206 protein-coding genes, 1 tRNA gene and 4 pseudogenes (1 of these 211 cut by a window edge) are annotated in these 229,210 nt (G+C 63.6%); 93 read left to right on the top strand and 118 right to left on the bottom strand.

The genetic code is table 11. The features are described from left to right. The 10 genes and pseudogenes from ssuD to X739_RS161490 all read left to right on the top strand — a co-directional run. Nucleotides 1-140 carry the end of an FMNH2-dependent alkanesulfonate monooxygenase gene (ssuD, locus tag X739_RS161445; RefSeq protein ID WP_023792905.1) on the top strand. Its footprint begins 1,033 nt before the window's first position, so only the last 140 of its 1,173 coding nucleotides appear in the window; its start codon lies beyond the left edge, outside the window; its stop codon occupies nt 138-140. Then, nucleotides 137-1,594: an FAD/NAD(P)-binding protein gene (locus tag X739_RS161450; protein WP_023792901.1), complete on the top strand. Its 1,458-nt coding sequence runs from the start codon at nt 137-139 to the stop codon at nt 1,592-1,594. Before ssuD ends, X739_RS161450 begins: the two co-directional genes overlap by 4 nt. A gap of 162 nt (nt 1,595-1,756) precedes the next feature. Continuing rightward, nucleotides 1,757-2,833 (top strand): annotated as a pseudogene (sfnG, locus tag X739_RS161455) (dimethylsulfone monooxygenase SfnG); the annotation flags it as partial. Between the two features lie 225 nt (nt 2,834-3,058). Further along, entirely contained in the window at nt 3,059-4,003 is a 945-nt protein-coding gene (locus tag X739_RS161460) for an ABC transporter ATP-binding protein (protein ID WP_023781688.1), read from the top strand. Beyond that, nucleotides 4,000-4,899, top strand: a complete 900-nt coding sequence (locus tag X739_RS161465; RefSeq protein WP_031247951.1) for a branched-chain amino acid ABC transporter permease — start codon at nt 4,000-4,002, stop codon at nt 4,897-4,899. Before X739_RS161460 ends, X739_RS161465 begins: the two co-directional genes overlap by 4 nt. A gap of 3 nt (nt 4,900-4,902) precedes the next feature. Further along, entirely contained in the window at nt 4,903-5,943 is a 1,041-nt protein-coding gene (locus X739_RS161470; RefSeq protein ID WP_023772448.1) for a branched-chain amino acid ABC transporter permease, read from the top strand. 79 nt (nt 5,944-6,022) lie between these two features. Then, nucleotides 6,023-7,360: an ABC transporter substrate-binding protein gene (locus X739_RS161475; RefSeq protein ID WP_023772449.1), complete on the top strand. Its 1,338-nt coding sequence runs from the start codon at nt 6,023-6,025 to the stop codon at nt 7,358-7,360. 66 nt (nt 7,361-7,426) lie between these two features. Beyond that, nucleotides 7,427-8,218 (top strand): ABC transporter ATP-binding protein, encoded by a 792-nt coding sequence (locus X739_RS161480; protein WP_023772450.1) that lies wholly within the window; start codon nt 7,427-7,429, stop codon nt 8,216-8,218. A gap of 24 nt (nt 8,219-8,242) precedes the next feature. After that, a complete protein-coding gene (locus tag X739_RS161485; protein ID WP_023772451.1) occupies nt 8,243-9,490 on the top strand; it encodes an SfnB family sulfur acquisition oxidoreductase in 1,248 nt (415 codons plus the stop codon). 167 nt (nt 9,491-9,657) lie between these two features. Then, on the top strand, nt 9,658-10,143 hold the full coding sequence (locus tag X739_RS161490; RefSeq protein WP_023772452.1) for a hypothetical protein: 486 nt from the start codon (nt 9,658-9,660) through the stop codon (nt 10,141-10,143). An 80-nt stretch (nt 10,144-10,223) separates the two neighbouring features. Here the strand turns inward: X739_RS161490 and X739_RS161495 are convergent, their stop codons facing one another. Further along, the gene (locus X739_RS161495; RefSeq protein ID WP_023772453.1) at nt 10,224-10,883 is read right to left on the bottom strand and encodes a TetR/AcrR family transcriptional regulator; all 660 of its coding nucleotides are present in this window, start codon (nt 10,881-10,883) and stop codon (nt 10,224-10,226) included. 274 nt (nt 10,884-11,157) lie between these two features. Here X739_RS161495 and X739_RS161500 point away from each other — a divergent pair, with 274 nt between their 5' ends. Then, nucleotides 11,158-12,597 (top strand): aldehyde dehydrogenase family protein, encoded by a 1,440-nt coding sequence (locus X739_RS161500; protein ID WP_023792887.1) that lies wholly within the window; start codon nt 11,158-11,160, stop codon nt 12,595-12,597. 64 nt (nt 12,598-12,661) lie between these two features. After that, nucleotides 12,662-13,237: a DUF1349 domain-containing protein gene (locus X739_RS161505; RefSeq protein WP_023792883.1), complete on the top strand. Its 576-nt coding sequence runs from the start codon at nt 12,662-12,664 to the stop codon at nt 13,235-13,237. A gap of 151 nt (nt 13,238-13,388) precedes the next feature. Here the strand turns inward: X739_RS161505 and X739_RS0133750 are convergent, their stop codons facing one another. From X739_RS0133750 to X739_RS161525, 5 genes are all read right to left on the bottom strand, one after another. After that, complete coding sequence (locus tag X739_RS0133750) at nt 13,389-14,648, bottom strand: glycosyltransferase family 4 protein (RefSeq protein ID WP_245273779.1); 1,260 nt, start codon at nt 14,646-14,648, stop codon at nt 13,389-13,391. 208 nt (nt 14,649-14,856) lie between these two features. Continuing rightward, nucleotides 14,857-16,386, bottom strand: a complete 1,530-nt coding sequence (locus X739_RS161510) for a mercuric reductase (protein WP_023781682.1) — start codon at nt 16,384-16,386, stop codon at nt 14,857-14,859. Then, entirely contained in the window at nt 16,376-17,716 is a 1,341-nt protein-coding gene (locus X739_RS161515; protein WP_023781681.1) for a glucoamylase family protein, read from the bottom strand. The genes X739_RS161510 and X739_RS161515 overlap by 11 nt, the downstream gene beginning before the upstream one ends. Next, a complete protein-coding gene (locus X739_RS161520) occupies nt 17,709-18,221 on the bottom strand; it encodes a hypothetical protein (RefSeq protein ID WP_084056105.1) in 513 nt (170 codons plus the stop codon). The genes X739_RS161515 and X739_RS161520 overlap by 8 nt, the downstream gene beginning before the upstream one ends. Nucleotides 18,222-18,413: 192 nt before the next feature. Continuing rightward, entirely contained in the window at nt 18,414-19,166 is a 753-nt protein-coding gene (locus X739_RS161525) for an SDR family NAD(P)-dependent oxidoreductase (protein WP_023772459.1), read from the bottom strand. A gap of 457 nt (nt 19,167-19,623) precedes the next feature. On the opposite strand from X739_RS161525, the gene X739_RS161535 reads away from it, so the two are divergent. Beyond that, complete coding sequence (locus tag X739_RS161535; protein WP_023792867.1) at nt 19,624-20,922, top strand: O-antigen ligase; 1,299 nt, start codon at nt 19,624-19,626, stop codon at nt 20,920-20,922. Nucleotides 20,923-21,112: 190 nt separating this feature from the next. Here the strand turns inward: X739_RS161535 and X739_RS161540 are convergent, their stop codons facing one another. Together X739_RS161540 and X739_RS161545 are read right to left on the bottom strand one after the other, a co-directional pair. Further along, complete coding sequence (locus X739_RS161540; RefSeq protein WP_032922086.1) at nt 21,113-22,369, bottom strand: polysaccharide biosynthesis/export family protein; 1,257 nt, start codon at nt 22,367-22,369, stop codon at nt 21,113-21,115. A gap of 86 nt (nt 22,370-22,455) precedes the next feature. Beyond that, nucleotides 22,456-23,133, bottom strand: a complete 678-nt coding sequence (locus X739_RS161545; protein ID WP_015314232.1) for a sugar transferase — start codon at nt 23,131-23,133, stop codon at nt 22,456-22,458. Nucleotides 23,134-23,733: 600 nt separating this feature from the next. Here X739_RS161545 and X739_RS161550 point away from each other — a divergent pair. After that, a complete protein-coding gene (locus X739_RS161550; RefSeq protein WP_023772463.1) occupies nt 23,734-24,009 on the top strand; it encodes a hypothetical protein in 276 nt (91 codons plus the stop codon). A 22-nt stretch (nt 24,010-24,031) separates the two neighbouring features. On the opposite strand, the gene X739_RS161555 is transcribed toward X739_RS161550, so the two are convergent. The 6 genes from X739_RS161555 to X739_RS1000000167620 all read right to left on the bottom strand — a co-directional run bounded on the left by X739_RS161555 (nt 24,032) and on the right by X739_RS1000000167620 (nt 29,852). Then, nucleotides 24,032-25,876 (bottom strand): ABC transporter ATP-binding protein, encoded by a 1,845-nt coding sequence (locus X739_RS161555; RefSeq protein ID WP_023792862.1) that lies wholly within the window; start codon nt 25,874-25,876, stop codon nt 24,032-24,034. Continuing rightward, a complete protein-coding gene (locus X739_RS161560; RefSeq protein ID WP_023792858.1) occupies nt 25,869-26,846 on the bottom strand; it encodes an HPr kinase in 978 nt (325 codons plus the stop codon). Before X739_RS161560 ends, X739_RS161555 begins: the two co-directional genes overlap by 8 nt. Beyond that, complete coding sequence (locus X739_RS161565; protein ID WP_023792854.1) at nt 26,843-28,765, bottom strand: lasso peptide isopeptide bond-forming cyclase; 1,923 nt, start codon at nt 28,763-28,765, stop codon at nt 26,843-26,845. The genes X739_RS161560 and X739_RS161565 overlap by 4 nt, the downstream gene beginning before the upstream one ends. Then, nucleotides 28,762-29,154, bottom strand: a complete 393-nt coding sequence (locus X739_RS161570) for a lasso peptide biosynthesis B2 protein (RefSeq protein ID WP_245273778.1) — start codon at nt 29,152-29,154, stop codon at nt 28,762-28,764. Before X739_RS161570 ends, X739_RS161565 begins: the two co-directional genes overlap by 4 nt. Before the next feature lie 109 nt (nt 29,155-29,263). Further along, entirely contained in the window at nt 29,264-29,563 is a 300-nt protein-coding gene (locus X739_RS161575; RefSeq protein ID WP_015314226.1) for a PqqD family protein, read from the bottom strand. A 136-nt stretch (nt 29,564-29,699) separates the two neighbouring features. Next, a complete protein-coding gene (locus X739_RS1000000167620; RefSeq protein ID WP_015314225.1) occupies nt 29,700-29,852 on the bottom strand; it encodes a lasso peptide in 153 nt (50 codons plus the stop codon). Between the two features lie 507 nt (nt 29,853-30,359). On the opposite strand from X739_RS1000000167620, the gene X739_RS161580 reads away from it, so the two are divergent. From X739_RS161580 to X739_RS161605, 7 genes are all read left to right on the top strand, one after another. After that, entirely contained in the window at nt 30,360-31,490 is a 1,131-nt protein-coding gene (locus X739_RS161580; RefSeq protein ID WP_023772468.1) for a nucleotidyltransferase family protein, read from the top strand. 64 nt (nt 31,491-31,554) lie between these two features. Continuing rightward, entirely contained in the window at nt 31,555-32,577 is a 1,023-nt protein-coding gene (locus X739_RS161585; protein ID WP_023781676.1) for a glycosyltransferase family 2 protein, read from the top strand. Between the two features lie 277 nt (nt 32,578-32,854). After that, nucleotides 32,855-33,256, top strand: a complete 402-nt coding sequence (locus tag X739_RS161590) for a hypothetical protein (protein WP_023772470.1) — start codon at nt 32,855-32,857, stop codon at nt 33,254-33,256. 143 nt (nt 33,257-33,399) lie between these two features. Then, the gene (locus X739_RS161595) at nt 33,400-34,266 is read left to right on the top strand and encodes a family 16 glycosylhydrolase (RefSeq protein WP_023792846.1); all 867 of its coding nucleotides are present in this window, start codon (nt 33,400-33,402) and stop codon (nt 34,264-34,266) included. 50 nt (nt 34,267-34,316) lie between these two features. Further along, complete coding sequence (locus tag X739_RS161600; RefSeq protein ID WP_023772472.1) at nt 34,317-35,648, top strand: UDP-glucose/GDP-mannose dehydrogenase family protein; 1,332 nt, start codon at nt 34,317-34,319, stop codon at nt 35,646-35,648. A gap of 65 nt (nt 35,649-35,713) precedes the next feature. Next, nucleotides 35,714-36,013 (top strand): hypothetical protein, encoded by a 300-nt coding sequence (locus X739_RS1000000167045; protein WP_023772473.1) that lies wholly within the window; start codon nt 35,714-35,716, stop codon nt 36,011-36,013. A 67-nt stretch (nt 36,014-36,080) separates the two neighbouring features. Continuing rightward, on the top strand, nt 36,081-37,160 hold the full coding sequence (locus X739_RS161605) for a glycosyltransferase (protein WP_023772474.1): 1,080 nt from the start codon (nt 36,081-36,083) through the stop codon (nt 37,158-37,160). A 27-nt stretch (nt 37,161-37,187) separates the two neighbouring features. Here the strand turns inward: X739_RS161605 and X739_RS161610 are convergent, their stop codons facing one another. Continuing rightward, on the bottom strand, nt 37,188-38,210 hold the full coding sequence (locus tag X739_RS161610; RefSeq protein WP_023772475.1) for a phosphoribosyltransferase family protein: 1,023 nt from the start codon (nt 38,208-38,210) through the stop codon (nt 37,188-37,190). A 54-nt stretch (nt 38,211-38,264) separates the two neighbouring features. Next, nucleotides 38,265-39,761, bottom strand: coding sequence for a lipopolysaccharide biosynthesis protein (locus tag X739_RS161615; protein ID WP_023772476.1), 1,497 nt, complete (start codon nt 39,759-39,761; stop codon nt 38,265-38,267). Between the two features lie 184 nt (nt 39,762-39,945). Between X739_RS161615 and X739_RS161620 the strand changes: the two genes are divergently transcribed. From X739_RS161620 to X739_RS161645, 6 genes are all read left to right on the top strand, one after another. After that, nucleotides 39,946-41,118 (top strand): glycosyl transferase family 1, encoded by a 1,173-nt coding sequence (locus X739_RS161620; protein ID WP_023772477.1) that lies wholly within the window; start codon nt 39,946-39,948, stop codon nt 41,116-41,118. A gap of 15 nt (nt 41,119-41,133) precedes the next feature. Next, nucleotides 41,134-42,123, top strand: coding sequence for a glycosyltransferase family 2 protein (locus X739_RS161625; protein WP_023781671.1), 990 nt, complete (start codon nt 41,134-41,136; stop codon nt 42,121-42,123). Next, nucleotides 42,123-43,073 (top strand): glycosyltransferase family 2 protein, encoded by a 951-nt coding sequence (locus tag X739_RS161630; RefSeq protein WP_023792836.1) that lies wholly within the window; start codon nt 42,123-42,125, stop codon nt 43,071-43,073. Before X739_RS161625 ends, X739_RS161630 begins: the two co-directional genes overlap by 1 nt. Continuing rightward, nucleotides 43,063-44,031, top strand: coding sequence for a glycosyltransferase family 2 protein (locus X739_RS161635; RefSeq protein WP_023772480.1), 969 nt, complete (start codon nt 43,063-43,065; stop codon nt 44,029-44,031). Before X739_RS161630 ends, X739_RS161635 begins: the two co-directional genes overlap by 11 nt. A 74-nt stretch (nt 44,032-44,105) precedes the next feature. Then, nucleotides 44,106-45,002 carry a UTP--glucose-1-phosphate uridylyltransferase gene (locus X739_RS161640; RefSeq protein ID WP_023772481.1) on the top strand — a complete coding sequence of 299 codons (897 nt, stop codon included), beginning with the start codon at nt 44,106-44,108 and terminating at the stop codon, nt 45,000-45,002. A gap of 148 nt (nt 45,003-45,150) precedes the next feature. Further along, on the top strand, nt 45,151-47,535 hold the full coding sequence (locus X739_RS161645; protein ID WP_023781668.1) for a polysaccharide biosynthesis tyrosine autokinase: 2,385 nt from the start codon (nt 45,151-45,153) through the stop codon (nt 47,533-47,535). An 88-nt stretch (nt 47,536-47,623) separates the two neighbouring features. Here the strand turns inward: X739_RS161645 and X739_RS1000000170260 are convergent, their stop codons facing one another. Both X739_RS1000000170260 and X739_RS1000000170255 read right to left on the bottom strand, forming a co-directional pair. Further along, on the bottom strand, nt 47,624-47,863 hold the full coding sequence (locus X739_RS1000000170260) for a hypothetical protein (protein ID WP_023792830.1): 240 nt from the start codon (nt 47,861-47,863) through the stop codon (nt 47,624-47,626). A 123-nt stretch (nt 47,864-47,986) separates the two neighbouring features. Beyond that, nucleotides 47,987-48,325, bottom strand: a complete 339-nt coding sequence (locus tag X739_RS1000000170255) for a hypothetical protein (protein WP_023792821.1) — start codon at nt 48,323-48,325, stop codon at nt 47,987-47,989. A 27-nt stretch (nt 48,326-48,352) separates the two neighbouring features. Between X739_RS1000000170255 and X739_RS1000000170250 the strand changes: the two genes are divergently transcribed. After that, nucleotides 48,353-48,505: a hypothetical protein gene (locus tag X739_RS1000000170250; RefSeq protein WP_023792817.1), complete on the top strand. Its 153-nt coding sequence runs from the start codon at nt 48,353-48,355 to the stop codon at nt 48,503-48,505. Between the two features lie 368 nt (nt 48,506-48,873). On the opposite strand, the gene X739_RS161650 is transcribed toward X739_RS1000000170250, so the two are convergent. Then, nucleotides 48,874-50,853 carry a propionyl-CoA synthetase gene (locus tag X739_RS161650; protein ID WP_023792811.1) on the bottom strand — a complete coding sequence of 660 codons (1,980 nt, stop codon included), beginning with the start codon at nt 50,851-50,853 and terminating at the stop codon, nt 48,874-48,876. A gap of 663 nt (nt 50,854-51,516) precedes the next feature. Here X739_RS161650 and X739_RS161655 point away from each other — a divergent pair. Genes X739_RS161655 through X739_RS161665 form a run of 3 tightly spaced genes read left to right on the top strand, consistent with a single transcriptional unit; the run spans nt 51,517 to nt 53,239 of the window. Further along, on the top strand, nt 51,517-51,807 hold the full coding sequence (locus X739_RS161655) for a PqqD family protein (RefSeq protein WP_023772489.1): 291 nt from the start codon (nt 51,517-51,519) through the stop codon (nt 51,805-51,807). Nucleotides 51,808-51,818: 11 nt separating this feature from the next. After that, complete coding sequence (locus X739_RS161660; RefSeq protein ID WP_023772490.1) at nt 51,819-52,256, top strand: lasso peptide biosynthesis B2 protein; 438 nt, start codon at nt 51,819-51,821, stop codon at nt 52,254-52,256. Beyond that, complete coding sequence (locus X739_RS161665; protein WP_023792804.1) at nt 52,253-53,239, top strand: HPr kinase; 987 nt, start codon at nt 52,253-52,255, stop codon at nt 53,237-53,239. The genes X739_RS161660 and X739_RS161665 overlap by 4 nt, the downstream gene beginning before the upstream one ends. Before the next feature lie 9 nt (nt 53,240-53,248). Here X739_RS161665 and X739_RS161670 read toward each other — a convergent pair whose 3' ends face one another. The 15 genes from X739_RS161670 to X739_RS161740 form a co-directional block, all read right to left on the bottom strand. Further along, nucleotides 53,249-54,271 carry a nucleotidyltransferase family protein gene (locus tag X739_RS161670; protein WP_023792801.1) on the bottom strand — a complete coding sequence of 341 codons (1,023 nt, stop codon included), beginning with the start codon at nt 54,269-54,271 and terminating at the stop codon, nt 53,249-53,251. 70 nt (nt 54,272-54,341) lie between these two features. Then, nucleotides 54,342-55,328 (bottom strand): dihydroxyacetone kinase subunit DhaK, encoded by a 987-nt coding sequence (dhaK, locus tag X739_RS161675; RefSeq protein WP_023792797.1) that lies wholly within the window; start codon nt 55,326-55,328, stop codon nt 54,342-54,344. 40 nt (nt 55,329-55,368) lie between these two features. Further along, nucleotides 55,369-55,791 carry a hypothetical protein gene (locus tag X739_RS161680; protein WP_015314201.1) on the bottom strand — a complete coding sequence of 141 codons (423 nt, stop codon included), beginning with the start codon at nt 55,789-55,791 and terminating at the stop codon, nt 55,369-55,371. 11 nt (nt 55,792-55,802) lie between these two features. Continuing rightward, nucleotides 55,803-57,377 carry a phosphoenolpyruvate--protein phosphotransferase gene (ptsP, locus tag X739_RS161685; protein ID WP_031251936.1) on the bottom strand — a complete coding sequence of 525 codons (1,575 nt, stop codon included), beginning with the start codon at nt 57,375-57,377 and terminating at the stop codon, nt 55,803-55,805. Between the two features lie 41 nt (nt 57,378-57,418). Beyond that, nucleotides 57,419-57,721, bottom strand: coding sequence for an HPr family phosphocarrier protein (locus X739_RS161690; RefSeq protein WP_023772495.1), 303 nt, complete (start codon nt 57,719-57,721; stop codon nt 57,419-57,421). A gap of 21 nt (nt 57,722-57,742) precedes the next feature. Then, a complete protein-coding gene (gene dhaM / locus X739_RS161695) occupies nt 57,743-58,132 on the bottom strand; it encodes a dihydroxyacetone kinase phosphoryl donor subunit DhaM (protein WP_023772496.1) in 390 nt (129 codons plus the stop codon). Beyond that, nucleotides 58,129-58,731, bottom strand: coding sequence for a dihydroxyacetone kinase subunit DhaL (gene dhaL / locus X739_RS161700; RefSeq protein ID WP_023792788.1), 603 nt, complete (start codon nt 58,729-58,731; stop codon nt 58,129-58,131). Before dhaL ends, dhaM begins: the two co-directional genes overlap by 4 nt. A gap of 72 nt (nt 58,732-58,803) precedes the next feature. Further along, nucleotides 58,804-60,444, bottom strand: coding sequence for a dihydroxyacetone kinase subunit DhaK (locus X739_RS161705; protein WP_023772498.1), 1,641 nt, complete (start codon nt 60,442-60,444; stop codon nt 58,804-58,806). 68 nt (nt 60,445-60,512) lie between these two features. Continuing rightward, a complete protein-coding gene (locus X739_RS161710) occupies nt 60,513-61,526 on the bottom strand; it encodes an ABC transporter ATP-binding protein (RefSeq protein ID WP_023772499.1) in 1,014 nt (337 codons plus the stop codon). Further along, entirely contained in the window at nt 61,519-62,631 is a 1,113-nt protein-coding gene (locus tag X739_RS161715; protein WP_015314194.1) for an ABC transporter ATP-binding protein, read from the bottom strand. Before X739_RS161715 ends, X739_RS161710 begins: the two co-directional genes overlap by 8 nt. Nucleotides 62,632-62,634: 3 nt before the next feature. Further along, entirely contained in the window at nt 62,635-62,841 is a 207-nt protein-coding gene (locus X739_RS161720) for a hypothetical protein (protein ID WP_023772500.1), read from the bottom strand. Beyond that, nucleotides 62,838-63,782, bottom strand: coding sequence for a carbohydrate ABC transporter permease (locus X739_RS161725; RefSeq protein ID WP_023792781.1), 945 nt, complete (start codon nt 63,780-63,782; stop codon nt 62,838-62,840). The genes X739_RS161720 and X739_RS161725 overlap by 4 nt, the downstream gene beginning before the upstream one ends. Further along, the gene (locus X739_RS161730; protein WP_023772502.1) at nt 63,779-64,726 is read right to left on the bottom strand and encodes a sugar ABC transporter permease; all 948 of its coding nucleotides are present in this window, start codon (nt 64,724-64,726) and stop codon (nt 63,779-63,781) included. Before X739_RS161730 ends, X739_RS161725 begins: the two co-directional genes overlap by 4 nt. A gap of 123 nt (nt 64,727-64,849) precedes the next feature. Further along, nucleotides 64,850-66,181 carry an ABC transporter substrate-binding protein gene (locus X739_RS161735; RefSeq protein WP_023792777.1) on the bottom strand — a complete coding sequence of 444 codons (1,332 nt, stop codon included), beginning with the start codon at nt 66,179-66,181 and terminating at the stop codon, nt 64,850-64,852. A gap of 264 nt (nt 66,182-66,445) precedes the next feature. Then, nucleotides 66,446-67,135 (bottom strand): PIG-L deacetylase family protein, encoded by a 690-nt coding sequence (locus X739_RS161740; RefSeq protein ID WP_023792773.1) that lies wholly within the window; start codon nt 67,133-67,135, stop codon nt 66,446-66,448. A 26-nt stretch (nt 67,136-67,161) separates the two neighbouring features. Here X739_RS161740 and X739_RS161745 point away from each other — a divergent pair, with 26 nt between their 5' ends. The 5 genes from X739_RS161745 (at nt 67,162) to nhaA (ending at nt 74,040) form a co-directional block, all read left to right on the top strand. Beyond that, nucleotides 67,162-68,052, top strand: coding sequence for a DMT family transporter (locus tag X739_RS161745; protein ID WP_023772505.1), 891 nt, complete (start codon nt 67,162-67,164; stop codon nt 68,050-68,052). 58 nt (nt 68,053-68,110) lie between these two features. Beyond that, on the top strand, nt 68,111-70,573 hold the full coding sequence (gene hrpB, locus X739_RS161750) for an ATP-dependent helicase HrpB (protein WP_023792769.1): 2,463 nt from the start codon (nt 68,111-68,113) through the stop codon (nt 70,571-70,573). A gap of 26 nt (nt 70,574-70,599) precedes the next feature. Then, a complete protein-coding gene (locus X739_RS161755) occupies nt 70,600-71,931 on the top strand; it encodes an ActS/PrrB/RegB family redox-sensitive histidine kinase (protein WP_032922016.1) in 1,332 nt (443 codons plus the stop codon). A 64-nt stretch (nt 71,932-71,995) separates the two neighbouring features. Beyond that, entirely contained in the window at nt 71,996-72,559 is a 564-nt protein-coding gene (locus tag X739_RS161760) for an ActR/PrrA/RegA family redox response regulator transcription factor (RefSeq protein ID WP_015314185.1), read from the top strand. A 287-nt stretch (nt 72,560-72,846) separates the two neighbouring features. Then, entirely contained in the window at nt 72,847-74,040 is a 1,194-nt protein-coding gene (gene nhaA, locus X739_RS161765) for a Na+/H+ antiporter NhaA (RefSeq protein ID WP_023792764.1), read from the top strand. Between the two features lie 53 nt (nt 74,041-74,093). Here the strand turns inward: nhaA and X739_RS161770 are convergent, their stop codons facing one another. After that, complete coding sequence (locus tag X739_RS161770) at nt 74,094-74,594, bottom strand: MmcB family DNA repair protein (RefSeq protein ID WP_023781655.1); 501 nt, start codon at nt 74,592-74,594, stop codon at nt 74,094-74,096. Nucleotides 74,595-75,073: 479 nt separating this feature from the next. On the opposite strand from X739_RS161770, the gene X739_RS161775 reads away from it, so the two are divergent. After that, nucleotides 75,074-75,217 carry a hypothetical protein gene (locus X739_RS161775; protein ID WP_156939818.1) on the top strand — a complete coding sequence of 48 codons (144 nt, stop codon included), beginning with the start codon at nt 75,074-75,076 and terminating at the stop codon, nt 75,215-75,217. Nucleotides 75,218-75,299: 82 nt separating this feature from the next. Then, nucleotides 75,300-75,491, top strand: a complete 192-nt coding sequence (locus tag X739_RS161780; RefSeq protein WP_023792758.1) for a hypothetical protein — start codon at nt 75,300-75,302, stop codon at nt 75,489-75,491. Between the two features lie 291 nt (nt 75,492-75,782). Here the strand turns inward: X739_RS161780 and X739_RS161785 are convergent, their stop codons facing one another. After that, nucleotides 75,783-76,253 (bottom strand): nucleoside deaminase, encoded by a 471-nt coding sequence (locus tag X739_RS161785; protein ID WP_023792755.1) that lies wholly within the window; start codon nt 76,251-76,253, stop codon nt 75,783-75,785. A gap of 100 nt (nt 76,254-76,353) precedes the next feature. After that, nucleotides 76,354-76,833, bottom strand: coding sequence for a Cu(I)-responsive transcriptional regulator (gene cueR / locus X739_RS161790; RefSeq protein WP_023792751.1), 480 nt, complete (start codon nt 76,831-76,833; stop codon nt 76,354-76,356). Nucleotides 76,834-77,058: 225 nt separating this feature from the next. Between cueR and X739_RS161795 the strand changes: the two genes are divergently transcribed. Beyond that, nucleotides 77,059-77,676 carry a L,D-transpeptidase gene (locus X739_RS161795; RefSeq protein WP_023792748.1) on the top strand — a complete coding sequence of 206 codons (618 nt, stop codon included), beginning with the start codon at nt 77,059-77,061 and terminating at the stop codon, nt 77,674-77,676. 158 nt (nt 77,677-77,834) lie between these two features. Here X739_RS161795 and X739_RS161800 read toward each other — a convergent pair whose 3' ends face one another. The 6 genes from X739_RS161800 to X739_RS161825 all read right to left on the bottom strand — a co-directional run bounded on the left by X739_RS161800 (nt 77,835) and on the right by X739_RS161825 (nt 85,798). Then, entirely contained in the window at nt 77,835-78,404 is a 570-nt protein-coding gene (locus X739_RS161800; RefSeq protein WP_015314175.1) for a NifU family protein, read from the bottom strand. A gap of 210 nt (nt 78,405-78,614) precedes the next feature. Further along, nucleotides 78,615-79,106, bottom strand: a complete 492-nt coding sequence (locus tag X739_RS161805) for a universal stress protein (protein ID WP_010913128.1) — start codon at nt 79,104-79,106, stop codon at nt 78,615-78,617. 102 nt (nt 79,107-79,208) lie between these two features. Beyond that, on the bottom strand, nt 79,209-80,276 hold the full coding sequence (trpS, locus tag X739_RS161810) for a tryptophan--tRNA ligase (RefSeq protein ID WP_023792743.1): 1,068 nt from the start codon (nt 80,274-80,276) through the stop codon (nt 79,209-79,211). Between the two features lie 173 nt (nt 80,277-80,449). Then, nucleotides 80,450-82,057 carry a murein biosynthesis integral membrane protein MurJ gene (gene murJ / locus X739_RS161815; protein WP_023792740.1) on the bottom strand — a complete coding sequence of 536 codons (1,608 nt, stop codon included), beginning with the start codon at nt 82,055-82,057 and terminating at the stop codon, nt 80,450-80,452. Nucleotides 82,058-82,103: 46 nt separating this feature from the next. Next, nucleotides 82,104-84,905, bottom strand: coding sequence for a [protein-PII] uridylyltransferase (locus X739_RS161820; protein WP_023772518.1), 2,802 nt, complete (start codon nt 84,903-84,905; stop codon nt 82,104-82,106). An 89-nt stretch (nt 84,906-84,994) separates the two neighbouring features. Continuing rightward, complete coding sequence (locus X739_RS161825; protein WP_023772519.1) at nt 84,995-85,798, bottom strand: glycosyltransferase family 25 protein; 804 nt, start codon at nt 85,796-85,798, stop codon at nt 84,995-84,997. 237 nt (nt 85,799-86,035) lie between these two features. Here X739_RS161825 and X739_RS161830 point away from each other — a divergent pair, with 237 nt between their 5' ends. The 3 genes from X739_RS161830 to X739_RS161840 all read left to right on the top strand — a co-directional run bounded on the left by X739_RS161830 (nt 86,036) and on the right by X739_RS161840 (nt 89,932). Continuing rightward, complete coding sequence (locus tag X739_RS161830) at nt 86,036-88,552, top strand: heavy metal translocating P-type ATPase (protein WP_023772520.1); 2,517 nt, start codon at nt 86,036-86,038, stop codon at nt 88,550-88,552. A gap of 43 nt (nt 88,553-88,595) precedes the next feature. Then, nucleotides 88,596-88,988: a DUF305 domain-containing protein gene (locus X739_RS161835; RefSeq protein WP_023772521.1), complete on the top strand. Its 393-nt coding sequence runs from the start codon at nt 88,596-88,598 to the stop codon at nt 88,986-88,988. A 98-nt stretch (nt 88,989-89,086) separates the two neighbouring features. After that, the gene (locus tag X739_RS161840; protein ID WP_023772522.1) at nt 89,087-89,932 is read left to right on the top strand and encodes an aldo/keto reductase; all 846 of its coding nucleotides are present in this window, start codon (nt 89,087-89,089) and stop codon (nt 89,930-89,932) included. On the opposite strand, the gene mutS is transcribed toward X739_RS161840, so the two are convergent. Beyond that, on the bottom strand, nt 89,933-92,665 hold the full coding sequence (gene mutS / locus X739_RS161845; RefSeq protein ID WP_023772523.1) for a DNA mismatch repair protein MutS: 2,733 nt from the start codon (nt 92,663-92,665) through the stop codon (nt 89,933-89,935). Nucleotides 92,666-92,824: 159 nt separating this feature from the next. Between mutS and X739_RS161850 the strand changes: the two genes are divergently transcribed. Both X739_RS161850 and X739_RS161855 read left to right on the top strand, forming a co-directional pair. Continuing rightward, nucleotides 92,825-94,018: a glycosyltransferase gene (locus X739_RS161850; protein ID WP_023772524.1), complete on the top strand. Its 1,194-nt coding sequence runs from the start codon at nt 92,825-92,827 to the stop codon at nt 94,016-94,018. A gap of 132 nt (nt 94,019-94,150) precedes the next feature. Continuing rightward, nucleotides 94,151-96,430, top strand: a complete 2,280-nt coding sequence (locus X739_RS161855) for an NADP-dependent malic enzyme (protein ID WP_023792731.1) — start codon at nt 94,151-94,153, stop codon at nt 96,428-96,430. A gap of 25 nt (nt 96,431-96,455) precedes the next feature. Here X739_RS161855 and X739_RS161860 read toward each other — a convergent pair whose 3' ends face one another. Then, a complete protein-coding gene (locus X739_RS161860) occupies nt 96,456-97,364 on the bottom strand; it encodes a LysR substrate-binding domain-containing protein (protein WP_023781636.1) in 909 nt (302 codons plus the stop codon). A gap of 120 nt (nt 97,365-97,484) precedes the next feature. Here X739_RS161860 and X739_RS161865 point away from each other — a divergent pair, with 120 nt between their 5' ends. Together X739_RS161865 and speB are read left to right on the top strand one after the other, a co-directional pair. Further along, nucleotides 97,485-98,588 (top strand): polyamine ABC transporter substrate-binding protein, encoded by a 1,104-nt coding sequence (locus X739_RS161865; protein ID WP_023781635.1) that lies wholly within the window; start codon nt 97,485-97,487, stop codon nt 98,586-98,588. 44 nt (nt 98,589-98,632) lie between these two features. Next, nucleotides 98,633-99,592 (top strand): agmatinase, encoded by a 960-nt coding sequence (speB, locus tag X739_RS161870; protein WP_023792726.1) that lies wholly within the window; start codon nt 98,633-98,635, stop codon nt 99,590-99,592. A 13-nt stretch (nt 99,593-99,605) separates the two neighbouring features. On the opposite strand, the gene X739_RS161875 is transcribed toward speB, so the two are convergent. Then, nucleotides 99,606-100,334 carry an antitoxin Xre/MbcA/ParS toxin-binding domain-containing protein gene (locus X739_RS161875; RefSeq protein ID WP_023792721.1) on the bottom strand — a complete coding sequence of 243 codons (729 nt, stop codon included), beginning with the start codon at nt 100,332-100,334 and terminating at the stop codon, nt 99,606-99,608. Between the two features lie 266 nt (nt 100,335-100,600). Continuing rightward, nucleotides 100,601-101,593, bottom strand: a complete 993-nt coding sequence (locus X739_RS161880; protein WP_023792717.1) for an adenosine kinase — start codon at nt 101,591-101,593, stop codon at nt 100,601-100,603. A gap of 199 nt (nt 101,594-101,792) precedes the next feature. Between X739_RS161880 and X739_RS161885 the strand changes: the two genes are divergently transcribed. Both X739_RS161885 and X739_RS161890 read left to right on the top strand, forming a co-directional pair. Then, nucleotides 101,793-102,695 (top strand): EamA family transporter, encoded by a 903-nt coding sequence (locus tag X739_RS161885; RefSeq protein ID WP_023792714.1) that lies wholly within the window; start codon nt 101,793-101,795, stop codon nt 102,693-102,695. Between the two features lie 119 nt (nt 102,696-102,814). Further along, the gene (locus X739_RS161890) at nt 102,815-103,525 is read left to right on the top strand and encodes a sulfate transporter family protein (protein WP_023792710.1); all 711 of its coding nucleotides are present in this window, start codon (nt 102,815-102,817) and stop codon (nt 103,523-103,525) included. Nucleotides 103,526-103,531: 6 nt separating this feature from the next. Here the strand turns inward: X739_RS161890 and X739_RS161895 are convergent, their stop codons facing one another. From X739_RS161895 to X739_RS161915, 5 genes are all read right to left on the bottom strand, one after another. Beyond that, entirely contained in the window at nt 103,532-104,530 is a 999-nt protein-coding gene (locus X739_RS161895) for a proline racemase family protein (protein ID WP_023792706.1), read from the bottom strand. Between the two features lie 15 nt (nt 104,531-104,545). Beyond that, a complete protein-coding gene (locus tag X739_RS161900; protein WP_023792703.1) occupies nt 104,546-105,349 on the bottom strand; it encodes an oxaloacetate decarboxylase in 804 nt (267 codons plus the stop codon). A gap of 383 nt (nt 105,350-105,732) precedes the next feature. Beyond that, on the bottom strand, nt 105,733-106,404 hold the full coding sequence (locus X739_RS161905; RefSeq protein WP_031247965.1) for an HAD family phosphatase: 672 nt from the start codon (nt 106,402-106,404) through the stop codon (nt 105,733-105,735). A gap of 53 nt (nt 106,405-106,457) precedes the next feature. Next, the gene (dut, locus tag X739_RS161910) at nt 106,458-106,943 is read right to left on the bottom strand and encodes a dUTP diphosphatase (RefSeq protein WP_023772538.1); all 486 of its coding nucleotides are present in this window, start codon (nt 106,941-106,943) and stop codon (nt 106,458-106,460) included. 85 nt (nt 106,944-107,028) lie between these two features. Then, nucleotides 107,029-107,499, bottom strand: a complete 471-nt coding sequence (locus X739_RS161915) for an Lrp/AsnC family transcriptional regulator (RefSeq protein ID WP_023772539.1) — start codon at nt 107,497-107,499, stop codon at nt 107,029-107,031. 115 nt (nt 107,500-107,614) lie between these two features. Here X739_RS161915 and X739_RS161920 point away from each other — a divergent pair, with 115 nt between their 5' ends. The 4 genes and pseudogenes from X739_RS161920 (at nt 107,615) to X739_RS1000000170240 (ending at nt 110,229) form a co-directional block, all read left to right on the top strand. Beyond that, nucleotides 107,615-107,863, top strand: a complete 249-nt coding sequence (locus X739_RS161920; RefSeq protein ID WP_023772540.1) for a DUF6356 family protein — start codon at nt 107,615-107,617, stop codon at nt 107,861-107,863. 15 nt (nt 107,864-107,878) lie between these two features. Next, complete coding sequence (locus X739_RS161925) at nt 107,879-108,679, top strand: class II glutamine amidotransferase (protein ID WP_023792698.1); 801 nt, start codon at nt 107,879-107,881, stop codon at nt 108,677-108,679. A 176-nt stretch (nt 108,680-108,855) separates the two neighbouring features. Next, nucleotides 108,856-109,770 (top strand): annotated as a pseudogene (locus X739_RS1000000170245) (amidase); the annotation flags it as partial. 45 nt (nt 109,771-109,815) lie between these two features. Next, nucleotides 109,816-110,229, top strand: coding sequence for an amidase family protein (locus X739_RS1000000170240; protein ID WP_348625748.1), 414 nt, complete (start codon nt 109,816-109,818; stop codon nt 110,227-110,229). On the opposite strand, the gene X739_RS161930 is transcribed toward X739_RS1000000170240, so the two are convergent. Beyond that, the gene (locus X739_RS161930) at nt 110,223-111,293 is read right to left on the bottom strand and encodes an FAD-binding oxidoreductase (protein ID WP_023792695.1); all 1,071 of its coding nucleotides are present in this window, start codon (nt 111,291-111,293) and stop codon (nt 110,223-110,225) included. The two genes, X739_RS1000000170240 and X739_RS161930, sit on opposite strands and share 7 nt — an antisense overlap. 11 nt (nt 111,294-111,304) lie before the next feature. On the opposite strand from X739_RS161930, the gene X739_RS1000000171110 reads away from it, so the two are divergent. Together X739_RS1000000171110 and X739_RS161935 are read left to right on the top strand one after the other, a co-directional pair. Next, on the top strand, nt 111,305-111,583 hold the full coding sequence (locus X739_RS1000000171110; RefSeq protein WP_280800192.1) for a TetR family transcriptional regulator: 279 nt from the start codon (nt 111,305-111,307) through the stop codon (nt 111,581-111,583). A gap of 114 nt (nt 111,584-111,697) precedes the next feature. Then, nucleotides 111,698-113,290, top strand: a complete 1,593-nt coding sequence (locus X739_RS161935; RefSeq protein ID WP_023772545.1) for a peptide chain release factor 3 — start codon at nt 111,698-111,700, stop codon at nt 113,288-113,290. Between the two features lie 85 nt (nt 113,291-113,375). On the opposite strand, the gene X739_RS161940 is transcribed toward X739_RS161935, so the two are convergent. From X739_RS161940 to X739_RS161950, 3 genes are all read right to left on the bottom strand, one after another. Then, nucleotides 113,376-113,846 carry a VOC family protein gene (locus X739_RS161940; RefSeq protein WP_023772546.1) on the bottom strand — a complete coding sequence of 157 codons (471 nt, stop codon included), beginning with the start codon at nt 113,844-113,846 and terminating at the stop codon, nt 113,376-113,378. Between the two features lie 67 nt (nt 113,847-113,913). Then, the gene (locus tag X739_RS161945) at nt 113,914-114,441 is read right to left on the bottom strand and encodes an SRPBCC family protein (RefSeq protein ID WP_051410559.1); all 528 of its coding nucleotides are present in this window, start codon (nt 114,439-114,441) and stop codon (nt 113,914-113,916) included. 95 nt (nt 114,442-114,536) lie between these two features. Beyond that, on the bottom strand, nt 114,537-114,881 hold the full coding sequence (locus X739_RS161950) for a metalloregulator ArsR/SmtB family transcription factor (RefSeq protein ID WP_023772548.1): 345 nt from the start codon (nt 114,879-114,881) through the stop codon (nt 114,537-114,539). A gap of 183 nt (nt 114,882-115,064) precedes the next feature. Between X739_RS161950 and ilvD the strand changes: the two genes are divergently transcribed. Next, a complete protein-coding gene (gene ilvD / locus X739_RS161955; protein WP_023792685.1) occupies nt 115,065-116,909 on the top strand; it encodes a dihydroxy-acid dehydratase in 1,845 nt (614 codons plus the stop codon). Between the two features lie 56 nt (nt 116,910-116,965). On the opposite strand, the gene X739_RS161960 is transcribed toward ilvD, so the two are convergent. Beyond that, entirely contained in the window at nt 116,966-118,720 is a 1,755-nt protein-coding gene (locus tag X739_RS161960; RefSeq protein WP_023792681.1) for an ABC transporter ATP-binding protein, read from the bottom strand. Nucleotides 118,721-118,870: 150 nt separating this feature from the next. On the opposite strand from X739_RS161960, the gene X739_RS161965 reads away from it, so the two are divergent. Together X739_RS161965 and X739_RS161970 are read left to right on the top strand one after the other, a co-directional pair. After that, on the top strand, nt 118,871-120,151 hold the full coding sequence (locus X739_RS161965) for an amidohydrolase family protein (protein WP_023772551.1): 1,281 nt from the start codon (nt 118,871-118,873) through the stop codon (nt 120,149-120,151). A gap of 108 nt (nt 120,152-120,259) precedes the next feature. Further along, a complete protein-coding gene (locus tag X739_RS161970) occupies nt 120,260-121,183 on the top strand; it encodes a DMT family transporter (RefSeq protein WP_023772552.1) in 924 nt (307 codons plus the stop codon). A 17-nt stretch (nt 121,184-121,200) separates the two neighbouring features. On the opposite strand, the gene X739_RS161975 is transcribed toward X739_RS161970, so the two are convergent. After that, a complete protein-coding gene (locus tag X739_RS161975) occupies nt 121,201-122,103 on the bottom strand; it encodes a phosphotransferase family protein (protein WP_023792676.1) in 903 nt (300 codons plus the stop codon). Nucleotides 122,104-122,197: 94 nt separating this feature from the next. Here X739_RS161975 and X739_RS161980 point away from each other — a divergent pair, with 94 nt between their 5' ends. Beyond that, the gene (locus X739_RS161980; RefSeq protein ID WP_023772554.1) at nt 122,198-122,830 is read left to right on the top strand and encodes a class I SAM-dependent methyltransferase; all 633 of its coding nucleotides are present in this window, start codon (nt 122,198-122,200) and stop codon (nt 122,828-122,830) included. Here X739_RS161980 and X739_RS161985 read toward each other — a convergent pair. Then, nucleotides 122,827-125,280 (bottom strand): FAD-dependent oxidoreductase, encoded by a 2,454-nt coding sequence (locus tag X739_RS161985; protein WP_023772555.1) that lies wholly within the window; start codon nt 125,278-125,280, stop codon nt 122,827-122,829. The two genes, X739_RS161980 and X739_RS161985, sit on opposite strands and share 4 nt — an antisense overlap. Then, nucleotides 125,277-126,164, bottom strand: a complete 888-nt coding sequence (locus tag X739_RS161990; protein WP_023772556.1) for a phosphotransferase family protein — start codon at nt 126,162-126,164, stop codon at nt 125,277-125,279. Before X739_RS161990 ends, X739_RS161985 begins: the two co-directional genes overlap by 4 nt. Before the next feature lie 417 nt (nt 126,165-126,581). Between X739_RS161990 and X739_RS161995 the strand changes: the two genes are divergently transcribed. Continuing rightward, entirely contained in the window at nt 126,582-127,349 is a 768-nt protein-coding gene (locus X739_RS161995) for a DeoR/GlpR family DNA-binding transcription regulator (protein ID WP_023772557.1), read from the top strand. Here the strand turns inward: X739_RS161995 and X739_RS1000000170230 are convergent. The 3 genes from X739_RS1000000170230 to X739_RS162005 all read right to left on the bottom strand — a co-directional run bounded on the left by X739_RS1000000170230 (nt 127,346) and on the right by X739_RS162005 (nt 129,681). Further along, nucleotides 127,346-127,492: a hypothetical protein gene (locus X739_RS1000000170230; protein ID WP_023772558.1), complete on the bottom strand. Its 147-nt coding sequence runs from the start codon at nt 127,490-127,492 to the stop codon at nt 127,346-127,348. The two genes, X739_RS161995 and X739_RS1000000170230, sit on opposite strands and share 4 nt — an antisense overlap. A 148-nt stretch (nt 127,493-127,640) precedes the next feature. Next, on the bottom strand, nt 127,641-129,002 hold the full coding sequence (locus tag X739_RS162000) for a HAMP domain-containing sensor histidine kinase (RefSeq protein WP_023772559.1): 1,362 nt from the start codon (nt 129,000-129,002) through the stop codon (nt 127,641-127,643). A gap of 10 nt (nt 129,003-129,012) precedes the next feature. Beyond that, nucleotides 129,013-129,681 carry a response regulator transcription factor gene (locus X739_RS162005; RefSeq protein ID WP_023772560.1) on the bottom strand — a complete coding sequence of 223 codons (669 nt, stop codon included), beginning with the start codon at nt 129,679-129,681 and terminating at the stop codon, nt 129,013-129,015. Nucleotides 129,682-129,955: 274 nt separating this feature from the next. Here X739_RS162005 and X739_RS162010 point away from each other — a divergent pair, with 274 nt between their 5' ends. The 8 genes from X739_RS162010 (at nt 129,956) to X739_RS162045 (ending at nt 138,440) form a co-directional block, all read left to right on the top strand. Then, entirely contained in the window at nt 129,956-130,579 is a 624-nt protein-coding gene (locus tag X739_RS162010; RefSeq protein ID WP_245273777.1) for an rRNA adenine N-6-methyltransferase family protein, read from the top strand. Then, nucleotides 130,576-131,193: a DedA family protein gene (locus tag X739_RS162015; protein WP_023772562.1), complete on the top strand. Its 618-nt coding sequence runs from the start codon at nt 130,576-130,578 to the stop codon at nt 131,191-131,193. Before X739_RS162010 ends, X739_RS162015 begins: the two co-directional genes overlap by 4 nt. A 79-nt stretch (nt 131,194-131,272) precedes the next feature. After that, nucleotides 131,273-132,178: a LysR substrate-binding domain-containing protein gene (locus tag X739_RS162020; RefSeq protein ID WP_015314134.1), complete on the top strand. Its 906-nt coding sequence runs from the start codon at nt 131,273-131,275 to the stop codon at nt 132,176-132,178. 584 nt (nt 132,179-132,762) lie between these two features. Then, nucleotides 132,763-133,917: an ABC transporter substrate-binding protein gene (locus tag X739_RS162025; protein WP_023772564.1), complete on the top strand. Its 1,155-nt coding sequence runs from the start codon at nt 132,763-132,765 to the stop codon at nt 133,915-133,917. 189 nt (nt 133,918-134,106) lie between these two features. After that, nucleotides 134,107-135,105, top strand: a complete 999-nt coding sequence (locus tag X739_RS162030; protein ID WP_023772565.1) for an ABC transporter ATP-binding protein — start codon at nt 134,107-134,109, stop codon at nt 135,103-135,105. Between the two features lie 40 nt (nt 135,106-135,145). Beyond that, nucleotides 135,146-136,111, top strand: a complete 966-nt coding sequence (locus X739_RS162035) for an ABC transporter permease (RefSeq protein WP_023772566.1) — start codon at nt 135,146-135,148, stop codon at nt 136,109-136,111. Beyond that, nucleotides 136,101-136,916, top strand: coding sequence for an ABC transporter permease (locus X739_RS162040; protein WP_023792659.1), 816 nt, complete (start codon nt 136,101-136,103; stop codon nt 136,914-136,916). The genes X739_RS162035 and X739_RS162040 overlap by 11 nt, the downstream gene beginning before the upstream one ends. A gap of 96 nt (nt 136,917-137,012) precedes the next feature. Continuing rightward, on the top strand, nt 137,013-138,440 hold the full coding sequence (locus X739_RS162045) for a gamma-aminobutyraldehyde dehydrogenase (RefSeq protein ID WP_023792655.1): 1,428 nt from the start codon (nt 137,013-137,015) through the stop codon (nt 138,438-138,440). A gap of 180 nt (nt 138,441-138,620) precedes the next feature. Here the strand turns inward: X739_RS162045 and X739_RS162050 are convergent, their stop codons facing one another. The 10 genes from X739_RS162050 to X739_RS162095 all read right to left on the bottom strand — a co-directional run bounded on the left by X739_RS162050 (nt 138,621) and on the right by X739_RS162095 (nt 148,911). After that, on the bottom strand, nt 138,621-138,935 hold the full coding sequence (locus X739_RS162050) for a hypothetical protein (RefSeq protein WP_023772569.1): 315 nt from the start codon (nt 138,933-138,935) through the stop codon (nt 138,621-138,623). 153 nt (nt 138,936-139,088) lie between these two features. Beyond that, nucleotides 139,089-139,451, bottom strand: coding sequence for a nuclear transport factor 2 family protein (locus X739_RS162055; RefSeq protein WP_023783358.1), 363 nt, complete (start codon nt 139,449-139,451; stop codon nt 139,089-139,091). Nucleotides 139,452-139,535: 84 nt separating this feature from the next. Beyond that, a complete protein-coding gene (locus X739_RS162060; RefSeq protein ID WP_023772571.1) occupies nt 139,536-140,012 on the bottom strand; it encodes a carboxymuconolactone decarboxylase family protein in 477 nt (158 codons plus the stop codon). Between the two features lie 109 nt (nt 140,013-140,121). Beyond that, nucleotides 140,122-141,675, bottom strand: coding sequence for an alpha/beta fold hydrolase (locus tag X739_RS162065; protein WP_023772572.1), 1,554 nt, complete (start codon nt 141,673-141,675; stop codon nt 140,122-140,124). 112 nt (nt 141,676-141,787) lie between these two features. Next, a complete protein-coding gene (locus X739_RS162070) occupies nt 141,788-142,099 on the bottom strand; it encodes a formate dehydrogenase subunit delta (RefSeq protein WP_023772573.1) in 312 nt (103 codons plus the stop codon). Next, nucleotides 142,089-142,919, bottom strand: a complete 831-nt coding sequence (gene fdhD, locus X739_RS162075; RefSeq protein ID WP_023792647.1) for a formate dehydrogenase accessory sulfurtransferase FdhD — start codon at nt 142,917-142,919, stop codon at nt 142,089-142,091. Before fdhD ends, X739_RS162070 begins: the two co-directional genes overlap by 11 nt. A 2-nt stretch (nt 142,920-142,921) precedes the next feature. Continuing rightward, nucleotides 142,922-145,834 (bottom strand): formate dehydrogenase subunit alpha, encoded by a 2,913-nt coding sequence (fdhF, locus tag X739_RS162080; RefSeq protein WP_023792644.1) that lies wholly within the window; start codon nt 145,832-145,834, stop codon nt 142,922-142,924. Nucleotides 145,835-145,844: 10 nt separating this feature from the next. Further along, nucleotides 145,845-147,401: an NADH-quinone oxidoreductase subunit NuoF gene (locus X739_RS162085; RefSeq protein WP_023792640.1), complete on the bottom strand. Its 1,557-nt coding sequence runs from the start codon at nt 147,399-147,401 to the stop codon at nt 145,845-145,847. After that, a complete protein-coding gene (locus X739_RS162090) occupies nt 147,398-147,877 on the bottom strand; it encodes a formate dehydrogenase subunit gamma (RefSeq protein WP_023783362.1) in 480 nt (159 codons plus the stop codon). The genes X739_RS162085 and X739_RS162090 overlap by 4 nt, the downstream gene beginning before the upstream one ends. Before the next feature lie 134 nt (nt 147,878-148,011). Further along, nucleotides 148,012-148,911 (bottom strand): LysR family transcriptional regulator, encoded by a 900-nt coding sequence (locus X739_RS162095; RefSeq protein ID WP_015314117.1) that lies wholly within the window; start codon nt 148,909-148,911, stop codon nt 148,012-148,014. A gap of 166 nt (nt 148,912-149,077) precedes the next feature. Between X739_RS162095 and X739_RS162100 the strand changes: the two genes are divergently transcribed. Both X739_RS162100 and X739_RS162105 read left to right on the top strand, forming a co-directional pair. Beyond that, entirely contained in the window at nt 149,078-149,719 is a 642-nt protein-coding gene (locus X739_RS162100; RefSeq protein ID WP_023772578.1) for a DUF47 domain-containing protein, read from the top strand. Nucleotides 149,720-149,722: 3 nt separating this feature from the next. Continuing rightward, entirely contained in the window at nt 149,723-150,727 is a 1,005-nt protein-coding gene (locus X739_RS162105) for an inorganic phosphate transporter (RefSeq protein ID WP_023792634.1), read from the top strand. 39 nt (nt 150,728-150,766) lie between these two features. Here X739_RS162105 and X739_RS162110 read toward each other — a convergent pair whose 3' ends face one another. Further along, entirely contained in the window at nt 150,767-151,144 is a 378-nt protein-coding gene (locus X739_RS162110) for a VOC family protein (RefSeq protein WP_023792631.1), read from the bottom strand. Between the two features lie 181 nt (nt 151,145-151,325). Here X739_RS162110 and X739_RS162115 point away from each other — a divergent pair, with 181 nt between their 5' ends. Continuing rightward, nucleotides 151,326-152,504, top strand: a complete 1,179-nt coding sequence (locus X739_RS162115; protein WP_023772581.1) for an Mrp/NBP35 family ATP-binding protein — start codon at nt 151,326-151,328, stop codon at nt 152,502-152,504. A gap of 18 nt (nt 152,505-152,522) precedes the next feature. Here X739_RS162115 and X739_RS162120 read toward each other — a convergent pair whose 3' ends face one another. Further along, a complete protein-coding gene (locus X739_RS162120) occupies nt 152,523-152,972 on the bottom strand; it encodes a carbon monoxide dehydrogenase subunit G (protein WP_015314114.1) in 450 nt (149 codons plus the stop codon). 151 nt (nt 152,973-153,123) lie between these two features. On the opposite strand from X739_RS162120, the gene X739_RS162125 reads away from it, so the two are divergent. From X739_RS162125 to X739_RS162140, 4 genes are all read left to right on the top strand, one after another. After that, nucleotides 153,124-154,929: an IlvD/Edd family dehydratase gene (locus X739_RS162125; RefSeq protein ID WP_023792627.1), complete on the top strand. Its 1,806-nt coding sequence runs from the start codon at nt 153,124-153,126 to the stop codon at nt 154,927-154,929. Between the two features lie 228 nt (nt 154,930-155,157). Then, nucleotides 155,158-155,976 carry a sulfurtransferase/chromate resistance protein gene (locus tag X739_RS162130; protein ID WP_023792624.1) on the top strand — a complete coding sequence of 273 codons (819 nt, stop codon included), beginning with the start codon at nt 155,158-155,160 and terminating at the stop codon, nt 155,974-155,976. Beyond that, complete coding sequence (gene chrA, locus X739_RS162135; RefSeq protein WP_023792620.1) at nt 155,973-157,364, top strand: chromate efflux transporter; 1,392 nt, start codon at nt 155,973-155,975, stop codon at nt 157,362-157,364. The genes X739_RS162130 and chrA overlap by 4 nt, the downstream gene beginning before the upstream one ends. Before the next feature lie 129 nt (nt 157,365-157,493). Continuing rightward, on the top strand, nt 157,494-157,892 hold the full coding sequence (locus X739_RS162140) for a hypothetical protein (protein ID WP_023792616.1): 399 nt from the start codon (nt 157,494-157,496) through the stop codon (nt 157,890-157,892). A gap of 26 nt (nt 157,893-157,918) precedes the next feature. Here X739_RS162140 and X739_RS162145 read toward each other — a convergent pair whose 3' ends face one another. The 3 genes from X739_RS162145 to X739_RS162155 all read right to left on the bottom strand — a co-directional run bounded on the left by X739_RS162145 (nt 157,919) and on the right by X739_RS162155 (nt 162,470). Next, the gene (locus X739_RS162145) at nt 157,919-159,148 is read right to left on the bottom strand and encodes an aromatic ring-hydroxylating dioxygenase subunit alpha (RefSeq protein WP_023792612.1); all 1,230 of its coding nucleotides are present in this window, start codon (nt 159,146-159,148) and stop codon (nt 157,919-157,921) included. 59 nt (nt 159,149-159,207) lie between these two features. After that, entirely contained in the window at nt 159,208-160,791 is a 1,584-nt protein-coding gene (locus X739_RS162150) for a trimethylamine methyltransferase family protein (RefSeq protein WP_023792608.1), read from the bottom strand. Between the two features lie 185 nt (nt 160,792-160,976). Continuing rightward, nucleotides 160,977-162,470 (bottom strand): PLP-dependent aminotransferase family protein, encoded by a 1,494-nt coding sequence (locus tag X739_RS162155; RefSeq protein WP_015314107.1) that lies wholly within the window; start codon nt 162,468-162,470, stop codon nt 160,977-160,979. A 340-nt stretch (nt 162,471-162,810) separates the two neighbouring features. Here X739_RS162155 and pgi point away from each other — a divergent pair, with 340 nt between their 5' ends. Both pgi and X739_RS162165 read left to right on the top strand, forming a co-directional pair. Continuing rightward, the gene (gene pgi / locus X739_RS162160; RefSeq protein WP_023792605.1) at nt 162,811-164,454 is read left to right on the top strand and encodes a glucose-6-phosphate isomerase; all 1,644 of its coding nucleotides are present in this window, start codon (nt 162,811-162,813) and stop codon (nt 164,452-164,454) included. A gap of 5 nt (nt 164,455-164,459) precedes the next feature. Further along, on the top strand, nt 164,460-165,182 hold the full coding sequence (locus X739_RS162165) for an HAD family hydrolase (RefSeq protein ID WP_023772589.1): 723 nt from the start codon (nt 164,460-164,462) through the stop codon (nt 165,180-165,182). On the opposite strand, the gene X739_RS162170 is transcribed toward X739_RS162165, so the two are convergent. Further along, nucleotides 165,166-165,891, bottom strand: coding sequence for a 50S ribosomal protein L11 methyltransferase (locus X739_RS162170; protein WP_023783370.1), 726 nt, complete (start codon nt 165,889-165,891; stop codon nt 165,166-165,168). The genes X739_RS162165 and X739_RS162170 overlap by 17 nt on opposite strands. Continuing rightward, entirely contained in the window at nt 165,891-167,918 is a 2,028-nt protein-coding gene (locus X739_RS162175; protein ID WP_023792600.1) for a long-chain fatty acid--CoA ligase, read from the bottom strand. Before X739_RS162175 ends, X739_RS162170 begins: the two co-directional genes overlap by 1 nt. Nucleotides 167,919-168,384: 466 nt before the next feature. On the opposite strand from X739_RS162175, the pseudogene X739_RS0133725 reads away from it, so the two are divergent. From X739_RS0133725 to X739_RS162190, 5 genes and pseudogenes are all read left to right on the top strand, one after another. After that, nucleotides 168,385-169,914 (top strand): annotated as a pseudogene (locus X739_RS0133725) (ABC transporter substrate-binding protein); the annotation flags it as partial. Continuing rightward, entirely contained in the window at nt 169,894-170,955 is a 1,062-nt protein-coding gene (locus tag X739_RS1000000167590) for an ABC transporter permease subunit (RefSeq protein ID WP_348625747.1), read from the top strand. The pseudogene X739_RS0133725 and the gene X739_RS1000000167590, both read left to right, overlap by 21 nt. 70 nt (nt 170,956-171,025) lie before the next feature. Further along, the gene (locus tag X739_RS162180; protein ID WP_174361976.1) at nt 171,026-171,880 is read left to right on the top strand and encodes an ABC transporter permease subunit; all 855 of its coding nucleotides are present in this window, start codon (nt 171,026-171,028) and stop codon (nt 171,878-171,880) included. 2 nt (nt 171,881-171,882) lie between these two features. Next, a complete protein-coding gene (locus X739_RS162185) occupies nt 171,883-172,740 on the top strand; it encodes an ABC transporter ATP-binding protein (protein WP_023772595.1) in 858 nt (285 codons plus the stop codon). Further along, nucleotides 172,737-173,567 carry a dipeptide ABC transporter ATP-binding protein gene (locus X739_RS162190; RefSeq protein WP_023772596.1) on the top strand — a complete coding sequence of 277 codons (831 nt, stop codon included), beginning with the start codon at nt 172,737-172,739 and terminating at the stop codon, nt 173,565-173,567. The genes X739_RS162185 and X739_RS162190 overlap by 4 nt, the downstream gene beginning before the upstream one ends. A 286-nt stretch (nt 173,568-173,853) precedes the next feature. Here the strand turns inward: X739_RS162190 and X739_RS162195 are convergent, their stop codons facing one another. Both X739_RS162195 and X739_RS162200 read right to left on the bottom strand, forming a co-directional pair. Beyond that, nucleotides 173,854-174,159, bottom strand: coding sequence for a putative quinol monooxygenase (locus X739_RS162195; RefSeq protein ID WP_198019205.1), 306 nt, complete (start codon nt 174,157-174,159; stop codon nt 173,854-173,856). A gap of 67 nt (nt 174,160-174,226) precedes the next feature. Further along, nucleotides 174,227-175,240 (bottom strand): NADP-dependent oxidoreductase, encoded by a 1,014-nt coding sequence (locus X739_RS162200; RefSeq protein ID WP_023772598.1) that lies wholly within the window; start codon nt 175,238-175,240, stop codon nt 174,227-174,229. Nucleotides 175,241-175,330: 90 nt separating this feature from the next. Here X739_RS162200 and X739_RS162205 point away from each other — a divergent pair, with 90 nt between their 5' ends. Next, the gene (locus X739_RS162205) at nt 175,331-176,251 is read left to right on the top strand and encodes a LysR family transcriptional regulator (protein WP_023772599.1); all 921 of its coding nucleotides are present in this window, start codon (nt 175,331-175,333) and stop codon (nt 176,249-176,251) included. A 188-nt stretch (nt 176,252-176,439) separates the two neighbouring features. On the opposite strand, the gene X739_RS162210 is transcribed toward X739_RS162205, so the two are convergent. From X739_RS162210 to X739_RS162225, 4 genes are all read right to left on the bottom strand, one after another. Beyond that, the gene (locus tag X739_RS162210) at nt 176,440-177,720 is read right to left on the bottom strand and encodes a cysteine desulfurase-like protein (protein ID WP_023772600.1); all 1,281 of its coding nucleotides are present in this window, start codon (nt 177,718-177,720) and stop codon (nt 176,440-176,442) included. 52 nt (nt 177,721-177,772) lie between these two features. Then, nucleotides 177,773-178,447 (bottom strand): amino acid ABC transporter permease, encoded by a 675-nt coding sequence (locus X739_RS162215; protein WP_015314096.1) that lies wholly within the window; start codon nt 178,445-178,447, stop codon nt 177,773-177,775. Between the two features lie 163 nt (nt 178,448-178,610). Continuing rightward, nucleotides 178,611-179,408, bottom strand: coding sequence for an ABC transporter substrate-binding protein (locus tag X739_RS162220; protein WP_023772601.1), 798 nt, complete (start codon nt 179,406-179,408; stop codon nt 178,611-178,613). Between the two features lie 430 nt (nt 179,409-179,838). Continuing rightward, nucleotides 179,839-180,615, bottom strand: a complete 777-nt coding sequence (locus X739_RS162225) for an HpcH/HpaI aldolase/citrate lyase family protein (protein WP_023772603.1) — start codon at nt 180,613-180,615, stop codon at nt 179,839-179,841. 121 nt (nt 180,616-180,736) lie between these two features. On the opposite strand from X739_RS162225, the gene X739_RS162230 reads away from it, so the two are divergent. Next, nucleotides 180,737-181,828, top strand: coding sequence for an LLM class flavin-dependent oxidoreductase (locus X739_RS162230; protein ID WP_023772604.1), 1,092 nt, complete (start codon nt 180,737-180,739; stop codon nt 181,826-181,828). A gap of 23 nt (nt 181,829-181,851) precedes the next feature. Here the strand turns inward: X739_RS162230 and X739_RS162235 are convergent, their stop codons facing one another. From X739_RS162235 to X739_RS162290, 13 genes and pseudogenes are all read right to left on the bottom strand, one after another. Beyond that, nucleotides 181,852-182,247, bottom strand: coding sequence for a RidA family protein (locus X739_RS162235; protein WP_023772605.1), 396 nt, complete (start codon nt 182,245-182,247; stop codon nt 181,852-181,854). 75 nt (nt 182,248-182,322) lie between these two features. Beyond that, entirely contained in the window at nt 182,323-183,471 is a 1,149-nt protein-coding gene (locus X739_RS162240; protein ID WP_023792583.1) for an acyl-CoA dehydrogenase family protein, read from the bottom strand. Nucleotides 183,472-183,708: 237 nt separating this feature from the next. Next, the gene (locus X739_RS162245) at nt 183,709-184,521 is read right to left on the bottom strand and encodes an enoyl-CoA hydratase family protein (RefSeq protein ID WP_023783378.1); all 813 of its coding nucleotides are present in this window, start codon (nt 184,519-184,521) and stop codon (nt 183,709-183,711) included. Further along, nucleotides 184,518-184,988, bottom strand: a complete 471-nt coding sequence (locus X739_RS162250) for a MarR family transcriptional regulator (protein WP_023772608.1) — start codon at nt 184,986-184,988, stop codon at nt 184,518-184,520. The genes X739_RS162245 and X739_RS162250 overlap by 4 nt, the downstream gene beginning before the upstream one ends. Continuing rightward, on the bottom strand, nt 184,982-185,755 hold the full coding sequence (locus X739_RS162255; RefSeq protein ID WP_023772609.1) for an SDR family NAD(P)-dependent oxidoreductase: 774 nt from the start codon (nt 185,753-185,755) through the stop codon (nt 184,982-184,984). Before X739_RS162255 ends, X739_RS162250 begins: the two co-directional genes overlap by 7 nt. Continuing rightward, a complete protein-coding gene (locus X739_RS162260; protein ID WP_023792578.1) occupies nt 185,752-188,046 on the bottom strand; it encodes a bifunctional salicylyl-CoA 5-hydroxylase/oxidoreductase in 2,295 nt (764 codons plus the stop codon). The genes X739_RS162255 and X739_RS162260 overlap by 4 nt, the downstream gene beginning before the upstream one ends. 140 nt (nt 188,047-188,186) lie before the next feature. Beyond that, a pseudogene (locus X739_RS01000000165780) lies at nt 188,187-188,785 on the bottom strand (VOC family protein). Between the two features lie 78 nt (nt 188,786-188,863). Further along, on the bottom strand, nt 188,864-189,700 hold the full coding sequence (locus X739_RS162265; RefSeq protein WP_023772612.1) for an ATP-binding cassette domain-containing protein: 837 nt from the start codon (nt 189,698-189,700) through the stop codon (nt 188,864-188,866). Next, nucleotides 189,693-190,571, bottom strand: a complete 879-nt coding sequence (locus X739_RS162270) for an ABC transporter ATP-binding protein (RefSeq protein ID WP_023792575.1) — start codon at nt 190,569-190,571, stop codon at nt 189,693-189,695. Before X739_RS162270 ends, X739_RS162265 begins: the two co-directional genes overlap by 8 nt. Beyond that, nucleotides 190,568-191,416, bottom strand: coding sequence for an ABC transporter permease (locus X739_RS162275; RefSeq protein ID WP_023772614.1), 849 nt, complete (start codon nt 191,414-191,416; stop codon nt 190,568-190,570). The genes X739_RS162270 and X739_RS162275 overlap by 4 nt, the downstream gene beginning before the upstream one ends. Continuing rightward, nucleotides 191,409-192,416, bottom strand: a complete 1,008-nt coding sequence (locus X739_RS162280) for an ABC transporter permease (RefSeq protein WP_023772615.1) — start codon at nt 192,414-192,416, stop codon at nt 191,409-191,411. The genes X739_RS162275 and X739_RS162280 overlap by 8 nt, the downstream gene beginning before the upstream one ends. Before the next feature lie 87 nt (nt 192,417-192,503). Beyond that, complete coding sequence (locus X739_RS162285; protein ID WP_023792571.1) at nt 192,504-194,033, bottom strand: ABC transporter substrate-binding protein; 1,530 nt, start codon at nt 194,031-194,033, stop codon at nt 192,504-192,506. Between the two features lie 111 nt (nt 194,034-194,144). After that, the gene (locus tag X739_RS162290) at nt 194,145-195,719 is read right to left on the bottom strand and encodes an NAD(P)/FAD-dependent oxidoreductase (RefSeq protein ID WP_023792567.1); all 1,575 of its coding nucleotides are present in this window, start codon (nt 195,717-195,719) and stop codon (nt 194,145-194,147) included. A 118-nt stretch (nt 195,720-195,837) separates the two neighbouring features. Here X739_RS162290 and X739_RS162295 point away from each other — a divergent pair, with 118 nt between their 5' ends. The 5 genes from X739_RS162295 (at nt 195,838) to X739_RS162315 (ending at nt 202,603) form a co-directional block, all read left to right on the top strand. Then, nucleotides 195,838-196,629, top strand: a complete 792-nt coding sequence (locus X739_RS162295) for a cyclase family protein (protein ID WP_023772618.1) — start codon at nt 195,838-195,840, stop codon at nt 196,627-196,629. 152 nt (nt 196,630-196,781) lie between these two features. After that, nucleotides 196,782-198,353, top strand: a complete 1,572-nt coding sequence (locus tag X739_RS162300; RefSeq protein ID WP_023792562.1) for an NAD(P)/FAD-dependent oxidoreductase — start codon at nt 196,782-196,784, stop codon at nt 198,351-198,353. Further along, nucleotides 198,353-198,835: a MarR family transcriptional regulator gene (locus tag X739_RS162305; RefSeq protein ID WP_023792559.1), complete on the top strand. Its 483-nt coding sequence runs from the start codon at nt 198,353-198,355 to the stop codon at nt 198,833-198,835. Before X739_RS162300 ends, X739_RS162305 begins: the two co-directional genes overlap by 1 nt. Nucleotides 198,836-198,879: 44 nt before the next feature. Continuing rightward, the gene (locus X739_RS162310; protein WP_023792555.1) at nt 198,880-201,033 is read left to right on the top strand and encodes an indolepyruvate ferredoxin oxidoreductase subunit alpha; all 2,154 of its coding nucleotides are present in this window, start codon (nt 198,880-198,882) and stop codon (nt 201,031-201,033) included. Next, on the top strand, nt 201,026-202,603 hold the full coding sequence (locus tag X739_RS162315; protein WP_023792552.1) for an indolepyruvate oxidoreductase subunit beta family protein: 1,578 nt from the start codon (nt 201,026-201,028) through the stop codon (nt 202,601-202,603). The genes X739_RS162310 and X739_RS162315 overlap by 8 nt, the downstream gene beginning before the upstream one ends. A gap of 4 nt (nt 202,604-202,607) precedes the next feature. Here the strand turns inward: X739_RS162315 and X739_RS0133715 are convergent, their stop codons facing one another. Then, nucleotides 202,608-202,964, bottom strand: coding sequence for a hypothetical protein (locus X739_RS0133715; protein ID WP_245273775.1), 357 nt, complete (start codon nt 202,962-202,964; stop codon nt 202,608-202,610). Nucleotides 202,965-203,345: 381 nt separating this feature from the next. On the opposite strand from X739_RS0133715, the gene X739_RS162320 reads away from it, so the two are divergent. Beyond that, nucleotides 203,346-206,756 carry an acyl-[ACP]--phospholipid O-acyltransferase gene (locus X739_RS162320; RefSeq protein WP_023792545.1) on the top strand — a complete coding sequence of 1,137 codons (3,411 nt, stop codon included), beginning with the start codon at nt 203,346-203,348 and terminating at the stop codon, nt 206,754-206,756. A gap of 52 nt (nt 206,757-206,808) precedes the next feature. Here the strand turns inward: X739_RS162320 and X739_RS162325 are convergent, their stop codons facing one another. From X739_RS162325 to X739_RS162365, 9 genes are all read right to left on the bottom strand, one after another. Continuing rightward, entirely contained in the window at nt 206,809-208,047 is a 1,239-nt protein-coding gene (locus tag X739_RS162325; RefSeq protein ID WP_023792542.1) for a DUF1501 domain-containing protein, read from the bottom strand. Nucleotides 208,048-208,093: 46 nt separating this feature from the next. Beyond that, nucleotides 208,094-209,596: a DUF1800 family protein gene (locus tag X739_RS162330; RefSeq protein WP_023792538.1), complete on the bottom strand. Its 1,503-nt coding sequence runs from the start codon at nt 209,594-209,596 to the stop codon at nt 208,094-208,096. 118 nt (nt 209,597-209,714) lie between these two features. Then, nucleotides 209,715-209,996 carry a hypothetical protein gene (locus X739_RS162335; protein WP_023783394.1) on the bottom strand — a complete coding sequence of 94 codons (282 nt, stop codon included), beginning with the start codon at nt 209,994-209,996 and terminating at the stop codon, nt 209,715-209,717. 108 nt (nt 209,997-210,104) lie between these two features. Next, nucleotides 210,105-210,566, bottom strand: coding sequence for a periplasmic heavy metal sensor (locus X739_RS162340; protein ID WP_023783395.1), 462 nt, complete (start codon nt 210,564-210,566; stop codon nt 210,105-210,107). Then, entirely contained in the window at nt 210,563-211,015 is a 453-nt protein-coding gene (locus tag X739_RS162345) for a hypothetical protein (RefSeq protein WP_023792533.1), read from the bottom strand. Before X739_RS162345 ends, X739_RS162340 begins: the two co-directional genes overlap by 4 nt. A 110-nt stretch (nt 211,016-211,125) precedes the next feature. Beyond that, a complete protein-coding gene (locus tag X739_RS162350) occupies nt 211,126-211,668 on the bottom strand; it encodes an RNA polymerase sigma factor (protein WP_023792530.1) in 543 nt (180 codons plus the stop codon). A 45-nt stretch (nt 211,669-211,713) separates the two neighbouring features. Next, entirely contained in the window at nt 211,714-212,130 is a 417-nt protein-coding gene (locus tag X739_RS162355; protein ID WP_023792527.1) for an acid-shock protein, read from the bottom strand. Between the two features lie 235 nt (nt 212,131-212,365). After that, entirely contained in the window at nt 212,366-212,554 is a 189-nt protein-coding gene (locus X739_RS162360; RefSeq protein WP_023772633.1) for a DUF2158 domain-containing protein, read from the bottom strand. A 660-nt stretch (nt 212,555-213,214) separates the two neighbouring features. Continuing rightward, nucleotides 213,215-213,290 (bottom strand) — tRNA-Thr (locus X739_RS162365). A gap of 288 nt (nt 213,291-213,578) precedes the next feature. Here X739_RS162365 and X739_RS162370 point away from each other — a divergent pair. After that, nucleotides 213,579-214,727, top strand: a complete 1,149-nt coding sequence (locus tag X739_RS162370) for a hypothetical protein (protein ID WP_023772635.1) — start codon at nt 213,579-213,581, stop codon at nt 214,725-214,727. Nucleotides 214,728-214,781: 54 nt separating this feature from the next. Here the strand turns inward: X739_RS162370 and X739_RS162375 are convergent, their stop codons facing one another. Genes X739_RS162375 through X739_RS162385 form a run of 3 tightly spaced genes read right to left on the bottom strand, consistent with a single transcriptional unit; the run spans nt 214,782 to nt 218,261 of the window. Next, nucleotides 214,782-215,600, bottom strand: coding sequence for an isocitrate lyase/phosphoenolpyruvate mutase family protein (locus X739_RS162375; protein WP_023772636.1), 819 nt, complete (start codon nt 215,598-215,600; stop codon nt 214,782-214,784). A gap of 44 nt (nt 215,601-215,644) precedes the next feature. Beyond that, nucleotides 215,645-217,246, bottom strand: coding sequence for a cisplatin damage response ATP-dependent DNA ligase (locus X739_RS162380; protein WP_023783401.1), 1,602 nt, complete (start codon nt 217,244-217,246; stop codon nt 215,645-215,647). 4 nt (nt 217,247-217,250) lie between these two features. After that, nucleotides 217,251-218,261, bottom strand: a complete 1,011-nt coding sequence (locus X739_RS162385; RefSeq protein WP_023772638.1) for a ligase-associated DNA damage response exonuclease — start codon at nt 218,259-218,261, stop codon at nt 217,251-217,253. 150 nt (nt 218,262-218,411) lie between these two features. Between X739_RS162385 and X739_RS162390 the strand changes: the two genes are divergently transcribed. The 3 genes from X739_RS162390 (at nt 218,412) to X739_RS162400 (ending at nt 220,336) form a co-directional block, all read left to right on the top strand. After that, entirely contained in the window at nt 218,412-219,326 is a 915-nt protein-coding gene (locus X739_RS162390) for a class I SAM-dependent methyltransferase (protein WP_023772639.1), read from the top strand. A gap of 108 nt (nt 219,327-219,434) precedes the next feature. Further along, nucleotides 219,435-219,794 (top strand): hypothetical protein, encoded by a 360-nt coding sequence (locus tag X739_RS162395; RefSeq protein ID WP_023772640.1) that lies wholly within the window; start codon nt 219,435-219,437, stop codon nt 219,792-219,794. 14 nt (nt 219,795-219,808) lie between these two features. Continuing rightward, the gene (locus tag X739_RS162400; RefSeq protein ID WP_023792516.1) at nt 219,809-220,336 is read left to right on the top strand and encodes an ATPase AAA; all 528 of its coding nucleotides are present in this window, start codon (nt 219,809-219,811) and stop codon (nt 220,334-220,336) included. Between the two features lie 13 nt (nt 220,337-220,349). Here the strand turns inward: X739_RS162400 and X739_RS162405 are convergent, their stop codons facing one another. The 6 genes from X739_RS162405 to X739_RS162430 are packed head-to-tail and all read right to left on the bottom strand — an operon-like array spanning nt 220,350 to nt 228,965. Beyond that, entirely contained in the window at nt 220,350-221,291 is a 942-nt protein-coding gene (locus X739_RS162405) for a glyoxylate/hydroxypyruvate reductase A (protein WP_023772642.1), read from the bottom strand. A 30-nt stretch (nt 221,292-221,321) separates the two neighbouring features. Next, nucleotides 221,322-222,953 carry an ABC transporter ATP-binding protein gene (locus X739_RS162410; RefSeq protein WP_023772643.1) on the bottom strand — a complete coding sequence of 544 codons (1,632 nt, stop codon included), beginning with the start codon at nt 222,951-222,953 and terminating at the stop codon, nt 221,322-221,324. Further along, entirely contained in the window at nt 222,950-224,095 is a 1,146-nt protein-coding gene (locus X739_RS162415; protein ID WP_023772644.1) for an ABC transporter permease, read from the bottom strand. The genes X739_RS162410 and X739_RS162415 overlap by 4 nt, the downstream gene beginning before the upstream one ends. Continuing rightward, complete coding sequence (locus X739_RS162420; protein WP_015314055.1) at nt 224,095-225,189, bottom strand: microcin C ABC transporter permease YejB; 1,095 nt, start codon at nt 225,187-225,189, stop codon at nt 224,095-224,097. Before X739_RS162420 ends, X739_RS162415 begins: the two co-directional genes overlap by 1 nt. A gap of 30 nt (nt 225,190-225,219) precedes the next feature. Then, entirely contained in the window at nt 225,220-227,088 is a 1,869-nt protein-coding gene (locus tag X739_RS162425; RefSeq protein WP_023772645.1) for an extracellular solute-binding protein, read from the bottom strand. Further along, nucleotides 227,088-228,965 carry an extracellular solute-binding protein gene (locus X739_RS162430; RefSeq protein WP_023772646.1) on the bottom strand — a complete coding sequence of 626 codons (1,878 nt, stop codon included), beginning with the start codon at nt 228,963-228,965 and terminating at the stop codon, nt 227,088-227,090. The genes X739_RS162425 and X739_RS162430 overlap by 1 nt, the downstream gene beginning before the upstream one ends. Between the last annotated feature and the right edge of the window lie 245 nt (nt 228,966-229,210).

The following is a 229,210-nucleotide window of genomic DNA, read 5'->3' as shown; positions in this document are numbered from 1 at the left end:
ATCGCTTCGGCGAACTGGTGCTGCCGAAACTGCCGACCGATCATCCGGTCAAGTCGGTCGGGTCGTCGGTCAACACCGGGCCGTTCGGCGAGACCATTGCCGGTGACCATCGGCCGAAGTCGCTCGCCAGCGCCTCGTGAACGCGCTGGCTCCGGTCCGCCGATCACGCGTCGCCATAATCGGCGGTGGTTTTTCCGGCGCGGCGGTCGCTTGGCACCTTGCGCGGGCGCATGGGCCGGAGCGCCTGTCGATCTCGGTGATCGAACCGCGTTCCGCGCTCGGCGGCGGTCTTGCCTATTCCAGCGAAGAGCCGTCGCACCGCGTCAACGTCCCGGCCGTCCGGATGAGCATGGTTCCCGAAGACCAGCAGCATTTTGCGCGCTGGCTGGCCGGCAGTGGCGAAATCGAGCGGGACCCCGATGCGCTGTGGAAGAACGGCGACGTGTTTCCGCGCCGGCGCGTGTTCGGTCGCTATGTCGCCGAGCAGCTCGCACCTTGGCTCGGCTCGGGCGCTATCAGTCATGTCGAGGCTCAGGCCACGCGGGTAATTCGAGCCGACGGCGCGGGCTGGACGGTACAGACCTCCGCCGGACCTGTCGCGGCCGACATCGTCGTGCTCGCCGCGACTCATCCTCTGCCGGCCATCCCGGCAGCACTTGCCTTGTTGGCCGAAGCACCTGGCTTCATCGCCGATCCCTACGCGCCGTCGGCACTCGCCGGGATCGGGCCGGAGGCGTCGGTCCTGATCGTCGGCTCCGGACTGACCTCGGCCGACATGGTGGCCGAGCTTGACCGCCGGGGGCATCGCGGCCGCATCCTGGCGCTGTCGCGCCGCGGACTGCGTTCGCGCGGCCACCCGGATATCAGACATGAGCCCTTCGGCGACTTTGCGTCGGTGCCGGCCACATCCGCACTTGGCCTGCTGAAGAACATTCGCGCCACGCTGGCCGCGGCGCGAGCCGCCAACGTCAACTGGCAGTCGGTCTTCGACCAATTGCGCATGCAAGGGCCGGTGCTGTGGTCCGCCCTCGCTCCGCCAGAGCGGACAAGGCTGGTCCGCAAGCTGCGCGTGTTTTGGGACGTGCATCGCTTCAGGATCGCACCGCAGGTGGCTTCCGTGCTCGACCACCGCCAGACCGCCGGCACATTCGACACCATTGCCGCCCGGCTTGTCGCGTCGAACGACGAGGGCGACAGCCTCGCGGTCAGCTTTCAACGGCGCGGACAGACGCGCATCGAGACGGCAAGCTTCGATGCCGTCATCAACACGACAGGGCCGGCCCATGGGCAGGCGCTCCAGTTAAATCCGGCGCTGCGTTCCCTGACTGAGGCCAGTCTGATCAGGGCGGACGCATACGGGCTCGGCATCGAGACCAGCCTCGATAGCCGCGCCGTCGGTGGTGACGACAAGGCGGTTGCCGGGCTTTTCGTCGCCGGTCCGCTGGCGCGAGGCACCTTTGGCGAACTCATGGGCCTGCCGGAGGTTGCTCGCCACGCCCAAAGGGTCGCGGGCGAGATCGCGGGGCTGCTCGACACACTCTCTTCAGGTGGACCGGTTGGCCCCAACGTCGGGAGCGTTGCGGGCGCGGGCTGACAACCGCAAGCCGGCATGGCTGGCGCAAAATTGGTATTTCCGTCCCGCAAGAGCGCCAAAAAGGGAAAATCGTCCTTTGTATATAAATTCGATAAACATAATAAATTATGGGGACATCTGGCTGCGGCTGGACCGATCAATAGCCTGACTGGGAGACAATTCATGGCACACGCAGGAACCGACGCGGTCAAATTCGCCTACTGGGTGCCCAATGTTTCGGGCGGCCTGGTGATCTCCGACGTCGAGCAGCGCACCAGCCATTCAGCCGAGTACAACCGCAAGCTGGCACAGATCGCCGAAAAGGCCGGTTTCGACTACGCGCTGAGCCAGATCCGTTTCACCGCCGGCTACGGCGCTGACGAGCAGCATGAATCAGTGGCGTTCAGCCATGACCTGCTGGCCGCCACCACGACGCTGAAGGTGATCGCCGCGATCCTCCCGGGCCCTTGGAATCCCGCGCTGGCGGCTAAGCAGATTGCCACCATCAGTTATCTGACCAACGGACGTGTCGCCATCAATCTCGTCTCCGGCTGGTTCCGTGGAGAGTTCCACGCCATCGGTGAGCATTGGCTCGACCATGATGAGCGCTACCGTCGCTCCGAGGAATTCATCCGTGCGCTGCGCGGCATATGGACTGAAGACAGCTTCACCTTCCGAGGCGACTTCTACCGCTTCAACGAATACTCGCTGAAACCGAAGCCGCCGCGGCCGCTGCCCGAGATCTTCCAGGGCGGCTCGTCGCGCGCGGCACGCGACATGGCATCACGCGTCTCCGACTGGTATTTCACCAACGGCAACACGCCGGCCGAAATCGCCAAACAGGTCGATGATCTCAAGACCAAGGCAAAGGCCAGCAATCATTCCGTCAAGGTCGGCGTCAACGCCTTCGCCATTGTCCGCGAGACCGAGGACGAGGCCAAGGCGGTGCTTGCCGAGATCATCGCCAAGGCCAATCCGGAAGCGGTCAACGCCTTCGGGCACGAGGTCAAGAACGCCGGCAAGGCCTCGCCGGAAGGCGAGGGCAATTGGGCGAAGTCCTCCTTCGACGACCTCGTCCAGTACAATGACGGTTTTCGCTCCAACTTGATCGGCACGCCGAGACAGGTTGCCGAGCGCATCGTCGATTTGAAGCGCGCCGGCGCCGATCTCATCCTGCTCGGCTTCCTGCATTTCCAGGAAGAGGTCGAGTATTTCGGCAGGCATGTCATCCCGCTCGTTCGCCAGCTGGAGNCGGCTTCCTGCATTTCCAGGAAGAGGTCGAGTATTTCGGCAGGCATGTCATCCCGCTCGTTCGCCAGCTGGAGGATGCCGAGCAGGCGGCTTCGCTGGCGGCGGAATAGTCATCTCCCCAAGGCTGGCCGGGTAATCCGGCCAGCACCCGAATGAAAGTTTTCAAGCGCGCTCGATCTTTTCGGGCGGCATCGAGAATTCGTGCGCCTGCGGGCGAAATCGAGGACGACTGGAATGCCGTTGCCCAGCTATGCCTTAGGCGCGATGGAAGCCTCGGTTTATGCGCCGGAAGTTTTTGCGCGGGGCCTGCCTTCGGCGGAGCAGCCGTCCGAAGGCCGTACCGTGCCGGTAGCAGGCACCGCGGCTGCCACATCCCCGATGCTTTCACTCGAGGCCATCGGCCTGTCGTTCGGCGGTGTCGTCGCGCTGGCCGACATCGAGCTGTCTGTTCGATCAGGGGAAATCCGCGCCATCATCGGCCCGAACGGCGCCGGCAAGAGCTCGCTGATCAATGTCATCAGCGGTCTCTACCGGCCCGATCGCGGCCAGGTCCAACTCGCCGGAGTCGACTATGCGCAGGTGCCGACGCAGCGGCTGGCCCATCTCGGCGTCGCCCGGACCTTCCAGAACCTTGCTTTGTTCAAGGGACTGAGCGTCCTAGACAATGTCGCCTCCGGCCTTGCCTACAAGGTCCGTTCCAACTTCGCCGGCCAGGTGCTCGGCATCGGACGATCGCGCGGCGAGCGACGTGAGACACGCAGTCGCGCCGATCAGATCCTCGAATTTCTCGACCTCACCGCCGTGCGCGATCGTCTTGCCGGCACGCTTCCCTACGGGCTGCAGAAGCGGGTCGAACTCGCCCGGGCGCTGGTCGCGGAGCCGCGCCTGCTGCTGCTCGACGAACCGATGGCCGGCATGACATCAGGTGAGAAGAGCGAAATGGCTGCCTTCGTGCGCGCCGCGCGTGACCGCTTTGCCACCACGGTCGTCCTGATCGAACATGATGTCGGCGTCGTCATGGGCCTGTCCGACCGTATCGCCGTTCTCGATTATGGCCGCAAGATAGCCGACGGCACACCCGACGAGGTCCGCAACGACCTGCGCGTCATCGATGCCTATCTGGGCGTCGCCTCGGACGGTGAGGCCCTCTCTCGCAATGAAGGAAGGGCGGGCATATGATCGCCGATTTCGACTATCAGTTCTTCATCGAGGTGCTCGTCGGCGGGCTGCTTTCCGGCGTCATGTATTCGCTGGTCGCGATCGGCTTCGTGCTGATCTACAAGACTTCGGGCGTGCTCAACTTCGCCCAAGGCGCGATGCTGCTGTTCGCCGCCCTCACCTTCGTCAGCCTTGTTGAACGCGGTGTTCCGTTTGCACTGGCGTTGGTGGCAACGTTCGCCACCATGGTGGCGATCGGCATCGCCATCGAGCGCACGGTGCTGAGGCCGCTGACCAACAAGCCGCCGATCACCCTGTTCATGGCGACACTTGGCCTGTCCTACATCATCGAGGGCGCCGCCCAACTGATCTGGGGCACGCAGGTCCATGGCCTTGACCTCGGCATCGAGGATGTGCCGCTGGAAGTCGGCGGGGTGCTGATCAGCCAGTTCGATATCTTCGCGGCGGTGGTCGCGGCCGGCATGGTTCTCCTGCTGTCGCTATTCTTCCGCTACACCCGCATCGGCCTCGCCTTCCGCGCCGTCGCCGACGACCAGTTCGCCGCACTCGCGGTTGGCCTGCGTCTGCCGCTGATCTGGGCCATCGTTTGGGCGGCGGCCGGCTTGGTCGCGCTGGTCGCCGGGCTGCTCTGGGGCGCCCGCCTCGGGGTGCAGTTCTCGCTGTCGCTGGTGGTGCTCAAGGCGCTGCCGGTGCTGGTGCTTGGCGGCTTCGATTCCATTCTTGGCGCCATTGTCGGCGGGCTATTGATCGGCGCCAGCGAGAAGCTCGCCGAGGTCTTTATCGGCGACTATTTCGGCGGCGGCATCGAGAGCTGGTTCGCCTATGTCGTTGCGCTTGTCTTCCTCTTGATCCGTCCTTCCGGCCTGTTCGGCCAGAAGCTCGTCGAAAGGGTCTGAGCCATGGCCGCGACTACAAGCGACTTTCCCGCCGCTACGGTGCTGCCGAACTGGGCGGTGCCCGCACTCCTGCTCGCATTGGCCTATGGCGTCGTGCCGCTGATCGGCTCGAGCTACCTGTTCGAGGCCATCCTGCTGCCGTTCCTGGCGCTCAGCCTCGCCGGTGTCGGCCTCAATATCTTGACCGGCTACGCCGGCCAGGTTTCGCTGGGCAGCGCCGCTTTCATGGCGACAGGCGTCTTTGCCACCTACAATCTCAACCTGCGCGTCGAAGGCCTGCCACTGATCGGCAGCATTTTTCTCGCCGGCATCGTGGCCGCCGCGATCGGCATCGTCTTCGGCCTGCCGAGCCTGCGGCTGAAAGGTTTTTACCTCGCGGTTTCGACGCTTGCCGCGCAGTTCTTCGTGCAATGGGCGCTGACCAAGTTCAGCTGGTTTTCCAACAACTCTGCATCCGGCGTCATCGATGCGCCGAGGCTGTCGATTTCAGGCTTCACACTCGACGGCCCCGTCGGCCGTTACTTCTTTGCACTGACCATCGTCGTCGTCCTGACCTTCTTCGCCTATCGGCTGGTGTCGTCGCAGACCGGACGAAACTTCATCGCCATCCGCGACAACGAGACCGCCGCTCGCATCATCGGCATCCCGGTCTTGAAGACCAAGCTTCTGGCCTTTGCCGTCTCGTCCTTCGTCATCGGCGTCGCCGGTGTCATCTGGGCGTTCGCTTATCTCAGGACCGTAGAGCCGGATGGCTTCGATCTCGACCGCTCGTTCCAGATAATGTTCATCATCATCATCGGCGGCCTCGCATCGATCCGCGGCGCGTTCTTCGGCGCCGCCCTGATCGTGGTCTTTCCGCTCGCACTGTCGCGCCTCGGCGGCTTCCTGCTTGGCGATGTCTTCGACTCGGGCGTCCTCGACATGAGCCAGCGCGTCGTGCTCGGCGTCCTCATCATCCTGTTTCTGATCCTCGAACCCGACGGGCTGGTGGCCTTGTGGGACAGGATCCGAAGACGGCTTCTGTTCGCCTGGCAATCGACCTGAGCCCTCGCACTGCAAAATCCTATTCGAAGATGAACCAGAGGCCGGATCAAAGACGGCCGATACCGGGAGTACCCTAGCCATGACCTTCCTCAGCACCATCAAGGCGGCGGCATTGTCCGCGGCGATGATCGTGTCGGTGGCCTTGCCATCCGCTCATGCCGACGAGCAATATTTCCCGCTGCAGAGCTATCGCGTCGGACCCTACGCGGCCGGCGGCACCGGCTTCTTCGGCGGCTTCATCGACTATCTCAACCTCATCAACATCCGCGACGGCGGCGTCAACGGCGTCAAGCTGACCTGGGACGAGTGCGAGACCCAGTATGAGGTCGAGCGCGGCGTCGAATGCTACGAGCGGCAGAAGAGCCATGCGGGTGCCGCTGCCTGGAACCCGCTCTCGGTCGGCATCGCCTATGCGATGATCGACCGTATCACCGCCGACAAGGTGCCGCTGATCACGGTCAACCACGGCCGCACCGACTCCACCGACGGGCGCGTCTTCCCTTACGTCTTCCCGCTGCTGCTCAACCCCTACAGCGAGACGTCAGGCATCGTGAACTACATCGCCGCCAAGGAAGGCGGCATCGACAAGCTGAAGGGCAAGAAGATCGTCGTGCTCTATCACGGCTCGCCCTACGGCAAGGAGACCATCCCGATCTATGAATTGCTGGCGCAGAAATACGGCTTCACCGTGCAGCAGATCGAAGTGCCGCATCCCGGCAACGAGCAGCAGTCGCAATGGCTGACCATCCGCCGCGCCAAACCTGATTTCGTCGTCCTGCGCGGCTGGGGTGTGATGAACCCGGTGGCGCTCAAGACGGCGGTCAAGGTCGGCTACCCCGTCGACCACATCGTCGGCAATGTCTGGTCGAATTCGGAAGAGGACGTCATCCCCGCCGGCGATGCCGCCAAGGGTTACACCGCCATCACCACCCAGGCCTCGGGCAGCACCTATCCGGTGGTGCAGGAGATCGTGAAGACCGTCTACGGCGCCGGCAAGGGCAATCTCGAAGACAAGTCGCGCATCGGCTCGGTCTACCACAATCTCGGCATCGTCAACGGCATCCTGAATGTCGAGGCGATCCGCGTCGCGCAGGAGAAGTTCGGCCATCGCACGCTGACCGGCGACGAAGTCCGCTGGGGCTTCGAACACCTCAAGCTCGACCCGTCCAAGGTAGAAGCGCTCGGGGCCAAGGACCTGTTCCACTCGATCAATGTCAGCTGGGACAACCACGAGGGCGAGGGCTACGTGACCTTCCAGCAGTGGGACGGCAAGAAGTGGAACGTCGTTTCCGACTGGATCGCGCCGGATTGGGCGCTGCTGCGGCCGATCATCGAGAAGTCGGCCGAGGCCTATGCCGCCGAGAAGGGCATCAAGCTGCGCACGGCCGACGATGCCAACGCCGTGACCACCAACTGATTTCCGGGCGGGCGCCGTGGACACCGTCCTCGGCGCCCGGCGCATCCGCAAAGCACGGGAACAGCCATGCCGAACGACGACATCATCCTGGCCGTGGACGCGGTCCACGCCAGCTATATCAACGCCATCACGGCGCTGCATGGCGTCAGCTTCGAGATCAGGCGGGGCGGGATTCTGGCGCTGCTCGGTGCCAACGGCGCCGGCAAGACCACCACGTTGAAAGCCGTCTCCAATCTGCTGCCGGCAGAGCGCGGCCAGGTCAACGCCGGTTCCATCCGCTATGATGGCTCGGATGTCTCTCACCGCAAGCCGGGCGATCTCGTACGCGCCGGGCTGGTCCAGGTGCTGGAAGGCCGTCACTGTTTCAAGAGCCTCACAGTCGAGGAAAACCTGGTCGCCGGCGGCATCGGCCGCAGCGGCCGCCGCGCCGAGATCAACGCGGACCTCGAACGGGTTTATTCCTGTTTTCCGCGCCTCAGGGAAAAGCGTCGGACATTGTCCGGCCTCACCTCCGGTGGCGAGCAGCAGATGACTGCCATCGGCCGCGCGCTGATGTCGCGGCCGCGCCTCCTGGTTCTCGACGAGCCCTCGATGGGGCTTGCCCCGCTCATCGTGCAGGACATTTTTCAGACGCTGAAAAAACTCAACCGCGAGACCGGTCTGTCGATCCTGGTCGCCGAGCAGAACTCGGCGGTCGCGCTTCGCTATGCCGACCACGCCACTGTGCTCGAAAGCGGCGTCTCAGTCCTATCCGGCGCGGCCGCCGATCTTCGCCAGCGCGAGGATATCAGGGCGCTCTATCTCGGCCAGCAGCCGTCGCCCGCCGCCAAGCCATCCCGTCTCCACGCCGTTGCCTGAACCGAATTTTGAAGGAGCAATGAAATGACCGTCTCGACCGTCAAGACAGACCATGCTTCCGCCGCCGTACCGCCGGTCGCAAGGCCCTCGGCACCAGCACACATCATCAGGGACGATGCGGAGGCGATCGCCGTCGCCCATGCGCTCGCCGCCGAATTCATCAAGGACTCGTCCAGGCGCGACCGCGAGCGTATCTGGCCGGTTGCCGAGCTCGACGCCTTTTCCCAAAGCGGCCTGTGGTCGATCAATGTGCCGAAGGAATTCGGCGGGCCGGAACTGTCCTATGCGACGCTGGCCAAGGTGATCGAGATCATCTCGGCGGCCGATTCCTCAATCGGCCAAGTCGCGCAAAACCATCTCGGCGTCATCGCCGCCATTCGCACCGTGTCGGATGTGGAACAGCAGAAACTGCTGTTCACCGAGGCGCTGAAGGGCACCCGGTTCGGCAACGCCTTTTCCGAGTTCGGCTCCAAGCGCGCCGCCGATTTCGAAACCCGCTTCACCGATGCCGGCGACCATGTCGTCGTCAACGGCCGCAAATTCTATTCGTCCGGCGCGCTGCTTGCCCATCTGGTGCCGATCGTGGCGCTCGATGACGAAGGTCGCGCCTGGTATGCCATCGCCGACCGCGGCGCGCCCGGCCTGACCGTCATCGACGACTGGTCGAGCTTCGGCCAGCGCACGACGCTCTCCGGCACTGTCATCATAGACAACGTCAAGGTGCCGAAGACGTATCTGGTGCCGGGCTACAAGGGCTACGACAAGCCGACCGCCGACGGCGCCATCTTCCAGATCATCCAGGTGGCGGTGGACACGGGGATCGCCCAGGCGGCGATCGACGAGACGGTTCACTTTGTCAGGACCAGGAGTCGCGCCTGGATCGACAGCGGCTTCGACAATGCCTGGGATGATCCCTACACCATCCAGGCTATCGGCGACCTCACGCTGCGCCTGCACGCGGCGCAGGCGCTGCTCGAAAAGGCCGGTCATGCCATCGACAAGGCGGTGGCCGAGCCGACAGCCGAGACGGTCGCGCATGCCCAGATCGTCACCGCGGAAGCAAAAATTCTGTCGACCGAGATCGCCATCGCCGCAACGAACAAGCTGTTCGAACTGGCCGGCACGCGCTCGACGCTGGCCGAACACAATCTCGACCGCCATTGGCGCAACGCCCGCACGCACACGCTGCACGATCCGGTGCGCTGGAAATATTCGATCCTCGGCAAATATTTCCTCAACGGCGAAAATCCGCCGCTGCACGCCTGGAGCTGATCTGCCGGAGGCGGGCGGCGCGCGCTGCGGTCGACCTGGTCGTCGCCGAGTGGCTTTGCCCTGACGGTCATCCCCTTCGGGATGCCCGCGGCGGGTGACCGCTTACGCGCAATTTACGACCATCGGTTACACCGGTTCCTGTCTGATTCGCCCAGGACAGGAACACCATGAGCAAAGCCCTCACGACCTTCGCCCTCGTCGCCGTCTTGACCGCCTTGCTCATGGCGCTGAGCCTTGCGGTGGCCCGCCACGGCTATCCCTATGGCGTGATCGGCGTCAAGCGTCTCGACGGCATCGCCGACGCCGGAACGTTCATTCCGCTTGCCGCGGCCTTTTTCTTTAGCGCGCTGTTGATGATGATCCTGCCGATCCGCGCGGCCAGTATCGTCCTCCTCCATGCCGCCGATGCGATCTTCTGGACTGTCATCGTGCTGCTCGCCACCATCGTCGGCGGCCTGCTCGCCCGATGGGCCTTCGGTCAGGGCAGCGCCCTTCTGGCGCTGTTGAACTGGCGGTTCCTGTTTGCCGTGGCGGTCGTCGGTTGCCACTTCGTCATGAACGAGTTGCGCCGCAACGTGCTGCTGCGCAGCCTGTTCTTCGTGATCTTTGCCGCCGCCACGGTGGCCTGCCTGTTCTGGTCGTTTACGCTTTAGCCGGAACTTACCATCCTATCGCCGCCTGGTCTTCGTTCCATGGCGAAGCGCTATTGGGATCGCGAGTTCGGAGTCTTCGGCTACCGGCCGCCGGAGACCGCTTTCGCGACGTAGCGCGAAAAATCCTCGACATCCGCAGCCGAAGGCTCCTGGCCGGTGAAGCTGCGCAGATACGCGGCAACATGCGGCAGGCGGCTGCTCATCGGCTCGTTGAGTTCGAGCGAATAGTAGCCGATCTGCATGAAATAGAGCACGCGAGCGCGAACGAACGCGTCTTCCTCCTCATAGCCATGACGCAAGAACATGCCGCGGATGGCAGTGACGCGTTCTTCGTCGGCCTCGTCGAGCGCACGCCGGATGCTGGGGGAGCGGCGAGCCCATGCCCGGATGGCGAAATCCAGCCGGGGATCGAACAGCTTTTCGTCGACCCAGCATTCGAAAATGCTCATCACCCCGCGAATGACAGTCGCGGAAGGGCGTGCGGCACGCTCGACGATGAATCGGGTATTGGTCTGCCGCCAGTGGTCCAGCAATTGGTCGAGCAGATCCTGCCGGCTCTTGAAATACCAGTAGAAGCTCGAGCGCGAGACATCGAGTTGCTGGCCAAGCGTCAGCACACGGACGCGTTCGACACCGTCCGAGATCAGGGTTTCAAGCGCCAGCTTCAGCCAGTCTTCGCGAGTAGCCTTGATGTTGCCGGTGGCGGCGGCGCGCTGGATCGTCGTTTCGAGTGCTGCCATCTCGACGACGCATGACACGCCACACAAGGCAAATCAAGATTGTGGACATATCTGTACAGGGCCCTCCGGCCTTGACCCGGAGCGCTGCCCGCCCATGTTGGCCGGATTGCTTGGCGATGAGGCTCGGTCGCCGCTGCCCCGAAGGCATGAGCGCAGCCCGGGGATTTTTGTCGCGGTCTCCAGACACGTGCGCGCTTTCCCGCAAGGCAATTGTCTGGCAAATACCACTTCAGACAGATGCCGCCGCGCGGCCAACAGCCAGGAAGGCAAGGACATGACAGCGTTTCGAAAGAACCTCATCGATGGTGAATGGGTCGGCGATGCCGGCTCCCGCAACATCAACCCCTCGGATACCGGCGACGTCGTCGGCGAATATGCTTCGGCGGGGGTCGAACAGGCGGGCCAGGCGATAGCGGCCGCCCAGGCGGCGTTTCCAGCGTGGTCCCGTTCCGGTCCGCTGGCGCGCCATGCGGTGCTGAAAAAGGCGGCCGACGAGATCGTGGCGCGCAAGGACGAACTCGGCCGCAATTTGGCGCGTGAGGAAGGCAAGACGCTGGCCGAGGGCATTGGCGAGACCATCCGCGCCGCCCAGATATTCGATTTCTTTGCCGGCGAAACATTGCGCCTGTCGGGAGAGGTGGTGCCAAGCGTGCGGCCGGGCGTTGGCGTCGAGATCACGCGCGAAGCGGTCGGCGTGGTCGGCATCATCACACCGTGGAATTTCCCTATTGCCATTCCCGCCTGGAAGATCGCTCCGGCGCTGGCCCATGGCAACACCATCGTCTTCAAACCGGCCGAGCTCGTTCCCGAAAGCGCCTGGTCCATCGTCGACATCCTGCATCGCGCCGGCCTGCCCAAGGGCGTGCTCAACCTCGTCATGGGCAAGGGCTCGGTGGTCGGCCAGGCGATGCTCGACAGTCCCGACGTCAACGCCATCTCCTTCACCGGCTCGGTGGGAACCGGCAAGCGCGTCGCGGCGGCAAGCGTCGAGCACATGCGCAAGTTCCAGCTTGAAATGGGCGGCAAGAATCCGCTGGTCGTGCTCGACGATGCCGATCTCGCGGTCGCTGTCGATTGCGCGCTGAACGGCGCCTTCTTCTCGACCGGCCAGCGCTGCACGGCCTCGTCGCGTTTGATCGTCACCAAAGGCATCCACGACCGTTTCGTCGACGCGCTCAAGGAGCGCATGGATAAACTGGTGATCGGCGACGCGCTCGACGCGCGGACCCAGATCGGCCCGGTCGTCGACGCGACCCAGCTTAAGCAGGACGAAGACTATATCGCCATCGGCGTCCGCGAAGGCGCCACGCTCGCTTTCGGCGGCGAACGGCTCGACCGCAAGACGCCGGGCTTCTATCTCAAGCCGGCGCTGTTGACCGAGGCCACCAACGCCATGCGCAGTTCGCGCGAGGAGATTTTCGGCCCCGTCGCCAGCGTCATCCGGGTCCAGGATTATGACGAGGCGCTTGCCGTTGCCAACGACACTCCGTTCGGCCTGACCTCTGGCATTTGCACGTCGAGCCTCAAGCACGCCACGCATTTCAAGCGCAACTCCGAAGCCGGCATGGTGATGGTCAACCTGCCGACGGCGGGCGTCGATTTCCACGTTCCTTTCGGTGGTCGCAAGGGTTCGAGCTTCGGTCCGCGCGAACAGGGCCGCTATGCCATGGAGTTCTACACCACGGTAAAGACCGCCTATACGTTCGCGGGATGATCAGGCGCGCCGGCCGACCGCCGGCGGACCGTCACCTCCTCTGGAAACGGACCGGTGCAAAGGGATGACATTGCAGGACCTGACTTGGCTCAACCCGCCGCCGCACCATGCGATCGAAGGTGATGGCGTGCGCGTGCGCACCGGCAAGGAAACCGATTTCTGGCGTCAGACCTTCTATGGCTTCTGGCGCGACAACGGCCACTTCCTGTATCGGCGGGTCGAGGGCGATTTCACCGCCGAAGTGACCGTCAAGGGCGACTACGAGGTGCTTTACGACCAGGCCGGGCTGATGGTCCGACTGAGCGAAACGCACTGGATCAAGGCCGGCATCGAATACACCGATGGCCTTGCCTATTTCTCCGTCGTCGTCACCAACGACACCTCGGACTGGTCGCTGGTGGCCATTGCCGCCGGCCCTGACGGCGTCAGGATCCGCCTGACCCGCCACGGCGAGGCGGTCCGCGTCCAGTATCTCGACGCTTCCGACGGGCATTGGAAGCCGGTGCGGCTCGCCTATTTCCCGACCTCGAGGATGGTCGATGTCGGCGTGATGTGCTGTTCGCCGCAGCGTGAAGGTTTCGAAGTCACGTTCTCCGGATTTTCGGTCGGCCCGCCGATTGCGCGGGATCTGCACGACTGACCCTGGCAACCGGGCTCCGCGTGGCGTGTGCGAACGGACCGGTAGGACACCGCGACCCCAGTGCGCTCCAGGGCTCGGCATAGGCCTCGAAGCGTTCGGGACGTTGTCGGTCTTCCACGTCTGGTGCAGGATCCGCGGGACCATCGGCGGCTCATGGGGTGCTCGGAGATGGCTGGTCGTCATCGCCGTCACTCTCCAGGGCAAGCCCGATACGGATGGCATCGCGGATCGCTTGCGGGCCAAACCTTGCCCATACGGCCTGATGGGCGCGCACGCGCTGCCTTGCCCGGCGCCCGGCGTCGATTGAAAGTTGGACGGCCATGGCGGCCAGGCCTTCGTCGCTGGCCGACAGCAGCACCTCGTCGTTCGCGACCAGGCCCAGGCCCTCGGCCGCGAGCGGTGTCGCGATCACCGGCACCCCCCAGGCCATCGCCTCCAGGATCTTGATGCGCGTGCCCCCGCCCGCCCGGAGCGGGACGATGCTGAGATGCGCGCCGGACAGGAGCGGCGCCACGCTTTCGGGATCTTCGACGAGCTCGACATCGGGCAATCCGCCCAGGGCCAGCACGGGCGGTTCCGGGCCGCGTCCGGCCAGAACCAGCTTAGCGTCGGGCAAGGCCTGGCGGATGCGGGGCAATATTGTCCGGGCCAATCGCCCGGCGGCGTCGACATTCGGAGGATAGCCGAGATGACCTATGAAAAGGATCACCGGAAAGCCGCTGTCGGCCGACGGTTCCGCGGGCAGCATATCGGGAATCGCCTCGACGTTGGGAATTCCATTGGGAACGACATCGATGGGCATCGTGCGCCCGGCAACGCGCATCAGCTTCTCGCGGTCCTCGTTCGAGCAGACCCAGACCCTGTCGACAAGGGCGAGCGCCTTTCTTTCGAGATGCCTGATGCCAGGCCCCGATGCGGCCACGGAAAAGCGCGATGCGGTGGCTTCGGCGCGTTTCATCTGCGCGGACAGGTCGGACTCGACATTGTGCATATCGAGGATGAGCTGCTTTGCCAGCGAGCGCAAAGGCCGCAGCAGCTTGAACAGGCCGATGCTCTCGACCACGACGGTGTCCGGGCGGAACTCCAGGATCAGTGCTTCCAGCCGCGCCAGCGCCGCGCGCGAAATGCGATGCTCCTCCCTTAGGCGCCACCATCCGATGGAAGCCGTCCGGGGCTCTCCCTCGATCGACAGCGCCTCGGTGCGGATAAGCGGATCGGGCGCGGTCATGGCGATGGCCCTGGGCCGCACCGAGGCCAGGCAGACCGGTCCGAACGCGGCCGCCGCCACGGCATTGCGATAGTTGCGCAGATCCGCGCCGGAAGTCGGCGGAAACGCCGGCTCATGGCACACGATCAGCACGCGTCGCCGGCTGCCGTGCGCCGGCATGTCGACGTCGGGCCGCGCGCTCAAAGCGGACGCCCGACGCTTCGCGCCAGGAGTAGCGGCGCAAGCTCTTTCTCGGACGACATTAACGAGGCCTCCGCCACCTCAGAAATCAGCTTCGACTTGTTTAGCCGAACCGTGCCTTCGTCAAGCGCTGGATCATGGTCTGATGCCCGGCGCGCTTGCCTTGCGGATCGGCCGCAATGCGGGTCCGGCTGGGACCGAGCGCAAAGGCTTATCGCCTGGACCAGGCCAGCCAGCGGGCCGCCAGGCGCCTGCGCAATGAAGTGAACCGTGTCCGTCTGTAGGCGTCGCCCGCCATCTTGATGCCTTGCGCCTGTGTCGGGAATGGATGGATGACGTCGGCCAACGCATGCAATCCCATGCCCGACCGGATAGCGAGGGTCACTGCGTTGATCATCTCGCCGGCATGGCTGGCGACGACCGTCGCCCCCAGGATGCGGTCGGACCCCTCCCTGACATGGATCTTGACGAACCCTTCCTCCTCGCCGTCCATCACGGCGCGGGCGACATCGTGCATCAGGACCGTATAGGTCTTGACGGGAATGCCGTTGCGCCGCGCCTCCAGCGGATAGAGACCGACATGGGCGATCTCCGGATCGGTATAGGTGCACCAGGGGATAACCAGTTCGCTGAGCCTTTCGCGGCCGCGAAACAGGGCATTGCGCACGACGATGCGCGCTGCTGCCTCGGCGGTGTGGGTGAACTTGTATTCGAGGCAGACGTCGCCCGCCGCGTAGACATGTGGGTTGGTGGATCGCAGATAATCGTCGACCTTGATGCCGTTGACGTCATAGGCCACGCCGGCCTCATCGAGGCCCAGGCCATCGACGTTGGGTGAACGGCCGACGCCGGTGATGATCTCATCGACCGAAATCGTCGTCATGTCGCCATCCCGCATCAGGTCGGCGGCCTTCTTTCCGCCCTCCATCCGCACCGCCACCACTTCGGTGTTCAGCCGCACCTCGATCCCCTCGCGTGCCAGCGCATCCGAAAGGATCTGAGCGGCGTCGCGCTCCTCGCCGGGCAGGAACATCGGATCGCTCTGCGCCAGGATGACCTTGGCGCCGAGCAGGCAGAAGGCCTGCGCCATCTCGCAGCCGAGCGGCCCTCCGCCGATGACGAGGAGCCGCGGCGGGCATTGCGTAAGGTCGTACATGGTCTCGTTGTCGAGATAACCGGCCTCGGCAAGCCCTGGGATCGCGGGCCCGCTGGCATGCGCCCCCGTCGCGACCAATGCCTTCTTGAAATGCAGGGTCCTGTCCGCGACCACGACGGTGTCCGGTCCGCCGAAGCGCGCTTCGCCGAAATAGAGGTCGATGCCCTCGGCTGCGACGGAAACGGCCGAATTGGCACGGCTGATCCGCTGCCGTATCTGCCGCATCCGTGTCATCGCCCGTTGAAAGTCGACGCGAAGGTGGTCTGGCGGGTCGCCGCCAAAGCTCTCGGCATCGCGCATATCGGCATAGAGCCTGGCCGTGCGGATGATCGACTTCGACGGAATACCGCCGACATTGACGCAGGCACCACCGATCAGCCCGCGTTCGATCAGCGCGACCTTCGCGCCAAGGCTCGCGGCGTCACGCGCGGCGGTCAACCCGGCCGGCCCGGCGCCGATGACGACGAGATTGTAGAGGCCGTTCGGGGTCGGGTTCTTCCAGTGCGCGGGATGCGCGCCCCTGATCAGTTCGACGTCGTTGCTGTCGAGAGGGAAGACGGCGGTTCTCGTCGGTTCACGCGACATCGCGCCCTCCGGATACCGGCCGCGACAGCCATCCGCCGGTGAAACCCGCCTTGTCCAGGCCGCGACGGATATGGGGATTGGAACGCATCAACTCCCAGATCAGTCCGGAACGGTGGTTTTCGATCATCATCACCGCGATGCCCTGGTCAAGCCCGTAATGGCCTTCCGACACCCAGCCGGCGCGGCCGAATCTGCGCCGGTTGGCCAATGTCGGGTTGAAACCGCTCGGCAGCCGGAAATTGTCGAGTACCTCCGGATAACGATCGACGAGGTGACGCAGCGCCGCCAGGCAAATGTCCGGCGCAAAGGGCAACGACGCCGGATAGGACCATGGCGCGATTGTCCCGTCATCCGGTCCGAAAGGCGCGCCGCGCGCGGCATAGCCGGAAAACCTGTGGGTCCGCCGCTCCACGCTGGCGCGGAAGCCGCCCGGTCCGTCTCCGGCCGAAAGGCCCCACAAATTCTCGCCATAGCCGTCAAAGCCGTAAGGGTTGTGCCGGGCGTAGTCGCGGTGAAGGTATGTCGAGCGGCGGCTGTTTTCGAAATAGTCCGAATTCTTCTCCCGCATGAAAGCGTCGCGGATGCCGGAGAAATCGATCCAGGCATGCGAGAACTGGTGCATGAACAGCGGCCCGCCATAGAGCACGTCGTGGCCGTAGATGTTTTCCCATTGATAGGTCGCCGTCCAGGCCTCGTAGCTGTCGTCCGAGGTCGGGCGGTCCGGAGAGGCCATCGACAGCACATAGAGGATCGTCGCCTCGTTATAGCCTTCCCAGCCATAATGCAGAAAGCCGCTCCTCGGCTTCCAGCCCTGGCGGAGCGTCGGGCTGCTGCCTTGCGCCCATCGCCAGTCGACGCGCCTGTAAAGCGCCTCGGCCAGGTGGCGGATTTCGGCTTCGTCGTCGCTGTCGCCGGAAAAATACGCGCTCGCCACCAGCATGCCGGCGATCAGCAGGGCGGTATCCACCATCGACAGTTCGCAGCGCCAAACGCGCAAGCCGCTCCTCATGTCGAGAAAGTGGTAGTAAAAACCCTTGTGGCCGGTGACGTCGTGACCGCTGCCTTGCGTGCTGGTCTGGAAAAAGCGTAGCGCCGCAAGGGTCAGGCGGGCAGCCGCGTCGCGCGCTATCCAGCCACGTTCGACGCCGATCGGATAGCAGGACAGGGCGAACCCGACGACGGCGATGCTGCACGGCGAATTGGGCCGCGACGTGTCGGCGACCAGCCCGTTGTCGGGGTTCACGTTCTCCAGAAAATAGCCGAAGGCGGCGCGTTGACAGTGGTCCAGCAGTTCGTCATCGGCCAGCGCGGCGGGATCTGCTCTAAGCAAACGATAAAAACTCCTGCCTGATGGCGGCAACGCCCTGTGCCGGTACGGTGACATCGACCAGAAGGGCATGATCGCTGAAGGGGATCGCTTGCGCCTGTTCCGGCATCGCCGAGGCCGCATGCAAATGTTCTACCATTGCTCGGCTCAGGTAATCGGGACTTCCCATCTTCACCCATGGCGTCTTGGGGTTGGCATTTGCTGCATCGACGCATCGGATGGTTGCCATGTCGGGCCGCCGTGCATTCTCAAATTGAATCTGCACGGTCTCGTTCGCGATCGGATGCCGCGGCAAGGCGAAGTTGGAAATCGGCACGGTCAACGAATTTCCGTCGCGCACACACCAACTGTCGACGGTGGGGTGATTGCCTTGAGTCGACAGGATTTCGGTTCCAAGGCCATGCAGCATTTCGAAGGCACGGTAAGCCGGTCTGGCGACGCCGTGAAGGTTCATCAGGCCGAAACCACCATGAAAGGGCAGGGATGGAAAACAATTCTCGTCGAGAATACCCGAAAAGGCTCAGTAGCTGTAGCCCTGAACCAGCCCTCTCGCCTCCATTCCTCGCCCTGGACGCCGAGGTCGCGGCGAAAGGTCCCGCCCGTGGGACTGTCTGAAATGTTTGCCGTTTCTACACCTTCCATACCGACTAGACGCCGGCGATGGCATATTCGTTGCCTGCTCACGCGGATTTGTAGTGCATCAATAGGTGGCGCGGCCGCCCGAGACGTCGAACACGGCGGCCGTGGTGAACGAGCATTCCTCCGAGGCGATCCATGAGATCAGCGCCGCCACCTCCTCGACCTCGCCGAACCGCGCCATCGGTATCTTGGAGAGCATGAAATCGATGTGCTCCTGCTTCATCTGCTTGAAGATCGCGGTGCGCACGGCGGCCGGCGTCACGCAATTGACCGTCACCTTGGTCTTGGCGAGTTCCTTGCCGAGCGACTTGGTCAGGCCAATCACCGCCGCCTTCGAGGTGCTGTAGGCGGAAGCATTGGGATTGCCTTCCTTGCCGGCGATCGAGGCGATGTTGACGATGCGGCCATAGTTGCGCTCGAGCATGTGTGGCACCAGCGCCTTGTTGCAGTAGAAGACGCCGTTGATGTTGATGTCGATGACCCCACGCCAGTCCTCGACCGAATAGGACCAGGTGGTCATGTTGGGGCCGGTGATGGCCGCACTGGTGACCAGTATGTCGACCCCGCCGAAGGCTTCGATCGTCGATCGTGCGGCGACCTCCACACTTGCCGCATCCGCAACGTCCAACGTCACTCCACGCAGGCCGGGAACAATGGCTTTCGCCTGTTCGATCTGTGCGGGATCGCGATCCCAGACGCAGACGCGCCCGCCTTCGTCGACGATCCTCTGCGCGACCGCCAGGCCGATGCCCGAGGCGCCTCCGGTGATCACCGCCGACCGGCCGGCGAAGCGTCCCGCAAAGTTCATCGGCATGTCATTCCCCTGTCCATGTTGGCTGACCCGTGTGACGCCCCGCCCCAGGGAGTGTGAGGTTACCGCGGGCCGAGTTCAAGCCGGCATGCGGCCGGATCGTCTGGGCCAATCGGACGGATTATGGCGCGGCTCCTTCGAACTGGTCGCGCAGCTTTTCCACCATACCCACCATGGCGGGCCGATTTCGGCATACCCATGGACCAAGGAACATCAAGGGCAGCGACTCGTTCCCGATGGGCAGCCGGAGCGCGCGTCCGATTGGTCGGTTGCTGGCAAGCGGTCTCTCGGCGATCGCCGCGCTGTAAGACAAGGTGACCGGATTTGCCATTGAGCACGGGGTGCGATAGGTTATATTGCACTGCACAATGGAGACGCCGTTTCTTGTACGACCCTGTTTGCGGAAATGCCGGCTGGTTTGCGGCCTGCCGGTCCTGGGTCGTGTCGACGGGACCGTGAGATGAAAATTCCCAAATCCCTGCTCGTCGATCCCGAGAAGAATTCGGTCTATGGCAGCTTTGCCATTGCCGTTTCGATCTGGGCGTTCTCCTATTCCGTCATTTTCGGCCAGGTGCTGATCCTGGCCTATTATGCCGTCTGGCTTCCGCTCATTCTGGTCGACTACCAGCGTTTCCTGCGGCAACTGTCCAGCGCCTGGCTGCCGCTGCTCTTCGCGGCCTATATCGGCTTTTCCGTGTTCTGGTCGCAGGCGCCCGGCGTCACCGCCAGAACGGCGGTCCAGTACTTGTCCCATATCGCCTGCGCCTATGTCGCCGCACGCACCGTCAGCGTCCGCACCCTGACGATAGGCGCTCTGGTCGGCATATTCTTCGTCCTGCTCTATTCGCTGAAGGTCGGCGCCTATTCCGAGGATGTCCTCGACGGCACCTATAATTTCGTCGGCGCCTTCGCCTCCAAGAACCAGATCGGCTTCGTCGGCTCGCTCGGCATCTATTTCTCGGTCGTGTTCCTTGCTTTCCTTCGGCGTGGCCGGCTGAGTTTCATGCTGACCGTGCCGGTCGTGCTGTTGTCGGCCTATGTGCTGGTCGTCTCGCATTCCGCCACCTCGATGGCCTCGATACCGGCGGTTCTGGCGCTGGTGGCGCTTCTTGCGATGAGCAAGCTTTTGTCGCGACGCTACCGCCGGGTGATCTTCCTGGTCGGCGCCGGCATGATCGTCGTGGTAGCCATCGTCGCCCTCAATCTCGGGCTCATGGACTTCGTGCTTGGCATCTTCGGCAAGGATTCGACGCTCACCGGGCGGACTTATCTGTGGGAGCAGGGCTGGAACGCCGCGATGCGATCGCCGATCCTTGGCGTCGGCTATGCCGCCTATTGGGTGCAGGGCTTTGCCGAGGCGGAGCGGCTGTGGAACGAGTTCTACATCAGCACCCGCACCGGCTTCCATTTCCACAACACCTATGTCGAAGCCCTTGTCGAACTCGGCTTCACCGGGGCCGTGCTGATATCGCTGATCATGCTGCGCACGCTCTTCGGCCACATCGCGGCGGTGATCTTCAAGACATGGCAGGCCGAATCGGTGGTTCTCATCGGCGTGATGGTGCTGCTGCTCATCCGCTCCTTCGTCGAGGTCGAGATACTCAACCCCTACATCATGGGTTCATTCCTGATGTATTTCAGCTTCTTCAAGCTGGCGCGGTTGCCGGTCACCCGCACGCGATGGTCACCGGCTTTCGAGCCGGCGGATGCGAAGGCTGGACAGGCAGCTTGGCCTCACCGTCCCGCGGCAGCCGAGTAATGACGAGTGTCCGCTAAAGCCATCGCGGGAAAACGCGTAGCGGTTCCGTTCGGAATTGCGTCAACAGCCATTCTGGTTTTCCGGTGCTGAAGATCAATCAGCAAAAGCCTCCGCCAAGCAGGCTTGGCGGAGGCTCAAAGTTCTTGCGCTATGGATCGTACGCGGCGGGCCGCGCGACGGTTCCGCGTCTCTACTGGCTGGCCAGCGGCGCCAGCTTGATCTTGATCACATCGCCGGGCAGCACCGGTGTGTCTTCCTTGGCGGCGATCTCGGTGGTCTTGCCGTCGACATCGCGCACCAGCGAATAGAGCAAGGTAGGTTGCTGGTCGTTGGTGATGGCGGCCGTCGTCGCGGGATCCGTGGCCTGGGCTATCAGGCCTTTTTGCATATTCACCTTCAGCGCGGCCTCGTTCAGGTCGGCTTCGGTCTGCTGGCGATCGGCGGCGAGGGTCGAACTCAAGGTGTTCTGGGCGTCGATGGCGTCCTGCGTCGCCTTGCTGATCGCCTGCTTGGCGGTCAGGATGGCTGTCTCGTAGTCCAGGATCTTGCCCTGCAGGTCGGTGACGGACTGCTGCGAATCCAGAAGCCTCGCATTGGCCACCAGGCCCTTCTGGGCCAGCGGACCGATGCTGGCTAGCTGTTGCTGGGCCAGGTCGACCTGCTTCTGCTGGTTGACGATCTTCTTCTGCAGCGATTCGATTTCGGCCTGCAGCACACCCTTGAGATCATCGAGCGCCTCGAGCTTGAGCTTCAGCGCCTTCTGGTCGGCGGTAAGGATTGTCATCTCGTCGGCGACGATGGTCGGCAGCCGGGGATCGCCTTCGACCTCCTTGGGTGCCTCAAAACTCGTCTTGCCCGCCATGTCGGCGTCGATGCGGGCGCGCTTGACGATCAGCCGAACGCGCTGGTCGTCGGAGATATCGAAATTGCCCTTGGCGGTCACCAGGTCCTTGCCGAGCTGGGGACCGTAGTCGGCGTTGCGCCTGATGCCTCCGGCGACGCTGATCGCTTTCAGCACCGTAAGATCGGGCACAAAGGGAAATTGCCCGGGATTCTGCACCTCGCCCGAAATGTAGAAGGGGCGGAACTGCGCCATTTCGACCGAGGCTTCGGGCTTGTCCGATAAAGCGAGCTTGTGCTGCAGCGCCTCGCCGATCGCCGCGGCGACCTCCGCCGTGGTCTTGCCGGCCGCCGGCAACTCGCCGACGAAAGGCACCGACAGCGTGCCTGCCGGGCCGATCGTATATTGGCCATTGACCGACGACCAGTCGCGGAACGTGCTTTCGACGGTCTGCCATTCGGCGATGCGGATGGTGAGCTTGTCCTGGGAGCCCAGACGGTAATCGTCGGCGGCGGCCATCTGGGGAAAAGCGAACGACATCGCAAGGCAGGTCGCCACGAGTCGCGAGCGGCCGGAAAGCGGGCCGCTGCCAAAGGCTTCGAAAATGTCTATCTTCAACTGAGCGTTCCGATCCGTTTTAGCCCCCATCGCCCGATGAGCTTGCCGCCGGATGCCTTGATCCTGCCGGCCGATCAGTAAGAACCGCGCGACATCCAGACGGCCGGCACTGTTCTGATGATGATGCGAACGTCCTCGAACAGCGACCAGTTCTCGACATAGTGGCGGTCGAACGCGACGCGGCTGTCATAGGAAACGTCGTTGCGGCCGCTGACCTGCCACAGGCCGGTCAGCCCGGGCCGGGACTTCAGATAGTAGACAGCCGCGCTGCCATAGATTTCAAGTTCGTCCCGGACCACCGGGCGAGGCCCGACAAGGCTCATGTCGCCCTGGAGGATGTTGATGATCTGCGGCAATTCATCGAGGCTCAGCTTGCGCAGCACCGTTCCGACGCGGGTGACGCGTGGATCGTTCTTCAGCTTGCGGGTGGCTATCCATTCCGCATTGGCTTCTGGATTGGTCGCGAGATAGGCGGCCAGCACCTTGTCGCCGTCCGGAACCATGGTGCGGAACTTGAGGCAGGAGAAGAGCCGTCCGCCGCGCCCGATTCGGCGGTGACCGTAGAAAACCGATCCGCCATCGGAGAATTTGACGAGCAACGCTATCATGATGAACAGCGGGCTGAGCGCGATCAGTCCAGCCAGCGAACCGACGATGTCGAAACTCCGCTTGATGAGGCCGCCGATCGGCGGCGGAAAGTCGGTGTCGGCCTGCGAAAACCCCGCCGTGGCCGACTTGGCAATATCCCTCATACGGAAACTCCATGCGTTCAACGAATGGTTTACCGCACGATACCAAAAAAATGCTGCAGCGCAACACACAATTTCCCACGCCGCTGAAATAGTCGCGTCATGAATTGACCAAATAATAAGCTAGTCCTGCTCAAATTTCGGAATTTTTAGCACATTTGTGACAATAAATGGGCAAGCATAAAAAAATCCGGACGTTTTTGGGGCGATTTTTGGGCGGTGCGTTCCCACTGTCGGGATCCGGAGCATACGAGTCCTTAACGGCGACGCTATATTCTAGACTATTCACCTAAAATACCATCTAATATTACGGGTTGTACTCCAGATTTACAATGGCTGCAGGTTGAGTGAAATGCGGCCGGGTGCGTTGCAGCATGGCAGAGTCGAACGCGTAAGCTCAATCAAAAATATGTGCGGTTGCCCTTGCCGCCTTCTGCTCGCCTTAATAGAATTGCAAATTATACCTGTTACGGTGGCGACAGGTTGAAAGGCCGGAAGCAACCGGTCGAGAGCGGGTGGTTTAACAAGCCCGCATCACAAGGGACGGCGCTCGGGTGGGGCTATCGTTGGATATAACCCGAGCCGGTTTATGGGCTGTTGGGTATGTCGCTTCCAAAATTCATCGTTGGGATGCTGTTCGCGCTCGCGATCGTCGTCGCCTGGTCCTGGCTGGGTGGAGCTTCGCTTGGCACGACACTGCTGCGTGTCATCATCTGCGCGGTGGTCATCCAGACCGGTTATTTCGCGGTCGTCTATGCCATGATCGCCAGGAGCGCGCCAACGCCTGCCGACAGGCTGCGCGAAGCCGAGAGAAAACAGAACTCCACCGACGTGCCCGAGGGCGAGAAGCTGGGCAGCGTCCGGCGGGGGCTGCATTAGATCAACGGGGACATCATCGTCCTCAGGCCACATCGGCGGGTTCGGTTTCCGACTGTTCTCCCGATAGCATCCGGGACAACCGGCTCCCCGGCTTCGCCTTCAACCGCTGATATTGCCCGACCTCCACCACACGACCATCTTCCATCGCCACCACCCAGTCGGCGAAGGCGATCATCGACGGCCGGTGCGCGATGGTCAGGATCGTCATTGCGCCGCGCAGGCCGTCGATCGACCGGGCGATAAGCGACTGGTTCTGCCAGTCGAGCGCGCTTGTTGCCTCGTCCAGGATGAGCAGTGACGGCTTGCGCAGCAAAGCACGTGCCAGCGCGATGCGCTGGCGCTCGCCGCCCGAGAGGCGCACGCCGCGGTCGCCGACCACGGTATTCAGCCTCAGGTCCAGTCGGTCCACGAAATCGCCGGCGTGAGCGGCGCGCAGTGCCCTCCACAAGTCGTCCTCGCTGGCCTGGGGCGCGGCGAGGCGCAGGTTCGCCGCGATCGTGTCATGCAGCAGGAACACGTCCTGCGGCACATAGGCCACCTGATCGCGCCAGCGGCGGCGATTGCCCGCATCGATCTCGACGCCGTCGACGAGGATCTTGCCGGCGGTCGGCTCGAGCAGCCCGAGCAGCATGTCGGCGATCGTGCTCTTGCCTGACCCGGACGGGCCGATGAGCGCCGTGACCTTGCCGGCCGGAAGGCCGAAGGTGATGTCGCTCACCACTGCCTTGGCGGCGCCGTCGTCGTAGACGAAGGAGACGTCGCGAATGTTTAGCCCCGTATCGAGGGTCAGCTTGCGGGCATCCGTGGAGTCGACATGGCCAGGCTCCCGTTCGGCGTCGAAACGCGCCTGCAGGTTGCGCATTGCCGTATAGGCGGGCAGGTTGATCAGCACCTGCTGGGCCTGCGTCTGCATGTCCATGAACCGCGGCGCGATGCGCATGAAGACCAGGAGCAGCACGACGATCTCGGCCAGCGACAGGTGGAAGCGGACCAACGCCACATAGATGAAGACGCTCAAGCCCACGACGCTCGCCACCTGGAACACGGCGGTGCCGATCGAAGAGTTGCGGACATAGGCGATATTGTCGGCCTTCATCTTTTCGAGCGTGACCTGCAGCTGCGCGAAATAGCTGGCCTCGACATTCAGGCTCTTGGCCACCTTGATGCCACCCAGAAATTCCGAGACCGTGCGGTACTGGTCCTGGCGATTGGTCGTCAGGATCCGGCCGAAGGCGGTGGCTCGCGAGCGAAAGGGCTGCAGCGCTATGAACATCACGATGCCGATGACGACGGCAAACGCCGTCATGACCGGCGATATGAACATGGAAATCACCAGATAGCCCGCCAGCAGCACGGCGATCTGCACCAGCATTAGCAGGGCAAAAGCCGCCCCTTGGACGCGGTCTATGTCTCCGGTCAGGGCATGGTCGAGATCGGAGCCGCGCATGCGCGTGAACACGCCCCAGCGCGCCTTGCCGATGCTCTCGAACAGGTTCATGCGCAAGCGGTTGATGAAATCGAAGAGCAGCCTTGCCATGTACACCGACTTGAAGCGGTTGAAGGCTGCCTGCACGGCAACAAGCCCGACCAGCGCGCAAAGCACCGTGGTCAGCTGCAGCGTTCCGCCGGGCACCAGCCAGCGCAGGAAATCGATATTGGGCAGTCTTACCGCGAAATCCTGGTCGGCACGGCCGACCAGGTGCAGCAACGGCACCAGCAGCAGGATGGAAACGCCTTCCGTCAGGCTGCCTAGGATCAGGAACAGCAGCGCCGTCCAGGTTCGTCGTCCGCCGATCCGGGCAATGACGGCGCCGAATGCCGCGACATCGCGAAACAGCGACAGGCTGAAGACCGATGACCTAGGCATCTCCAGCCAATTCCTTTTCGATCAGCGCCACAGCCTCGCCGATCCTGTCGATGCCCGTCGGAACGTCCAGCCGGCACACGCCGACATGGTTAGCAATCGCTGAACAATGGCGAAGATGTATCGCCGCGAAATCGCCGGAGAGCGCCGCGCGGCCAAACCGCGTCACGTAGGAGAATTTGATGATGGCTGGCAAGGCGGCGATTTGAGGCAGGAGGGTGATCCCGGCCCTTTCGCGGCGCTCGAGGATGTAGATCCTGGCCGCCGGCACCCTGTTGCCGGAGAAGGCGCCGTGCAGGCGATGCTGCATCTTCTCGATCGCCGGATGCACTTGCGGTCGCACTTGCGCTTGCTCAAGCGAGATCGCCGCCGCGGCATCGGCGGCAAGCTTGATCTGCGGAAATCCCGGAACGATCATCGGTTCGTCCGGGTTGGTGAGATCGAGCGCCACGACGTCGTCGGTGAGCAGGTCGTGTCCGGCCCGGATCAGCGCGCTTGCCGTCGTCGATTTGCCGGCGCCCTTATCGCCCATGAAGATGGCGCCCCTGCCGGTCACCGCGATGGCGCTGGCATGCAACACCAGCAGGCCGCGCTGGTGCAGCAGCAGCGCCAGCACCGGCCCCAGCAACGGGAAGGCAAGCAAGCTGTCGCCGACGCCGGGCGCCGGCTGGACATCGATGCGGCGGGCGTCGCTGATCAGGAATGCGCCGACGGCCTCCCAGGCCAGATACTGCCGGCCAGGCTCGAAACGGAAGACGGTCGCTGCCTCCGCCGAAGGCTTGGGCATATCGATCGGGCCGATGACGATCTCGATGTCGGCCGTTGCCGGGTCGGCCGGCTCCAGTTCGGGCAGCGACACGTCGGACGCGATGAGCAGGCCGTAGGCCCGGTAGTAACTTCGTTCTCCCGCTGTCCTGTCGCGGCTGGGAAGACGGTCGAGATCGCCGGCGAACGGCTCATGGCGAGACATCATGCGGGGCTCCCGCCATGCTGGACCTGCCGCAGCCACAGCGACAGCGACGCCGAGCGCCAGACATACTGGACATCGAGCGGTGCCGCCTGGTCCGGCTGGCGCAGCAGCCGCGCATAGGCGGCGTTTACTTCCGGCAGGTTGACATAGGGTGCGATGCGGCCCGCATCGCCGACCAGCAACTGCTCCAGCAGGTCGCGATGGTTGCGCACCATGCCGTTGACCAGATTGGCGGTGAAATCGATCTTGTCGCGCCGCCACTGTACCGCCGCCGGCAGGATGCCCTCCATGGCCCGGCGCAGCACGTAGCGGCCAAACCCATGACGGAGCTTCTCCTCGCCCGGCAGCCCGAGGCAGAATTCCACCAGCGGCTTGTCCCAGAAGGGGTACCGCGGCTCGACGCCGAAATTGGCGGCGGCCTTGTCCAGAACCTCGAAAGAGTGCGGAACATAGCCGTTGGACAGGATCCAGCGATGGCTGAGCGCGTCGCTGGCTTGGACGCCAGGCGGCATGTAGCCAGCCCGATGGAACCGGTCGACGAGCTCGGTTCGCCTGGCAAGGTCCGGATTGATCAGGTCGCGCCAGCTGCGGCCACGCTGCGACCGGGCGGGCCTGCGCATTCTGTTCAGGGCTCGATTCCCCAGCTGTCTCAGCCTGGCGATGCGCCAGGCCGGCCCGTAGATGGTCAGGAACTGGAAATACAGGCCGAGCGTGCTGTCGCCATAGGTGTTGGAGGCACTGCGGACCTCGCGCCAAAGGTCCAGCCATCTGCCGCCATTGGCAAGCTCGTGCAGATGGCCATGTCCCTGTGAAACGACCTCGTCGCCGCCATGGCCGTCGAGGAGCACCTTGATGCCCTTGGCGCCGGCCGTCCGATAGATACCGCGGGTCAGCGTCAGGCCCGGCGCCAGGAACGTGCCTTCCTGTTCTTCCAGCACCCGTTCGAATTCTGCGAAGGGTGCATAATTGCCGACTGGGATGAACGTCGGATCGGCTTTCTGCTGATCGAGCACGGCATCGATGAACGGGCGCTCGTCCATCGATGAACCCTTTTCGAACACGAGTGAGAAGGTCGGTAGCCTCGGCTTGCGCTCGGCCGCATTTTGCAATCCCGCCACGCAGGTGATCGAGGATGAATCGAGGCCGCCGCTCAGCATCGCGCCGATCGACGGACTTCCTCGCATGCGGTTGCGGACCGATTGCGCGAACAGATGGGCGAATTCCTCCGCCGCATCAGGCCGCGGTGCGCGCTGGGTTGGTTCGATCTGCCAGTACCGGCGCAGCACCAGACGTTGCACGGTGACGGTGAGGCTGTGACGCGCCGGCAGGGCGAAGATGTCGCTGTAGGGCGTGGACTGTGGGTCATCAGGCAGCCCTGCCAGGAACCCCGAAATCCGGTGCTCGCTGAGGCGCGCGCCGACCCCGTCGAGGCCGAGCATTGGCCCGATCTCGGAGGCAAAGGCAAAGCGGCGTTCCGCTGCGTGGTAATAGAAAGGCTTGACCCCGAAATGGTCTCGCGCGCAAAACAAAAGCTGCCGCTCGGCATCCCAGATGGCAAAGGCGAAGTCGCCTTGCAGATGCACGGGGCACGTTTCACCCCAGCGCAGATAGGCCCGCATCAGCAACGCCGCATCGGCGACTGAGTTGTCCCTGATGCCGAGCCTTGCGAGCAGCTCGTCGCGGTTATCTAGCCGGCAATCGGCGGTGATGGCCAGCTTGCCGCCGGCCATGGTCAGCGGGCCGGGGCCGGCTTCGTCGGTGGTGTTGAGCCAGGCATGGCCAAGCGCGACGCCGCTGTCCTGCCACCACGACGTCCCGTCGGGACCACGATGGCGCATGCGCGCCAGCATCTGCTGGATGTCGCTCGCCGCTTCAGCCGGCGCGGGGCCTTGTCGAAGCAGGATTCCGGCTAGGCCGCTCATCGGCTGCCGTGGTCGACCAGGTGGGCGAAACCATCGACGGATCCGCCAAGCACGATGTGGTTATCGCTGACCAGCCAGGCATGGGCCTTCAATTGCTCGCCCGTGCCGCGCTCGATGCCGATGCGGATGTTCGACGCATTGCCTTGGCGCGCGAGCAGGTATTGGCCCGACAGCGCCTGGGTCAGGCATGTGGCGCCCGGAACGAACCGTGCGGCGGCAGCAACCCCCCAGGCGACAAGCCGCAACTCGCCCATGCTGGCACATTGGTGCGCGTTGAGCCGCGTCACCATCCCGCGGACGCGGTTGTAGGAGAACAATGTCAGCCCGAGCCGGACGGTCGTGACCACCAGCAGGCAGCGGCACAGGAAAAGCGCTTCCGAGCCGCTCAAGGACAAAATCCTGGCCACGCTGCGCCTGCCAGGCCGCTGCTTCATCGGCCGGGGATTTCTCTGCGTCACAGGTCTTTGCCGCGCAACCATGGCCTTCTGCGACACCTGCCTAGACGAGTGCCTCATGCTCAAGCCTCGCAAGCCCGTTTTCCGCCAGGCCTTTCAGCAATGCGTCGACGTCGGCCTTGCAGCGTTCGGCGTCGACATTGTAGCGAGCGAGGACGGCGCTGCGGATATCCGCGATCGGCTTGGGTTCCTGGATCAGTTCCCAGATGAAGGCGCCGACGCCGTTGAGGCTGTAATAGATATTGGACTTCAGGTTGAGAAGCGCGAGGCCATCGCCGAATTCGCAAGCAACGGCGTCCTTGGTGGCCTTTACGCAATCGTGCTCGGATGGGTTCCAGTTCATCCTAAAACCTCGTTTGCAACACACGGTCTACGCGTCATCAAGTTCAACGGAAAGTCGGGGATTTTTCATCCCCGGCTCCATTTCATTGTCTTCGATTCTTGAGGCCCAACGTCATTCCTCCAGAATCAGGCTAGTCTCAGGAGAACGTCAGGTCGCCGATCGGGGTGTGCGCGGGAAACGACGCGTCGATTGCCGTGCTGCCACCGCCGCCCTGGGTGATGGTTTCGATTGAACCATGTACTGTCAGGTTTGGCGTTTCGTACTCATGCTTTTCAACATTCTGTTCCATTTTTACTCTCCATAAGGACTGGAAACGGCCTGTCGATTGCCGTCAGCACTTTCATGCTGCACCGCAATAGCTGCACAGCAACATTTATGAGTCAAGCCTGATTTACCAGCCGTTAATCAATTATGGGTTGCGAACGTCACTCGGAGTGTAAGAAATCGACCTCTTTCGACATGGAGCCGGGTGCGAGTGATCCTCGTCATAAGGGATTCCATACCCCGTTGATTTTCCACAATTAAGAGGCAGCCAATGCTGGCCATTACCATTGGACAACGCTAAAAGATACGCAACTTTCAGCTGATCCCATCGATGGCCCGGCCGAAGCGCTACGCCAGGGTGGGAATTCGTCCACACATCTCATCACCTTCCGCGAAGCCGTCAAACGCCATGGTTGCAAAATCTCGCACTGCGAAAGGAAAGGCTTTACGGCGCCGCCGTTTTTGACGATGCTTTGCTTAGCAGCTGCAGCATACGCTTCGCGCAAACCGCTTTTTGGAGACTGTGCGCTCAATGGCCTTGCCGGAAAGCACCTATGAAAGACTGCGCGCCACCGACTGCGCCGACGAGATCGCTTATGTGCGGGCCTGCTTACGGTTATATTTCGCGGGGCCGGCGGCCTCGGCCGGTGAAACGTGGACGCCGGGCCTTTCCGACGCTGTCGTCACCGATATCGCCAGGTTGAACAAGGTCGGTACGTTCGTCCTGAAGGCGCTGTCGCGTACGCCGGCGCATGAGAGGCCGGCGGAACTGTTCCAGTGGCTCGAAACCTATCGCAGGAGGACGGTGTCGATGAACGCCGCCTGCCTCATGGATTCGATGGCCATTCACGAGGCGCTGCTCGACAGGCGGATTGATTTTGTCTTCCTGAAAGGGCCGTTCCAGCAGCATCTGCTTTATGACGATCATTTCATGAAACCCTCGGGCGATATCGACATTCTGGTTTCACCTGCCGGGTTCTTGAAGGCGCGCGAAGCGTTAGGCTCGATCGGCTACGAAGTATCGGGCAAGTCGCGTTCGGTCTGGTGGGTCCGCTTTCTCGGCGAACAGCACATGATCCGTGGCAAGGGGTCGAAATCATCCACTGTCGACCTTCATTACCGGCTTCAGCAGCCCGGCTCGCCCAGTCCGCGCGATGCCGACGGGTTCCTGCGGCGAAAACGGCTGGTCGAGATCACCGGCGCCGAAGTCCCGTTCACGTCGGCCGCCGACACGCTGATGCTGGCCTGCATCAGCGTCGCCAAGGCACTGTTCAACCGGGAGCCTTGCGCCGGCTACGTCTGCGACATCAGGGCCAGCGCCAGCCGTCTCGGCCACGCCGATCAGCAGCGTGTGCTCGATGCAGCGGTAAGCCAAGGGCTGGAGGACACGCTGCTGCTCGGCCTGCGCGCCGCCGATGTGCTGCTCGGCGGCACCGGCACGCTCCTGTCGGAGCGGGCCAAGCCGATCCTGTCGCGCATCGGCAACGAGGACCTGCTCAACATGGTCATCGCGCCATGGCTGTCGTCGCTGCGCTGGCCGCAGCGACGGACGGTGTTGTGGGAATTGTGCGGCCGGGCTCCGGTCCGTTACCTTTCCGAGGCCGGCTGGGCGGCGTCGGCGGACATCAGCCGCCGCATCTTCGAACGGCCGGCCGGCCCGTGATGGGGGTGGATATCGAACGCGTACAGGGCGAGGGCAGATCGGAACCTGTGCAAGAGGCAATTCCATGTCGATGACGAAATCCCAAATCTGCGTGATCATCGCGGCCAAAAACGCGGCGCGCACGATCGCCGTCGCCATCGCGTCCGCGTTGCGCGAACCGGAAGTTGGGGAGGTCGTCGTCGTCGACGATGGCTCCACCGACAATACGGCCGAGGTCGCGCGCTCCGCCGACGATGGCAGCGGCCGGCTTGCGGTGATGCGCCTGGACGTCAATCGCGGCCCTTCTTTTGCCCGCAATGCGGCGATCGCCGGTTCACGAGCCCCGTTCATCAGCATTCTGGACGCCGACGATTTCTTCCTCGAGGGCCGGTTTCGCAACCTGTTTGCCGGCGCCGATTGGGATTTCGCCGCCGACAACATCATGCTCATCAGGGATGACGCGGCTGGGGATGCAACCAAAATCGTCGCCCCGGATTTTGCCGCCGATCCGGAATTCCTCGATTTCGAAGGTTTCGTGGAAGGCAACATCTCCAGGCGCCGCGTCCAAAGAGGCGAACTCGGCTTCTTGAAGCCGGTGATCAGCCGTGCCTTTCTCGACCGCCACGGGTTGCGCTACGACGAGAGCCTGCGACTGGGCGAGGACTACGAGCTTTACGCGCGAGCGGTCGCCCACGGGGCACGGTTCAAGGTCATTCGTTCCTGCGGCTACGGCGCTATCGTGCGCGCCGATTCACTCAGCGGCCGCCACAAGACGCAGGACCTGAAGCGGCTGGCCGATGCCGATCTGGCGCTGCTGGCGATCGACAGCCTTCCGGAAGGATCCAAAGCAGTGCTGCGGCGGCACGAGCGGCACGTGCGCGACAAATACCGGCTGCGCAATTTCCTCGACGTGAAGGCCGAGCGGGGCCTGGCTTCGGCCGCTGCCTACGCCTTCGCAAGCCAATCCAACCTCGTCCCCATCGTCCAGGGCGTGGCGTCCGACAAGATCGAGGCGCTGTTTCGCAGTGTTGGCCTGGTCTCCAGGAACAAGCACGTGCCGCCGCTGCGTTTCCTGATGGCTGGAACCAGCACTGGCAAGGGACGGTAAGGCGCGATGTTACCTGCCGACCGCGAGCCCGCCACGCAACCATTTCGATTGGATTTATGAGTTTACGAATTGGGTGGTTGCCTCGCGGCTCTGAGGATGGCAGTCTATGTTGCGGTGCAACAAATTGACCGACCAGCCGAACTGGCGGACTGGTGCGAAGTCTCTCTTCGTCAGAGGAGTTGGGCGACGCGGTTTCGAGTTTTCAACCCCGGTTGCGGGGATCGGCCTGTGGCCTGAAAGGCGGCCAGGAAGCCGGCGATGACGGGAATTTAAGTTCATGGCCTCGATATTCGGCTTCAGATCAAGGGATCCGGCCCGCGACAGGCAGACCGACGTTGCGCGCCTGGACCGGCTGGCGAAGCTTTTCGAGCAGATCGCCGCGGAGATCGAGGCGGAGAAAACCGGCCTGGAGACCCGCTACCGCAAGGACGCCACCAACGCGGCCTTTCTTGTCGAAGCCATGGAAAACGGCTCCGCCTCCGACCGTCGCTCGTCCGAAGTCAGCGCGTTGACGCAGTCGATCCTGAACAGCGAGCGCCGCATCGCCGCACTGTCGCGCCAGGGCGGCAGGATGCGCGAGCTCCGTCATTCGCTGGGCGTGGTCTTCGACGAGAATACGACAACCGATCCGGCGGCGACGGTCGAACCGGCCAGGCAGGCGGGAGCCGGCCGAAATTGAAGGCGGCGGCGCGGGACCGTTACGGCGAAGGTGATGCGAGGCTGGAAGTCGGGAGGACAATTGAAAAGGTCAAGGTTGGCCCGTTTGGAAGCGGTTCGAACGTCGACTTTGGGTTGGGGACACAGCGCAAAGGTGAGTTAGTCATGAATTCGGATCCAAAGACCATGTCCACGACAGCAATCGATGCCCCTTCAGCCCTGCATTTCTGGCGGCGGTCTGGTCTGGCGGTCGCTTTGCTGCTGGTCGCTCTTGGCAGCCTGCCGGCAACCCCGTCTCATGCGCAGGATATCCAGTCCGCGCCCTCTTTCGTCGACGATTTCAAGAATTTCGACCGCGAGCGCTGGTACGTTTCAGACGGCTGGACGAACGGCAGCCATCAGAATTGCACCTGGTCGAAAGGCTTGGTCAAGCTTTCCGATGGCGTTCTTTCGCTCGGATTCGCGAAGCAGAAGACCAAGGATCGCGAGTTCGCCTGCGGCGAGATCCAGACCAAGCAGCGTTTCGGCTATGGTACCTATGAGGCGCGGATGAAGACCGACACCGGCCCCGGCCTCAACGCGGCTTTCTTCTCCTATATCGGCCCGTCCGACAAGCAGCCCTGGGACGAGATCGACTTCGAGATCCTGACCAAGGACACTTCCAAGGTGCAGGTCAACGCCTATATCGCCGGCAAGGGCAAGAACGAGAAGCTGGTCGACGTGCCTGGCGGCACCGACAGTGCCTTCAACGACTATGCCTTCGTCTGGGAGAAGGATAGCCTGCGCTGGTATCTCAACGGCCAGTTGGTTAACACCATCACCGATCCCGCGAAGTTGCCCAGCCATGCGCAGAAGATCTTCTTCAGCCTTTGGGGCAGCGACACCATGAAGGGCTGGATGGGAGCGTTCGCGGACCCGGGCCGCACGCTTTCGCTGCAGATCGAACGGGTCGCGTTCACCGCGCTGGGTCAGTCCTGCCAGTTTCCGGAATCGCTGGTGTGTAGTGTAAAAGCGCTGGGAAAGACGAATTGAACCGGCAGGGCCGAGAAGCGGTCCGCTGCCCTGGATGGGAATGAAACCGAATGAACTTGACGGTATTTGGAATTGGCTATGTCGGCTTGGTGCAGGCGGCGGTGCTTGCCGAGGTTGGCCACCAGGTTGTTTGCGTCGATATTGACGCGAACAAGGTGGAGCGGCTCAATCAGGGCCTCGTTCCGATCTTCGAGCCGGGTCTTGAAACGATCGTCAGGGAGAATCACGCCGCCGGCCGCATCAAGTTCACCACCGATGCGGCGGCCGCCGTCAGGCACGGCGAAATCCAGATGATCGCGGTCGGCACGCCGCCCGGCGAGGATGGTTCGGCCGACCTCAAATATGTGTTGGCGGTGGCCGAGACGATCGGCCGCGAGATGGATTCCACCAAGATCGTCGTCGGCAAGTCGACCGTGCCGGTCGGCACCTGCGAAAAGGTGAAGGCCAGGATCGCCGAGACGCTGAAGAAGCGGGGCCGCGAGGATCTGAGCTTCGACGTCGCCTCCAATCCCGAATTCCTCAAGGAAGGCTCCGCGGTCGCCGACTGCATGAAGCCCGACCGCATCATCGTCGGCACGTCGAGCGAAGAAACCGAGGCGGTGATGCGCGAACTCTACGCGCCCTTCAACCGCAACCACGAGAAGATGATCGTGATGGACGTGCGCAGCGCCGAATTCACGAAATACGCCGCCAATTGCATGCTGGCGACCAAGATCAGCTTCATGAACGAGATGGCCAATCTCGCCGAGCAGCTCGGCGCCGACATCGAGGAAGTGCGCCAGGGCATCGGCAGCGACCCGCGCATCGGCTATCACTTCATCTATCCGGGTCTCGGCTATGGCGGCTCGTGCTTTCCCAAGGACGTTCGCGCCCTGATCAAGACCGCCGAGGGCGTCAAGTACGACGCCAAGCTGCTGCGCGCCGTCGAGGAGCGCAACAATGACCAGAAATCCGTCCTGTTCGACAAGGTGCACCGCTATTTCAAAGGTAACCTCAAGGGCAAGACCTTCGCGCTATGGGGCCTGGCCTTCAAGCCCAACACCGACGACATGCGCGAGGCGCCCGCGCGCGTGCTGATGGAGGCGCTCTGGAACGCCGGCGCGGCCGTGCAGGCCTATGACCCCGAGGCCATGCAGGAATGCCAGGCCATCTACGGGCTGCGCGACGACCTGCTGTTGTGCGGCACCAAGGAGGCGGCCCTGCGCGGCGCCGATGCGCTGCTGATCGCCACCGAATGGAAGAGTTTTCGCGCACCGTCCTTCGATGCGCTGAAGGATGCCCTGGCCACTCCGGTCATCTTCGATGGCCGCAACCTTTACGATCCCAAGGTCGTGGCCCGCCACGGCATCGAATATCACTCGATCGGCAGAATGGCGGCATGAGATCGGACTCGGAGAGCCGAAAGCAGAATCGGGCCGACCGCCCGGCGTAGAAGGAATTGTAGCTGATGGTGCTGGACTTAAAGCCCGAGCAAGTCACCAAGGATCATTCCGATGTTGTCGCGATCGGTTCCGGCTTCGGTTCGGCTTTCGTCCTGCATGAGTTCGCCCGGCGGCGCAAGGCGCGCATCCTGGTCCTGGAATGGGGCCGCCACAACACGCATGAATGGCAGCTCGACCAGAACGTCAACACCGACATAGACGACGAGACGACCTCGCGCAGTTCGCCCAATGATCCCATCCGGTTCACCGGACGGCAGCCATGCACAAATCCGTTCGCGACGCTTGATCCGCCAAAGACTGCGTGAGGCGGCACTTGACGCTGCCGTTCATCGGCCATGGGCATTGAAACCCGATAGACGAGGAGCCAGGACCATGAAAGTTCTCTTTGCAGGCGGCAATGGCTACACACCGGAGTTCAGCGGCGGCGTGCAGTCGAGCACCCATCATCTGGCCGAGCAGTTGATCGAGCATGGGCATGAGGCCGCGGTGCTCGCCGCGCTGTTTGGCGATGGTGTCTTCGGCTTCAAGGCCCGTGCCAAGATGAAGCTTCTGCGTCAGCCGGCGGTCGTCGACAGTTTTCCCGGCTACCCGGTCATCCGGGCTTGGTTTCCCTGGGAGGCGGCGGCCTTCGCCGTCAACAGGGTCAAGCCGGATGTGGCGGTGGTCCAGTGTCACAAGTCGGTTCCACTCGGCAAGGCGTTGCAGGCCAAGGGCGTGCCGCTGGTCGTCTACCTCCGCAATGTCGAGTTTCGCGAGCTTGGAGGCGACCTGCGCGACTTGAGCTCGGCGCTCTACATCGCCAATTCCGAATTCACCGCGCGTACCTACGCCAGGGAGTTCGGTATCGAGGCGGCGGTGATCCCTCCGACCATCAATCCCACCCACTACAGCACGCCGACCTCAGGGCAGTTCGTCACCCTGATCAACCCGTATGAGGAAAAGGGCTTCGAGCTTGCGGTGAGGATCGCCGCCGCGTGCCCCGAAATCCCGTTCCTGTTCGTCGAAAGCTGGAAGCTGGCGGACGATCACCGGGCACGCATCGAGCAGACGATCAAGCCGCTCGGCAATGTCACGCTGGAGAACCGCACCAGTGACATGAAGACGGTCTATGGCCGCACCCGGATCCTGCTGGCGCCCAGCAAATGGGAAGAGGCCTGGGGGCGGGTTGCCTCGGAGGCCCATTGCAGCGGCATTCCGGTCGTCGGTTCGCGCCGCGGTGGCCTGCCGGAAGCGGTCGGCCCTGGCGGCACGGTGCTCGACTATGATGCCCCGCTTGCCGACTGGGTCGCGGCCGTCAGGCTCTTGTGGAACGACAACAAGGAATATGAGCGGGTCTCGACCCTCGCGCGTAGCTTCGCTGGCCGGCCGGAACTCGACCCCGACCGTCAGTTCGTCACCTTCTTCTCGATACTGGATAGGGCGGTGCGGCAGCGCGCACGCCAGGCCGCGTAGTCAAGCAGCGACCCGATCTGTTCTGCATCAGGCTGGGCGCTTGACCCTGTTCTTCAGGGTTTCATAGCCGCGTGCACCGAGCAGGGCGCGGGCAATCGTCTTGGCGGCGCTCTTGCGGCCCTCCTGCGAGTTGATCTGGCGCAGCCTCGCCGGCAGGTTTCGCGCGGCCTGCCCAAGTGCTGGCAGCGACAGCGCATCGGGAAAACTGACCATGTGCGTTTCGACGCACAGGACCGGTTTCCCCGACAGTTTGGCAATCCTCAGCGCCTGGGCATGTTCGCTTTCGATGAACAGGATGGCGTCGGATTTGCGATAGAAATCGGCCTTGAAACTGCCATGCGCGCCAAGCCGCTGGCGCTCCGCCTTGCTCGGCAGATCGAGCATGATCAGCTTGTCGTATTTGATCTCGTGCTTGGCGAGCCACGCCTCCGTCAACCCACGGTATTTTTCGAGCCGGCTGGTGACCAGCCAGCCGATCTTGCGGGTCACGGCATGAAGCGGCCGCGCCTCGCTGAGGAATTTTTCATAAGCCGGCCCGTCGTCGTTCTCGGCCTCGGTGGGGTCGAGACACAGCACCCCGTCTATGTCGACACAGCATTGCGCCAGGAATTTGTGATGCATGAAGTTCCACTGGAACATGCGCGGATGCGGCACTACCTCGAACACCAGATCGGTCTCCTGATGCTCCGGCTCCAGGCCGAAGACGGCGGCAAAGGTGTAGTCAGCCTCGATACCGGCGCCCTTGATGCGTGCACGGGCGTCGCGCATGGCATTGCCGCCGGCGATGCTGTCGTCGATCACCAGCACCTTGCGCATGTCCGAGACCTTCCGGTCCAGGGCCGCGCGGCGTTTGGTGATGCCTGACGTGTAGACCCTGCCTTCGAGGAAGGAGTCCAGGTCGGTCATCGGGATGTTCGCCGCAAGGCTGACCAGCGTTGCCGCCAGCACGCCGCTTCTGGGAACGCCGACCACCAGGTCGATGTCGCGTGGCAGCCGGTGAAGGTTGCTCACGATGGCGTCGTTCATGTCGGAGATCGATCGGTAGTGCATGGATCAGGCCTGATGCTTGGGTGGGATATGGAATAGACGACAAAGGCGCCGAAATTATTGCGCCTCGCGCGGCGTCGCCGCCGGCGCCCTTGCCGGCAGCATTTTCAAGGCGTCCCGCAAGGCTTCGCGGCCGGCGGCGAAGGTCAGCGCGACGACGATGGTGATCGCGTAGGCGAGGATGGCGCCGCTTGCCAGGGCGACGACATGCTGCTGCGGCAGCATCGGCTTGGCCAGCCAGACCGCCCCAAGCGCCAGATGCGCGCCTAGCACGAACGGCGTTGCCGTGCGCAGCACATGGCTGGCTTGCAGCGGTCCGCTCTTGCCGACATAGAGCCACAGGAAGGGCGTGCGCAGATACTCGCTGACCGCATAGGCGACCGCCACGCCGAGCGCGCCGTAGGGCAGGCCAAGCGCGAAGGCAAGCACCGAGGTCACCGCCGTGATGATGCCCCAGCGCATGAAGTCGCCGGAGCGGCCCTGGCTGACGAAAAGCCAACCAGCCGGATTGTTGAGCGGCTGCAGCAGGCCGGCAAAGCCGAGCGCCAGGAAGATCGAGGCGCTGGCGCGCCACTGCTCGCCGAGCACGAAGGGGATCAGCACATCCGACATCGCGGTGGCGAAAGCGACGCCGGGCAGCGCCACCAGAAGGATCAGCGGCATGACGCGCAAATAGGCGCTGCGATAGCGGTCCGGCTCGTCCTTCAGCCGCGACAGCGCCGGTACCATCACCTTCGACAGCGGGTTGGTGATCTGGCTGAGCGGGAACAGGAGCAGCTTGTAGGCGCGGTCGTAGAGCCCGAGCTGAGCCTCGCCCCAGTATTTGCCGATCAACACGTTGTCGAGATTGCGGGCGAAGAAATTGGCGAAATTGAAACCGGTGATCCCGGCACCGAAATTGATCAGCTCGCTGATCCCGGCGACCTTGCGCGGCATGCCTGGGCGCCAGCGCGAGCTGGCCCAGTAGCACAGCGTCGGCAGCACCGCGCCGGTCAGCGTGCCGGCAAACAGCGCCCAGTAGGAGCGGTCGATGAAAGTCCAGGCGATCGAGACGGCCAGCCCCGCGACGGCTCCGGCGACGTCGATGATCGCCAGGCGGCCGAACTGCATGCGACGCGTCAGCAGCGCCAGGTGCTGGGCGCCAAGGCCATAAGCCAGGATCTGCAATCCCAGTGCCGCCACCAGACCGGCGACGCGCGGCTCGCCATAGAAGGCGGCGACCAGGGGTGCCGCGCCCGCGAGCAGGCAGGCGAGGACCGCGCTGACGGCGACATTGATCCAGAAGAGGTAGTTCACCTCCTCATGCTGGATGCCCGATTTCTGGATGGTCGCCTGGGTCAGGCCGAAATCCTGGAACAGGGCGATGAAGGCGAGCACGGGCGCGCACATGGCCACGACGCCGAAATCCTGCGGCGACAGGAGTCGCGACAGCACGATGACGGAAATGATCTGCGTGGCGACCCGCACCGATTGCGCCATTGCGGTCACGACGGCACCGCGGCCGACCGATTTGCGCAGGGAGCCTTCCGGCGGATCGAATGGATTGGCTTCCAAATTCAGGATTCCTGATCTTCGCGTGGATTTCGGAGCCCGAAATTCACAACCGCCGCCGACCACAAACTACGGCAATAATTTTGCAGTGCAACAGAAAACGTGGAACGACGCGCCAAAAATGTTGCGATGCAGCAAGAGCTGTACTAGGCTTCCCCTGGGTGGGTCAAACAGCGGTCGAGTTTTCATGCTGCATGTCTTGTACCTGGTACATGATGTTTCCGACCCGGCGGTTCGCCGGCGTATCACGATGCTCAGGACAGGTGGCGCCCGGGTTACCCTGGCGGGCTTCCGCCGCGCCGCCGCCCCGATTGGGGATATCGAAGGTTTGCGGCCAATCGACCTTGGCGCGACGCGCGACGGGCGATTCGTCCAGCGCCTGGCGGCGGTGGCGAAAACAGCGGTCTCGATAGGTTCGAAGCTTAGGGACGTGCCGAAGCCCGACATCATCATCGCGCGTAATCTGGAAATGCTGGCGCTGGCCCGCCGCGCCCGGTCGGCTTTCGGCGCCGCTGTCCCGATCGTCTATGAATGTCTCGACATTCACCGCCTGGTGCTGCGCGACGATGTCCTGGGCAAGGCGCTGCGCGCCACCGAGCGTCATCTGGCGCGGGATGTGCGGCTGCTGGTGACCAGTTCCCCCGCGTTCATCGCCAATTATTTCAAGCCCTTCCGCCAGGTCGCGGCGCCGATGGAACTGGTTGAGAACAAATATTTCGAGGCGGCGGCGATTCTGCCCGCCGAGCGCGAGACGGTGGAAGGACCTCTCGCCCCGCCGTGGCGGATCGGCTGGTTCGGGGCGCTTCGGTGCCGCCGTTCGCTCGAACTGCTGGCCGGTTTCACGCGTCACATGGAAGGCCGGTTCGAAATCGTGTTGCGCGGCCGCCCGGCACTTTCCGAGTTCCCGGATTTTCATGCCTTCGTCGATGCCGAGCCTTACATGTCGTTTCGCGGGCCGTACCGCAACCCGGAGGACATGGCGGCGATCTATCACGACGTCCATTTCTCCTGGGCGATCGATTTCTTCGAGGAGGGACAGAACTCCGAATGGCTGCTGCCCAACCGCCTTTATGAAGGCTGCCGCTTCGGCGCGGTGCCGATCTCGATGGACAACACCGAGACCGGAAGGTTTCTGCGGCAGCGCGATATCGGCGTTTTGCTGCCGCAGGCCACGCCCGAGGCGCTCGCAACCGCGCTTGGCGGGATGGAAAAGCACCGCTTCGGCAGGCTGAAGGCGCGCGTGCTGGCCCACGATCCGAGGATGTGGAGCTACGATCGCAGCGACTGCGGCGCCCTGGTCGAAAAACTGCGCCGCCTGACCACCGTGCGCGAGCCGCTCGCGACCGAGGCCCTGGCATAGGATGGACATCGCCCGATGACGCAAGCGCTTGCCTCCACCCTGATCGTGATCCCGTGTCTCGATGAGGCGACTCACATCGGTGCGCTGCTCGACCAGCTTTGCCCGGCGGCGGAACGGCTTGACGCGCGGATCGTCGTTGCCGATGGCGGCAGCACCGACGGCACGCTGGCCATTGTCGGCGAGCGCCAGAGGAATGATCCTCGCATCATCCTGCTTCACAACGAAAAGCGCATCCAGAGCGCCGCGATCAACCTGGCGGTGGCCAAATTCGGCGAGGGTGCCCATTATCTGATCCGCATCGACGCGCATGGCGGCTATCCCGACGACTATTGCGACCGACTGGTCGAGGAGGCGTTGGCCACCGGCGCGGATTCGGTCGTGGTGTCGATGCTGACCAGCGGCAGCGGCACCGTGCAGAAGGCGGCGGCGGCGGCGCAGAACTCCAAGCTCGGCACCGGCGGCTCCAAGCATCGCCATATCTCGGCCGGGGAGTGGGTCGACCACGGACACCACGCGCTGATGCGGATATCTGCCTTCCAGGCCGTCGGCGGCTATGACGAGACGTTCAGTCACAATGAGGACGCGGAACTCGACTATCGGCTGAGGCAGGCAGGCTACAGGATCTGGATGAGCGGCAGGACGCAGATGGTCTATTATCCGCGGACCTCGCTGCGCGGCCTCTATGTCCAGTATCTCGGCTATGGCCGCGGCCGCGCCAAGAACGTGCTGAAACATCGTGTGATCCCGAAGGTTAGGCAGATTGTGCCGCTGGCGGTCTTCCCGGTGGTTCTGCTGGCGGCCTTCTCCTTCGTGCACTGGATCGCGGCGCTGCCGCTGATGCTGTGGGTGGCGGTTTGCCTGGGCTACGGCCTGGTGGCGGCCGTCAGCCAGCGCAATGCCGATATCGCGCTTGCCGGAGTCTCGGCGATGGTCATGCATTTCGGCTGGTCCGTGGGCTTCTGGCTGCAGCTTCTCGGCCTCGGCACGCGGCGGAGGGCGGCGTGATGGCGGTTGAGGTCAAGCATCGCAGCATCGACATCGGCGTGTGCACATTCCGGCGGCCGGAACTGGCCGACACGCTGCGCTCGCTCGCCGCCCTTGCCATGCCTGACGGCTTCGAGGTCGGCGTCATCGTCGCCGACAATGACGACACGCCGAGCGCCAAGGACCTGGTGACGGCGCTGTCGCAGGAATTGAAGTTGCCGATCCGCTACCGGCATTGCCCGGCTCGTAACATTTCGATCGCCCGCAACGCTTGTCTCGAGGCCAGCGAGGCCGATTTCCTTGCCTTCATCGACGACGATGAGACCGCCACCGCCCACTGGCTCGCCGAGCTGGTGGCAACGGCCGAAAAAAGCGGCGCCGCAGCGGTTCTCGGCCCGGTGCGCGCACTCTATCGTCCGGATGCGCCGGACTGGATGCGCCGCGGCGATTTCCATTCCACCTTGCCAGTCCACGTGCACGGCGAAATCCGCACCGGCTACACCTGCAACGTCCTGCTGCGCATGGGATCCGACAGCTTGCGCGGCCGCCGCTTCAGCCTGGCGCGCGGCCAGACCGGCGGCGAGGACACCGAGTTCTTCGACCAGATGCACAAGGCAGGCGGCCGAATCGCCTTTGCGCCGGAGGCATGGGTGGACGAGGCGGTGCCGAGGGCCAGGGCCGCATTCGATTGGCTCAGCCGCCGCCGCTTCCGGGTTGGCCAGACGCACGGCCATCTCCTGGCCCGCGGCGCCAGCGGCATCGCGCGAGCAAAGCAGGCCGGCCTTGCCGCGGCAAAGGCCGTTTTTTGCTTCGCCGCGGCAGTTCCGGTTGCAGCCAGTCCGGTACGCAGGAACCGCAGCGTCTTGCGCGGCATCATGCATGTCGGGGTTGTCAGCGGTCTTGTCGGCGTTCGCGAACTGCGCCTCTATGGCCAGCCTTCACCAGGGGAAGGAGGCAAGCGTGCAGCCTGACGTTTCGTCCGTGCCCGATGTGTCTTTTGTGATCGCCGCCTACAACGCCGAGGCAACCCTTGATAGGGCGGTCGCCAGCGCCATCGCCCAAAAGGGCGTCAGCCTCGAGATCATCGTCGTCGACGACAAGTCGCGTGACGCGACGCTCGATGTGGCGAGGGCCTATCCCGAGCATGTCGTGCGTGTCGTGGCGCTGGAAGAGAACAGGGGGCCCGGAGGGGCCAGGAATGCCGGGCTCGACGCCGCCCGCGGCAGGTGGATAGCGGTTCTCGATGCCGACGACGCCGTCTTTCCCGGACGTGTCGCCGCCATGATCGGCCGCGCCGAAAAGGCGGGCGCCGAGATCGCCGTCGACAATCTCCAGGTCGTCCGTGAGGACGGCGTGGTCGAGGACGCGATGTTCCCGCGCCGGTATCTGGAAGGCCTGCGCGAGATTTCGCTGGCCACCTACATCGCCGGCAACGTCGTCTTCGAATCGAAGTTCAATCTCGGCTATCTCAAGCCGATTTTCCTGCGCCGGTTCCTCGACGAAAACCGGCTCCGCTATGACGAGAAGCTGAGGATCGGCGAGGACTACATCCTGTTTGCCGAAGCCCTGGCCATGGGCGGAAGGTGCGTGGTGGAGCCCGATATCGGCTATGCCTATCATATCCGCGGCGGCTCCATCTCGCGTGTGCTCGAGCCTCATCACGTCGAAGCGATGCGCGTGGCGGATGCCAAATTCGCGCAAACCCACCGAATGGACGAAGCGGCCCAGGCCGCATTCGCCCGGCGCGGCCGCAGCCTGCGCAAGGCGGCGTCGTTCCTGGCGATGGTCCAGCACATCAAGGCGCGGTCCCCGCTCAAGGCGATCCGGACGGCGCTCAGCGACCCGGCGGCGGTCAGGCATATGGGCATGCCGATCGCCGTACGGTTGCGAAGAGTAGCGGCACAGTTTGCCGTGGGGGCGGGGAGGTGAAGATGCAGGCACATGGAGGGATTTTTCGTGGCCTGTGAATGGACTGTAGTCGATCTCCTCAGAAGGAATTTGCGATGAAGAAAATAAGGAAGGCCGTGATACCGGTGGCGGGGCTTGGAACACGGTTCCTGCCGGCGACCAAGTCGATGCCGAAGGAAATGCTTCCTGTCGTCGACAGGCCCGTCGTGCAATATGCGGTGGACGAGGCCTTCGAGGCCGGCATCGAGCACATCGTATTCGTAACCGGCCGCAACAAGGCGGTCATAGAAGACTATTTCGACCTGCATCCGGAATTGATCGGAACCCTGGAGCAAACTGGCAAGAAGACTCAGCTGGAGACGCTCGAAAGCATGCTGCCGGTGGCCGGCGCCACCTCCTTCATCCGCCAGCAGTCGCCGCAAGGTCTCGGCCATGCCGTCTGGTGCGCCCGCGAGGTCATCGGCAATGAGCCCTTTGCCCTGCTTTTGCCTGACATGGTCTCCTTCGGCGGGCGCGGATGCCTGGCCGAGATCACCGACCTCTATGCGCAGACCGGCGGCAATGTCATTGCCGTCGAGCGCTGCGATCCCACCGAGACCAACAAATATGGCATTGTCGGCCGTGGCGCCGACATTGGCGGCGGTTTCGAGGTGACGGCCATGGTCGAAAAGCCGGCGCCGGCCAACGCGCCGTCGAACTTCTACATCAACGGCCGTTATATCCTGCAGCCCGAGATCTTCCAGCTTCTGGGCAACCAGCAGCGCGGCGCCGGCAACGAGATCCAGCTGACTGACGCCATGGTTCGCCTGTCGCAGGAGCAGCCATTCTTTGCCCAGCCTTTCAAGGGGCGCATGTTCGACTGCGGTTCCAAGGAAGGGTTCATCCAGGCCAATATCGCCTTCGCGCTGGCGCGCGATGACATGAAGGGTCCGGTTTTCGAGATGCTCCGGGAGTTCGTCCGGACGCATGAACGCCAGGAAGAAGCCGCATAATGCCCATCTTTCGGGAGTATTGTCGGGTGGCTGACGGCGCAGGGGCCGGCCGGCTCCGCGCTGTCCGGCACCAAGCGTGTGTCGCGCCTGCCAATGCTCCCGATCTCTCCGGAGCCTGCGAGCGAGACAAGCCAGAATTGGACCGAAGATGAATTATGCCAATTTTCCTCTCGACAAGAGGATGCCATTGCCGAATTCGGACGCAGGAGACGGCGACGACTTCATCGATATCGAGCGGCTGCTTGGCATGGCCGCACGCCAGGCCAAGGTGGTTGGCGTGTGCGCCATCATCGGTCTTTTCCTGGGCATGCTCTATCTGCAGACCACGCCGCCAAAATTCGTGTCGGTCTCCAGCGTGCTGATCGATGAAGGTCTGAACAAGATCGTCGACGACATCTCGGCGGCATCGACGACCATGCAGACCGATTCCGCGATTCTAAGCCAGATCGAGATCCTGACCTCGACGCGGCTTGCCGCCGTGGTCGTCGACAAGCTCAAGCTCGACCAGAACGACACGTTCATGAACCCGCCCCAGTCGGCCCTTGCCCAGGGCGTCGGCTTTGTCCGCGGTCTAATCCAGTATGTTCGTCCGAGCAGCCCGGTCATGCCGGGTGTCGGCGACATCTCCAAGCTCGACCCCGCCGCGCGCGATGCGCTGATCGCCGGGTCGAGCCGCGACTACGCCATTCTCAAGCTGCAGAACGAGATCCGGGCGGATCGCGTCGGGCGAAGCTACGTTATCGCGCTTGGCTACCAGGCGACGGATCCGGCATTAGCGAAGGCCATCACCAAGGCCTATGCCGACGCTTATCTCGCCGACCAACTCGACGCCAGCTTCGACGCCACCGAGCGCGCGGCGGTCTGGCTGCAGGGCCGGTTGACGGAACTGCGCGAGAGCTCGCAGCAGGCATCGCTGGCGGTCGAGAAATTCAGGGCCGAACACGGCCTGTCCGCCAACAGCGACGGCCAGCTGATGAGCGACAAGCAGCTCGCCGACCTGAACGCCCAGCTCATCGTGGCGCAGGCCGACACCGCGCGTGCCAGCGCCCGTTACCAGCAATACAAGTCGATCGTCGACAGCGGCTCGGACAACGCTTTCAAGGATGCCGCCATATCCAGCGACCAGCCAAGCAGCTCGGTCATTGCGGCGCTCAAGACCCGCTATCTCACGGTCGCCAAACGGCAGCAGGATGTCGAGGCGAATTTCGGCCCGCAGCATCCGCAGGCGGTGGCGCTCGCCAAGGAGAAGGCCGACATCTCGACGCAGATCTTCGGCGAACTGAAGCAGCTCACCGAAAGCTACCGCAACGAGTATGAGGTGGCGTTGGCGCGCGAGACCGCGCTCAGGGCCAATGTCGCCGCCGCGCAGGGCAAGAGTTCGATCGACAACCAGTCGCAGGTTCAATTGCGTGATCTCGACCAGAAGGCGACGGCACTCTCCACGCTCTACCAGACGTTCCTCGGACGCTACGAGGAAGCCGCGCAGCAGCAATCCTTCCCGGTCGGCAAGATCCGTATCATCTCGGATGCGTCGACGCCGCTTGCCGCCTCGAGCCCGCGCACGGTCATTGTGCTCGGTCTTTCGCTGGTGCTCGGGGTTCTGATGGGCGCCGGCTTTGGCGGTCTCAACGAGTTCAACGAGCGGTTCTTCAGGACCGGCGAGGAGGTCCGCGACCGCGTCGGCCTCAAATTCCTGGGTTACCTGCCGACCATCGGCAGCAAACCGAGCAAGGAAGACAAGCCAGCCGAACCCGATCTCAAGGTCGCCAGATCGCCGGCCGCCATCGAAAGGCGCGCACGGATGCGGGTGAGCGTCGACGCTCCGGCATCGATGTTCTCCGAAACGCTGCGCAGCGCCAAGATCGCCTTCGATGTGGTGATGGAAGGGCAAGGCAGCCGCGTCATCGGCGTGATCTCGGTCCTGCCCGGCGAAGGCAAGTCGACGGTCGCGGCCAATCTCGCCGGGCTGCTCGCCGCCAATGGCTCCAGGACGTTGCTCATCGACGGTGATCTGCGCAATCCAGGCCTTAGCCGCAGCCTCGGCATGGAAGCCGAGCAAGGCTTGATGGAAGCGGTGGTGAGCGGCCAGACCTGGCAGTCCGTCGGCAAGATCGACAGGCAGACCAAGCTGGCGATCATTCCGGCTGTGCTGCGCGGGCATTTCTCGCACACCAGCGAGCTTCTCTCCTCGGCCGGTATGCGTCGTTTCATCGAAAACGCCAAGGAGACCTTCGAATACATCGTCGTCGATCTGCCGCCGCTTGGCCCGGTGGTCGACGCCAAGGCCTTCGCACCGCTGGTTGACGGCTTCGTGCTCGTCACCGAATGGGGCCGCACGCCGCGCGCCATGGTGCGCTCGATGTTGGAATCCGAGCCCTATGTCGCCAACAAGATCGTCGGCGCGGTGCTGAACAAGGTCGATCTGAAGAAGCTCGCCAAATACGGGTCGTTCGGCGCGTCGGAGAAATTCTTCGACAAGTACTCGAGCTATTATCTCGACAAGTCGGAAGTGCGTTCGAAGGCGACGGTCTGAGATAAGGCCGTTGCCCATCATGTCTTGGACCTGCGCAGCGCTTCTCATTCCGAAATAGCACAAAGTTTCGGCACCGTCCGGCCGCGGCTCATGCGGCCGGAGCGGCGCACAGCTCGCGGCTATGCCGCCTCAGCCGGTAACGTAAAAGCGTGTGGTCGAGCAGCAGCCGGATGCGCGGTTCGGCCTCGGTTGCCACCAGCCAGCTTGCCGCGATCATGGTCGCGCCGACCACTACCATCGACAGGAGATAGGGCAGCCCGGCGCGCACCATGGCGCCGAGCATTGCCGCGCCGATGACGTCGTGGATCAGATAGAGCGGATAGGTCATCAGGTCGATCCGGCGCCGGCGCTCCATCTGAGGTCGAGCGTGAGCGACCACGCCATCAGCGCGATGGCCGCGAGGAAGATCAGGATTGGCGGCGCGTACGGCATCACGGCTCCGACTTTGATGCTATGGACGTCGACGGAGCTGGCGATCTGCAGCACCCCGCCGAGGAACAGCAGGCAGCAGCCCCAGGTGAGACGCCGTCACCGCCTTGAACCGCATCAGCCAGATGAGCACGCCGACTGCGAAGAATGAGCCATGATGCACCAGCACGAGCTGCAGCCACCGCGTCTCGGCGAAGGCGGACCAGCCGAGCGGATAATAAAGGCACCAGAACAGCGTGCTGACCATGCCGATGACGATGGCAACCCTTTCCATCAGATGGAAACGGCCGAGCCGCAGCAGGATCCAGACGATGGCGTAGAAGGCGATTTCGATGCCGAGGGTCCAGTAGACGCTGTCCACCAGGGACCATAAGGCGCGAACAGGCCGGTGCGCACGAGTCGGATCACCGCATCGGTCGGCCAGCTCAAGCCGATCAGCAGCAACAGCGCCGCAGTGGTCGGGGCACAAATCCAGACCGCCGGCGCCAGTCTTTTGACCCTTGCCTCGAAGAACCGCGGCGGCGTCGAATTCTCGGGCTGAAGGCAATGACGAAACCGCTGATGACGAAGGAGATCTCGACGCCGATCCAGCCGGACCCGACCCAAGCGCCGATCCCGGGCTGCTCCGGAAGACCGCCGGTCGCTTGCGCCGAGATGCCGTCGGGATAGGCCCACACCCAGAAGCCGTTGTGATAGACCATGACCAGCACGGCGGCGAGAAACCGCGGGATGTCGATACCGCCAAAGTTTTTTGCTGAGCCATGCGATCCAATCGAATGGCCCCCCGCAGGATCTGCAAGGCGGAATGTTGCATTGCACAATCTACGATTGCGCCCTGCGGTCGTCACAAAGTTCGCCGCGTCGCAACATCGCGGAACGGTAGCTCCAGTCAGGTCCCGGCAGTGCTCCTTACACCCCGATTCCGCGCTCCGTCAGGGCAGCCGTGATCTCGTCGAGGATGGCGGGGTCGTCGATGGTTGCAGGCATCGTCCACGCTTCCTTGTCGGCGATCTTCTGCATGGTGCCGCGCAGGATCTTGCCCGAGCGCGTCTTGGGCAGGCGCTTGATCGTCACCACGGTCTTGAAGGCGGCGACCGGCCCGATGCGCTCGCGCACAAGCGCGACGACCTCCTTCTCGATGGCGCCGCCGTCGCGCGCGACACCGGCGTTCAGCACCACCAAGCCGAGCGGAATCTGGCCCTTCATCGCATCGGCGATGCCGACGACGGCGCATTCGGCGACATCGGGATGGGCGGCCAGCACCTCTTCCATGGCGCCCGTCGACAATCGGTGGCCGGCAACGTTGATGATATCGTCGGTACGGGCCATCACGTAGAGATAGCCGTCTTCGTCGATCATGCCGGCATCGGCCGTCTTGTAGAAGCCGGGGAACTCATCGAGATAGGCCTGGCGGAAGCGGGCATCGGCGTTCCACAGGGTCGGCAGGCAGCCCGCCGGCAGCGGCAGCTTGACCACGACATTGCCCAGCGCGCCGCGCGGCACCTCATGGCCGGCATCGTCGAGCACGCGAATGTCGTAACCGGGCATCGGTACCCCGGGCGAGCCGTACTTCACCGGCAACAGGCCGAGCCCGGCGGGGTTGATCGTCATCGGCGATCCGGTCTCGGTCNGGGAGCCGTATTTCACCGGCAGCAGGCCGAGGCCGGCGGGATTGATCGTCATCGGCGAGCCGGTCTCGGTTTGCCACCAATGATCGATCACCGGCACGTTCAGCTTCTGCTCCGCCCATTTGATGGTTTCGGGGTCGGCGCGTTCGCCGGCGAGGAACAGGGTACGGAACTTCGACAGATCGTATTTCGGCACGAACTCGCCCTTGGGATCCTGCCCCTTGATGGCGCGGAAGGCGGTCGGCGCGGTGAACAACGCGACCACGCCATGTTCCGCGATGACGCGCCAGTAGGTGCCGGCGTCGGGCGTACCGATCGGCTTGCCTTCGAACAGGATGCTGGTGCAGCCATGCAGCAGCGGGCCGTAGACGATATAGGAATGGCCGACCACCCAGCCGACATCGGATGCCGCCCAGAACACTTCCCCCGGCTTCACGCCGAACTCGTTTTCCATCGTCCATTTCAGCGCGACCATGTGGCCGCCATTGTCCCGCACGATGCCCTTGGGCTGGCCCGTCGTGCCTGACGTGTAGATGATGTAGAGTGGGTCGGTGGCCAGCACCGGCACGCAGTCGACATTGGCGCCGGCTGCCCGCTCACGAGCGACGGCGTCGGCATAGTCGATGTCGAAATGGTCCTTCAAATCGCAGCGCAACTGATCGCGCTGCAGGATCAGGCAGGCGTCCGGCTTGTGGCGGGACATCTCGATCGCCTTGTCGAGCAGCGGCTTGTAGGCGACGACCCGCCCCGGTTCCAGGCCGCAGGAGGCCGAGATGATCAGTTTCGGTTTTGCGTCGTCGATGCGGGTGGCAAGCTCATGCGAGGCAAAGCCGCCGAACACGACCGAATGCACCGCGCCGATGCGGGCGCAGGCGAGCATGGCGATGGCCGCCTCCGCCACCATCGGCATATAGATGATGACGCGGTCGCCCTTGCCGACGCCGCGGTTATTTAACACCGAGGTCAGCGCCACCACCTCGCGCTTCAGCTCGGCATAGGTGAACTTTTTCACCGTGCCGGTGATGGCGCTGTCGTATATCAGCGCGATCTGGTCGGCCCGCCCGCCGGCGACGTGCCGGTCCAGGGCGTTGTAGCAGGTGTTGCAGGCCGCGCCGGCGAACCAGCGGCCGTAGACGCCGGCGGTGGCATCGAACACCCTGTTCCAGGGCGAATACCAGTCGATGGCGCCGGCCGCGTCGGCCCAGAACCTTTCCGGGTCGCGTTTCCAGCCGTCATAGATCTCGTGATAGCGTGAAGCCATCCGTACCTCCCGGAAACCATTTGTCGTCTTTGCAAACAGCCTATGCTGTTTTTTCCGGCGCTGTCTTCCCTGATTTTCGTTTGAGCCGGTCTTCCTGATCGGGATGCTTGCTGTCAAAACGATCGAGCGGAGGATGTGAGCGCATGCGCCATTGATGGTCGATCGAGACCAGGCTCGAGGAACCGTCCGACCTCCTACAGCCTGTCGGATCCTGTGAGCACCGGCCGGCAAGCCGGCGGTGATCGTCGTGCAGGTGCAGCGCTACAGCTAGGATTTTTAAGGGTGCGATCGCCGCTTGATAGCGGTGACCGGACAACCCCGCTGAACACGTCGATTGCAGTCTAACAAGCCGGATTCGTTGGGCGAATGTCGACGGCGCTAGATCGGCAAGGCCACCAGCATGAGACCGACGCCGCCGAAGATCAAAATGGCTGTCGCCAGAGCTTTTCGATGACGTTCGAAAGTCGTCGGAGCCCGCTCCCAATTGTAACGCATACGCTATCTCCCCAAGACCCGGGGAGTTCTTACCTTACCCGAGGGAAGAAAAGCAACGGTCCTGCCCGTCAGCATGCCTGCCTACGAGCCATCCCGGCCGGCCAATAGACAGCGCCCCACCACCGCGCTATCTCATTTCCGGGTGTTGCATGGCTTTTGGGGTTCATTATGGAAATTGCCTCTGGAACGGTTCTTCGACTGGCGGACGATGCCTCGGTTCAGCATGTAGGCGACGGCGCGGTGGTGCTTTTGGCGCGTAGCGGCCAGCTCTATACCTGCAACGGCACGACAGAAGCCTTTCTCGACAAGGTGGATGGCGCGCGCAGCCTCGGCCAGATCGTCGGCCTGCTTTGCGAGGAGTTCGAAATCGACAAGGGCACGCTTGACGAGGACATGGCGGCGCTGGCCAGCGATCTGGTCTCGGAGGGCATTCTCGCTGCTCCAGGGCTTGATGGCTGAAGGCACCCATGATGGTGGACGGTCCTCTCCTGCGCGCCTTGTTCCGCTGCCATCTCTGGGCAAGCGCGCGGCTGATGCCAGTTCTCATTGCCAATCGCAGCTTCGAGAAGGTGCTGAAATGGGCGCCGCTCGTCTCGCCGGCGCCCTATCGCGGCCTGCCCGCCCACTACATTGTCGCCCGCGTCAACCGTGCCGTGCGTCATCCCTGGCTGATGCGCGACCGCAGATGCTTGCGGGAAGGCTTGCTCGGCCATCGCTTCCTGCGCCTTGCCGGTTTCGATCCGCAACTGCGTTTCGGCGTCGATCCGAAGTCGCTGCAAGCGTCGCGGCTGTCGGCGCATTGCTGGGTGTGCCTGGACGGCAAGCCGGTGGTCAGTGACAGCCTTCCCGGCATGGTCGAGATCTATCGTCACCCCGCCACCGCCGCCACGAAGGTGCGCTCCGCTTGACCAGACCTTCAGTATTCTATGACCTCAATGGCCAGATCTTCGGCATATCGGCCGAGCGCCCCGGGCTGTGGCAGGATTTCGACGGGATGCTCGGTATCTTGCGTGTCACAGGTCCCGTCGAGCCGGATTTTCGTCTCGACATCACAGAGGCGGACGTTCTGGACGAAGCGCCCAGCGGATCGCTCGTCTTCGAGGGCGACATACCGGAGGACGGCTACTGCCGGATGATCGCGGATGGCGGCACGGTCCATCTCGTCTTTCCCGAACGCCAGACCGTTGTCGTCAAGGACGAGGAGGGTTGGGCCGAACTCCGGGTTCGCCCTGGTGCGAAGGCCGCCTGGACGCCATCGATGCTGGTGTTGGACGCAGCACTCGACGCAGGCGGCCAGCATATGCTGCACACGGCCGGGCTGACGCTGCCGGGCCGCGACGCCGTCGTACTGGTCCATGCCCCGAGCGGTACCGGCAAGACCACCACATCGCTGGCCTTGGCAACGCAAGGATTCGGCCTGTGCTCCGACGACGCCATGATCCTGAGTCTCGCTTCCACCACGCCTGCCGCCTGGGGTTTGCCGCGCCATGTCAAGATCCATGAGAAGACCGCGCGGATGGTCCCGCTTGTGGCGCCATGCCTCGGTCCGTCATGGGACCGCAATGGCGAACAGGCTGTTTCGCTGGAAAAGCTGAGTGGGATCGTAAAAGTTGAAAGCCCGACCGCCCGTCCGGTCGCAGCACTCCTGCATCTTGCGCGATCCGCCGACGGAGAGACCAGGCTCGCGCCCATGGCCCGGACCGACGCGATGGTGGCGCTGGCGATGGACAATGTCCGCACCGGCGCGACTGGTCTGCTGCCGCTGCAGAAGCGCAGGTTGGCGGCGATCCGCGGACTGGTGTCGTCGGTGCCGACCTTCACCCTGGAAGTAGGCGCGCGTCCGGCCGACGCGGCGGCGCTGATAAGCGCTACGTTGACATCACGGGACTGACGGTTCCCCTCAAGCGGCGTATGGCCTGGCCTTGGCCAGCCGCTGGATCCAGCGAAAGGCATCGCGGCGCAGGCGCGAGCCGATCTTCTCCCGGGAATTGACCCTGAGCAACGTGTTGGTCGTGATCAGCTTCTTGGCCAGCCGGATCGACAGGTCGGGCTTGATTCGCCCGGCGAGTGCCAGCGCATGCGGTTCGTCGAACAGCTGTCCGGTCACGTTGAGCACAATCGCAAGTTCGAGTTCGATGCCGGTCATGCGCGCGGCGTCGAGCAGGCGGGCTTTTGACATCGGGGATTGCTGCGCCCTCACGCCCTGCAGCACGTCGACGCAAAGCTGCAGACGGTGGAATTTGTGGCCGCCGGCGGCATGCACGATGGCGATCGTCAAAAGGGCGGCCGGTGTATCCATGGCATCGCCATCTATGATGCCGAGCTCGCGAAAACCCAGCGACAGGCGTCGCCGCATGCCGGTGTCGTGCACAAGATCGCCATGCAACTCGACCAGCAGGCTGGAATTCTCCTTTTCCAGCCATTTGAATTCCTGCAACCGGTACGATTCGGCCTCGTTGCTGCCAAGCTCGAAGCCGCATGCCGCAATCACCCGGTTTGCCCGCGCGAGGTTGGCGGGCTCGACCAGGATGTCGATGTCGGTGAAAGGCCGGTCGGATACATTGCGGTAGAGTTTTCGCGCGAAGACCGGCCCCTTGACGATCCGCGCCGGAATGCCTTCCACCGCCATTCCCTTCATGATGCGGTCGCCATGGTACTGCAGCAGCATCGACTGGCCGGTGGCGATCGTCGCCGTCTGGCGCAGGTCGTCGAGTTTGTCCCGCAAACCAGTATCCGACGGCAGGTGCGCGTCGCCACGCTCCCCAAGCTTGCGCAGCATGATCGGCAGGACGCCGTGGAATTCGGCATTGTCGAGCAGGGCAGACAGGGCCTTCGCCGATAAATCGTCCCCGACCGCCGCAGCCTCCGGATCGGCGAAGCGCAGCAGCAGTTTTTCTTCAGCTGGAGTAAGAGACGGCAGCATCGATCCGGACAAATCCATCGTTATGTGGATTGTCCGGAATGGTCGCAGAAAAGCACGGCTGAAGCCAGCCTTACACGCCCCAGCGCAGCGCGGCGGTGTGGACAGGTGCGTCCCACCATTCCGTCAGTTCGTCGTCGAGCATGCTCAGCGTGATCGAGCAGCCGGCCATGTCGAGCGAGGTGACATAGGTGCCGACCAGCGACCGGGTAACCGTCACGCCATGTTGCTCGAAAACCCGGCGCGCGCTGTTGTACATCAGATAGAGCTCCATCAGCGGCGTGCCGCCGAAACCGTTGACGAACAGCAGCGCGGATCCTTTCGCCCTTTCGTCGAGATCGCCCAGGATCGCAGCGCAGATTTCTTCGACAATCGCGTCGGCGCTTTTCAGCCTGTCGCGCCGGCGGCCAGGCTCGCCATGGATGCCGACGCCGAATTCCATCTCGCCATCGCCGATGTCGAACGTCGGTTTGCCGGCAGCCGGCACGGTGCCGCTGGTCAACGCCACGCCCATCGAGCGGGTGGCGTCGTTGACGCGGTCGCCCAGCGCCTTCAACGCCGGCAACGCCATCCCGTGCTCGGCCGCGGCGCCGACGATCTTTTCCACCACCAGCGTGCCCGCCACGCCGCGCCGCCCGGTCGTGTAAGACGAATTCTCGACGGCGACGTCGTCATTGGTGACGACCTGCAGCACGCCGTCGGACATCTCCGCCGCCATCTCGAAGTTCATCACGTCGCCTTCGTAGTTCTTGACGATGAACAGGCAGCCGGCGCCGGTGTCGACGGCTTGCGCGGCCGCCAGCATCTGATCCGGTGTCGGCGAGGTGAACACCTGGCCGGGACAGGCGGCGTCCAGCATGCCATGGCCGACAAAGCCGCCATGCAGGGGCTCGTGGCCGGAGCCGCCGCCGGAGATCAGCGCCACCTTGCCCGGCTTGAGCATCTTGCGGCGGATGAATTTGTGCTCCTCGCCAAGCATCAGGATGTCGGCATGGGCGGCCGCGAAACCGTCGAGGCTCTCGGTCAGTACCATGTCCACCGAGTTCATGAATTTCTTCACGGCCGTCTCCTCCCGAAATAGCCTGGCATCAAGGGGTCGTTCAGCCGCTCTTGCCGGTGATGCTGGTGACCTTCTGGATGAATTCGTTGATCGCGCGGTCGAGCGCCGCATTCTGCTTGTCGTCGCCGAAATCCGGCACGATGAGCGAAACGTGCCTTGTCTTGCGCGCGCCCGCGGCGACCGAGATCTTCCCGGGATGTGCCTGGTGATAGGCGGCAAGAAACTGGTCCCGCTCGGCCTGGCTGAAATGGCAGACGGAAAAGATGGCCGGCAGATGTTTCGACGGAATGGGAATCGAATAGCTCGGGCTCGAAATCTGCGTGACGAAGCTGCGATGCTTGCCAAGCGCATCGGCGAGCCGCTGGCGCATGCCGGACGGCCGCTGGTCGATAACCTGCGACAGGATCGTCTTGTAGGCGCGGATCGCTTCTTCGGAACCGGGTTCGGGTTTGATGTCGGCCATGCCTGCCGTGCCTAGACCGGAACGTCGGCTATGGCCGCCTTGGCCATGGCGAGTTGCGCCGGCGCCACGGAAAGATCGCGCAGACCGGCTTCCAGCAGAGAGGGAATCGAAGCGGGGTCGCCGCCGGCATCGCCACACAGGCTGACGACGATCCCGGTCTCCCGTCCAAAGGCCGCGACCGAGGCGATCAGCCTCAACACCGCAGGATGGCGGACTGAATTCAGGTGTGCCACGGCGGCATTGTCGCGCGCGGCCGCCATCACATATTGCGTCAGATCGTTGGAACCGATCGACAGGAAGGCGACGCCGGTAAACGCCTCCGGCGCGATGGCCACCGAAGGCACTTCGACCATGATGCCGAGCGGCGGCATTTTTTGCGCGATGCCGCGCGCGGCAAGGGCCGTCCGCTCCTCGGCGAACAAGGCGGCGGCGCTCTCATACTCTGCGGATGTGGCGATCATCGGAAACATGATCTTGAGATTGCCGTGCGGCGCGGCGCGCAGCAATGCCCTGATTTGAATCCGGAATATGTCGGGCCTGGCCAGCGACAGCCTGATGCCGCGCAGGCCAAGGAATGGATTGCCTTCCTCGACGGTGAAGCCCGGCACCGGCTTGTCGCCGCCGGCGTCGACGGTACGGATCGTCACCGGTTTTTCGCCGGCCCATTCCAGCACCTTGCGATAGGCACGATACTGCGTCTCCTCATCCGGCAGCGTCTTGCCGAACAGGAATTCGGTGCGCATCAGGCCGACACCGTCGCAGGTCGCGATGTCGATGGTATCGACATCCCTAGGGTCGGCGATGTTGACCTGTACGCGGACCGCGGTGCCGGTTTTGGTCACGGCCGGCCGCGCCAGAAAAGTCCGTGCCTTACCCTGGCCGGCGATGAAGGAAGAGGACGACTGCCGGAACGAGCCGATCTCGGCCGGCGAGGGTGCCAGGACGATATTGCCGTGCTCCGCGTCGAGCAGTGCCATGTCGGTAACAGCGGTGAGCGGCTCGCGCAGGCCCACGACCATCGGCACGCCACGCGAGCGCGCCAGCATGGCGACATGGCTGGCGGTGCTGCCTGCCTTCAGGGCGATGCCGCCACCATGGCTCCAGTCGGTTTCGAGAAAGCGCGTCGGCGCGATGTCCTCGCCGTAGAGGATGGCGCCAGCCGGTGCCGTAATGCCACCGTCCTCGGTCAGGGCGCGCAGCACCTGGTCCCTGATGTCGCGCAGATCCGTGGCGCGGGCGCGGAAATAATCCTGGTCCGATGCCTCGTAGCCGGCGATCTCGGTATCGAGCGCCTGCCGCCAGGCCGCGTCGGCGGGTGTTCCGGAAGAGATCGATGCGAAGGCCGGCCCGCTCAGCGCGTCGTCTTCCAACATGGCGATGTGGAATTCGAGTATGCCGGCGGCGTCTTTCTCGGCGGTGCCGACCATGTCCACGAGCCGGTTCACCGCCTTGCCGATCGCGGCCTCCAGGGACGTCCTCTCCTCGACGGAGCTTGCCTTGCTAGCGTAAACGCGCGCGGGCCGGCCGAGGTCGAACAGAGGCCCCTCTGCATAGCCGGCCGAGGCAGGAACACCCTCAATGCGCATGGCACGCATTCCCAGCGGGTGAGCGCAGGCGCGGATCGGCCTCAAGCCGAGCGGACATGGCCGGCGTCCTCGTCGAAATTGCGCTGCACCAGTTCGACCAGCGCGCGGATAGCATCACCGGCACCATCGCCGTTGGCCCTGATGTGCAGCACCGTGCCCTTCGGAGCCTTGGCCGCCATCACCTTGACGATGCTTTTTGCATCGAACCATGGGCCGTTGGCGGCGAGTGCAATCTCCACCTCGGCGGCAAAGCTCTTGGCCAGCTTGGTGAACTTGACCGAAGGACGCGCATGCAGGCCCACATCGTGGGTGATCAGGACAGTCGCTTCGGCCATTGCGGACATGTGTTCAAAAATCCCGTTCGCTCATGACGGCGACAATTCGTGCGCCGTCGCGACCACTTCCCGGAGCGAGGCGCCACCGGATGCCTCGGTCGCCGCCATCACCGCGCCCTCGACGATCGGCGCGTTGCAGACGATGATTTTGTGCGCACGCGGCTCGCCGATCAATTCCACCGCCATTTCCGAATTGGTCTCGGCGCCGCCGAGATCGACAAGTACGGCGACGCCGGCGTCCGACCAGGCCTTGTCGATGGCGCCCATGATCGCCTCGACATTGGTGCCGAGCCCGCCATGGCCGTTTCCGCCGCACCACGCAAGCGGCACCTCGTCGCCGACCATTTGGCGTACCATGTCGGCCGTGCCCTGGGCGACCAGCGGCGAATGCGACACGATCACGATCCCGACATTGCTCATGCCTTGCCCCCGATGATTTGCGCCAGCGTGCGCACCAGCAGCGCGGTCGAGCGCGCGCCGGCATCCATATGGCCGATCGAGCGGTCTCCGAGGAACGAGGCGCGACCGCGCAGTGCCTTCATCGGCACCGTCGCCTCGGCCGCGGCGTCGGCGATATCGGCTATTTCAGCCGCCGTCCTTCCCCCGGCCAAGGCGTCATGCACCGGTCGCAGAACATCCAGCATGGTTTTTTGTCCTACCTGCGACTTGCCGCGCGCTGCCACCGCGTCGATCGCCTTGCCGAAGGCAGCCGTCAGATTGGCGCGGTCGGGTTCCACCGAAATCTCCTTGCCGAGCGCCATGAACAGCGTGCCGAAGAGCGGGCCGGAAGCGCCGCCCACCGTCATCACCAGCTTGGTGCCAATAGCCTTCAGGGCATCCGGCATTGGCTTCGCGGCGAACACATCGGCCTCGGCCCGTACGGCGTCGAAGCCGCGCTTCATGTTCAGCCCGTGGTCGCCGTCGCCGATCGCCTGGTCGAGCGCGGTCAATTCCTCGGCGTGCGCGGCAATCGCATCCGCGGCGGCCGTGATAAGCCTCGAAAGGTCCAGCGCCGTCATGTCGCCCGAATTCCCGGTTTGCACCTCGCCGGCAGTAGCGAAAGAACGGTCGTTCGACAACTGGTGCATGCGTCAGGCCGTGACAAGCAGTGTGGCGGCGGCCGCGAACACCTCTGCCACGGCATGAGCACCGGGATCGACCACGCCCTGCAATCCGGCACCGACATAGGCGGACCGCCCGGCTTTTGCCTTCTCCATGGCCGCGGTGGCCTCCGCACCGCGCCGGGCTGCTGCCGCCGCGTCGCCAAGGCCCTTGCCGTCGAGGGCCTTCAAGGCCGGCTCCAGCGCATCGATCATGGTGCGATCGCCGGGTTTGGCGCCACCGTAGAAGGTCAGGCGTTCAAGCCCGGCGAGCAGGGCCTTGGGCACACCGGCGCCACCGTCCAAGGCCCGCCCCGCCGCCGTGAAGAAGATCGACAGCAGCACCCCGCTGGAGCCGCCCATCGATGCGCTCAATATGTCGCCCACTGCACCTAAGGTCGCCGCGGGATCGGCAAGCGGCAGCGTGTCGAGCCGATCAAGAATGCTGCGTGCGCCGGTCGCCACGGTCGAGCCGGTGTCGCCGTCGCCCGCCTTGGCGTCCAGTCCGTTCAATGCCGCTTCGAGCGAAATCAGCTTCTCGCAGACCGTGACGATCAAGCGCTTGGTGCCGGCATCCTGGCTGGCCCTGTGTGAGCTTTGTCCGGCTGCCTTCGCCATGGGTACGACAGCGGGCGCGACGAGCGGCTTGGCCGGCATCCAGGCGGGCGGGCCGACCGGCGCTAGCAAGGCGGCCTCGCGTGCCGCATCGAGCCGGATCAGCGACAGCGAGAACCCGTTCATATTGAGTGCCGTCATCAACGATCCGGGACCGATGGTGAACTTCACTGTCTTTGCCAGCGGGGAGGCAAGCACCGCATTGGCAACCAGCGACATTTCGAGCGGCGGCACGGAGCCGAGATTGTTGATCAGCAAGGCATGGTCCGCTTTCGCGTCGAGCCGCCCCGCGAGGCGCTCCGCCATGACAGCCACCAACTTGTCGGCGCTCTGTACCGCGATGCGCTCGACGCCGGGCTCACCGTGGATGCCGAGGCCGAGCTCGCCATCGTCTTCGCCAAACCTGTCCTCGTGCGGCTGGCCGGGAATGGAGCAGGACGACAACGACATGCCGAGCGAGATGATATCCTTTGCCGCCGCGCGCGCGGCCGCCGCGACGGATACCAGGTCCTTTCCGGCTTCCGACAGGTGGCCTGATATCTTGTGCACGAATAATGTGCCGGCAACGCCGCGCGGCTGGGCGATGTCGGGCAGCGCGATGTCGTCGGCGACGATCACCATCTCGACGGCAAAACCTTCGGCGCGCGCCTTCTCGGCAGCGAGGCCGAAATTGAGCCGGTCTCCGGTGTAGTTCTTGACGATCAGCAGGCAACCGGCCGGTCCGGTGACCGCGCGAATGGCCGCCAGCACAGCTTTGACGCTGGGCGAGGCGAATATCTCGCCCGAAACCGCCGCCGTCAGCATGCCCATGCCGACGAAGCCGGCATGCGACGGCTCGTGCCCGGCGCCGCCGCCGGAGACGACGGCAACCTTGGACTTGTCCCAATCCGCGCGCAGCACGACCTTGATCTCGGGATACCCGTCGAGGCGCGCGAGGTCGCCTGAGCCAATGGTGCGCAACAGGCCGTCCAGGGCCTCGGTGACAATCGTTTCCCTGCGGTTGAAAAAGTGCTTCATCGAATTCGTCCCGTATTCGCAATCTTCAATCAGAAGCCGGCGTCCGCCTTGGCGGGCGCCGAAACCGGTCACATCAGTCGTTGTCCGTCGGCGCCGAAATAGAGCGGCGAGCGGTAGCGGATCACCACTTTGTCGCCTTGCGCCAGATCGGTGTCGGGATCGGTCAGGGTCACCAGCTTCTTCTGCCCCACCGTCACATGCAGATGGTTCTGGTCGCCGAGATGCTCGACCCAGTCGACGACGCCATCAGCATGGCCATTCACGGCCTTCTCGATCGCCAGGTGCTCGGTGCGCGCGCCAATCGTCCTGGTGCCGGCCGGCGCGCCGCCATCGGGAAGTAGCCCCGTCGGCAAAAGATTGATGGCCGGCTGGCCGAGCCGTGCTGCGACATGCAGATTTGCCGGTTCCGAATAAATGGTTCGTGGTGAACCGATCTGCACCAGCACGCCGTCGGCGAGGATGCCGATGCGATCGGCCATGGTCATCGCCTCGATCTGGTCGTGCGTGACGTAGAGCATGGTAGCACCGAGCTCGGACTGGATGCGCTTCAATTCGAGTCTGAGATCCGCGCGCAGCTTGGCGTCGAGCGACGACAGCGGCTCGTCCATCAGGTAGATGGAAGGCTTGCGCACCAGCGCGCGGCCGATGGCGACGCGCTGCATTTCGCCGCCCGACAATTTGGTCGAACGGTTGGCAAGCTTGTGATGGATTCGCACCATCTTCGCGACCTCCTCGACCCGGCGGCGGATTTGGTCTTCCGGTATTTTCCGCGCCGGCGAGCGCAGTGGGAAGGCGAGGTTGTCGAACACCGACAGATGCGGATAGAGCGAATATTGCTGGAAGACGAAGGCTGTGTCGCGTTCGGCCGGCGACAGGGTCGTGGCATTGTGGCCGCCGATCTCGATCGTGCCTGCATCCGGCCGTTCCAGCCCTGCAATCAGCCGCAGTGTGGTCGTCTTGCCGGCGCCGGTCGGCCCCAGCAGCACGACGAATTCGCCGTCCGATATATGCAGGTCGAGCCCACTGACGGCGACATGGTCGCCGAAGCTTTTGGTCACGCCTTTGATGTGCACGTCAGCCATGCTGCGCTCTCCCCTGAGAGGCGGTGTCGTGGATTGCCGTTCTCACCGCGCGCCCGGAGCCTTTTTCGAACAGCGACAGTCGCGCGCTGTTCAGTGTCAGGCCGACATGGTCGCCAGCATTGAGCCGGATTTCGGCCGGCACCCGCGCCTTGATGATGCCGTCCGCCGTTTCCACCGCGACGATCTGGGTGGTGCCGAGGTATTCGGTGCCGTAGATGGCGCCGCGCAGCTTGGATGCATCGTCGAAGCGGATGTGTTCGGGGCGAATGCCGAGCGCCATGTCGGCAGGTGCTACGTCCTCGCGCACCTCAGGCACCGCCACGGTCGCCCCTTGGACGACTACCTCCTTCGCACCTTTTGTAAGTCCACCGCCAAATTTCAAAAAATTCATCGGCGGGGAGCCGATGAAATCGGCCACGAACATGGTAGCGGGGCGGTCGTAGATCTCGCGCGGTGTGCCGAACTGCTCGATGACGCCGTGGTTCATGACGGCGATCTTGTCGGCCATCGACATCGCTTCCATCTGGTCATGTGTGACGTACACGGTCGTCGCGTGGATCCGATTGTGCAACTCGCGCAGTTCATGGACCATTAGGTCACGGAACTCGGTGTCGAGCGTTCCGAGCGGCTCGTCCATCAGAAAGCATTTCGGCCGCCGCACGATGGCGCGGCCAAGCGCGACGCGCTGGCGGTCGCCGCCGGCGAGACCGGATACGGATTTGTTGAGCAGATGGTCGATGCGCAGAAGCTTCGCCGTTTCCTCGACGCGGGTGCGGATCTCGGCCGAGGGCATGCCTTGCGCCAAAAGTGGGAAGCCGATGTTCTTGCGCACGTTCATATGCGGATAGAGCGCGAAGAGCTGGAAGACGAAGGCGATGTCGCGCTCGCGGGCCCTGAGCATGGTGACGTCGTCGCCGCCGAGCAGGATCTGGCCGCCGGTCGGCAGCTCAAGCCCGGCGATCATGCGCAAGGTGGTGGTCTTGCCGCAGCCCGACGGTCCGAGCATGACGAAGAACTCGCCATCCTCGACGACGAAGTTGGAGTCTTGCACGGCGACGAAATCGCCGAAGGCCTTTCTCAGATGTTGGACGCGAATTTCGGCCATGGATTATTCCGGAAACTTCGAGACGATGATGAACATCACCGTGCCGGCAAGCATGGTGATGAAGGAATAGGTATAGAGCGACAGCGCGAAAGGCTGGAACAGCATCAGGAAGCCGATGGCGATAAGCGCCGTGGCAATGTTTTCCATCAGCCCGCGTCTGGCCCAACGGGGCCAGCGCGATTTGCGTTTTGCGGATTGTGTCATGCTCATTTGCGCACCGCGCCGAAGGTGATGCCGCGCAGCAATTGCTTGCGGAGTAGGATGGTGAAGACCAGGATTGGAACCAGGAAGATCGTCGTGCCGGCCGCCACGGCCGGCCAGTCCTGGCCGCCTTCGCCTATGATGGTCGGAATGAAGGGCGGCGCGGTTTGCGCGGTGCCTGACGTCAGCAGCGCGGCGAAGGCGTATTCGTTCCAAGCGAAGATCAGGCAGAAGATCGCGGTNATGCCGGTGGTCGCCTGCGGCAGCACGGTGCGCCAGAAGGCCTGCAGCCGCGTGTAGCCGTCGATCATCGCCGCTTCCTCATATTCGCGCGGAATCTCGTCGATGAAGCCCTTGAGCAGCCACACCGCCAGCGACACGTTGACCGCCGTGTAGAGCAGGATCATGCCGAGCGCGGTGTCCGACAGGCCAAGCTCGCGGTACATCAGGTAGATGGGAATCGCGACAGCGATCGGCGGCATGAAGCGTGTCGATAGGATGAAGAACAGAAGGTCGTCGGCGAGCGGCACCTTGAAGCGCGAGAAGCCGTAGGCCGACAATGTCCCGAGGAACACGGCGCAGAAGGTCGAGCCGAAGGCGATGATCAGCGAATTGATGAAGCGCGGCAGGAAGTTGGATGGTCCGGCGATCACCATGTTGCGCTTGCGCACAGTCTCGTCGCAGAAGCCCGTCGCCGGTCCGAGCGAGTTGATATATTCAGGCGTCTGCCTGGTGCGCGTCGTGAACAGGTTGCAGTAGCCCTCGATGCTCGGCTGGAACACGATCTTGGGCGGATAGGCGATCGAATCCGGCGGCGTCTTGAAGCTGGTGGCGAAGATCCACAAGAGCGGCACGATCGAGATCAGCGCGTAGGCGATGATGATGGCGCCGGCGATGCGCTTCGAATTCGACGAGGGCGCGACGACCGAATGGGCTGTGGTCAGGCTCATCTCTGCTTCACCTTGTTGAGCGCCTTGACGTAGATGTTGGCGAGACCGAACACCGCGACGAACAGGATGATGGCGAAGGCAGAGGAATAGCCGGTGCGCCAGCTCTCGAAGGCCTGCCGTTTCAGCGTGATCGAGGCGACTTCGGTGGTCGAACCCGGCCCGCCGCCGGTGAGCAGGTTGACCATGTCGAACATCTTGAAGTTCTCGATGCCGCGAAACAGCACCGCCAGCATGATGAAGGGCAGCGCCATTGGCAGCGTGATCGACCAGAACTGCCGCCAGTTGGATGCGCGGTCGACCTCGGCCGCCTCATAAATATATTCGGGAATCGAGCGCAGGCCCGCGAGGCAGATCAGCATCACGTAGGGCGTCCACATCCAGGTATCGACGATGATGATCGACCACGGCGCCAGCGAGACGTTGGAAAGCATCTGGATGCTTGTCGGCGGAATGCCCGACACGAACGAGACGACATAGGAAAACAGGCCGATCTGCGGCTCGTAGAGGAAGCGCCAGAAATTGCCGACCACGGCCGGCGACAGCATCATCGGCACCAGGATCAGCGTCGTCCAGAAAGCGTGGCCGCGAAACTTGCGGTCGATCAGCCAGGCCAGCGTGAAGCCGATCAGCGTCTGCAAGAGGATGGTCCAGAACACGAAATGCGCTGTCGTCTGCATGGCGATCCAGATGTCCTGGTCGCCAAGGATGCGCTGGTAATTGGCGAAACCGAGGTTCTTCACCACCTCGTTCGGGCGGTTGGCGCGAAAATTGGTGAAAGACAGGTAGATCGCCCAGAACAGCGGGAAGATGTTGATGGCAAGCAGCAACAGGATCGTCGGCGAGATGAACAGCCAGGCGAGGCCCTTGTCGCTGATGCCCCGGACCTTGCGAGCCAGCGGTTCCGGGGTCGCCCGGGCAACGGTGTCCGCGGTCCGATTGAGCATGGTCAGTCCTGCTTCGGTCACTTCGTTCGTCTCTGTCATGGAATTTATCTGAACCGCGTCCCGTGCCAAGGGCGGCACGGGACGCGTGGTCATGGCTCGGGAGGAGCCTTGCGGTTGCCGCGGCTACATCTTGCCGTCGTCCTGGAAGACCTGCGTCCAGTCCTTGACCAGGCCGTCGAGAGCATCCTTGGCCGAACCCTGGCCGGCAACGACATAGTCATGGAAGCGCTTCTGCGAGGCTTGCAGCAGCGGCGCGTAGCTCGGCTCGGCCCAGAAGTCCTTCACGATCGCCATCGAGTCGAGGAAGGTCTGCGCATAAGGCTGGCTGGCCGGGAATTTCGGATCCTTCACCACCGCGTTAAGGCAGGAATAACCGCCGAGCGACCACCACTTGGCCTGCACGTCCTTGTTGGCGAACCACTTGATATATTTCAGCGCCGATTCCTGCTTGTCGGAATAGGAGACCACCGAAATACCCTGGCCGCCGAGCTGGGCGAACTGGGCGCCACCGGGACCCTTTGGATTGACGAAATAGCCGATCTTGTCGCCGCCGACATTCTCGTCCTTCTGCAGGCCCGGCCATGTGAAGGCGAAGTTCATGTGCATCGCCACCTGGCCGGATTTGAAGGCATCGACGCCTTCACCCATGTAGCTGTTCGAGGCGCCCGGAGGGGTGCAGCAATCGTAGAGCGCCTTGTAGAATTCCAGACCTTTGACCGCGTCTGGCGAATTGACGAAGCCTTCCATCTCGTACGGCTTCTTCGGGTTCTCGTACTGGAAGCCGTAGCTGTAGAGCACGTCCATGGCGCCCATGGTGATGCCTTCCGAGCCGCGCTCGGTGTAGATCGAGGTGCCATAGACCGTCTTGCCGTCGACCTGCCGCTTCTGGAAGAATTCGGCGATCTGCTTCAGCTGGTCGAAAGTGGCCGGCGGGCCGAGGTCCCAGCCATACTTCTCCTTGAATTCCTTCTGCAGTTCGGGCTTGGAGAACCAGTCCTTGCGGTAGGTCCAGCCGACGACGTCGCCCATGGCCGGCAGCGCCCAGTAGTTGGGCGTGTTCTTCGGCCATTCCGAATAGCCGACGACGGTCGCCGGCACGAAGTCGTCCATGCTGATCTTCTCCTTGTCGAAGAAGTCGTTCAGCTTGACGTAATGGCCATTCTCGGCGGCGCCGCCGATCCACTGGCTGTCGCCGATGATCAGGTCGCAGAGCTTGCCGTGCGAGTTCAATTCGTTGAGGAAACGGTCGGCATAGTTGGTCCACGGCACGAATTCGAATTTCATGCCGATGCCGGTTTCCTTGGTGAAGTCCTTGGACAGTTCAACCAGCGCGTTGGCTGGGTCCCAGGCGGCCCAGCACAGCGTCAGGTCTTCAGCGTGCGCGGCGTTCGAGACGGCTGTCGACGCAGCGATAGCCGAGGTCAGTCCCAACGCCAGTTTCAAGCTCGATTTCATGCCTTCCTCCCATTTGCGAAACACGTCCGGATGACGGTCTCAAGATCCCTCAACCTCTCTCCTCAGAGGCCCAAACATGGCGGCGTGGTCGCATCGCCAATGTTTAGTAATTTGTTTAGTGATGCAATTTTTACTAAACAAGGCAAGCGAATTCGTTGCTGCGCCGCAACATGCTGAAGCCGGTCTCTGAAAATGTTGGGAAAAGCGCCGGGCGTCAGGGGGACGAGCGCGGAATGGGATACATCTGGCCGATCGTCCGCGGGTTCAGTCGACCCGTTTGGTGCTCACCATCACCGTCCGGATCGGCGGCGCCGGCGGCAGCAGCGCGCGGACGTCGCCGAAGGGAAATGTCGGCTCGAACCGGAAAGCTTCGGCCAGCGAACCGTGCGCGCCGTTGCACTGGCCCGAGCGGAAAAGGTTCTGCGTCAGTGCAATCTCGACGAAGCGGTCCGGGTCCTGCGACTGGTGCATGCGGATCGCCTTGGCCTTGATGTCGGCATGGACGGAAATATCGACATAGTGCGTCGGCGAGAATCCGGTTCCGCCCATCGTGTCGGCATGCAGCACCGGAACTCCGAAGGAAGCAGCGATGCGCACGCCGTCCGACAGCGCGCGGTGGTCGGCGTGATAGTCATTGGGCCCGTGCGTGATCGCCAAGTCCGGCCCGATCTCGCTGATCAGCGTTTTCAGCGCATCGATCAGTGCGGCGTCGGCCACAAGCCCGCCATCGGGAAAGTCGAGGAAGCGGGGTGCCGCCCCGAGCAGCGCGGCCGCGGCCATTGCCTCTTCGCGCCGGACACGAGCCAGAACAGCGGGATCGCCCTTGCCGCCCCTGGTACCATCGGTGGCCACGGCAAAAGTGAGTTCCGCTCCTTGCGCGGCATAGGCGGCCATCGTACCGAACATGAAGATCTCGATGTCGTCTGGATGGGCACCGAGCGCCAGTATTTTCAACTCTCTCTCCCCGGAAATGAAAAAACGTGCCGAACGGAATCCTGCTCGCCCTGATCGCCTATGCAAGCTATTCGGGCAGCGATGCCGTTATCAAGAGCCTGGGCGGCCAATTCACGGTGTTCGAGATCGGCTTCTTCTCGACATTGTTTGCCGGCTGCTTCCTCTTTTTCAGCCGGCCGGCCAACGAGCGCTGGCGTGATTTCTGGCGCGCCAAACGTCCCTGGGCGGTGCAGGCGCGGGCCTGGGCCGGCATCGCGTCGGGCGTGCTCAGCGTCTATGCTTTCACCACCATTCCGCTGGCCGAGACCTATGCGCTCATCTTTCTGGCGCCGCTCTGCGTCACCATTCTGTCCACCGTGATCCTCAAGGAAAAGGTCGGGCCCTGGCGCTGGCTCGCGGTGGTCGCCGGCTTTGCCGGCGTCATGCTGGTTGTCAGGCCGGGCTTTCGCGAGTTGCACCTTGGTCACCTTGCCGCTTTCACTATCGCTTTTCTCGCCGCCACCAACGTCATCCTGATGCGGTCGCTGGCGCAGCAGGAAAAACGCACGACCATGCTCGGCGTGCTGATCGGCTATGGACTGCTGTTCAACGGCATCGGTGCCGCCGCGACCTCCTTCACCGTCCCCGATGGAAAACAGCTGGCATGGCTGGTGATGGCGGGCGCCTTCACCGCCTGTGGACAATTGCTGCAGTTGCTGGCCGCCAAATACGCTCCGGCCAACCGGATTGCGCCGACGCATTATTCGCAGATCGTCTGGGCGGTTATCCTCGGCGCGCTGTTCTTCCGGGAATATCCAGACTGGCTGTCGCTGGTCGGCCTCGCCGTCGTCGGCGGATCGGGCCTGCTGACCATGGTGCGCGAGGAGGTGCGGCTGGGCACGGTGCGCTGGAATCCGTTTTCCCGCGCACGGCTCTAAACGAGGCCCTGGTGCGATAAAGTTGCACGGCGCCCGCGACCGCTGATATGCGGGCGTAATGACGACCAAACCCTTGCCGGAACTTCCGGTGTCCGCCGTGCTGCCGGCGCTGAGCGAGGCGCTCGGCTCTGGCAACAGCGCCGTGCTGGTCGCGCCGCCCGGCGCTGGCAAGACCACGCTGGTGCCCTTGGCGCTGCTCGATGCGCCCTGGCTGGGCACGGGCAAGATCGTCTTGCTCGAACCGCGCCGGCTCGCCGCCCGCGCCGCCGCGCGCCGCATGGCCGAGTTGCTGGGGGAAGAGCCCGGCGCCACCATCGGCTACGCCATGCGCATGGAAAACCGCACTTCGGCGCGGACGAAAATCCTGGTCGTCACCGAGGGCGTGCTGGCGCGCATGATCCTCGACGACCCTGAACTGGCCGGCGTTTCGGCCGTCATTTTCGACGAATTCCACGAGCGCTCGCTCGACGGCGATTTCGGTCTCGCTCTCGCCCTCGATGTGCAAGGCGCGCTGCGGCCGGATCTGCGTCTGCTGGTGATGTCGGCAACGCTCGACGGCGCACGGGTCGCGAAACTCCTGTCGGGCGCGCCGGTGATCGAAAGCGAGGGCCGCGCTTTCCCCGTCGATGTCAGATACGACGAGCGGCCGGCCGGCACCCCGATCGAGGACGCCATCGCCAAGGCGATCCGCGCCGCCCTTGCCGAGGAGAGCGGCAGCGTGCTTGCTTTCCTGCCCGGCCAGCGCGAGATCGAGCGCACCGCCGAGCGGCTGGCCGGCAAGGTCGGCGCCGACACTGATATCGTGCCGCTCTATGGCCAGCTCGACGGCAAGGCGCAGGACGCGGCGATCAAGCCGGCGCCGCCAGGCCGCCGAAAGGTGGTGCTGGCGACCTCCATCGCCGAGACCTCCATAACCATCGACGGCGTGCGCGTCGTCATCGATTCCGGCCTGTCGCGGCTCCCGCGCTATGAGCCGGCCAGCGGACTGACCAGATTGGAAACCGTGCGCGTCAGCAAGGCCTCCGCCGACCAGCGCGCCGGCCGGGCCGGCCGCACGCAGGCCGGCGTCGCCATCCGGCTGTGGCGTGCCGAGCAGACGGCGGCACTTCCCGCCTTCACACCCCCGGAAATCCTCGAGGCGGACCTGTCGGGCCTGCTGCTCGACTGCGCCGCCTTCGGTGTCGCTGATCCAACCAGTCTTGCTTTCCTCGATCCGCCGCCGGCTCCCGCGCTGAATGAAGCAGGGTCGCTTTTGCGGGCCCTTGAGGCCATTGATGAAGCAGGGCGGTTGACGGACGCGGGCGCTTCGATGCGCAAGCTCGCTCTGCCGGTACGGCTGGCGCATATGGTCGCTGAGGCGGCCAGCAGCGGTCATGGTGGTGAGGCGGCCATGCTTGCCGTACTGCTGACCGAGCGCGGCCTTGGCGGTGACAGTGCCGACCTCGAACGGCGGCTGATGCGCTTTCGCGCGGAAAGATCGCCGCGTGCCACGTCGGCGCGCCAGCTTGCCGAGCGCCTGGCCAGGCAGGTAGGCGGTGCGAAGACCAGCGGAGCTGTTCCAGCCGGAACCCTGCTCATCCACGCCTGGCCGGACCGTGTCGCCAAGGCGCGCGGCGAGCGCGGCCGTTTCGTGCTGGCCAACGGTTCCGGCGCCATGCTCGACGCCGGCGACCCGCTGGCGGGCGAGCCGTTTCTGGTCGTCGCGGACCTGCAGGGCAAGGCGCAGAATTCTCGCATTACGGCGGCCGCGGCAAGCAGCGAGGAGGACATCCGGGCAGCACTTGGCGGCAGGATCGAAACCCGCCGGCAGACGAGTTTCGATCGCGACAGGCGCGCCGTGCGGGTGCGCGAAACCGTGCGCCTTGGCGCCATCACGCTAGCCGAACGCATGCTGCCGCCGCCGGCCGGCGCCGATGCCGACCGCGACATCATCGAGGCCTTGCGCGAGCATGGGCTTTCCCTTCTGACCTGGAGCAAGGAGGCGCGGATGCTGCGCCACCGGCTGTCCTGGCTGCACAAGGGCTTAGGCGCGCCCTGGCCCGACATGTCGGATGAAGCGCTCATCGCGCGCCTCGACGACTGGCTTCTGCCTTTTCTGTCCGGTGCGGCATCCCTGGCCGCCATTGAACCCGGAATTGTTCCGGCCGGGTTGGCGTCGCTCGTGCCGCATGACCTGCAACGCAAGATCGAAGCGCTGGCGCCGACTCATTTCGATGCCCCGTCGGGCAGCCATGTGCCGATCCGCTATGACGGCGAATGGCCGGTTCTGGCGGTGCGCGTGCAAGAATTGTTCGGCCTCGATAGTCATCCGTCGATCGCCAACGGCACCGTCCCCTTGACGCTTGAACTGTTGTCGCCGGCGCACCGGCCGATCCAGACGACGCGAGACCTGCCGGGCTTCTGGCGCGGCTCCTGGACCGATGTGCGCGCCGACATGCGCGGCCGCTATCCAAAGCATGTCTGGCCGGAAAACCCATTGCTCGCCGCCGCCACCGCCCGCGCCAAGCCGCGCGGGACCTAGCCTTTGCTGGTTGGCGGCTGTAATCCATGGCCATGATCAACATCCTGAACACGCCCGACTTCCAGCAAAGCCAGCGACTGCGCCTCAACACGCTGATCCGGCTGCGCTGGCTGGCCATTGTCGGCCAGAGCGTGACGGTGCTCGTCGTTGCCTACGGCCTGAAATTCCCGCTGCCGGTCAGTCTGTGTTTTGCCCTCATCGCCTGTTCGGCCTGGATGAACCTGTTTCTGGCCTTTCGCTTTCCGGCCGCGCACCGGCTCACCCCGTTCGCCGCCTTCGGCATCCTGATCTTCGACAGCCTTCAGCTTGCCGGCCTGCTCTACATGACCGGCGGCTTGACCAATCCGTTCTCGCTGCTGATGACCGTGCCCGTCGTCATTTCGGCGACGTCGCTGCCCCTTCGCCTCACCGCCATCCTCGGCGGGCTGGTGATGATCGCGGCGACCTTGCTGGTCTTTCGCCATCTGCCGCTGCCCTGGTACGAAGGCGCGCCCCTGGTGATGCCCTTCATCTATGTCGCCGGCATGTGGATGGCGGTGCTGTCCTCCATCGCCTTCACCGCCATGTACGCCTTCAGGGTGGCCGCCGAAGCCCGGCTATTGGCCAACGCGCTCGCCGCCACGGAACTGGTGCTGCAGCGCGAGCAGCACCTTTCCGCGCTCGACGGGCTGGCGGCGGCGGCGGCGCACGAACTCGGCACCCCGCTCGCCACCATCACGCTCGTCGCCAAGGAGATGGAAAAGGCGCTCGGCAGCGATCCGAAATACGGGGAAGACGTGAAGCTGCTGCGCTCTCAGAGCGAGCGCTGCCGTGAAATCCTCAAGCGCCTGACCAGCCTGTCGTCGGAGGGCGAGGCGCATCTATCCCGCCTGCCGCTGACCTCGCTGGTCGAGGAGGTGACCGCGCCACATCGCGACTTCGGCATCTCGATCAAGCTTCGCCCTGGCGAGCGAACCGGGCCGGAGCCGGTCGGGCGCCGCAATCCCGGCGTCATCTACGGCCTCGGCAATCTGGTCGAGAACGCCGTCGACTTCGCCCGCAAGAGCGTCACCGTGCGCTGGAGCTGGGACGAGGTGATGGTCTCCTTCTCGATCACCGATGACGGCCCGGGTTTCCCGCCCGAGATCATCGACCGTATTGGCGAACCCTACATGTCGACACGCCAGGGCACGGAAGCTGGAGGCGGCCTCGGGCTCGGCCTGTTCATCGCCAAGACATTGCTCGAACGTTCGGGCGCCACGCTCGACTTTCGCAATTCGAGCGGCCTCGGCGAAGGAGCCGTGGTGCGGATTTCGTGGCCGAGAAGCATCTTCCTGAACCCGGAATCGGCCCCAGCCACCATGTTTGACACTGCGTAAATTGGACAATGGCCCCGCAAAACTATATCTGCGTAAAAATAAGGCAGCAGGAATTTTCGAGACGATGACAGGCGATGAGAACAGTGGGCCTATGGTTGAAGGCGAGGACACCTCGCTTCTGATCGTCGATGACGACAAGCCGTTCCTGACCCGTCTGGCCCGTGCCATGGAAACCAGGGGTTTCGTGGTCGAGACGGCGGAGAGCGTCGAGGAGGCCGTGGGCAAGGCGCGCGCCAATCCGCCCGCCTATGCGGTGGTCGACATGCGGCTGGGCGACGGCAACGGCCTCGATGTCGTCGCCGCCATCCGCGAAAAGCGCGAGGACTCCCGCACCATCATCCTGACCGGTTACGGCAACATCGCCACCGCGGTGACCGCGGTGAAACTCGGCGCCGTCGACTATCTGTCGAAGCCCGCCGACGCCGACGATGTCTTTGCGGCACTGACACGCACCACCGGCGAGCGCGCCGCGCCCCCGGAAAACCCGATGTCGGCCGACCGCGTGCGCTGGGAGCACATCCAGCGTGTCTACGAAATGTGCGAGCGCAACGTTTCAGAGACCGCACGCCGGCTCAACATGCATCGCCGCACGCTGCAGCGGATCCTGGCCAAGCGCGCGCCGCGTTAGGATCACTGGGTAGGCAGAACGATTACCACTCGCCGATTTCGAATTCGCGGTGGAGGCCATCGATCGTCGAAGTCAGCGCCGCCCCTCATTGCCCTGCCGGGCATTTCTCCCCGTAAACGGGGCGAAAGCGGCTGGCCGCGACGTTGGCGATTGGCGAAACCGCTGATGCCAGCGTGCCTCGCCCCGTTTACGGGGAGAGGATGCCGGCAGGCAGGCGAGGGGGCAGCGCTAACGCCTATAAAAGGCTAATGCGGCAAAGTCGAAACTAGCTGCTTAATGGAGGCGACATGGAGGATTTGAAGCGACGCCCGGTTTCCGTCTTCCGCGAGTTCCTGGATAGCGAGGCGGCCGGCGGCATCATCCTGATGGTGGCCGCCGCCCTTGCCCTGATCGTCGCCAACTCGCCGCTCGCCGGGACCTACTTCTCGGTTCTCCACGCCTATCTCGGCCCGCTCAGCCTCTCGCACTGGGTCAATGACGGGCTGATGGCGGTGTTCTTCCTGCTCGTCGGGCTGGAGATCAAGCGCGAGATGCTGGACGGCCAGCTCTCGACCTGGCCACGCCGGGTGCTGCCCGGCATCGCGGCGGCCGGCGGCATGGTGGTGCCGGCGCTGGTCTATGTCGTCATCAACAGCAACAATTCGGCCGCACTGTCCGGCTGGGCGATCCCGACCGCCACCGACATCGCCTTCGCGCTCGGCGTTCTGTCGCTGCTCGGCAGCCGCGTGCCGGCCTCGTTGAAGGTCTTCCTGACCGCGCTCGCCATCATCGACGACCTGGGCGCCGTTATCATCATCGCCATATTCTACACCAGCGGCTTGTCGCTGGCCTATCTCGGCGCTGCCTTCGCCGTCATTGCCGTGCTCGTCCTGCTCAACCGTATGCGGGTGATGAGCCTTGTGCCCTATCTCGTGCTTGGCGCCATTCTGTGGGTGCTTGTGCTGAGGTCCGGCGTCCATGCCACGCTGGCCGGTGTGGCACTCGCGCTCACCATTCCGCTCGAACGTTCCGCCGGAACAGGCCAGGACCTCGACCATTCGCCGCTGCACCGGCTCGAGCACGGCCTGCACAAGCTGGTGGCGTTCGTCGTCATCCCCATCTTCGGCTTTGCCAATGCCGGCGTTTCGCTCACCGGCCTGAGTTTTAGCGCCCTGATCGAGCCGCTCACGCTGGGCGTAGCAGCCGGTCTCGTCGCCGGCAAGCTGGTCGGCGTCTTCGGTTCCTCCGCGCTCGCCATCCGCTTCGGCCTCGCCGACCTGCCGGCCCATGCCGGCTGGTCGCACATGATCGGCATTTCGCTCCTGTGCGGCATCGGCTTCACCATGAGCCTGTTCATCGGCCTGCTCGCCTTCGCCAACGACGTGGCGCTGCAGGACGCGGTGAAGGTCGGCATCCTCGCGGGTTCCTTCATCGCCGCGCTGCTTGGTGCCGCGGTGCTGCTGATGGCCCCGGCTGTGGGTGGCGAGGAAGAAGCGGAGTAGCCGTTCGGGGCTGGAGCATCTGACAGTTGCGGGCGTCAATTTCAGGGCCGCGATTACTCGCTCTCCCCCTCCAGCGCCGGCACCGCGACACCCGCCAGCTCAGCCGCCAGCAGCCGCGCCGCGCCGGCCCGCGCGATGCGCAGCATCAGCGCCTTCCGCGTCGCCGCCGCCATGCGGTGCTCGGGCGCATCGCGCAAAATCTCGGCGCCATAGCCGTCGGAGAGGATGAAGCCGCATTCTTCCGGGAAAATCTCCGGCGGCACGCCGGGATGTGTGGCGAAAAAAAAGCGGTCGGAATGCAGCCGGTAATCAGGCCATTTGCGATCGACCCGGAAATCCTCGATCGAGGATTTGATCTCGATGATCCAGATATCGCCCTGCCGCGTCAGCGCCACGAGATCGGCGCGCCGGCCGGTGGCCAGCGACAGCTCAGGCAGCACATGCGCGCCCATCTGCATCAGCAACCGCTGCACGCCCCGCCGCACCAGCATGGCGCGCTCGGACTGGCGACCGTCGATCAGAGGGTTCAGGAGAATCGGGGAGATGATTGGCATGGCAGGCACCATGCCAGACTTTGTTCACGGTTTGAACCGGTTTTTATGGGGCGATTATACGGTTGACCAAACCCAAAGTGAAATAGGGGAGACGGCACAAAAATAATTCTGCTAAGCTACGGAACCATTTTGGCGCATGGCAGTTCGGCAAGCCATGGATTGGAACACCGCATCCTCTATCATCCAGGTAAACCTTACTCAGGAGCAATCGCGAAAGCTCCTAGAGGAAGTCGCCAGCGTGATGTCCGAAAGCCGCCGGCTCATCGAGCGGTCCCGCCGTCCCCTAAGTCGGGCGGATTCGAAAGCGATCCTCGGCCCTTCACCCGGCCTGTCCCTTTCCGTTGAATGAACGGCATCTCCCGCGCGTTAACTGATTTTGCAATCTCTGCCTTGAAGCTCCGGTTTCAACCAGCATATTCCCCTATATGCCTGGCAGGGACATTTCCATCTTCGATCTTGATGCGCTTCGTGAGGCATTCATGAAGTCTGTCCGCGAAAACAACGTCTCGCCTGCCGAATGGGGCGAACATGCCCAATGGTTCATTCAGCAGCTGGCGGTCCACAAACTTTCGGAAGTGGCGGTTAGCCAGATCACCGGAGCGGCGGACGATAGCCAGCAATAAGCCCACAAATCGCACTTGATCTGACGACTTCGCTGGCCCTATAAAAATCGACGTTCCCCATTGCTTTCTAGGGAGGCATGCGATGGATAACGTGGTCCCGTTCCGCAATGTGCCGGCTTGTGTCGAAGTGGCGGAAGTCTCTGGCGAATGGCTCGTCCGCGTCACCGAAGGCGGCCAAGAACTTACCCGATCATTTGAACTGGAATCGTTCGCGCTGTCCTATGCGGAAGGCCAGCGGATACGCTTGGGGCTGGATAGGGTCGTGCTGCTCTAGGCTGAATTCAGTTTGGGAAGGGCCCCTAAATCGAGGGAGTTTGCCGGCTGACCGGGGCGGCTCGGCGGTTTGGGGGGACATAAATACGGGCAAAACCGCCGAGCCTGACTGGCGGCGGCAAATTTGGGGATTTGGGAGTTCGCCGTCAGCTTTGACCAGGGTATCGCAGGGTTGACGGGTTGGCGTCATTCGAACGAAGGGCGGCGTTCCGCTCAAGTCCATGTAGCAGTGCCCACATTGCGCCTATGTCCGGTCCGCTCTTTCTGACCTTTCGCGGGGCGTGGGGAACAACTACCGACGCCAGAAGCCACGGTGCACCGATACAAGTTCATCCTCGATTTCGGGGAAGGGGCCGTGGACCTCGATCTTCTTCTGTCCAGAGCCGAGCACAATTCGCGCGGACAGGCTCATCGTCGGATTTTCGGGATGGTCGCCGGTCAGCGCGAGAAGCTCGGTCTCCTCGAAGCCATAGACAAGCCGGCCGATATTGGCCCAGTAGAGCGTTCCGGTGCACATCGCGCAGGGCTCGCCGGTTGAGACCAGCGTGCATGCCCAGAGAAACTCCGGCGGATAGGCTGCCGCCGCGCGCCGCGCAAGCTCGGTCTCGGCATGATGCACGGTGTCGATGTTGCCTTGGCGCATGAGGATTGCGTCGTCGGGGCCGACCAGCACCGCGCCGAAGGGATGGTGGCCGTGCACGGCAGCCTCGCGAGCGACCGCATCGGCGGCGCGAAGGTGGGCGAGCATCTGGTCGCGGGTCATGCGCTCTCTCCGGCCATTGGGGTCACCGGCGCGGCCGGCGGTAGTGCTTTTACCTGCGTTTATATTGGGCGTGCAATACCACACGAACCAATGCTGGCCTTCACGAGCGCGTGGCAAGGCGGCTAACGCCGCCCAGGCCACTGTCTTCAACAGGCGGTCTATTGCTCCTGCGGTTGGGCTTCCCGCTGACGAACGCCGCCCCTGCCATGTCATCCAGAATCGGGCAGTCCGGCCGCTCGTCGCCGTGACAGGCATGGATCAGCTTCTGCAGCGTCGAGCGCATCGATTGCAGCTCGCGCACCTTCTCCTCGATGGCGGTGACATGGGCGGCGGCGATTGCGCGCACGTCGTGGCTGGCGCGTCCGCGGTCCTTGTAGAGCGCCATCAGCTGGCGACAATCGTCTATTGAAAAGCCGAGATTGCGCGCGCGGCGCAGGAAGGCCAGCCGGTGGATATCGTCGCCCGAATAATCGCGATAGCCATTGGCGGCGCGCGCGGGCGCGATCAGGCCGATCTCCTCATAGTAGCGGATGGTCTTGGCCGGCAGGCCTGAGCGGTGGGCGGCGTCGCCGACATTCATGGCGGGTCCTCGACTTTTCCAGGCCTGCAATTCAGGCCCATTGAATTTCCTTCACAATCCGGTGAAGTATGTTGCCGAAATGCCATAGTGGGACGCATACCAGCACGTAAGGTCCCGCATATAGGCATCGTGTGCTTGGCAAGCAAAGCAAATGCCAGCATGAATGATGGCGAGAAAGCGGCCGACTCGTGCCGCTCTAGTTTGGGCGGGGCACCGGATCACCACATGCGCATGAAGTCGCTTGCAATCATCGCCGCATTGGCGCTGTCCACTGCTATTGCCGGTTGCAGCACCATCGGCGGGCAGCTGTTCTCCAACGACTATGGCGCGGTGACCGATGCTGGTTACCAGCTGCCACGTATCCCCATCGAGAAGGTGCCCTCAAAGTACCATCGCCAGGAAGTGGATTACGACTCCAAGGAAAAGCCCGGCACCATCATCGTCGATACGCAGAACAAGTTCCTGTACTTCGTCGAGGGCGATGGCCGGGCAATCCGCTACGGTATCGGCGTCGGCCGCGAGGGCTTCGAATGGCACGGCACCGCCCATATTGCCATCAAGCGCGAATGGCCGACCTGGACGCCGCCTTCACAGATGATCAAGCGCCAGCCCGAACTCGCCAAGTTCGCCGGCGGCATGGATCCGGGCCTGAAGAACCCGCTCGGCGCGCGCGCCATGTACCTGTTCAACAAGGGCGGTGACATGGGCTACCGCCTGCACGGCAGCCCGGAATGGAACTCGATCGGCAAGGCCATGTCGTCGGGCTGCATCCGGCTGATGAACCAGGATGTCATCGACCTCTACAATCGCGCCGAGGTCGGCGCCAAGGTCATCGTTCTTTAGGCCATGATCGCGGAAAGCCTGTCCGCTTTTCCGGCATTCGTGGTTAAACTGCAAGTCGCCCTTCATACGCGGACCGTCTAGGCAACAACGGACGTCCCAAACAGAAAACCGGGCAATTCGGCCCGGTTTTTTGTTGTCTGTGAGTGGGAAATTGCGGTCTAAGAGACCTGCTCGACCTGCTGCACTTCCGGCACGAAATGGCGAAGCAGGTTCTGGATGCCGTGCTTCAGCGTCGCCGTCGACGACGGGCAACCGGCGCAGGCGCCTTTCATGTGCAGGAACACAGTGCCGTTCTCGAAGCCGCGGAAGGTGATGTCGCCGCCGTCCTGCGCCACCGCCGGGCGCACCCGCGTGTCGAGCAGCTCCTTGATGGTGATGACGAGTTCCTCGTCGGCCTTGTCGTAGAATTCGCCGGTCTGGCTGGTCTCGGCGGCGGGGCCGGCCTTGGCCATGACAGGCGCACCGGACATGAAATGCTCCATGATGGCACCGAGGATCGCCGGCTTCAGGTGCTGCCAGTCCGGGCCGTCCTTGGACACGGTGATGAAATCGTAGCCGAAGAACACGCCGGTGACGCCGGGGATTTCGAACAGCCGCCCAGCCAGCGGCGAGGCGATGGCCGCACTGTCGGCATCGCGGAAATCGGCGGTGCCTTCTAGGAGCACTTCCTTGCCGGGCAGGAATTTCAGCGTCGCCGGATTGGGCGTCGACTCTGTCTGGATGAACATGGCCGTCTCCATGCCCGTTTTTGGGCAACTAGTTTGGAATAGTTCTAAATAGGCTCTATCGGCTGGACATTCAAGCGAAACGCATCGCCGGGACGGCTGGCCGGCGGAATGTTTTTTCGAGCCTACCGCCGTCTTGAGATGTGTTGAGATTCAGGAAGCGCAGGTATAATGCATTTGCAGACCGGCCTCACCTGAATATATCAACATAGCTCAGGCGAGGCTGTCGATTTCCTCATCCGACAAATTCTGCGGCACCACGGTCACCGGGATCGGAAAGGCCGCGCCTTTGCCGGCCACGGCTCCGACCAGCGGTCCTGGACCTTCCTTGCCGGCGCCGGCCGCCAGCACGAGGATGGCGATGTCCTGGTCCTCCTCGATCAGCTTGTGGATCTCTTCAGTCGGCTTGCCCTCGCGCACCACCATCTCCGGTTCGATGCCGAGCTTCTGCCGCACCTTGTTGGCGTAGCCGTCCAGCGCCGCGCGCGCCGTGGCGTTCGCCTCTTCGCGCATGATCTTCTCGACCCCCAGCCAGTGCTGGAAATCGTCGGGTACGATGACATACAGCAGCACCAGCGTGCCGCTGGTGCTCTGCGCCCGTTTAGAGGCGTAGGCGACGGCGCGTTCGCATTCCGGCGTGTCGTCGATGATCGTCAGGAATTTCCTGCGATGACCGGCTTCGCGGCTGAGGCGTTTGGAGACCATGTCAATCTACTCGGTATCTTTCCGGCCGCAATTTGCCACCGCCGCTGACCGGCGGCAAGCCGCCGGCCTTGTGCCAGTGTTGTGCAGTGCACGGCGCCGCGATCAGCCTTGCAGCAGCCCGATAATGTCGCGCACCGTCTTCATCGTCGTTTCGGCGAGCACGCCGGCGCGTTCGCCGCCATCCCGCAGCACGGCGTCGACATAGGCGCGGTCGCCCTGGATGCGGCGCATCTCGGTGGCGATCGGCGCCAGCCTCTCCACCGCGAGGTCGGCCAGCGCCGGCTTGAATACAGAGAACTGCTGGCCGCCGAATTCCTTGAGCACATCGGCCTTCGACATCTCGGCGAGGCCAGCATAGATGCCGACCAGGTTCTCCGCCTCCGGCCGGCTTTCCAATCCGTCGACCTCGCTCGGCAAGGCCTCCGGGTCGGTCTTGGCCTTGCGGATCTTCTTCGAGATGGCGTCGGCATCGTCGGTCAGGTTGATGCGCGACAGGTCCGACGGGTCCGACTTCGACATCTTCTTGGAGCCGTCACGCAGCGACATGATGCGCGCTGCCGGCCCGCCGATGACCGGCTCGGTCAACGGGAAATAGCCGTTCACCGTCTCCTCGCCTATCCTCATCTCGACGCCGACGCCAAGACCGGCGATGCGGTCGGAAAAATCGTTGTTGAATTTTTGCGCGATGTCGCGTGTCAGTTCCAGGTGCTGCTTCTGGTCCTCGCCCACCGGCACATGGGTGGCGCGATAAAGCAGGATGTCGGCCGCCATCAGCGAAGGATAGGCAAGCAGGCCCAGCGAGGCGTTCTCGCGGTCCTTGCCGGCCTTGTCCTTGAACTGCGTCATCTTGTTCATCCAGCCGATGCGCGCCACGCAATTGAAGATCCAGGCGAGCTCTGCGTGCTGCATCACCCGCGACTGGTTGAAGACGATGTGCTTCTTCGGGTCGATGCCGGAGGCGAGGAACGCCGCGGTGATCGACCGCGTCTGGTCGGCAAGGTCGTGATGGACAAGCTGGGCGGTCAGCGAATGCAGGTCGACGACGCAATAGATGCAGTCGGACGTATCCTGCAGGGCGACAAATTTCTTGATGGCGCCGAGATAGTTGCCCAGATGCAGATTGCCGGTCGGCTGGACACCGGAGAAGACGAGTGGCTTGAAGGCGGACATGGTTTTCCTCATGGCTTGTGGAGGGCCGTATAAGCGTGATTCCGAAAAGTTGCGGACTTTTCGGAGCCAATCATGCGGCTGGAAACCGCGCGCGGCGACGTTCTTGCGACGGCGCGCTTATGGACGAGAGCGCGGATGGGATCAAGACCGGCCAGGCGGGATGGCCGGCCGATTTATTCGTCGAGTTCCGATTTTGCCACGGACGGGCCGGCTTCTGTTCCCCGGCGCCCCACATTGCGCCGGATCATCCCGAAATCGGCACCGCCGGTTGCGAAAGCGGTGACGAAATAGAGCAGCGCCCCTCCGGCCACCAGTGCCAGCACCGTCGTCGCCTTGACCACCAGCGGCGAGCCGGGCCCGATCCTTGTAGCCAACCAATGCTCGGCGAAATAGAGGGCGACACCCATGACCACCGCCGACAGCACCAGCCGCGGGATGCGCCTCAACAGCGGCACGTCGCGGCCCCAATGGCCGCGCCGGATCAGCACGGCAAGCAGCATCAGCGCGTTGACCCAGCCGGCGACGGCGGAGGCCACGGCGATGCCGGGTGCACCCATCCTCGGGAACAGCGTCAGCGCGGTAGCGACGTTCACCGCCACCGAGATTGCGGCGAAGATCATCGGCGTGCGCGTATCCTCGCGGGCGAAATAGCCTGGGGTGAAGGCCTTGATCAGCACGAAGGCCGGCAGGCCGAGACCGAAGATCGCCAGGATCGCCGCCACGACGGGCGTCGAATGGTTGGTGGCGAACGCGCCGCGCTCGTAGACCAGCCGCACGATCGGCTCCGCCATCACCCAAAGCGCCGCCGCCGCCGGCAAGGTCATGAACAGGGTGAATTCGACGGAGCGGTTCTGCAGATTGGCTGCCTCCATCAGATTGCCTGACTTCAGCGCCCGCGACAGTTCGGGCAACAACACGATCGCCACCGCGACACCGACGACACCGAGCGGCAATTGGTAGACGCGGTCGGCATAAGCCAGCGAGGACACGGCACTGTCCTGCGCCGAGGCGATGGCTGTTCCGATCAGCTGGTTGATCTGGGTGATGCCACCGGTGATCGCCGCCGGTAGCGCCAGGATCAGGAGCCGCTTCACGTTCGGCGTCATCTTCGGTCGGCGGAAGCCGATCGAGATGCCCGCATTGCGAACCGCCACCCAGACGATGGCGAGCTGCACGACGCCGGCCGCCAGCACGCCCCAGGAGAGGCCGAAGCCGACAGCGTGTGCATCCAGTCCGTGGTACCAGGCATAGCCAAGCACACTAATGAGGATGATGTTGAGGAAGGCCGGCGCGATTGCCGCGGCGAAATAGCGCCGCAAGGAGTTCAGCATGCCCGCCATCATGGCGGCGAGCGACATGCAGATCAGATAAGGGAACATGATCGTCGCAAGCGTGACGGTCGTCTCGAACTTGCCCGGTGTGTCGGCAAAGCCCGGCGCCACCAGGTAGCGCACGATCAGCGGCATCGCCAGTTCCATGGCGATGGTCAGCGCCAGGAGCGCGGTGAACAGCACCCCGAACACCTCTTCGGAAAAACGCTTGGCGCCATCGGTGCCGTGCGTCTCGATCTCCTTGGCGAACAGCGGCACGAAGGCGGCATTGAACGCGCCCTCGGCGAACAGCCGGCGAAACGTGTTGGGGAACTGGAAGGCGGCGTTGAAGGCGTCCGCGACCGGCCCGGTGCCGAGTGCGGCCGCCATCAGCATCTCGCGGCCGAAACCGAGCGCACGGCTCATCAGCGTGCCGGAAGCGACGGTAGCGAATTTCTTGACGAGACTCATGCGTTCGCAGACTGCCTGTGGGGTTGGAAGAAGGAGATGATGGCCGTCACTCGGCGGCTGCCTTGGCCTTGCCGCCGCGTTCGAGCGCTACACCTTCGAGCGTCGCTATCAGCCGGTTGCGGGTGGTGGCGATGCGGGCCGGGTTGTCGATCTTCTGGCCGGTGAGGTCGGTGACATAGAAGGTGTCGATGACCTTCTCGCCGAAGGTGGTGATATGCGCCGATGCGATGTCCAGCGACAGGTCGGACAGTGTTCCGGTGATTTCCGACAGCAGGCCGGGGCGGTCGAGCCCCTCGACCTCGATCACCGAAAACCGGTTCGACAATGCATTGCGGATTTCGGCGCGTGGCGGGATCTTGAAGACCTTGGATCCGCGCCTTGGCTTGGTGCGCTTCTCGATCATCTCCGGCAGCCAGCTCTTGCCCGACAGCACGTCCTCGATCAGCCGGCCGACGCGCTCGGCGCGCCGGCGTTCGTCCTCGTCGCGGTCGAATTCTCTCGAGATCAGGATCGTGTCCAGCGCGCGGCCGTCCGACGTGGTGAAGATCTGCGCGTCGACGATGTTGCCGCCGGCGCCGGCGCATGCCCCGGCGATGACCGAGAGAAGACGGGGATGGTCCTGCGCCAGCACGGTGATTTCGGTCACCGCCTCGAATTGGTGGGTCTTGACCATGGTGGCGAGCTTATTGCCCGCCGCGTCCGCCTCGCGGATGAATTCGGCGTGGCGAAGCTGGTCCGGCAGGTCCACGGTCAGGAGGTAGTTTTCATAATGCAGTCCGACATAGCGCTTGCGCGCCTTGTCGGGCCAGTCGGCGAGCGCCTCGGCCAGGCGTTCGCGCGCCGCCGCCGTGCGTTGGGCGCGCGAGACTTCCGAAAAGCCGCCGGTCAGCAGCAGTTCGGTCTCGTAGTAGAGCGTACGCAGCAACTGGCCCTTCCAGCCGTTCCACACGCCCGGTCCGACGCCCCTGATGTCGCAGACGGTGAGGACCAACAGCATCTTCAGCCGCTCGACCGATTGCACGATCGAGGCGAAGTCCTCGATCGTCTTGCGATCGTTGAGGTCGCGGGTCTGCGCCGTCATCGACATGACGAGGTGGTTCTCGACCAGCCAGGCGACGGTTTCCGTATCGGCCGGCGAAAGCCCCATATGCGGGCAGATCCGCCTTGCGATCCTGGCGCCGGCCTCGGAATGGTCCTCTGGTCTGCCCTTGGCGATGTCGTGCAGCAGTACGGCGACATAGAGCGCCTCGCGGCTTTTCTTCAGCCCCGGCATCAGCGCATGCGACAGCGGATGCACCTTCTCGCCGTCGCCGCGCTCGATCTCGGCCAGCACGCCGATGCAGCGGATCAGGTGCTCGTCGACCGTGTAGTGGTGGTACATCGAGAACTGCATCATGGCGACGATCTTGCCGAAATCCGGGATCAGCCGGCCCAGCAATCCCGCCTCGTTCATCCGCCGCAGGTTGAGCTCGGCGTTGCGGTCCGAGGTCAAAATGTCGAGGAACAGCCGGTTGGCTTCCTCGTCGCGCCTGAGCGATTTGTTGACCAGGCCGAGCGAACGGGTGAGCAGTTTCAGCGCATCGGGATGAAACTCCAGCCCGTGCTTGTCGGCAAACCAGAACAGCCTGAGAAGATTGACCGGGTCGCGCTCGAAGACGCCGTCGTCGGCGATGTTGATGCGATGGTTGTCGACGATGAAGTCCGACGTGCCGGCAAGCTTGCGCTTGCGGCGCTGGAAGGTGAGGAAGATGCGGTTGAAGCCGGGAACGTGCTTGGCCTGCTCCTCCTCCAGGGCGGCGCAGAAGATGCGGGTCAGGTCGCCGACGTCCTTGGCGACGAGGAAATAGTGCTTCATGAAGCGTTCGACCGCCGACAGGCCGGGGTGGGTCGTATAGCCGAGCCGTTCGGCGATCTCGCGCTGAATGTCGAAATGCAGCCGCTCCTCGGCCTTGCCTGTGAGGAAGTGCATGTGGCAGCGCACCGCCCACAGGAAATCCTCGGCCTTCTGGAACTCGCGGTACTCGGCTCCGGTGAAGACGCCTTTCTCGACCAGTTCCTCGCCGGTGCGCACGCGGTAGAAATATTTGCCGATCCAGAACAGCGTCTGAAGGTCGCGCAGGCCACCCTTGCCGTCCTTGACGTTGGGCTCGACCAGATAGCGGCTTTCACCGGCCTTGGCGTGGCGCTCGTCGCGTTCGGCGAGCTTGGCCTGTACATATTCCGGGCCGGTCGTGCGCACCACCTCATGGTCGAAGCGCAGCATCAACTCGTCATAGAGCTTGCGTTCGCCCCACAGAAAACGGGCTTCCAGGATCGAGGTGCGGATGGTGATGTCGGTGCGCGACAGCCTGAGGCACTCATCGATGTTGCGGGTGGCATGGCCGACCTTCAGCCCCATGTCCCACAGCATGTAGAGCATGTATTCAACCGTTTGTTCGCCCCACGGCGTCTGCTTGTAAGGCAGCAGGAACAGGAGGTCGATGTCGGATCCCGGCGCCAGCGTGCCGCGGCCATAACCGCCGACGGCAACGACCGCCATGCGTTCGGCGGAGGATCGGTTCTTCACCCGGTAGACATGGGTTGCGGCAAAATCGTAGAGCGAGCGGATCAGCTCGTCCATCAGGTGCGACAGCCGTTCGGCGCAGGCGTTGCCGCCACCATCTTGCCTCAGCATGGCTTCGGCTGTCTTGCGGCCCTCGGCGAGACGCCGCTTCAGAAGCTGAAGAACGGCCGTGCGGATGGCCTTGCTGGAACCGTCGCCGGCACTGGCCTCGGTTAGCGCGGTCATCTCGCGGCGCAAGGCTTCGCCGTCGATCAGTTCATCGAGCTTCAGGGAGATTTTCGCCATAGATACCGGTTGGCCTTGCCTTTTGGGCGGCGTCTATAGCGTGTTTTCGCGGCGCTGGGTATGGGCCTGCTGTCAATCCGGCAAACGCTCTAGTCGGTTGCCTCGACTGGAGCGAGCGGGACGACAATCTGCCGCCGTAGCCTGCAGAGATCGATCATCTGCCGCGCTGCCCGCCTGGCCTCCCTGCGAATACGCGCGAGAGCCGGTATCCCGTGTCCATTGGCGAGCCCGCTTGCGACCCACTCGGCCTCCCGACTCTGTTCGAGCAGGCTCGGCAACCTGTTGCGCACGAATTGGTCCTGCGCACAGAGCGCCGGAACAAGCTGGTAGATCGTCTTGCCGGTCGAGATCGCGAATGTGGGATCGAAGACGAGATTGTCCACCGCCACATTGACATCGGCGGTTGTCTCGAGAAGCGCGCGTGCCGTCTGCCGGGAGAGCAGGTAACCGCCCGTGCCTATGTGGTGCTTGCGGAGCCTGAACAGCGAAAACCCGCCGCCGACGGGCAACCTCTCCCGCTGGATCACGGTAGTGTGGAAGAATGTCTCGAGCTTGACGACATCGGCGTCGGCGGGGATCCAGTTCGTATCGGCAAGCAACGCACCGGCTTTCGCGGAAAACACCATGTCGTCCTCGAAGACGGCGCCGAAGGGCGAGTCGTCTTGCGCGATGATGGCCCAGCAGGCGCGATGGCTGTGCAAGCATGCGATCTCGCTGCCGGACAGACGTCGCACCGCATATCGTGCATGCTGGCGCTCCAGCGCGAGGTCTGGCCGGTCCCTTGCATCGATTGCGGCGACCCGCTCGAATCCGAGGCCGATGCGCGCAAACTCCGCCCTCATATGGGCAAGCCGGTCGGGAGACCGATCGAGGTTGATGACCAGACGCTTCATCTGTTGAACGAATCCAAGGCGGCACCAAGCTGCCAGAGCGCAACAATTTTAATGAGAAGAATTTTGACACGGCAATTCTAGCGAGCAACGTTTAGCATCGATAGCGCGTTTGTATAGGGAAATTCTTCCGATCCGACGACTCCCCAACTCCTGAATGTGAAAGGTCAAAACAGCCCTTGACCTTCCAGTTACTGGAAGCACTACCTCTGCTTCGAAGCATTGCATCGAGGCATCGAAATGACGCATTCAGATCACGATCATCACACGCATGGCGCCCATGGTGGCGGCTGCTGCGCGGCAAAGGGCACGGGCGGAGGCTCGGATGCGGTTCTGCGCGATCCGGTCTGCGGCATGGCGGTGGAGCCGGCCGCCGGCAAGCCGACATCCGAGCATGGCGGCCGCCTCTATCATTTCTGCAGCGAGCGCTGTCGTTCGAAGTTCAAGGCCGAGCCGGGAAGCCACCTGATCGCAGTCGACCCTGTCTGCGGCATGAGCGTCGACCGCGCCGACGCCAGGTATTTCGTCCGCCATGAAGGCCAGGGTTTCTATTTCTGTTCGGCCGGCTGCAAGGCGAAGTTCGAGGCGGCGCCTCAAACCTATCTCGGCGACGGGCCAGCGCCGGCGCCGATGCCCAAGGGCACGCAATACACTTGCCCCATGCATCCGCAGATCATCCGCGACAAGCCCGGCTCCTGCCCGATCTGCGGCATGGCGCTCGAGCCCATGGGCGTGCCGACGGGCGATGAAGGGCCAAATCCCGAACTGGTCGACTTCACCAGACGCCTCTGGGTGAGCGCGGTGCTGTCGGTCCCGCTGCTGATCGTCGCCATGGCGCCGATGATAGGCCTGTCGCTTGAGGGCCTGGTCGAGGATCGCGCGAAGGTCTGGATCGAACTGATCCTGGCGAGCCCCGTGGTGTTGTGGGCAGCCTTCCCGTTTTTCCATCGCGGCTGGGACTCGATCCTCAACCTCAGCCCCAACATGTGGACGCTGATTTCGCTGGGTGTCGGCGCCGCCTATCTCTACAGCGTCGTCGCCACGCTCTTCCCGGACATCTTTCCGCATCAGTTTCGCGGCCATGGCGGTGCGGTGCCTGTCTATTTCGAGGCGGCAGCCGTCATCGTGGCGCTGGTCTTCCTCGGCCAGGTGCTGGAACTGCGCGCCCGCGAAAAGACCGGATCGGCGATCCGCGCGTTGCTCGACCTCGCGCCGAAGACCGCCCGGCGGGTCGCCGAGGACGGCGCCGAGATCGATATAGCGCTGGACGAGGTCAAGAGCGGCGATCGCCTGCGCATCCGTCCCGGCGATGCCGTCCCGGTCGACGGCACGGTGCTCGAAGGCCGCTCCTCCATCGATGAATCGATGATTACGGGCGAACCCTTGCCGGTCGAGAAGGCCGAAGGCGACGCTTTGACCGGCGGCACGCTCAACAAGAATGGCTCGCTGATCATGCGCGCCGAACGGATCGGCGCCGAGACGACACTGTCGCGCATCGTCGAACTCGTCGCCAAGGCACAGCGCTCGCGCGCGCCGATCCAGGGCCTGGCCGACCGCGTTTCCTTCTACTTTGTCCCGACCGTCGTCCTGGTCGCGATCGCCGCATTCGTCGCCTGGGCGATCTTCGGCCCCGAGCCCAGCCTGATCTTCGCCATCGTCTCGGCGGTTTCGGTGCTGATCATCGCCTGTCCCTGTGCGCTGGGTCTCGCCACACCGATGTCCATCATGACCGCTACCGGGCGCGGCGCGCATGCGGGCGTGCTGATCAAGGAAGCCGCCGCGCTGGAGCGCTTCGCCTCCGTCGACACGCTGATCGTCGACAAGACCGGCACGCTGACCGAGGGCCGGCCGAAATTGACCGATGTCATGGCTGCCGGCGGCTTTTCCGAGGACGAATTGCTGAGATGCGCCGCGACCCTGGAAAAAGGGTCGGAGCATCCGCTGGCCGAGGCAATCGTCGAGGGAGCCGGCCAGCGCGGGGTGAAGATCGCAGAGGCCCGCAGCTTCGAGGCAGTTACCGGCAAGGGCGTTTCCGGCTCGGTGTCGGGCAAGAAGGTCGCGCTCGGCAATGCCGCGATGATGGCCGATCTCGCCGTCGACGTTTCCGGGGTCCTGGCCAGCGTGGAAGCCTTGCAGGGCGATGGCAAGACGGTGATGTTCGTCGCTGTCGACGGCAAGCTGGCCGGCATCGTCGCCGTCGCCGATCCGGTCAAGGCAACCACGGCCGAGGCGATCAAGGCGCTGCATGACAGCGGGCTGCGGATCATCATGGCGACCGGCGACAATGAGCGGACAGCTAGGGCGATCGCTGGACGGCTTGGCATAGACGAGGTCCGGGCAGGTCTGTTGCCCGAACAGAAGGCAGCGCTGGTCGAGGAGCTGCGCGGCAAGGGTGCCGGCGTCGCCATGGCCGGCGACGGCGTCAACGATGCGCCCGCGCTTGCCGCCGCCGATGTCGGCATCGCCATGGGAACGGGCGCCGATGTCGCGGTCGAAAGCGCCGGGATCACATTGGTCAAGGGCGACCTAAACGGCATCGTACGCGCCCGAACCCTGGCCCAGGCGACCATCGGTAACATCCGGCAGAACCTGTTCTTCGCCTTCCTCTACAATGTGCTTGGCGTGCCGGTCGCGGCCGGCGTGCTCTATCCGCTCACCGGCACGCTTCTGTCGCCGATGCTGGCGGCGGCGGCGATGAGCCTGTCCTCGGTCTCGGTGATCGCAAACGCATTGCGCCTGAGAACGTTGAAACTCTGAGATTAACCCCCAGATACGAAACCCAACCGACAGGAGACTATGAATGACCTTGGCTAAAAAACTTGTGCTGCTGCTGATGGCCGCTGGAATGCTGCTTGCCGTCTTCCTCGAAAGCGTGCCGGCGCAGAGCGAGGAGATGAAGCACGACATGGGTGCCATGGCCATGGGAGCGGAAAGCCCTTCCACGGCAGGCTACAAGGCGGCAATGGACAAGATGCATACCGACATGATGGCCTCCCAATATACCGGCAGCGCCGATGTCGATTTCGTCCGTGGCATGATCCCGCACCATCAGGGGGCGATCGACATGGCCAAGGTCGAGCTTGCCAATGGCAAGGATCCGGAAATCCGCAAACTCGCCGAAGGCGTCATCGCCGCGCAGGAAGCCGAAATCAAGCAGATGCAGGACTGGCTCGTCGCCCATCCGGTGAAGTAAGGCATCAAACAGCGGCGACAGGACAACCCGAGCTCCATCCTGGATTTCTCCGTTTGCTTGTGATGCCATGCGCCTCGATCGCTTACCCAGGAGTCCCCATGCCCACGACGACAAGAACCACCAAGCTGCCTTCGGGCGAAGCCGTCCAGGTGCTGGGACAGGGCACTTGGAAAATGGGTGAGGATGCCCGCCGTCGAGCCGGGGAGGTCAATGCCTTGAAGCTTGGGCTGGACCTCGGCATGACGCTGATCGACACCGCCGAAATGTATGCCAGCGGCGGCGCCGAGGAGGTGGTGGCCGAAGCCATTGCAGGCCGGCGCGAAGAACTCTTTCTCGTCTCCAAGGTGCTGCCGTCCAACGCCTCGCGAGCCGGCGTGCCGGCGGCTTGCGAGAAAAGCCTGAAGCGCTTGCGCACCGATCGCATCGATCTCTATCTCCTGCACTGGCCGGGCAGCGTGCCGTTGGCCGAGACGGTCGAGGCCTTCGAGGCGTTGAAGAAGGCCGGCAAGATCCGCCACTGGGGCGTCAGCAATTTCGACACCGACGAGATGGAGGAACTGACCGGGCTCGGCGCCGGCGGCAATGTCCAGACCAATCAGGTGCTTTACAATCTGTCGCGGCGCGGCCCCGAGTTCGATCTGGTACCCTGGAGCCGAGAGCGAGGTATCCCGTTGATGGCCTATTCGCCGGTGGAGCAGGGTGCCTTGGCGCGCAACAGCAGGCTTGACGCCATCGCCGCCCGCCACAATGCGACCTCTGCACAAATCGCCTTGGCCTGGCTGATGCATCAGGACGGCGTTATCGCCATTCCCAAGGCCAGCAGCCAGGAGCACGTCCGCCAGAACTTTGCCGCGCTGGACATCAAGCTTACGTCCGGTGACCTCGCCGATCTTGACCGTGCCTTCCCGCCGCCGACGGGAAAACGCGGGCTGGAGATGATCTGATTATTTCCCCGTCAGCCCCTTCAGCCGGTAAAGCGCCTCCAGCGCTTCCTTGGGGGTCATCTCGTCGGGATTGATGTCGCCGAGCGCGACGCCCAGCGCGTCGCTCTTCACCGGCTTTGGCGCTTCCCGTTTCATCGCCACCGAAAACAACGGTAGGTCATCGACCAGCCGGTTGGTCTTGCCGGAGACCTCGCCTTCCTCCAGCTGGTGCAGCACCGCCTTAGCGCGGTCGACCACCGCTTCCGGCAGGCCGGCGAGCCGCGCCACCTGGACGCCGTAGGAGCGGTCGGCGGCACCCTTGCCGACCTCGTGCAGGAAAACGACGTCGCCTTCCCACTCCTTGACCCGCATGGTGACATTGGAAAGCCGCGCCAGCTTTCCCGCGAGCGACGTCATTTCGTGGAAATGGGTGGCGAAGATCGCCCGGCAGCGGTTCTTCTCGTGCAGATACTCCACCGCCGCCCAGGCAATCGACAGCCCATCGAAGGTGGCGGTGCCGCGGCCGATCTCGTCGAGGATCACCAGCGCCCGTTCGCCGGCTTGGTTGAGGATCGCCGCCGTCTCCACCATCTCGACCATGAAGGTCGAGCGGCCGCGCGCCAGGTCGTCCGAGGCGCCGACACGTGAGAACAGCCGGTCGACGACGCCGATATGGGCAGACGCCGCAGGCACGAAGGAGCCGGTCTGAGCCAGGATGGCGATCAGCGCGTTCTGCCGCAGGAACGTCGACTTGCCACCCATGTTGGGACCGGTCAGCAGCCAGATCGCGCCGTTCTTGGCATTGCCCTCCGGCGAGAGGTCGCAATCATTGGCGACGAACGGGCCTTCGCCCGAACGGCGCAGCGCCTGTTCGACCACTGGATGCCGCCCGCCAGAAATCTCGAAGGCAAGGCTGGAATCCACCACCGGCCGGCACCAGGCCTCGCTTTCCGACAGAAGCGCAAGCGCCGCCGACACGTCGAGCACGGCAAGCGCGTCGGCGCCGGCGCGGATCGCCTCGGCCGCGCCGACCGCCTCCGCCGTCAGCGCATCGAAGGCGGCCAGTTCGAAGCTCAGTGCCCGGTCGGCGGCATTGGCGATCTTGGTCTCGAGTTCGGCGAGTTCGGTCGTGGTGAAACGCATGGCGTTGGCCATGGTCTGGCGGTGAATGAAGCGCGCCTTGGCGCCATCGCTGCCAGTCATGACGGCATGATGATTGGCCGTCACCTCGATATAGTAACCGAGCACATTGTTGTGCCGGATCTTCAGGGAGCGGATGCAGGTCTCCTCGATCAACGAGCGCTCTAGTCCGGCGATCACTTTTCGTGACTCGTCGCGCAACGCCCGCATCTCGTCGAGTTCCGGGTGATAGCCGCCGCGAACGAAGCCGCCGTCTCGTTTGAGCAGCGGCAGTTCCTCGCCGAGCGCCTGGGTGAGATGCTGGGCAAGCGCCTTGGGCAGCGCGTTAATCGCCGCCATTGCGCCGGCCAGTTCCCAAGGCAAGGCGGTCGCGGCAAAGGTTTCGGCGATGGCGCCTGCCGCCTCGAAGCCGGCGCGCAACGCGCCGAGATCGCGTGGCCCGCCCCGGTTGAGCGCCAGCCTGGACAAGGCGCGAGGCATGTCGGCGACGCTCTTCAGGCTCATCCGCACCGCCTGGCAAAGCCTGACCTCGGAGCGGAAGAACGAGACGGAGTCCAGTCGCGCGCCGATGGCCGCTGGGTCGGTCAGCGGCGCCATCAGCCGGTCGGCGAGCAACCGTGCGCCCCCACCGGTCACCGTGCGGTCGATCGCCTTGAACAACGAACCCTCGCGGCTGCCGGACAGCGTACGCAACAGTTCGAGATTACCGCGCGTCGCCGGATCGATGAACAGGGTCGAGCCCTGCTCCTCGCGCTCGGGCCTCGACAGCGGCGGCCGCTCGGCCTTTTGCGTCTTCTCGACATAGGCGATGGCGCCCGAGATGGCCGACAGTTCGGCGCGCGAAAACGTGCCGAAACTGTCCGGTGTCGCCACCTCGAAGAAACGCGCGATCCGTCCCGTGGCCGAGGCCGAATCGAACAGGCTCGGCGGCTGTGGGCTGGCGACACGGCCGAGCACGTCGAACACCGGCTTCAGGTCGGGATCATGAAACACCGGCTCGGCGACGATGAGCTCGCGCGGATCGACACGGAAGATGTCGGCCAGCAGCCGGTCGCCGGTGGTCTCGGCGACGCGGAAGGCACCGGTCGAGATGTCGATCCAGGCAATTGCAAAGCTGTGCTCGCTGCCGCCCTTCACCCGACCCAACGCCATCAGAAAACTCGATTCCGACGGCGCCAGCAATTTGTCCTCGGTGATGGTGCCCGGCGTCACCAGCCGCACCACGTCGCGGCGCACGACCGATTTGGAGCCGCGTTTCCTTGCCTCGGCCGGATCCTCGATCTGCTCGCAGACGGCAACGCGGAAGCCCTGGCCGATCAGCTTCTGCAAATAGTCGTCGGCCGCATGCACCGGCACGCCGCACATTGGAATGTCGTGGCCCTGATGCTTGCCGCGTTTGGTGAGCACGATGCCCAGCGCCCGGCTCGCCTTCTCGGCATCGTCGAAGAACAGCTCGTAGAAATCGCCCATGCGGTAGAACAGCAGCGAATCCGGGTTAGCCGCCTTGATCTCGATGAACTGCTCCATCATCGGCGTGACGGTGGCAACGCCGGGCTGCGGCGGCGTCATCGCCTCGGGGGCGGCGTCGGGCTCGTTCGGGCTGTGCATGTTCATGGCGCGGCACGCTAGCAGATGTGATGGCGGGGTTTAATGCCAGGCCATCGAAAAGCAGGGGAAGACCGCGAGCTGTCTCCCCGGAATGGCTATTCGGCTGCATTGCCCGACGCGGCGATCCCAAATATCTGTCGTCTTTGGGTATAAGGGCGGGGCTTCATGGACAAAGACGGGCACGAAACGTTCGAGGAGATGGTGGGACCGATCGACTCGCCATTCGAGCGCTTCTGGCTCAATGCTGCTCGCCAGGCCGGCCAAAGGGTAGGCAATCTGAAGCAGCTGGCGGCCAATAGGCTTCCTTTCATCCTTCCGACTACCGGCCCTTTCTCCGGTTTCGACGGAGGCATCCGGGTAGCTGTCCATGTCATCAGTCATGATCCGCTGATGATCTACACGCCGATCGGCGGCGAGCGCCCCCTCAACTCGGTCGTGGCAATCGGCCGTCGCCTGGCCTCGCGCCGCGCCGCCTTCCTGATGATGCCTAACTGGACACTCGAGCGGCCGCGTCTCATCCCAAAGCTCGGCAGGGACCTCGCCTGGCACCGCGAGCGGTTTCCAGCTCATGAGTTGATTTTTCTCTGCAACACCGAGGAAGAGCGCCGTCTGGTCACCGCTGTTGGAGGAACCGCGATCTTCTCCAACCACAATCTGATGATCAACGAGGACATCTTCCGACCCTTGCCGGATGTCCCCGTCGAGTTCGACGCGGTCTATAATGCTCGCATCTCGCACACCAAGCGCCACCACCTCGCCTTCGATATCGAAAGGCTGGCCCACATCACCTTTTCGATCGGCGAGTTGCCGCGGGCCGGCAACCGTGCCTTCATCCGCCGCTTGCAGGCGCAATCGCCGCTGCATCGCATCGCCAACCCGATCATCGATGGTCTGGCTGGCTTGCTGCCGCCGCAGGAGATCAACCGCATCTACAACCAGGCTTCGGTTGGCCTCTGTCTGTCGGCGGCGGAAGGAGCGATGCGCTCCAGCATGGAATATCTGATGGCGGGGTTGCCGGTGGTGAGCACGCCCAGTCTTGGCGGCCGGGACGTCTTTTTCGATCCGGACTATTGCATCATCGCCGAGCCCGATCCGGCGGCGATCCGGCGCGCGGTCGAGACGCTGCGCGATCGCGCCATTCCCCGCGAGGAGATTCGCAACCGCACGCTGGCCAAGGTGCGGGCTCAACGACAGGAACTCACAGTGTTCCTGTCGGAACTGTTGAAGAGGATGGGAAGCAGCCAGCCGCCGCTATCGCAATGGCCGTTTCCCGAAATTGGTCTCTTGCGGCGCTGGGCAACGGCCCGCCAGCATGCGCACGAAATCACGACATTTGGAACGGCGCGGAAAGGCTTCTGACCGGCCGTGTCCGCTTTGAAGCAGCCTTGCCCAGCTTCGTGGTTTACACGCGGGGGCCCGTGGTCTTAATTCGCAAGCACACAGGCACCCGTTTCAAGGAGGTGCTTCATCGGCGAGGAAATCAAAAGCATCATGGCCAGGAAAACCGAGAACAACGGTCCGTCCGTCAGCGCGCAGGAAGCGCTCGAATTCCACGCCATGGGCCGACCCGGCAAGCTGGAGATCGTCGCCACCAAACCGATGATGACGCAACGCGATCTCAGCCTCGCCTATTCGCCGGGCGTCGCCGTGCCGGTGCGAGCCATCGCCGAGGATCCATCCAAAGCCTTCGACTACACGACGCGCGGCAACATGGTCGCCGTCATCTCAAACGGCACCGCCATTCTTGGCCTCGGCAATCTCGGCGCGCTGGCCTCAAAGCCGGTGATGGAAGGCAAGGCGGTGCTGTTCAAGCGCTTCGCCGATGTCGATTCCATCGACCTCGAGGTCGACACCGAGGATGCCGACGAGTTCATCAACTGCGTGCGCTTCCTCGGTCCTTCCTTCGGCGGCATCAACCTGGAGGACATCAAGGCGCCGGAGTGCTTCATCATCGAGCAGCGCCTGCGCGAGCTGATGGACATTCCGGTCTTCCATGACGACCAGCACGGCACCGCCATCATCTCGGCCGCCGGCCTGATCAACGCGCTGGAGATTACCGGCCGCGACATGAAGACCACGAAGATGGTCTGCAATGGCGCGGGTGCCGCCGGCATCGCCTGTATCGAGTTGATGAAGGCGATGGGTTTTTCGCCCGAAAACATCATCTTGTGCGACACCAAGGGCGTGGTCTTCCAGGGCCGCACCGAAGGCATGAACCAGTGGAAGTCGGCGCATGCGGTCAAGACGGAGGCGCGTTCCCTGGCCGAAGCGCTCGACGGCGCCGACGTCTTCCTCGGCCTTTCCGCCAAGGGGGCACTGACCACCGCCATGGTGCAGTCGATGGCCAAGAACCCGATCATCTTCGCCATGGCCAATCCCGATCCCGAGATCACCCCGGAGGAAGTCGCCGAGATCCGCACCGACGCCATCATGGCCACCGGGCGGTCGGATTACGCCAATCAGGTCAACAACGTGCTCGGCTTTCCCTACATCTTTCGCGGCGCGCTGGATGTCAGGGCCACCACCATCAATGACGACATGAAGGTCGCCGCCGCCCGCGCGCTGGCAGAACTGGCGCGCCAGGACGTGCCCGACGATGTCGCCGCGGCCTATCAGGGCAATCGGCCGAAATTCGGCCCCAACTACATCATTCCGGTGCCGTTCGACCCGCGCCTGATCTCGGCCATTCCGATCGCCGTGGCCAAGGCGGCAATGGACTCGGGGGTCGCGCGCAAGCCGATCCTCGATCTCGACCGTTACGCGCAGGAGCTTTCCGCCCGCCGCGACCCGATCGCCTCGACCCTGCAGCGCATCTACGACCGCGTGCGCCGCCAGCCCAAGCGCATCGTCTTCGCCGAGGGCGAGGAGGAGCAGGTGATGCGCGCCGCTGTCTCCTACGTGAACCAGCGGCTCGGCACCGCCATCCTGCTCGGTCGCGACGACGTCATCAAGGAGAACGCCAGGCACGCCGGCATCGACCTGAACAAGCAAGGCATCGAGATCATCAATGCGCGCCTGTCGCGCCGCAATTCGATCTACACCGACTATCTCTACGAACGCATGCAGCGCAAAGGCTTCCTGTTCCGCGACTGCCAGCGGCTGATCAACAACGACCGCAACCATTTCGCCGCCTGCATGGTGGCGCTGGGCGACGCCGACGGCATCGTCACCGGCGTGACCCGCAACTATTCGACCGCGCTTGACGACATCAGGCGCGTCATCGACGCCAAGCCCGGCCACCGCGTCATCGGCGTCTCGATCGTGCTCGCGCGCGGCAAGACCGTGCTGGTCGCCGACACCGCGGTGCACGACATGCCCAACGCCGAGCAGATCGCCGACATCGCCGAGGAGGCGGCGGGCTTCGCTCGCCGCATGGGCTACGAGCCAAGGCTCGCGATGCTTGCTTATTCCACCTTCGGCCATCCACAGGGCGAACGTTCCGAGCGTGTCCAGGAAGCCGTGCGCATCCTCGACAAGCGGCGCGTCGACTTCGAATATGACGGCGAGATGGCCGCCGACGTCGCGCTCAACGCCCGCGCCATGGCGCAATACCCGTTCATAAGGCTGACCGGTCCGGCCAACGTCCTGATCATGCCGGCTTTCCACTCGGCCTCGATCTCGACCAAGATGCTGCAGGAACTCGGCGGCTCGACCGTCATCGGCCCGCTGCTGGTCGGTCTGAACAAGCCGGTGCAGATCGTGTCGCTGAATGCCAAGGACAGCGATATCGTGAACATGGCGGCGATCGCCGCCTATACGGCGGGGGCTTGAGGGGCTTTCCTTCGTGTTGGACGCCTCACGCCAGCCGCATCACCTGCTTGTGGCTGGCGATCTCAGATAGCAGCCAATCCCGAAACAGCCTGACGCTGATTGAATTGCGGTTGCCGGGCTTCTGCCGCAGGCAGTAGCTCTGTGGAATTGCGTGGCGGATCGTGAAGGGCGCGACCAGCTGGCCGCTGGCCAGCAGATCCTCGACCATGATGTTGTCGGCCAGCGCAACGCCGCCGCCATTGACGGCCTCACGGACGGCAAGCGCCGGGTCGTGGAAGATCGGGCCAGGTTTCGCGTCCAATCCGGCGAGCCCCTCCTTCTCGAACCACTCCTCCCACCACACCGTGGTGTTTTCATGCAGCAGCCGGCAGCTTGCGAGATCGGCGGGTTTTCGTGGTGCATTCTTTTTGTCGAGGAAAGCGGGCGAGCACACCGGAAAGATGACGAGCGAGACGAGCGGAAGGAGCGAGGGATCGCCGGTCTCAACGGTGAACAGCACCAGCAGATCGGCGCTCGGGTTGCCGCCCCGGTTCTCGTCGTCATGAATGGAGATATCGAGTTCGCAGTTGGGATGCCGGTCGCGGAAGCGTGGCAAGCGATCGGCGAGCCAGAGGTTCATGAAGGTGGCGTTGATCGACAACGAAGCGCGTCTGGCCTTGCGGCCTATTGCCTGTTCGCCGGTTTCCTCGGTCGCATTCTCGATTTCGCGGAAAGCCGCCGACAGCCGGCGGGCGTAGTGTGTCGCCTTCGGCGTCAGCGCCACTTGCCGGAAGCCGCGCTCGAACAGGTCGAGGCCCAGCGCCTGTTCCAGCAGCCGGATGTGGCGGCTTACCGCCGAAGGGGTGAGCCGGAGTTCGTCCGCCGCTTCCTTGAAGCTGCGCAGCCGTGCCGCCGCTTCGAAAGCCCTGATGGCATTCAGTGAGGGGAGCTTCATGGGGTGATGAGACAGCATCAGGTGAATTTTTGTCAACTGACTCGGGCCGAAAAGCCGTTTGTCTGAAAATGCCGCGTCCGTCAGTTTGTGGCCATAGCCCTTCTGCTGGAAAGCCGCCCCATGCGCAGTCTCGCCCTGCTTGCCGCTTCGATGCTTTGCCTCTCCGCGGCCTCGCTTTGCGGTGCAGCCGCGGCCGAGGACAAGATCGTCAACATCTTCTTCTGGTACGACTACGTGCCAGCCGACACGATCACGGAATTTGAAAAACAGACCGGTATCAAGGTGGTTTACGACACTTTCGATTCCGTCGACATGCTGACGACCAAGGCGCTGACCGGAGGCTCGGGCTACGACATCATCATGCCGGGCGCGGCGTTGGTCGGACAATATGCCGAGGCCGGCGCCATTCAGAAACTCGACAAGGCCAAAATCCCCAATGCCGGCGGCCTCAACCCTGACATCATGGCATTCCTCGCCAGGCAGGATCCAGGCAATGTCTACGCGCTCCCCTACGCCTATGGCACCACGGGCATCATGTATAACCCGGCCAAGGTCGCCGCGCGGATGAAGGACGCGCCGGTTGACAGCCTCGACATGATCTTCAAGCCGGAGATCGCGGCCAAATTCCAGGATTGCGGCATCGCCATGGTCGATTCGCCAGAAGGCGTGATGTCGGTGGCGCTCAACTATCTCGGCTTCGATCCGTTCTCCACCGACGAGGCCGAGCTGCGCAAAGCCGGCGCATTGCTGGCTGCCATCAAGCCTTACATCAGACATTTCAAATCCGGGTCGATCATGAGCGAACTGGCAGCGGGCGACCTCTGCCTGGCGCTCGGCTGGAGCGGCGACGCGATCGGCGCCAACGCCAAGGCGGCGGACTCCAAGAACGGCGTCGACGTGCGCTATTCCGTACCTAGGGAAGGTACGGAGATATTCTTCGACGTGATGACCGTGCCGGTCGATGCGCCGCATCCCGAAAATGCGCATGCCCTGATGAATTTCCTGATGGCACCGCAAGTCAGCGCCCGCTTCACCAACGCGACGCTCTACCCCAATGCCGTGCAGGCAGCGACGCCTTTGGTCGATGAAACCGTGCGCGACAACCCGAACATCTATTTCTCGAAAGACATGCTGAAGCGGCTGTTCGCTGCCCAGCCGCGCGACCCGAAATCGCTGCGTCTGGTCACCCGCCTCTGGACGAGCTTCGTCACCGGCACGAACTGAGCCGTATCTGTCACCCCTCATTCCCCAGAAATGGACCTCGGCAAATGTTGCAGCCCCTTCCTCGTGCCCGCGAAACCGACGATGCCGTCTTCGGCAAGCATATCCATGGCGGCTCGCACGAGCCGGTCTACAGCGGCGTGCTCTCCTTCATGCGACGCCGGCTGAGCCGCGATCTCGCCGGCGTCGACGTCGCCATCTGGGGAATTCCCTTTGATGCCGCCGTCTCCAACCGTCCGGGCGCCCGTTTCGGGCCGCAAGGCGTGCGGCGTGCTTCAGCCATCCTCGAGGGCGATCCGCAATATCCTTTCCAGACCGATCCGTTCGAAAGGCTGGCGGTCGTCGACTACGGCGATTGCGGGCTCGATTTCGGCAGGCATGACGACACGCCGCGGCAGATCGAGGCGCAAGCGAGCGAGGTCGTCGATGCCGGCGTGACGCTGCTTTCCATTGGCGGCGACCATTATGTGACATGGCCGCTGCTTCGGGCCCACGCGAAAAAATACGGCCCCATGGCGATGGTCCAGTTCGATGCCCATCAGGACACCTGGTACGACGAGGACAGGCGCATCGACCATGGCTCGTTTGTCGCAAGGGCCGTTCGCGAAGGCATCGTCAGGCCGGACCGGTCCATCCAGGTCGGCATCCGCACGCATGCTCCCGAAACCTGCGGTCTGGAGATCCTTTACGGTGAGGATGTCGCCGAGCTTGGTGTCATGGGTGTCGTGGAGCGCATCAAGGCCCGTGTTGGCGATGCCAGGACCTATCTGACCTTCGACATCGATTGCCTCGATCCGGCCTATGCTCCTGGCACGGGCACTCCGGTCGCGGGCGGCTTGTCCTCTCGCGAGGCGCTGATGATCCTGCGCCGGCTCGGTTCGCTCGACATTGTCGGCGCCGACGTTGTCGAGGTGGCGCCCGCCTATGACCACGCCGATATCACGTCGCTTGCCGGGGCGGCGGTGCTGCAGCACTATCTCGGCCTGCTCGCGGAACGAAAGGGCTGACACCGCGCCGACTTCACCCCGGTGCGAACGCCCGCGCCGCCTCCACGACTTCCTCCGCCTGGTCCTGCCGCATCAGGTCGATCGGAATGCGGCCGTCGAGCTGTGCCGCAGGGCGGGTCAGCCACAGCCATGCGAGTCTCGGATTGCCGATCAGCTCCAGCACGTCGCTTATGCCCGCGACCGGCCTACCATCGACGAACTGCGCCAGCGGGAAGACGTGCTTGCGGCCGCCCTTGCGCAGAGCGATGACGTCGCCGCGCCTCTGCCAGCGGTGCAAGGTGGAGCGGGCGATGCGCAGGTTCTCTTCCAGATAGGTCGAGCCGGCGACGCGGCCGGCCCAGTCCTCGATCAGCATCGATTCGAGGTCGTCGGAATGGGGAAGCGGGAGCGGGGTGTCGGCGCCGGCCAAAAGGGCCGAGGACAGGTTCTTCGCGCCAGCGGTGCCGGCTTCGCCGCGGCGCGCGGCTTCCGCCGCCAGCGCCCGCACGAATTTCTGGGCCAGACCCGGAAGGTCGGCATGGATGGCGTCGATGGCGCGCTGGTGCTTGGGCGACAGCAGGGTGACGGCGGACGCTATGCTGCCGGCGATCTTGCCGACCGAGACCATTGTGGGGCCGTTGATGGCTTCGTCATAGTGGGCAAGCGCACGCTCGACCTTTTCCGCTACCATGTCGGCGAAATCGTCTTGCGTGATGCCGGTCGTCTTGGTCTGAAATGTCGTCTTAATCTGAAATCTTGTCATGCATCTGTTTTCTGGGCCGCGCGCTCTCCTCCCTCGGCCGCGGCCGGTTGTTGAACGGTTACGGCGGAAAGTGGAAAGTGCGACGGCAACAGATGTAGCGACCCGACAGGTTGCTGTCCTGCATTGCTTCACACCCGATTAGCATGTCGAAATGTCAGTCACGGCACGCTCGCATTTCGTGTAGGAGCGGTATGTGACAACTGCGCGACGTTCGGAAGCGGTCTGCGCTTGCCTTACCCCACAAGGGGGCGAAGAGAAGGGCGTTGTTACAACAACCCCGCCCACTCGGCCTCTTTGCGCAGATTCTGCCGTGGCCTAGGGCCTATCTGTTGGATTACCAATCCGGCCGCCAGTGAGCCAAGATCGCCGCAGGTCTGGAGGTCGCGCCCCTGTGTGTAGCCATGCAGGAAGCCGGCGGCGTAGAGATCGCCGGCGCCCGTCGTGTCGACCAGTTCCTTGATGGCGGTCGCCTGGATGACCACTGTCTCGTCGCCACGCACGATAACCGAGCCCTTTTCGGAGCGGGTAACCGCCGCGATCCTGCAATCCTTGCGTATCTGCGCAAGCGCTTCCTCGAACGATGGCGTCTGGTAAAGCGACTTGATCTCGTGGCTGTTGGCAAAAACGATATCGACCGTGCCCGAACGCATCAGGTCGAGGAACTCGTCGCGGTAACGGTCGACGCAGAACGAATCCGACAAGGTCATCGATACTTCGCGACCGGCCGCGTGCGCCAGTTTCGCCGTCTGCCGGATGGCTTCCTTGGCGCGGGGCGGGTCCCACAGATAACCCTCGAAATAGGTCACCTTGGCGCCGGACGCCTTGTCGGCTTCGACATCTTCCGGCCCGAGTTCGACGCAGGCGCCGAGATAGGTGTTCATCGAGCGCTCGCCATCGGGGGTGACGAAGATCATCGAGCGCGCCGTCGGTGGCTCGCCCTGGAGCGGCCTGGTGTCGAAGGCGACACCCTGCGCGTGGATGTCGTGCGCGTAGATTTCGCCCAGCGCATCGTTGGAGACCTTGCCGAAGAAGGCGGCGCGTCCGCCGAAGGAGGCAACACCTGCCGCCGTGTTGCCGGCGCTGCCGCCGGAGGCCTCGATCGCCGGGCCCATGCGGCTGTAGAGCAATTCGGCGCGCTGCGTGTCGATGAGATTCATCGCACCCTTGATGATGCCGTTGGTCTCGAGGAATTCCTCCTCGCACTGGGCGATGATGTCGACAATCGCATTGCCGATGCAAAGCACGTCATAATCCGGCATCAATGTCTCCGCCAAAAACCCGGGCCGGCTTCTTGCCATGCCCGCGCGGGTCTACAGCATGATCCTGAAAACTGGCAACCGATTTTCTGTCCTTGCCGCACCAGCCAGGCGCTACGACAATTCGTCCGTGGCCGAAACATTTCGTCGCGATGTCGCCTACATCTGCGCCTGTTCGATCACGGTCCGAAGGCGCGAGCCCATGCCTGCCAAAAACGACACGACCACCGACTTGGCATTGCTTGGTGTGCTGGCGGTACTTTGGGGGGCCTCCTACACCTTCATCAAGATCGGCGTAGAGACCATCCCGCCCATCACCTTCATCGCGGCCCGCACCCTGATCGCCGGCGCCATCCTGTTCGCCATCATCCGCTGGCGCGGGCTTGCCATGCCGGGCGATGCGGCAAGCTGGCGCCGCTTCGCCTTCCAGGCCTGCCTCAACAGCGTCGTCCCGTTCACGCTGATCGCCGCGGCCGAGCGTTCGGTCGACGCCGGCCTTGCCACCATCCTCAATGCCACCTCGCCGATATTCACCTTCCTGCTGACGGCGCTCATCACCCGTCATGAGCCGGTGACCGCGCGCAAGCTGGTCGGCGTCGGCGCCGGGATCGCCGGCATCTGCCTCATCGTCGGCACGCAGGCCCTTGGCGGCATCGGCCACCAGCTCTGGGCACAGATCGCCATCGTCGCGGCAACCGTGTGCTATGCGGGTGCCGCCATCTTCGGCCGTGGTTTCAAGGGCCTCGATCCGATGCTTCCCGCCGCCGGTTCGATGCTGTGCGGCGCCGTCATGCTGGTACCGCTCAGCCTGGCGGTCGACCAGCCATGGACCCTGGCGCCTTCGGCGGCTTCCATCCTTGCCCTGCTCGGCCTGTCGGTGTTTTCGACGGCACTGGCTTTCGTCATCTATTTCCGTCTGATCCACACGCTGGGTTCGGTCGGCACCACGTCTCAGGCCTATCTGCGGGTGCCGATCGGCGTCGGCATCGGCGCCGTCTTCCTCGGTGAAAGCCTGGGCCCCGCGGCCTGGCTCGGCATGGGGTTTGTCGTTGCCGGCGTGGCGGCCATGACCATGCCGGTTCGCAAGCCGGCCTTAGCTGGATAGGCAGATCTGGGAGCAGACTAAAGGCAAGCAACCGCCCGCGCTTGTGCTCGGGGGCCGCACCGCCTATCTCGAAGGCGTCCTGCCTTGTGGATGTGTCCGCTGACCTGGGGTGAAGCACGGTGATTTTCGACGCTGCCCGCACCGCGGCCCTGGAACTGCTCTCGCCTCCGTTTCGCGCCGTGTTCATCAAGACGCTCGGGCTGACCCTGCTGGCGCTGGTCGCCCTGTGGTTCGGCCTGACCAGCCTGATTGAATGGCTGGCCCTGCCGTGGCTGCAGACGCTGTTGCCCGGCATGCCGTCCTGGGCCGGCTGGTTGGGCGGCATCGTCGCGGCCATCGCGCTGGCCTTCGGCATGGCGCTTCTGATCGCACCGGTCACGGCGGTGATCGCCGGCCTGTTCCTCGACAATGTCGCTGAAGTCGTCGAGCGCACCGATTATCCCGGTGACCCGGCCGGACGCGCCATGCCGGCACTGCGCTCGCTGGTGCTGGCGATAAAATTCTTCGGCGTCGTCATCCTGGGCAACGTAGTGGCGCTGCTGCTTCTGCTGGTGCCGGGCATCAACATCGCCGCCTTCTTCATCGTCAACGGCTATTTGCTCGGGCGCGAATTCTTCGAGTTCGCAGCCATGCGGTTTCGCGGGGAAGAAGAGGCCAGAGCCCTGCGCAGGCAGTATGCCGGTACGGTGTTTCTCTCCGGGCTCGTTGTCGCGGCCTTCCTCGCCGTGCCGCTGCTCAACCTGCTGACGCCGCTCTTCGCCGCCGCCATGATGGTGCACCTGCACAAGGCGATCTCGGCACGGGAAGTCGCACACGCCTCGCGGCGCTAAATCTCTTCAACGTAGTAGAAATCCGCGCCCCAACTCGTCGTCCGGTTCGACAATGAATTCGGCTCGTCCGGAATAATAAGCACGGCCGCAGACGCGGGCAACGACCGCTTCATGCGCGCCGGCTCGCGCTGTTCGCGCCACCTGCCCGGAAAAGCGCGAGCCGGCGATGCTCTCGAACGTTCGCGTCTGCCCGACGGCGATCTCGCCCTTGGCATGCATTGCCGCCAGCCGGGCGGTGACGCCGGAACCAGTTGGCGAGCGGTCGACCTCCGCCTCGGCGAAGACGCAGATATTCCTGGTGGCCTCTCCGGAAAAGGCGTCCTTTCCATCGGTCAGGATAGTGCCATAGAGGAAGGCGAGGTCATCATGATCAGGATGCGACAGCGGAAACTCGGCCTTCAGCAGGTTCGTCAGCGTGGTTGCCGCATCGACGAAATCGCGCACGCGGTCGGGGCCGAACTCCAAGCCGAATTGATGACAGTCGGCCAGCGCGTAAAAAGCCCCGCCATAGGCGATATCGAAACCGATCTTGCCATAACCAGACAGATCTATCTGTTGGTTGGCGGCAAATAGGAAGGCCGGCACGCTCTCGAACGACACCGCGCCGGCTTTGCCATCGCTGACCGCGACCGAGGCGACGACCAGGCCGCACGGCGCCTCGATGTTCACGGTGGTGAATGGCTCCTGCTTCGCCACCAGCCCTTCATCGACGGCGTAGCGGCCGAGGGCGACGATGGCGTGGCCGCACATGGTCGAATAGCCCTCATTGTGCATGAACAGCACCGCGAGGTCGGCGCCGGGCAAATCGGGCTCGACCAGCAAAGCGCCATACATGTCGTAGTGGCCGCGCGGCTCGAAGATCAGCAGCTTGCGCAAATGGTCGAGATGGTCCCGCACATAGACGCGCTTCTCAAGAATGGTGCCCTTGGGGATAGTGGGATAACCGCCCGTGACGATCCGTAGCGGCTCGCCACCCGTATGCATGTCGACAACAGTAAGGTTCATGCGGCCGAACCCATCCTAGCCCTGGGATTTGCCGAACAGCGCCTGCAGCTTGCCGAACGGCATGGCGGCGCGGGTGAAGCCGAACGTGCCGTCCTGCTGGATCTCGCGTGCTGCCGTCTCCAGCATGCCGTAGGCGAAATTGGTCAGCCATGGCCCAAGCGAAATCCGCCTGGCACCGGCCATGGCGAGGTCGGCGATGGTGAAGCCGGGCCTTGCCATGACATTGACCGGCTTGCCGACCGCCGAGCAAAGCGTCCGGACCATGTCGACGTCGCCGATACCAGGTGCATAGAGCACGTCGGCGCCGGCCTTTTCGAACGCCTGCAGCCGCTTGATCGTGTCGTCGAGATCGGACTTGCCCCAGAGGAAATTCTCGGCTCGCGCCGTGAAGACAAAGTCGCGCTTCAGCGCCCGCGCCGCCTCGACCGCTGCGGCGACGCGCTCGACCGCGTGCGAAAACTCGTAGATGGGCTTTTCAGAATCGCCGGTGTGGTCCTCGATCGAGCAGCCGGCAAGCCCGGCCGCCTCCGCCGCGAAAATGGTTTCGGCGGCCTGCTCGGCGCTGTCCCCCTTGCCTTTCTCGAGATCGGCCGAGACCGGCAGGTCGGTCGCGGCCGTCACCTCGCGGCAATGATGGATCATCTGGTCGAAGGTCACGGCCCCATCCGGCAGGCCGCGCGAAAAGGCAAAGCCGGCGCTGGTGGTGGCCAGTGCCTTGAAGCCGAAGGAGCCGAGCAGCTTCGTCGTGCCCGGATCCCAGGGATTGGGCATGACGAAGGTCGAGGCATGCAGGTCGCGAAAAATCTTGCCCTTGTCCATGAAGGCTCCCCCATAACGAATGTTGGGCGGATGCTACCGCGCTGTTTGCGGCCGGGCAAACGAATGCGGTTGGTTCAGAAGCGTTTCTCGTTCTCTGCTGCCAATTTCTCGAGAGCGTCGGAATCGGCGGCGTAGTGGGACGCCTTGGGGTCCCAGTGGTAGGTGACGGAGATGTCCCGTGAAGCAGCCTTGGGCGGCGCGTCATCACAGTTCTCGGTGTTCGGTACCGTGGCGTACCGTCACCTTGACGGCGCCATAGGGCTGGCCGTCGGTCAGCCCGGTTCTTGCCGCCGGTCTTGATGGCAAGCACCGCGGTGTTGGGCAGGCTGACCGCGTCGGGCGGCGATGTATCGGAGTCCGCGCCGGCCGTCCACTGCAGCGGATCAGTGGATCGGCACCAGCCCGGCGAGTTCGCGCATGTCGTCGAACAGAATGCCGCCGGCCTGGATCAAGCCATCGCGGTCGGAATAGGGGTCGCCATGATAGGAGAACACGCGCATGCCGGCGGCAATGCCGGCCTGCGTGCCGGCGACACTGTCCTCGATGACGATGCATTCGGCGGGCGCGAAGCCCATGGTTCTGGCCGCATGCAGGAACAGGTCGGGGAACGGCTTGCCGCGCGACACCATGGTGGCGCTGAACATGGCATGTTCGAACAGCGGCAACAGTCCGGTCTGGCCAAGCGTTATGTGCATCTTGGAGATCCTGGCCGAGGTGGCGACGCAATAAGCGATGCCGGCCGCGCGGAGCGCCTCGATGAACTCCCGGACATAAGGGATCGCCTCGACGCCATGAGCGAACAGATCCGGCAGGCCGGCATTCCAGCGCTCGACGAAATCGGCGCCGAGCCTGACGCTGGTCGTCTCTTCGATCTCCTTCTGCACCGAGACCATGCTGCGGCCGGAGAAGCTCTTGCGGCAATATTCGAACGTCGTTGGAAACCCGGCGTCGCTCAGCCATTCGGCCAGGCGCCGGTTGGCGAGGTTCTCGGTATCGACCAGGATCCCGTCGCAGTCGAAGATGACGAGCTTTGGCAGCGGCCGTGTTTCAGTCATGTTGGATCAGTCTACCCGGCAAACGGTTCACTGTGCTGAAACACAGCCACGCATCAGGCAGTGCCGGTCGATCCGAATCCGCCCGAGCCACGCGCCGTGCCGCCGGCCAGCGAACGCTCTTCAACCGCGACCTGCGTCACTGCGGCGAAAACGATCTGGGCAATGCGCATCCCGCGCGTCACCGCGAAATCCTCGTCGCCGAGATTGACCAGCAGCACCTTCACCTCGCCGCGATAATCGCTGTCGACCGTGCCTGGAGAATTGAGGACGGTAAGGCCGTGTTTGAAGGCAAGCCCCGAGCGGGGCCGCACCTGGCCCTCCATGCCTTCGGGAATTTCCAGGATCAGCCCGGTCGGCACCAAGGCGCGTTTGCCCGGCAGGATCAGAAGCGGCCGGTCTTCGGGCACCGCCGCGCGCAAATCCATGCCGGCGGCGCCGGCGCTTTCATAGTCGGGAAGCGGAAGTCCCTCGCCATGCGGCAACCTGACGAAGCCGACGGTGGGACCGATGACGGAAGGTGTTTGAAGGGCTGCGCGCATAAAATCGATCCTATCGGCGCGAATGCCGATTCGGTCAACTCGACCGCGGCGCTATCAACGGCTTTCTTTCAGGCATCACTGTGGCCTAGCGGAGTTCCATGGGAACCACCGTCGTCTCCTTGATCTCCTCCATGACGAAGGAGGCGGAGACATCGGATAAAGCCACCTTGGCGATGAGCCGCTGGTAGAGCCGGTCATAGGCTTTCACGTCGGCGACGCGGGCGCGCAGCACATAGTCGAGATCACCGGACATCCGGTAGACCCCGATGATCTCGGAAAGACCGGTCACCGCCGCCCGGAACTTCTGCAGCCAGTCGGGGTCGTGATTGGATGTGCGGATCAGGATGAACACCGAAAGGCCGAGTCCGAGCTTCTCCGCATCGACCAACGCCACGCGGCCGGTGATGACGCCATCTTCCTCCAGCCGCTTGACGCGACGCCAGCAGGCATTGCGCGACAAGGCGACCCGCTCCGACAGTTGGTCCACCGACAGCGTGCCGTCACGTTGCAATTCGGCGAGCAGTTTTCGATCAATTTCGTCGATGTCAAAACTCATATTGGGATATTTGTCCCATGGAATAGCACAATACAAGGATATTTTGGGACCAATGAACCGGTGAGGCGTGTCAGGATACTCACATCGAAGCGAAAAGCGCTGAAGGGGAACCAGCATGTCGGTCGCAAGGATTTTCACCTCTCATCCGGCCAAGGTGGGCGAAACCTATTTCAGCCATATGGCCTTCGCCGCCTGGTTCTCCTCGCGCCTGCTGATGGCGGCGGGAGCAGCATTTGTTCACGCTTTCTTGCCATTTCTGTTCGAGACTACCGCCAGCCGAATCATTCGCGAACTTTACGAGCGGACGCACAACAGAGGCACGCACGCGATCAACGAGCCCGCTGCTTTTCCGGATCGCGCTTAGAGGAAGACAGAAGCGATGTGCCGGTGGGCGGCCTATCTCGGTGAAGCGGTCTTTCTCGAAGACATCCTCACGGCGCCCTGTCACTCGCTGATAGCCCAGAGCCATTGCGCCCAGGAAGCGAAGTCGCCCACCAATGGCGACGGCTTCGGCCTTGCTTGGTATGGCGAGAGGCCTGAACCCGGTCTCTACCGCGATATCCTGCCGGCCTGGTCCGATCCCAATCTGAAAAGCCTGTGCCGGCAGATCAAGTCCAGCCTGTTCCTCGCCCATGTCAGGGCCTCGACCGGCAGTGCCACCAGCCGCATGAACTGCCATCCGTTCACCTCGGAACGCTGGTCGTTCATGCACAACGGCCAGATCGGCGGTTTCGAAAAAATCCGCCGCGCGCTGGAGAACTCGTTGTCCGACCCCGTTTTCGATCAGCGCGAAGGCACCACCGATTCCGAACTCTTTTTTCTGCTCATGATCGACGAGGGTCTTTCGTCCGACCCGCAAGGCGCCGTCTCACGCGCTACCAGCCGCGTGCTGGAAGTCTCGCGTCGTGCCGGTCTCGAGCCGGCGCTGAAGCTGACCGCTGCCTTCTCTGACGGACAGGCACTGTATGCGGTGCGCTACGCCACCGACGCCCAGGCTCCGACGCTTTACACGTCCATTTTCCGCAAAGGGGCCGGCCGCTGCATCGTCTCCGAACCCTTTGATCGCGAGGGCGGCGACTGGCAGGCGATCCCGCCGTCGAGCTTCGTCACCATGACCAGCGATGGCACGAGCATTCGCCCATTCGCGCCGACTGCGGCGAAACTGGCGCTGGTTGGATAACGCGTCACCTCCGCGCACCTGGAAAACGTCGCGTGGAGTGCCGGCCTGGATAGGACGCAGACTTCAGCGCAATTCCGATCAAGCATTGAGCGCGTGCGGATGCTCAACTCCACTTGAAGCCGCGCCGCGATCCGCCATCTTGATGAGGCAGGCGGCCAGCAAGCCGGAGCATCGCCATGGATCTCGTATTTCTCTCGGTTGCCGAACTCGCCACGGCCATTCGAAACCGCAAGATCTCCGCCGTCGAAGCGCTCGACGCCCATCTCGCGCAGCTTGATGCGCACAACGGAGCAATCAAAGCCGTCATCTCGCTCGACAGGAAAGGCGCGCGCGAACGCGCCAAAAAGGCCGATACAGCACTGGCGCATGGCGAACCACTTGGACCGTTGCATGGCGTTCCGTTCACATTGAAGGACATGCATGAGACATCTGGCATGAAAACCACGGTCGGCTTCCCACCCTTCGCCGATTATGTCGCGCGGCAGGACAGCCCGGTCGTCGCTAGGCTGAAAGCAGCCGGCGGCGTGCTGATGGCCAAGACCAATGTCGCCATGATGCTGTCCGACTGGCAGTCGAATAATCCGTTGTTCGGCCGCACCAGCAATCCCTGGAACCTTGAGCGCACGGCCGGTGGCTCCAGCGGCGGTGCGGCAGCGGCGGTCGTGGCTGGCATGACGCCGTTCGATGTCGGCACCGACATGCAGGATTCGATCCGCTTGCCAGCCGCCTTTTGCGGCATCTATGGGCTTAAGCCGACGGAACATCGTATCTCGCTGGCCGGCGCCTTCCCGGATCCGGGCGGCGCTGAGCGTAGCGTGTGACTGATGTCCTGTCTTGGGCCGCTGGCACGCAGCGTGGAGGATCTGGCCTTGATCTATCGGATCATCGCCGGACCGGACGGTCGCGACACCGATCTTGCGCCGGTGCCCGTCGAGGATATGGCTAAGGTCGACCTCAAGACGTTGCGTATCGCTTTTGCCCCCTCCTTTCCCGGTTTCCCGGTGGCCGGAGACATTGGTACCGCGGTCGAAAATCTCGCAAGGCGGCTGCAATCGGCAGGGGCGGCTGTCGAGGAGGCGAAACTCCCGGAACTCGATTTGCATGACGATCTCGCGCAAGGCGGCGGGCTGATCGGCATGATGATGGAGGCCGCGCAACCCGAACCGCCGGACGAGCCGACGCCGGTCTCGCGCTGGTTCGAGGCACTCGCCCGCCGCGACAGATCCATTCTCGCCTGGGACAATTTTTTCGACAGCTATGACGCACTGCTCTGCCCGGTCGCCATGACCACGGCCTTTCCACATTGCGAGCCGGGCACGCCGATCAAGGTTGACGGCCAGGAACAGAGCTACTGGATGCTGCCGGCCCATGGCGCAGTGTTCAATTACAGCGGCCACCCGGCACTTTCGATGCCCTGCGGGCAAGATAGTGACGGCTTGCCTATCGGCCTGCAATTGGTCGGCAAACGCTGGTCGGAGCCGCGGCTGCTCGGCATCGCCAGGGCGATGATGCCCTTGACCAGCGGCTTTAGACGTCCGCCCGGCTATTGAGCGAAGCGATCCAATCCATAGGGTGCCAGCAGCGTGTCGCGCTTGCCATCAAGAATTTCTCGCGTGGCGAACAGGCCGACGGCTGGCGCCAGCGTGATGCCGGAATGCATGACCGCGATATAGACACCCTCCTTGCCTTTGGCGCGACCGATGATCGGAAAGCCGTCGATCGGTGTCGGCCGGTAGCCAACGGTGTGGAAATCCAACTCCAGCCCGTCGCTGTCGCGCAGCATGGCTTTCATGGCCGCGAACAATTCACGCGCCGTGGCTTCGGCGTCCATGCCGGGATCGGCGCCGCCGAAATCCGAGCCGGCAATGATTCGACGCTCGGCGGTCTGACGCATGTGCAGGCGCTCGGCCAGCACCAGCCCGTTGAGCAGTTTCTTGTAAGGCCGCGAGTGAACGATCAATCCGGGCGGTGTCTCGATCGGCAGGTTGATGCCAGCGGTCGCGGCAATGTCTGGCGAACCCACGCCGGCCGCGATCACCACCTCGTCGGCGGCAAACAGTCCATGCGATGTGTCCACGCCGGTAGTCTTGCCGACGCTTTGGACAAGCGCCGTCACCGTGCTGAAGAGGATTCGCGCGCCGCGCCGTTCGGCATCGGCCAGCAGTGCCTTGGTGGCCGCGACAGGCTCGGCGACACCCTCTTCTGCGACATGCAGGGCGAAATCGGGAAGCTCGGTGAGATTGGGCTCGATGAGCGCCACCTCGCCGCGGTCGACGCGCTCGATGCCGTAGCCCCAGCCCGAATGCTCTTTCGCATAGATTTCCATATCGGCCGCAGAGAGATCCCAGCATAGGCCCCCGCACCAGGCGAGCGGTATGCTGGACAGGTCCCGCGCCAGCCGCGACCATTCCGCCATGGCGCGGGTACGAAGCCTGAAATACGGCTCCGGGTTGCCCCAGCTTGCGTTGATCCAGCCAAACGAGTTTGGGGTCGCCACGCCGCCGCGCTCGCTTTCGGCAATGACTGTCACCTGCGCGCCCGCAACGGTCAGATGCCAAGCGATGGAAGCGCCGATGATGCCGGCGCCGATGACGATCACTTGTTTCGCGGTCATGGTCGCTCCTTTTGCCTCGTGATCGGGGGACGGTTCATCCCAGTGCCATTCCGGCGGCCCGTTGCCAACATTGGCAGTGCAAAAAACTCCTTGATGCTGGTTTCCGGACCCTTTGGGACTCACGCTACGCTGCGGCCGGCGTGCGCGACATCGTTGCCGCCCGCGGATGCCCGGCCCGGCTCTTCACTAACCATTTTACCTCCAAGGAGGCGTTCGCCAGCGAGGAGGATCATGCCGACGGCAGCGCCATTGCCGATCGCTTCCGGGGGTCGTTCAGGCAGGCCGCTTGAACGAGCCGGCCTGAAACAAGCCCCGCAACCGGCGGCATTCACGCCGCCGGACCGGTCGACAGCCCGCCGCTGCGCTGCTAGAAGCCCGGCCTGTCACACGGAAATCCCAAGAGAATGCCCGAAACTATTCCAGAGGAAGTGGCGCGCCGCCGCACTTTCGCGATCATCGCCCACCCTGACGCCGGCAAGACGACGCTGACCGAAAAGCTGCTTTTGTTCGGCGGCGCCATCCAGCTTGCCGGCGAGGTGAAGGCCAAGAAGGACCGCATCCAGACACGGTCCGACTGGATGAAGATCGAGCGCGAGCGCGGCATTTCGGTCGTCACCTCGGTGATGACCTTCGAATATGAGGACAACGTCTTCAACCTGCTCGACACACCGGGCCACGAGGATTTCGCCGACGATACCTATCGCACGCTGTCGGCGGTCGACTCGGCGGTCATGGTCATCGACGCCGCCAAGGGCATCGAGCCGCGCACGCTGAAATTGTTCGAGGTCTGCCGGCTGCGCGACATCCCGATCATCACCTTCGTCAACAAGATGGACCGTGAAAGCCGCGATCCGTTCGAGATTTTGGACGAAATCGAGCAGAAGCTGGCGCTGGACACCGCGCCCATCACCTGGCCGATCGGCCGCGGCAAGACCTTCTCCGGTACCTATCACCTGGCGCTGAACGCCGTGCGCAAGGGCGACGACGAGAAGGAACGCACACCGGTCAACGGTCCCGATTCCAACCGCGTTGCCGGCCTGCTGCCGGAAAACGAGCGCGAGGCCTTCATCGAGGAACTCGAGCTCGCGCGAGAAGCCTGCCGTCCGCTCGACATCGACGCCTTTCGCGAGGGCCATTTGACGCCGGTCTATTTCGGCTCGGCGCTGCGCAATTATGGCGTGCGAGACTTGATCGAGGCGCTTGGCGCCTTTGGGCCGCCGCCGCGCGCGCAGGAGGCCGACACCCGGACTATCGAGGCGACCGAGGAGAAAATGACTTCCTTCGTCTTCAAGATCCAGGCCAACATGGATCCCAATCACCGCGACCGCATCGCCTTCGTGCGCGTCTGCTCGGGCAAGCTCGAGCGAGGCATGAAGGCCAAGCTGGTGCGCACCGGCAAGCCGATGTCACTCTCGGCCCCGCAATTCTTCTTCGCCCGCACCCGCGTCACCGCCGATGAGGCCTTTGCCGGCGATGTCGTCGGCATTCCTAACCACGGCACGCTGCGCATCGGCGACACATTGACCGAAGGCGAGGAAATCCTGTTCCGGGGCGTGCCGAATTTCGCCCCGGAAATCCTGCGTCGCGTCCGTCTCGGCGACGCGATGAAAGCAAAAAAACTCAAGGAAGCGCTGCACCAGATGGCCGAGGAAGGCGTCGTCCAGTTGTTTTCGCCCGAGGACGGCTCACCCGCCATCGTCGGTGTCGTCGGCGCCCTCCAACTCGATGTGCTGAAAGAGCGGCTGAACTTCGAATACACGCTGCCGGTCGAATTCGAGATGTCGCGCTTTTCGGTCTGCCGCTGGATATCGGCCGACGACAAGGCCGAGGTGCTTCGCTTCATCGAGGCGCATCGCGGCGACATAGCCCGCGACCTCGACAACGACCCGGTCTTCCTCGCCCAGCACGCCTTCTCGCTGAACTACGAAGCCGAACGCTGGAAGGCGATCCGCTTCGCCACGATCAAGGATTATCAGGTGCGCGATAAGGCGGCGTGAATCTAGTGAGTAGTTGCTAGTGAGTAGCACCGATGGGAGACAAGCCGAACCTACTCACTACTCACTACTCACTACTCACTTGTGATCACCCCTTGGCCGCCGCTTCGATCGCAGCGATATCGATCTTGCCCATCTGCATCATCGCCGACATCACCCGGCCGGCCTTGGCTCTGTCAGGGTCTTGAAGCAGTCGCGGCAACTGCTCCGGCACGACCTGCCAGGAGACGCCGAACTTGTCCTTCAGCCAGCTGCATCGGCCGGGCTCACCGCCGCCTTCGGTGAGTTTGTTCCAGAAATGGTCGACCTCGTCCTGCGTCTTGCAGTCGATCGAGAGCGACATGGCCTCGGTGAACTTGTATTGCGGGCCGCCATTGAGCGCCTGGAACTGCACGCCGTCGAGCTCGAACGATGCCACCAGCACCTTGCCCTCCGAAGCATGGCCCTGCGGCCAGCGCGTGACGCTTAGCACCTTCGAATTCTTGAAGATGGAGACGTAGTGGTTCATGGCCTCTTCGGCCTGGTCGTCGAACCACAGGAAGGTGGTGATCTTTTGCATTCTCATTCTCCTCATTTCTCTCTTGGGGTGAAGAAGGCCACCGGTGAAGAAGCCACGGTGAAGAAGGTCAGGCAGCGCCCTTGGCGGCTCCCTGCAACGAGACAAGATAGGCATCAAGCTGGGCATAGCTTTCGGCCATGCCGCGGGTCATGCCGGTGCCGAGTGCGCCATCGCGGGCCGCCTGCGACGCGTAGAGCACTGTCTGCCTCAGTAGCGTGGTTCCGTTTTGCTCCGTGAAAACAACCGTCCCGATCGTCTCGCCGCCGGTCCAGTCCTCGTCGAACAGTTCGGTGGCGACGAGCCGGCTCGGGCGCACGATCTCGCGGTAGGCGCCGCTCATGCCCATCGTGCGGCCGTCCCGATGCTGCCAGACATAGCGCGTCGCGCCGCCAACCCGGAGATCGATTTCGCAGACCGCGAGCCGCCAGCCGTCGGGGCCATGGAGCCAGCCCTTCAACAGGTCCGGTATGGTCCAGCAGTCGAACACCATCGGGCGGGGTGCGTCGAAGATCCGGGTGATCTGGATTTCCCGGTCGCTGGGCGTGGTCACGGTCAATTTTGCGACGGTCGAGCCGGGCAATGTTGTGGTGCTCATGATGGTACTCCGCTGTTTGTCCAAGGACGTTCGGCCAACTGGCGATCCGACATGGCTTTCGATTTTTTCTGCTGGGACGACACGCCGGACTTTGGCTATTGCTCCGCGTCGCTCGCCGCCTTCTTGGCCTGCATGGCACCCAGCAAGGCGTCGAGGCGCTGGAAATTGCCTTCCCAGATCTTGCGGTAGCGCTCCAGCCAGTCATTGGCCTCGGCGAGCGGTTTTGCTTCCAGCCGGCAAGGCCGGCGCTGCGCGTCTCTCCCGCGCGAGATCAACCCGGCGTTCTCCAGCACCTTGAGGTGTTTGGAAATCGACGGCTGGCTCATGGCGAAAGGCTCGGCCAACTCCATAACCGACGCCTCCCCTTCAATGAGCCGCGTAAGGATGGCACGCCGCGTCGGATCGGCAAGCGCGGCAAATGTGGCATCAAGGCGGTTCATACGATTTCCATAGCCATTTAGGTATATAGCCAACAAGCTATACAGCGAGGCGCGCAGGCCGTCAACCGCGCCGGCGGATTTCGTGGCGCATTGCAAAAATGTGGCCAGATCATACTTGTGCGTCTATAACGCCTGCGATCAAAACGCTCCCGTCGAGCGCAGCCAGCCAGCTAGGGAAAATTCATGCCCGCCTATCGCTCCCGCACCACCACCCATGGCCGCAACATGGCCGGCGCCCGCGGCCTGTGGCGCGCCACTGGCATGAAGGACAGCGATTTCGGCAAGCCGATCATCGCGGTGGTCAACTCCTTCACCCAGTTCGTGCCGGGCCATGTCCATCTGAAGGACCTTGGCCAGCTCGTCGCGCGCGAGATCGAGAAGGCCGGCGGTGTCGCCAAGGAATTCAACACCATCGCCGTCGATGACGGCATCGCCATGGGCCATGACGGCATGCTCTATTCGCTGCCGTCGCGCGAGCTGATCGCCGATTCCGTCGAATACATGGTCAATGCGCACTGTGCCGACGCCATGGTCTGCATCTCCAATTGCGACAAGATCACGCCCGGCATGCTGATGGCCTCATTGCGCCTCAATATCCCGACCGTCTTCGTCTCCGGCGGCCCGATGGAAGCCGGCAAGGTGGTGCTGGCCGGCAAGACGCAGGCGCTCGACCTCGTCGATGCCATGGTTGCGGCCGCCGACGACAAGATCTCCGACGAGGACGTCAAGGTCATCGAGCGCTCGGCCTGCCCGACCTGCGGTTCCTGTTCGGGCATGTTCACCGCCAATTCCATGAACTGCCTGACCGAGGCGCTGGGCCTGTCGCTGCCCGGCAACGGCTCGACGCTGGCCACGCATGCAGACCGCAAGCGCCTGTTCGTCGAGGCCGGCCATCTCATCGTCGATCTCGCCCAGCGCTACTACGAGCAGGATGACGAGAGTGCATTGCCGCGCAGCATTGCCTCCAAGGGCGCCTTCGAGAACGCCATGACGCTCGATATCGCCATGGGCGGCTCGACCAATACCGTGCTGCACATTCTGGCAGCCGCGCATGAGGGTGAGGTCGATTTCACCATGGAAGACATCGATCGGCTGTCGCGGCGGGTGCCGGTCCTGTGCAAGGTGGCGCCGGCCAAATCCGACGTGCACATGCAAGACGTCCATCGGGCCGGCGGCATCATGGCGATCCTTGGCCAGCTCGACAATGCCGGGTTGCTCAATCGCGACCTGCCTACCGTGCATACGGCGAGCCTCGGCGAAGCGCTCGACCATTGGGATATATCTCGCACCACCAGCCAGAATGTGCGCGACTTCTTTCTCGCCGCGCCCGGCGGCGTGCCGACGCAGGTCGCCTTCAGCCAGGACCGCCGCTGGGACGATCTCGATCTCGATCGTGAGAAGGGCGTTATTCGCTCAGCCGAGACGCCGTTCTCGAAAGACGGCGGGCTTGCCGTGCTGAAAGGCAATCTGGCGCTCGACGGCTGTATCGTGAAGACAGCCGGCGTCGACGAGTCGATCCTGAAATTCACCGGACCGGCTCGCGTCTTCGAAAGCCAGGACGCTTCGGTCAAGGCGATCCTTGCCAATGAGATCAAGGCTGGCGACGTCGTCGTCATCCGCTATGAGGGTCCGCGCGGCGGCCCCGGCATGCAGGAGATGCTCTATCCGACCAGTTATCTGAAGTCGAAAGGCCTGGGCAAGGCCTGCGCGCTGGTCACCGATGGGCGCTTCTCCGGCGGCACCTCGGGCCTCTCCATCGGCCATGCTTCGCCGGAAGCGGCGGAAGGCGGGCTGATCGGGCTGGTGCAGGAGGGCGATACGATCGAGATCGATATCCCGAACCGCACCATTCGCCTTGCCGTCGACGACGCGGAACTCGATGCGCGCCGGGCGGCGATGGAGGCCAAGGGCGCGGACGCCTGGAAGCCGCAGGAAAAGCGCAAGCGCAAGGTGACGACCGCGCTGCGCGCCTACGCCGCCTTCGCCACCAGCGCCGACAAGGGGGCAGTGAGGCACGTGCCGGAGTAAGGCCGAGGCAGCTCTTCCCGCCGGATCCCAAGCTGACAGACGGCTTTGCCGCGGCGTCACGGCATCAGCTGATATTCATACAGCTTCTGGTAAAGCCCGCCTTGCCTGAGCAGCATCTTGTGCGGCCCGCTTTCCACCACCTTGCCGGCTTCCAGCACCACGATCGTGTCGGCCTGGTGGACGGTCGAGAGGCGGTGCGCGATGACGATCGTGGTGCGCCCTTCGGTCAGCTGTTGCAGCGCGTCGCGGAACAGCGCTTCCGACTCGGCGTCGAGCGCACTGGTTGCCTCGTCCAGCAGCAGGATTTCGGCATTGCGCAGCATGGCGCGCGCGATCGAGATGCGCTGGCGTTGGCCGCCCGACAAGAGGCCGCCATTCTCACCGACATCCGTCTCGTAGCCATTCGCTTGCGCGACGATGAAGTCATGCGCGTTGGCGGCCCTGGCCGCGGCGATCACCTCGTCGTCGGTCGCGTCCTCGCGCCCAAGCCGGATGTTGTGCATGATCGTGCCGGCAAACAGGAACGTGTCCTGGCTGACATAGGCGATCTTTTCCCTGAGCGAGGCGAGCGTGGCATGGGAAATATCCTGGCCGTCAAGCAGCACCCTGCCGCTCTTCGGGTCGTACATGCGCATGATGAGGTTCAGGATCGTCGACTTGCCGCCGCCGGAGGGGCCGACCAGCGCCGTCATCTTGCCGGCCGCAAGGGTCAGGTCGAACCGGTCCAGCACTGGCGGGCCATTCTGGTAGGCGAAGCCGACGGCGTCGAACCGGATCTCGCCCGGGCCGGCCCGAAGCGGCTTTGCATCCGGCTTCTCGGCTAATGTCAGCGGCTGGTCGGCGAGTTCGAACATCATCCGCACGCCGACAATGCCGCTTTCCAGGGAGATGCGGACACGCGCGAGGCGCTTTGCCGGCTCATAGGCAAGCAGCAGCGCGGCGATGAAGGCCATGATGTTGCCGGGCATCTGGCCGCCCTGCAGGACCAGCAAGCCGCTGACCATGACGGCGCCGGCGATCGCCAGGCCGGCCAGCGTTTCCATGACTGGATTGGTCACGGCTTCCAGCGCGGCGATGTTGTTGGCCCGATCCTCGACGTCCGCCACCGCTCTGTACATGCGTTTGCGCATCAGCCCTTCGAGGCTGAAGGATTTGACCACGCGCACGCCGATCGCGGTTTCCTGCATCACCTGCACGATCTGGCCGACCGACCGGAACTCCATGGCGGCGAACTTGCGCACGCGCTTCAGGATGCGGTTGACGCCATAGATGGCCAGCGGACCGACGACGAAGCAGATCAGCGACAGCGCCGGCTGCTGCCAGATCATGACCCCAATCAGGGCAGTCAGGGTCACCAGATCGCGCACATAGGAAGTGACGATGAGGTCGAGCACGTTGCGCGCCGCCTGGGCATTGTTGGTCATGCGGGTGATCAGGTCGGATGACGAGGTCGAATGATAGAATTCGATGCCTTGCGCCAGGATGCGATCATAGATCTTGCGCTGCCGTTCGGCGATGATGGCGTTGCCGACGCGGCTCATGAAGTAGGCCTGGACGAAATTGGCGATGCCCTTGACGATGAAGATCCCGGCGACCCCCATGGCGATCACATTGACGCGGTCGACCCGTTTATCGATCACGAATTCATTGGTGATTTCGCGCAGGATCCAGGCACTGGCGGCCGTCATGCCGGCCACCACGAGCATCGACAGGATGGCGGCGGCATAGCCGGCCCTGTGTTGCCGGAACGATTCCCGGAGCAACCTTGCGACGAGGCGTTGGTTCTCCGTCGAGCGGAAGAAGCGAAACACGGCTGATCCTTGATGCCGGGATGACGAAGGCGGCTTATAGAGGGAGATGCCGCCGGAGGGAACCTTTCGCCGCCAGGGAAAGAAACCGCTGCGGCAGGGTGTCTTTTGAGAAACGATGCGGCAGTGATTCTTCAAGCGGGATGATGACAGATGGATTTCGATCTTATTGTGCGCGGCGGCAGGCTTCCGGATGGCGGCATCGCCGACATCGGCATTACCGGCGAGACGATCGCTGCGATCGAGCCGAAGCTCAAGGGTCCAGGACGGACCGAGGTCGACGCCCGTGGCAATCTGGTGTCGCCGCCCTTCGTCGATCCACATTTCCACATGGACGCCACGCTGTCCTACGGCCTTCCACGCATCAACGCGTCGGGCACGCTGCTCGAAGGCATAGCGCTATGGGGCGAACTGAAGCCGCTCCTGACGCACGAGGCCGTACGTGACCGGGCGCTCGCCTATTGCGACTGGGCGGTGTCGATGGGGCTGCTCGCCATCCGGACCCATGTCGACGTCTGCGATGACCGGCTGCTGGCCGTCGAGGCGCTGCTGGAGGTCAAGAAAACCGTCGCCCCCTATATCGATCTGCAATTGGTCGCTTTCCCGCAGGACGGCTTCTATCGCTCGCCGACGGCGCGAAAAAACACCATTCGCGCGCTGGACATGGGCGTCGACATCGTCGGCGGCATCCCGCATTTCGAGCGCACCATGGCTGATGGCACGCGCTCGGTCACCGAACTGTGCGAGATCGCGGCAAAACGCGGGCTCATGGTCGACCTGCATTGCGACGAGACCGACGACCCGCTGTCGCGCCACATCGAACAGCTCGCCTACGAAGCGCAGCGCCTCGGCCTGCAGGGCAGGGTGGCCGGTTCGCACCTCACCTCGATGCATTCGATGGACAATTACTACGTTTCGAAGCTTCTGCCGCTGATCGCCGAAGCCGGCGTTTCCGCGATCCCCAATCCGCTGATCAACATCATGCTGCAGGGCCGCCACGACACGTTCCCGAAGCGGCGTGGCATGACGCGCGTCAAGGAGATGCTGGCGCTGGGCATCCGTGTCGGTTGGGGTCAGGATTGCGTGCTCGACCCCTGGTATTCGCTCGGCACCGCCGACATGCTCGACGTTGCCTTCATGGGCCTGCATGTCGCCCAGATGTCGAGCCCCGCCGACATGGCGCGCTGCTTCGACATGGTCACCAACGTCAATGCCGCGATCATGGGCCTCGACCATCTCGGCCTCGGCGTCGGCAAGCGCGCCAGCCTGGTGATCCTCGATGCCGGCAATCCGATCGAGGCTCTGCGCCTGCGCGCCGAGCGCATCTGCGTCATCGCCAGGGGCAAGATGGTGGCGGAACGGACGAGGCAGGATACCAGGCTTTCACTTCCTGGCAGGCCGGCACTTGTCAACCGCAGGCACATAACCACCTAGATACAGCCGATTCCCCATGCTGGTCTTACCGATTTCCTGATTTCGCCTCGTCAAAGCAGCCGCTTCGGTCTACGACGCGGCGTAAGCGAGGGAGGAATCGGGATCGGCATGACGCAACCCGTGGCGCGGAGTTCCACAATCAAGAACGTCCTCCTGGCCGGCATCCTGCTGATGCTGGCCGGCGACTTCCTGTTTGCGCTCAACGATGCGATGGGCAAGTGGCTTGTCGCCAGTTTCTCCGTCGGCCAGGTGGTGCTGATCCGCTCGATTGGCGCCTTTATCGTGCTCGGCCCGATGATCGCCAACCAGGGCGCCGGCAAACTGTTCCAGATGGAGCGGCCCGGGCTGCAGATCCTGCGCGTGGTGGCGACGACGCTGGACACCGCCTTGTTCTACGCCGCAGTCGTCTATCTGCCGCTTGCCGATGTGATGAGCTTCTACATGGCCGGGCCGATCTATGTGGCGGCGCTATCGCATTTCCTGCTTGGCGAAAAGGTCGGCTGGCGCCGTTGGGTGGCGATCCTGATCGGCTTCTGCGGTGTGGTGATCATGCTGAAACCGTCCTCTGCGGCGTTTTCGCTGTCATCCAGTTTCGCGCTTGTCGGCAGCCTTGCCTTCGCCTTCGCCATCATCCTCAACCGGCGCCTGCGCGGCACCAGCGATACCAATCTGGTGACATGGCAGACGATCGGCACGCTGGCGGTTGGCGGCGCCCTCACCATCGGCGCCTGGAAGACGCCGTCTGCGCTTGATTTCGGCGCCATGCTGCTGCTCGGCATCGTTTCCTGCGGGGCGCATCTGATGATCACTAGGGCGCTGAAACTGGCGCCGGCCTCGACGCTGGCGCCGCTGCACTACACGCTGCTCTTGTGGGCGGTGGTGTTCGGGCTGGTGTTCTTCGGCGACGTTCCCGGCCCGCGCATCCTGATCGGCTCGGGCATCATCGTCCTGGCCGGCATGTTCATCTTCCACCGCCAGAAGGTGGTAGACACCACGGTGCCGCCGGAGAACGTGCCGAAAGGCGTGAACTAGGGGCAGATTTCTGGTGCCTAGCCCTTGCGCACCGCCGCCAGGTGCCGCGAAAACTCCTCTGTTTCCATCAGCGCCTTGCAGCGGGCGAAGCGGCCGTCGGCATAGGCGCGGAAATCGTCGACGGGATTTTCGTTGGCAAGCTGGATCAGCCCCCACAGCGTCCACAACAGGTCGCACATCGCCTTGTAGATGACGATGCGGCCGCGCTCCGCGGGCTTCGCCTCGCCGCCGAAATAGGCGCGCATCAGCTCTTCGTCCTGGTTCGCATCGAACTTGCCTTCCACGCTGAGGTCGCCGAGATCCCAGAGTGGGTCGTTCATCCCCGAATATTCCCAGTCGACGATCCACATCCGCTCGCCCGTGTCGAGGAAATTCTCGCACAGCGGGTCGCAATGGCAGGCGACGAGAGGCAAGGGGCGGACGGCCAAGGCCGAGCGCACGCTTTCTGCCTCGCGCACCACGTCATGATAGCCGGCGGGCAGGGCGACATCCCTGGTCGACAGTACTTTGAGATAGTCGTCGATCATCGAAAACAGCTCGAAGCGGAAGGGGAACACCGCGCCGGACGCGTGCAGCTTGCGGAAGGCCTCGGCCGCTCGGGCCGGGCTGCCCCGCCGCTCCCTGAATTTATCCGGCGACATCGTCTCCGCGCCGGCGATGTAGCGCGTCACCATCAGGCCGCTGGCAGCGTCGGCATGCAGCACTTCGGGACTGACCCCGGCTTTTGCCGCCTCACGCGCGGCAATCGCCTCGTTGGCGCGGTTGATGTATTCCTCGGTGCCTTTGCCTGGAATGCGCAGGCAGTAATCGCCGGCCTTGAAGACGAGGTTGGTCAAGCCGCCGAGCCGTTCCAGCGGCCCGGTATAGCCCGCCAGCGCCGGAATGGTGGCAAGTTTTGCCCGCGCCTCGTCTGTTCCCATGCCTGCGTCCCCGCGCGTTATTTATTGGCGGCACGGTTCCACAATTTTCCCCGTTTGGCTATCATCCGGCAAGACAAGGAAGTTGGTGAGGCACGTGGCGGACAGCAAACATCAAGGCGCGCTCGGCGAGGTCTACGCGGCCAAGCGCCCGGAAGAGGTGGCCGCACTATACGACCGCTGGTCGCAAACCTACGACGCCGACATGTCGGCGGCCGGCTACCGCCACCCCACCATCTGCCTTGCTTTGCTCGCTCGCCATCTGGCGCGCGGGTCAGCCCCGCTGCTCGACGCCGGGGCTGGTACCGGGCTGATAGGCGAGTGGCTCGATATTGCCGGCTATCCCCAGGTCGAGGCGCTGGATATCTCGCAAGGCATGCTGGATCAGGCCGCACGCAAGGGCGTCTATTCGGCGCTGCATTGCCTGGCGCTCGGCGGCGCCTTGCCTTTTGCCGACAACACCTATGCCGGCATCATCTCGGCCGGCGTCTTTACGTCGGGCCATGTCGGCGCCGAGGGGATGGACGAACTGATCCGCATCTGTCGGCCAAGTGGGGTGATCGTGCTGACGGTCAAGAACACGTTGTGGGATCACGGTTTTGCCGGGCGCATCGCCGAACTCGAGGCGCAAGGTTCGGTCACGCGGGTCGAGGAAACACGACCATATGTCTCAATGCCAGGCGAGGCCGAGACCGTCCCTAGCCGTGGCCTCGCTTTGCGCGTGAGTTAAGCCTTCACGCGCTCCATTGCCGGGTCGTATAGCGGCTCAAGATGAATTTTGGTCGGCGTCCGCTCCATCGCCACCACCAGTTCATAGCTGCCCGAGGCGAGAAAATCGTCGCTTACTCCGTCGGCGTTGCGCACATAGCCGTAGCCGATGTTCTTTCCCACCGTGTAGCCATAGCCGCCGCTGGTGAGATAGCCGACCGGCTGGCCATCGCGCAGGATGGTCTCGCGTCCGACGAGCACGATCTCCGGATCGTCGACCGTGAAGCCGGCAAAGCGCTTCTTCAGCGACGCGCCGCCAACCTTCTCGAGTGCGCGCCGTCCGACGAAGTCGGTGTTCTTGCGCAACTTGACCGCCCAGCCCAGCCCGGCTTCCAGCGGTGTGTCGTTGGGCGTGATGTCGGAGCCCCAGGCGCGATAGCCCTTTTCCAGCCGCAGCGATTCCAGCGCGCGGTAGCCGACCGGGCGGATATCGTGTTCCCGGCCGGCCGCCATCAGCGCGTCGAAGACTTCGCCGGTGGCCGCGATCGGCACATGCAGTTCCCAGCCCAATTCGCCCACGTATGTCACACGAAGCGCCCGGACGGTGTGACCAGCTATTGTGATCTCGCGCACATGGCCGAACGGGAAGCCGGCATTCGAAACATCCGCATCGGTGACCGCCAAAAGCACATCGCGAGCACGTGGTCCCATCAGCGACAGCGTGCCGAAATCCTCGGTGACATCGGCGAGCTGGGCATCGAGGCCGTGGCCAATATGGTCGCTGATCCAAGAGGCATCATGGGTGCGGAACCCGGTGCCGGTGACGATATAGAATTTCTCCTCGGCCAGCCGCGACACGGTCAGGTCGGCCTCGACGCCGCCACGCGAGTTGAGGAGTTGCGTGTAGGTCAGCCGGCCGACCGGCTTGCCGACATCGTTGGCGCAAATCCAGTCCAGTGCCCTCGCCGCATCGGGCCCGCTCAGCTCGTACTTGGCGAAGGACGACTGGTCGAAGATGCCGACATGCCCGCGCACGTGCCGATGTTCGTCGCCGACGGCGGCGAACCAGTTCTGCCGGCCCATCGAATAGATGTCCTTCGGCTCGATGCCCTCCGGCGCGAACCAGTTCGGCCGTTCCCAGCCGAGCTTGGAGCCGAACACGGCGCGATGGTCTTTCAATCTGTCGTAGAGCGGCGAGACGATGCGCGGCCGGCCGCTGGTGTATTCTTCGTGCGGGAAGCCGATCGCGTAATGCTTGCCATAGGCTTCCAGCGTACGTTCACTCACCCATTGCCGGTCGCGGTGCAGGTTGGAAAAACGCCTGATGTCGACCACCCAAAGGTCGAGGGGCGCCTCGCCGTCGACCACCCATTGCGCCAGCACCCAGCCGGCGCCGCCGCCCGAGGCGATGCCGAAGGCATTGAAGCCGGCGCCGACGAACATGTTGGCGCATTCGGGCGCCACACCGAGGATGAAATTGCCGTCCGGCGTAAAGCTTTCCGACCCGTTGATCATCTGCTTGACACCGACCGTCTCCAGCACCGGCACTCGCGCGATCGCCTGTGCCATGTGCTGCTCGAAATGATCGTAGTCGTCGTCGAACAGCCGGAACTCCCAATCATTGGGCACGTCGCCCCCGGGAAGATTGGTCGTCCAGGCCTGCGGGTTCGGCTCATAGCCGCCCATCACCAGCCCGCCGACCTCCTCCTTGAAATAGGTGCGCCGATCGGGGTCGCGCAGCGTCGGCGCGTCGGTCGCCAGACCCGCGATTTTCTCGGTGATGACATACTGGTGCTTGACCGGCTGCAGCGGCACGTTGATGCCGGCTATCGCGCCGACTTGCCGCGCCCATTGCCCGGCGCAGTTCACCACCTTGTCACAGGCAATGTCGCCTTGATTGGTCTTCACCGCCGTGATGCGGTCGCCCTTCATCTCGAAACCCGTGACGCGCACGTCCTCGTAGAGCTTGGCGCCGTGCATGCGCGCGCCCTTTGCCAGCGACTGCGTGATGTCGGAAGGGCTCGCCTGGCCGTCGGTCGGCAGCCAGGAAGCGCCGACAAGATCGCCGGTCTCCATCAAGGGCCACATCGCCTTGACCTCCGCCGGCGACAGCAACTGCATGTCCATGCCGAAGCTTTTCGCCGTCGTCGCCAGCCGTTTGTATTCGGTCCAGCGGTCGGCATTGGTGGCGAGCCTGAGGCACCCCGTCATCTTCCAGCCGGTGGCAAGACCGGTCTCGGCTTCCAGCCCCTTGTAGAGGTCTACGGAGTATTGCAGTACCCGCGTGATCGAGGCCGACGAGCGCAACTGGCCGACCAAGCCGGCGGCATGCCAGGTCGAGCCCGAGGTCAGCTTGCCCTGTTCGAGCAGTACCACGTCGGCCTTGTGGTCACGCGCCAGATGATAGGCCGTCGAACAGCCGATGATGCCGCCGCCGATGACGACGATCGAGGCCTGGCTAGGCAAGGTCATGATTTCAGGATCCCGTATTTTGTCCGGTAGTTTTCGAGCGCCGCGTCGAGCCGCGCCAGGTTTTCCTCGGTGTAGGCGACGTAATCGATCCCGGGGGCGTCGAGATAGAGCTCCGACACCATGCTCCACATCGCCTCGCGCAGCAGCGAGGCACATTGCATGGCGGCGTGCGAGCGGCGGATCGCCTCGTCCGGTTCCTTCATGAAATAGGCGGTCAGGAAGGCGAAGGATTCCTCGTCGCTCATGCCTGCGTTCGATGCGACGCCGGCAAGGTCGAACATCGCCGTATTGAAGCCGGCATATTCGAAATCGATCAGCCAAAGCCTGCCGCCGTCGTCCAGAATGTTGGCCGGCAAAAGATCATTGTGGCCAAAGACGATCGGCAGCAATTTCTGGGCGCGCTCCAGTTCGTCGGCCAACGCCAGAAAGCGCGGCAGGTCACCGCGCTTGCGGCTGTTGCCCTCGTCAAGCGTGCGGGCATAGTCGCGGATGACGTGGAACACCCAGAACATGAAGCCGGCGCCGGAGATATGGTTGGGCATCTCGCGGTGAAAGCCGCGCATCAGAGTCGCGACACGGCGGAGATTGGCGCGCACGTCTTCGGCCAGATAGGTTCTGGCGCCAAGAAACGCCGTCACCATGATCCCCGGTTCGGCGTAACGGACCGCCGGTGCGAAGCCTGCCGCGTGAGCCGCCCGCGCGGTCATCACCTCGCGTTCGCGGAAGACATGGTGGAACGGATAATCCTGGCCGAAACGCACCACATGTTTGCCGGCCGCATCGGTGACCACATAATTGGCGTTGCTTAGGCCGCCGGGCAGCGGCGCGATCTCGATGGCGCCCGTCCAGCAGGGCAGGGCGCGGATGCGGTCTTCGGCAATCACGGGATCATCCCTGGTTGGCAGGCCTGGTTTGCTGGGCTTCGACAAGGCGCCATGGGCGGCGCAACGACGGCGGAGTGGAATGCAAACAATCTCGTCGGTGCGGGATGCCAGGATCGGTATCCCGCACCGCACCGACGAGCCCCTTGGCCAGGTTTTTGAGCCCGGCATCCGCCCCCGCGGATCTGAAAATTCCTTGCGCCAGACACGTTACGCGCCGCCTGGGGTCAGTGAATTGCGGCTCTGCCAATTACATCCCGCTGCAGTTCCGAACCCTGTTGAAGGTGAATTTCACGCCGAGGTTGCTCTTCTGTCAATAAAAAGATGTGACTTTTTTTGGGTGTTTTGCCCGAAAGCATGGGCCAGTCCTTTAAATGCGCTAGGAATGCCTTAGAAACGGTCATTTTTCGGGACGCCCATATGAACCACTCGAAACGGCATGGCGAGATCCTGCGGTTGTTGCAGGAGGAGGGGACCGTCACCATCGCCAGCCTGGCCGACAGGCTGGGCGTTTCGCTCGAGACCGTGCGCCGCGACGTCAAGCCGCTCACCGGCGACGGCTCGGTTCTGAAGATGCATGGCGCCATAGGCCTGCCGTCGATGGTCGGCGAAGCGCCGTTCGAACGGCGCATGCGCGAGCATGCCGACGCCAAGCGAAGCATTGCCCGCGCGGTCGCGGCCACCATCCGCGACGGCGAATCGATCATGCTCGACACCGGCACCACGACCTCGTTCCTGGCGCGCGAACTGCTCGGCCACCGGCGCCTGACGGTCGTCACCAACTCGTCCGACATCGCCCGCACCCTTGCCACCATCAACGGCAACAAGGTCTATATGGCTGGCGGCGAGCTGCGCAGCGATTCAGGCGCCGCGTTCGGGACATCGGCCATCGAGTTCGTCAGCCGCTTCACGGTCAGCCACGCCATCATCTCCACCGGCGCCGTGGATGCGGTGACGGGTGTCATGGACTTTGATCTGGACGAGGCGGAATTCGCCCGCATGGTGCTGTCGCGGGGCCAGCGCTCGCTGGTCGTCACTGACCACACGAAGTTCGGCCGCCAGGGCCTGGTCCAGGTCTGCGGCTTCGACGGCTTTTCCGAACTCGCCACCGACCGCGCGCCGCCGCAAGACATTGCCGCGGCACTGGCGCAAGCCGGGGCGCGCCTCAGCGTCGCCGGCGGAATTTAGGCGAAGACCAGCGACTGGTGGGCGCACACGCCCGCGAAGGTGCCGCTCGACACGCGGAAGGCGATGTTGTGCATCGCGGGTGCCGCGTCACCGGCCGAAGACGCGGGAACCGTCGTTTGCTGCCTGTCATCGACTGATATCATCGGGCCGAGCAGGCCGTCCTTGAGGCCGCGGCCGAGCTGCTCGGCCAGCGGGCTCGAATCGTGTTGAGTGGCGCGGTGAATATCGCCTTCACGCCAGCCTTCCGGCCATCGACGAGATGGACAAGTCGTTGCGAGGTTGGCGGCAATGCTAAACCGGTAAAGCGCGAAAACTCATCCTGAAGCAGGCGCCGCTGGGCTTGCCATCGAGGATATCGATGCGGCCGCCATGGAGATACATGATTTCCTGCACGAGATTGAGGCCGAGGCCGGCGCCATGATCCTGCGGGCGCAGCCGGTAGAAGGGCTCGAAGATGCGCTTCCGCTCACCCGGCGGGACGCCGTCGCCTTCGTCCCGGACCTCGATGATGGCGGGCGTTGTGACGCTGACGGTGATCTTGCCAGCGCGGCCGCCATGCTCGATGGCGTTCTGAACGATGTTGGTCACCGCGCGCTCGATGGCGGTGCGGTCTCCGTTGGCGAAAATCGTGTCCCGTTCCGGCTCGAACGACATTTCGTAACCGGCAGAAAACGCCATCGGCGCGAGGTCGACGATAACGCCGCGCGCGGTCGCCACGAGATCGACCGCTTCGAACGGCGACGTCTGCCGGTCGAGGCGCTGCAGGTCGAGCAACTGGTCGGTCAGCGTCGAAAGCCTGGCCGCGTCCTGCAGCAGCCGTGCCCGCTCCGGTGTCGCCGGCAGCGCGGCGAGGCGCGTGTTGAGGATGGCGACCGGTGTCCTGAGCTCATGGGCGGCGTCGGTAAGGAAGCGCTTGTGGCGCTCATAGCCCTTGTCGAGGCGCGCAAGGGCGGCATTCACGGCCTTGACCAGCGGCGTCACTTCCGTCGGTACGTCCTTGAGCGGCAACTGCACGCCCCGCTGGTCGATGTCGATGCGCTCAGCCTCGGTCGCCGCATGGCCAAGGCCCGACAAAGCGCCACGCACCACCCAAGGCGTCGCGAACAGCGTGGCCAGCGCCATCAGCCCGGCGAGGGGCAATATGCCTTGCAGGAAGAATTGCGGCGCCTGGCCGAGCAGACGCAGCAGCGAAAGCCCGCCCTTGGTGCCGCTGAAAATCTGGACATTGCCAGCCATCGTGTCGGTCCAGCGGATCTTTCCCTCCGGCGGCGCGGCTTGTCCAATTGCATGGTCGATCCGGGCGTCGCTGATCGTATCCAGCAATCCGGTGAAAGGCTGGAAGATGGGCGGCACGGTCCCCTCCTGCAGCCGTTGCCCCTGCTTGTCTCGAATGATGAACCAGAGGTCGGGAACACCCGACCGCAGCTTCGTCAGGTCGGAGGTCGTACGCAGGACCAACTTGCCGCCGGCATCGCGTGTCACCGCATCCGCCAGCACGTCCATCGTGCCGTCCTCGTAGTCGTGCGGGATAAGACCGGTGGCCAGCATGGCGCCGAGAATGCCGACGATGATCAGGGTCAGCATGGCGCATTGCAGCAAGGCGATGCGCAGCACCAGGCTCCATTTCAGCGAATGCGGGCGCTTGAGGCTCATCGCTTGGCGCTCATGTCGTCTCGCGCAGGAGATAGCCGACGCCGCGAATGCCGTTGATCGTCACCCCAGCATCGGCGAGCTTGCGGCGCAGGCGCGAGACGTGCGTGTCGAGTGCGTTGGACTGGATCTCGTCGTCGAGGCCGAACACCGCCTCCATGAGCGCCTCGCGCTGCACCATGCGGCCGGTGCGGCGCATCAGAGCCTCCAGCACAAGGAGTTCGCGGCGCGGCAGGCTGAGCGGTTCGGCGCGGATAGAGGCTTCGCGATGTCCGACGTCGAGCACCAGATCGCCGGCGCGGATAAACTGCGACTGCAGCGGCGCCGGGCGCCTGAGCAGCGCGCGCAACCGGGCAAGCAGTTCCTCGAACGCGAATGGCTTTGCCAGATAGTCGTCCGCGCCCATGTCCAGCCCATCGACCTTGTCCGACGTGTCGCCTCTCGCCGTCAGCACCAGCACGGGCGTGGTGTTCCTGGCCGAACGCAGTCTCGGCACCAGCGACAGCCCGTCGCCATCCGGCAACTGGCGGTCGAGCAGGATGGCGTCATAGCTATCGACGGCAACGAACCCCTCCGCCTCCAGCAATGTGCCGGCGTGATCGACCACCATATCGTGGCGCTTCAGCGCGGCACGCAGGGCCGAGACCATCTCGGGTTCGTCTTCGACCAGCAAGATACGCATCGACAATCCCTCGAAACACTGCGTCGGGCGCTACCGCGCCAACATTGCGTAAACATGGCAAAGCCGAAGGACCGCGGTCGACAGGCACTTTCTTAGCCTCAGCGAGATTGCGCAATGTCTATGCAACCCAGTCGCGGCAAACAACGCCGGGTCGGCACGAATCGCTCGCGCCGGCGTGAAGGCGTCAGGCCCGAATATGCAACAGGTCGGGCCTGACGTTCGAAACCAATGGCGCTGAAACGAAATCACGTGGCCACACCAACCGGTTGGCGTGATGTTGTCCGGGATTGAGGTTACCATGCCCGCAAATGATGCTCTGTCTTTTCTCATGGCGTGGACCGTCGCGCCGTTCAGGGTCGGCTCCGTCACGCCGTCCAGCTCCAGCCTGGCGGCATTGATAACCCGCGACATTGGACCCGAGCGTGGGCCCGTCCTGGAACTCGGCCCAGGAACCGGGCCGTTCACGAGGGCGCTGCTGTCGCGCGGGGTGAAGGAGGAAGATTTGACGCTGATCGAATCCGATTCGGATTTTGCCGCACTGCTCACGCGTCGTTTTCCAGCTGCCCGGATTTTTGAAATGGACGCCGTCGGTCTGCGCCATCTTTCGCTCTTCCACCGGCCTGCGATTGGCGCAGCCGTCAGCGGCTTGCCCTTTCGCCTGATTTCGCCGCGCAGGACGTTTGCCATTCTCGAAGCTGTTTTCGCGAACCTTCGCCCGGGCGCAGCGCTTTACCAGTTCACGCTCGGACTACGGTGCCCATTCGACCAGTCGCTGCCCGACAGGCTCGATCTCGGGGTTACGCGGGTTGGCCATACCTTTCGCAACTTCCCGCCGGCGACGGTCTATCGCATCGCCAGGCTCAAGACGTCAGGAACCTACGACTGGCGCATCGCATGACGGGACCATTGGCAACCATTCTCGGCTTCGGCCTGTTCGGCGTCTTCTGCCTCGCCTTTACCGAGAAGATCCTGCCGATCCCGCCCTCGCATGTGCTGCTGCTGTTCCTCGGCATGACGGCGGCGCCTGACGATGCGACGCTGGCAATCCTGCTTGGCGTGACCACGCTGGCCTCAATGACAGGCTGTCTCGTCTGGTACACTGTAGGCCGCCGGATCGGAATCGATCGCGCCGACAGGCTGGTCGAGCGGTTCGGCGGATATGTCTTCTTGCGCCCCAAGACCTACCGCCAGCTTGGTCAGGCCTATCGCCGCAACCATGTCCGGGTTTCCCTGCTGGCGCAGTTCATTCCGACGGTGCGCAACTATTTGCCGATCGCGGCCGGCGCGCTCAGCCTGCCAGCCTTACCCTTTGTGGTCGCGACGCTAACCGGAGCCACGCTCTGGAATGCCGGCTTTCTGCTTACAGGCTATGCGCTGCATGGCAGTGGCCAAAGCCCGCTCGCAGTCGGCTTTCGTATCATCGCTATTGTCCTGGCGCTGGAAACGGCATTCATGCTTGTCTTGCGCTATGGCCCGGCATGCTGGCGGCGCATCCGGCCGATGCTGGGCTGAGCCACGGTCAGGCATCCAGCCATGGGATAAGCTTCGCCATCGGCTTTTCTTCGCGGTTGCGGCGGTGTTTAGTCCAGCAATGGCCTTCACCATCCGGCAGTTGCAGTTCTTCATCGCCGTCGCCGAGCAAGGCACGGTATCGCGCGCGGCGCAAAACCTCTCCATCTCGCAATCGTCGGTCACCGAGGCGATCAAGGAACTTGAAAGCGATCTTGGCGTCGAACTGTTCGAGCGCCATCCGCGCGGCCTCAACATTACCCACAAGGGCCACCAGTTCCTGCGCCACGCGACAAAGATTCTCGCCGACGTGTCCGACGCCCGCCGCTCTTTTTCCGGCGAACAGGCTGTGGCCGGCGGGCGGCTGCAACTCGGCGTCACCTCGCTGGTCGCCGGCTATGTGCTGTCGGACCTGCTCTCACGCTACCGCCGCGCCTATCCAGGTGTCGAGGTCTCGGCCATCGAGGACAATGGCGACTACCTCGAACATCTCCTGATTGGCGGCAAGCTGGACATTGCCGTCATGGTCACCTCCAATTTGCGCGACCGCACTGCACTGCAATCGGAAATCCTCGAAGTCTCGGCTTACCGGCTGTGGCTGCCGCTCGGCCATCCCCTGGCTGGCGCCGACATTATCGGCATCGGCGATATCGCCTCCGAACCGCTGATCATGCTGACCGTTGACGAGATCGAGGAAAACACCGGCAAACTGCTGACAGCGATCGGCGCCAGACCGCATGTCGCCTTCCGCACCCGTTCCGTGGAAGCCGTGCGCAGCCTCGTCGCCACCGGTGCCGGCGTTGCACTGCTGCCTGACCTCGTCTACCGACCCTGGTCGCTGGAGGGAGACCGTATCGAATCGCGCGACATTTCCGGTTCCTTGCCGGTGGTGCAGGTTGGCATGGTCTGGCGGCGGGGATCTGGCCTGGCCGCCGCGGCGCGGGACTTTGTGGGCCTTGCCCAGTCGCAGCGGACGGTGCGCCGCTAGAAGTGGTCTGCTCCAGGCGACGCCGCCAGTCTTGCGCTTGCGCTTGCGCTTTGTGGCGGGAACCGGCTCCACTTTGAAAGGCCCGAACGGAGCAACCTCGAAGTGGCCGGCGCCGGCAAGCCTGACGGCGCCAAGGTGAAACGGATACTTGAAGCGAGCGGCTGGTCGTCAATCGAAGTCAGATAAGCGAACTTGCCATGTAAGATCGCCGAAGGGGATCTGATGTCATATGCCACCCGGCTAGGCCCGGTCGCCGCCCCGCTCCGCGAGGCCGACCAGGCGACGGGCGAAAAAATCATTACGGTGTTGCCCGCGGCCTTGGCCCCTTTCTAAAGGATGGTCAGGCCGCCTGCTGGCTGGTAACGGCGCTGGCCTGAGGGAGTATATCGGAAAAACCGATATCGGCCTTCTGACAAATGAATTTGCGAAACCGGAATTTTCAAAGCACCTTCCGTTGGAGGGACCAAAGCTGCCATCAGAGTGGCGTCAAGTCCAACGGAGGAGCTGACAAGTTTTTCAGTCCGCGCGTGATCTGGCGACAACCGGAGCGGTTTCAGGATCACGCGCCAAAATGGGAGATCGATATGCATTCATTCCTGAAGTCGTGCACTGCCTTGACGGTCGCGCTGACCTTCTCCGGTCAGGCGATCGCCCAGGTCAAGGAACTCGGCAAGGGCGAAGGTCAGGTCAACATCGTCGCCTGGCCGGGCTACATCGAGCGCGGCGAGACCGACAAGGGCTACGACTGGGTGAGCGCCTTCGAGAAGGAGAGCGGTTGCAAGGTCAACATCAAGACCGCCAACACCTCGGATGAAATGGTCTCGCTGATGAACGAGGGCGGCTTCGACCTCGTCACGGCTTCGGGCGATGCCTCGCTGCGGCTCGTTGCCGGCAAGCGCGTGCAGCCGATCAACACCGATCTCATCCCGAGTTGGAAGACGGTCGACGACCGGCTGAAGGACGCGCCCTGGTTCACCGTCGACAAGGTGCATTACGGCGTTCCCTATCAGTGGGGTCCCAACATCCTGATGTACAACACCGAGGTCTTCAAGGAAGCACCGAAGAGCTGGAACGTCGTCTTCGAGGAGATGAAGCTGCCGGATGGCAAGTCCAACAAAGGCCGCGTCCAGGCTTATGACGGACCGATCCATATCGCGGACGCCGCCAATTATTTGATGTTCCACAAGCCGGAACTCGGCATTAAGGACCCCTACGAATTGAACGAGGACCAGTACAAGGCGGCGCTCGAATTGCTGCGCGTCCAGCGCACGCTGGTTGGCCGGTACTGGCACGACGCGGCCATTCAGGTCGACGATTTCCAGAACGAAGGCGTCGTCGCATCCGGCTCGTGGCCGTACCAGGTCAACACGCTGGTCGCCGCCAAGAAGCCGGTCGCCTCGACCGTGCCGGAAGAAGGCGTCACCGGCTGGGCCGACACCACCATGATGGAAGCCGACGCCGCTCACCCGAACTGCGCCTATATGTGGCTCGAGCATTCGCTGGCGCCGAAGGTGCAGGGCGATGTCTCCGCCTGGTTCGGCTCGCTGCCGGTCGTGCCGGCCGCCTGCAAGGGCAACGAGCTGCTCGGCGAGGAAGGCTGCAAGACCAACGGCTACGACAATTTCGACAAGATCAAGTTCTGGAAGACGCCGGTTTCCAAATGCGCCACCCAGAACGACCAGTGCGTGCCTTACTACCGCTGGGTGTCGGACTATATCGGCGTCATCGGCGGGCGGTAAATTCGTTTACCGAGAACTTGGCGCTGCCCCTCATTGTCCTTCCGGACATTTCTCCCGTTGCAGAATAAGCGCCAACATCGCGACCAGCTTCCTTCTCCCCGTCACCATACGGGGAGAAGGTGCCGGCAGGCGGATGAGGGGCAGCACAGACGCCTCAATTGAAGAGCCTGGCACATTGCAGGACACCCCATGACATCAGCCGTTTCCTTTCAAAAAGCCTCGCGTCATTTCGGCAGCGTTCGCGCTGTCGACGCTGTCGATCTCGACATCGCGCCAGGCGAATTCTTCGCCATGCTCGGGCCGTCCGGTTCGGGCAAGACCACGTGCCTGCGTCTCATCGCCGGCTTCGAGCAGCCGACGGCGGGTTCGATCTCGATCTTCGGCGAGCGGGCCGAGGGCGTGCCGCCTTACCGCCGCAACGTCAACACCGTGTTCCAGGACTACGCGCTGTTCCCGCATCTCAATGTGCTCGACAACGTCGCCTACGGGCTGATGGTCAAGCGCATCGGCAAGGCCGAGCGGCACAAGGCGGCGGAAGAAGCGCTGTCGCTGGTGCGATTGCCCGGCTATGGCGCGCGCCGGCCCGGCCAGCTTTCCGGGGGCCAGCGCCAGCGTGTCGCGCTCGCCCGTGCCCTGGTCAACCAGCCCAAGGTGCTGCTGCTCGACGAGCCGCTCGGCGCGCTCGACCTCAAGCTGCGCGAAAACATGCAGGAAGAGCTGAAGTCACTGCAGAAGGCGCTCGGCATCACCTTCGTCTTCGTCACTCACGACCAGGGCGAGGCGCTGTCCATGGCCGATCGCGTCGCCGTCTTCAACGATGGCAGGGTCATGCAGATCGGCACGCCCGAGGATATTTATCAGCGGCCGAGCACGCGTTTCGTCGCCGATTTCGTCGGTTCCTCCAACGTGCTGCCGCCGGATTTCGTCCAGCGTTATGGCGGCCAGCGCCGCTGGGGGAGCCTGCGCCCTGAATCCATTCGTGTCGGCCGCGCGGCGAGCAGCGAAGGCGTCGCCGCACGCCTCGTCTCGACCAACTATCTGGGCGCCACGACAAGGCTGGCGCTGGATGCCGACGGGTTGAAACTGCACGCCGTGGTGCCGGCCGGCACTGCTTTGCCTGGGGAGGGCGAGGCGGTGGTGCTCACCTTCAACCGCGAGCATCTGCACCTGATGGACGAGCCGGTATGATGATGGTTTGCGCGACAGATCTCGGCCCTTCGAAAAAGCCATGACGATCACCGCCCTCAACGTCAAACCCGGCCCCGCCATTCTATCCGGCAGCGGCGGCATGCGCGGTGCGCTTTCCGACCTCTTCTGGCGCCGGCCAAAAGTCCTGCTCCTGCTGATGCTGCTGCCGCCGGTGCTGTGGCTCGGCATCGTCTATATCGGCTCGTTGTTCGCGCTTTTGGCGCAGAGTTTTTTCTCCATCGACGAGTTCTCCGGCCTCATCAACCGCCAGTTCACGCTGAAGACCTATGGCGACCTGTTGCAGGCCGCCAACCTCGATATCATCCTGCGCACGGTGACAATGGCGGCCTTGGTCACGCTGGCTTCGGCCATCGTCGCCTTTCCGATTGCCTACTACGCGGCGCGTTATGCGCGCGGCCGCTGGAAGGCGCTGTTCTATCTCGGCGTCATGCTGCCGCTGTGGTCGAGCTACCTGGTCAAGATCTATGCCTGGAAGCTGATCCTGGCCAAGGAAGGCATTTTAACCTGGCTGCTCGCCAAGCTGCATTTGTTGTGGCTGCTCGAGGCCTGGCTGTCGCTGCCGGTCGTCGGCGGCAATTCGCTGTCGGTGTCGTTCACCGGCACCTTCATCGTCTTCGTCTATGTCTGGCTGCCGTTCATGATCCTTCCCGTTCAGGCAGCCCTCGAGCGGGTGCCTGGCAATTTGGTCGAGGCCTCGTCCGATCTTGGTGCTTCGCCGAGGCAGACATTCCGCAACGTCTTATTCCCGCTGGCGCTGCCCGGCATCGTCGCCGGTTCGATCTTCACCTTTTCGCTGACATTGGGCGACTACATCATCCCGCAGATCATCGGCACTTCGCGCCTCTTCATCGGCCAGGCCGTCTATTCGCAGCAAGGCACCGCCGGCAACATACCGCTCGCCGCCGCCTTCACCGTGGTCCCCATCGTCACCATGGGCTTCTATCTCTGGGGCGCCAAGCGCATGGGAGCCTTCGATGCGCTCTGACCGTGGTCAATCCGCTCCCCTCCGCCTGAAGATCGCCGCCGCCAGCGGTCTGCTCTTCCTGCATCTGCCGATCCTGCTGATCTTCGTCTACGCCTTCACCACGGAGGAGAAGAGTTTCGTCTGGCCACCGCCGGGGCTGACCACGCAATGGTTCGCCGTCACCTGGAACCGGCCCGATGTCTGGGAAGCGTTGTCGCTGTCGGTGCGCGTCGCCGCCATGTCGACCGCGATCGCGCTGCTGCTCGGCACGCTCTGTGCCGGCGCGGTGTCACAGACGAAATTCTTCGGCCGAGAGACCATCTCGCTGCTGGTCATCCTGCCCATCGCGCTGCCCGGCATCATCACCGGCATCGCGCTGCGCTCGGCCTTTTCACTGGCCGAGATCCCGTTCTCGTTCTGGACGATCGTGCTCGGCCACGCCACTTTCTGCGTGGTCGTCGTCTACAACAACGCGGTCGCTCGTTTCCGCCGCACCTCCGGTTCGATGATCGAGGCCTCGATGGATCTCGGCGCCGATGGCTTCCAGACCTTCCGCCATGTCGTGCTGCCCAACATCGCCACCGCACTGCTCGCCGGCGGCATGCTGGCCTTCGCCCTCTCGTTCGATGAGGTCATCGTCACCACCTTCACCGCCGGCCAGCAGCAGACCGTGCCGATCTGGATGCTGGAGGAACTGATCCGCCCGCGCCAGCGCCCGGTCACCAATATCGTGGCCATGGTCGTCGTCCTGGTGACGCTGCTGCCGATCCTGTTTGCCTATTACCTGACCCGCGACGGCGACCAGATCGCCGGTTCGGGCAAATGAAAGTAGTGAGTAATTAAATAGCGGCCGAAATCCACTCACTACTCACTACTCACTACTCACTAATTACCCCATTCGCTTCTGCCCAAGGAGACACCGATGGACACCCAGATGCTGATCGGCTCGCAATTCGAGAAGGGCACCGAAACCGAGGAGCCGATCCTCAATCCGAAGACCGGGGCGACCATCCTCAACCTGCCCGAGGCCAGTCAGGCACAGATCGAGGCGGCAGTGAGCGCCGCCGAAAAGGCGTTCGCCTTGTGGTCGCGCACCACGCCGGCACAGCGCTCCGGCTACCTCCTGAAGATCGCCGACCGCATCGAGACCGAAGCGCAGGAGTTCGCGACGCTGGAGGCGTTGAATTGCGGCAAGCCAATCAATGCCGTGCTCAATGACGAAATCCCGGCCATCGTCGACTGCTACCGCTTCTTTGCCGGTGCGGTGCGTTCGATGCCGGGTGTGGTCGCGGGCGAATATCTGCCCGGCCACACCTCGATGGTCCGCCGCGATCCGATCGGCATCGTCGCCTCGATCGCGCCCTGGAACTATCCGCTGATGATGATGGCGTGGAAGCTGGCGCCGGCGATTGCCGGCGGCAACACGGTGGTTTTCAAGCCGTCGGAGCAGACGCCGCTGACGGCGCTGAAGCTGGCGACGATCCTGGCCGATGTCCTGCCCCAGGGCGTCGTCAACGTCGTGCTTGGCCGGGGGGACAGCGTCGGCAACACGCTGATCAATCACCCCAAGGTCAACATGATCTCGATCACTGGCGACGTCGCCACTGGCAAGAAGGTGCTGCAGGCCGCCGCAAAATCGGTCAAGCGCACGCATCTGGAACTCGGCGGCAAGGCGCCGGTCATCGTCTTCGACGATGCCGACCTCGGCGCCGTCGTCAACGGACTGCGCGCCTTCGGCTACTACAATGCCGGCCAGGACTGCACCGCGGCCTGCCGCATCTACGCCGGTAAGAAAATCTACGACAAGTTGGTCGCCGACCTCTCCGCCGCTGTCTCGACAATCAAATACAATCTATCAGACGATACCGAGAACGAGATCGGGCCGCTGATCTCGCGGCGCCAGCGCGACCGCGTCTCAAGCTTCGTGGAACGTGCTTCGGAGCTGAAGCACATCGAGATCACCACCGGCGGCAAGCCGGGCGAGGGCACCGGCTTCTACTACCAGCCGACCGTCGTCGCCGGCGCGCTTCAGGAGGACGAGATCGTGCGCCGCGAAGTGTTCGGCCCCGTCGTTTCGATAACCCGTTTCACGGAAGTGGACGAGGCCGTGAACTGGGCCAACGACAGCGATTACGGCCTGGCGTCATCCGTGTGGACCAAGGATGTTTCACGCGCCATGGCCACCGCCGCGCGGCTGCAATATGGCTGCACCTGGATCAACACCCACTTCATGCTGACCAACGAGATGCCGCATGGCGGCCTGAAGCAATCCGGCTACGGCAAGGACATGTCGCTCTATGCGCTGGAGGACTATACCGCCGTGCGCCATGTGATGGTTGCGCATGGGTGAGAAGCGGTCGCCGCGGGCGATCAATCGACAACGATTTGTCGATTGAAGCGACGCACGCCCGCAGCCGTAGCGAAGGGCCGGTCGCCGGATGAGGGGCAGTGCAAGCTTCTGCGATGCCGACGCTGCTCCTCATCTGCCTGCCGGCATCTTCTCCCGTGAACGGGAGAAGAACTCCAGCCGCTACTCCACAATGCGATAGATGTTCCACAGGCTGGTGCCCGACACGACATAGGGCTCCATCTCCTTGCCCCATTTGGCGTGCGCGTCGATCTTGCCGATCTTGGCGAACATCGCCTCCAACTGAGCCAGGCTTTCAACCTGGTGGTGCGACTCGACCGTCGCTTCACGGGCACCGATCGATCCGGTCATGATCTGGAACTTGAGGTCGGTTAGGCCGACCTGCGAGCCGATCTCGCGCTCCCATTTCTTCAACAGGTCAAGCACGGTCTGTTTATGCCCGAACTTTGCGTCGATCTGCCATCTGGCGCTGAACATCTTCTTCTCCTCCAGGGTTGCGGCCACAGCATGATTCCGAACCGAAGGTCCGCGTTTAGCGAAACTGGACCGACTTTCGGAAAGATCATGCCCCAGCACGGAAACAGGGTCCGTCCCGCTTCAATCGGGAAATGACCAGGCTCTGCGGTTGATCTACTCGTCCCAGGCCTGCACGACCGTCTGCCGTGCGATCCGGCCGTTCTTCAGCTCCAGCATCGCCGCGGCAAACACTTTCGTGCCATCCGGATAGGAGCAGGCCTGGGTGAAGGCCAGGCTGTCGCCGTCGGCGACCGTGGTGTCGACCTTGTGGGTCATCGCCCGGCTGCAGATGTCGTCCCAGAAGGTGGTGATCGCCGCGCGGCCGCGGACTTCGCGCGGCTTGCTCGGCGGGTTGTTGCGGTCGATCACCCGCACCAGCGCGTCATCGGCATAGAAGCTCGACAGCATCTTGCCGTCGCGGCCCTCGATCGCCTTCTTGATCGCCGGGCCATCCACGGCTTGGGTCTTGGTCAGCATTTTATCCTCCATGTGCCCGTCTTCACGATCGGGCGGTTGATATTCGGTAGGCACCACCCGGCGCTCGCCGCCAGGCAGGGATTTTCACTGTGACTTTGCCTTGACGGCAGCGAAGACGTTGTCGGTCTGCTTCTTGAAGGTCGCGAGATCGACCTGGCTGCCGTTGAGGATCGTCGACCAGTGGCGCACGATCGCCGCCATCGCGATCGTCTCCTTGATTTCCTCGTCGCTGGCGCCGTTGAGCTTGGCGGCCTCGGTGTGGAAATAGATGCAATACTGGCACGGGATCTGCGACGCGACCGCCAGCCCCATCAGCTCCTTGGTCTTGCCGTCGAGCGCCGTCTTGGGGTTGAGCTGGACGCCCTTGATCTCGGCCCAGGCCCCGGCGATGGCGACGTCAGGCAGTGTCTTGAACATATCCGGCACCGAGCCGAGCGTCGCCTCGATGTCCTTGTAGGTTGCCGCCGATGCATCCTCGGCTCTCGCCGGAGTGATCGTGAACAGCGCGCCAATGCCCGCCGCGATCACAAATGATCTGACATTCAGTTTTGACTTGGTCATTTCATCCTCCGTTCGCAGCGCCTTTCCGGCGATATCCGCCTTGGCCCGCATGGGGGAATTGATAGCGCCTATAGCGGTGCGCCTGCTTCGCCCGAAAGCGCCATGGCTCTCATGGCCCGTCCGGGCCAGTCTGCCTGGCGGAAAATGCCGCCGCGGCCGCTCGCGACGGCAGGTCGAGCTTGAGCAGTATGTTGGCGACGTGGCGCTTGACCGTGTGCTCGCTCAGCCTGAGTTCGACGGCAATCGCGGCATTGCTCTTGCCGTCGGCAATCAGGCTCACCACCTCGCTTTCCCTTGCCGTCAGCACGGCTGGTTCGGTCGTTTTGGTCCTGGCGCGGCAGTCGGGCTCCAGATGTTGTTCCGACATTGCCCGCACCAGCGCCATCGGCTCGTCCAGATCGTCCAGCGTCACCCGGCTGGCGTCTTCGAAATGCAGCCCCGAGCCGGTTGCCAGATCCGCGACCAGCCGCGACGCGAGAATATCGCCTCGGCTGGCATGCGCGGCGAGTTGCATTGTCACCCGCGCCGTCAACCCCACGGGCGGCCCGCGAAGTTCGATCTCGCCGACATGCGCGCCCTGCGCGCTGGCCACGCCGATCCCTTGCGCCGCCTCGCGCAGCGCCGCCGCACAGCGTATGGCGCGCGCCGGCCCATCGAAGCGCGAAATCATCATTTCCCCCTGCGTACCCAGCGCGCGGCCGCCATGGCGCCCGACCAGCAACCGCCAGGTTTCTTGGAACCGCTCGCTGCGTTCGCTCCACATACGGTCGCCCATCCGCGTCGTATCGTATATGCGCGTCACTAGAAGTGCCGCCAGCACGCGGTCCGCTTCCGAGACGGCGCGCTCGCCGGTCAGGAACTCCTCGATGAGGTCGGCGACCCGGTCGACATCGCCCGTCCAGATCGGATGATCGCGCCCCGGAATCTCGACCAGCCGCGCATTAGGGATTGTTTTGGCCAGGAAGCGGCTGGCGTCGGGATCGACCCGCCCGTCGTTGCGGCGATGGATGATCAGCGTCGGTGCGCTGATCGCCGCCAGCACGCCGCGCACATCGATTCCCGCGTTCATCCGCGCCAGCGCCGCTGCTGCCGTCGGGCTCGCCGACAGCCGCTCGAAACGCGCCCACCACTGGGTGAAATGCGCGTCGTCGACTCGGCCCGGCGCGAAATTGGGCAAGGTAGCGCCCGTACCCCAGGCCGTCTCGGCCGTGGCGATGAAGGCGTCGAGGCGTTCCGGCGACATCACCCATTTGTGGAAATGCGCATAGCCGCCATAGAGCGTCAGCGCTCGCGTCCGCTCCGGATAGGTAGCGGCGAACAGCATTGCCATCGGCGCGCCTTCGGAAGCGCCAAGCAGGGCGGCACGGCCGCTGCCGGCGGCGTCCATCACCGCGCGCACATCGTCCATCCTCGTTTCGAGGCTGGGCAGGTTGTGCGCATCGACACGGTCGGAAAGACCCGTGCCGCGCTTGTCGAACAGGATCAGCCGCGAGAATGCCGAAAGCCGCCTCAAGAGCCTGGTATAGCCCTCGTCTTCCCAATGCAGGTCGAGATTGGAAATGAAGCCCGGCACGAAGACGAGATCGAACGAGCCCTGGCCGACCACCTGATAGGCGATCCGCACCTCGCCACTGAGGGCATATCGGGTCTCGATCGGCCTCACGAGTTTCTTGCGCCCGGCCTGACGATTTCTGGTCGTGAACCATAGCAGAGCCGCGCCGATAGCGGCAGCTTAAACTTTAGCAGGGAGAAATATAGGCCGGCGCGGCCTACGGCTATTTTTGAGCGCCTGCAAGGTCGCCCGGAGGGACCTTGATTCCAAGTTTCAAATCAGCCTCGGCTGGCGTGATCGGCCGCTTGATCCTTGCCGCTGCCACTACGACCAGTTCGTCGAAATCTTCGCCGCCGCTGTCCAACATCTCGAAGAACTGGCGCCGCATTCTCGGCTCCCAGAACTTGTTGATATGCTCGGCGACGCCGGCAACGCCTTCCTCGCGTGGCCTGGAGTGGAAAAAGGCGGCGATCTGGTTGGCCATGCGCACCAGCTTTTCCCCCGTGCTCGTGATGTGGTCTTCGTCATGCGACATGCTGGGCAACTCCCGAAATCACCCGGTCGGGGTGGGTAAAAACATCGAAATCGTCGCCGCGCACCAGCGCCACCAGCGTCATGCCGGCTTCTTCTGCGGTGCGGATGGCAAGTGCCGTTGGCGCCGAGACGGCAATGATGAAGGCTGAACCGATCGCCGCCGTCTTCTGCACCATCTCGACCGAAACACGGCTGGTCACCACGACGGCGCCCGATGCGCCATCGATATTGGCCTTGGCCAGCGCTCCCGCCAGCTTGTCCAGCGCATTGTGGCGGCCGACATCCTCGCGCGCCATGACGACGCCCTTGCCGGGCACGTAGAGGCCGGCGGCATGCACGGCGCCAGTCTCTGTATGCAGCGGCTGCACTTTCGACAGCAGCTTGACCGAACGGGTGATGTCGTCGGCATTGAGCGTAAGCTTCGACGCACCGACCACATCGACCGAGCGCATCGCCTCCTCGATCGATTCGATGCCGCACAGCCCGCAGCCGACCGGTCCGGCAAGCCGCCGCCGCCGCGCCTCGAAGCGCGTATTGGCCTGGTCCTTCAACCGGATCTGGATGTCGATGCCGGCGCCATGATCCTCGACCTCGATCGCTTCGATCTCATCAGGCGCGGCGATGATGCCTTCGGTGAGCGAGAAGCCGAGCGCGAAATCCTCGAAATCGGCGGGGCTCGCCATCATCACCGCATGCGTGGTGCCGGCGAACGAGAACGCCACCGGCGTCTCCTCCGGCACCATGCGGTTGGACGCAGCCGTGCCGCTGGCGCGGTGCGCCAGTCGCGATATTTGCGTCGTCGCTTTGCGGCGCGCGGCCAAGACTACTCCGCCGCCTGCAGCGGAGCGATGCGACGGCTCTGCTTGGCCTGCTCGTCATAGTCGCGCTGCCATTCCGACGGGCCGTTGGAAGCGCCGACCTGCACCGCGGTCACCTTGTATTCCGGGCAATTGGTCGCCCAGTCGGAGAAGTCGGTGGTGATGACGTTGGCCTGCGTGTCGGGATGGTGGAAGGTGGTGTAGACCACGCCCGGCGATACCCTGTCGGTGATCAGCGCGCGAAGCGTTGTCTCGCCCGAACGGCTGGTCAGCCGGACCCAGTCGCCATCGCGCAGGCCACGATTTTCTGCGTCGTGCGGATGGAGTTCCAGTCGGTCCTCGGAGTGCCACATGACGTTTTCGGTGCGCCGCGTCTGCGCGCCGACATTGTACTGCGACAGGATACGGCCGGTGGTCAGCAGCAGCGGGAAGCGCGGTCCGGTTCTTTCGTCCGTCGCCACGTATTCGGTGCGGATGAACTTGCCCTTGCCGCGCACGAAGCCGTCAACATGCATGATCGGCGTGCCAAGCGGCGCCTTGTCGTTGCAGGGCCATTGCACGGAGCCGACCCGGTCGAGCAGATCGAAGGAGACATTGGCGAAGCTTGGCGTCGTCTTGGCGATCTCGTCCATGATTTCGGACGGATGGGTATAGTTCCAGTCGAGACCGATCGCACGGGCGAGTTCCTGCGTCGCCTCCCAATCGGCGTAGCGCGCCTTCGGTTCCAGAACCTTGCGCACCATATTGATGCGGCGCTCGGCATTGGTGAAGGTGCCGTCCTTCTCGAGGAAGGTCGAGCCGGGCAGGAAGACATGCGCGTAATTCGCCGTCTCGTTGAGGAAGAGGTCGTGCACCACCACGCATTCCATCGCGGCCAAGCCGGCGGCGACATGCTTGGTGTCGGGATCGGACTGCAGGATGTCCTCGCCCTGGATGTAGATGCCCTTGAACGAGCCGTCGACGGCGGCATCCAGCATGTTGGGAATGCGCAGGCCGGGTTCGTCGTCGAGCTTCACGCCCCACAGGCTTTCATAGATGTCGCGCACCGCGTCACCCGAAATGTGCCGGTAGCCCGGCAGCTCATGCGGGAACGAGCCCATGTCGCAAGAGCCCTGCACATTGTTCTGGCCGCGCAGCGGGTTCACGCCGACGCCAGGTCGGCCGATATTGCCGGTGGCCATTGCGAGGTTGGCGATCGCCATCACCGTGGTCGAGCCCTGGCTGTGCTCGGTGACGCCGAGGCCGTAATAGATCGCGCCATTGCCGCCCTTGGCGTAGAGACGGGCGGCACCGCGGATCAACTCCGGATCGACGCCGGACAGCTTGCCGACGATTTCGGGGCTGTTTTCCGGCAGGGCGACGAAGGACGCCCAGTCCTGGAACTCCGCCCAGTCGCAGCGCTCGCGGATGAACGCTTCGTCGAAAAGGCCCTCGGTGACGATGACATGCGCCAGCGAGGTCAGCACGGCGACATTGGTGCCGGGCTTCAGCGGCAAATGGTAGTCGGCTTCGACGTGGGCCGACTTGACCATCTCGGTGCGGCGCGGATCGAGCACGATCAGCTTGGCGCCCTGGCGCAGCCGCTTCTTCAGCCGCGAGGCGAACACCGGGTGCGCGGTAGCCGGATTGGCGCCGATGATGACGGCGACGTCGGTGAATTCGACGGAATCGAAATCCTGCGTGCCGGCCGAGGTGCCGTAGGTCTGGCCAAGCCCATAGCCGGTCGGCGAATGGCAGACGCGCGCGCAGGTGTCGACATTGTTGTTGCGGAAGCCCTGCCGAACCAGCTTCTGGACGAGGTAGGTCTCCTCATTCGTGCAGCGCGAGGAGGTGATGCCGCCGATCGCGGTGCGTCCGTACTGGTACTGGATGCGGCGGAATTCCTTGGCCGTATGGGCGATCGCCTCCTCCCAGCTCACTTCGCGCCACGGGTCGCTGACCTTTTCGCGGATCATCGGCGACAGGATGCGGTCCTTGTGGGTGGCATAACCGTAAGCGAAGCGGCCCTTCACGCAGGAATGGCCGTGGTTGGCCATGCCTTCCTTGTAGGGCATCATGCGGATGACCTCATCGCCCTTCACTTCGGCCTTGAACGAGCAGCCGACGCCGCAATAGGCGCAGGTGGTCACGGCGGAGCGCTCGGGCATGCCCTTTTCGAGGACTGTCTTCTCGCGCAGAGCATCGGTCGGACAGGCCTGCACGCAAGCACCGCAGGACACGCATTCGGAGGCAATGAAGTCCTCGTGCATGCCGGCGACCATGCGCGATTCGAAGCCGCGGCCTTCGATGGTCAGCGCGAAAGTGCCTTGCACCTCCTCGCAGGCGCGCACGCAGCGCGAGCAGACGATGCACTGCGCCGGATCATAGGTGAAATAGGGGTTGGACTCATCGCGGGCGATGTAGTCGACCGCGAGCGAGCCATGGCCCGGCGCGACGCCATTTTCTTCCTTGACGTGGTTGCGGCCCTCAACGCCGTACCGATTTTCGGTCAGGCCCACGGACTTCGCCACCACATCGAACTCGCTGGCGCCAGTTCCGGCCTTCTCGTGCCAACCGGTGGGATGGTCGGAGACGTAGAGTTCCATGACCCCCCGGCGGATCGCGTCGAGCCTGTCCGACTGCGTGCGCACCACCATGCCTTCGCCGACAGGCGTCGTGCAGGAAGCCGGCGTACCGCCGCGCCCGTCGATTTCGACGAGGCAGACGCGGCAGGAACCGAACGAGTCCAGCATGTCGGTGGCGCAGAGCTTCGGGATCTCCACCCCGCCTTCCATCGCCGCGCGCATGATCGAGGTGCCTTCCGGCACGCTGATGCTGCGGCCATCGACGGTCAGCGTGACCTGTTTTTGCGCCTTCGACTCCGGAGTTCCGTAGTCAATCTCTTCGATCAGCGTTGGGAAGTCGGCCTTAATGTTCATCCGCCAGCTCCTATTCAGCAGCCACGCGCGCTGGCGCGGGCTTGAAATCCTCGGGGAAATGGGTGATCGAGCTCATCACCGGGTAGGGCGTGAAGCCGCCCAGCGCGCAGAGCGAACCGAACTTCATCGTGTTGCAGAGGTCGGTGACCAGAGCGAGATTCTTTTCCAGTTCGATGCCGGCGGCGAGCCTGTCGATGGTTTCTACGCCCCGCGTCGAGCCGATGCGGCAAGGCGTGCACTTGCCGCAGCTTTCGATGGCGCAGAATTCCATGGCGAAGCGTGCCTGCTTCAGCATGTCGGCGGTATCGTCGAAAACCGTGATGCCGGCGTGACCGATCAGTCCATCGCGCTTGGCGAATTCCTCGTAGTCGAACGGCGTGTCGAACAGTGCGCGCGGGAAGTAGGCACCGAGCGGCCCGCCGACCTGCACCGCCTTCACCGGGCGCCCGGTGGACGTGCCGCCGCCGATCTCGTCGACAATTTCGCCCAGTGTCAGGCCGAAAGCGGTTTCGAACAGGCCGCCCTGCTTGACGTTCCCGGCGATCTGGATCGGGATCGTGCCGCGCGAACGGCCCATGCCGAAATCCTTGTAGAAGGCGGCGCCCTTGTCCATGATCACAGGCACCGAAGCCAGCGAAATGACGTTGTTGATCACTGTCGGTTTGCCGAACAACCCTTGTATCGCGGGCAGCGGCGGCTTGGCGCGCACCACGCCGCGCTTGCCTTCCAGGCTGTTCAAGAGCGAAGTTTCCTCGCCGCAGACATAGGCGCCGGCACCGACGCGGATTTCCATGTCGAAGGCGTTGGGTGAACCCAGTACAGTGACACCGAGCACACCGGCCTTGCGGGCGATCTCGACGGCCTTGTTCATGACAGCCACCGCGTGCGGATATTCCGAGCGGATATAGACGAAACCCTTGGTCGCGCCGGTTGCGATGCCGGCGATGGCCATGCCTTCGATGAGCACGAAGGGATCGCCCTCCATGATCATGCGATCGGCGAAGGTGGCGCTGTCGCCCTCATCGGCGTTGCAGACGATGTATTTGCGCTCCGATGTCGTATCGAGCACCGTCTTCCATTTGATGCCAGTCGGGAAGCCCGCGCCGCCGCGGCCACGCAGGCCGGACTCGGTGACCTGCTTGACGATGTCGGCGGGCGCCATGGCCACCGCGTTCCGCAGGCCGTTCAAACCGCGGAGCGATTTGTAGGCATCGAGCGACAGCGGGTCGTTTATGCCGCAACGTGCAAACGTCAAGCGAGTTTGTTTGGCCAGGAATGGAATCTTGTCGGGTGCGCCGAGCCAGCGCTTGTGATGGCCCCCTGTGAGAAAACCGCTGTCGAACAGGCTCTTCACGTCCGACGGCTTCACCGGCCCGTAGGCGACGCGGCCATTGGCCGTCGCCACTTCGACCATCGGTTCGAGGAAATAAGCGCCGCGCGAGCCATTGCGCACGATCTTGGCCTCGATGCCGCGCTCGGCGAGTTCCGCGCGAATAGCCTTCGCGACCTTTTCCGCCCCCAGCGCCAGTGCGCCGGAATCGCCGGGAATATAGATACGGGGGGTCATGAGCGCACCTCCGCGACGATCTCGTCGATCTTGTCGTCATCGAGCCGACCGATCACCTCGCCATCCAGCATCGCAGACGGCGAGCAGGCGCACAGCCCGAGGCAATAGACCGGTTCCAGCGTAACGGATCCGTCACGCGTGGTCTCATGGAAGTCGATCCCGAGCAACTGCTTGACCTTGGCGGCGACTGCGTCCGAACCCATCGACTGGCAGGCTTCCGCCTGGCAGAGCTTGAGCACGTGCCGTCCGGCCGGTCGCGCACGGAAATCATGATAGAAAGTCACGACACCATGCACCTCGGCCCGGGACAGGTTCAGCCCGTCGGCAATGACGGGCACGGCGTCCTGCGGGACATGGCCGAATTCTTCCTGGATGCCGTGGAGGATCGGCAGCAGCGGACCCTCGAGGTCCTTCAACTCCTGGATAATCGCCGCTGTGCGCGATGCGATCTCGGTACTTGCAGGCTGCATCGTCACGCAGCGCCCTCCCTGGTCGATGGCTTTTATCGCTAAGTCTTTACAAAATCAGAGGAAACCCGCGAAATCAATAAAGCTGTTTCGTTGCTCGATAGAAATCTTCTATCGACGGGGTTCCGCCTGCATTGTCTAGACTAGCGGTGGGCGCGGAAATCGTCTGCCAGCGCCATCGCCTCGTCCAGCAGCGCCTGCACCAGCGGCGTGTGCGGCTCGCGCGGCGCGGCCACCAGCCCGACCGTGTGGCTGGCATCGGGCTCGACGATCGGAATGGCCCGGATCGGTTCGGAAAAACCGAATGTTTCCGCAAGGTTGAGTGGCATGATCGATGACCATTTGCCGGTCCGAATATGCGAGAACAGCACGATCATCGAGTTCGATTCCAGCGTCGGCCGCACCTGCACGCCGGCTTCCGCCAGGTGCTGGTCGATGATGCGGCGGTTCTGCATGTCCGGCGTCAGAAGGCACAGCGGCAACTGGCTGATCTCGGACCATGTCACTTTGTCGCGGTCGGAATAGGGATTGCCGATTGCGGTGATCAATTGGTAGCGCTCGTCATAGAGCGGCACGCTGGTCACCCGTCCTAGCGGTTCGTTGTCTAGATAGGTAATTCCCGCATCGACATCGAAATTGCCAAGCAGCGACAGCACTTCGATCGAGGTTCGCGACAGCACCGAAAAGGTGACGCCTGGGTGCTTGTCTCGAAAGGGCGTGGTCAATCTGGCGACCATCGCCAAGGCCGTCGGGATGGCGGCGATACGGATGCGGCCGGAAAGGCCGTACCGGGCGGCGCGCATCTCCTCGCGCATGGTCCTGGAGTCACCGACGATGCGGCGTGCCCAGACCAACACCTGCTTGCCCTCCGGCGTCAACCCCTGGAAACGCGACCCGCGATTGACCAACATGACGCCGAGCTGGCCCTCGAGCTGCTTGATGCCGGCCGACAAGGTCGGCTGCGTGACCCCGCACGCCTCGGCCGCCCGGCCGAAGTGCTCTTCCTTGGCCAGCGCGATGAAGAATTCGAGTTTGTCGATCATGCCGTCCTTCCGGTCGTACTCAGGCTCGGGGAAATTGTCCTTTGCCGCAAGCGGTATGCGCAATCGTTCCGCATCCACATCTTTCAGCCGGCTCACTGTTTCCCGCGGCATCACGCGGCGCTATGTCAGTGAAACGGTCGTGGGCCGGGCGCGAAGGGAGACTGACATGCTGGGCTGGTTCCGCAAGCTGTTGCCGCGCGAAGATCGTTTCTTCGAGTTGTTCGAGCGCCATTCCCGCATCGTGGTTGGCGGCGCCGAAGCGCTACAGCTGCTTCTTCAGGGCAAGGATATCGATCGATGGTGCCAGAAGATCGTCGATCTCGAAGACGAGGCCGATCATATCACGGCGGAAGTCCTGCTTGCGGTGCGGCGCTCTTTCATCACACCTTTCGATCGCGGCGACATCAAGGATCTGATCCAGTCGATGGATGATGCCATCGACATGATGCACAAGACCGTCAAGACGGTAAGACTGTTCGAGAAAAGCGAATTCGATCCGCTGATGCAAGAAATGGGCGCCGTCATCGTCGACGCCGCGCGCCTAGTCGCGGAGGCGATCCCACTGCTCGCCAAGGTCGGCGCCAACAGCGCAAGCCTCAACGCCCTCGCCGAGGAAGTGATGCGTGCCGAAGGTCGCGCCGACGATCTGCATGAGCAGGGCCTGAAGGATCTGTTCAGGCGCCACGGCCGCGGCGACGCGATGGCCTATCTGATCGGCTCGGAAATCTATGGTCAGCTGGAGAAGGTGGTCGACCGCTTCGAGGACGTCGCCAACGAGATCAGCGGCATCGTCATCGAGAACGTCTAGGCGATGGAAGCCACCATCGCCTTTCCCGTGCTGGCCGGCCTCGTTGTCGTCGCGCTGTTCTTCGATTTTCTGAACGGCCTGCATGATGCGGCAAATTCCATTGCCACCATCGTCTCCACCCGCGTGCTGAGGCCGCAATATGCGGTTTTATGGGCGGCATTCTTCAATTTCATCGCATTCATGTTCTTTGGTCTTCATGTCGCCGAGACCGTGGGAAAAGGCATTGTCGACGTCACCATTGTCACTCCGGCAGTGATCTTTTCGGCTCTCGTCGGCGCCATCGTCTGGAACATCGTTACCTGGATTGCCGGCATCCCTTCGAGCAGTTCGCACGCGCTGATCGGCGGGCTGGTTGGCGCCGGCGTCGCAAAGGCGGGCATTGGTGCCATTGTCTGGTCGGGACTTGGCAAGACGGTTGCCGCGATCGTGCTGTCGCCGGCGGCCGGTTTTGTCCTGGCGCTCGTCCTGATCCTGGTGGTTTCGTGGCTGTTTGTGCGCCAGACGCCGTTCGCCGTCGACAGCACCTTTCGCGTCCTCCAGTTCTTTTCCGCTTCGCTCTATTCGCTTGGGCATGGCGGCAACGATGCGCAGAAGACCATGGGCATCATCGCCGTGCTGCTCTACTCGCAAGGCATGCTCGGCGAAAAATTCTACGTGCCGCTCTGGGTCGTCCTGACCTGCCAATCGGCGCTGGCGCTTGGCACGCTGTTCGGCGGCTGGCGGATTGTCCATACAATGGGTTCGAAGATCACCCGGCTCAATCCAATGCAGGGCTTTTGCGCTGAAACCGGTGGCGCCATCACGCTGTTCGCCGCCACCTGGCTCGGCGTTCCCGTATCGACCACCCATACGATTACCGGCGCCATCATCGGCGTCGGTGCCGCCCGCCGCGTCTCGGCGGTGCGCTGGGGCCTGGCCGGCAACATCGTCATCGCCTGGATCGTGACCTTGCCCGCGACGGCGGCCATTTCGGCTCTCGCCTACCTCGCCGTCAACCTTGCGGGATGAGGTGAGCGGCGCCCGAAGTGGCGGCAATCGCGATACTGCCTAGCCGTTCACAAGATTGAGGATGTTGCCGTCCGGATCCTTGAACCATGCGACCTTCATGCCCTGGCCGACATGGATGTCGCCCTCGATCGTCAGTCCGGGCATTGCATAATGCTCGAAGGTGACTCCTTTCGATTTCAACGATTTGACGACAGTCTCGATCTCGTCGCCGACCGTCCAGGTCACCGCCGTCGCCTTGTTGGTCCCGGCAAACTCGGAATGATAGACATTGATGAAGGTGTCGCCGCTTTTGTAGACGATCAACTCGCCACCTATATCGTCTACCTGCTTGAGGCCCAGCGTCCCTTCATAAAACGCCTTTGCTCTCGCCAGGTCTTTCACCGCCACATTGGCCGTTGCGTTGCTGTTTGCGAGCATGATCTTACCCTTCCCTGATTGTTTTCCCTCATGCTGCCCACTGAAATAGGTCGCCTTCCGTGTTTAGCGACGGGTATGCACTGAAGTTCTTGCTCGCGAAAACCAAGGGTGCGTCGAGGCGGCTGCTTGGTTCTCCCCGAGAACTGCATTATCTGAAGTGCCGAACGCTGAGGAAAAGAACATGTCCGTCACCAAGGAAATCGTCATCGAGCGGCTGAAGACGGTCAACGGGCCGGACTTCACCGGAAACATCGTCGACCTCGGCATGGTTTCGGAGATTTTCATCGCCGATTCGAAAGTGTTCTTCTCGATCACCGTTCCCGCCTCGCGCGCCCAGGAGATGGAGCCGTTGCGCGCCGCCGCCGAGCGGGTGGTGAAGGCCATTCCCGGCGTCGCCGGCGCGGTCGTTGCGCTGACGGCTGAAAAGAAAGGCGGCGGCATGGAGGGGTCGGTTCCATCGCGCCCCGCACCCAGGCCGGCGCCGACAGCTCCGGTCGCTGCGCCGCCGCGGGCGGCTCCGCATGCTCCTGCTTCGCAGAGCCAGGGCAAGCGCGGCGTGCCCGGCATCGAGGCGATCATAGCGGTTGCTTCCGGCAAGGGCGGTGTCGGCAAGTCGACCACGGCCGTCAACCTGGCGCTTGGTCTTGCCGCCAATGGTTTGCGGGTCGGTGTGCTGGATGCCGACATCTATGGCCCGTCGATGCCCAGGCTGCTCAACATCCATGGCCGGCCGCAGACGATCGACGGCAAGATCCTGAAACCGATGGAGAATTACGGCCTCAAGGTGATGTCGATGGGTTTCCTCGTCGATGAGGAGACGCCGATGATCTGGCGTGGGCCGATGGTAATGTCGGCTCTGACGCAGATGCTGCGTGAGGTTGAATGGGGGCGGCTCGACGTGCTCGTCGTCGACATGCCGCCCGGCACGGGCGATGCGCAACTGACCATGGCCCAGCAGGTGCCGTTGGCCGGTGCCGTCATCGTCTCGACGCCGCAAGACCTGGCGCTGATCGATGCCCGCAAGGGCCTCAACATGTTCAAGAAAGTCGATGTGCCGCTGCTCGGCATCGTCGAGAACATGAGCTACTTCATCGCCCCGGATACCGGCAAGCGCTACGACATTTTCGGCCATGGCGGCGCGCGCCGCGAGGCGGAGAGGCTGGGCGTCACCTTCCTTGGCGAGGTGCCGCTTGAAATGGGGATCCGCGAGAGCTCTGACGCCGGCACGCCGGTGGTCGTCTCGAAGCCGGATGGCGCCGAGGCGAAAATCTATCGCGATATCGCTTCCAAGGTCTGGGACAGGGTCAACGAGGAACGCGGCGCGGCCGAAGCAGCTGTGCCGAGCATCGTCTTTGAGTGAACCCTCGCGGGGAGCGTATCAGCCGCCCACCTTCTCGCCGAAAGCCGAAAAGAACTGTCCGGCCAATTTCTTCGACGTCGATTCGATCAGCCGGCTGCCGAGCTGCGCGATCTTGCCGCCGACTTCTGCCTTGGCCGCATATTTGAGGACCGTCGCGTCCGGCCCGTCGGCGGTGAGGGTGACGTCGGCACCGCCCTTGGCGAAGCCGGCGATGCCGCCCTTGCCTTCGCCCTGGATGGTGTAGGCATGCGGCGGCTTGAGATTCCTGAGCGTCACTTCGCCGTTGAAGGTGGCCTTGATGGGTCCGATCTTCAGCACCACCGTTGCCGCCATCTCGGTCGCCGATTTCATTTCCAGGCTCTGGCAGCCCGGAATGGCGCCCCTCAGGACGGTTGGGTCGTTCAGCGCTTCCCACACTTTCTGCACGGGTGCGGCGATACGTTCCTCGCCCTCGATCACCAAAGCCATCTAAACCTCCCGCATCGCCGATGTCGGATTGGTCGTAGCGTGCGGCTCGATAGCTGTCTATCGCACCAAAGTCCGGATTCAGATCACGCGTGCCCCTTGCCTGCATCCGCGCGTTGTCATATCGATTTGTCATACAAATACGGAGACCACGATGGCCGGCGCCCCCACGAAAAAGAAAAAGTTCCGCTCGCAGGAGTGGTTCGACAATCCTGACAACCCGGGAATGACGGCGCTTTATCTCGAGCGCTACCTGAATTACGGGTTGACTCGCGCCGAGCTGATGTCGGGCAAACCGCTGATCGGCATCGCGCAGACGGGCTCTGACCTTTCGCCTTGCAACCGGCACCATATCGAACTCGCCAAGCGCGTGCGCGAAGGCATCGTCTCGATGGGCGGCATTCCTTTCGAATTCCCCTGTCACCCGATCCAGGAGACCGGCAAGCGGCCGACCGCGGCCCTTGACCGCAACCTCGCCTATCTCAGCCTTGTCGAGGTGCTCTACGGCTATCCACTCGACGGCGTCGTGCTCACCATCGGCTGCGACAAGACCACGCCTGCCTTGCTGATGGCGGCGGCGACCGTCAACATCCCGGCCATCGCGCTGTCGGTCGGCCCGATGCTCAATGGCTGGCATAAGGGCAAGCGCACCGGCTCGGGCACCATCGTCTGGGAATCGCGCCAGCGCCTGTCGGCCGGCGAGATCGGCTATGACGAGTTCATGGACATCGTCGCGTCCTCGGCGCCGTCCACCGGCTACTGCAACACGATGGGCACGGCCACCACGATGAATTCGCTGGCCGAGGCGCTCGGCATGCAACTGCCCGGTTCGGCCGCCATTCCCGCGCCCTACCGCGAGCGCGGCCAGATCGCCTACGAAACGGGCAAGCGCATCGTCGACATGGTGCACGAGGACCTGAAACCGTCCGATATCATGACCCGCGCGGCCTTCGAAAACGCCATCGTCGTCAATTCGGCGATCGGCGGCTCGACCAACGCGCCGATCCATCTCAACGCCATCGCCCGCCATCTCGGCGTGCCGCTCGACAATGACGACTGGCAGACCATCGGCCTCAAAGTGCCGCTCATCGTCAACCTGCAGCCCTCAGGTGAATATCTGGGCGAGGACTATCACCACGCCGGTGGCGTGCCTGCCGTGGTCGCCGAACTGATGAAGGCCGGAATGCTGCCGCATCCCGATGCCTTGACCGTTAATGGCAAGTCGATCGGCGCCAACTGCGAGGGCGTCGCCAACGAGAACACCGACGTCATCCGTACGGTGGCCGAGCCGCTGAAGGCCAATGCCGGCTTTATCAACTTCAAGGGCAATCTGTTCGATTCGGCGATCATGAAGATGAGCGGCATTTCGCCGGAATTCCGCGAGCGCTATCTGTCCAACCCGAACGACCCGGAAGCCTTCGAGGGCAACGCCATGGTCTTCGACGGCCCCGAGGATTACCACGCCCGCATTGACGATCCGGCGCAAGGCATCGACGAGCATACCATCCTGTTCATGCGCGGCGCCGGTCCCGTCGGCTATCCCGGCGGCGCCGAGGTCGTCAACATGCAGCCGCCGGCCTACCTCATCAAGAAGGGTATCCACGCGCTGGCCTGCATCGGCGACGGCCGCCAGTCCGGCACGTCGGGCTCACCGTCGATCCTGAATGCCTCGCCGGAAGCCGCGGTCGGCGGCGGCCTGGCGGTGCTCAAGACCGGCGACCGCGTTCGCATCGACCTGCGGAAGGGCACGGCGAACATCCTCGTCAGCGATGACGAGATCGCGCGGCGACGCGCCGAGCTGCAGAAGGATGGCGGCTATCACTATCCCCAGCACCAGACGCCATGGCAGGAGATCCAGCGCGGCATGGTCGACCAGTTCTCGGCCGGCATGGTGCTGAAGCCGGCGGTGAAATATCAGGATGTCGCCCACACCATGGGGGTGCCTCGCGACAATCATTGATTATTCCTGGGAATAGTCATCGATTGTTCCTGGCTGGTCACTGATGATGGATGACGACGACCGGCGGCCTTCGATCAGGCCGCCGTGTCACGGCCACAGGCCGGGAAGCGCTCCGTCCTTGACAAGCCAGCCCAACAATTCCACCATCATCACAAGGGGTGTATCGCGACGACCCCGTGAGGCGTCAGCCCAATGTTCGCGTCCAGGCTTCTTCAGGAGGTGGACGCCATGCCGTCAACAACCGCTATCACCGTACAGCAACTATCCCGTCTGATTGGTCTGCCGGGCGCACCTGTGATCGTCGATGTCCGTATCGATGAAGATTACGACGCCGACCCCCGCCTGTTGCCGGCCTCTCACCGGCGCAACTTCAAAACGGTCTCGGCCTGGGCAAACGACCTTGCCGGCAGCCAAGTAGCCGTCGTTTGCCAGAAGGGGCAAAAGCTTTCGCAAGGGGTGGCCGCATGGTTGCGGCATGAAGGCATTGCCGCCGAGTCCCTCGGAGGCGGCTTCGAAGCCTGGCGCGATGCCGGCGGGCCTCTGGTCCGCGCCGACAAGATACCGTCCCGCGATGAAAAGGGCCGCACCGTCTGGGTGACGAGGGCTCGCCCGAAGGTCGATCGCATCGCTTGCCCATGGCTGATCCGGCGCTTCATCGATCCCGACGCGGTGTTTCTCTTCGTCGAACCCGCTGAAGTTCCGGCTGTTGCCGACCGCTTTCAGGCCGTGCCTTTCGACATCGACAATGTGTTCTGGAGTCATCGCGGCGAGCGCTGCACCTTCGACACGATGATCGAGGAGTTCGGGCTGCAATCCCAGGCACTCGATCGGCTTGCCACGATCGTGCGCGCGGCCGACACCGCACGCCTGGATCTCGTTCCCCAGGCAGCCGGATTTCTGGCCGCCTCGCTTGGCCTGTCACGCATGTTCCGCCACGATCTGGAGCAGCTGGAGGCCGGCACGATGCTCTATGACGCGTTCTTCCGCTGGTGTCGCGACGCCACTGACGAGACGCACAACTGGCCGGGCGGGGCAAAGCCGTCATGAGCAGCCTCATTTCGGGGAAAGATGCCGACATCGTCGAGGCGCCGGCGGTCCCGACCTTCCGCGAAGCCACGAAACTCTGGGCGAAGATCGGATTGCTGAGCTTCGGCGGACCGGCGGGGCAGATCGCGCTCATGCACAAGGAATTGGTCGAGGACCGGCGCTGGATCGGCGAACAGCGTTTCCTGCATGCGCTGAACTACTGCATGCTACTTCCCGGTCCCGAGGCCCAGCAACTCGCCATCTATATCGGCTGGCTGCTGCACAGGACGATCGGCGGCCTTGTCGCGGGTGTCCTGTTCGTGGTGCCCGGCGCACTCGTCATGCTCACCCTGAGCATTCTCTATGCGCTCTATGGTGATGTCCCGCTGGTCACGGCGCTGTTCTTCGGGGTCAAGGCCGCCGTGCTCGCGGTCGTGGTCGAGGCGGTGATCCGCATCGGCCGCCGCGCCTTGACGAACCGGTTGATGGTGGCGATCGCGCTCTGCGCTTTTCTCGGCATCTATGTGCTCGCCATCCCGTTTCCGCTCATCGTCCTGATGGCGGGATTCGCGGGATGGGTGGGAAACCGTGTCGCGCCAGCCCTGTTTTCCGGCGGGGCGCACGGCAACAACGACGCTCCCGATATCAGGGGCGCGGTCGACCTGATGTTCGAACGCGGCGAACTAGCCCATACCAGGCCGACACGATGGCATGCGCCGCGCACCATCGCGATCTGGCTGCCGATCTGGCTCGGGCCGGTTCTGTTGCTCTGGGCGTTCACCGGGACGAGCAGCGTGTGGACGCAGATTGGCGGGTTCTTCAGCCTCATGGCGGTGGTCACCTTCGGCGGCGCCTATGCGGTTCTTGCCTATGTCGCGCAGGCAGCCGTGCAGTCCTTCGGCTGGCTCGCCCCTGGTGAAATGGTCGATGGCCTCGGCCTTGCCGAGACCACGCCGGGTCCACTCATTCTGGTGTTGCAATTCGTCGGCTTCATCGCCGCGTTTCGCCACGCCGGCTCGCTGGACGCGCTGCTTGGCGGATCGCTTGGAGCGCTGCTGACGCTGTGGGTAACGTTCACACCCTGCTTCTTCTGGATATTCCTCGGCGCGCCCTACATTGAGGCCCTGCGCGGCAACAAGGCGCTGTCGGCCGCGCTCGGCGCGATCACCGCCGCCGTGGTCGGCGTCATCATGAACCTTGCTCTGTGGTTCGCCTTGCACGTCGTCTTCCCCGAGGTGCGCATGACGGGGCTTGGCATGGATGTGCCGGTGCTTTCGTCGATCGACTGGCGAGCCGCGCTGCTTTCGGTGGCCGCCATGGTCGCCATTCTCAAGTTGAAAACCGGTGTGCTGCCGACGCTTGCGGGATGCGCTCTTGCCGGCGTGTTGCTGCTGGCCGCGGGCGGCTAGTGCATGTCGCCCGGAAGCGTCTTCAGTTCCGGGACAACGACATGCATCAAAACGGATACATTAGATTTCCGGCTCCTTTGTATTCCGCTTGCGGACCACCTAACTGGTGGAAAACGGATTGGACCAGCAATGGCGGGACGGCGCTCTTCCCTCGGCTTTCTCGGCATGTTCGGACGCTCGGGTGATTTGCGGCAGCTCGATGCCGCCTTGCGAGGCGCCGACCTGCATCCCGCCCTGGTGCCCGAAGGGGTGAAACTAACCATCGTCAATCTGATGAAGGACCACTGGCCCGAGGAGCCGCCGCCGCAGGCCTATCCGCGGGTAGCGAACCTGTTCAGCTACTGCATAGTCGGGCCGGAAACCTTCGAGCGTGTGCAAGGTCCACAGCAGCGGCTCGACGCGGAGCACCGGATCGAGGCCGCTATCGAAACCGGCGACGGTCTCGATGCACAGATCGTGCTGATGGCACTGCACGCCAAGCTGATCAACGCCGAGGTGGTTGAGCGCTTCAGGCTGAGCACTGGCTGAGCGCTTTCGTGAAACGCTGAATCGCTCTAAGCCCGGCTTATCTCCTGGAGATACCAGCCGATATAACGCAGCTCGTTGTACTCCATCGGCGCGATCGGTCCGGGCACGAAATAGTGCGAGCGTACGCCGCGCGCCGTATGCTCGATGATCTTCTTGTCCTCGTCGGTGGTGACCTTCCACAGCCAGGTCAGTTTCTCCAGATCGTAGTCCTGGCCTTCGACGGCATCGCCGCGCACCAGCCAGATCAGTTCCATCTCGCAGGTCTGAGCCGTTTTCGGGATGAACCGGTAGATCATCCCGTGGTCGGGGTAGCAGACGAGGAAAGTCGTGCCGCCAAGATGGATGGAGGTGACGCCGCCGTCGTAGTCGGTGAAGCGGCCCATCAGGGGCGCGACGGGGGAGCCGTCCCGGCTGCCGCTCGAAACGCCGTCGTAAAGCGCGTAGCGGAAGGTGTGGATCGCCTCCTGGCCGGCGGCCGAATTCTGCCAGCGATCACCGCTGCCGATCTCGATGCCGAGAGCGCAGGTCCGCTGTTCCATCGCGGCATTGAGTTGCTCGATCATTTCCGCGGGCTTTTCCAGCGCGTGCGTCTGCGAATATTCGGGATGCGCCGGTCCGCAATGGTAGCATTCGACGTAATTTTCGACGGCGAGCTTCCAGTTCGCGTCGAGCGGATAGCTTTGGCGATAGGCCACCTTGGCATCGCCCCAACCATATTGCCCGCAACTCGTGCGCAAAGATTGCTCGATCGGATCGAAATCGAGTGGCGTCTCGGCGAAGGAGATGAAGACAAGGCCAGTCGCGACGCGCACATGGAGTTTCTTCAGCCCGTGCGCGGTGCGGTCGAAATCCTTCGGCATCAGCCTGGCGGCGCGCAGCGAGCCGTCATTGGAATAGGTCCACGCATGGTACGGGCAGACGAACACTTTCGCGTTGCCCTTCTCTTTGGTGCAGATCTCGGCGCCGCGATGGCGGCAGACATTGAGCATGGCATGCACGGTGCCATCCATGCCACGCGACAGGATGACCGCCTCGTCACCGAGCTTGAACAGTTCGAAGTCGCCGGGATCGGGAATGACGCTGGCATGCGTCAGGCAATGCCAGTGGCGGCGGAACAGACGTTCCATGTCCCGCTCGAAAATATCCTGGTCATGGTAGAATGGGCGCGTCAGGCCGTAGCCTGGCCGGTGCGAGGCCACCAGCCGATCGATGGCATCTTCGGTATTTGCGGCTTGCTGGATAGGATAGACGCTCATTTATCGTTCTGCCCAATGGTTGGTTCTGGCGGATGGCTGTCTGTGTGTCGGTCTTCTGGCTAGCCGCCCATGCTCGCGCGCGGCAGGTGGATCAGGTTGCCGAAGCGGGCGCGCAATCTGTCGTCGACCAGCTTGGGCACGTGCCGCGGAAATCGTTCCGCAAGGATGCGCTTCTTTTCGTCGATCGCCCGGGCCAATATATCAGGCCGGCCTTTTTCGTTCCATTCCTTCGGTGAGGAACGATCGCCGAAGGCGGGATAAAAACGCTCTGCCTGCGCCGACTTGAGCGTTTGCTCGTTGTCAAGATAATGGCCCGGACCCTTGAGGCAGACATCGGCGATGGTGTCGATCGACAGCGCTTCGACCGTCACTTCGATGCCGCGTGCGCAGCGCAGGCAATGGCCAAGCATGTCATTGTCGATGATCAGGCTTTCCAGGCAGAAGCCGAGCAGCGAGGCATGCATGCCGGCCGATTCGTAGACGAGATTGAGGCCCGAAAGGCCGGCCATCACATTGGTGATGCCTTTCTCGTAGCCGGATTGGATATCGGGCAGTTTCGAGTCTGTCATGCCGGCGGCCGAGCCGCCCGGCAGGTCGTAGAATTGCGCCATCTGCGCGCAGGCCGCCGTTACCACCGCCTGTTCGGCCGAGCCACCGGCCATGGTGTTGGTGCGCAGGTCCGACATGAACGGCCAAGCGCCGAAGATCGCCGGATGTCCCGGCTTGAGTGCGTTGACATACACCAGGCCGGTCAGCACTTCGGCCACTGCCTGCGCGACCGCGCCGGGCATCGCCGCCGGAGCGGTTGTTCCGGACTGGCCGGTGGAGAGGAGCAGGATAGGGATGCCGCCTTCGACGCAGGCCTCGAGCACGCCGCAGGCATCCTCGGCGAACTTCATCGGCGGCACGACGAAGGAGTTGGAGTTGGAAACGAATGGCCGGGCGCGGAAATTCTCCTCGCCACCGGCGATGGCATAGAGCATTTCGAGCGCCGGCTTCACATTCTCGCGCACGGTGAAGGACGTGCCGACATGCTTCGATGTCCCCATCACGCAGGCGTAGAGCGTGTTGAAATCCATATCGAGCGGGTCGGCGATGTCGCGCGCCACCATCGGCCGCTGGAAAAAATGGATGTTGCTCAGTCCATCGACGATGCGGGCGGCGTCATAGATGTCCTGCAGCTTCGATTCGCGATACTCGCGTTTTTCGAGATCCACCAGATGCACGGCGATACCCGCTGTGCCGTAGTGGACGCGCTTGCCCTGGATCACCATGTCGTGCCTGGGGTCCTGGCCATGCAGCGTGAAATGCCGCGCGGCACGCTTGATGGTGTCGAGTATGAGCGCACGGGGGAAACGGATGCGGCCATCGTCGCCATGGGTGGCGCCCGCCTTGGTCAGGACTTTTATGCAGGACGGGATGGCGTTGGCGAACCCGACGGTTTCCAGAAGCGTCAGCACGCCCTCATGGATGCGCTCGCAGTCGTTTCCGCGCAAAGGTCTGTAACCGCCGCCTTCCATGGCTTGGAGTAGTGGCCCATTTGGTGGAATGGCTGATTTCCCCGCATATCCCGTTTCGCGACCGCCCGAGCGTTGTGGACGACGGTTCGCCGGCATGTCCTGCTTTTCGACAGCCACTGGCATGGCACTCCACCTCTACCGGCAGTCTCGTGGCGGTTGGTCCACCATCAACCTGCTTCTTCTCTGACGCCGACTATGCCGCCGGCACTGGCCCATCCTATGAGCCAGCTGGCCTAGCTACATGTGCCAGATCTAAAACAAACCGGAGCCGCTGAGAAGCGGCTCCGGTGAAGAAGTCGGATTGATGATCAGGCGGCGGCCGGCCTGCGTCCGGCGGCGGTGGCGAGTTCCCGGATGCCGGGCTCGATGTGCTGCAGAGCGATAGAGGAAATGCCCAACCGCATGAAACGCGAAGGCTTCTCGGTGCGGTCGAAGAAGCGGTCGCCAGGCTCGATGATGACGCTGCGCGAGGCCGCGGCTTCGGCCAAACCGCGGGAATCGGTGCCGCGGGGCCCTTCCAGCCACAGCGACGTGCCGCCGGCCGAATCGGTGGAACGCCATTCCGGCAGGAAGGCCGAAATCGCATGGACCAGCCGCTTGCGCCGCTCGTCGAAGGCGCTCGACAGCCGCCGCACCAGCGCTTCGTGATGGCCGAGCGACAGGAAGAGCGCCACGGCGCGCTGATTGTTCGCCGGCGGATGGCGCAGCATGAAACGGCGCAGCGCCCTGAGTTCGGCGATTAGTCCAGCGGAAGCCACGATGTAGCCAAGCCGCAGGCCTGGGGCCAGCGTCTTCGACATCGAGCCGACATAGACGACGCGGCCGGAACGGTCGAGGCTCTTCAAGGCCTGCTGCGGCGCCTCGTCGAGAAGCTGGCTGTCATAGCCGTCCTCGATGATGATCTGGTTGTGCCGGTTGGCGCGCGCCAGAAGGTCCTGCCGCCGCTCCGCCGACAACGGCACCATGGTCGGGCAATGATGGCTGGGGGTGACGAAGACGAAGCCGGAATCATTGGGAATAGAAGAGGTTACGATACCGGACTGGTCCACTGGCACCGGCTCGATGTCGGCGCCCGCGAGCCGGAAGATCGAGCGTGCGTCGGGATAGCCTGGATCCTCCATCGCCACTTTCGAGCCCTTGGTCATCAGCAGCGAGGCCAGCATATAGAGCGCGTTCTGGGCACCCAGCGTGACGATGATCTCGTCGGGATTGGCGAAGATGCCGCGCCGGGGCAGCAGCCGTGCCTGGATCTGCTCGATCAGCAGCGGATCGTCGCGGTCGACCATGTCGGACGCCCAGTTGCGGATCTCCAGCACGGCCAGCGCCATGCGGTTGCACTCGCGCCACTCGGCGGTAGGGAACAGCGCCGGGTCGAATTGGCCGTAGACAAACGGGTAGGAAGACTTGATCCAGTTCTCGTGCTTGGCGGGCGGCGGCATGTCGCTTGCCGCGATCTGCCGCCGCGCTTTCCAGTCGATCTCGTTGGCCTGGTCGGGTGCTTTCTGATGCGGCTTGGCGGGTGTCGCCAGCACGTCCGGATTGACGAAATGCCCGCGCCGCTCGCGTGCCACCAGGAAACCCTGGTCGACGAGCTGCTGGAAGGCCAGGACAACCGTTCCGCGCGCCACGCCGAGTTTTTCGGCCAGGATCCGGCAGGAAGGCAGCGGCATCGAAGCGGCGATCTGGCGGTCGAGAATGGCGGCCACAATGGCTTGGCGGATCTGCGCCTGCAGGGTCTGGCCGGATTCAGCCGAAATCCGGAACAGGCCGGACCATATCGCCGTGTCGTTTCTCTGTGGCATGGAAGATGTTCCTCGATGGCCAGCTTTTTTCGCTTGGCTGGACCAGCCGAACGTAACCGTGGCACAAGGGGTTGCGCCAATCAATTTTTCTGATCTTTGGGATTTATGCCAGTGATCCTTCAAGCTCGAAATAAGGCGCGGCCCCTCGCTCCTCGATACCCATTGCCCCCTCGGGTACCCACCTCCTTGCCCGATACATTGTGTCATCGCATCGTGATGTGCTGCGTCATTGCCGCGTATTGACCGGAGGGATTTCAGCTCAATAGTTGGGAGCGCGACGACACGCGCCGGAAACATCCGGTCTGATATGGTGCGTCGAAAACGCCAGGAGTCCCCGCCAGTGGATCAGTCAGCCTTCCAGAAACAGCTTGCCGCCCTGCGCGACCATCGCGCCGCGGCCCCGGGCGATATGCGCCAGGCCTTTGCCGCCGATCCGCAGCGCTTCAAGACATTCTCCGCCGCTGACGGCGACCTCCTGCTCGACTGGTCGAAATCCGCCGTCGACGCGACGACCATGGATTTCCTTGAGAAGCTCGCCGCCGCAGCCGATCTCGAAGGCCGTCGGGCCGCCATGTTCGCGGGCAAGAAGATCAACACCACCGAAGACCGCGCCGTCCTGCATACGGCGCTGCGCAACCTGAGCGGCAAGGGCGTCACGGTTGACGGCCAGGACGTCAGGGCGGATGTCATATCCGTGCTCGACGCCATGGGCGCCTTCGCCGATGCCATTCGCTCCGGCAAGGTAACGGGTGCCACAGGCAAGAAGATCACCGATATCGTCAACATCGGCATTGGCGGCTCCGACCTTGGTCCGGCGATGGCGACGCTGGCGCTCGCCCCCTATCATGACGGCCCGCGCGCCCACTATGTCTCCAACATTGACGGCGCTCACATCCACGACACGCTGAAGGGGCTGTCCGCCGAAACCACGCTGTTCATCATCGCCTCCAAGACCTTCACCACGGTCGAGACGATGACCAATGCGCGGACGGCGCGCGACTGGGTGCAGGAGGCGCTCGGCAAGCAGGCCGTGGGCAAGCATTTCGCCGCCGTCTCGACCGCGCTCGACCTGGTGGCCAAGTTCGGCATCGAGCCGGATCGCGTCTTCGGCTTCTGGGACTGGGTCGGCGGCCGCTATTCGCTTTGGGGCGCGATCGGCCTGCCGGTCATGATCGCCATCGGCCCAAGGAATTTTCGCGCTTTCCTCGACGGCGCGCACGAAATGGACGAACACTTCCGCACCGCGCCGCTCCACAAAAACCTGCCGGCGCTCCTCGGGCTGGTCGGCTGGTGGCACCGCGTGGTTTGCGGCTATCCAGCCCGCGCGGTCATTCCCTACGATCAGCGCCTGTCCAGACTGCCGGCCTATCTGCAGCAGCTCGACATGGAATCGAACGGCAAGAGCGTCACCCTTGACGGTACTCCGGTGATGACGCCGACCGGGCCGCTGGTCTGGGGCGAGCCAGGCACCAACGGCCAGCACGCCTTCTTCCAGCTGCTGCACCAAGGCACCGATTTGATCCCGGTCGAGTTCCTGGCCGCCGCCGTCGGCCACGAACCTGATCTCAAGCATCAGCATGACCTGCTGCTCGCCAACTGCCTGGCGCAGTCGGAGGCGCTGATGAAGGGCCGTACGCTGGAAGAGGCGCGCGCGCAGATGCTGGCCAAGGGCATGAAGCCTGCCGATGTCGACCGTATCGCGCCGCATCGTGTCTTCTCCGGCAATCGGCCCTCGGTGACCATCCTCTACCGCAAGCTCGACCCGCGCACCTTCGGCCGGCTGATCGCGCTTTACGAGCACCGCGTCTTCGTCGAGGGCACGCTGTTCAATATCAATTCCTTCGACCAGTGGGGCGTCGAACTCGGCAAGGAACTGGCCACCGGCCTCCTGCCTGTCGTGGAAGGCAAGGAAAGCGCCGCAAACCGGGATGCCTCGACCAGGGGCCTTGTGGAACGCATCCACCAATTGCGTGGTTCGGAGTGAAGCGCTTGGCTGAGATCAAGGGGATATTGTTCGACAAAGACGGAACGCTTGTCGACTTCAACGCGACCTGGCTCGGCGTCGCCGACTTCATGGCCATGGACGCGGCCGATGGCGATCGCTGGAAAGCCGACAGGCTGCTCGCGGCCGCGGGCTTCGATTTCGCCAACCGGCGCTTCAAGCCCGACTCCATCTTTGCCTCCGGCACCAATCTCGACGTTGTCGAACTGTGGTTCCCGCGCCTGTCCAACGAAGACCAGATGCTGGCCGTCGCCCGTTTCAACGAGATCACCTCGGTGCAGGGCTCGACGATGGCGGTGGCGCTGCCAGGGATCGCCGACACGCTGGCTCTGCTGCACAGGCGATCCTACCGGCTTGGCGTCGCCACCAACGATTCGACAAGCGGCGCGGAAAAGACGCTTGTCACGCTGGGTGTCGCGCAACTGTTCGACGCCGCCTATGGCTACGACGCGGTGGCCAACCCCAAGCCCGCTCCCGACACCATCCAGGCCTTTTGCGATCTTACGGGGCTCAAGCCGTCGGAGATCGCCATGGTCGGCGATAACAGGCACGATCTCGAAATGGCGCGTGCCGGCGGCTGCGGCCTGGCGGTCGGCGTGCTCTCCGGCACCGGCACGCGCGAATCGCTGGCCGAGATCGCCGATGTCATCCTGGATTCGGTAGCCGATCTGCCGGATTTCCTTTCGGCACGGGTCAAGGAGACGGTCTGATCGGCAAGGCGAGGGACGGTTCGGTCTCAAGGCGAAAGACAGCGCTCGGCTTCAGCGAGGCGTCTTTCGCCTCGCCGAAATCCGGCACCTTGTATTCGGCAACCAGGCGCAGCCGCGAGCGGGGCAGATACGCCCGGCCCGGATCGCCGACCAGCACTTCGATACCGGCGGCGAGGCAGCGATCGAGGAAAGGCATCATCCCCAGGGCGACACCTTGCCCGTAGAACACGTCGCCGGCGAGCACCAGATCCACGGCGGGCGGTGGCCCGGTGGTGATGTCGTTCCCCATTATCGTGATCGTGACGCCATTGGCCGCTGCATTCAGCGCCAGCGCGGCAACGCCGTTCCGATCGACCTCGGCGGCCATCACCGCACCCGCGCAGGCCTTCGCGGCGGCAATGCCGACGATGCCGGAGCCTGCTCCAAGGTCGAGCACGCGGCGGCCCGCCACGATCTCCGGATGGTCCAGCACATAGCGCGCCAGCACGGCGCCGCCTGCCCACGCATAGGCCCAATAGGGCGGTTGCGGCTCCTGAGAATCGGCATCATCGTCTTCGACAAGACGCCTCAGCCCGCTGCTCGGGTGGGAGGTATAAAGCCGGATTTCGGGAAGTGCCGGCACCGATGCCAGGCGCATGTTCGCCTTGATGAATTCCGCCGGTTCGAGGCGCGGGCGTTGGTCCGGCGTATCGTCGTTGGCGAGCCCCACTATTCGCGCAGCGCCCGCCGCAGGATCTTGCCGACCGGCGTCTTCGGCAATTCGGTCCTGAACTCGATGTATCTAGGCCGCTTGTAGCCGGTCAGGTTCTCGCGGCAAAAGGCGGTGATGGCCTCTGCGGTCAGGGCCGGGTCTTTCTTGACGATGAACAGTTTCGGCACTTCGCCCGAATGCTCGTCCGGCACGCCGATGGCCGCCACTTCGAGCACGCCGGGATGCGCCGCCACGACCTCCTCGAGTTCGGTCGGATAGACGTTGAAGCCGGAGACGAGGATCATGTCCTTCTTGCGGTCGACGATCTTGGTGAAGCCGCGATCGTCCATGAAGCCCATGTCGCCGGACTTGAAGAAGCCGTCCTTGGTCATCACCTTGGCTGTCTCGTCCGGCCGGTTCCAGTAACCGGCCATCACCTGCGGTCCCCTGATGCAGATCTCACCGACCTCGCCGAGCGGTGCGTTGTTGCCGTCGTCGTCGCGAATGGCGATTTCGGTCGAAGGCAGCGGCAGGCCGATGGTGCCGGTGAACTCGCCGGAGCTGAACTTGTTGGCCGTCGCCACCGGCGAGGTCTCCGAAAGACCATAGCCTTCGCTGATGGGGCACCCGGTCAGCGCTTTCCAGCGCTCGGCGACACCCTTCTGTACCGCCATGCCGCCGCCCAGCGTCAAGAGCAGCGGCTTGAAGTCGAGCTTGCGGAAGTCTTCATTGTTGAGCAGCGCGTTGAACAGCGTGTTGAGGCCTGGAAAGATATGGATCGGATACTTGCCCATTTCCTTGACGAAGCCGGGAATGTCGCGCGGATTGGGGATCAGTATGTTCTGGCCGCCCATCTGCATGCCCATCAGCGCATTCACCGTCAGCGCGAAGATATGGTAGAGCGGCAGTGCGCAGACGAGATTGAGATGCGCCGGCTTTGGCTTGACGGTGTAGGCGTCCTGCAGCCACAGCGCATTCTGCGCGACATTGGCCAGCACATTACTGTGCGAGAGGGTCGCGCCTTTGGAGATTCCGGTGGTGCCGCCGGTATATTGCAGGAAGGCGACGTCGCTGGCGGCCACCGTGGCCGGCTTGAATGTCATGCCGCGGCCAGCCTTGAGGGCCGCGTTGAACTTGACATGGCCAGGCAATGACCATGCCGGCACCATCTTCTTGACGCGGCGCACGACAAGATTGACGATCGAGCCCTTCAGGCCGCCGAGCAGGTCGCCCATGGCCGCGACGACGACGTGCTTGACCGAGGTCCTTGCGACGACCGCTTGCAGGGTGTTGGCGAAGTTTTCGAGGATGACGATGGCCTGCGCTCCGGAATCCTTGAGCTGATGCTCCAGTTCGCGCGGCGTGTAGAGCGGATTGACGTTCACTACCGTGAAGCCGGCGCGGGCGACCGCCATCATCGCTATGGGATACTGCAGCACGTTCGGCATCATCAGGGCGACACGCGCGCCCTTCTGCAATCCTGTGGACTGCAGGTAGGCACCGAAGGCCGCCGAAGACTGTTCGAGTTGCGCGTAGGTGATGGACTTGCCCATGCACGTGAAAGCCGGCTGGCCGGCGAACTGCTTGCAGGCGCCGACGAGGAAGTCGCCGATGGAACCGTAGGGAAGGGCGCCGATCTCGGCCGGCATGTTCTTGGGATAGCTGTTGAGCCATGGCTTTTGCGGCAGGCCGACGGCGAGTTCGGTGAGCGCCTTCGGCAGCCGCTGGCTGGCCGCTGTCGCTGGCTTCGAGACCGGTGCAGCCTTCACTGCTGGCGAACTCTTCGTCGTCGCGGTTTTGCCCGTTCCGGCCTTGCCCGATCCGGCCTTGGTCGCGGGCGCCTTTGCTGGCGCGGCCTTCGTCGCCGGCTTCGCGGCGGTGCCGGCGGTGGCCACGGCTTTTGCCGCGGGTGCTTTCTTGGCGGCCGCCGCCTTCGCGGTCGCGGCCTTGCCGGCGGCCGCCTTGCCTTGCCCGTCGGCGCCGGCGGCTGGTCTAGGCCTCGCCTTGGCCGACGCTTTCACCGGCGCCTTCGATGCTTTTGCCACCCGTTCCTCCTCGACAACCCTGGTCGCCTGTTCTCGCTGGGCCCTACCGCGCCGCCTCCAGATTGATGGAGACGTCCCTCCGCTGCCGCCAGCTGCCTATCTATGTATTGCCTCTATCGGCGGCGGTGCAAGTCTTGCCCTAGCGGCAGGATGCCGAAAGATATGCAACCGAAAATCTTTCCGCCGGCCATGGCTGGAACGGCATCTTTCCGCACCCGGCGGCGGATGAATACTGGGCGCGGGACCGTTGTGACCAGGGGTCAGATCAATAAAAAAATGCGGTCGTTAATAATATCGTGAATAGAAAAAACTGCTAATTTTTTCTGCCATTTAGCAAAATCGCGGATTTTTTTCCTGCTTCCCGCGGGGTAAGCAAACGGGGTGTTCCAAACCCGGAAAAACGGTGCTTATATGCGCGCTTCGCGAGCCTGATAGAGGGGCTTGGAAGAACATCAGGGAGTGCTCAATGAAGAAGAAATTGACTTTTGCAGCCGCGTTGCTGGCTGCAAGCGTCCTGGGCGGCGTGGCCAACGCGAAAACTCTGGTCTATTGCGCTGAGGCGTCGCCGGAGGGTTTCGACCCGGCGCCGTATACCGCGGGCCAGACATTCGACGCGTCCTCTCGTACCGTCTTCAACCGCCTTGTCGAATTCGATCACGGCAAGACCTCGGTCTCGCCCGGCCTGGCGGACAGCTGGACCATTTCCGACGACGGCAAGGAATATACTTTCAAGCTGCGCAAGGGCGTCAAGTTCGCGCCCACCGACTACTTCACCCCGACCCGCGACCTGAACGCCGACGACGTGGTGTTCTCTTTCGAGCGCCAGGTTGACAAGAATGGCCCCTGGTTCCAGTACATACCGGGCATCGCCTACCAGTATTACAATGACCAGTTCGGTGACAACATCACCAAGGTCGAGAAGGTCGACGACCTGACGGTGAAGTTCAGCCTCAAGGAACCGGCGATCACCTTCATTCCGACGCTGGGCATGGATTTCGCCTCGATCGTCTCGAAGGAATATGCCGACAAGCTGCAGGCCGACAAGACGCCTGAACTGTTCAACCAGAAGCCGGTCGGCACTGGGCCGTTCATTTTCGTCGACTACCAGGCCGACGCCGCCATCCGCTACAAGGCCAACCCGGACTATTGGGGCGGCAAGCAGAAGATCGACGATCTGGTCTTCGCCATCACCACCGATCCGGCGGTGCGCGCGCAGAAGCTGAAGGCCGGCGAATGCAACATCATGTCCTACCCGGCACCGGCCGACATTGCCGGCCTGCAGGCTGATGCGAACCTGACGGTCGCGGAGCAGGAAGGCCTCAACGTCGGCGCGCTGATGTACAACACCCAGCAGAAGCCGTTCGACGACGTGCGTGTCCGCAAGGCGCTCAACATGGCCATCAACAAGAAGGCCATCATCGACGCCGTGTTCCAGGGCGCCGGCCAGGTGGCGATCAACCCGATCCCGCCGACCATGTGGTCCTACAACAAGGACGTGAAGGACGACCCGTACGATCCGGACGCGGCCAAGAAGATGCTTGAAGAGGCCGGCGTCAAGGACCTCAAGATGAACGTCTGGGCGATGCCCGTCTCGCGTCCGTACATGCCGAACGCGCGCCGCACCGCCGAGCTGATCCAGGCGGACTTCGCAAAGGTCGGCGTCACCGTCAACATCGTCAGCTACGATTGGGGTGAATACCTCAAGCGCGCTTCCGCGGTCGATCACGACGGCGCCGTCATCGTTGGCTGGACCGGCGACAATGGCGATCCGGACAACTTCCTCGGCGTGCTCCTGAGCTGCGCTTCCGTCGGTTCGAACAACCGCGCGGAATGGTGCAACAAGGACTTCGATGCGCTCATCAACAAGGCCAAGACGGTTTCCGACCAGGCCGAGCGCACCAAGCTCTACGAACAGGCACAGGTCATCTTCAAGGAGCAGGCACCGTGGGCGACGCTCGCCCACTCCAAGGTGTTCATGCCGATGCAGAAGACCGTCNGCGCCACAAGGCGCCGCCCCACCTCGCCCGCCATGCTGCGTTATATCCTCGGCAAGCTCGCCCTCATCATCCCGACCTTCATCGGGATAACCATCCTCGCTTTCGGCTTCGTGCGCATCCTGCCCGGTGATCCGGTGCTGGTGCTTGCGGGCGAACGTGGCCTGTCGCCCGAACGCCATACGGCGCTGATGCACCAGTTCGGGTTCGACCTGCCGATCTGGCAACAGTATCTGACCTATCTGACCAATATCCTCGGCGGCGATTTCGGCACCTCGTTTTCAACCAAGACGCCGGTGCTCAAGGATTTCCTGGTGCGGTTCCCGGCCACGGTCGAACTCGCCATCTTCGCCATGGTCTTCGCCGTCGTCCTCGGTGTCGCCTTCGGCATTTTCGCCGCCATCCGCCGCGGCTCCTGGTTCGATCAGCTGACCATGGGCACCGCGCTCGCCGGCTATTCCATGCCAATCTTCTGGTGGGGGCTGCTGCTGATCATCGTGTTTTCCGGCACGCTGCACTGGACGCCGGTCTCGGGCCGCATCGACCTTCTCTACTTCTTCAAGCCGGTGACCGGCTTCATGACCATCGATTCCCTCATCTCGGGCCAGAAGGGCGCCTTCCGCTCGGCGGTGTCGCATCTCATCTTGCCCACCATCGTGCTCGGCACCATTCCGCTGGCGGTCATCGCCAGGCAGACCCGCTCGGCCATGCTCGAAGTGCTGGGCGAGGATTATGTGCGCACCGCGCGCGCCAAGGGGCTGGCGCCGCGGCGCGTCATCGGCCTGCATGCCTTCCGCAACGCGCTAATCCCGGTCGTCACCACGATCGGCCTGCAGGTCGGCACGCTGTTGACCGGCGCCATCCTGACCGAGAGCATCTTTTCATGGCCGGGCATCGGCAAGTGGATGATCGACGCCATTTCCAAGCGCGACTATTTCACCGTGCAGGGCGGGTTGCTTTTGATCGCGCTGATCGTCATGTCGGTGAACCTTATCGTCGACGTGCTCTATGCCGTCATCAACCCGCGCATCCGGGCGAATTGACATGACCAATGAAGGCCCAGCCACCGTCGAAGCGGCGACCGTCGTCAAGCCGCAGGATGCGCGGCTGCAGATGTTCGCCGAATTCTGGCACTATTTCTCGATCAACAAGGGCGCGGTGATCGGCCTCTTCGTCTTCGCCCTGCTGATCCTGATCGCCATCTTCGCGCCGTTGCTCGCTCCGCATTCGCCTGATGACCAGTTCCGCGACTTCTTCCTGACGCCGCCGGCCTGGCAGGCGGGTGGCAACGCGCAATTCCTGCTCGGCACGGACGCCGTCGGCCGCGATATGCTTTCGCGCCTGATCTACGGCTCACGCTTCTCGCTCGCCATCGGCTTCGTCGTCGTCACCACGGCGCTGATCTCCGGCGTCATCCTCGGTTTGCTCGCCGGCTACTGCCGTGGCTGGGTCGACACGCTGATCATGCGCATCATGGACATCATCCTGGCTTTCCCGTCGCTGCTGCTGGCCCTGGTGCTGGTCGCGGTGCTCGGCCCTGGCCTCGTCAATGCCATGATCGCCATCGCCTTCGTGCTGCAGCCGCACTTCGCCCGGCTCACCCGCGCGGCCGTGATGGCGGAGAAGACCCGCGAATATGTAGTCTCGGCCAAGGTCGCCGGGGCCAGCCATCTCCGGCTGATGCTGGTCACCATCCTGCCCAACTGCATCGCTCCGCTGATCGTGCAGGCGACGCTGTCCTTCTCCAATGCCATCCTCGAGGCGGCAGCCCTCGGCTTCCTTGGCATGGGGGCGCAGCCGCCGACGCCGGAATGGGGCACCATGCTTGCCGAAGCTCGCGAGTTCATCCTGCGCGCCTGGTGGGTGGTGACCTTCCCCGGACTCGCCATCCTGATCACCGTCTTTGCCATCAACCTGATCGGCGACGGCCTGCGCGACGCGCTCGACCCCAAGCTGAAGAGGTCGTGAGCATGTCCCTGCTCGAGATCAAGAATCTCACCGTTTCCTTCGACACCGCCGCCGGACCGTTCATGGCCGTGCAAGGCATAGACCTTTCGGTCGAGCCGCGCGAGGTGCTGGCGATCGTCGGCGAGTCAGGCTCCGGCAAGTCGGTCTCGATGCTGGCGGTGATGGGGCTGTTGCCCAACACCGCGACGGTCAAGGCCGACCGCATGGCTTTCGACGGCGTCGACCTGCTGAAGCTCAGCCCGTCCGAACGCCGCAAGATCGTCGGCAAGGACATCTCGATGATCTTCCAGGAGCCGATCGCCAGCCTCAACCCATGCTTCACAGTCGGCTTCCAGATCGAGGAAGTGTTGCGCTTCCACATGGGCATGGATCGCGCCCAGCGCCGGGCCCGCGCCATCGAGCTGATGAAACTGGTCGGCATTGCCGATCCGGAAGAACGGCTGAGCTCGTTTCCGCACCAGATGTCCGGCGGCCAGTGCCAGCGCGTCATGATCGCGATCGCCATCGCCTGCAATCCGAAGCTTCTGATCGCCGACGAGCCGACCACCGCGCTCGACGTCACCATCCAGAAGCAGATCCTCGATCTTCTGGTCTCGCTGCAGGCGAAATACGGCATGGGCCTGATCATGATCACCCACAATATGGGCGTCGTGGCCGAGACCGCCGACCGCGTCATCGTCCAGTACAAGGGCCGCAAGATGGAAGAGGCCGACGTGCTGTCGCTGTTTGAATCGCCGAAAAGCAATTATACGCGCGCATTGCTGTCGGCGCTGCCGGAAAACGCAATCGGCGACCGGCTGCCGACTGTGTCCGACATGCTGTTCGAGCCTGCCCCCTCGGCCGCGGGAGCCTCCGCATGAGCACCACGGTTCTCGAAGGCAAGAACATCGTTCGCGACTATCATATCGGCGGCGGCCTGTTCACCGGGCCGCGCACCGTACATGCGGTCAAGGGCGTCTCCTTCACGGTGGACAAGGGCAAGACGCTGGCCATCGTCGGCGAAAGCGGCTGCGGCAAGTCCACGCTCGCCCGCATCATCACCTTGATCGATCCCGCGACTTCGGGCGAGCTGTTCATCGACGGCAACAAGGTCGATATCGCCAAAGGTGGATTGACGAAGGAGATGCGCCGCAAGGTGCAGATCGTCTTCCAGAACCCTTACGGATCGCTCAATCCGCGCCAGAAGATCGGCGATGTGCTGGGCGAACCGCTGCTCATCAACACCGACAAGCCGGCCGCCGAACGGCGCGACCTCGCCATGAAGATGCTGAAGAAGGTCGGTCTCGGTCACGAGCACTATAATCGCTATCCGCACATGTTCTCGGGCGGCCAACGCCAACGCATCGCCATTGCCCGTGCGCTGATGCTGAACCCCAGCCTGCTGGTGCTCGACGAGCCGGTCTCGGCGCTCGATCTCTCCGTGCAGGCGCAGGTGCTCAACCTGCTCGCCGACCTGCAGGACGAGTTCCAGCTGACCTACGTCTTCATCAGCCACGATTTGTCCGTGGTGCGCTACATCGCCGACGATGTGATGGTCATGTATTTCGGCGAGGCCGTCGAATACGGCTCGCGCGACGAGGTCTTCGCCGACCCCAAGCACAGCTACACCAAGACGCTGTTCGCCGCGACGCCACGCGCGGACGTCGCGTCGATCAAGGCGCGGCTGGCGAAGAAGAAGGCCGCCTAGAGTCAAAAGCCAACTGCTCTGAACGGCCGAGTTTACCCCAAAGACGACTTACATCCGCCAAGACCTGGACGATCGCTTTTCGCCTGATTTCATTTGTTGGCGCGACCCGAGACAAATTCTAGAAGCAGCCGGTCCGCTTAGCCGGCCGGAATGTCCATGACGGGGTGGAAAGCGGTCCGGCAGCTATCAGGACAAGAGCTGTCGATAGCTGCCGTCCACTGCGCCGGTTGCGAGCGCAGATATGCCGACGATCCGACTGCCGCTCTACGCTCACCGGCGTACTTTGCTACTCGTCCATCAGGCCACGTTCACGCAGCACGTCGTATTTGAGAATTTCACCCCTGATGGTATCGCCCCATCGACCAACGAACGCCATCGTGTCGGTAGCATGGAGATGTGCAGTGAGTGCGGCCTGGTCTCTCCACCGCTCGGCGATCAGGAGGCGACCGGCAAGCGGATCGTCCACAGCCGCGTCATAGGAAAGATTTCCGTCCCGCTGCCGGGTAGCTATGGCGAGGTTCTGGAGATCCTGGACAAACTCGGCGACCGACGAGGGCTCGACGTACATATAGCCGGTAACAATCAGCATCATGGGTTACCTTGATGGATCCCGCTCGACCGTCTGCACTTCCGACGATCGGGCGGCTGAAAGCAACAAATCAAACGGCCAGCACGATCTTGCCTTGAATACTGCCGTCGCCGGCCCGCTCATGCGCGCGCGATGCCTCGGCCAGCGGGAATGTGCTGTCGATGACGACTCGCACAATGCCGTCGTCGAGCAGGCGGGCGGCTTTTGCCAACTGCGCGCCATTGGATCGAACCTGTGTGGACGAGACCGTGATGCTCAGCTTCTCTGCCTCCTCGTGACCAGCGAAGCCCAGCGGGTTGACCAGGAACAGCGTGCCGCCCGGCTTCAGAACATGGAAGAAGCGCTCCATGTCCGCGCCGCCCACCGCGTCGAGGACGAGGTCGACGTCTCGGACGACATCGTCCGCCGCGGTTGTCTTGTAGTCGATGAACTGATCCACGCCGAGATCGCGCATCAGCGCCTCGTTCTTGGCTGATGCCACCGCGATGACGCGAGCGCCCCGCCATTTCGCCAACTGGACGGCCAGATGCCCGACGCCGCCTCCGGCACCGTTGATGAGCACCGTCTTGCCGTCGAGGGGCACCGGCTCGTGCCGGGAGGGCTGGAACGGATTTGGCTCATCGTGGCCAAGTTCGATCAAGAGCTGCCATGCTGTCAGAAGCGACATCGGCGCGCCGGCCGCATGAATATGGTCGATGCCGGCTGGTTTCAACGCAACATGCGATGCCGGCACACTGACATAATGCGCGTAGGCATTGCTACCCGTCATCAGGTCATCGGGGAAGCGAACCATTGCATGGACCTCGTCGCCGATGCTGAACTCAGCGACCTCGGCGCCAACCGCTTCAATGACGCCCGAAACGTCCGTGCCGAGAATCAGTGGGAAGGACGGGTTGGGCCGCCATTGTGGCGGCAGCGCGCGATAGCCGTCCCGCAGATACCAGTCGGGCGGATTAAGCCCCGCCGCCTGGACGCGAACAAGCACCTCGCCGGGCTTCACATCCGGCCTCAGCGCGTCTTCGTACACCAGCACCTCGGGACCACCGAATGCGTGCAGACGGACTGCCTTCATCTTATCGCTCATTGATCAAATCTCCGCTCACCTGTCATTGGAACGAATCTAGTGGCGGCACTTCCGGTTGATAATCGGTGCCGATGGCACTTAAGTAATGCCATGGCGGAACATATTACGTTGGATCGGCTCACTGGCATCATCGCCTTCGCGCGTGCCGGATCGCTGGGCAGCTACACGGCAGCGGCGCGCGCGCTGTCGATTTCCCCGTCCGCGGTCAGCAAGAGCGTGCAGCGGCTCGAGCGGCATTTGGGCGTGTCGCTGTTTACCCGTACGACGCGCTCGCTCACCTTCACGCCAGAGGGGCGCGACCTGCATGAGCGCGCGCTGCGTCTGCTACGCGAGGCGGAGGAAATCGAGCAGACGGCAATGACCGCGCGCTCCGAACCATCGGGCACGTTGCGCGTGGCCGCGTCGCTGCCGATCGGACTCCACGTGATCGCTCCCGCTTTACCGGCTTTCCGCCGGCTCCATCCGAACCTGGTCGTCGACCTCAGGCTGGGTGACCAGATGGTGGACATGATTGAGGAAGGCATCGATGTCGCCGTACGCATCGGTGATCTGGCTGACACCCGGCTACTATCACGCAAGCTCGCACCACATCGGCTTTGCTGCTTCGCATCGCCAGTCTATCTCGAGGAACGCGGCACCCCGACCCATCCTGATCACTTGGGAGGGCATGACACCGTCAATCTTCGCTATCAGAGCACAGGCCAGACCTTTCGCTGGCCCTTCCGGATTGGCGACCGTGAAATCGAGATTGTGCCCAATTCCGGTGTGGTCGCTGATGCCAGCGATGCCGTGCTCATCATGCTGGCAGCCGGCGGTGGGATAGGCATAGGCGCTTCCTTTATGGCGGCTCCCTATGTGAAGCGCGGCGAACTGGTCCCCGTGCTGTCCACGTTCGCGGTCGAGCGAAATAACGTGACCGTGCTCTGGCCGGCAAGCCGACGCGCTAACCCTGCCGTGCGCGCCTTTCTGACCATGCTCGACTCCGCTTTCACGCTGCGAATGACAGTTTGAGGCATCGACTGATCTGCCGCGGAAGGGCCGCTTGTGGGTCGTCAGCGGCCGTTGGATTCCGGCCAGTCGAACGGCAGCTTTCTCCAGCCGTTAACCCAAAGGCGGACTGTCGCTTGTCGGCCGTTCCCGCCGTTCCGAAACGCAAATCCGAATGGCCGCTCCCAGCCCCTTCCTGGACTGGACGTCGATCACGAAAGCCTGGCTATGATTTGCCGCAAAGCCTCGCCGAACTTGTGGATCTCCTCGACCGTGTTGTAGTGCACCAGCGAGGCGCGGATGGCGCCGCTGTCCATGCTGAGGTTGAGGCGCTTCATCAGCCGCGGCGCGTACATGTGGCCGTCGCGGATGCCGATCTGCATCTCGGCCATGTCCTCGACGATCCGCTGCGGCGACAGCTTGCCGATGTTGAAGCAGAAGGTCGGCACGCGCTCGTTGATGCGGGCTTCGTCGGCAACGCCATAGATCGTCGCTCCGCAATCCCTGAGCACGCCAAGCATCTCGCGCGCCAGCACCAGCTCGTAGTCGCGGATGGCGCCCATGCCGGCGACGATGTTTTCGCGCCGTGAGCGATTGTTGGAGGGCGCCAGATTGCGGCCGATCAGTTCCAGATATTGCACGGCGGCGTCCATGCCCGACACGTTCTCGTAGATGAAGGTGCCCGCCTCGACCTTGTAGGGCGGTTCGTCCGGAATGAAATCCTCGCGGAAGGTCGGCAGCCGCTTCAGCGTCTCGAAGCGGCCCCACAGGAAGCCCATGTGCGGCGAGAAATTCTTGTAGCCGGAGCAGACGAGATAATCGCAACCCCAGGCTTGTACGTCGATCAGCCCATGCGGCCCGTAATGCACGCAATCGAGGAACACTTCGGCGCCGGCGGCATGGGCGATTTGCGCGACCGACGCGACGTCGACGATCGAACCGATCGAGTGCGCCGTCACCGTGCAGGCGACCAGCCGAGTGCGGTCCGAAACCAGCGGCTTGAGATCGTCGACATGCAGATTGCCATCTTCACGCATGCGCCACCACTTGAATTTGGCGCCGGCCGATTCCAGCGCCAGCCAAGTCGCGATGTTGGCGTCGTGGTCCATGTCGGTGATGACGATCTCGTCGCGTTCAGAAAGCATCTGGCCGATGCCGAGGCTGACGAGGCGGATGAAGGAGGTGGCGTTCATGCCGAAGCAGATTTCCGCCGGGCTGAAGGCGTTGATCAGCAGCGCAACGCTTGTCCGCGCATCGGCGACCGACTCGTCGACGGTGACGCTGCGGCCGTAACGGCCGCCGCGCTGCACATTGTGCGAGATCAGATGGTTGGTCACCGCGTCGAGCACGCTCTGCGGAATCTGCGCACCGGCGGCGTTGTCCATGAAGATGAAATCACCGGCCCGCTGCAGGGCAGGGAACATGGCGCGGATTCTTTCAACAGGGAACGCGCCGGACGTGCCGGTCGCACTGGCGGCTTGATGTTTGTTCATGGTCGTCTCCTGCGAAGTTCTCTGTAGATGGGAAATTGTAGGCGCGGCGCGGTCAGCGCGTCTTCTCGGTTTTGAAACGGGCTTCAAGCAGGCTGACGAGACGAACCATCGGCCAAAGGAAGATGAGATAGACCAGTGCCGCGCCGATCAGCGGCGAGGGGTTGGCATAGAGCGACTGCGCGTTGGTCGCTTCCTTGAGCAGCTCCGGCAGCGCCACGGTAGAGGCCAGCGACGTGTCCTTGAACATCGAGACGCAGTTGCTGGTCATCGGCGGGATGACGACGCGCACCGCCTGCGGCAGCACCACCTTGCGCAAGGTCAAAAGGAACGGCAGGCCAAGCGCCTGCGCCGCCTCGAACTGGCCGCGCGGAATGCTCTCTATGCCGGAGCGGAACACCTCCGCCGAATAGGCCGACATGATGATGGCGAAGGCGGTCACCGCCGACGCCCAGGACGACAGGCGAATGCCGAGGAAGGGCAAGGCATAATAGATCAGGATCAGCACAACCAGCACCGGCAGGGCGCGGAAGATATCGGTATAACCGACCGCCAGCCAGCGCAGCGGCTTCGGCGCATAGAGCCGCAACAGGCTGATCACTAGGCCGATGGGAATGCCGATGCCGATGCTGAGCAGGCCGAGCAGAAGCGTGTTCAGGAAGCCGCGCAGCAACGCCGGCAGGCTCGACGCGATGACGTCGGCGTTGAAGAAAGTGTCGATCAGCGACATCAGGGCATTCCCGAACGGTGTTGCGTCATCTGACGCCAGAGCCCGACCCGGAACATCAAGATCGGCTTTGCCGAACGGATGCCGGTCCCGGGAAGGTTATGCGTGAAAAACGGGACGTGCCGACCCCTTGGGGCCGGCACGCCTTCCGTCCGTTGGCCGCCGCTCAGGCCTTGGGCAGCGGCATTTCCTTGACGGTCGAGGAATCGGCCGGGGCGTCGCTGCCGAACCACTTTTTGTGGATCGCGGCCAACGTGCCGTCCTTCTTCATCGCCGTCAGCGCGTCGTTGAGTTTGCCGAGCAGCGGATGATCCTTGGTCATCATCAGGCCGTACTGCTCGCCGGTCTTGATGCGCTGCTTGACCTTCAGGTCCTTCATCTTGGTGAAGGAATATTCCATGCCGGGAATGTCGCTGACGGCGGCATCGATACGGCCGGCGCTAAGGTCGAGCAAAAGGTTCTGCTGCGTGTCATAGCCCTTCACGTCGCTGAAGCCGTCGGCTTCCTGATGCGCCTTGACCCAGGTCTCGCCGGTCGAGCCCGAGAGCACGCCGACGATCTTGCCCTTGAGGTCCGCCTCGGCGTTGACCGCGCTGTCGGTCTTGGTCGCGATGCCCATGTCGGAATCATAATAGGGCTGGGTGAACGACTGCGACTTCAGCCGCTCCGGCGTGATGGTGATCGAAGAGATGGCGACGTCGATGCGCTTGGAGGTGGTCGCGGCGAACAATGCCTGAAAGCCGAGATCGGCGATGTCGGTGGTCATGCCGGCGCGCTTGGCCGCCTCGTTGACGATGTCGACTTCGAAACCCTCGAAGGTGCCGCTCTCGTTCTTGTATTCGAAGGGCGGATTGGTCGGGTAGGCGCCGACATTCAGCACATCGGCGGCATAGGCGGTTGCCGGTCCGGCCGCGATGCCGATTGCCGCGGCGACGAGGATGAGATTGCGACGGTTGAGCTTCATTGGTGGTCCCTCTGGGGTGTTCCCTCTGGTTGTTGATCGGGCGGGCTGGCCCGCACGGTTTCTTGCCGTCCCGCCTCCCAGCGGGGCGTCAATTCATGGTGGCGGCCATGCGGCTCGAGCGCGGCCGCGATTTTGTCGCGGTCGTATACGCATTCACGCGCGAAGGGTTTGCGATGATCTCGATATGAAGGTCGTGGATCTGAGCGCGCGCATCATGGAAAGCGTAGCGCGCGCTGGACGATGATTGGGGCTGCACAAACGACAAGGACTGAAACCCCTCCCACCCGGAGCACCATGATGACTGCCCGTAAAGCCCTCCAGGCCGACAGCCGCCATCCATCCTGAATGCTTATCCAAAGCGCGGCGCTTTTCAAGGCAAAAGTTTTAAGCTTAAAAAGTTTCCTGGCTTGATCGCTTGCGCAACCGGGCGCTAGCGCGGTTCCTCCCGCGCCAGTTCGGCCCGGGCGCCGGCATAATTGGCCGCGGCGCCCGCACCCAGGAAAATCGTGTCGCTGGCCAGGACGAAGAAGCTGGCGCCGATTGCCGCCCATTGGCCGATGGCCTGCGGGTTGGCGCAGAATATGCCGGAGATTTTGTTGTGCGCGATCGTCACGCCGATGATCCTGCGGATCGCGTCGGCGAGCTTGTCGGCGCCCTTCGGTCCGATCGCATCGATCGACACGGAGAGATCGCCGGGGCCGACGAAGATCACGTCGACGCCGTCGACATCAGCGATCGCCTCGATGTTGGCCAATCCCTCGGCGGTCTCGACCTGGACCGCCACGACGATCCTGTCATTGGCGCCGGCTAGATATTCGGGAATGCGATAGCCATAACCGGCCGCACGGCCGGGTCCGACGCCGCGCTCGCCCCGTGGCGGATAGCGGGATGCTTTCACCGCCATTGCCGCCTGTGCCGGTGTCGAGACGCGTGGCACCAGCACACCTTGCGCGCCGCTGTCCAGCGCCGCCTGGATTGCTTCGGGCGACAGGCCGGGAACGCGCACCATCGCCGGCACGCGGTGGACGTCGGCGGCGCGCACCATGGTCTCGATAATGTCGCGCGATATCTGGGCATGCTCCCAGTCGATGCAGAGAAAGTCGAGGCCGGACATCGCCATCACTTCGACCGCGACGGGGTGAGGAATGGCAGCGAAGGAGCCGACGAGGTTGGCCTTGCCGATGCAATTCTGGCGGATCTCGCTCATCCGTATCCCTTTTCTCATCCCGCCAAATTCATATCGGCACACCGGCGCAGGGCGAAGCTATTTCATGCTTGAAATATTTGCGCGGAGCCGTAGCGTGCGATCTTCGCCGGGAGGTCGCGACATGAACAAAGCACATCCGCTGCACGGCTCCAACAAACTGAAGCTTGGCGTCTTCTCGACCAACGCCGATGGTGGTCTTGCCATATCGGACGTGCCGGAACGCTGGACGGCGAGCTGGCAGGACAATCTGGCGGCCGCCCGGATCGCCGACCGCGCCGGGCTGGAGTTCATGCTGCCGATCGCGCGCTGGCGTGGCTTTGGCGGCCGCAACAAGGTGCGCGAGCGATCCTTCGAGACCTTCACCTGGGCGGCGGCACTCAGCATGACCACCGACCGGATCGGCCTGTTCATGACCGTGCACGTGCCGCTGGTGCATCCGCTCTATGCCGCCAAGGCGCTGGCGACGGTCGACCACATCAGCCAAGGCCGCGCCGGCTTGAACGTCGTCTGCGGCTGGAACCCGAAGGAATTCGGCATGTTCGGAACGCCGCTGGTCGAGAAGGGCTACGACCAGGCGGCCGAATGGATCGAGATCCTCGAGAAGCTCTATGCATCGGCGGAGCCGCTTGACTACGAAGGCACCTATTATCACCTCAAGGATGCGGTCAGCAGGCCGGCCAGCCTGCAGGTTCCGCGCCCAGTGACCATGAACGCCGCTTTCGGCGGCCCGGGCCGCGATTTCGCCGCCGCCAGATGCGATTATCTGTTCACGACCTTTTCCGAGATGGCCGATGCGGGCAAGCATGTCGCCGACATCAGCGAGCGAGCCGACAAGGTTGGCCGCAAGGTCGGCGTCTACACCGTGGCCCATGTCGTCTGCCGCCCGACCATGGAAGAGGCGCAGGCCTATTACAACCGATATGCCGTCGATTTGGCCGATCACGAGGCGGTCGATGCGCATATGGCCGGCAAGAAGGAATTCTCGCAGTCGCACGACCCGCACGCCTATGACCGCTACCGCCAGCGTTTCGCCGGCGGTGCCGGCACCTACCCGCTGGTTGGAACGCCGCGGACGATCGCCGCCGAAATGGCCGCCATTGCCGCGCACGGCTATCAAGGCATCGCCCTGTCCTTCGTCAACTACACCAGGGAATTGCCCTATTTCTGCGACCATGTACTGCCTCTGCTGAGGCAGGCGGGGCTCCGCGAATAATATATTCCGCGAAAACGAATTACTTATTCCGGAATAACGGCGGTCGCCTGGATCTCCACCTTGGCGCGGTCCTCGACCAGCGCCACCACCTGCATGGCGGCCATCGCTGGAAAATGTCGGCCGATCACCTCGCGATAGGCTTCACCGATCCCCTTGAGGTTGCCGAGATATTCTGCCTTGTCGGTAAAATACCAAGTCATCGAGGTGATATGTCGTGGCTCCGCGCCGGCCTCGGCCAGCACCGCGACGATGTTGTGGAGCGTCTGCCGCACCTGGCCGGCGAAATCGTCGGTCTCGAACTGGCATTGCCCGTTCCAGCCGACCTGTCCGCCGACGAAGACGAGCCTGCCGCGCGCCGCCACGCCGTTGGCGTAACCGACCGGTTTTGCCCAGCCTTCCGGCTGCAGGATCTCGTGCATTTCGTCTCTCCGCCTATCCAATATCGGGTCCGCAATATCCGTCTCGAAACATTTCAGTCCGTGGTCACGACCTGTTCAGGCCGCCCCCATCACTTGTCGCGCGATCACCACTTTCTGCACGTCCGATGCGCCCTCGTAGATGCGCAGCGCGCGGATTTCGCGATACAGGCTCTCGACGATATGGCCTTTGCGGACACCATCGCCGCCATGCAGCTGCACGGCTTCGTCGATCACCTCCTGCGCCTTGTCGGTGGCGAACAGCTTGGCCATCGCCGCCTCGCGCGTCACCCGCGCCGCACCCATGTCCTTGGTCCATGCAGCGCGATAGACCAAAAGCGCCGCCGCATCGACGTCGAGCGCCATATCCGCGATGTGTCCCTGCACCATCTGCAGTTCGGCCATCGGCGCCCCGAACAATTTGCGCTCGGCCACGCGTTTGATGCTTTCATCGAGCGCCCGGCGGGCAAAGCCGAGCGCCGCCGCGCCGACCGTCGAGCGGAACACGTCGAGCACCGACATGGCGATGCGAAAACCGTCGCCCGGCCTGCCAATCAGCGCCGAGGTGGGCACGCGGACCTGGTCGAACGAAAGACGCGCCAGTGGATGCGGCGCGATCACTTCGAGGCGTTCCGCGATACCGAGGCCCTCGGCGTTGCCCGACACCAGGAAAGCGGAAAGCCCCTTGGCACCCGGCGCCTCGCCGGTGCGGGCGAAGACGACATAGAGATCGGCGATACCGCCATTCGAGATCCAGGTTTTTTCGCCCGTGAGAACGTAGCTGTCGCCATCGCGGGTCGCTGTCATCTCCATGTTGGCGACATCAGAGCCAGAGCGCGGCTCGGACAGGGCGAAGGCTGAGATCGCCTTGCCGTCCCGCGTCTTTGAAAGCCATTGCTGCTGCTCCGACGTGCCGAACAGGCTGAGCGCGCCGGTGCCGAGACCTTGCATGGCGAAAGCGAAATCGGCAAGGCCATCGTGGCGGGCCAGCGTCTCGCGCGTGATGCACAGGGCGCGCACGTCGAGTGGCGCCGGGTTGTCCGTATCGAGCGCCGTCGGCTTCAGCCAGCCATCCCTGCCGAGCTTCGCCACCAACTCGAGGCAGGCGGCGTCGACGTCATGGTGGTCGACCGGCAGGTTTTTCGCGCACCAGGCGTCCAGGTGCTCGGCGAGTTCGCGATGGCGGTCTTCGAAGAAGGGCCAGTTGAGGAAGGAACGGTCAGGCATTTGTGCCTCCGCTGTTCTGCAAGGCTTGTGCTCTACTGCGCTCCTCTCTGTCCCGCCGGACATCTCCCCCACGAGGGGGGAGATTGGCAGCTTCGCTGGCGCCGCTTTCCTTGCAACGGTCGTTATTGGCGAAAGCAGAAATTGCATCCAATCTCCCCCGTGGAGTGGGAGATTGCCGGCAGGCCAGAGGGGGGCGCTGTCCTGCCAAGGTGGCCATGTTGATCGAAGAAAACATCCTCAATTCCCCTCGAACACCGGCTTTTCCTTGGCCACGAAAGCCCGATATGCCCGCTCGAAATCTCGCGTCTGCATGCAGATCGCCTGCGCCTGCGCTTCCGCTTCGATCGCCTGTTCGAGGCCCATCGACCATTCCTGGTTGAGCTGCGTCTTGGTGATGCCGTGGGCGAAGGTCGGGCCGGAGACGATGCGGGCCGCCATGTCGAGCGCGTCGGCCTCGAGTACGTCTGCCGCTACCAGCCTGTTGTAAAACCCCCAGCGCTCGCCCTCCGTCGCGGTCATGGTTCGGCCGGTGTAGAGCAATTCGGCGGCGCGGCCCTGGCCGATGATGCGCGGCAGGATCGCGCAGGCGCCCATATCGCAGCCGGCAAGGCCGACGCGGGTGAACAGAAAGGCGGTCTTGGCTTCCGGCGTGGCGATGCGGATATCCGAACTCATCGCGATGATCGCGCCGGCGCCGACCGCCACGCCGTCGACCGCGGCGATGATCGGCTTGCCGCAATTCAGCATCGCCTTGACGAAATCGCCGGTCATGCGGGTGAAGGCCAAGAGCTGCTTCATGTCCATCTTGACCAGTGGGCCGATAATGTCGTGGACATCGCCGCCGGAGCAGAAATTGCCGCCATTGGAGAGGAACACCACGGCGTCGACGTCGTCGGCATAGACAAGATCGCGGAACGTGTCGCGCAGCTCGGCATAGCTGTCGAAGGTCAGCGGGTTCTTGCGCTCCGGCCGGTCGAGCCGGACCTTGGCGATCTTGCCCTCGACCTCCCACAGGAAATGCTTCGGCTTGAGGCCGGCCATTGCGGTCATTCGCGTCCCTCCCAGTTGCTGCGGAACGAGGTCAGCATGCCGGTCAGCCGGCGCGCATCCTCCTCGCTGACCTTGCCTAGCAATTCGCCGATCCAGCCCTCATGCGCGGCGGCGATGGTGGCAAAGGACTTCGTACCTTCCTCGGTCAGCCGAACCATCGAGGTGCGGCGGTCGCCATTGCGGCGGGCGCGGGCGACAAGTCCTTCCGAAACCAGCCGGTCGACAATACCGGTGACATTGCCGTTGGACACCAGCAGGAAGCGCGACAGATCGCTCATCAGCATGCCCTCCTGCGCCCGGTAAAGTGCCGCCATGACGTCGAAACGCGGCAACGTCGTGTCGAATTCCTTCTTCAGGCGCTCGCGCAGTTCGGCCTCGATCGTGCGTGAGGCGCGCAGCAGCCTGATCCATAGGCGCAGCCGGTCCTTGCCGGGTCCCGATGGCATGGGCAGGGGGCCGGCTACCATGTTTCACCTCCCGAGATAGAAATCGCCTGTCCGGTGATCGATTGCGCCGCGTCGCCGCACAGCCAAAGCACGGCTTCGGCAATTTCCCGCGGCTGGATGAAACGGCGTTGCGGATTGGTCGAGGCCAGACTGGCCCGCGCCTGTTCTGCCGAGCGGCCGGTCTTTTCGACGATGCGCTGGATGGACTCCTCCAGCATGTCGGTCTCGACGAAGCCTGGGCACACGGCGTTGACGGTGACACCGGATTTCGCCGTCTCGGCGGCCAGCGCCCGCATCAGGCCGACGACGCCATGCTTGGCCGCGACGTAGGGCGCGACGTAGGCGTAGCCTTTCAGCCCTGCCGTGGAGGCGATGAACACGATGCGACCCGCCTTGCGCGCGGCCATGCCGGCCAGCGTCGGTTTCACCGTCAGGAAGGCGCCGGTCAGATTGACGTCGAGCGTTCGCTGCCAGTCGGCAAGCGTGGTCTTGTGCGCCGGCGTGCTGCCGGCCATGCCGGCATTGGCGACGACGATATCGAACGGCCCGCGTGCGGCCTCCGCTTGCGCGTAGAGCGCCGCCATCGCCGCCTCATCGGTGACATCGGCGACGATGCCATGGATGCGGCCGTTTTCGCCGGCAACCTTGGCGAGTTCAGCTTCGCGGCGCCCACATATGGTCACATTGACACCAGCCCTAGCCAAAGTGAGCGCGATAGCCCGGCCGACGCCGGAGCCGCCGCCGGTGACCAATGCGTGCTTGCCGGGAATCGTGCTCGCGGTCGTCATACTTTCAGCCCCGCCGCCGCATCGCGCTCGGCCAGCCGGTAGATCTGGTCGCGCCCGGGCAGATAGGGATCCGGCCATTTGACGCCACGGTCGCCGAGGGTCACCGCCGCGTGCAATGTCCAGTAGGGATCGGCGAGATGCGGCCGTGCCAGCGCGACCAGATCGGCTCGGCCGGCCATCAGGATCGAATTGACGTGGTCCGGCTCGTAGATGTTGCCCACCGCCATCGTCGCCATGCCGACCTCGTTGCGGATGCGGTCCGAGAATGGCGTCTGGAACATGCGGCCATAGACCGGCTTGGCGGCAACCGACGTCTGGCCGGCCGAAACGTCGCAGATGTCGACGCCGGCCTCATGCAGCATCCCAGCGATCTCGACGGCATCTGCCGGCGTGACGCCTTCGATGCCGACCCAGTCATTGGCCGAAATGCGCACCGAGATCGGTTTTCCCGCCGGCCAGGCGGCGCGCACAGCGTGGAAGATTTCGAGGGGATAGCGCATGCGGTTTTCCAGTGAGCCGCCATAGGCGTCCGTGCGCCGGTTGGTGACCGGCGTGATGAAGGACGACAGGAGATAGCCATGCGCGGCATGGATCTCCAGCATGTCGAAGCCGCAGCGATCGGCCATTTCGGCCGAGGCGACGAATTGATCGCGCACCAAATCCATATCGGCGCGATCCATCGCCTTCGGCACCTGATTCTCAGGCGACCACGCGACAGCCGATGCCGCCATCACAGGCCAGTTACCGGAGGCCAGCGGCACGTCGGTGCCTTCCCAACCGACACGGGTCGAACCCTTGGCGCCGGAATGGCCGATCTGGGCGCAGATCTTCGCTTCGGTTTCGGCATGGACGAAGTCGACCAGCCGCCGCCACGCCACCTCATGCTCGGGCGCGTAGAAACCGGGGCAGCCGGGCGTGATGCGCCCTTCCGGGCTGACGCAGGTCATCTCGATATAGACGAGCCCGGCGCCGCCCTTGGCGCGCTCGGCATAATGCGTGAAATGCCAGTCGGTCGGGCAGCCGTCGACGGCCTTGTACTGCGCCATCGGCGAGACGACGATGCGGTTTTGCAGCCGCATCTCGCGCAGCTTGAACGGCGCGAACATCGGCGCCCGGCGCAGCCTGTTGCCACCGGCACCCGCCTGGCGCTGAAACCATTCTTCGGCGCTGCCCAGCCATTCGGCATCGCGCAGCCGCAGATTCTCGTGGCTGATGCGCTGCGAACGGGTCAGCAGCGAATAGTTGAACTGCACCGGATCAAGGCCGAGATAGCGCTCGACTTCCTCGAACCATTCGAGCGAATTGCGCGCCGCCGATTGCAGCTTCAGCACCTCGGTGCGGCGGGCATCCTCATATCTACGGAAGGCGGCCTCGAGGTCCGGCTCGGTCTCGACATACTCCGCCAGCGCCACCGCGCTTTCGAGCGCCAGTTTGGTGCCGGAGCCGATCGAGAAATGCGCCGAGGCCGCGGCGTCGCCCATCAGCGCCAGGTTCTTGTAGGACCAGCGCTCGCACAGCACGCGCGGGAAGTTGATCCAGGCCGAGCCACGGATATGGTTGGCGTTGGTCATCAGCGCGTGGCCGCCAAGATGCTTGGCAAAGATGCGCTCGCAGACCGCGATGGACTCCTGCTGCGACATCGCGCCGAAGCCAAAGGCGGCCCAGGTCTGTTCGCTGCATTCGACGATGAAGGTCGCGGTGTCGCTGTCGAACTGGTAGGCGTGCGCCCATACCCAGCCATGCTCGGTCTTCTCGAAGATGAAGGTGAAGGCGTCGTCGAATTTCTGGTTGGTGCCGAGCCAGACGAACTTGCATTTGCGTGTGTCGATGTCGGGCTTGAACACGTCGACGAAAGCGTTGCGCGCCCTTGAGTTCAGTCCGTCGGCGGCGACGACCAGGTCATGCGTCTCCATATAGGGGCGGGGATCGGCGATGTCGGTTTCGAACATCAGCTTGACGCCGAGTTCGCGCGCGCGGCGCTGCAAGAGGACCAGCAGCCGCTTGCGGCCGATGCCGCAGAAGCCGTGGCCCGACGAGACCGTGCGCACGCCGTCATGGATGACGGCGATGTCGTCCCAATAGGCAAAATGCTTCTTGATCCAGACGGCGCTGACCGGATCATTCTCCGCGAGATTGTCGAGCGTCTCAGCCGACAGGACCACGCCCCAGCCGAACGTGTCGTCGGCGCGGTTGCGCTCGAAAACCGTCACGTCGTGCGCGGCGTCCCTCAGTTTCATCGAAATGGCAAAGTAGAGGCCGGCTGGTCCGCCGCCGAGAACCGCAACCTTCATTCGTGCGATCTCCTCTTCGCTTGCTATGCCTCAGTATCGCGCCGGAGGTAAGATATTTCAAGCTTAAAGTTTTATGTGCGAAATGATTATGCGAGGGGGTGGCGCGCTTGCCGGGAATCCTGCAAGCGCGCCGCGAGACATCATTTCTCCGGATTCTTCGGGCTCCACAGCACGGTCTCGGCACTCTTCTCATAGGCCATGCCCGAGGGATAGCTGATCGCCTCGAGTTGCAGTCCCCACGGCGCCTGGAAATACAGGATGGTCTGGCCGGCGGCGGGTCCTTCCTTGACCGGCAGCGGCCCCATCCTGGTCTTGACGCCCTTGCCATCGAGATAGGCTTTGGCCGCGGCGACATCGTCGACATAGAAGGCGATGTGAAAGCCGCCAATGTCGCTGTTCTTCGGCGTCAGATTCTTCTGGTCGGGCGCGGTGTATTGAACAGCTCGATGTTCGATCCATAGCCGCAACGCACCATCGTCACCTGCTCGATGACAGCCTTCGGATCGACGCCGAGCAGGTCCTGCATGAAGGTGCCCTTGTCGTCGGCGAACGGGCCGAACGACATCGCCTTCTTGCAGCCGACGACCTCTGTGAAGAAGTCGACCGCCTGCTTCATGTCGGGAACCGTGATGCCGGTGTGATCGTGGCCGCGCATGCCGGGGATCGAATCCGCCGAGGCGATGCCGGCGCTGCCAACGATAGCAGCAACGAGCGTTGCAAGTGCGATTGTGGTCTTCATGTCAGTCCTCTCCATTGGCGGGACTTCGTCATTCTCCAGTCGCACGTCCGAGGCCCGCTTTTCGGCGTGCGTTCGCATTCATGTCGGCGCTTTGCCGGCGGAAGGAATGTCCAGCCAGCTCGCATCGATTTCGGGCAGCGGAATGGCTGCGATGAGGTCGCGCGTGTAGGTCTGCCGCGGCATGTCGAACAGCGCGTCCGTGGCGCTCGCTTCCACGATGCTGCCTTCGCGCATGACGATCACCTGCCGGCACAGCCGCCGGATGACCGACAGATCGTGGCTGATGAAGGCGACCGTCAGACCCATCTCCGCTGCAAGCTTCTCGAGCAAGGTGAGGATCTGGGCCTGCGTAGACACGTCGAGGCCGGAGACGATCTCGTCGGCCAGCACGAATTTTGGCGACAGCGCCAGCGCGCGCGCAATGCCGACGCGCTGTCGCTGCCCGCCCGACAGTTCGTGGCGGTAGCGGGTGGCGAAGCTTTGCGGCAGGCCGACGCGTTGCAATGCCTCGGCGACGCGGGATTTCAGATCGTCGCCGAGCCCGTTCTGCTTGAGCGGAGCGGCGATGATGCTGGCAATGGTGCGGCGCGGATTGAGCGACGACATCGGATCCTGGAAGATCATCTGCAGATCGCGGCGCAGTGGCCGCAGTTCGGCTTCCGGCAGATGGGTGATGTCACGACCTTCGAAACGGATGCTGCCGGCGCTCGGCTCCAGCAGCCGCACCAGCGCACGGCCAAGCGTCGATTTCCCGGATCCGGATTCGCCGACGATGCCCGTCACCGAGCCGGTGGGCAGGTCGAAATCCAGGCCTTTCAGAATCTCGGCCAAAGGTGCGCGGCCGATGAGCGGCTTGCGTGTCATGTCGGGCAGCGCGACCTTCAGCCCGCGCACGGAGAACAGCGGCTCAGCCATGCGGACGCCTCCAGGCCTGGTCGGCGGCAGCGATCTCGGCGGCGAGCCCCGCCAGTACCGAATCGTCCACCGGCTTCAGCGAAGCGAAGGGATCGGTATAGCGCGGCGTGGCGGCCATCAATGCCCTTGTATAGGGGTGCTTCGGCGCGGCGAAGAGCGCCGCCGTCTCGGCCTCTTCCACCACCTTGCCGGCATAGAGAACCGACACTTTCTGGCTGATCTTGGCGACGACGCCGAGATCGTGGGTGACGAACAGGATCGCGGTGCCGTGCTCGCGCTGCAACGCCGCGATCAGCCGCAGGATCTGCTTCTGCACCGTCACGTCGAGCGCCGTGGTCGGCTCGTCGGCGACAATCAGCCGTGGCTCGGCGGCAAAGGCGGCGGCAATCAGCACGCGCTGGCGCATGCCGCCGGAGAGCTCGTGCGGATAGCTCTTCAGCACCCGGTCGGGGTCGCGGATCTGCACCTCATCAAACAACTGGCGGATACGCCGATCGGCCTTGTCTCCGCTCCAGCCGAGGATGCGCACCAGACGGTCGGTCATCTGGGAGCCGATGCGGCGCGAGGGGTTGAGCGCGGTCAGCGGATCCTGCGGGATCAGCGCCGTGCGCGCGCCGATCAGCGTGCGCCGCGCTTTTGGCGGGAGTTTGCCGAGGTCTTCGCCCTCGAGCCTCATATCGCCTTCGACGATGCGCACGCTCAATGGCAACACACCCAGCACCGCCTTGCCGATCATCGTCTTGCCGGCGCCGCTTTCGCCGACAAGCGCGCGCACTTCACCGGGTTGTACCGAGAGCGAAACAGAGCGCAGCACGCGCTGGCCGTTGGCCAGCACCGCGCTCAGATCGGCTATGTCGAGACAGGCGCTCATCGCAGCACCGGATCGAAACGCGTCTTCAGCGCCTCGCCGAACTGGCTGAAGGACAACACGGTGAGGATCAGCGTGACCAGCGGAAACACCAGCACCCACCATGCCTGGTGGATCGACAGCCGGCCCTCGGCGATGATGCCGCCCCATGTAGGGTCGTCGGTCGAGATAGATAGATTGACGAAGGACAGGATCGCCTCGACGATGACGGCGATGCCCATCTCCAGCGACAGCAGCGCCACGATCGACGGCACCACATTGGGTAGAACTTCGCGCAGCATGATGCCGAAGCGGCCATAGCCGGCGATGCGAGCGTTCTCGACATAGTCCATGCGCGACTGGCCCATCGCCTCGGCGCGGATGACCCGGCAGAAACGCGTCCAGTCGATGATGGCGATGGCGAGGATAACGGAGCTTAAGCCGGTGCCGAGCACGGCGACCAGCAGAATGGCGAACAGCACCGGCGGGAAGGCCATCCAGATGTCGACGATGCGTGAGATGATGCGGTCCGCCCAGCCGCCGAAATAGCCCGCGATCAGCCCTAATGTGGAGCCGACCACGCAGGCGGCGATGGCCGCCGCGAAAGCGACGATGAAGGCGATGCGGCCGCCGAAGATCAGGCGCGAGAGCAGGTCGCGGCCGAGGCTGTCGGTGCCGAGCCAATAGCCCGGCTCGGCACCGTCGAGCCAGAACGGCGGCAGACGTTCCAGCATCAAATCCTGCGCCAGCGGATCCTGCGGCGCGACCAGCGGCGCCAAGATCGCCGCCAGCAGCGCCAGCAGCAGCCAACCTCCCGCCAGCCACAGCCTCGGGCTCGATCCGCGTCGCGAGATGCGTGCCTCATCCATGGCGCAGCCTCGGATTGAGCAGCGCATACATCATGTCGACTGCGAGGTTGATCAGCACGAACAGCAGCGCGAAGACCAGCACGATACCCTGTATCAGCGGCAGGTCGCGGTTGATAACGGCGTCGATCGCCATGTTGCCGAGGCCTTCATAGGAGAACAGCCGCTCGACGATGACGGTGCCGCCGATGAGGAAGGTGAATTGCACACCGATGAGCGTCAGCGTCGGCAGCGCGGCGTTCTTCAGCGCCTCGCGCAAGATGACCTGCGTTTCAGAAAACCCCTTGACCCGCGCCAGCACGACATAGTCGAGGTCGAGCACTTCCTTCAGCGACTGCTTCAGCAGTTGCGCGATGATGGCCGCGAGCGGCAGCGCCAGCGCCACGGCTGGCATTAGCATGTGCTTCAAGAGGTCCCAGGTGAGGTCGAAGCGCAGCCGAAACAGGCTCTCGAAGAAGTAGAACTGGGTGATGAAGGGCAAGTCGAGCTGCGGCGACACGCGGCCGGAAATGTCGAAGATCGGCACCAGCACGCCGAACAGCAGGATCAGCACAAGGCCCCAGAGAAAATCGGGGATGGAAAGTGCGGCACCGCTGGCGATGTCGATGCCGGCCTCGACCGCCGTGCCGCGTTCGCGCGCACCGAGGATCGCCGTCGTGCCGCCGATCGCCACCGCCATGATGAGCGCGACAATGGCGAGCTCCAGGGTTGCCGGCAGCCGGTTGAAGACGAGGCCAAGCACGTCTTGCCGGAGCGAGATCGAGGTGCCGAAATCGCCCCTGGCGACCCCGGACAGCCAGATGAAGAACTGCTGTACGATCGTCTTGTCGAGCCCATAGAGCGCACGCAGGCGGGCGATGTCGTCATTGGTGGCACCGGGCGGCAGCATCATGGCGATCGGATCGCCGGGCGCGACGCGGATAACCACGAATACGACGACGGCCACGCCCAACAGCGTGATCAACATCGTCAGCAGACGGATCAGGAATCGTTGCAGGAGCATGTAAATCTTTGCAGGAGCCCGCAGGCTCATATGCCTGTAGAATGCGCGCCGTCGCTATGGACGGCGCGCGGTAAGCCCAGGCAGATATCAGGCCGGGGTCATCAGGGCCGGTAGCAGCGCGCCGGAGATATGCTGCACCACGTTGACCCCCTTTGCATGCACGATCGGTTGCGCATACTGCATAAGCGGCAGCACGTAGGCCTGCTCGGCGATGTATTTATCGACCGCCTTCCACCCGGCGATGCGCTTGGCCTCGTCCTTCTCTCCCCACAGCGGGTTGATCATGTCGATCAGGTCCTGGCTGTCCCAGACCGAATGGGGGCTCGGCCCATACATGGCAAAGCCGGTCGACGTGGTCGGGTCGCCAATGGCATTGCCCCAATTGTAGAAGGCGGCGGGCGCGAGCTTGTCGGCGGCGCGCAGCTCGTAGTGCTTGGCGATCTCATAGACCTCGATCGTCGCCTCGATGCCGACCTTGCGCCACATGCCGACGATCGCCTGGATCATCTCATAGTCCTTGGGCTTGAAGCCCTTGGTCGTCTGGATGGTGAACTTGACCGGCTTTTCCGGCGAATAGCCTGAGGCAGCCAGCAACTCCTTGGCCTTCTCCGGATTGTGCTCCACCTTGATCGAGGCATCGAAGGCCGTGTATTCCGGGGTCTCCAGTGTGGCGATCGGCTGGCCATAGCCGCGCAGCAGCCGCTTGACCAGAAGCTCCTTGTCCACGGCCATGACGGCTGCCTGGCGCACGTTCTTGTCCAGCATCGCTTCGATGTCGTTGAAGAAGATCATGCCGATGTCGGAAACATTCTTGATCGACCCGGCAAGCCCGTCCTTGGCGATCAGCCGGTCGTACTCTTCATAGGGGATTTCGAGCGTCACCTGCGAGGAACCGGATTCGATCTCGGCCACCCGGCTCGCGGCGTCGGTGACGAACTTGATCGTCACATTCTCGAAGGCCGGCTTGCCGCCCCAATAGTTGGGATTGGCCTTCAGCCGCAGGAAAGCGTTGCGCTCGAACTTTTCGACCATGTAGGGCCCGGTGCCGATCGGCGCCTTCTCGAAACCCTCGGCGCCGACCTTCTCGTAATAGGCTTTCGGCATGATGTAGCCGGTCAGGAACGACATCCACTTGAAATAGACCGGGTCGAACTGCACGACGTCGCCGGTGATTTTGTTGCCGTCAATCTTGAAATTGCCGACGTTCTTCCAGACGAACTGGATCGGGTTGCCGGTCTTTTCGTCGCCCGCCCGCTGCAGCGACCAGACGACGTCTTCCGGGGTGAAGGGCGAGCCGTCATGCCATTTCACGCCTTCGCGCACCGTCATCATGATTTTGGTGCGATCGTCGTTCCAGCCCCATTCCGTCAAAAGGCCAGGCGCGAAGGACAGGTCCGGCTTCTGCGGGATGAACTGGTCGAACACCGACTGGTAGAGGCCCTGGATAGTCGGGTTGACGGCCGACGGGCCGGTGGTCGGGTCCCAGGACGGCAGGTTGACATTGTAGGCGATGGTCAACTCGCCGGCGGCAGCCTGGCTGATGTTGGGCAGGCCGACAGCGGCCACGCCAAGTGCCGCGGCACTGTATCCCAGTAATTCGCGTCTGTTGATTGTCATGGTCGTTCCCCTTGTTGGTTTATTTGTCTTTTGCGCGGCTTCGTCCGGTCATTGGTTCGGGCTTCGTGGGCAGCAGCGCTTGCCTCTCGTCGCCTTCATGAAATCGTCTGGCTACCTCCCGCCAAGCTGTTGCGCGAGCATGAAGCCCGAGGCGGCACCCGTACCGGCGCCGGGCCATGTCGCGGCGCCGGTGAGGTGCAGATTGGTGATCGGCGTGTTCCAGCCGGCATAGCCGCGCGCCGGACGGAACAAGAAGTTCTGCGCCAGATGATGGCTGCCGCAGACCTGGTCGCCGCCGACGAGGTTCGGGTTCTCGCGCTCCAGGTCGATCGGCGAAAACACCGCGCGACCGAGGATCTTCGCACGCAGCCCTGGTGCGTAGGTCTCGATGATGTCGAGCACACGGTCGGCGTAGACCTCCTTGACCTGGTCCCAGTGGGCTGGTGCGATCTTGGCCGAGGCGTCGCCCGCGATTTCGGCGGGCAGCATGCGCACCTGCACCCACAGAACATGTTTGCCTTCAGGTGCCCGGGAAGGGTCGACCGCGGTCGGCTGGCCGACCACCAGCACCGGTTCGTCCGGCAACATGCCTGATGTCGCCTGCTGATAGGTGCGCGACATCTGGTCGAGCGATGGCGCCAGATGCACATAGGCGAACTGCCGAAGCTCTACCCCGGCGCGCCAGTCCGGCAGGTCGTCCAGCGCCAGGTGGATCATCATCGTGCCGGGCGCATGGCGGAATTTTTGCATCGCCATGTCGAAGCCGGCGTCGCCCGAACCGATCGGCAGCAGCTTGCCGGCCAGCGCCTTGGGCGCGACGCCGGCAATCACCGCCTTGGTGGCCGTATGCGTCTCGCCGGAAGCAAGCCGCACACCGCCGGCCTTGCCGCCGGAGACGGTTATCTCGGCGACATCGGCGCCGGTGACGATCCTGCCGCCGGCCGATGTGACCATGCCGGCCAGCGCCCGGATGATCGTGTCGGCGCCACCCTTGCCCAGCACCATGCCAAAACTCTGGTTGGCCATCGCTTCAAGGTAGGGGAACACCGCGCCGCCGGCGATGTCGGGCGCGAAGTCGAGATGCATGCCCCAGGTGGCGAGCGTCGCCCTGACGTGCGGAGACTCGAAATTTTCCTCCAGCCAGGCACGCGGCGACGACAGCAGCAGCCGGCCGGTGTCGAGCGCGCCGGAAACACCTTTTTTGCGCCACAGGTTCCAGGCGGTGCTTGCAAGCGCCCGGGCGCTCATCGGCGAGCCCAGCAGCTTGAACAAATGCTCGGCCTCGGACGGGAAGGCGGCAACCAGCCTGCGCCATGTCGCGGCGTCGGCGGCTGAAAAGGCCGCCATGCGACCGGCGGTCTTTTCCAGATCGTTGCTGATGCCGAGCCAGCGTCCATCCGGAAAGGCGCTGGCGAAACAGTCGGCGACCGGCGCGAATTCCAGCCCCTGTGCTTTCAATTCATTTGCATATGTCCGGTGGAAGGCGGAGCCGGCGAACAGGCTCAGATTCATCGCGCCGAAGTCGTGACGGAAGCCCGGAAGCGTGAATTCGTGGGTCTGGACGGCACCACCGATTGTTGTGCTGCGCTCGAAAACCCCGGTTTTCCAGCCCTTGAGCGCCAGATGCGCGGCGCATGCCAGAGTGTTGTGGCCTGCCCCGACAAAGATGGCGTCGAACTCGCTCACGCCCCGTTCCCATTTCCTTTATGCTTAAAGATAATTGCAGATGCATATGTTTTCGTCTAGTAGGATATTAAGGGCCGAGACGAGCCTTGATCATGTCAGACAAGAGGGAACAGAGACCATGGACACCCAGAAACTCCTCGGCGAAGTTGCCGGCCAGCTTCTTTCCGGCGCCATCAAGGTGGTCGACCTGACGGCGCCGCTCGGGCCGGACACACCGCTGATCAAGCTGCCGCCGGAACTCGCCGTCGACACGCCGAAGGTCGAGATCCACTCGATCTCCCGCTATGACAAGAACGGTCCATGGTGGGCGTGGAACTGGCTGAAGCTCGGCGAGCATTCCGGCACGCATTTCGACGCGCCGCAGCATTGGATCAGCGGCAAGGACTATCCGGACGGCGCCACCGACACCATTCCGGCGCAGAACTTCATCGGGCCGGTCAATGTCATCGACTGTTCGAAGGAGGCCGCCGCCGATCACGATTTCCTGCTGACCGTCGACCACATCAAGGCTTGGGAAGCCAAGCATGGCGCGATCAATGCCGGCGAGTGGGTGGTGATGCGCACCGACTGGTACAAGCGCAACGGCTCGGAAGCCGAGTTCCTCAATGCCAACGAGACCGGTCCGCACACACCCGGCCCGACGGCGGAAGCCATCCAGTTCCTGATCAGCAAGGACATCAAGGGCTGGGGCTCGGAGACGATCGGCACCGATGCCGGCAAGGCCGGCGGCATGGAGCCGCCATTCCCGGCCCACACGCTGATGCACAAGGCCAACCGCTACGGCCTCGCCAGCCTCTGCAATCTCGACCAACTGCCGCCGAAAGGCGCGATCCTGATCGCGGCACCGCTCAAGATCGAGCACGGCACCGGCAGCCCGATCCGCGCGCTGGCGCTGGTGCCGGGGAAATAATGCGAGGGCGGTCTTCGGGAGAAGATCATGGCTGCGAATGGTACCGCGATGACGAAGTGGGCGCGGCAACCTTGTGAGGTTGCCGCTCTACGCCAAGGAACGCTACCGCGCGCAATTAAACATCATCCACCAAAGCGGGGGAGCACCCCTCGATGACCGCCCCAGATCACATCATAGTCGGCAGCGGCATCAACGCGCTGGTCTGCGCCGCAATGCTCGGCGGCAAGGGCGCCAAGGTGCTCGTGCTGGAGCGCAACGACCGTATCGGCGGTTGCATGCGCACCGAGGAGATCACCGCGCCGGGCTTTGTCCATGACGTGATGGCGATGACCTTCGTGTTGTTCATCACCTCGCCGGCCTTTGCCGCACTTGGCGCCGACCTCGCTCGCCACGGCCTGGAATTCTGCCACACCGGCACGCCGACCGGCGTGCTCATGCCCGACGGCAGCCATGCCGTGCTCAGCACCGACCGCGCCGCCAATGTCGCTGCCATCAATGCGATCGCGGCCGGCGACGGTGACCGCCACGCGCAAGATGTTGGCGGCATCGAACGAAATGCCGGCCTGCTGTTCGGCCTGCTCGGCGGCGCGCTTTGGTCGTACCCGACGGCGAAGCTGCTGGCCGGCGATACCTGGCGGCGTGGTCCGCGTGGCCTGGCCGCCTTTCTTGGCGAAGCGCTGGTGCCGGCGCGCGGCTGGCTGGAAAGCAGCTACCAGTCCCAAACCATTCGGGCGCTCTGGGCGCCCTGGGTGCTGCATGCCGGGCTTGGCCCGGAAGATGCCTTTTCCGGCCAGATCGCCAAGGTGATCGCCTTCGCGCTGGAGGCGGCCGGCGCGCCGATCGTCAAGGGCGGCGCGAAGAACCTGCTTGCCGCTTTCGAGGCCCTGATCAGGGAGCGCGGCGGAGACATCCGCACCGGCGCCGACGTAACCTCGATCGTCCAGGCGGGCGGCCGCGCAGCCGGTGTGCGGCTGGCGTCGGGCGAAACGATTACAGCGAACAAGAGCGTCATCTGCTCGGTCACGCCGACGCAGCTTTACGGCCGCCTGCTGGGCAAGGACGCTTCGAAGGACGATGTCGAAGCGACGCGGAAATACCGCTATGGCAAAGGCAATTTCCAGATACATTACGCGCTGACCAAGCCGCCGTCCTGGCGCGGCGAGGGCCTCGACAAGGTGGCGCTGCTGCATTTGACGCCCGGACTGGACGGCGTTTCGAAAGCCTGCAACGAGGCGGCGCGAGGCATGCTGCCGGAGGTGCCGACCATCTGCGTCGGCCAGCCGCACGCGCTCGACCCGTCACGCTGTCCGGAAGGCCAGGCGATCCTGTGGCTTCAACTCCCCGAGGCGCCCCGCCACATCAAGGGCGACGCCGCCGGCAAGCTCGATGCGCCTGCCGACGGGCAATGGACCGAGGCGTTGCGCGAGGCCTATGCCGATCGCGTCGAAGCGATCCTCGCCGGCCATGTCGACGGGTTCAAGGACAGCGTAATCGCGCGCCGCGCCTATTCGCCGGCCGATCTCGAAGCGATGAACATCAACCTGGTCGGCGGCGACCCTTACGGCGGCTCCTCTGTTGTCGACCAGTCATTCCTGTGGCGGCCGTTCAAGACCAGCCGCAACCACCGGACCGGCATCAAGGGCCTCTATCATATCGGCGCCTCGACCCATCCCGGTGCGGGCCTCGGTGGTGGCTCCGGCTTCCTGCTGGCGGGGAAGCTGTGATGGAACAAAAGGTCGCCGAAAAACGCCAGCGCATTTCCACCCTCGGCCAGATCGGCCTGCAGCAATTCGCTCCCTATCTGATGAACCGCATCATGGGCCGCTACAACGCTACCTTGCGTGACGACTTCCGCAAGCAGGGCCTCACCATTTCGCAGGTGCGCACGCTGGCGGTGCTGTCGGTCACCGACGGCGTCACCGTGAACGACCTCTCGGTCTATACTGTCATCGAGCAATCGACCTTGAGCCGCACGCTGGACACGCTGGAGGGGCAAGGCTTCGTGCGGCGCGAGCAGGGCGTCACCGACAGCCGCATTCGCCATGTGTTCCTGACCGACGAGGGCCGCGCCGAGTTCAGCCGCGCCTGGCCGGCCATGCACGACGCCTTCGAGGCGATGTTCGACGATATCGACGACGCCGAATATGCAGCACTCATCACGACGCTTTTGAAAATGCTCAGAAACATTCGCAAGCACGACATCTAGATGCACGCGCCGCCAACTGTCGGCGGCAACGGAAGGAGGCAGAGATGGCCGAACGGTCTTTTGCCAAGGAAGTCGAAAAACTCAGGCTCGGCGCCGGCGAGGAATTCGCCGGCGAGGGCATCCTCGCCATCACCAAGGCGCTGCTGCAATGCGGCGTCGGCTATGTCGGCGGCTATCAGGGCGCGCCGATCAGTCATCTGATGGACGTTTTGGCCGACGCGCAGGACATTCTGGGCGAACTCGGCGTGCATTTCGAGGCAAGCGCCTCGGAAGCCACCGCCACCGCCATGCTCGCCGCTTCGGTGCATTACCCGATCCGGGGCGCGGCGACGTTCAAGTCGACCGTCGGCACCAATGTGGCTTCAGACGCGCTGGCCAACCTCGCTTCCGGTGGTGTCACCGGCGGAGCGCTGATTATCGTCGGCGAGGATTATGGCGAAGGCTCCTCGATCATGCAGGAGCGCAGCCATGCCTTCGCCATGAAGAGCCAGGTCTGGCTGCTCGATCCCCGTCCCAACCTGCCGTCTATCGTCAAGGCGGTGGAGGATGGCTTCGAACTGTCGGAAATCTCCAACACGCCGGTCATGCTGCAGGTGCGCATCCGCTGCTGCCACGTGCACGGCCATTTCATCGCCAAGGATAACAAGCGTCCGCCGATGACGGTCGCCGATGCGCTCGAATCACCGCGTCGCGACACCGGCCGTATCGTTCTGCCGCCCGCCTCCTTCCTGCACGAAAAGGAGAAGGTGCAAAAGCGCTGGCCGGCGGCGGTGGATTTCATCGCCAGGAACAAGATCAACGAGTTCTTCGGCTCGGACCATGGCTCCGTCGGCATCGTCATGCAGGGCGGCATGTACAATTCAGTCATCCGTGCGCTGCAGCGGCTCGGCCTTGCCGACACCTATGGCGAGACGGATGTGCCGCTCTATGTGCTCAACGCCGTCTATCCCTTGATCGACGACGAATTCCTCGCCTTCTGCGAGGGCAAGCAGGCGGTGCTGGTGGTCGAGGAAGGCCAGCCCAACTATATCGAACAGGCCTTTGCCGCGATGCTGCACAAGGCCGGGCGCGGCACCAGGCTGGTCGGCAAGGAGCACCTGCCGATGGCTGGGGAATATACGGGCCAGGTCATGCTCGACGGCATCGGCGCCTTCCTGCGCGCCGAGGCCCCGCATCTGCTGCCGGGCGAAGTGCGCGCCCCCAACAAGGTCGGCGACGGCGTCGACACGGCGGACCTTATCAATGTCATTCCAGGACGACCGCCCGGTTTCTGCATCGGCTGCCCGGAGCGGCCGATCTTCGCCGCGACCAAGCTGGTCGAGCAGGAGCTCGGCAAGCATCACATCGCTTCCGACATCGGCTGCCATCTGTTCTCGATCATGCCGCCCTTCGAACTCGGCGCCACCACAATGGGGTACGGGCTCGGACCAGCCTCGGCCTCGGCGTTCAATTCGCCCGATGCCAAGCGCCGCTCGATTTCCTTCGTCGGCGACGGCGGCTTCTGGCACAACGGCCTGACCTCATCGATCGGCAATGCGGTGTTCAACAAGAATGATGGCGTCATCGTCATCGTCGATAATTTTTACTCGGCCGCCACTGGCGGGCAGGACATCCTGTCGTCGCGCGCGGGTAACAGGACCAAGTCGACCAAGCATCCGATCACCGAGGCGGTGAAAGGCATGGGCGTCAAATGGCTGCGCCATGTCGACCGCACCTACGATGTCGGCAAGATGCAGGACACGCTGCGCGAGGCGCTGACGACGGACGAGAAGGGGCCGAAAGTCATCGTCGCTTCGTCGGAATGCATGCTCAATCGCCAGCGTCGCGAAAAACCGCTGGTCGATAAGGCGATCAAAGGCGGCGAGCGTGTCGTCAAGCCGAAATTTGGCGTCGACGAAGACGTCTGCACCGGCGACCATGCTTGCATGCGGCTCTCCGGCTGCCCATCGCTGTCGGTCAAGTCGCTCGACGATCCGCTGCGCGACGATCCGGTCGCATCGATCGACCAGAACTGCGTCGGCTGCGGCAATTGCGGCGAGGTCGCCGATGCGGCGGTGCTGTGCCCGTCCTTCTACCGCGCCGACGTCGTGCACAATCCAAGCCGCTGGGACCGTTTCCTGGAGACGGCGCGCCGCGCGACGATCGGCTTCCTGCAGAGGCGGCGCGAAGGCCGGCGCCTGATATTTTCCGATGCTTGATCCCGTTTCTTCCTCGCGCCCCCGGTCCGGTGCTGCCGATGAGCCGGTGATCAAGCTCGCCGTGCTGGCCGTCGGCGGCCAGGGCGGCGGCGTGCTCGCCGACTGGATCACCGACGTCGCCGAGCGCAATTCCTATGTCGCGCAATCGACCTCGGTCGCCGGCGTCGCGCAGCGCACCGGCGCCACCATCTACTATATCGAAATGGCCCGCGACACGGGCCGTCTGCCGGTCTTCGCGCTGTCGCCCTCGCAGGGCGATGTCGATATCCTGATTGCCGCCGAACTGATGGAAGCCGGCCGAGCCATCATCAGGGGCTTCGTCACCCCCAACCGCACGACGCTGATCGCTTCCTCGCACCGCATCGCCGCCGTGTCGGAAAAGATCGAACCGGGCGACGGCCGCGCTTCGTCGTCCAAAGTCCACGCCACTGCGGAGGCCGCATCGAAGCGCTTCATCGCTTTCGACATGGAAAAGATCGCCGCCGACAACGGCTCGATGATCTCGGCCAGCCTGCTTGGCGCGCTGGCCGGCTCCGACGCGCTGCCGTTTACCCGTGAAAGCTACGAGCAGGCGATTGGCATCGGCGGCCGTGGCGTCAAGGCCAGCCTCGCCGCCTTCGCGGCCGCGTATGATCGTGCGCGCGGCACGGCGGCGCCGATGGCGAACCCGGCGGAGCCGGCGATTGTCGTATCTGCCCTGGGTGCGGGACATGTGAGTGGCCCGCGAAACCTGTTGCAGGGATGGCAGGCGCTTGCCGCTCGCATCGACCTGCTGCCGATGGCGGTGCGCGACATGGCGCTCAGGGGCCTGAGAAAGGTCGTCGACTATCAGGACATCGCCTATGGGCGCGAATATCTCGACCGGCTGGACAGGGCCGTGGCGATTGACCACGCGGATCCAACCCATGCGCTGTCCATCGCAGCCGCCAAGCATCTGGCCAACGCCATGTGCTATGACGACATGATCCGCGTCGCCGATCTGAAAACGCGCTCGACCCGCGACAGGCGGGTGCGCAAGGAGGTTGGCGTCAAGGACGGTTCGGTCCTGCAAGTGACCGAGTACTTCCATCCGCGCATCGAGGAGTTCTGCGGCACGCTGCCGGCGAGGCTGGGCAGCTACATCGAGGACCGGCCGAAATTGGCAGCCTTCCTCGATCGCCGCATCAACCGGGGCCGCCGCATCCGCACCGACAGCTTTGCCGGCTTCGCCGCCTTGTGGTTCATCGGCGGCCTGCGCCGCTGGCGCCGCGGCCTGCTGCGGCATAAGGTCGAAGTCGCGCATCTCGATCGCTGGTATGCGCTGGCACTCGGCTGCGTGCCGGCAGATTACGCGCTTGCCGTCGAAATCCTCAATTGCCGCCGGCTGATCAAGGGCTACAGCGACACGCATGCGCGCGCCCAGTCGAAATTCGACCGCGTGCTGTCGGCGCTTGATCTGCTCAAGGGTAGGGAGGACGCCGCCGACTGGATCCGCCGCCTGCGCGAGGCGGCGCTGAAAGACGAGAAGGGCGACATGCTCGACGGCGCGCTGAAGACAGTGGCGACGCTGGGATCGACTCCGATCACCTGAGACATCAGCGGTTGGCCTCCGCCGACTGGAGTGGTGCGACGAGGCTGTGAAGCGGCGCCTGCGGGAAGAGATGCAGCAACCCCGAATCGACGCGCCGCCGCAGATGCGCATCGACCTCCGCCCGGTCCTGGCAACCATGGAACCTGCCGCCGCAGGCCGAAGGTCGAGAGCGTGTAGAAGGGCGGTAGGCAAGTGACTCCGGTCTTGCCAGCGCGTCCTCGCCGGCAACGGCATCGACGAACGGCTTTGTCGCCGACGATTGATGATCGCCGAACTCGAGCACCACGGCGCCGCGTCTCCCGGTCTCCGCGTCCCGGCGCCCGAGGAACCCTGGTCGCCTCAGCGTTGCGTCTGCAAACATGTCGAACACCGGACCGCGTCATCAGCCGACCCCAATAGTGCTTGCTTGGTCGGCGCGTCTTTCTAAGCGGCCACAACGGGGGCATCTATGACAAGGGGGGAAGACAATTCCGTCTCGGTGATGTATTTGTGAACGTCGTTCATTTTCTTGTTGAACATTGTTCAAAAAGTGATAAGTTTGAGAAATGAATGGCGTTCACCGTCCGAAGGACGACACTCGACACGCCGAAAAGGGTGGAGGGTCCCAACTCCTGAGTACTGGAGAACGTCACAGGCAGTAAGGAAGTTAACCAGCTCATTGATATCTCTGCGATTGAAACAGCGCACGCAACCCGCAGGGTCGTCGGCACAGTGCCGGATGGTCCGCCAAATGGAAATCGCCATGAACACGCATCTGATGTTGTCCCGGCGCTTTGCGCCACTTTTCTGGACGCAGTTCCTGTCCGCTTTCAACGACAATTTCCTCAAGAACACGCTGGTGTTCCTGATCCTCTTCACACTGGCCGCCGATCAGGCGGCCTCGCTCGTCACTTTGGCCGGCGCCGTGTTCATGGCTCCATTCCTGCTCCTGTCGGCGCTGGGCGGCGAGATCGCCGATCGCTTCGACAAGGCGCTCATCGCCCGCCGGCTGAAATTTGCCGAGATCGGCGCCGCTGCCGTGGCGGTCGTCGGCATCGCGCTGTCCTCCATTCCGGTGCTGATGACAGCGTTGTTGATGTTCGGCATCATCTCGGCGCTGTTCGGGCCGATCAAATACGGCATCCTGCCCGATCATCTCGAACGCAAGGAATTGCCGGGGGCCAACGCCTGGATCGAGTCGGCGACTTTCGCCGCCATTCTCGGCGGCACCATCGCCGGCGGCGTCGTCTCGGCCGATGGCATCGGCGTCTCGGTCTTCGGGCCGATCATGATGATCCTCGCCGTCGGCTGCTGGTTCGTCAGCCGCTACATCCCTTCAACCGGCTCCGCGGCGCCCGACCTCGTCATCGACAGCAATGTCTTTCGCTCGACCTGGCGCCAGGTCAGCGAATTGCGCACGGACACGCGGATCTGGCGCGCCGGCCTGATGACGTCCTGGTTCTGGCTGATCGGTGCCATTGTCCTTTCCATCCTGCCGACGCTGGTCAAGGATCAGCTCGGCGGTGGCGAGATCGCGGTCACCGCCTATCTCGCGGTGTTCGCTATCTCGATCGCCATTGGCTCGGCAATCGCCGCGTGGATGTCGCAGGGACGCATCGTGCTTTTGCCCGCACCGGTCGGCACGGCGCTGCTGGCGCTGTTCGGCCTCGACCTCGCATGGACCATCTGGAGCATGCAGCCTTCGCCTAGGTCCGAAACCCTTGGCCTCTTCTTCGCCGGGCCAAACACCATCCGTGTTGCGATCGACCTCGCCGGCATGGCCATCTCCAGCGCCTTCCTGGTGGTGCCGACCTTTGCCGCCGTGCAGGCCTGGTCGCCCGAGGCGCGCCGCGCCCGGGTCGTCGCCGCAGTCAGCATCGTCAACGCCGGCTTCATGACTGTCGGCGGCTTGCTCGTCGCCACCATCCAGGCAGCCGGCGTCTCAACGGGAAGCATCCTGTTCGGCCTCGCCCTGGCTAATGCCATCGCCGCCTGGCTGATGCTGAAATACCTGCCGACCAATGCCTTCCGCGATTTTGTCTCCATTCTTTTCCGCGCCTTCCACCGGCTGGAAGTCGAAGGCCTGGACAATCTCAAGGCCGCGGGCCCGGCGCCCATCCTGGCGCTGAACCATGTCAGCTTCCTCGACGGGCCGCTGGCTCTGACGCTGACCAATGAGGAGCCGGTCTTCGCCATCGACTATACCATTGCGCAGGCCTGGTGGATGAAGCCGTTTTTAAAGCTGACCCGGGCGCTGCCGCTCAATCCATCCAAGCCGATGTCGACACGCACGCTGATCAAGATCGTACAGAACGGCGACCCGCTGGTCATCTTCCCCGAGGGCCGCATCACCGTCACCGGCGGGCTGATGAAGGTCTATGACGGCGCCGCCATGGTGGCCGACAAGACCGGCTCGATGGTGGTGCCGATCCGCATCGAGGGGCTGGAGAAAAGCCCCTTCTCGCGGTTGACGGCGCAGCACGTGCGCCGCCGCCTGTTCCCGAAGGTCAAGGTGACCATACTGCCGCCGGTCAGGCTCAAGGTCGACGACGAGCTGAAGGGACGCAAGCGGCGCGCCGCCGCCGGCGCCGCGCTCTACCAGGTGATGTCCGACCTCGTCTTCCGCACCCAGCATATTGACAAGACCGTGCTCGAAAGGATCATCGAGACGGCGACCGAGCGCGGCATGAAGCAACTTGCCGTGCAGGATCCGGTCACCGGTTCGCTGAGCTACGGCAAGTTGCTCACGGCTGTCGCCGTGCTCGGCGAGAAGTTCGAAATGCTCTATGCCGGACAGGACACGCTCGGCATCATGCTGCCCAACGCCAATGGCGCCTGTGCCGCGCTGCTCGGCGTCATGTCCGCCGGCAAGGTCCCCGCGATGATCAACTTCACCGCCGGTGCCGCCAACATCCTCTCCGCTTGCAAGGCGGCGCAGGTAACCACCATTCTGACCTCGCGGGCCTTTGTCGAGCAGGCCAAGCTTGGCGCGATCGTCGAGGAGATCGGCCGCTCGGTCAACATCGTCTGGCTCGATGATCTGCGCGCGACCATCGGCCTCAAGGACAAGCTGCTCGGCCTGCTGCGCAAGAGTACGCCCAGGGTTGCCCGCAAGGCCACCGACGCGGCCGTGATCCTGTTCACCTCGGGCTCCGAAGGCACGCCGAAGGGCGTCGTGCTCACACATCGCAACATCCTGGCCAACGCCGCGCAGGCCGCCTCGCGCATCGATTTCCATTCGGGCGACAAGGTGTTCAACGTTCTGCCGATCTTCCATTCCTTCGGCCTGACGGCAGGCACGGTGCTGCCGCTCGTGTCCGGCGTCCCGGTCTATTTCTACCCTTCGCCGCTGCACTACCGCATCGTGCCGGAACTGGTCTATGCCTCGAATGCGTCGATCATCTTCGGCACCGACACTTTCCTCAGCGGCTATGCGCGTACAGCGCATCCCTATGATTTCCGCTCGGTGCGCTATTGCTTTTCCGGTGCGGAGCCGGTCAAGGCCTCGACCCGCGAAACCTACATGGAGAAATTCGGCCTGCGCATTCTCGAAGGTTACGGCGTTACCGAGACGGCGCCGGTGATCTCCATCAACACGCCGATGTACAACAAATCGGGCACGGTCGGAAAAATCATGCCCGGCATGGAATATCGTCTGGAGCCGGTGATCGGTGTCGAGGGCGGTGGACGGCTGTTCGTGCGCGGCCCCAACGTCATGGCGGGCTATCTCCGGGCCGAAAAACCGGGTGTGCTCGAACCGCTGCAAGATGGCTGGCACGACACCGGCGACATCGTCAGCATCGACGATGCCGGTTTCGTCAGCATTCGCGGCCGCGCCAAGCGCTTCGCCAAGATCGGCGGCGAAATGATTTCGCTGGCTGCGGTGGAAGCGCTGGCGGGCGAGTTGTGGAAAGGTTCGCTCTCGGCGGTCGCGACCGTACCGGACCCGCGCAAGGGCGAAAAACTGGTGCTCGTCACCGAGGCCGAGAAAGCGACGCGCGCCGAGTTTCTGGCTTTCGCCAAGGCAAGCGGCGCGATGGACCTGATGGTGCCGGCTGAAGTGCGCGTCGTGGCGCATGTGCCGGTGCTTGGCTCGGGCAAGATCGACTTCGTCGGCGTGACCAGGCTGGTGCGCGGCGAAGCCTTGCAGGCAGCCAAGGTCGAGGCCGCCTGATCGCGGTGGACAGCGAGACGGCGCCGCGGCGGGAACGCGGCGCCCCAGAACTTCAGGCGGTCAGGTTCATCATCGGCTTCACCGCACCTGAGTCCGGAAACACTTTCTCGCCGAGCACCGAGGCCGAAAGTCCGAACTGGTCGGCGAGCAGGCCTTTCAGCACCGCCCTGACGTCGCTGGTCGGCGCAAGGTCACGCTGCCGGTAGAGTTGCGCGGGCTTCAGCCCCGGCCAGTCGGCGATGACGCGGCCGCCCTTGATCGCGCCGCCGGCGAGCAGCACCACGGTGCCGGTGCCGTGGTCGGTGCCGACCGTGCCGTTGATCCGCGCCGTGCGGCCGAATTCGGTGATGGCGACGATCGCCGTATCTTTCCAGCGTTCGCCGAGGCCTTTTTCGAATTCCTCGAAGGCCCCGTCGAGGCCGCCGAGCAGGCTGGCGAGACGGCCGGTCGCGCCGCCTTCGTTGACATGCGTGTCCCAGCCGTCGAAGGCGAGTGCCGCGACACGCGGCCCGTCATCGGCGGCGATCAGCCTGGCGGCACCTTGCGCGGCCTGCCGTATGCCGGCGGCGCTGTCGAGGCCGCCTTTCGGCTTCATCGTCCTGGCGCCCATCTGGCTGTCGAGCGCCATGCGATCGGCGTCGAGACCTTTTTGCAGCGCGACGGCCAGAACCGGATCGCGATGCTGGTAGAGATCGAGAACGCGCGCCGCGAGGTCGCCGGCCGGTGCTGGCAGCGATTGCGGCGCCCAGCCGAGCACGGGAGCCGCGCCACGGATCACCAGCGGCGTCGACGGTCCGACGGCCAGGCCACCGAGTGTCGCTACGCGGTCGCCCGCCGGCAGGTTCTCCAGCGCCCGATTGAGCCAGCCGGTGGCGACATGGCCGGGACCGGCAAAGCCGCTTTCCAGCACATCCTGGCCATCGAAATGCGAGCGCTCGCGATAGCCGGTCGCGGCGGCGTGCACGACAGCCGCCTTGTTGTTCTTGAACAGCCGCGCAAACACCGGCATCGCCGGATTGACCGCGAAGAATGCATCGAGCGGCAGCGCCGGGCGCGGGCCGGTGAGCGACAGGGCGATGTCGCCATGCAAGCCGGCATAGTCGGGGTCGCCGACCGGACCGATGGTCGACAGGCCGTCCAGCGCACCGCGCAGCACGATGACGATCAGGCGCGGGTCGCGGTTGTCGGCGGCACGGGCGAAGCGCGGCAGATAGGCCCAGGCAAACAGCGCGCCGCCGTTCATCAGCACGGCGCGGCGGGACGGGTGAGGGGTTTCGCACAGCAGGCTCATGACTTCGTCTCCATGGGCGTTGTCGGCGCCGGACCTATCGTTCGATCTATCGTCGCTGGAACTCGGGCGCCAACAGCAGCAGCGCCAGTCCTTGCTGCTTGGACTCCGCGCGGGCGACCGCCTGGCGTGTTTCGGGCGAGGCAGAGGGACCGATGACCGCGTCGAGCATGCCGTTGGGGTCGCCGATGTCCTTCACTTGCCGGGCGGCCTGCCATGCGATCTCGAGGCGGGTCTTCATGCCTTCCGCCGATGCCCAGCTGTCCGCCTGGTCGGAAAAGCCGTTCGGCCCCGGCGGTCGCCAGAGCGGCTCGCCCAGCGCGTTGAGCCAGTTGAGCGACTGGCCAGGGTCGTTCGTCGGGCCGGGACCGGCTGCTCGGCGGGTGGCCGCGACATAGTCGAAGGGCGAGCGCATCTTGGCCAATGGCGTCGACCACGCTTCCGGCATGTCGACGAGCGCTGCCGCCACTGCCCTGAGATTGCCGTCGCGTTTGGCGAACACCTTGGCGAGGCGGGCGACCGCCGCCGACGGCGGGTCGTCGGCTATGAAATGGCGGGCAAGTTGCGTGGCGATGTGTCGAGCGGTCGCCGGATGACGGGCGATGTCATTGAGCGCGGCCTCGGCCTGGCCCATGCCGCCAGCCGGATAGGTCTTGCCGAGCAGCACCGCGTCACCCGGCTCATGCGCATTGGCGTTGAAGACGGAACTGCCGGGTTCGCCCAGCCGTCCTTCCCGTCCGGCCATCATCCAGCCGGTCAGGATGCGCGCGAAGCTGGTCACGTCGGCTTGGCTGTAGCCGCTGCCGACACCGAGCGTGTGCAGTTCCAGGATCTCGCGGGCGAGGTTCTCGTTGAGGCCGCGCTGGCGGTTCTTGCCGGCGCGGGAGTCCGGGCCAATCGACTGCTGGTTGTCGAGATAGAACAGCATCGCGGGATGCCGCTCGACCGCCATGAGCATGTCGGCGAAGCGCCCGAGCACGAAAGGCCGGATGGCTTCCCGTTCGAACGCCCCGGCGCTGGCGCGAACGATGTTGTCCTTGGCAATGGAGACGCAGAAATGGTTCGACCAGAAATAGACCAGGTGTTCGACGAAGCCGACCTCTGCCTGCATTGCCTTGTAGAAGCGCGCCTGTGCCTCCGCCCGGAACAACATAATTTCGACAGGCGGCACGGCGGGTTTGGCAGCGGGCGGGGCGACGGGCGACGACGTGGCCGGTGCGGCGGATGGCGGCATAACCGGGCCTGCGGCTGGCGTGCCCGCTTGCTGCTCCGTCGTCATCCGCTCCCGGTCCCGCTTGCGCTGGAGATTTGCCGCCATGCTGGCCTGGATGGCCGGCGTGCTCCCCTTGAGGTCGGCATAGGCGGGATCGTCGAGCGATATCATGGCGACGTCGGGCCGCCGCAGCTCCGCCTTGAGATAGCCGCGAGGGTCGCCGGCCAGTCTTTCGCGGTCACCCGGCCGGGCTCCAAGGCCGAAGCGGTTGAAGGCTATCAAAGCGGGATCTGGCAGGGCGGGATCTGGCGCAATGGGCCCTTTGGTCGCGACAGCCATGTCAACGCTCCATCGTTGGATCTCACGCGAATCGCGCGACGCTCGATCGGGCTATTTCCCCACTTAAACCGGGGATAGGCGGCCGGGCAGGCGGATGCCGCCCGGCCCTCCCGCGCGCTTACCAGCGGTGCCAGCGGTGCCAGTAGCGGTGCGGATGCCAGCCGTAGTAGGCCGGGCCGTGCCAATAGCGGTAGCGCGGATACACCACCACACGGTTGGGAACGCAGCGCCCCCAGTGATTGGGATGCCATCCAGGCCCGCAACCCCAGGCCACGTGCTCGATCAGTGCCGGGGCGGCCGGCTGCGCCACCATCGGCATGGCGGCGGAGGTCGCGACGGTTGCGGCGGTTCCGGTCAAGGCGAGGACGGCTGCCGCCGCATACTGTGTCAGACGGTTCATGACGTTACTCCGAATGTTCTCCGAGAATGAAAACCTGTACGTACCGATTGGCCCGGCAGGCTGCCCTTCCCTGGGTTAAACGGCCCTGCGGGCGTTTTCCGTCGGCGGTCACGGCGATTTTTTTGGCTCTGCCTCTGGCTTCGGTTTCGGCCCGGCCCGCCTGGCCAGCCCGTCCGCAAGCACGTTGCGATCCGCGGCCGAACCCGCCGTCGCGAACTCGACGATGCGCTGCTCAAGCCGCGTGCGCACGGCGATGTCGGCATTGCGCGCCCGTTCCAGCGCGGCCGCCAGGGCCGTCGTGTCGAGGACCGGCTGACGAAGCAGGTCGGCTGCCTCGCGCCTGGCCTGCTGGCCATCGAGGATGACCTGGCGGGATTCGCGCCGAACTTCGCGCAGCGCCTTTCGAAACAGCATGCGCTCCTGGTCGGGAAGCCGGCTTCCTGCGGCTTCCAGCGAATAGCCCTGGCCGGGCTTGCCGCTTCTTATCCAGACCGCTCCGCCGGCAAGCGCGCCGGCCAGGAAGACATTCAGCACCACGGATGCGATGACGAGGTTGCGGCCCTTGCTCATAGGTCCTCCTCGATCGTCTCGCCATCGGACCCGGCATCGCCGAACGCCGTCGCATTGGCATCGAGCACATAGCGGTCGGGCTGAAACTCCGGCGTGACGACGCTCACCAGGGCCAATCCGGTGATGGCGCCGGCCAGGCCGATGCCGGCGAGCCCAAGACCCAGCCACCAGACCCGCCGGCGCCGGCGCTGGACGAGCAGCCGGTCGGCCATTCGCAGGATGCCGCCGTGCAGCGCCGGGCCGGGCGCCATTACATCATAGCTGTCGAGCAAGGCATCGAGTTTGCCTGCCTGCCCCAATATGGCCGCCCCCATCTCGGTCCTTGCGAACATCGCGCCGGCCGTGCGGTCGGGCTGCGGCCACCGCCGCAGGTCGCCGCCATAGGCCGCCGCCAGAGCCGCAAAGCGCGCGGCATCCATTGCCGGTTGGTTCCTGGACCCATCAGACATCGGTCTATCCTTTGCCGGTTGGAGCCGCGTGTCCGGTTGGATTTCCGGGAACTGGCCACCGGGCGCCCCCGACGTACGGTGAACGCCTTGCAAACATGATCGCGGCTTTCTCATTCATCGACACTATCCTTCTCCAGGATCGCCTGCAGCGCCCGCCGGCCGCGCGAAAGCAGACTTTCCAAGGCATCGACGCTGATCTCCAGGGTCGCGGCCGCCTCCATGTTGGACATCTCCTGATAGTAGACCAGGAGGATCGCCTCGCGCTGGCGCGGCGCGATTGCCTGCAAGGCCTGCTCGACCCGATGCGCCGCTTCGCCGGGATGGGCATCGGGAAGCGGGGCGGGATCGACAATGTCCGGCACTTGGTCGGTCACCTGTTCGCGGCGCCGGCGCAGCCGGTCGTAACACAGGTTGAGCGTCACCCGGTGGATCCAGCTGTCGAAGCGTGCATTGCCGCGCCGCCAGCCCGATGCGTGACGCCAGATGCGCATAAAGGTTTCCTGCGCGACATCCTCGGCCTCCGCCGCATCGCCGAGCATGCGCGCGGCCAGCGAAAGGATGCGCGGCAGCTTGCGCGCGACGAGCGTCCGCACCGCCGCCGGGTCGCCGGTGCCGACCCGGCGAACCAGCTCCTCGTCCGGGTCGGGGCTCATGGGCTGGCGCATACCCAATGTCCATCATGCGTCATAGCCTCTTGGTCATTGCTCTGGCTTGGGAGCGGATTTGTGGCCCGGCATCTCGTCGCCCATCAGAATGCCGTCGCCATTCTTGTCCAGCCTGGCAAAGCGCTTGGCGAAGAACGCATCGAGCTCGGCCCGGTCGATGAAGCCGTCATGGTTGGAATCGACGCGCGCGAAGGATTTTGCGGGATCGCCCTTGACGTTGCGTTTGGCTTGAAAAGCCTCCCATTCCAGCAGGCTGATCTTGCCGTCGCCGTCCGTGTCGGCGGCCATGATCGCCTTCTCTCGCCGCTTCTGGAACTTGGCCAGCGTGATGTCGGACTTGGCAGCCGTCGCGGCGGGCGGTGTGGCGGCCGGTGGCTGTGTCGCTGTCTGGGCCAGAGCCGCGGTGGTCAGCAGGCTCAGGGCAGCGGCAAGGATCGAACGGCGTATCATGCTTCACGTCTCCGGTTGGCGCATTGCCACGGCCCAATGCCATGGGTCACGCTTCAACCGTTAAACGTTGTGATCGCGGAAATCCGTCGGTCGCCATGCCTGTCTTGCCGCTTGCCGGCGACGGACCTTGGCGGCCCAAGGTACGGCAGAACACCTCGTCCGGCGCATCTGAATTGCGCCGGACCGGCCCGCCCGTTGGCGAACGCGGGAATCACGCCCGTTGGCGACGCGAGAATTACGTCGATTGGTCGGCGGCTATCAACTGATCCGATTTGAAGCCGGCATGCTGCGGAGTCCATACATCGCCGTCTTTATTGAACCAGTGGCACAGATACATGCCGGAAGCGGCGCCGTCGCTGACCGTCATCTTCGGGCCTCCCGACCTCAGCTTGACGACGTCTCCGGTCTTGAAAATGTTGGGCATTTGGACCTCCCATGCTGACACCGGACATTTCATACCAAAACCGGGGCTCCGACAATGGCATATGGGTCTGCTGGGCTACTGTCTTATGCGGCAACGCGGAGGCATCGCTGACGGCGCCATCGGGGCGAAACCAGGCGCCCAAGCAGGTCAGTCCACCTCGATCACACGCCTGGTCGGCTTCCCGGTCGGCTCCCGTCGGCGTGCAGGCGGAGATTTGTCCGCCAATGCCTCTTGCTGCAGTCTCTGCTCCCTCAGGCGGGTTGTCTTAGCGTCCCTTGCGTGACGCTCGGCATCCAGCACCAGCCTCGCCTCGCGGTCCGCTCTTGCCAGCTTTTCCTTGTCGACACGCCTTGGCAATTCAAAACCTCCTGTCCATGGAACTGTCGGCAGGAAATGTGCGACCCAAGTGTCTGTTCCAAAAAAATAGAAATGCGCGGTTCATCATTTGTTATTGAGATTTGAAAATCCCGAATTGCTCGCTTTCGCGAGTTTCCGGGCCCCGAGGAAGTCGCGACTTGCTCGTGGGTCTTCGGATAGACCTGCACCGGTCCCGAGTTGTTGTCGATGGCGGGCAGCTCCTTGCATCCATGGCAAACGCAAACGGCCGGGATTCGGCCGTCTTCGGCGCGCACAGGCAGCTTCGACCATCGGTTGAAAAACTGGTGCCGCTTAGGTGACTCGAACACCTGACCCCATCATTACGAATGATGTGCTCTACCAACTGAGCTAAAGCGGCCCGGGAGGCCACGGCCTCCAAGATGGGCAGGGTGATAGACTCAACCGGACGCGAATTCAAGATGCGACTTGGCAAATCATGCACGGGCCGCGCCCCGATCAAAACCGGCGTTCTGGCGCCTCTGCATGCCGGAATCGCCGACATGTTCCGATTTTGTTTGCCGGAACATCGTGAAAATGGCCTTTGGACGGCCTGTCGAGGCAGAATGCGGCTGCCCGCCCGTTGATTGATTGGTCGCCTGCGGCTAACCATCACGAAAGCTTGGGACAATTTGCAGAGGGATCTCGCTTGGACGCGATCGAAAAAGCGATCCGGAACGCCCTGGATAAGGGCAATGCCGAGGACCGTGCGTTCCGCGAGAGGGTCTATCGTTCGGCCTTCGCCGCGCTCGACCGAGCGCTCCAAGCCAATCCCGGCGTGACCGTGGAAGTCGCCATCAAGCGCCGCAAGGCGATCCAGGCGAAAATCACCGAGATCGAATCCGAATACCTGCCGGCGGTGCCGGGCGTTGCCCCGCAGATCGACGCGCCGGCGGTCGAGGCCGCTGCCGGCGCAGCGCCAGCGGTCGACGAGGCGGGCCCAAGGGCGTCATCGCTCGCTGTCACCGTCGACGGTCCCGGGCAGCCCGCTTCCGACGCGCCGCGCTCGCGCGTGCTGCCGGTGGTTCCCGACATCATGCCGGATGCGGCTCTGCCGGGTGCGCCAGCCATCGACATGTCGGTTCCTGCCTCTTCCGGTGCCGCGACGGAAGTCGCGCCCGATCGCGATGAGCGACGCATTCGAGGCCGGCGCCTGCCGCTGACCGCCATTTTCTTCACGGTGACGCTGCTCGCGGCGATTGGCATCGGACTGTACTTTGCCATGCAGACTGGTGTGTTCAAGACGGCCGCGGAGCTCAATACCGCGCCTCCGGAAGCGCCGCCGACCGTCGAGGACGACGATTTCACCCCGGCCGATGGCGCCAACGCGCCGGCAAAGCCCGGTGCCGCGGACCAGTCGCGCGACTGGATCGATGTGTTTTCGCCGACCGACCCGACGCATGTCGCCGCCCCGTCTGACGCCAAGGCCGAGGTGATGAAGGACGACAGCGGGCCGTTCCTGCGCATCCAGTCAGGCGCCTCCGGCTCGGCGATCGCCTTCGACGTCGGCCAGGGCGTGCTGGAAAAACTCGCCGGCAAGCACGCCGTGTTCGACATCATCGCCCGGGCCGAGGACGGCAAGGACACGCAGATCTCCGTCGACTGCAATTTCGGCGAACTCGGCGACTGCGGCCGCAAGCGTTACGCGGTCGGCCAGCAGAAGAACGAATTTCTGTTCGACGTGAAGTTTCCCGACAAGCATCCGGGGTCCGCCGGAACCATCGCCATCAATTCCGATTTCGACAAGCAGGGCAAGGCGGTCGACGTCTACGAGATCCGTGTCTCGGTCGAACCTTGAGTCGAACCCTGGGGGAACATCGGTGGTGATGGCCGGAGGCGGCCCCTTACGGATTTATATCACCGGTTTTGGGCTGCGTAGATCACCCCAGGCCGGAGCAGATTCCAGTGCGGTGAAGTCGCCTGTCGCAATATCCTGGCAGATGGACATCAGCGCTCCGCCGGCCGCGCGGGCAAGCGATCCGCCAACACTGACCCGTCGCACGCCCGCTTGCGCAATCTGGTCAAGGGTCAATCCGGAGACACCTTGGCCGATCACATGATTTACAGGAGCACTGACCGAGCGGCAAAGCCTCTGGAGGGATGCCAGATCCGGCACCCCGGGCGCATAAACGACCTCAGCACCGACAGTCTCGAAGGCCTTTAGGCGGCGAATGGCCTCTTCGAGACCATATGTCCCCTTGCCGAGGCCATCGGCGCGCGCGGTAAGGACGATGTTGTGTTTTCGCGCGGCATCGGCCGCCGCAGCGACACGCGCAACTGCATCGTCGAAATCGCGTATCGGCAAATTCGATCTCGGCTGCCGGTCCTCGATGGACAGCCCCGCCAATCCAGCCTTCGCCGCGAGCAGAACGGTCTCGGCAATGCCTTCAGGAGTATCCGCGTACCCGTCCTCCAAATCAGCGGTGACCGGAACATCGGTCGAAGCTGCTATCTCGGCGGCATACGTCAGGCTCTCGTCGCGGCTGACTTCCAGTGCTCCGTCTCTCCTGCCCTTTGAGAATGCATAGCCCGACGATGTTGTTGCCAAAGCCCTGAAACCCAAGCCCACCATCATCCGGGCGCCGGCTATGTCCCAGGGATTGGGGACCACGAAGCAGCCGGATTTGTGAAGAGCGCGAAAACACTCAACCTTGTCGGATCGGGAAACCATGTGCGCTCCTGTCTGGAATGGAACTTTCGGTTCGGGATTTCGGTCTAGCCATCGAGCAGCGCTTGCAGCGTTTCGATGCGATCGGCCTCGTTGGCCGGCTTGTCCCAGCGCAATCGTGAAATCCTGGGGAAACGCATGGCCACACCCGATTTGTGCCGGGTCGAACGGTTGAGTCCCTCGAAGGCGACTTCCAGCACCAGGCCATTGTCGCGGTCGGCGCGCACCGAGCGCACCGGTCCAAAACGCTCGACGGTGTTGTCACGGACATATTTGTCGATCTGCTTCAGCTCTTCATCGGTGAATCCGAAATAGGCCTTGCCGACCGGCACGAGTTCCTCCTCGCCCTCGGCCCCGGACCAAACGCCGAACGTGTAGTCGGAATAGAAGCTCGAGCGCTTGCCGTGGCCGCGCTGGGCATACATCAGTACGGCGTCCACCGTATGCGGATCGCGCTTCCATTTGAACCATGGACCCTTAGGCCGGCCGGCGACATAGGGCGAATCCCAGCGCTTTAGCATCACGCCTTCGATGATCGGATGCGGCGGCGCACGGCGCAGGTCCTCGAGCGATTGCCAGTCCGTGAACGCGACGAAGGGTGAGAGATCGAAGCGGCTGGGGTCGAGCGTCCCGATGAAGGCTTCGAGCCGGCCGCGTCGCTTGGCGAAGGACAATCCGCGCAGATCCTCGGCACCGATCTGCAGCACGTCGTAACAGCGCATGAAGGCTGGATACTGCTGCTGCATCTTGGGCGTCACCGTCTTGCGGTTCAGCCGTTGCTGCAGGTCCGAGAAGGTTCCCGTCGCCGCCCGCGGGTCGCCGACCAGCAATTCGCCATCGAGCGCGGCGGAAAAATGCATGGCGTCGGCGAGATCCGGAAAGGCCCCTGAGACATCATCGCCGGTGCGCGAATAGAGCCGGCGGATGCCGCCTTCGGCCACCGCCTGGACCCGGATGCCGTCCCATTTCCATTCTGCCGCGTAGTCGGCGGGATCGAGCTTTTCGAGGTCGCTGTCGCCGACCGGGTTCGACAGCATGACCGGGCGAAACAGCGCCATCGCCGTGTTGCGCGGTTTTTCGGCTTTGCCTTCCAGCCAGGCGAACAGCGCCGTGTAGGGCGGCGATAGCCCATGCCAGAGCTCTTCGATCTCGGCGACGTCGACCTTGCCGAAATCGGCCAGCGCCTGTTTGGCCAGCCGCGCCGAGACGCCGATGCGCAGGCCGCCAGTGACCAGCTTGATGATGGCAAAGCGCGCCGAGATGCCGGCGCTGTCGAGCAGCCCCGTCAGCACCTTCGGTCCATCCGAGCGGCTTGCCGCCTGCAGCTTGGCCACCACCTCGCCAAGCGTCGGCTCGCGGTTGGCCATCCTGCCAGGCGTTTGCGGCCAGACCAGCGACACCGTCTCGGCGAGGTCGCCGACATAATCGTAGGAATAGCCGAACAGCACCGGGTCCATGCGTTCGGTGACCAGCGTGCGCAGCATCGCCGGCTTGACCGCGGCAATCCTGAGATCGCCGGTTATGGCCGCCAGCGCCAGGCCGCGATCGGGATCCTCGACGCTGCGGAAATAGTCGGTCAAAAGGGTCAGCTTGCCGTTGCGCGACGGCGTCAGCACCAGGCGGTCGAGAAGCTCGGCGAAGCGGTTCATGCCGTCAATCGCCCTCATCCTCATAGCCGACCAGATGCAGCGGCCGTGCCGCGATGCCTTCCAGCTCGCACCAGCGCACCAGCGCTTCCTCGCGGCCATGCGTGACCCAGATTTCGGCGGCTCCGGTCTCCTTGATGGTGGCGGTGAGTTCATCCCAGTCGGCATGGTCCGAGATGATCAGCGGCAGTTCGACGCCGCCTTGTTTGGCGCGCTGGCGGATGCGCATCCAGCCCGACGCGAAGCACGAGATCGGATCGGGAAAGCGCCGCGCCCAGCGGTCGGCGAAGGCCGATGGCGGGCCGACCACGATGGCGCCCGCGAAATCTTGCTTGGCCCCGCTCTCCACCGTCGCCGGCTCGAGATCGCCGAGATCGATGCCCTGGCTCTGGTAATACGCGCTGAGCTTGGCCAGCGCGCCATGGATGTAGAGCGGCTTGTCGTAACCGGCGTCGCGCAACAGCCGCATCACGCGTTGCGCCTTGCCCAGCGCGTAAGCCCCGACCAGATGCGAGCGCTCCGGGAATTGCGCCGCCGATTTCAGCAGCCGGGCGATCTCTTCCGTGTCTGCCGGATGGCGAAACACCGGCAGGCCGAAAGTCGCCTCGGTGATGAAGATGTCGCAGCGGATCGGCTCGAAGGGCGCGCAGGTCGCATCTTTCCGCCGCTTGTAGTCGCCGGAGGCGACGATGCGCCTGCCCCGATGCTCGACCGATATCTGCGCCGAACCCAGCACATGGCCGGCCGGATGAAAGCTGACATCGACGCCGTTGAGGGCAATCGTCTCGCCGAGCCTGGCTGCCTGCGTCGTCCCCGCGAAATCCTCGCCGTAGCGAAGTCCCATGATGTCGAGCGTCTGCTGTGTCGCAAGCACCGAGCAGTGGCCGGAACGCGCATGGTCGGAATGGCCGTGCGTGATCAGCGCCCGGTTCACCGGCCGCACCGGGTCGATGAAGAAATCGCCCGGCGGGCAGTAGAGGCCTTCGGGCCGGGGATGAAGCAGGTCGCTGGCGCGCATGGTCCCAAGATAGGATATAATTCCGGCGCGGAAAGCCTGTTGTTCGCGACTGCTGACTCCCGGGCAAAGCCTTTCCAATTCGGTTCTGCTTAGGCATTCTTTGCTCTACACAGATGGGCGGCCGGCTCCCTGCAGGTGGAAACCATCATCATGAAACCGCTTCAGACCTCATCGGGCGATCTGAACGCCGATCGTCGTGCCGACTATGCCGAGATGCTGTTTGCCTCCGGCGACCACGCGGCCGCGGCCGAGTTGCTGATTGGCGCACTGGAGCTGGCGCCGCGCTGGGCAATGGGCTGGTTTCGCCTTGGCGAAATGCAGGAGGCATCGGGCAGGCTCGACCTGGCGGCGCAGGCCTGGGCCATGTCGCTGAAACTCGATCCGGCCGATCGCCAGGGCGCGGCCCTCAAATTGCAGCTGATCGGCAAAGGTCCGGTCGCCGCGGCGCCGCCCAGCGCCTTTGTCGAAACGCTGTTCGACCACTATGCCGAGACATTCGAGGAGATGCTGGTCGGCAAGCTCGATTACCGGTTGCCCGAGGTGCTCGACGCTGCCATCCGCAAGGCAAGGCCGGGCCGCCTCCGCCTGGCGCTCGACCTGGGTTGCGGCACCGGACTGATGGGCGAGAAGCTGAGGCCGATCGTCGACCGGCTGGTGGGAATCGACATCTCGGCAAGGATGCTGAAGAAGGCGCGGGCAAAGGGCATCTACGACGCGCTGACGAAAGCGGATTTGCAGGATTTTTCCCATTCAGGCGACAAGGCCGATCTGGTGACATCAGCCGACGTGCTGATCTACATCGGCGCGCTGGAAGGCCTGATCGGGACGGTCGCCTGCCTGCTCGCCGAGGGTGGCCTGTTTGCCTTTTCAGTCGAGAGTCTAGCAAGCGGCGACTTCGCGCTGCAGCCTTCCCGACGCTACGCCCATTCGGAACCCTATATCAGGCGGACCCTCGGGGCCAACGGGCTTTCGATCCTGGCGCTGGAGCCAACGACCATCCGGCAGGATCGCAGTGAGCCTGTCAAAGGGCTGGCCGTTGTGGCACGCAAGGCTCACGCAGCTTGAAGCGTGCATGACCATCATCCTGCTGCTGCGAAAAAGTCCGATTTGCGTGCGCGACTGATATTTGCGATCTGGTCGCATCAGGGCGGGATATCAGGAGGAGCATATCGGATGCGCTGGAACATGATGATATTGGCCTCTTGCCTGGCGGCAGCCGGCTGCGTGGGCAATTCAGCGTCCGAGCGGCAGGACGCCAACGTCGAGTCATCGCTGCAATATGACAGCGTGCCATGCGATCAGCTGCTGGCGCAGCGCAACGGATTGGCGCAGCAATATAATCTCCCGACGACCGCCAAGCCGACCTTTTCCAATCCCGCCATGGGCTTTGGCCCGTTCACGCCCGACATGCGTTCCAAGGCTCAACGCGACAGCGACAAGGCGTCAGGCGAAATCGATGCCATGAACCGGTCGATCGATCGCCGCGACTGCGGCAAACCGGACAAGCAGAAGAAGTTCGCTCTGCCTGGCTGATGCATGTTGCCCAGATGAAGCTCTCGGACCTCGGCGACCGCATCTGCATCCTGGGGCCATCGAACAGCGGCAAGTCGACGCTTGCCGACGCGATCGCGCGCAAGCGTGGCCTTACACCCATTCATCTTGATCTGCTCTTTCACCTGCCCAACACGGATTGGGTGCAGCGTCCGAGGGACGAGTTCATTGCCTTGCATGACGCCGCGATTGCCGGCGAGCGGTGGGTGATGGACGGAAATTATTCGGTTTGCATGCCGCAACGCTTCCAGCGCGCGACCGGATTGATCCTGCTGGACATTTCCACCCCGGCAAGTCTGCTGCGCTATTTCAGGCGTACGTTGTTCGAGAAGGAGAGACGCGGAGCCTTGGAGGGTGGGCGCGACAGCATCAAATGGGACATGATCCACCACATTGCAGTGACCACGCCGAAAAACCGCTCAAGATCCCGGGTGGCGTTCGAGCAGCTCGACTTGCCGAAGCTGCAACTGTCGTCGGTCCGGGTGATCAAGAAATGTTTTCAGGACTGGGATTTGGCCAGGTGACGAGGACGTCTGGCTAGTATCCTGCCTTGCGGTCCACCAGATTGTCGAGCTTTTCGCCGCGTTCGAAAGCATCCATCTGGCGCAGCATGAGTGGCGCCAGATGGGCTGGATCGGAGGTCGCCGCGGCATGCGGAGTCACGAACACCTTCGGGTGGTTCCACAACGGGCTCGTCTTCGGCAGCGGCTCGACCTCGAACACGTCGAGGCTCGCCTCCTTCAGCGTGCCGTCATCCAGAGCGCGCACGATGTCGGCGTCCTTCTGCAGGCGGCCGCGTCCGGCATTGATCAGCACCGAGCCGCCGAGTCCGTTGCGTTTCCTCAATTCCTTCAGCACGCCGTAGTTTATGATGCCTTGCGTGTCCGGCGTCAGCGGCAGAAGCACGACCAGAATGTCGGTGGCGTTGAGGAACGGAATCAGCCCGGCTTCGCCGCCATACGTCGCCACCCCTTCCATTGGCCGGTCCGTGCGCGACCAGCCATTGACCGCAAAGCCCAGCGACAGCAGCGCCGAGGCTGCGGCGCGGCCGAGACTGCCGAGTCCCATGATGCCGATGGAAATGTCACCGGCCGGCCTCTGCTGCGGCTCGTGCCAGATCTTCTTTGGCTGCTGCGACCGGTAGAGCAGGCCCTGGCGATGGTGATCGAGCACCCGCCAGACGACGTACTCGGTCATGTACTGGGTGAGGTTGTCGGCGACCACCTTGACGATCGGCACGTCCGGCAGGCCGGGATCGGCGAAGATATGGTCGACGCCGGCACCGATCGAGAAGATGGCGCGCAGATTAGGCAGCGACGACATCAAATTAGGCTTCTGCTTCCACACCACCGCATAGGTGATCGAGGGATCCTTGGCTCCATCCGGTTCCAGCACCACCTCGCGCTCGGCCGACAACAGGTCGCGCCAGCGCTGCGGATGAAAGCCGGTGACGGCAAGCAGGATGCGGCCTTTTTCCATCGCGGTTCGTTCAGCCCTTCCTTGCGCGGATCACTCGCTGACCACGCCCGTCGGCGCCGTCTCGATCTTGAAGGCGGCCGAGATCAGAGCCCGAGTATAGTCGGTTTGCGGATTTTCAAAAATCTGTTCGGAAGGGCCGGCTTCGACGATCTGGCCGTTGCGCATGACGATGACGTCATTGGCCAGCGCCCGGATGACCTTGAGGTCGTGGCTGATGAAAAGATAGGCGAGATCGTGCTTGGCCTGCAAATTGCGCAGCAGATCGACGACCTGCGCCTGCACGCTCATGTCGAGCGCCGATGTCGGCTCGTCCAGCATGACGAAGCGCGGGTTGAGCACCATGGCGCGGGCGATGGCGACACGTTGGCGCTGGCCGCCGGAAAACTCGTGCGGATAGCGGTTGCGGGTCGCCGGATCGAGCCCGACCTCCTTCAACACGGCGGCCACCTTGTCGTCGCGCTCGTCGGGCGACAGCTTCGGCTCGTGGATCTTCAGGCCTTCCTCGATGATCTCGGCGATCGACATGCGTGGGCTGAGCGAGCCGAACGGATCCTGGAAGACGATCTGTAATTCGCGCCTGAGCGGTCGCATGGCGTTGAAGGTGAGCTGGTTGATGTCGCGGCCGTTGAACTGGATCGTCCCGGTCGACGAGATCATGCGTGCCAGCGCCAGGCCGAGCGTCGTCTTGCCCGAACCGGATTCGCCGACCACGCCCAGCGTCTGGCCGGCGCGCACGGTGACGTCGATGCCGTCGACCGCCTTAACATGATCGATCGTGCGCCGGAAGAACCCCTGCTTGATCGGAAACCAGACCTTGATGTCCTTGCCGGTCATGACAGGCTTGGCGTCGGCATTGGCGGCCGGCGGTTTGCCTTTCGGCTCGGCGGCCAGAAGATGGCGCGTATAGGGGTGCTGAGGGTTGGCGAAGATGTCCTTGGTCGGTCCGGTCTCGACGATCTTGCCCTTGGTCATCACGCAGACCCGGTCGGCGATCTTGCGCACGATGCCGAGGTCATGGGTGATGAACAGCATCGACATGCCCTTGCGGCTTTTAAGGCCTGCGAGCAGTTCGAGGATCTGTGCCTGCACGGTGACGTCGAGCGCGGTCGTCGGCTCGTCGGCGATCAGGAGTTCCGGCTCGTTGGCGAGCGCCATGGCGATCATGACGCGCTGGCGCTGGCCGCCGGACAGCTGATGCGGATAGGCGTCCAGCCGCTTCTGCGGATCGCGGATACCGACCTCGTTGAGCAGGGCCAGCGTGCGCGCCTTGGCCGGTCGGTCGGCCATGCCCTGATGCAGTTTCAGGATTTCGACGATCTGGTGCTCGATCGTGTGCAACGGATTGAGCGAGGTCATCGGCTCCTGGAAGATCATGGTGATCTTGTTGCCGCGCACCTGGCGCAACTGCTTCTCGCTCATCGTGAGCAGGTCGGCACCCTGGAACAGGATCTTGCCGGAGGGATGGCTGGCGCTGGGGTAGGGCAGCAGCTTCAGCACCGACAGCGCCGAGACCGATTTGCCTGAGCCGGATTCGCCGACCAGCGCCACCGTCTCGCCCCTGGCGATGTCGAACGAGATATGGTCGACGGCGACAGATTGGCCTCCGCCCTGGCTGAAGGCGACGCTGAGGTCCTGTACGCTGAGCAAGGGAGCATCGCTCATTTGAACGTCTTGCGCGGATCGAAGGCGTCGCGCGTCGCCTCGCCGACAAAAACCAACAGCGACAGCATCAGCGAGATGACGACGAAGCCGGAAATGCCGAGCCAAGGCGCGTTGAGGTTACGCTGCGCCTGCTTGAGCAGTTCGCCGAGCGAGGCCGAGCCGGGCGGCAGGCCGAAGCCGAGATAGTCTAGCGAGGTCAGCGTCGAGATCGAGCCGCTCAGCAAAAAGGGCAGGAAGGTCAATGTCGCCACCATGGCGTTGGGCAGCAGATGCCGGAACATGATGGTGCGGTTGGGCACGCCGAGCGCGCGCGCCGCGTTGACATATTCGAAGTTGCGGGCGCGCAGGAACTCCGCCCGCACCACCCCGACCAGCGCCACCCAGGAAAACAACAGCATCAAGCCGAGCAGGATGAAGAAGCCCGGCGGCAGGATGGCGGCGACGATGAGCAGCAGATAGAGCACTGGTATGGCCGACCAGATCTCGATGAAGCGCTGGAACAGGAGATCGGTCCAGCCGCCGAAATAGCCTTGCAAGGCACCGGCGCCGACGCCGATCAGCGCCGAACCCGCGGTCAGGATCAGGCCGAACAGCACCGAAATGCGGAAGCCGTAAATGACGCGCGCCAGCACGTCGCGCGCCTGGTCGTCGGTGCCGAACCAGTTCCAGTTACCGACATTGCAGGCCGGGTCATCGGCTCCTTGTGGATATTGGTTGCAGCGCGTCTTGGCATCATATTCCCATGATGGCTTGGCCGGCGCTGCTTCCGGAATGGCGTTGTTGACGGTCTGGTAGGAATAGCGGATCGGCGGCCAGATCATCCAGCCATGGGCGTTGATCTCGTCCTGGATAACCGGGTCGCGGTAATCGGTGACGGCATAGAAGCCGCCGAATTTTTCCTCGGGGTACGCGACCATCACCGGGAAAAGGATCTCGCCCTTGTAGGAAGCGATGATCGGCTTGTCATTGGCGATGAATTCGGCAAACAGCGACAGCACGAACAGCACGAGGAAAATCCACAGCGACCAGTAGCCGCGCCGGTTGGCTTTGAAATTCTGCAGGCGGCGCTTGTTGAGCGGCGACAGGAACGGCCGCGGGAGCCGCTCCGGCAAGACACCGGCGGTGACGCTTGCCTCCGACATCAGATGTCTCTCCGCTCGAAATCGATGCGCGGATCGACCCAGGTGTACATCAGGTCGGACAGGAGCCCGACGAAAAGGCCAAGCAGCGAGAAGATATAAAGGTTGGCGAACACCACGGGATAGTCGCGCTCGACCACCGACCGGAAGCCGAGCAGCCCGAGCCCGTCGAGCGAAAAGATGTTCTCGATCAGCAGCGATCCGGTGAAGAAAGCCGAGATGAACGCACCCGGGAAGCCGGCGATGACGATCAGCATGGCGTTGCGGAAAACGTGGCCATAAAGCACCTGCCGTTCCGACAGGCCCTTGGCGCGCGCCGTCACCACATACTGCTTGCGGATTTCCTCCAGGAAGGAGTTCTTGGTCAAAAGCGTGGTCGTTGCGAAGGCCGACAACACCAGCGCCGTCAGCGGCAGCGTCATGTGCCAGAAGTAATCGACGATCTTGGCCGGCCACGACAATTGATCCCAATTGTCCGAGACGATGCCGCGCAACGGGAACCAGTCCCAGAACGAACCGCCGGCGAACAGCACCATCAAAAGGATGCCGAACAGGAAGCCCGGAATGGCATAGCCGACGATGACGACGCCACTGGTCCAGACGTCGAAGGGCGTGCCGTCCTTCACCGCCTTGCGAATGCCGAGCGGGATCGAGATCAGATAGGACAACAAAGTGATCCAGAGCCCGATCGAAATCGATACGGGCATCTTTTCGAGGATCAGGTCGAGCACCGAGATGTCGCGGAAATAGCTGTTGCCGAAATCGAACCTGGCATAATTCCACAGCATCATGCCGAAGCGCTCGAGCGGCGGCTTGTCGAAACCGAACTGCTTCTCCAGCTTCTTGATGAATTCCGGATCGAGACCCTGGGCGCCGCGATATTTCGAGCTGACATCGCCGGCGACATCGAAATTGGAGCCGCCTGCATCGCCGCCGCCACCGCCGAGGCGGTCGCTGCCGCCCTGGTTGGTCAGCTTGGCGATGACCTGCTCGACCGGCCCGCCAGGCGCGAACTGGATGACGGCGAACGATATCGCCATGATGCCGAACAGGGTCGGGATCATCAAAAGGATGCGGCGCAGTATATAGGCGCCCATCAGGCCTTCTGCCCTCGCGGGGCTGATATCTCAGCCTTTGCCAATTTTTGCCGCCTTATCCTTATCGAACCACCACAGCGCCTCGACCGGAAAGCCGAAATCGGGCTTTTGTTCAGGAAAGCCGAACATGTCCCAATAGGCGACTCGGTGATTCGCCAAGAACCAACTAGGAATCCAATCGCATCGCGCACGCAAGACCCGGTCGAGCGCTCGCATCGCCACGGTCAGGTTTTCACGGTCCTTTGCCGCGCCCACGGCATTGATCAGCGTGTCGACAGCGGGATCGGAGATACCCGGCAAGTTGCGGGAGCCGGAGACGCCGGCGGTGCTCGAATGGAAGAAGACTTCGAGATCATCCCGAGTCGGCGTCGCGCTGAACGAAAAAGCCGCGGACAAGAGGTCGAAGTCGAAACTCGCCTGCCTAGACTGGTATTGCGCCGAATCAACCAACCGTATCGTGGCGTCGATGCCGATCGCCTTCATGTTGGCGACCCAGGGCGAATAGACCTGGACGAAGGTGTCGTCATCGACCATGAACTCGGCTGAAAGCCGGCCCCCCTTGTCGTTAACGACAAAGTCGCCTGATCGCTTCCACCCGGCGGCGGACAGAAGCTTTGCCGCTTGGCCAAGCAGTTTGCGGTCGCGACCGGAGCCGTCGGATGCGGGCTGGGTCACTGCCTCGCCGAAGACCTCTGCCGGCAGCTGGCTTCGCAGCGGCTCCAGCAGAGCCAGTTCTTCCGGTGATGGTGCCCCTTCGGCGCGAAAGTCGGATTTCTCGAAGCAGGATTGCGAACGCTCGTACGAGCCGTAGAAGAAGTTGCGGCGCGCCCACTCGAAATCGAAACATAGCGCGATCGCCCGCCTCACCCTAGGGTCGCGAAACTGCTCTCGCCGCTGATTAACCGCGGTAGCCTGCATTGAGGGTCGCTTTTCGGCCGGGAATTCATGCTTGGCCACTTTGCCCGCGGTCATTGCAGGGAAATCATAGGCGGTGGCCCAAACCCGTGACACGAATTCCTCGCGATAAGTGATCTCACCCTTCTTGAAAGCTTCGAATCCGGCGTTGCGATTCTGATAGAATTCAATGCGGATGCGGTCGAAATTGTTCTGGCCGCGATTGACCGGCAGATCTCGGCCCCAATAGTCCGCCACGCGGTCGTATTCGATCCATGCACCCGCCGAGAAGCGGCCGACTTTGTAGGCGCCGGAGCCGAGCGGGGGATTCAACTGTGAAGAGTCGAATGGATTGGCAGTGTAAAAAGCCTTCGAAAGGATCGGGAATTCCACGACGTTGAGCACGGTGCGGGCCGATTGTTTGCCGGAAAAAGTAAGCCGAAGCGTTCGGTCGTCGACGGCAACGGCATCGACCATGTGCGTCAGCGACAGCGATAGGTCGGGATGGCCCTTCTCCTTGTAGAGCTTGAAGGTGAAGGCAGCATCCCGCGCCGTCAGCGGCGCGCCGTCATGGAAACGCGCCTCGGGTCGAAGCGAGAAGGTGAAGCCATTGCGGTCGTCGGAGAGCGTCACGCCATCCGCGATCTGGCCATAGACCGCGTCGGGTTCATCGAGCGCCCGCACCATCAGCGTGTCGAAACACATCTCCATGCGTGGCGGCGCATCGCCCTTGTTGGCGAAGGAGTTCATCGTGTTGAAAGTCTGGGTATCCTGGTTGTAGCCCCAATTCGGTGGCGAGAAATTGAAGATGCCGCCAACGGGCGCGTCGACTTGGACATAGTCGAAATGTGGGAAATCAGGCTTGTATTTGAGGTTGCCGAAGGCGGAAAGGCCGTGCAGCTTGGTGCCGGTCGCAATGTTTGCAAAGGCTTTGCCCGGCATCAGCGCTGCGGCAGCGGCAGCGCCGCCCAAAGCCAGGAAATCGCGGCGGGGCAGGGCCGCCATCAATTCAGACCCTTGTACTTGGCCGCCAGCGCCTTTTCCTTGTCCGGGTCGATCCACCAGGAATCGATGTCGGCACCGACATAGGCAGGCTGTTTGTCGGGAAACTTGAACTTGTTCCAATAGGCCAGCCAGACCGCGGAGCGGTAATATTGCGGCACGACGTAGAAGTTCCACAGCAGGATGCGGTCGAGTGCGTGGGTGGCGGCGACGAGATCATCGCGATCGGTGGCGAAGATGATGCGATCGACCAGCGCGTCGACGACAGGTTCCTTGATACCCATCAGGTTGCGCGAACCAGGCGCATCGGCGGCCTTGGAACTCCAGAAATCGCGCTGCTCGTTGCCGGGCGACTCCGACTGGCCGAACAGACCCGTCACAACATCGAAATCGAAATTGTTCACGCGGTTGATATACTGCGTCTGGTCGATGATGCGCAGGGTAGCGTCGACGCCGATCTTGCGCAGGTTGGCTATGTAAGGGCTGGCGATCACCTGGTCTGTGTCGTTCCAGCCGAGGATCTCGAACTTGAACGGTGCGCCTGTCTTGGCGTTGACCATCTTGCCGCCCTTGATGATCCATCCGGTCTTGGCGAAGAGATCGACGGCCTGCTTCAGATACTTTCGCTCCGCTTGCGGCGAGTCGTAGACGGGCAGCTTGAACTCCTGAGAGAAGAGTTCTGGCGGCAGCTTGTCGCGATACTTTTCCAGGATTTCCAGTTCCTTGCCCCGCGGCAATCCGCTGGACGCCAGTTCGGTACCTTGGAAATAGCTCGATGTGCGTGTGTTGAAGCCGAAGAACAAGGTGCGATTCATGCTCTCGAAATCGAAGGGTATGGTCAATGCCTCGCGGACCAGTCGGTCCTGGAACAGCGGCCGCCTCTGGTTTAGGACAAAGCCCTGCATCGGCTGTGGCGACCGGGTCTGGAAGTCCTTCTTGATGACGTCGCCGGCCTGAATGGCCGGGAAATTATAGGCTGTCGCCCATTTGCGGGAGCTGTATTCGCGGTTGATGTCTTCCAGCCCGCCCTTGGTGAAGGCAAGCCAGGCGGCATTGTCGTCGAGGATGTAGGTGTATCGGCGCGTGTCGAAATTCTCGCGGCCGATCTTCACCGGCAGCTTGGCCGCCCAGTAGTCGGGCACGCGCTGCCAGACGATCTCCGAGCCCGGCTTGAAGCTGGCGATCTTGTAGGCAGCCGAACCGAGTGGAATTTCCAGCGTCGGTTTGGTGACGTCGCGCTTCTTGCCGTTGGCGTCCGTGCCTTCCCACCAATGCTTCGGCAGCACAGCGAGATCGCCAAGGATCTTCGGCAGTTCGCGGTTGCCCTTCTGGTTGAAATGGAACTCGACCTCGCGGTCGGAGATCGCCACCGCATCGGTGACGTTCTCGAAATAACGGCTGTATTGCGGGCTGTTCGCCTTCAGCACCTGGAACGACCAGATCACGTCGTCGACGGTGATCGGCTGGCCGTCATGCCATTTGGCGCGGGGGTCGAGCCGGTAAGTCGCCGAGGAATAATCGGCCGGGTACTTGTAGGCGTCGGCGATCAGAGGATGGCTGACGCTGCCCTCATCGGTCGCCTGCTCCATCAGCGTGTCGTAGAGCAGGCCGCCGCCGAAGCCGACAAGACCCGCCGCCGGCGATCCCTGGACGACATAGGGATTGAAGCTGTCGTAGGTGCCAAGCAGCACCGAATTCAGCGTGCCGCCCTTGGGCGCGCTCGGATTGACGTAGTCGTAGTGCTGGAAATTGTCGCCGTATTTGGACTCGCCGATCAGCGATGAGGTGGTCCGCCACTCGTCGGCCCGGGTCGCCTGCAACCCCGCCGCCAGCAGGGCCGTCGCCAGCATCGACCTCAGAAGCGTTCGGCCAACCATCATGCACTATCCTCTCGCGATGCGTGCCAGATCATCCAGAAAGGCAATCTAGATGATTTGGCGCTCGTGAAAACCGCCGTGCGCGGCTTTGTCGCCGCACAGGCATTTTCCCAACAAAAAGCCGGGCTGAACCCGGCTTTTTCAAGATCGTCGCGATAATAATCCGGTTATTTGGCGGGCGCCGGTGCAGCAGGAGCCGGTGCTGCCGGAGCGGCAGGCGCCGCGGGCTTGGGCGGTGCGGCGCCGTC

It is taken from the genome of Mesorhizobium sp. LNHC209A00, from assembly GCF_000502915.1.
GTDB lineage: Bacteria > Pseudomonadota > Alphaproteobacteria > Rhizobiales > Rhizobiaceae > Mesorhizobium.
The sequence above is the reverse complement of the archived record's forward strand: the minus strand, read 5'-3'. Positions and strand labels throughout refer to the sequence as shown.

Excerpts from the sequence above, each read along its gene's own strand:
- X739_RS161560 (WP_023792858.1), bottom strand. The coding sequence starts at position 26,846 with ATGATGTCTCGCCATGAGCCGTTCGCCGGCGATCTCGACCGTCTTCCC.
- X739_RS161860 (WP_023781636.1), bottom strand. The coding sequence starts at position 97,364 with ATGAAGCTCCCCTCACTGAATGCCATCAGGGCTTTCGAAGCGGCGGCA.
- X739_RS162010 (WP_245273777.1), top strand. The coding sequence starts at position 129,956 with ATGTTGTCCGGGATTGAGGTTACCATGCCCGCAAATGATGCTCTGTCT.
- X739_RS162015 (WP_023772562.1), top strand. The coding sequence starts at position 130,576 with ATGACGGGACCATTGGCAACCATTCTCGGCTTCGGCCTGTTCGGCGTC.
- X739_RS161820 (WP_023772518.1), bottom strand. The coding sequence starts at position 84,905 with ATGGCGAAAATCTCCCTGAAGCTCGATGAACTGATCGACGGCGAAGCC.
- X739_RS161580 (WP_023772468.1), top strand. The coding sequence starts at position 30,360 with ATGGCCTTGCCGGAAAGCACCTATGAAAGACTGCGCGCCACCGACTGC.
- dhaM (WP_023772496.1), bottom strand. The coding sequence starts at position 58,132 with ATGAGCAATGTCGGGATCGTGATCGTGTCGCATTCGCCGCTGGTCGCC.
- X739_RS162250 (WP_023772608.1), bottom strand. The coding sequence starts at position 184,988 with ATGGTAGCCGGCCCCCTGCCCATGCCATCGGGACCCGGCAAGGACCGG.
- X739_RS1000000170230 (WP_023772558.1), bottom strand. The coding sequence starts at position 127,492 with ATGATATCAGTCGATGACAGGCAGCAAACGACGGTTCCCGCGTCTTCG.
- X739_RS161645 (WP_023781668.1), top strand. The coding sequence starts at position 45,151 with ATGAATTATGCCAATTTTCCTCTCGACAAGAGGATGCCATTGCCGAAT.
- chrA (WP_023792620.1), top strand. The coding sequence starts at position 155,973 with ATGAGCAGCCTCATTTCGGGGAAAGATGCCGACATCGTCGAGGCGCCG.
- X739_RS162245 (WP_023783378.1), bottom strand. The coding sequence starts at position 184,521 with ATGACCGCAATGGCCGGCCTCAAGCCGAAGCATTTCCTGTGGGAGGTC.
- X739_RS162130 (WP_023792624.1), top strand. The coding sequence starts at position 155,158 with ATGCCGTCAACAACCGCTATCACCGTACAGCAACTATCCCGTCTGATT.
- X739_RS161630 (WP_023792836.1), top strand. The coding sequence starts at position 42,123 with ATGGCGGTTGAGGTCAAGCATCGCAGCATCGACATCGGCGTGTGCACA.
- X739_RS162045 (WP_023792655.1), top strand. The coding sequence starts at position 137,013 with ATGGACACCCAGATGCTGATCGGCTCGCAATTCGAGAAGGGCACCGAA.
- X739_RS161590 (WP_023772470.1), top strand. The coding sequence starts at position 32,855 with ATGGCCTCGATATTCGGCTTCAGATCAAGGGATCCGGCCCGCGACAGG.
- X739_RS162005 (WP_023772560.1), bottom strand. The coding sequence starts at position 129,681 with ATGCGTATCTTGCTGGTCGAAGACGAACCCGAGATGGTCTCGGCCCTG.
- X739_RS162265 (WP_023772612.1), bottom strand. The coding sequence starts at position 189,700 with ATGGCTGAGCCGCTGTTCTCCGTGCGCGGGCTGAAGGTCGCGCTGCCC.
- X739_RS161470 (WP_023772448.1), top strand. The coding sequence starts at position 4,903 with ATGGCCGCGACTACAAGCGACTTTCCCGCCGCTACGGTGCTGCCGAAC.
- X739_RS161485 (WP_023772451.1), top strand. The coding sequence starts at position 8,243 with ATGACCGTCTCGACCGTCAAGACAGACCATGCTTCCGCCGCCGTACCG.
- X739_RS162125 (WP_023792627.1), top strand. The coding sequence starts at position 153,124 with ATGGCCGGCGCCCCCACGAAAAAGAAAAAGTTCCGCTCGCAGGAGTGG.
- X739_RS161985 (WP_023772555.1), bottom strand. The coding sequence starts at position 125,280 with ATGACCTTGCCTAGCCAGGCCTCGATCGTCGTCATCGGCGGCGGCATC.
- fdhF (WP_023792644.1), bottom strand. The coding sequence starts at position 145,834 with ATGAACATTAAGGCCGACTTCCCAACGCTGATCGAAGAGATTGACTAC.
- X739_RS161730 (WP_023772502.1), bottom strand. The coding sequence starts at position 64,726 with ATGCTCAATCGGACCGCGGACACCGTTGCCCGGGCGACCCCGGAACCG.
- X739_RS162355 (WP_023792527.1), bottom strand. The coding sequence starts at position 212,130 with ATGATACGCCGTTCGATCCTTGCCGCTGCCCTGAGCCTGCTGACCACC.
- X739_RS161885 (WP_023792714.1), top strand. The coding sequence starts at position 101,793 with ATGCCTGCCAAAAACGACACGACCACCGACTTGGCATTGCTTGGTGTG.
- X739_RS162030 (WP_023772565.1), top strand. The coding sequence starts at position 134,107 with ATGACATCAGCCGTTTCCTTTCAAAAAGCCTCGCGTCATTTCGGCAGC.
- X739_RS161925 (WP_023792698.1), top strand. The coding sequence starts at position 107,879 with ATGTGCCGGTGGGCGGCCTATCTCGGTGAAGCGGTCTTTCTCGAAGAC.
- X739_RS162195 (WP_198019205.1), bottom strand. The coding sequence starts at position 174,159 with ATGATGCTGATTGTTACCGGCTATATGTACGTCGAGCCCTCGTCGGTC.
- X739_RS162405 (WP_023772642.1), bottom strand. The coding sequence starts at position 221,291 with ATGGAAAAAGGCCGCATCCTGCTTGCCGTCACCGGCTTTCATCCGCAG.
- X739_RS161935 (WP_023772545.1), top strand. The coding sequence starts at position 111,698 with ATGCCCGAAACTATTCCAGAGGAAGTGGCGCGCCGCCGCACTTTCGCG.
- X739_RS161720 (WP_023772500.1), bottom strand. The coding sequence starts at position 62,841 with ATGAGCATGACACAATCCGCAAAACGCAAATCGCGCTGGCCCCGTTGG.
- X739_RS161865 (WP_023781635.1), top strand. The coding sequence starts at position 97,485 with ATGCGCAGTCTCGCCCTGCTTGCCGCTTCGATGCTTTGCCTCTCCGCG.
- X739_RS161970 (WP_023772552.1), top strand. The coding sequence starts at position 120,260 with ATGACGCAACCCGTGGCGCGGAGTTCCACAATCAAGAACGTCCTCCTG.
- X739_RS161855 (WP_023792731.1), top strand. The coding sequence starts at position 94,151 with ATGGCCAGGAAAACCGAGAACAACGGTCCGTCCGTCAGCGCGCAGGAA.
- X739_RS162230 (WP_023772604.1), top strand. The coding sequence starts at position 180,737 with ATGAACAAAGCACATCCGCTGCACGGCTCCAACAAACTGAAGCTTGGC.
- X739_RS161640 (WP_023772481.1), top strand. The coding sequence starts at position 44,106 with ATGAAGAAAATAAGGAAGGCCGTGATACCGGTGGCGGGGCTTGGAACA.
- trpS (WP_023792743.1), bottom strand. The coding sequence starts at position 80,276 with ATGTCCGCCTTCAAGCCACTCGTCTTCTCCGGTGTCCAGCCGACCGGC.
- ptsP (WP_031251936.1), bottom strand. The coding sequence starts at position 57,377 with ATGCGCATTGAGGGTGTTCCTGCCTCGGCCGGCTATGCAGAGGGGCCT.
- X739_RS162240 (WP_023792583.1), bottom strand. The coding sequence starts at position 183,471 with ATGCCTGACCGTTCCTTCCTCAACTGGCCCTTCTTCGAAGACCGCCAT.
- X739_RS161550 (WP_023772463.1), top strand. The coding sequence starts at position 23,734 with ATGTCGCTTCCAAAATTCATCGTTGGGATGCTGTTCGCGCTCGCGATC.
- nhaA (WP_023792764.1), top strand. The coding sequence starts at position 72,847 with ATGGAGGATTTGAAGCGACGCCCGGTTTCCGTCTTCCGCGAGTTCCTG.
- X739_RS1000000167620 (WP_015314225.1), bottom strand. The coding sequence starts at position 29,852 with ATGGAACAGAATGTTGAAAAGCATGAGTACGAAACGCCAAACCTGACA.
- X739_RS162295 (WP_023772618.1), top strand. The coding sequence starts at position 195,838 with ATGGACACCCAGAAACTCCTCGGCGAAGTTGCCGGCCAGCTTCTTTCC.
- X739_RS162350 (WP_023792530.1), bottom strand. The coding sequence starts at position 211,668 with ATGAGCCCCGACCCGGACGAGGAGCTGGTTCGCCGGGTCGGCACCGGC.
- X739_RS162000 (WP_023772559.1), bottom strand. The coding sequence starts at position 129,002 with ATGAGCCTCAAGCGCCCGCATTCGCTGAAATGGAGCCTGGTGCTGCGC.
- X739_RS161710 (WP_023772499.1), bottom strand. The coding sequence starts at position 61,526 with ATGGCTGACGTGCACATCAAAGGCGTGACCAAAAGCTTCGGCGACCAT.
- X739_RS161565 (WP_023792854.1), bottom strand. The coding sequence starts at position 28,765 with ATGAGCGGCCTAGCCGGAATCCTGCTTCGACAAGGCCCCGCGCCGGCT.
- X739_RS162085 (WP_023792640.1), bottom strand. The coding sequence starts at position 147,401 with ATGACCCCCCGTATCTATATTCCCGGCGATTCCGGCGCACTGGCGCTG.
- X739_RS161610 (WP_023772475.1), bottom strand. The coding sequence starts at position 38,210 with ATGCACTACCGATCGATCTCCGACATGAACGACGCCATCGTGAGCAAC.
- X739_RS162415 (WP_023772644.1), bottom strand. The coding sequence starts at position 224,095 with ATGTCGGAGGCAAGCGTCACCGCCGGTGTCTTGCCGGAGCGGCTCCCG.
- X739_RS162360 (WP_023772633.1), bottom strand. The coding sequence starts at position 212,554 with ATGCCCAACATTTTCAAGACCGGAGACGTCGTCAAGCTGAGGTCGGGA.
- speB (WP_023792726.1), top strand. The coding sequence starts at position 98,633 with ATGTTGCAGCCCCTTCCTCGTGCCCGCGAAACCGACGATGCCGTCTTC.
- X739_RS161465 (WP_031247951.1), top strand. The coding sequence starts at position 4,000 with ATGATCGCCGATTTCGACTATCAGTTCTTCATCGAGGTGCTCGTCGGC.
- hrpB (WP_023792769.1), top strand. The coding sequence starts at position 68,111 with ATGACGACCAAACCCTTGCCGGAACTTCCGGTGTCCGCCGTGCTGCCG.
- X739_RS162375 (WP_023772636.1), bottom strand. The coding sequence starts at position 215,600 with ATGGTTTCCCGATCCGACAAGGTTGAGTGTTTTCGCGCTCTTCACAAA.
- X739_RS161825 (WP_023772519.1), bottom strand. The coding sequence starts at position 85,798 with ATGAAGCGTCTGGTCATCAACCTCGATCGGTCTCCCGACCGGCTTGCC.
- X739_RS162305 (WP_023792559.1), top strand. The coding sequence starts at position 198,353 with ATGGAACAAAAGGTCGCCGAAAAACGCCAGCGCATTTCCACCCTCGGC.
- X739_RS161835 (WP_023772521.1), top strand. The coding sequence starts at position 88,596 with ATGACCTTGGCTAAAAAACTTGTGCTGCTGCTGATGGCCGCTGGAATG.
- X739_RS1000000167045 (WP_023772473.1), top strand. The coding sequence starts at position 35,714 with ATGGTGCTGGACTTAAAGCCCGAGCAAGTCACCAAGGATCATTCCGAT.
- X739_RS161735 (WP_023792777.1), bottom strand. The coding sequence starts at position 66,181 with ATGAAATCGAGCTTGAAACTGGCGTTGGGACTGACCTCGGCTATCGCT.
- X739_RS161770 (WP_023781655.1), bottom strand. The coding sequence starts at position 74,594 with ATGCCAATCATCTCCCCGATTCTCCTGAACCCTCTGATCGACGGTCGC.
- murJ (WP_023792740.1), bottom strand. The coding sequence starts at position 82,057 with ATGAGTCTCGTCAAGAAATTCGCTACCGTCGCTTCCGGCACGCTGATG.
- X739_RS162400 (WP_023792516.1), top strand. The coding sequence starts at position 219,809 with ATGAAGCTCTCGGACCTCGGCGACCGCATCTGCATCCTGGGGCCATCG.
- X739_RS162040 (WP_023792659.1), top strand. The coding sequence starts at position 136,101 with ATGCGCTCTGACCGTGGTCAATCCGCTCCCCTCCGCCTGAAGATCGCC.
- X739_RS161800 (WP_015314175.1), bottom strand. The coding sequence starts at position 78,404 with ATGTTCATCCAGACAGAGTCGACGCCCAATCCGGCGACGCTGAAATTC.
- X739_RS162395 (WP_023772640.1), top strand. The coding sequence starts at position 219,435 with ATGCGCTGGAACATGATGATATTGGCCTCTTGCCTGGCGGCAGCCGGC.
- X739_RS162345 (WP_023792533.1), bottom strand. The coding sequence starts at position 211,015 with ATGTCTGATGGGTCCAGGAACCAACCGGCAATGGATGCCGCGCGCTTT.
- X739_RS161875 (WP_023792721.1), bottom strand. The coding sequence starts at position 100,334 with ATGACAAGATTTCAGATTAAGACGACATTTCAGACCAAGACGACCGGC.
- X739_RS162340 (WP_023783395.1), bottom strand. The coding sequence starts at position 210,566 with ATGAGCAAGGGCCGCAACCTCGTCATCGCATCCGTGGTGCTGAATGTC.
- X739_RS161660 (WP_023772490.1), top strand. The coding sequence starts at position 51,819 with ATGGTGGACGGTCCTCTCCTGCGCGCCTTGTTCCGCTGCCATCTCTGG.
- X739_RS161920 (WP_023772540.1), top strand. The coding sequence starts at position 107,615 with ATGTCGGTCGCAAGGATTTTCACCTCTCATCCGGCCAAGGTGGGCGAA.
- X739_RS162145 (WP_023792612.1), bottom strand. The coding sequence starts at position 159,148 with ATGAGCGTCTATCCTATCCAGCAAGCCGCAAATACCGAAGATGCCATC.
- X739_RS162275 (WP_023772614.1), bottom strand. The coding sequence starts at position 191,416 with ATGGATGAGGCACGCATCTCGCGACGCGGATCGAGCCCGAGGCTGTGG.
- X739_RS162220 (WP_023772601.1), bottom strand. The coding sequence starts at position 179,408 with ATGAAGCTCAACCGTCGCAATCTCATCCTCGTCGCCGCGGCAATCGGC.
- X739_RS161460 (WP_023781688.1), top strand. The coding sequence starts at position 3,059 with ATGCCGTTGCCCAGCTATGCCTTAGGCGCGATGGAAGCCTCGGTTTAT.
- X739_RS161475 (WP_023772449.1), top strand. The coding sequence starts at position 6,023 with ATGACCTTCCTCAGCACCATCAAGGCGGCGGCATTGTCCGCGGCGATG.
- X739_RS162255 (WP_023772609.1), bottom strand. The coding sequence starts at position 185,755 with ATGACGACCGCGAGCACGATTCCCGGCAAGCACGCATTGGTCACCGGC.
- X739_RS161880 (WP_023792717.1), bottom strand. The coding sequence starts at position 101,593 with ATGCCGGATTATGACGTGCTTTGCATCGGCAATGCGATTGTCGACATC.
- X739_RS162210 (WP_023772600.1), bottom strand. The coding sequence starts at position 177,720 with ATGAACAAACATCAAGCCGCCAGTGCGACCGGCACGTCCGGCGCGTTC.
- X739_RS162270 (WP_023792575.1), bottom strand. The coding sequence starts at position 190,571 with ATGAGCGCCTGTCTCGACATAGCCGATCTGAGCGCGGTGCTGGCCAAC.
- X739_RS161715 (WP_015314194.1), bottom strand. The coding sequence starts at position 62,631 with ATGGCCGAAATTCGCGTCCAACATCTGAGAAAGGCCTTCGGCGATTTC.
- X739_RS162215 (WP_015314096.1), bottom strand. The coding sequence starts at position 178,447 with ATGTCGCTGATCGACACTTTCTTCAACGCCGACGTCATCGCGTCGAGC.
- X739_RS162140 (WP_023792616.1), top strand. The coding sequence starts at position 157,494 with ATGGCGGGACGGCGCTCTTCCCTCGGCTTTCTCGGCATGTTCGGACGC.
- cueR (WP_023792751.1), bottom strand. The coding sequence starts at position 76,833 with ATGAATGTCGGCGACGCCGCCCACCGCTCAGGCCTGCCGGCCAAGACC.
- X739_RS161805 (WP_010913128.1), bottom strand. The coding sequence starts at position 79,106 with ATGGTCTCCAAACGCCTCAGCCGCGAAGCCGGTCATCGCAGGAAATTC.
- X739_RS162335 (WP_023783394.1), bottom strand. The coding sequence starts at position 209,996 with ATGAACCGTCTGACACAGTATGCGGCGGCAGCCGTCCTCGCCTTGACC.
- X739_RS162150 (WP_023792608.1), bottom strand. The coding sequence starts at position 160,791 with ATGCCAGTGGCTGTCGAAAAGCAGGACATGCCGGCGAACCGTCGTCCA.
- X739_RS161915 (WP_023772539.1), bottom strand. The coding sequence starts at position 107,499 with ATGAGTTTTGACATCGACGAAATTGATCGAAAACTGCTCGCCGAATTG.
- X739_RS0133715 (WP_245273775.1), bottom strand. The coding sequence starts at position 202,964 with ATGTTTGCAGACGCAACGCTGAGGCGACCAGGGTTCCTCGGGCGCCGG.
- X739_RS162205 (WP_023772599.1), top strand. The coding sequence starts at position 175,331 with ATGGCGGAACATATTACGTTGGATCGGCTCACTGGCATCATCGCCTTC.
- X739_RS161945 (WP_051410559.1), bottom strand. The coding sequence starts at position 114,441 with ATGAGCACCACAACATTGCCCGGCTCGACCGTCGCAAAATTGACCGTG.
- X739_RS162315 (WP_023792552.1), top strand. The coding sequence starts at position 201,026 with ATGCTTGATCCCGTTTCTTCCTCGCGCCCCCGGTCCGGTGCTGCCGAT.
- X739_RS162390 (WP_023772639.1), top strand. The coding sequence starts at position 218,412 with ATGAAACCGCTTCAGACCTCATCGGGCGATCTGAACGCCGATCGTCGT.
- X739_RS162055 (WP_023783358.1), bottom strand. The coding sequence starts at position 139,451 with ATGCTGACCAAGACCCAAGCCGTGGATGGCCCGGCGATCAAGAAGGCG.
- X739_RS162260 (WP_023792578.1), bottom strand. The coding sequence starts at position 188,046 with ATGAAGGTTGCGGTTCTCGGCGGCGGACCAGCCGGCCTCTACTTTGCC.
- X739_RS162235 (WP_023772605.1), bottom strand. The coding sequence starts at position 182,247 with ATGCACGAGATCCTGCAGCCGGAAGGCTGGGCAAAACCGGTCGGTTAC.
- X739_RS162285 (WP_023792571.1), bottom strand. The coding sequence starts at position 194,033 with ATGACAATCAACAGACGCGAATTACTGGGATACAGTGCCGCGGCACTT.
- X739_RS161555 (WP_023792862.1), bottom strand. The coding sequence starts at position 25,876 with ATGCCTAGGTCATCGGTCTTCAGCCTGTCGCTGTTTCGCGATGTCGCG.
- X739_RS161785 (WP_023792755.1), bottom strand. The coding sequence starts at position 76,253 with ATGACCCGCGACCAGATGCTCGCCCACCTTCGCGCCGCCGATGCGGTC.
- X739_RS161575 (WP_015314226.1), bottom strand. The coding sequence starts at position 29,563 with ATGAACTGGAACCCATCCGAGCACGATTGCGTAAAGGCCACCAAGGAC.
- X739_RS161625 (WP_023781671.1), top strand. The coding sequence starts at position 41,134 with ATGACGCAAGCGCTTGCCTCCACCCTGATCGTGATCCCGTGTCTCGAT.
- X739_RS162430 (WP_023772646.1), bottom strand. The coding sequence starts at position 228,965 with ATGATGGTTGGCCGAACGCTTCTGAGGTCGATGCTGGCGACGGCCCTG.
- X739_RS162105 (WP_023792634.1), top strand. The coding sequence starts at position 149,723 with ATGGAAGCCACCATCGCCTTTCCCGTGCTGGCCGGCCTCGTTGTCGTC.
- X739_RS161840 (WP_023772522.1), top strand. The coding sequence starts at position 89,087 with ATGCCCACGACGACAAGAACCACCAAGCTGCCTTCGGGCGAAGCCGTC.
- X739_RS161545 (WP_015314232.1), bottom strand. The coding sequence starts at position 23,133 with ATGAGGGATATTGCCAAGTCGGCCACGGCGGGGTTTTCGCAGGCCGAC.
- X739_RS162420 (WP_015314055.1), bottom strand. The coding sequence starts at position 225,189 with ATGGGCGCCTATATACTGCGCCGCATCCTTTTGATGATCCCGACCCTG.
- X739_RS162380 (WP_023783401.1), bottom strand. The coding sequence starts at position 217,246 with ATGAACCGCTTCGCCGAGCTTCTCGACCGCCTGGTGCTGACGCCGTCG.
- X739_RS161690 (WP_023772495.1), bottom strand. The coding sequence starts at position 57,721 with ATGTCCGCAATGGCCGAAGCGACTGTCCTGATCACCCACGATGTGGGC.
- X739_RS162020 (WP_015314134.1), top strand. The coding sequence starts at position 131,273 with ATGGCCTTCACCATCCGGCAGTTGCAGTTCTTCATCGCCGTCGCCGAG.
- X739_RS162410 (WP_023772643.1), bottom strand. The coding sequence starts at position 222,953 with ATGAGCGATGCTCCCTTGCTCAGCGTACAGGACCTCAGCGTCGCCTTC.
- X739_RS162320 (WP_023792545.1), top strand. The coding sequence starts at position 203,346 with ATGAACACGCATCTGATGTTGTCCCGGCGCTTTGCGCCACTTTTCTGG.
- X739_RS161850 (WP_023772524.1), top strand. The coding sequence starts at position 92,825 with ATGGACAAAGACGGGCACGAAACGTTCGAGGAGATGGTGGGACCGATC.
- X739_RS162225 (WP_023772603.1), bottom strand. The coding sequence starts at position 180,615 with ATGAGCGAGATCCGCCAGAATTGCATCGGCAAGGCCAACCTCGTCGGC.
- X739_RS161795 (WP_023792748.1), top strand. The coding sequence starts at position 77,059 with ATGCGCATGAAGTCGCTTGCAATCATCGCCGCATTGGCGCTGTCCACT.
- X739_RS161490 (WP_023772452.1), top strand. The coding sequence starts at position 9,658 with ATGAGCAAAGCCCTCACGACCTTCGCCCTCGTCGCCGTCTTGACCGCC.
- X739_RS161510 (WP_023781682.1), bottom strand. The coding sequence starts at position 16,386 with ATGTCGCGTGAACCGACGAGAACCGCCGTCTTCCCTCTCGACAGCAAC.
- X739_RS162200 (WP_023772598.1), bottom strand. The coding sequence starts at position 175,240 with ATGAGCGATAAGATGAAGGCAGTCCGTCTGCACGCATTCGGTGGTCCC.
- X739_RS161895 (WP_023792706.1), bottom strand. The coding sequence starts at position 104,530 with ATGAACCTTACTGTTGTCGACATGCATACGGGTGGCGAGCCGCTACGG.
- X739_RS162095 (WP_015314117.1), bottom strand. The coding sequence starts at position 148,911 with ATGATCGACAAACTCGAATTCTTCATCGCGCTGGCCAAGGAAGAGCAC.
- X739_RS162050 (WP_023772569.1), bottom strand. The coding sequence starts at position 138,935 with ATGTTCAGCGCCAGATGGCAGATCGACGCAAAGTTCGGGCATAAACAG.
- X739_RS162110 (WP_023792631.1), bottom strand. The coding sequence starts at position 151,144 with ATGCTCGCAAACAGCAACGCAACGGCCAATGTGGCGGTGAAAGACCTG.
- X739_RS161975 (WP_023792676.1), bottom strand. The coding sequence starts at position 122,103 with ATGGGAACAGACGAGGCGCGGGCAAAACTTGCCACCATTCCGGCGCTG.
- X739_RS161780 (WP_023792758.1), top strand. The coding sequence starts at position 75,300 with ATGGATAACGTGGTCCCGTTCCGCAATGTGCCGGCTTGTGTCGAAGTG.
- X739_RS162325 (WP_023792542.1), bottom strand. The coding sequence starts at position 208,047 with ATGAGCCTGCTGTGCGAAACCCCTCACCCGTCCCGCCGCGCCGTGCTG.
- X739_RS162300 (WP_023792562.1), top strand. The coding sequence starts at position 196,782 with ATGACCGCCCCAGATCACATCATAGTCGGCAGCGGCATCAACGCGCTG.
- X739_RS162190 (WP_023772596.1), top strand. The coding sequence starts at position 172,737 with ATGAGCACCACGGTTCTCGAAGGCAAGAACATCGTTCGCGACTATCAT.
- X739_RS161595 (WP_023792846.1), top strand. The coding sequence starts at position 33,400 with ATGAATTCGGATCCAAAGACCATGTCCACGACAGCAATCGATGCCCCT.
- X739_RS162185 (WP_023772595.1), top strand. The coding sequence starts at position 171,883 with ATGTCCCTGCTCGAGATCAAGAATCTCACCGTTTCCTTCGACACCGCC.
- X739_RS161525 (WP_023772459.1), bottom strand. The coding sequence starts at position 19,166 with ATGCCGATGAACTTTGCGGGACGCTTCGCCGGCCGGTCGGCGGTGATC.
- X739_RS161755 (WP_032922016.1), top strand. The coding sequence starts at position 70,600 with ATGGCCATGATCAACATCCTGAACACGCCCGACTTCCAGCAAAGCCAG.
- X739_RS162385 (WP_023772638.1), bottom strand. The coding sequence starts at position 218,261 with ATGCGCGCCAGCGACCTGCTTCATCCCCGGCCCGAAGGCCTCTACTGC.
- X739_RS162060 (WP_023772571.1), bottom strand. The coding sequence starts at position 140,012 with ATGACCAAGTCAAAACTGAATGTCAGATCATTTGTGATCGCGGCGGGC.
- dhaL (WP_023792788.1), bottom strand. The coding sequence starts at position 58,731 with ATGACGGCGCTGGACCTTTCGAGGCTTATCACGGCCGCCGCGGATGCG.
- X739_RS162330 (WP_023792538.1), bottom strand. The coding sequence starts at position 209,596 with ATGGCTGTCGCGACCAAAGGGCCCATTGCGCCAGATCCCGCCCTGCCA.
- X739_RS162425 (WP_023772645.1), bottom strand. The coding sequence starts at position 227,088 with ATGGCGGCCCTGCCCCGCCGCGATTTCCTGGCTTTGGGCGGCGCTGCC.
- X739_RS161965 (WP_023772551.1), top strand. The coding sequence starts at position 118,871 with ATGGATTTCGATCTTATTGTGCGCGGCGGCAGGCTTCCGGATGGCGGC.
- X739_RS161535 (WP_023792867.1), top strand. The coding sequence starts at position 19,624 with ATGAAAATTCCCAAATCCCTGCTCGTCGATCCCGAGAAGAATTCGGTC.
- X739_RS161830 (WP_023772520.1), top strand. The coding sequence starts at position 86,036 with ATGACGCATTCAGATCACGATCATCACACGCATGGCGCCCATGGTGGC.
- X739_RS161900 (WP_023792703.1), bottom strand. The coding sequence starts at position 105,349 with ATGGACAAGGGCAAGATTTTTCGCGACCTGCATGCCTCGACCTTCGTC.
- X739_RS161705 (WP_023772498.1), bottom strand. The coding sequence starts at position 60,444 with ATGAAGCACTTTTTCAACCGCAGGGAAACGATTGTCACCGAGGCCCTG.
- X739_RS161760 (WP_015314185.1), top strand. The coding sequence starts at position 71,996 with ATGACAGGCGATGAGAACAGTGGGCCTATGGTTGAAGGCGAGGACACC.
- ilvD (WP_023792685.1), top strand. The coding sequence starts at position 115,065 with ATGCCCGCCTATCGCTCCCGCACCACCACCCATGGCCGCAACATGGCC.
- X739_RS161995 (WP_023772557.1), top strand. The coding sequence starts at position 126,582 with ATGAACCACTCGAAACGGCATGGCGAGATCCTGCGGTTGTTGCAGGAG.
- X739_RS161620 (WP_023772477.1), top strand. The coding sequence starts at position 39,946 with ATGCTGCATGTCTTGTACCTGGTACATGATGTTTCCGACCCGGCGGTT.
- X739_RS1000000170260 (WP_023792830.1), bottom strand. The coding sequence starts at position 47,863 with ATGACCTATCCGCTCTATCTGATCCACGACGTCATCGGCGCGGCAATG.
- X739_RS162025 (WP_023772564.1), top strand. The coding sequence starts at position 132,763 with ATGCATTCATTCCTGAAGTCGTGCACTGCCTTGACGGTCGCGCTGACC.
- X739_RS1000000170240 (WP_348625748.1), top strand. The coding sequence starts at position 109,816 with ATGATGATGGAGGCCGCGCAACCCGAACCGCCGGACGAGCCGACGCCG.
- X739_RS161775 (WP_156939818.1), top strand. The coding sequence starts at position 75,074 with ATGAAGTCTGTCCGCGAAAACAACGTCTCGCCTGCCGAATGGGGCGAA.
- X739_RS161600 (WP_023772472.1), top strand. The coding sequence starts at position 34,317 with ATGAACTTGACGGTATTTGGAATTGGCTATGTCGGCTTGGTGCAGGCG.
- X739_RS162280 (WP_023772615.1), bottom strand. The coding sequence starts at position 192,416 with ATGCTCCTGCAACGATTCCTGATCCGTCTGCTGACGATGTTGATCACG.
- X739_RS161950 (WP_023772548.1), bottom strand. The coding sequence starts at position 114,881 with ATGAACCGCCTTGATGCCACATTTGCCGCGCTTGCCGATCCGACGCGG.
- X739_RS161505 (WP_023792883.1), top strand. The coding sequence starts at position 12,662 with ATGACATTGCAGGACCTGACTTGGCTCAACCCGCCGCCGCACCATGCG.
- X739_RS161930 (WP_023792695.1), bottom strand. The coding sequence starts at position 111,293 with ATGACCGCGAAACAAGTGATCGTCATCGGCGCCGGCATCATCGGCGCT.
- X739_RS161905 (WP_031247965.1), bottom strand. The coding sequence starts at position 106,404 with ATGACTGAAACACGGCCGCTGCCAAAGCTCGTCATCTTCGACTGCGAC.
- X739_RS162100 (WP_023772578.1), top strand. The coding sequence starts at position 149,078 with ATGCTGGGCTGGTTCCGCAAGCTGTTGCCGCGCGAAGATCGTTTCTTC.
- X739_RS162120 (WP_015314114.1), bottom strand. The coding sequence starts at position 152,972 with ATGGCTTTGGTGATCGAGGGCGAGGAACGTATCGCCGCACCCGTGCAG.
- X739_RS161585 (WP_023781676.1), top strand. The coding sequence starts at position 31,555 with ATGTCGATGACGAAATCCCAAATCTGCGTGATCATCGCGGCCAAAAAC.
- X739_RS162310 (WP_023792555.1), top strand. The coding sequence starts at position 198,880 with ATGGCCGAACGGTCTTTTGCCAAGGAAGTCGAAAAACTCAGGCTCGGC.
- X739_RS161670 (WP_023792801.1), bottom strand. The coding sequence starts at position 54,271 with ATGCTGCCGTCTCTTACTCCAGCTGAAGAAAAACTGCTGCTGCGCTTC.
- X739_RS161655 (WP_023772489.1), top strand. The coding sequence starts at position 51,517 with ATGGAAATTGCCTCTGGAACGGTTCTTCGACTGGCGGACGATGCCTCG.
- X739_RS161480 (WP_023772450.1), top strand. The coding sequence starts at position 7,427 with ATGCCGAACGACGACATCATCCTGGCCGTGGACGCGGTCCACGCCAGC.
- X739_RS162035 (WP_023772566.1), top strand. The coding sequence starts at position 135,146 with ATGACGATCACCGCCCTCAACGTCAAACCCGGCCCCGCCATTCTATCC.
- X739_RS161605 (WP_023772474.1), top strand. The coding sequence starts at position 36,081 with ATGAAAGTTCTCTTTGCAGGCGGCAATGGCTACACACCGGAGTTCAGC.
- X739_RS161495 (WP_023772453.1), bottom strand. The coding sequence starts at position 10,883 with ATGGCAGCACTCGAAACGACGATCCAGCGCGCCGCCGCCACCGGCAAC.
- mutS (WP_023772523.1), bottom strand. The coding sequence starts at position 92,665 with ATGAACATGCACAGCCCGAACGAGCCCGACGCCGCCCCCGAGGCGATG.
- X739_RS162070 (WP_023772573.1), bottom strand. The coding sequence starts at position 142,099 with ATGTCGCATGACGAAGACCACATCACGAGCACGGGGGAAAAGCTGGTG.
- X739_RS162180 (WP_174361976.1), top strand. The coding sequence starts at position 171,026 with ATGTTCGCCGAATTCTGGCACTATTTCTCGATCAACAAGGGCGCGGTG.
- X739_RS162155 (WP_015314107.1), bottom strand. The coding sequence starts at position 162,470 with ATGCCACAGAGAAACGACACGGCGATATGGTCCGGCCTGTTCCGGATT.
- dut (WP_023772538.1), bottom strand. The coding sequence starts at position 106,943 with ATGCGCGCAGCCCTTCAAACACCTTCCGTCATCGGTCCCACCGTCGGC.
- X739_RS162115 (WP_023772581.1), top strand. The coding sequence starts at position 151,326 with ATGTCCGTCACCAAGGAAATCGTCATCGAGCGGCTGAAGACGGTCAAC.
- X739_RS161940 (WP_023772546.1), bottom strand. The coding sequence starts at position 113,846 with ATGCAAAAGATCACCACCTTCCTGTGGTTCGACGACCAGGCCGAAGAG.
- X739_RS161500 (WP_023792887.1), top strand. The coding sequence starts at position 11,158 with ATGACAGCGTTTCGAAAGAACCTCATCGATGGTGAATGGGTCGGCGAT.
- X739_RS161680 (WP_015314201.1), bottom strand. The coding sequence starts at position 55,791 with ATGGCCGACATCAAACCCGAACCCGGTTCCGAAGAAGCGATCCGCGCC.